Annotated in this window: 185 protein-coding genes and 1 pseudogene (1 of these 186 running past the window's edge); 78 read left to right on the top strand and 108 right to left on the bottom strand. The window is 71.2% G+C overall.

The features are described 5' to 3' along the window. A protein-coding gene (locus tag CHC09_RS18635) for an alpha/beta fold hydrolase (protein ID WP_179277169.1) crosses the window boundary here: on the top strand, positions 1 to 373 show its final stretch. 440 nt of this gene lie to the left of the window's left edge; the window shows 373 of its 813 coding nt (coding positions 441-813); the start codon falls outside the window, past its left edge; the stop codon is at positions 371 to 373. Positions 374 to 431: 58 nt separating this feature from the next. Here CHC09_RS18635 and CHC09_RS18640 read toward each other — a convergent pair whose 3' ends face one another. From CHC09_RS18640 to CHC09_RS18665, 6 genes are all read right to left on the bottom strand, one after another. Beyond that, positions 432 to 1646, bottom strand: a complete 1215-nt coding sequence (locus tag CHC09_RS18640) for a hypothetical protein (protein WP_143232412.1) — start codon at positions 1644 to 1646, stop codon at positions 432 to 434. Further along, a complete protein-coding gene (locus CHC09_RS18645) occupies positions 1643 to 2407 on the bottom strand; it encodes a chromosomal replication initiator protein DnaA (protein ID WP_143232413.1) in 765 nt (254 codons plus the stop codon). The genes CHC09_RS18640 and CHC09_RS18645 overlap by 4 nt, the downstream gene beginning before the upstream one ends. A 309-nt stretch (positions 2408 to 2716) precedes the next feature. Next, positions 2717 to 4195, bottom strand: coding sequence for an acyl-CoA synthetase (locus CHC09_RS18650; RefSeq protein WP_089294405.1), 1479 nt, complete (start codon positions 4193 to 4195; stop codon positions 2717 to 2719). A 7-nt stretch (positions 4196 to 4202) separates the two neighbouring features. Then, positions 4203 to 4658, bottom strand: a complete 456-nt coding sequence (locus tag CHC09_RS18655) for a MaoC family dehydratase (protein ID WP_089294406.1) — start codon at positions 4656 to 4658, stop codon at positions 4203 to 4205. Next, on the bottom strand, positions 4655 to 5530 hold the full coding sequence (locus tag CHC09_RS18660) for an amidohydrolase family protein (protein ID WP_089294407.1): 876 nt from the start codon (positions 5528 to 5530) through the stop codon (positions 4655 to 4657). Before CHC09_RS18660 ends, CHC09_RS18655 begins: the two co-directional genes overlap by 4 nt. Continuing rightward, complete coding sequence (locus CHC09_RS18665) at positions 5527 to 6405, bottom strand: SDR family oxidoreductase (RefSeq protein ID WP_089294408.1); 879 nt, start codon at positions 6403 to 6405, stop codon at positions 5527 to 5529. Before CHC09_RS18665 ends, CHC09_RS18660 begins: the two co-directional genes overlap by 4 nt. A gap of 152 nt (positions 6406 to 6557) precedes the next feature. Here CHC09_RS18665 and CHC09_RS18670 point away from each other — a divergent pair, with 152 nt between their 5' ends. Both CHC09_RS18670 and CHC09_RS18675 read left to right on the top strand, forming a co-directional pair. Further along, positions 6558 to 6968 (top strand): MarR family winged helix-turn-helix transcriptional regulator, encoded by a 411-nt coding sequence (locus CHC09_RS18670; protein ID WP_089294409.1) that lies wholly within the window; start codon positions 6558 to 6560, stop codon positions 6966 to 6968. 89 nt (positions 6969 to 7057) lie between these two features. Continuing rightward, on the top strand, positions 7058 to 9313 hold the full coding sequence (locus CHC09_RS18675; RefSeq protein WP_089294410.1) for a putative bifunctional diguanylate cyclase/phosphodiesterase: 2256 nt from the start codon (positions 7058 to 7060) through the stop codon (positions 9311 to 9313). On the opposite strand, the gene CHC09_RS18680 is transcribed toward CHC09_RS18675, so the two are convergent. Further along, positions 9278 to 10282, bottom strand: coding sequence for an aldo/keto reductase (locus tag CHC09_RS18680; protein WP_089294411.1), 1005 nt, complete (start codon positions 10280 to 10282; stop codon positions 9278 to 9280). The genes CHC09_RS18675 and CHC09_RS18680 overlap by 36 nt on opposite strands. A gap of 157 nt (positions 10283 to 10439) precedes the next feature. Here CHC09_RS18680 and CHC09_RS18685 point away from each other — a divergent pair, with 157 nt between their 5' ends. Both CHC09_RS18685 and CHC09_RS18690 read left to right on the top strand, forming a co-directional pair. After that, positions 10440 to 12020 (top strand): MFS transporter, encoded by a 1581-nt coding sequence (locus tag CHC09_RS18685; protein ID WP_089294412.1) that lies wholly within the window; start codon positions 10440 to 10442, stop codon positions 12018 to 12020. A 13-nt stretch (positions 12021 to 12033) separates the two neighbouring features. Further along, positions 12034 to 12648: a TetR/AcrR family transcriptional regulator gene (locus tag CHC09_RS18690; protein ID WP_089294413.1), complete on the top strand. Its 615-nt coding sequence runs from the start codon at positions 12034 to 12036 to the stop codon at positions 12646 to 12648. Between the two features lie 6 nt (positions 12649 to 12654). On the opposite strand, the gene CHC09_RS18695 is transcribed toward CHC09_RS18690, so the two are convergent. From CHC09_RS18695 to CHC09_RS18705, 3 genes are all read right to left on the bottom strand, one after another. Next, on the bottom strand, positions 12655 to 15444 hold the full coding sequence (locus tag CHC09_RS18695; protein WP_089294414.1) for a transglycosylase domain-containing protein: 2790 nt from the start codon (positions 15442 to 15444) through the stop codon (positions 12655 to 12657). A 141-nt stretch (positions 15445 to 15585) separates the two neighbouring features. Further along, positions 15586 to 20421, bottom strand: a complete 4836-nt coding sequence (locus CHC09_RS18700) for a DUF4011 domain-containing protein (RefSeq protein WP_089294415.1) — start codon at positions 20419 to 20421, stop codon at positions 15586 to 15588. 183 nt (positions 20422 to 20604) lie between these two features. After that, on the bottom strand, positions 20605 to 22473 hold the full coding sequence (locus tag CHC09_RS18705) for a nucleoside-diphosphate sugar epimerase/dehydratase (RefSeq protein ID WP_089294416.1): 1869 nt from the start codon (positions 22471 to 22473) through the stop codon (positions 20605 to 20607). Between the two features lie 112 nt (positions 22474 to 22585). Between CHC09_RS18705 and CHC09_RS18710 the strand changes: the two genes are divergently transcribed. Genes CHC09_RS18710 through CHC09_RS18730 form a run of 5 tightly spaced genes read left to right on the top strand, consistent with a single transcriptional unit; the run spans position 22586 to position 28530 of the window. Beyond that, complete coding sequence (locus tag CHC09_RS18710; protein WP_089294417.1) at positions 22586 to 23968, top strand: tyrosine-protein kinase domain-containing protein; 1383 nt, start codon at positions 22586 to 22588, stop codon at positions 23966 to 23968. Continuing rightward, positions 23968 to 24978, top strand: coding sequence for a glycosyltransferase family 2 protein (locus tag CHC09_RS18715; RefSeq protein ID WP_089294418.1), 1011 nt, complete (start codon positions 23968 to 23970; stop codon positions 24976 to 24978). Before CHC09_RS18710 ends, CHC09_RS18715 begins: the two co-directional genes overlap by 1 nt. Beyond that, positions 24975 to 26042 carry a DegT/DnrJ/EryC1/StrS family aminotransferase gene (locus CHC09_RS18720; protein WP_089294419.1) on the top strand — a complete coding sequence of 356 codons (1068 nt, stop codon included), beginning with the start codon at positions 24975 to 24977 and terminating at the stop codon, positions 26040 to 26042. The genes CHC09_RS18715 and CHC09_RS18720 overlap by 4 nt, the downstream gene beginning before the upstream one ends. A gap of 17 nt (positions 26043 to 26059) precedes the next feature. Continuing rightward, complete coding sequence (locus CHC09_RS18725; protein WP_089294420.1) at positions 26060 to 27343, top strand: lipopolysaccharide biosynthesis protein; 1284 nt, start codon at positions 26060 to 26062, stop codon at positions 27341 to 27343. After that, positions 27340 to 28530, top strand: a complete 1191-nt coding sequence (locus CHC09_RS18730) for an O-antigen ligase family protein (protein ID WP_089294421.1) — start codon at positions 27340 to 27342, stop codon at positions 28528 to 28530. Before CHC09_RS18725 ends, CHC09_RS18730 begins: the two co-directional genes overlap by 4 nt. Here the strand turns inward: CHC09_RS18730 and CHC09_RS18735 are convergent. From CHC09_RS18735 to CHC09_RS18765, 7 genes are all read right to left on the bottom strand, one after another. After that, complete coding sequence (locus CHC09_RS18735) at positions 28480 to 29739, bottom strand: glycosyltransferase family 4 protein (protein WP_089294422.1); 1260 nt, start codon at positions 29737 to 29739, stop codon at positions 28480 to 28482. The genes CHC09_RS18730 and CHC09_RS18735 overlap by 51 nt on opposite strands. A gap of 11 nt (positions 29740 to 29750) precedes the next feature. Further along, complete coding sequence (locus tag CHC09_RS18740) at positions 29751 to 30386, bottom strand: NeuD/PglB/VioB family sugar acetyltransferase (RefSeq protein WP_089294423.1); 636 nt, start codon at positions 30384 to 30386, stop codon at positions 29751 to 29753. Next, a complete protein-coding gene (locus CHC09_RS18745; protein WP_275407880.1) occupies positions 30379 to 31026 on the bottom strand; it encodes a sugar transferase in 648 nt (215 codons plus the stop codon). The genes CHC09_RS18740 and CHC09_RS18745 overlap by 8 nt, the downstream gene beginning before the upstream one ends. Further along, positions 31023 to 32165: a DegT/DnrJ/EryC1/StrS family aminotransferase gene (locus CHC09_RS18750; RefSeq protein WP_089294424.1), complete on the bottom strand. Its 1143-nt coding sequence runs from the start codon at positions 32163 to 32165 to the stop codon at positions 31023 to 31025. The genes CHC09_RS18745 and CHC09_RS18750 overlap by 4 nt, the downstream gene beginning before the upstream one ends. Before the next feature lie 98 nt (positions 32166 to 32263). Further along, positions 32264 to 32566, bottom strand: coding sequence for a hypothetical protein (locus tag CHC09_RS18755; RefSeq protein ID WP_143232414.1), 303 nt, complete (start codon positions 32564 to 32566; stop codon positions 32264 to 32266). Between the two features lie 76 nt (positions 32567 to 32642). Continuing rightward, positions 32643 to 33290, bottom strand: coding sequence for a DedA family protein (locus CHC09_RS18760; RefSeq protein ID WP_179277170.1), 648 nt, complete (start codon positions 33288 to 33290; stop codon positions 32643 to 32645). Positions 33291 to 33402: 112 nt separating this feature from the next. Then, positions 33403 to 34350, bottom strand: coding sequence for a helix-turn-helix domain-containing protein (locus tag CHC09_RS18765; RefSeq protein ID WP_239138433.1), 948 nt, complete (start codon positions 34348 to 34350; stop codon positions 33403 to 33405). Positions 34351 to 34455: 105 nt separating this feature from the next. Between CHC09_RS18765 and CHC09_RS18770 the strand changes: the two genes are divergently transcribed. Continuing rightward, entirely contained in the window at positions 34456 to 35529 is a 1074-nt protein-coding gene (locus CHC09_RS18770) for a saccharopine dehydrogenase family protein (protein WP_089294428.1), read from the top strand. 133 nt (positions 35530 to 35662) lie between these two features. After that, positions 35663 to 35899: a hypothetical protein gene (locus CHC09_RS18775; protein ID WP_089294429.1), complete on the top strand. Its 237-nt coding sequence runs from the start codon at positions 35663 to 35665 to the stop codon at positions 35897 to 35899. Positions 35900 to 36219: 320 nt separating this feature from the next. On the opposite strand, the gene CHC09_RS18780 is transcribed toward CHC09_RS18775, so the two are convergent. The 10 genes from CHC09_RS18780 to CHC09_RS18825 form a co-directional block, all read right to left on the bottom strand. Then, on the bottom strand, positions 36220 to 37380 hold the full coding sequence (locus tag CHC09_RS18780) for an MFS transporter (protein WP_089294430.1): 1161 nt from the start codon (positions 37378 to 37380) through the stop codon (positions 36220 to 36222). A 115-nt stretch (positions 37381 to 37495) separates the two neighbouring features. Continuing rightward, complete coding sequence (locus CHC09_RS45255; RefSeq protein ID WP_143232415.1) at positions 37496 to 37756, bottom strand: hypothetical protein; 261 nt, start codon at positions 37754 to 37756, stop codon at positions 37496 to 37498. A gap of 46 nt (positions 37757 to 37802) precedes the next feature. Further along, positions 37803 to 38447 (bottom strand): transcriptional repressor LexA, encoded by a 645-nt coding sequence (gene lexA, locus CHC09_RS18785; protein WP_089294431.1) that lies wholly within the window; start codon positions 38445 to 38447, stop codon positions 37803 to 37805. 328 nt (positions 38448 to 38775) lie between these two features. Then, the gene (locus CHC09_RS47670; RefSeq protein WP_244911605.1) at positions 38776 to 40569 is read right to left on the bottom strand and encodes a ribosomal eL19 family protein; all 1794 of its coding nucleotides are present in this window, start codon (positions 40567 to 40569) and stop codon (positions 38776 to 38778) included. Positions 40570 to 40874: 305 nt separating this feature from the next. After that, a complete protein-coding gene (locus CHC09_RS18800; RefSeq protein WP_089294432.1) occupies positions 40875 to 41570 on the bottom strand; it encodes a cupredoxin domain-containing protein in 696 nt (231 codons plus the stop codon). Positions 41571 to 41752: 182 nt separating this feature from the next. Further along, on the bottom strand, positions 41753 to 42649 hold the full coding sequence (locus CHC09_RS18805; protein WP_089294433.1) for a hypothetical protein: 897 nt from the start codon (positions 42647 to 42649) through the stop codon (positions 41753 to 41755). Further along, the gene (locus CHC09_RS18810) at positions 42646 to 43716 is read right to left on the bottom strand and encodes a hypothetical protein (RefSeq protein ID WP_089294434.1); all 1071 of its coding nucleotides are present in this window, start codon (positions 43714 to 43716) and stop codon (positions 42646 to 42648) included. The genes CHC09_RS18805 and CHC09_RS18810 overlap by 4 nt, the downstream gene beginning before the upstream one ends. Before the next feature lie 258 nt (positions 43717 to 43974). Next, entirely contained in the window at positions 43975 to 44316 is a 342-nt protein-coding gene (locus tag CHC09_RS18815) for an L-rhamnose mutarotase (RefSeq protein WP_089294435.1), read from the bottom strand. Between the two features lie 17 nt (positions 44317 to 44333). Next, on the bottom strand, positions 44334 to 44699 hold the full coding sequence (locus CHC09_RS18820) for an Mth938-like domain-containing protein (RefSeq protein WP_089294585.1): 366 nt from the start codon (positions 44697 to 44699) through the stop codon (positions 44334 to 44336). A 382-nt stretch (positions 44700 to 45081) separates the two neighbouring features. Then, complete coding sequence (locus tag CHC09_RS18825; protein ID WP_089294436.1) at positions 45082 to 45996, bottom strand: LysR family transcriptional regulator; 915 nt, start codon at positions 45994 to 45996, stop codon at positions 45082 to 45084. 70 nt (positions 45997 to 46066) lie between these two features. Between CHC09_RS18825 and CHC09_RS18830 the strand changes: the two genes are divergently transcribed. The 3 genes from CHC09_RS18830 to CHC09_RS18840 all read left to right on the top strand — a co-directional run bounded on the left by CHC09_RS18830 (position 46067) and on the right by CHC09_RS18840 (position 49319). After that, positions 46067 to 46906: an SDR family NAD(P)-dependent oxidoreductase gene (locus CHC09_RS18830; protein WP_089294437.1), complete on the top strand. Its 840-nt coding sequence runs from the start codon at positions 46067 to 46069 to the stop codon at positions 46904 to 46906. A gap of 145 nt (positions 46907 to 47051) precedes the next feature. Further along, entirely contained in the window at positions 47052 to 48488 is a 1437-nt protein-coding gene (locus tag CHC09_RS18835; RefSeq protein WP_239138431.1) for an NAD(P)/FAD-dependent oxidoreductase, read from the top strand. Positions 48489 to 48671: 183 nt separating this feature from the next. Then, a complete protein-coding gene (locus CHC09_RS18840) occupies positions 48672 to 49319 on the top strand; it encodes a thymidine kinase (protein WP_089294438.1) in 648 nt (215 codons plus the stop codon). 159 nt (positions 49320 to 49478) lie between these two features. On the opposite strand, the gene CHC09_RS18845 is transcribed toward CHC09_RS18840, so the two are convergent. Continuing rightward, complete coding sequence (locus tag CHC09_RS18845; RefSeq protein ID WP_143232416.1) at positions 49479 to 51101, bottom strand: sensor domain-containing diguanylate cyclase; 1623 nt, start codon at positions 51099 to 51101, stop codon at positions 49479 to 49481. Between the two features lie 188 nt (positions 51102 to 51289). Here CHC09_RS18845 and CHC09_RS18850 point away from each other — a divergent pair, with 188 nt between their 5' ends. Continuing rightward, on the top strand, positions 51290 to 53062 hold the full coding sequence (locus CHC09_RS18850; RefSeq protein WP_089294440.1) for an ABC transporter ATP-binding protein: 1773 nt from the start codon (positions 51290 to 51292) through the stop codon (positions 53060 to 53062). A 73-nt stretch (positions 53063 to 53135) separates the two neighbouring features. Further along, positions 53136 to 55088, top strand: a complete 1953-nt coding sequence (locus CHC09_RS18855; protein ID WP_089294441.1) for an ABC transporter ATP-binding protein — start codon at positions 53136 to 53138, stop codon at positions 55086 to 55088. A gap of 120 nt (positions 55089 to 55208) precedes the next feature. Here the strand turns inward: CHC09_RS18855 and CHC09_RS18860 are convergent, their stop codons facing one another. From CHC09_RS18860 to CHC09_RS18880, 5 genes are all read right to left on the bottom strand, one after another. Then, a complete protein-coding gene (locus CHC09_RS18860; protein ID WP_143232417.1) occupies positions 55209 to 57503 on the bottom strand; it encodes a WD40 repeat domain-containing protein in 2295 nt (764 codons plus the stop codon). 433 nt (positions 57504 to 57936) lie between these two features. Next, positions 57937 to 59004, bottom strand: a complete 1068-nt coding sequence (locus CHC09_RS18865; protein WP_089294443.1) for a DUF6348 family protein — start codon at positions 59002 to 59004, stop codon at positions 57937 to 57939. A 103-nt stretch (positions 59005 to 59107) separates the two neighbouring features. Beyond that, positions 59108 to 59752 carry a nitroreductase family protein gene (locus tag CHC09_RS18870; protein ID WP_089294444.1) on the bottom strand — a complete coding sequence of 215 codons (645 nt, stop codon included), beginning with the start codon at positions 59750 to 59752 and terminating at the stop codon, positions 59108 to 59110. Between the two features lie 285 nt (positions 59753 to 60037). Further along, the gene (locus tag CHC09_RS18875) at positions 60038 to 60364 is read right to left on the bottom strand and encodes a hypothetical protein (RefSeq protein WP_089294445.1); all 327 of its coding nucleotides are present in this window, start codon (positions 60362 to 60364) and stop codon (positions 60038 to 60040) included. Between the two features lie 469 nt (positions 60365 to 60833). Continuing rightward, on the bottom strand, positions 60834 to 61343 hold the full coding sequence (locus tag CHC09_RS18880; protein WP_089294446.1) for a GNAT family N-acetyltransferase: 510 nt from the start codon (positions 61341 to 61343) through the stop codon (positions 60834 to 60836). A 56-nt stretch (positions 61344 to 61399) separates the two neighbouring features. Between CHC09_RS18880 and CHC09_RS18885 the strand changes: the two genes are divergently transcribed. Next, complete coding sequence (locus tag CHC09_RS18885) at positions 61400 to 62002, top strand: TetR family transcriptional regulator (protein WP_239138719.1); 603 nt, start codon at positions 61400 to 61402, stop codon at positions 62000 to 62002. 174 nt (positions 62003 to 62176) lie between these two features. On the opposite strand, the gene CHC09_RS18890 is transcribed toward CHC09_RS18885, so the two are convergent. The 13 genes and pseudogenes from CHC09_RS18890 to CHC09_RS18950 form a co-directional block, all read right to left on the bottom strand. Then, positions 62177 to 62425, bottom strand: a complete 249-nt coding sequence (locus CHC09_RS18890) for a hypothetical protein (RefSeq protein ID WP_089294448.1) — start codon at positions 62423 to 62425, stop codon at positions 62177 to 62179. Between the two features lie 193 nt (positions 62426 to 62618). Further along, a complete protein-coding gene (locus tag CHC09_RS47675; RefSeq protein ID WP_244911606.1) occupies positions 62619 to 63275 on the bottom strand; it encodes an HpcH/HpaI aldolase/citrate lyase family protein in 657 nt (218 codons plus the stop codon). Between the two features lie 144 nt (positions 63276 to 63419). Beyond that, positions 63420 to 63662: pseudogene (locus CHC09_RS48845) on the bottom strand (aldolase/citrate lyase family protein); the annotation flags it as partial. Beyond that, positions 63659 to 64819, bottom strand: coding sequence for an acyl-CoA dehydrogenase family protein (locus tag CHC09_RS18905; protein ID WP_089294449.1), 1161 nt, complete (start codon positions 64817 to 64819; stop codon positions 63659 to 63661). The pseudogene CHC09_RS48845 and the gene CHC09_RS18905, both read right to left, overlap by 4 nt. Next, on the bottom strand, positions 64819 to 65142 hold the full coding sequence (locus CHC09_RS18910; protein WP_089294450.1) for a Zn-ribbon domain-containing OB-fold protein: 324 nt from the start codon (positions 65140 to 65142) through the stop codon (positions 64819 to 64821). Before CHC09_RS18910 ends, CHC09_RS18905 begins: the two co-directional genes overlap by 1 nt. After that, a complete protein-coding gene (locus tag CHC09_RS18915; RefSeq protein WP_089294451.1) occupies positions 65139 to 66254 on the bottom strand; it encodes a thiolase C-terminal domain-containing protein in 1116 nt (371 codons plus the stop codon). Before CHC09_RS18915 ends, CHC09_RS18910 begins: the two co-directional genes overlap by 4 nt. After that, entirely contained in the window at positions 66251 to 66619 is a 369-nt protein-coding gene (locus CHC09_RS18920; RefSeq protein ID WP_089294452.1) for a MaoC family dehydratase, read from the bottom strand. The genes CHC09_RS18915 and CHC09_RS18920 overlap by 4 nt, the downstream gene beginning before the upstream one ends. Then, entirely contained in the window at positions 66606 to 67067 is a 462-nt protein-coding gene (locus tag CHC09_RS18925; RefSeq protein WP_089294453.1) for an FAS1-like dehydratase domain-containing protein, read from the bottom strand. Before CHC09_RS18925 ends, CHC09_RS18920 begins: the two co-directional genes overlap by 14 nt. After that, positions 67064 to 68026 (bottom strand): RidA family protein, encoded by a 963-nt coding sequence (locus CHC09_RS18930; protein WP_089294454.1) that lies wholly within the window; start codon positions 68024 to 68026, stop codon positions 67064 to 67066. The genes CHC09_RS18925 and CHC09_RS18930 overlap by 4 nt, the downstream gene beginning before the upstream one ends. Next, positions 68023 to 69375: an MmgE/PrpD family protein gene (locus CHC09_RS18935; RefSeq protein WP_239138717.1), complete on the bottom strand. Its 1353-nt coding sequence runs from the start codon at positions 69373 to 69375 to the stop codon at positions 68023 to 68025. The genes CHC09_RS18930 and CHC09_RS18935 overlap by 4 nt, the downstream gene beginning before the upstream one ends. Positions 69376 to 69557: 182 nt before the next feature. Next, positions 69558 to 70745 (bottom strand): CaiB/BaiF CoA transferase family protein, encoded by a 1188-nt coding sequence (locus CHC09_RS18940; protein WP_089294455.1) that lies wholly within the window; start codon positions 70743 to 70745, stop codon positions 69558 to 69560. 114 nt (positions 70746 to 70859) lie between these two features. After that, the gene (locus CHC09_RS18945; RefSeq protein ID WP_239138716.1) at positions 70860 to 71828 is read right to left on the bottom strand and encodes an LLM class flavin-dependent oxidoreductase; all 969 of its coding nucleotides are present in this window, start codon (positions 71826 to 71828) and stop codon (positions 70860 to 70862) included. 304 nt (positions 71829 to 72132) lie between these two features. Next, a complete protein-coding gene (locus tag CHC09_RS18950; RefSeq protein ID WP_089294456.1) occupies positions 72133 to 72597 on the bottom strand; it encodes a MaoC family dehydratase in 465 nt (154 codons plus the stop codon). A 52-nt stretch (positions 72598 to 72649) separates the two neighbouring features. Between CHC09_RS18950 and CHC09_RS18955 the strand changes: the two genes are divergently transcribed. Then, entirely contained in the window at positions 72650 to 73345 is a 696-nt protein-coding gene (locus tag CHC09_RS18955; RefSeq protein WP_089294457.1) for a hypothetical protein, read from the top strand. A 356-nt stretch (positions 73346 to 73701) separates the two neighbouring features. On the opposite strand, the gene CHC09_RS18960 is transcribed toward CHC09_RS18955, so the two are convergent. After that, the gene (locus CHC09_RS18960; RefSeq protein WP_089294458.1) at positions 73702 to 74529 is read right to left on the bottom strand and encodes an IclR family transcriptional regulator; all 828 of its coding nucleotides are present in this window, start codon (positions 74527 to 74529) and stop codon (positions 73702 to 73704) included. A gap of 159 nt (positions 74530 to 74688) precedes the next feature. Between CHC09_RS18960 and CHC09_RS18965 the strand changes: the two genes are divergently transcribed. The 10 genes from CHC09_RS18965 (at position 74689) to CHC09_RS19010 (ending at position 86289) form a co-directional block, all read left to right on the top strand. Beyond that, on the top strand, positions 74689 to 75624 hold the full coding sequence (locus tag CHC09_RS18965) for a flavin reductase (RefSeq protein WP_089294459.1): 936 nt from the start codon (positions 74689 to 74691) through the stop codon (positions 75622 to 75624). Between the two features lie 5 nt (positions 75625 to 75629). Further along, entirely contained in the window at positions 75630 to 76916 is a 1287-nt protein-coding gene (locus tag CHC09_RS18970) for an acyl-CoA dehydrogenase family protein (protein ID WP_089294460.1), read from the top strand. A 50-nt stretch (positions 76917 to 76966) separates the two neighbouring features. After that, complete coding sequence (locus CHC09_RS18975; RefSeq protein WP_239138715.1) at positions 76967 to 78469, top strand: aldehyde dehydrogenase family protein; 1503 nt, start codon at positions 76967 to 76969, stop codon at positions 78467 to 78469. Then, positions 78466 to 79338, top strand: coding sequence for an isocitrate lyase/PEP mutase family protein (locus CHC09_RS18980; protein WP_089294461.1), 873 nt, complete (start codon positions 78466 to 78468; stop codon positions 79336 to 79338). Before CHC09_RS18975 ends, CHC09_RS18980 begins: the two co-directional genes overlap by 4 nt. Positions 79339 to 79357: 19 nt before the next feature. Then, entirely contained in the window at positions 79358 to 80521 is a 1164-nt protein-coding gene (locus CHC09_RS18985; RefSeq protein ID WP_089294462.1) for an FAD-dependent oxidoreductase, read from the top strand. After that, on the top strand, positions 80518 to 81924 hold the full coding sequence (locus CHC09_RS18990) for an aldehyde dehydrogenase family protein (protein WP_089294463.1): 1407 nt from the start codon (positions 80518 to 80520) through the stop codon (positions 81922 to 81924). The genes CHC09_RS18985 and CHC09_RS18990 overlap by 4 nt, the downstream gene beginning before the upstream one ends. A 139-nt stretch (positions 81925 to 82063) precedes the next feature. After that, complete coding sequence (locus CHC09_RS18995) at positions 82064 to 83356, top strand: sensor histidine kinase (protein WP_179277171.1); 1293 nt, start codon at positions 82064 to 82066, stop codon at positions 83354 to 83356. Continuing rightward, positions 83353 to 84549: a response regulator gene (locus CHC09_RS19000; protein ID WP_089294465.1), complete on the top strand. Its 1197-nt coding sequence runs from the start codon at positions 83353 to 83355 to the stop codon at positions 84547 to 84549. The genes CHC09_RS18995 and CHC09_RS19000 overlap by 4 nt, the downstream gene beginning before the upstream one ends. A 65-nt stretch (positions 84550 to 84614) precedes the next feature. Beyond that, entirely contained in the window at positions 84615 to 84998 is a 384-nt protein-coding gene (locus CHC09_RS19005; RefSeq protein WP_089294466.1) for a response regulator transcription factor, read from the top strand. 91 nt (positions 84999 to 85089) lie between these two features. Continuing rightward, positions 85090 to 86289, top strand: a complete 1200-nt coding sequence (locus tag CHC09_RS19010; RefSeq protein ID WP_089294467.1) for an HD domain-containing phosphohydrolase — start codon at positions 85090 to 85092, stop codon at positions 86287 to 86289. Here the strand turns inward: CHC09_RS19010 and CHC09_RS19015 are convergent, their stop codons facing one another. Both CHC09_RS19015 and CHC09_RS19020 read right to left on the bottom strand, forming a co-directional pair. Beyond that, positions 86290 to 88467, bottom strand: coding sequence for a two-component system sensor histidine kinase NtrB (locus CHC09_RS19015; protein WP_143232418.1), 2178 nt, complete (start codon positions 88465 to 88467; stop codon positions 86290 to 86292). 100 nt (positions 88468 to 88567) lie between these two features. After that, positions 88568 to 88834 (bottom strand): Dabb family protein, encoded by a 267-nt coding sequence (locus CHC09_RS19020; protein WP_143232419.1) that lies wholly within the window; start codon positions 88832 to 88834, stop codon positions 88568 to 88570. Positions 88835 to 88935: 101 nt separating this feature from the next. On the opposite strand from CHC09_RS19020, the gene CHC09_RS19025 reads away from it, so the two are divergent. Genes CHC09_RS19025 through CHC09_RS19065 form a run of 9 tightly spaced genes read left to right on the top strand, consistent with a single transcriptional unit; the run spans position 88936 to position 97350 of the window. Then, positions 88936 to 90516: a nitrilase-related carbon-nitrogen hydrolase gene (locus CHC09_RS19025; RefSeq protein ID WP_089294470.1), complete on the top strand. Its 1581-nt coding sequence runs from the start codon at positions 88936 to 88938 to the stop codon at positions 90514 to 90516. 31 nt (positions 90517 to 90547) lie between these two features. Continuing rightward, complete coding sequence (locus CHC09_RS19030) at positions 90548 to 91357, top strand: oxidoreductase (RefSeq protein WP_089294471.1); 810 nt, start codon at positions 90548 to 90550, stop codon at positions 91355 to 91357. Then, the gene (locus CHC09_RS19035; RefSeq protein ID WP_089294472.1) at positions 91357 to 92307 is read left to right on the top strand and encodes an alpha/beta hydrolase family protein; all 951 of its coding nucleotides are present in this window, start codon (positions 91357 to 91359) and stop codon (positions 92305 to 92307) included. The genes CHC09_RS19030 and CHC09_RS19035 overlap by 1 nt, the downstream gene beginning before the upstream one ends. A 3-nt stretch (positions 92308 to 92310) precedes the next feature. Next, positions 92311 to 93522 (top strand): aromatic ring-hydroxylating dioxygenase subunit alpha, encoded by a 1212-nt coding sequence (locus CHC09_RS19040; RefSeq protein ID WP_089294473.1) that lies wholly within the window; start codon positions 92311 to 92313, stop codon positions 93520 to 93522. Beyond that, positions 93519 to 94208, top strand: coding sequence for a hypothetical protein (locus CHC09_RS19045; protein ID WP_089294474.1), 690 nt, complete (start codon positions 93519 to 93521; stop codon positions 94206 to 94208). Before CHC09_RS19040 ends, CHC09_RS19045 begins: the two co-directional genes overlap by 4 nt. Then, positions 94208 to 95137: a hypothetical protein gene (locus tag CHC09_RS19050; RefSeq protein WP_089294475.1), complete on the top strand. Its 930-nt coding sequence runs from the start codon at positions 94208 to 94210 to the stop codon at positions 95135 to 95137. The genes CHC09_RS19045 and CHC09_RS19050 overlap by 1 nt, the downstream gene beginning before the upstream one ends. 55 nt (positions 95138 to 95192) lie before the next feature. Continuing rightward, complete coding sequence (locus CHC09_RS19055) at positions 95193 to 95966, top strand: SDR family NAD(P)-dependent oxidoreductase (RefSeq protein ID WP_089294476.1); 774 nt, start codon at positions 95193 to 95195, stop codon at positions 95964 to 95966. Between the two features lie 2 nt (positions 95967 to 95968). Then, positions 95969 to 96610 (top strand): hypothetical protein, encoded by a 642-nt coding sequence (locus CHC09_RS19060; RefSeq protein ID WP_089294477.1) that lies wholly within the window; start codon positions 95969 to 95971, stop codon positions 96608 to 96610. After that, positions 96607 to 97350 (top strand): maleate cis-trans isomerase family protein, encoded by a 744-nt coding sequence (locus CHC09_RS19065; RefSeq protein ID WP_089294478.1) that lies wholly within the window; start codon positions 96607 to 96609, stop codon positions 97348 to 97350. The genes CHC09_RS19060 and CHC09_RS19065 overlap by 4 nt, the downstream gene beginning before the upstream one ends. A gap of 26 nt (positions 97351 to 97376) precedes the next feature. Here the strand turns inward: CHC09_RS19065 and CHC09_RS19070 are convergent, their stop codons facing one another. Beyond that, positions 97377 to 97907: a macro domain-containing protein gene (locus CHC09_RS19070; RefSeq protein ID WP_089294479.1), complete on the bottom strand. Its 531-nt coding sequence runs from the start codon at positions 97905 to 97907 to the stop codon at positions 97377 to 97379. Between the two features lie 96 nt (positions 97908 to 98003). Further along, entirely contained in the window at positions 98004 to 98927 is a 924-nt protein-coding gene (locus CHC09_RS19075; protein WP_239138714.1) for an SGNH/GDSL hydrolase family protein, read from the bottom strand. On the opposite strand from CHC09_RS19075, the gene CHC09_RS46365 reads away from it, so the two are divergent. Continuing rightward, entirely contained in the window at positions 98926 to 99147 is a 222-nt protein-coding gene (locus CHC09_RS46365; protein ID WP_179277161.1) for a hypothetical protein, read from the top strand. The two genes, CHC09_RS19075 and CHC09_RS46365, sit on opposite strands and share 2 nt — an antisense overlap. Positions 99148 to 99302: 155 nt before the next feature. Continuing rightward, positions 99303 to 100793 carry a DUF4190 domain-containing protein gene (locus CHC09_RS45260; protein ID WP_143232420.1) on the top strand — a complete coding sequence of 497 codons (1491 nt, stop codon included), beginning with the start codon at positions 99303 to 99305 and terminating at the stop codon, positions 100791 to 100793. A 92-nt stretch (positions 100794 to 100885) separates the two neighbouring features. Here the strand turns inward: CHC09_RS45260 and CHC09_RS19085 are convergent, their stop codons facing one another. The 10 genes from CHC09_RS19085 to CHC09_RS19130 form a co-directional block, all read right to left on the bottom strand. Further along, on the bottom strand, positions 100886 to 101515 hold the full coding sequence (locus CHC09_RS19085; RefSeq protein ID WP_089294482.1) for a neocarzinostatin apoprotein domain-containing protein: 630 nt from the start codon (positions 101513 to 101515) through the stop codon (positions 100886 to 100888). A 20-nt stretch (positions 101516 to 101535) separates the two neighbouring features. After that, complete coding sequence (locus CHC09_RS19090) at positions 101536 to 104322, bottom strand: ABC transporter permease subunit (RefSeq protein ID WP_089294483.1); 2787 nt, start codon at positions 104320 to 104322, stop codon at positions 101536 to 101538. Further along, positions 104319 to 105044 (bottom strand): ABC transporter ATP-binding protein, encoded by a 726-nt coding sequence (locus CHC09_RS19095; RefSeq protein ID WP_089294484.1) that lies wholly within the window; start codon positions 105042 to 105044, stop codon positions 104319 to 104321. The genes CHC09_RS19090 and CHC09_RS19095 overlap by 4 nt, the downstream gene beginning before the upstream one ends. Further along, on the bottom strand, positions 105034 to 106353 hold the full coding sequence (locus CHC09_RS19100) for a type 1 periplasmic-binding domain-containing protein (RefSeq protein WP_089294485.1): 1320 nt from the start codon (positions 106351 to 106353) through the stop codon (positions 105034 to 105036). Before CHC09_RS19100 ends, CHC09_RS19095 begins: the two co-directional genes overlap by 11 nt. Positions 106354 to 106426: 73 nt before the next feature. After that, positions 106427 to 107503, bottom strand: coding sequence for a hypothetical protein (locus tag CHC09_RS19105; protein ID WP_143232421.1), 1077 nt, complete (start codon positions 107501 to 107503; stop codon positions 106427 to 106429). Further along, positions 107500 to 108474, bottom strand: coding sequence for a WxL protein peptidoglycan domain-containing protein (locus tag CHC09_RS19110; protein ID WP_089294487.1), 975 nt, complete (start codon positions 108472 to 108474; stop codon positions 107500 to 107502). The genes CHC09_RS19105 and CHC09_RS19110 overlap by 4 nt, the downstream gene beginning before the upstream one ends. Before the next feature lie 72 nt (positions 108475 to 108546). Then, entirely contained in the window at positions 108547 to 110205 is a 1659-nt protein-coding gene (locus CHC09_RS19115; protein WP_089294488.1) for a WxL domain-containing protein, read from the bottom strand. A gap of 214 nt (positions 110206 to 110419) precedes the next feature. Continuing rightward, entirely contained in the window at positions 110420 to 111796 is a 1377-nt protein-coding gene (locus CHC09_RS19120) for an MmgE/PrpD family protein (protein ID WP_089294489.1), read from the bottom strand. Then, positions 111793 to 112560, bottom strand: coding sequence for a cyclase family protein (locus CHC09_RS19125; RefSeq protein WP_203833336.1), 768 nt, complete (start codon positions 112558 to 112560; stop codon positions 111793 to 111795). The genes CHC09_RS19120 and CHC09_RS19125 overlap by 4 nt, the downstream gene beginning before the upstream one ends. Continuing rightward, complete coding sequence (locus tag CHC09_RS19130) at positions 112557 to 113744, bottom strand: CaiB/BaiF CoA transferase family protein (protein WP_089294491.1); 1188 nt, start codon at positions 113742 to 113744, stop codon at positions 112557 to 112559. The genes CHC09_RS19125 and CHC09_RS19130 overlap by 4 nt, the downstream gene beginning before the upstream one ends. Positions 113745 to 113819: 75 nt before the next feature. Here CHC09_RS19130 and CHC09_RS19135 point away from each other — a divergent pair, with 75 nt between their 5' ends. Further along, complete coding sequence (locus CHC09_RS19135; RefSeq protein ID WP_089294492.1) at positions 113820 to 115262, top strand: dihydroorotase; 1443 nt, start codon at positions 113820 to 113822, stop codon at positions 115260 to 115262. Between the two features lie 21 nt (positions 115263 to 115283). On the opposite strand, the gene CHC09_RS19140 is transcribed toward CHC09_RS19135, so the two are convergent. Then, entirely contained in the window at positions 115284 to 115796 is a 513-nt protein-coding gene (locus CHC09_RS19140) for a hypothetical protein (RefSeq protein WP_089294493.1), read from the bottom strand. Beyond that, entirely contained in the window at positions 115793 to 116173 is a 381-nt protein-coding gene (locus CHC09_RS19145) for a DUF6915 family protein (protein WP_089294494.1), read from the bottom strand. The genes CHC09_RS19140 and CHC09_RS19145 overlap by 4 nt, the downstream gene beginning before the upstream one ends. Positions 116174 to 116421: 248 nt before the next feature. On the opposite strand from CHC09_RS19145, the gene CHC09_RS19150 reads away from it, so the two are divergent. Further along, the gene (locus tag CHC09_RS19150) at positions 116422 to 117744 is read left to right on the top strand and encodes a TolB family protein (protein ID WP_089294495.1); all 1323 of its coding nucleotides are present in this window, start codon (positions 116422 to 116424) and stop codon (positions 117742 to 117744) included. Positions 117745 to 117811: 67 nt separating this feature from the next. On the opposite strand, the gene CHC09_RS19155 is transcribed toward CHC09_RS19150, so the two are convergent. From CHC09_RS19155 to CHC09_RS19170, 4 genes are all read right to left on the bottom strand, one after another. Then, entirely contained in the window at positions 117812 to 119785 is a 1974-nt protein-coding gene (locus tag CHC09_RS19155) for an acyl-CoA dehydrogenase family protein (protein WP_089294496.1), read from the bottom strand. A 128-nt stretch (positions 119786 to 119913) separates the two neighbouring features. Then, positions 119914 to 120759: a DUF4437 domain-containing protein gene (locus tag CHC09_RS19160; RefSeq protein ID WP_089294497.1), complete on the bottom strand. Its 846-nt coding sequence runs from the start codon at positions 120757 to 120759 to the stop codon at positions 119914 to 119916. Next, positions 120756 to 122243: a class I adenylate-forming enzyme family protein gene (locus CHC09_RS19165; protein WP_089294498.1), complete on the bottom strand. Its 1488-nt coding sequence runs from the start codon at positions 122241 to 122243 to the stop codon at positions 120756 to 120758. Before CHC09_RS19165 ends, CHC09_RS19160 begins: the two co-directional genes overlap by 4 nt. A 39-nt stretch (positions 122244 to 122282) precedes the next feature. After that, entirely contained in the window at positions 122283 to 123173 is an 891-nt protein-coding gene (locus CHC09_RS19170) for a hydroxymethylglutaryl-CoA lyase (protein WP_089294499.1), read from the bottom strand. Between the two features lie 56 nt (positions 123174 to 123229). On the opposite strand from CHC09_RS19170, the gene CHC09_RS19175 reads away from it, so the two are divergent. Both CHC09_RS19175 and CHC09_RS19180 read left to right on the top strand, forming a co-directional pair. Further along, positions 123230 to 124423 (top strand): CaiB/BaiF CoA transferase family protein, encoded by a 1194-nt coding sequence (locus tag CHC09_RS19175; protein WP_089294500.1) that lies wholly within the window; start codon positions 123230 to 123232, stop codon positions 124421 to 124423. Next, positions 124423 to 125055 (top strand): isochorismatase family protein, encoded by a 633-nt coding sequence (locus tag CHC09_RS19180; protein WP_089294501.1) that lies wholly within the window; start codon positions 124423 to 124425, stop codon positions 125053 to 125055. The genes CHC09_RS19175 and CHC09_RS19180 overlap by 1 nt, the downstream gene beginning before the upstream one ends. A 38-nt stretch (positions 125056 to 125093) precedes the next feature. Here CHC09_RS19180 and CHC09_RS19185 read toward each other — a convergent pair whose 3' ends face one another. Together CHC09_RS19185 and CHC09_RS19190 are read right to left on the bottom strand one after the other, a co-directional pair. Then, positions 125094 to 125558 (bottom strand): hypothetical protein, encoded by a 465-nt coding sequence (locus CHC09_RS19185; protein WP_089294502.1) that lies wholly within the window; start codon positions 125556 to 125558, stop codon positions 125094 to 125096. A 188-nt stretch (positions 125559 to 125746) separates the two neighbouring features. Beyond that, the gene (locus tag CHC09_RS19190; protein WP_143232422.1) at positions 125747 to 125956 is read right to left on the bottom strand and encodes a hypothetical protein; all 210 of its coding nucleotides are present in this window, start codon (positions 125954 to 125956) and stop codon (positions 125747 to 125749) included. A gap of 245 nt (positions 125957 to 126201) precedes the next feature. On the opposite strand from CHC09_RS19190, the gene CHC09_RS19195 reads away from it, so the two are divergent. Beyond that, a complete protein-coding gene (locus tag CHC09_RS19195; RefSeq protein ID WP_089294504.1) occupies positions 126202 to 126696 on the top strand; it encodes a DUF397 domain-containing protein in 495 nt (164 codons plus the stop codon). Positions 126697 to 126899: 203 nt separating this feature from the next. Here the strand turns inward: CHC09_RS19195 and CHC09_RS19200 are convergent, their stop codons facing one another. After that, positions 126900 to 127175, bottom strand: coding sequence for a hypothetical protein (locus CHC09_RS19200; RefSeq protein WP_089294590.1), 276 nt, complete (start codon positions 127173 to 127175; stop codon positions 126900 to 126902). A 154-nt stretch (positions 127176 to 127329) separates the two neighbouring features. Continuing rightward, complete coding sequence (locus tag CHC09_RS19205; protein WP_089294505.1) at positions 127330 to 128097, bottom strand: PhzF family phenazine biosynthesis protein; 768 nt, start codon at positions 128095 to 128097, stop codon at positions 127330 to 127332. 156 nt (positions 128098 to 128253) lie between these two features. Between CHC09_RS19205 and CHC09_RS19210 the strand changes: the two genes are divergently transcribed. Continuing rightward, on the top strand, positions 128254 to 129942 hold the full coding sequence (locus tag CHC09_RS19210) for a glycosyltransferase family 2 protein (RefSeq protein WP_089294506.1): 1689 nt from the start codon (positions 128254 to 128256) through the stop codon (positions 129940 to 129942). Beyond that, complete coding sequence (glxA, locus tag CHC09_RS19215; protein ID WP_089294507.1) at positions 129939 to 131888, top strand: radical copper oxidase GlxA; 1950 nt, start codon at positions 129939 to 129941, stop codon at positions 131886 to 131888. Before CHC09_RS19210 ends, glxA begins: the two co-directional genes overlap by 4 nt. Here glxA and CHC09_RS19220 read toward each other — a convergent pair. The 3 genes from CHC09_RS19220 to CHC09_RS19230 are packed head-to-tail and all read right to left on the bottom strand — an operon-like array spanning position 131881 to position 134178. Then, entirely contained in the window at positions 131881 to 132879 is a 999-nt protein-coding gene (locus CHC09_RS19220) for a glycoside hydrolase family 6 protein (RefSeq protein WP_089294508.1), read from the bottom strand. The genes glxA and CHC09_RS19220 overlap by 8 nt on opposite strands. 20 nt (positions 132880 to 132899) lie before the next feature. Further along, positions 132900 to 133622, bottom strand: a complete 723-nt coding sequence (locus CHC09_RS19225; protein WP_239138713.1) for a hypothetical protein — start codon at positions 133620 to 133622, stop codon at positions 132900 to 132902. Further along, positions 133615 to 134178 (bottom strand): RNA polymerase sigma factor, encoded by a 564-nt coding sequence (locus CHC09_RS19230; RefSeq protein ID WP_089294509.1) that lies wholly within the window; start codon positions 134176 to 134178, stop codon positions 133615 to 133617. Before CHC09_RS19230 ends, CHC09_RS19225 begins: the two co-directional genes overlap by 8 nt. Positions 134179 to 134228: 50 nt before the next feature. On the opposite strand from CHC09_RS19230, the gene CHC09_RS19235 reads away from it, so the two are divergent. Continuing rightward, positions 134229 to 135422, top strand: coding sequence for a hypothetical protein (locus CHC09_RS19235; RefSeq protein WP_089294510.1), 1194 nt, complete (start codon positions 134229 to 134231; stop codon positions 135420 to 135422). Positions 135423 to 135429: 7 nt separating this feature from the next. On the opposite strand, the gene CHC09_RS19240 is transcribed toward CHC09_RS19235, so the two are convergent. Both CHC09_RS19240 and CHC09_RS19245 read right to left on the bottom strand, forming a co-directional pair. Further along, positions 135430 to 136035 (bottom strand): class I SAM-dependent methyltransferase, encoded by a 606-nt coding sequence (locus CHC09_RS19240; RefSeq protein ID WP_089294511.1) that lies wholly within the window; start codon positions 136033 to 136035, stop codon positions 135430 to 135432. A 20-nt stretch (positions 136036 to 136055) separates the two neighbouring features. Next, positions 136056 to 137126 carry a hypothetical protein gene (locus CHC09_RS19245; protein ID WP_143232423.1) on the bottom strand — a complete coding sequence of 357 codons (1071 nt, stop codon included), beginning with the start codon at positions 137124 to 137126 and terminating at the stop codon, positions 136056 to 136058. Between the two features lie 414 nt (positions 137127 to 137540). Between CHC09_RS19245 and CHC09_RS19250 the strand changes: the two genes are divergently transcribed. After that, complete coding sequence (locus tag CHC09_RS19250) at positions 137541 to 138254, top strand: AbfB domain-containing protein (protein WP_179277173.1); 714 nt, start codon at positions 137541 to 137543, stop codon at positions 138252 to 138254. Between the two features lie 130 nt (positions 138255 to 138384). On the opposite strand, the gene CHC09_RS19255 is transcribed toward CHC09_RS19250, so the two are convergent. The 4 genes from CHC09_RS19255 to CHC09_RS19270 are packed head-to-tail and all read right to left on the bottom strand — an operon-like array spanning position 138385 to position 143495. Next, positions 138385 to 140355 (bottom strand): beta-galactosidase, encoded by a 1971-nt coding sequence (locus CHC09_RS19255; protein WP_089294514.1) that lies wholly within the window; start codon positions 140353 to 140355, stop codon positions 138385 to 138387. Continuing rightward, a complete protein-coding gene (locus tag CHC09_RS19260; protein ID WP_089294515.1) occupies positions 140352 to 141692 on the bottom strand; it encodes an ABC transporter substrate-binding protein in 1341 nt (446 codons plus the stop codon). The genes CHC09_RS19255 and CHC09_RS19260 overlap by 4 nt, the downstream gene beginning before the upstream one ends. A 25-nt stretch (positions 141693 to 141717) precedes the next feature. Further along, on the bottom strand, positions 141718 to 142626 hold the full coding sequence (locus CHC09_RS19265) for a carbohydrate ABC transporter permease (protein ID WP_089294516.1): 909 nt from the start codon (positions 142624 to 142626) through the stop codon (positions 141718 to 141720). Beyond that, on the bottom strand, positions 142626 to 143495 hold the full coding sequence (locus CHC09_RS19270; protein ID WP_089294517.1) for a carbohydrate ABC transporter permease: 870 nt from the start codon (positions 143493 to 143495) through the stop codon (positions 142626 to 142628). Before CHC09_RS19270 ends, CHC09_RS19265 begins: the two co-directional genes overlap by 1 nt. A gap of 192 nt (positions 143496 to 143687) precedes the next feature. On the opposite strand from CHC09_RS19270, the gene CHC09_RS19275 reads away from it, so the two are divergent. Together CHC09_RS19275 and CHC09_RS19280 are read left to right on the top strand one after the other, a co-directional pair. Continuing rightward, positions 143688 to 144674, top strand: a complete 987-nt coding sequence (locus tag CHC09_RS19275) for a LacI family DNA-binding transcriptional regulator (protein ID WP_089294518.1) — start codon at positions 143688 to 143690, stop codon at positions 144672 to 144674. A 55-nt stretch (positions 144675 to 144729) separates the two neighbouring features. Further along, positions 144730 to 145128 (top strand): spore germination protein GerW family protein, encoded by a 399-nt coding sequence (locus CHC09_RS19280; protein ID WP_239138712.1) that lies wholly within the window; start codon positions 144730 to 144732, stop codon positions 145126 to 145128. 163 nt (positions 145129 to 145291) lie between these two features. Here CHC09_RS19280 and CHC09_RS19285 read toward each other — a convergent pair whose 3' ends face one another. From CHC09_RS19285 to CHC09_RS19295, 3 genes are read right to left on the bottom strand one after another with little or no spacing between them, the layout of a single operon-like run. Then, positions 145292 to 145966 (bottom strand): hypothetical protein, encoded by a 675-nt coding sequence (locus CHC09_RS19285; RefSeq protein WP_089294519.1) that lies wholly within the window; start codon positions 145964 to 145966, stop codon positions 145292 to 145294. Then, entirely contained in the window at positions 145963 to 146784 is an 822-nt protein-coding gene (locus CHC09_RS19290) for an ATP-binding cassette domain-containing protein (RefSeq protein WP_239138711.1), read from the bottom strand. Before CHC09_RS19290 ends, CHC09_RS19285 begins: the two co-directional genes overlap by 4 nt. Further along, positions 146781 to 147158, bottom strand: coding sequence for a PadR family transcriptional regulator (locus CHC09_RS19295; protein WP_089294520.1), 378 nt, complete (start codon positions 147156 to 147158; stop codon positions 146781 to 146783). Before CHC09_RS19295 ends, CHC09_RS19290 begins: the two co-directional genes overlap by 4 nt. Before the next feature lie 123 nt (positions 147159 to 147281). Here CHC09_RS19295 and CHC09_RS19300 point away from each other — a divergent pair, with 123 nt between their 5' ends. From CHC09_RS19300 to CHC09_RS19325, 6 genes are all read left to right on the top strand, one after another. Further along, positions 147282 to 147776 carry a SigE family RNA polymerase sigma factor gene (locus tag CHC09_RS19300; protein WP_089294594.1) on the top strand — a complete coding sequence of 165 codons (495 nt, stop codon included), beginning with the start codon at positions 147282 to 147284 and terminating at the stop codon, positions 147774 to 147776. Then, positions 147773 to 148561, top strand: coding sequence for a hypothetical protein (locus CHC09_RS19305; protein ID WP_089294521.1), 789 nt, complete (start codon positions 147773 to 147775; stop codon positions 148559 to 148561). Before CHC09_RS19300 ends, CHC09_RS19305 begins: the two co-directional genes overlap by 4 nt. Next, positions 148558 to 149607: an amidoligase family protein gene (locus tag CHC09_RS19310; RefSeq protein WP_089294522.1), complete on the top strand. Its 1050-nt coding sequence runs from the start codon at positions 148558 to 148560 to the stop codon at positions 149605 to 149607. The genes CHC09_RS19305 and CHC09_RS19310 overlap by 4 nt, the downstream gene beginning before the upstream one ends. 79 nt (positions 149608 to 149686) lie before the next feature. Beyond that, on the top strand, positions 149687 to 150238 hold the full coding sequence (locus CHC09_RS19315; RefSeq protein ID WP_143232425.1) for a hypothetical protein: 552 nt from the start codon (positions 149687 to 149689) through the stop codon (positions 150236 to 150238). A 194-nt stretch (positions 150239 to 150432) separates the two neighbouring features. Beyond that, the gene (locus CHC09_RS19320) at positions 150433 to 150876 is read left to right on the top strand and encodes an excisionase family DNA-binding protein (protein WP_089294595.1); all 444 of its coding nucleotides are present in this window, start codon (positions 150433 to 150435) and stop codon (positions 150874 to 150876) included. A 4-nt stretch (positions 150877 to 150880) separates the two neighbouring features. Beyond that, positions 150881 to 151438 (top strand): PIN domain-containing protein, encoded by a 558-nt coding sequence (locus tag CHC09_RS19325; RefSeq protein WP_089294524.1) that lies wholly within the window; start codon positions 150881 to 150883, stop codon positions 151436 to 151438. Positions 151439 to 151548: 110 nt separating this feature from the next. Here the strand turns inward: CHC09_RS19325 and CHC09_RS19330 are convergent, their stop codons facing one another. After that, a complete protein-coding gene (locus CHC09_RS19330; protein WP_239138710.1) occupies positions 151549 to 152304 on the bottom strand; it encodes a DUF1932 domain-containing protein in 756 nt (251 codons plus the stop codon). 212 nt (positions 152305 to 152516) lie between these two features. Here CHC09_RS19330 and CHC09_RS19335 point away from each other — a divergent pair, with 212 nt between their 5' ends. From CHC09_RS19335 to CHC09_RS19380, 10 genes are all read left to right on the top strand, one after another. Further along, positions 152517 to 153242, top strand: coding sequence for a PIG-L deacetylase family protein (locus tag CHC09_RS19335; protein ID WP_089294526.1), 726 nt, complete (start codon positions 152517 to 152519; stop codon positions 153240 to 153242). Continuing rightward, the gene (locus CHC09_RS19340; protein ID WP_089294527.1) at positions 153239 to 153916 is read left to right on the top strand and encodes a 4-carboxy-4-hydroxy-2-oxoadipate aldolase/oxaloacetate decarboxylase; all 678 of its coding nucleotides are present in this window, start codon (positions 153239 to 153241) and stop codon (positions 153914 to 153916) included. The genes CHC09_RS19335 and CHC09_RS19340 overlap by 4 nt, the downstream gene beginning before the upstream one ends. Before the next feature lie 304 nt (positions 153917 to 154220). Further along, positions 154221 to 155288, top strand: a complete 1068-nt coding sequence (locus CHC09_RS19345; RefSeq protein ID WP_089294528.1) for a 4-oxalomesaconate tautomerase — start codon at positions 154221 to 154223, stop codon at positions 155286 to 155288. After that, positions 155285 to 156250: a VOC family protein gene (locus tag CHC09_RS19350; RefSeq protein ID WP_089294529.1), complete on the top strand. Its 966-nt coding sequence runs from the start codon at positions 155285 to 155287 to the stop codon at positions 156248 to 156250. Before CHC09_RS19345 ends, CHC09_RS19350 begins: the two co-directional genes overlap by 4 nt. 308 nt (positions 156251 to 156558) lie before the next feature. After that, a complete protein-coding gene (locus tag CHC09_RS19355) occupies positions 156559 to 159600 on the top strand; it encodes an FtsW/RodA/SpoVE family cell cycle protein (protein ID WP_089294530.1) in 3042 nt (1013 codons plus the stop codon). Continuing rightward, complete coding sequence (locus tag CHC09_RS19360; protein WP_089294531.1) at positions 159600 to 160277, top strand: hypothetical protein; 678 nt, start codon at positions 159600 to 159602, stop codon at positions 160275 to 160277. The genes CHC09_RS19355 and CHC09_RS19360 overlap by 1 nt, the downstream gene beginning before the upstream one ends. Further along, positions 160270 to 161679 carry a protein kinase family protein gene (locus tag CHC09_RS19365; RefSeq protein WP_143232426.1) on the top strand — a complete coding sequence of 470 codons (1410 nt, stop codon included), beginning with the start codon at positions 160270 to 160272 and terminating at the stop codon, positions 161677 to 161679. The genes CHC09_RS19360 and CHC09_RS19365 overlap by 8 nt, the downstream gene beginning before the upstream one ends. A 4-nt stretch (positions 161680 to 161683) precedes the next feature. Continuing rightward, a complete protein-coding gene (locus CHC09_RS19370; protein WP_089294533.1) occupies positions 161684 to 161971 on the top strand; it encodes a hypothetical protein in 288 nt (95 codons plus the stop codon). Beyond that, positions 161968 to 163752 carry a hypothetical protein gene (locus tag CHC09_RS19375; protein ID WP_143232427.1) on the top strand — a complete coding sequence of 595 codons (1785 nt, stop codon included), beginning with the start codon at positions 161968 to 161970 and terminating at the stop codon, positions 163750 to 163752. The genes CHC09_RS19370 and CHC09_RS19375 overlap by 4 nt, the downstream gene beginning before the upstream one ends. A gap of 227 nt (positions 163753 to 163979) precedes the next feature. Next, a complete protein-coding gene (locus CHC09_RS19380; protein ID WP_089294535.1) occupies positions 163980 to 165788 on the top strand; it encodes a hypothetical protein in 1809 nt (602 codons plus the stop codon). Here CHC09_RS19380 and CHC09_RS19385 read toward each other — a convergent pair. Further along, positions 165779 to 167197 carry a DUF4407 domain-containing protein gene (locus CHC09_RS19385; RefSeq protein ID WP_179277174.1) on the bottom strand — a complete coding sequence of 473 codons (1419 nt, stop codon included), beginning with the start codon at positions 167195 to 167197 and terminating at the stop codon, positions 165779 to 165781. The genes CHC09_RS19380 and CHC09_RS19385 overlap by 10 nt on opposite strands. A 308-nt stretch (positions 167198 to 167505) precedes the next feature. Between CHC09_RS19385 and CHC09_RS19390 the strand changes: the two genes are divergently transcribed. Beyond that, the gene (locus tag CHC09_RS19390; RefSeq protein WP_089294537.1) at positions 167506 to 168381 is read left to right on the top strand and encodes an MFS transporter; all 876 of its coding nucleotides are present in this window, start codon (positions 167506 to 167508) and stop codon (positions 168379 to 168381) included. 2 nt (positions 168382 to 168383) lie between these two features. Here CHC09_RS19390 and CHC09_RS19395 read toward each other — a convergent pair whose 3' ends face one another. Beyond that, on the bottom strand, positions 168384 to 169145 hold the full coding sequence (locus tag CHC09_RS19395; RefSeq protein ID WP_089294538.1) for an alpha/beta fold hydrolase: 762 nt from the start codon (positions 169143 to 169145) through the stop codon (positions 168384 to 168386). A gap of 118 nt (positions 169146 to 169263) precedes the next feature. Between CHC09_RS19395 and CHC09_RS19400 the strand changes: the two genes are divergently transcribed. Further along, positions 169264 to 170220 carry a LysR family transcriptional regulator gene (locus CHC09_RS19400; protein ID WP_089294539.1) on the top strand — a complete coding sequence of 319 codons (957 nt, stop codon included), beginning with the start codon at positions 169264 to 169266 and terminating at the stop codon, positions 170218 to 170220. Here CHC09_RS19400 and CHC09_RS19405 read toward each other — a convergent pair. The 8 genes from CHC09_RS19405 to CHC09_RS19440 all read right to left on the bottom strand — a co-directional run bounded on the left by CHC09_RS19405 (position 170204) and on the right by CHC09_RS19440 (position 178123). Continuing rightward, positions 170204 to 171382, bottom strand: a complete 1179-nt coding sequence (locus CHC09_RS19405; RefSeq protein WP_089294540.1) for a vWA domain-containing protein — start codon at positions 171380 to 171382, stop codon at positions 170204 to 170206. The two genes, CHC09_RS19400 and CHC09_RS19405, sit on opposite strands and share 17 nt — an antisense overlap. Positions 171383 to 171452: 70 nt before the next feature. Continuing rightward, complete coding sequence (locus CHC09_RS19410; protein WP_089294541.1) at positions 171453 to 172082, bottom strand: SRPBCC family protein; 630 nt, start codon at positions 172080 to 172082, stop codon at positions 171453 to 171455. Then, on the bottom strand, positions 172079 to 172954 hold the full coding sequence (locus CHC09_RS19415; protein WP_179277175.1) for an AAA family ATPase: 876 nt from the start codon (positions 172952 to 172954) through the stop codon (positions 172079 to 172081). Before CHC09_RS19415 ends, CHC09_RS19410 begins: the two co-directional genes overlap by 4 nt. After that, positions 172951 to 173526: a nucleotidyltransferase family protein gene (locus tag CHC09_RS19420; protein WP_089294542.1), complete on the bottom strand. Its 576-nt coding sequence runs from the start codon at positions 173524 to 173526 to the stop codon at positions 172951 to 172953. Before CHC09_RS19420 ends, CHC09_RS19415 begins: the two co-directional genes overlap by 4 nt. Next, positions 173526 to 174407 carry an XdhC family protein gene (locus CHC09_RS19425; protein ID WP_089294543.1) on the bottom strand — a complete coding sequence of 294 codons (882 nt, stop codon included), beginning with the start codon at positions 174405 to 174407 and terminating at the stop codon, positions 173526 to 173528. The genes CHC09_RS19420 and CHC09_RS19425 overlap by 1 nt, the downstream gene beginning before the upstream one ends. Continuing rightward, on the bottom strand, positions 174407 to 176770 hold the full coding sequence (locus CHC09_RS19430) for an aerobic carbon-monoxide dehydrogenase large subunit (RefSeq protein ID WP_089294597.1): 2364 nt from the start codon (positions 176768 to 176770) through the stop codon (positions 174407 to 174409). Before CHC09_RS19430 ends, CHC09_RS19425 begins: the two co-directional genes overlap by 1 nt. Further along, on the bottom strand, positions 176767 to 177225 hold the full coding sequence (locus CHC09_RS19435; RefSeq protein WP_089294544.1) for a (2Fe-2S)-binding protein: 459 nt from the start codon (positions 177223 to 177225) through the stop codon (positions 176767 to 176769). Before CHC09_RS19435 ends, CHC09_RS19430 begins: the two co-directional genes overlap by 4 nt. 4 nt (positions 177226 to 177229) lie before the next feature. Further along, a complete protein-coding gene (locus CHC09_RS19440) occupies positions 177230 to 178123 on the bottom strand; it encodes an FAD binding domain-containing protein (protein ID WP_275407936.1) in 894 nt (297 codons plus the stop codon). Positions 178124 to 178239: 116 nt separating this feature from the next. On the opposite strand from CHC09_RS19440, the gene CHC09_RS19445 reads away from it, so the two are divergent. Beyond that, positions 178240 to 179298 (top strand): XdhC family protein, encoded by a 1059-nt coding sequence (locus tag CHC09_RS19445; RefSeq protein WP_089294546.1) that lies wholly within the window; start codon positions 178240 to 178242, stop codon positions 179296 to 179298. 5 nt (positions 179299 to 179303) lie between these two features. Here the strand turns inward: CHC09_RS19445 and CHC09_RS19450 are convergent, their stop codons facing one another. Beyond that, positions 179304 to 180296: a hypothetical protein gene (locus tag CHC09_RS19450; RefSeq protein WP_143232428.1), complete on the bottom strand. Its 993-nt coding sequence runs from the start codon at positions 180294 to 180296 to the stop codon at positions 179304 to 179306. Positions 180297 to 180461: 165 nt separating this feature from the next. Between CHC09_RS19450 and CHC09_RS19455 the strand changes: the two genes are divergently transcribed. The 3 genes from CHC09_RS19455 (at position 180462) to CHC09_RS46370 (ending at position 183838) form a co-directional block, all read left to right on the top strand. Continuing rightward, positions 180462 to 181349 (top strand): hypothetical protein, encoded by an 888-nt coding sequence (locus CHC09_RS19455; RefSeq protein WP_089294547.1) that lies wholly within the window; start codon positions 180462 to 180464, stop codon positions 181347 to 181349. 10 nt (positions 181350 to 181359) lie between these two features. Next, on the top strand, positions 181360 to 183552 hold the full coding sequence (locus CHC09_RS19460) for a heavy metal translocating P-type ATPase (RefSeq protein ID WP_089294548.1): 2193 nt from the start codon (positions 181360 to 181362) through the stop codon (positions 183550 to 183552). Positions 183553 to 183679: 127 nt separating this feature from the next. Next, complete coding sequence (locus tag CHC09_RS46370; protein ID WP_179277176.1) at positions 183680 to 183838, top strand: hypothetical protein; 159 nt, start codon at positions 183680 to 183682, stop codon at positions 183836 to 183838. 209 nt (positions 183839 to 184047) lie between these two features. Here the strand turns inward: CHC09_RS46370 and tuf are convergent, their stop codons facing one another. From tuf to CHC09_RS19500, 8 genes are all read right to left on the bottom strand, one after another. Next, entirely contained in the window at positions 184048 to 185238 is a 1191-nt protein-coding gene (gene tuf, locus CHC09_RS19465) for an elongation factor Tu (RefSeq protein WP_089294549.1), read from the bottom strand. A 256-nt stretch (positions 185239 to 185494) separates the two neighbouring features. Continuing rightward, positions 185495 to 186235 (bottom strand): hypothetical protein, encoded by a 741-nt coding sequence (locus CHC09_RS19470; RefSeq protein ID WP_179277177.1) that lies wholly within the window; start codon positions 186233 to 186235, stop codon positions 185495 to 185497. Positions 186236 to 186344: 109 nt separating this feature from the next. Next, positions 186345 to 187508: a beta-1,3-glucanase family protein gene (locus tag CHC09_RS19475; RefSeq protein ID WP_089294551.1), complete on the bottom strand. Its 1164-nt coding sequence runs from the start codon at positions 187506 to 187508 to the stop codon at positions 186345 to 186347. A 631-nt stretch (positions 187509 to 188139) separates the two neighbouring features. Then, positions 188140 to 189720: a dipeptide ABC transporter ATP-binding protein gene (locus CHC09_RS19480; protein ID WP_089294552.1), complete on the bottom strand. Its 1581-nt coding sequence runs from the start codon at positions 189718 to 189720 to the stop codon at positions 188140 to 188142. Then, entirely contained in the window at positions 189717 to 190706 is a 990-nt protein-coding gene (locus CHC09_RS19485) for an ABC transporter permease (RefSeq protein ID WP_089294553.1), read from the bottom strand. Before CHC09_RS19485 ends, CHC09_RS19480 begins: the two co-directional genes overlap by 4 nt. Further along, complete coding sequence (locus CHC09_RS19490) at positions 190703 to 191626, bottom strand: ABC transporter permease (protein WP_239138707.1); 924 nt, start codon at positions 191624 to 191626, stop codon at positions 190703 to 190705. Before CHC09_RS19490 ends, CHC09_RS19485 begins: the two co-directional genes overlap by 4 nt. Next, positions 191623 to 193317 (bottom strand): ABC transporter substrate-binding protein, encoded by a 1695-nt coding sequence (locus CHC09_RS19495; protein WP_089294554.1) that lies wholly within the window; start codon positions 193315 to 193317, stop codon positions 191623 to 191625. Before CHC09_RS19495 ends, CHC09_RS19490 begins: the two co-directional genes overlap by 4 nt. A gap of 149 nt (positions 193318 to 193466) precedes the next feature. Then, on the bottom strand, positions 193467 to 193811 hold the full coding sequence (locus CHC09_RS19500; RefSeq protein ID WP_089294555.1) for a nuclear transport factor 2 family protein: 345 nt from the start codon (positions 193809 to 193811) through the stop codon (positions 193467 to 193469). Positions 193812 to 194074: 263 nt separating this feature from the next. On the opposite strand from CHC09_RS19500, the gene CHC09_RS19505 reads away from it, so the two are divergent. Then, complete coding sequence (locus CHC09_RS19505) at positions 194075 to 195169, top strand: glycosyl hydrolase (RefSeq protein WP_089294556.1); 1095 nt, start codon at positions 194075 to 194077, stop codon at positions 195167 to 195169. 88 nt (positions 195170 to 195257) lie between these two features. Here CHC09_RS19505 and CHC09_RS19510 read toward each other — a convergent pair whose 3' ends face one another. Next, positions 195258 to 195869 carry a hypothetical protein gene (locus CHC09_RS19510; protein WP_089294557.1) on the bottom strand — a complete coding sequence of 204 codons (612 nt, stop codon included), beginning with the start codon at positions 195867 to 195869 and terminating at the stop codon, positions 195258 to 195260. A 338-nt stretch (positions 195870 to 196207) separates the two neighbouring features. Here CHC09_RS19510 and CHC09_RS19515 point away from each other — a divergent pair, with 338 nt between their 5' ends. From CHC09_RS19515 to CHC09_RS19525, 3 genes are all read left to right on the top strand, one after another. After that, complete coding sequence (locus tag CHC09_RS19515; RefSeq protein WP_089294558.1) at positions 196208 to 196780, top strand: copper resistance CopC family protein; 573 nt, start codon at positions 196208 to 196210, stop codon at positions 196778 to 196780. 299 nt (positions 196781 to 197079) lie between these two features. Further along, positions 197080 to 199305, top strand: coding sequence for a carbohydrate-binding module family 20 domain-containing protein (locus CHC09_RS19520; protein WP_089294559.1), 2226 nt, complete (start codon positions 197080 to 197082; stop codon positions 199303 to 199305). A 247-nt stretch (positions 199306 to 199552) separates the two neighbouring features. Then, positions 199553 to 200092, top strand: coding sequence for a hypothetical protein (locus CHC09_RS19525; RefSeq protein WP_089294560.1), 540 nt, complete (start codon positions 199553 to 199555; stop codon positions 200090 to 200092). Between the two features lie 232 nt (positions 200093 to 200324). On the opposite strand, the gene CHC09_RS19535 is transcribed toward CHC09_RS19525, so the two are convergent. Then, entirely contained in the window at positions 200325 to 200687 is a 363-nt protein-coding gene (locus tag CHC09_RS19535) for a winged helix-turn-helix transcriptional regulator (RefSeq protein ID WP_203833332.1), read from the bottom strand. A 107-nt stretch (positions 200688 to 200794) separates the two neighbouring features. On the opposite strand from CHC09_RS19535, the gene CHC09_RS19540 reads away from it, so the two are divergent. After that, on the top strand, positions 200795 to 201634 hold the full coding sequence (locus tag CHC09_RS19540; protein ID WP_089294562.1) for an NAD(P)H-binding protein: 840 nt from the start codon (positions 200795 to 200797) through the stop codon (positions 201632 to 201634). A gap of 55 nt (positions 201635 to 201689) precedes the next feature. Here the strand turns inward: CHC09_RS19540 and CHC09_RS19545 are convergent, their stop codons facing one another. Genes CHC09_RS19545 through CHC09_RS19555 form a run of 3 tightly spaced genes read right to left on the bottom strand, consistent with a single transcriptional unit; the run spans position 201690 to position 207087 of the window. Further along, positions 201690 to 202283 carry a biotin transporter BioY gene (locus CHC09_RS19545; RefSeq protein WP_089294563.1) on the bottom strand — a complete coding sequence of 198 codons (594 nt, stop codon included), beginning with the start codon at positions 202281 to 202283 and terminating at the stop codon, positions 201690 to 201692. After that, positions 202283 to 203062, bottom strand: coding sequence for a thioesterase II family protein (locus CHC09_RS19550; RefSeq protein WP_089294564.1), 780 nt, complete (start codon positions 203060 to 203062; stop codon positions 202283 to 202285). Before CHC09_RS19550 ends, CHC09_RS19545 begins: the two co-directional genes overlap by 1 nt. Next, positions 203059 to 207087, bottom strand: coding sequence for a thioester reductase domain-containing protein (locus tag CHC09_RS19555; protein WP_342352359.1), 4029 nt, complete (start codon positions 207085 to 207087; stop codon positions 203059 to 203061). Before CHC09_RS19555 ends, CHC09_RS19550 begins: the two co-directional genes overlap by 4 nt. Between the last annotated feature and the right edge of the window lie 9 nt (positions 207088 to 207096).

Raw genomic sequence — 207096 nt, forward strand, 5'->3', positions numbered from 1 at the left:
GCTGATGGGCTCGCCGGCCGGGCGGGCGGCGCTGTGCTCGCTCGTCTACGCCCACCCGAGCCGGCTCGATCCGGACGAGTGCGTCGGCGCCGCCCGGGCCCTGGCCGGCGCCCCCGGCTTCCAGGCGTCCCGGACCGCCTTCCGCCGCCTCACGCCCTGGGCCTCGACGGATCCCGGTGCGCTGCCGCGGATTCCGGTGACGATCGCGTGGGGCACCCGGGACGCGGTTCTGCCGTACCGGAATCAGGCCCTCCGCGCCCGCGCGGCCCTGCCCACCGCCCGCCATGTCCGGCTGCCCGGCTGCGGCCACCTGCCGTTCCCGGACGCCCCACGGCACTGCGCCGAGCTGCTGCTGCACCCCACGGGCGGCTGACCGGCCGCGGCCGCCCGCCGTTCCCGGACGCCCCACGGCCGGCCGCCCGGGCCACCGATCACTGCCGGAGGATCAGCACGAACTGGGCGTCGGCGGGTTCGCCTGACGGCGCGCGGCACGTTATCCGTACCTCGAAAGCCTGATGTTCGGGGTCGGCCACGCAGGTGGCCGCGGTGTCGTACCCGGTGATCTGGAGGTCGCCGACCGGTCCGGCGACGCCGGGCAGCGCGACGCGGTACTCGCCGGCGGCGGACCGGGTCACCGTGTCCGCGTTGCCGGTGCTGTTGAACTGGAAGACACCCGCCGCCGTGTACTCCGGCTCGGCGGGCCGGTCAGCGAGCAGGTGAGCACCCGGGAGCGGGGACGGGCCGGCGCCCAGGGCGACCGAGAAGGTGACCGCGAACCGCGAGTCCACCGGCTGGCCCGCCCCGTCCCGGCAGCGCACCGGGACGGCCAGCCGAGACTCCCCGGTCTCCCCGGACCACCGCTGCACCCCGCACACCGTCGCCGTGTCACCGATCGCCGTGACCTTCACCGCCCCGCCGGAGACACGATCCTGAAGACCGAAACGGACCACGTACGACCCGACGTCCTCACGGTCGGCCGAGTTCGTGCCGTGCAGCGAGTTGTAGCTGTACGCGTCCTCGAGCGTCTGACCGGTCCGGCCCGGATCACCGATCCGCAGGTAGGCGGCGGTGCCCTCGGCGTCGCGCAGATGCCAGTAGCGTGCCGAGAACCCGCTGTCGGCGGGCACGCCGGAACGGTCGAAGCAGTCCACCTCCACCCGCTCGTCATCGCCGTCCGGACGCCAGTCGACCAGTGTGCAGATCCGGTCCTCGGGGGTCACCGGGGTCACCTCGGCGACACCACCGTCGCGGCCCAGCCCGTGGAAGGTGACCCGGTAGCGACCGGTGCCCAAGCGTTCGAGGGTGTTCTCGGCGCCGACCGAACTGCACTGGGCGGCCGGCTTGTACCGGGCGTCGTGGGGGCGATCGGCGAAGACGAATCCGGCTCGCTCCCGCTCCGCGGTGGAGACCGGGCAGGATCGCTCCCGCTGCACCGGCTTCGGCCGAACCGCCCAGGTCACTACCATGATCACGATGGGCAGGACCCCGCCGGCCAGGGCCACCAGAGCGACCAGCGCGCTGATCCGGGGTTCGGAGGACCCGGGCCGGGGACCGGGCGCGAGCCAGTCGCCGACCAGGGTCATCGCGCGGGATCCCAGACGGTCGGCGCGACGACGCCAGTCCGCGGCGGTCCGGGCGCGCGTCAACGGCGCTCCGTGACCGATCTCGACTCCAGGAGACCGAGCCCGCGTCCCGCTACCGCCTCGGTGGGTGGCGACATCGGCTGCGGGTTCGGCGGCAAGGCCGGGTCGACGGCCGAGGCCGGCGCCGGGGTCCGCTGCGGCTTCCGCACCCGCTTGCGCGCCCTGGTCGAGGGCTCCGGGCGGGCATCGGGGGCGGCGGTCCGCGCGGAGGCGCCAGGGGGCCGCCGGTCCGGGAGGTCCGACCGCTTTCCGGTACGCGGCTGGCCGTCCCGTGACGACCACACCCTCGCCGGGTCCCGCCGCGGCCCGCCACCCTGTCCGGCGTCTTCCCGGCTCCCCGTGCCGGACCGGCCGGCCGGCGCCGGGAAGCCGTCGCCGGCGGACCACCCGTCGACCGGCGACTCGCCACCCGGCAACTCTTCACGGGGCAGTTCGTCACCGGGCGGCTCATCGCCCGGCAACACCGTACGAGGCGACTCGTCGCCCGGCAGCTCATCGCCCGGCAACACCTCACGAGGCGACTCATCGCCCGGCAGCACCGCACGAGGCAACCCGTCGCCGGACAGCTCGTCACCGATCGGCTCCTCGGGCGCGAGCACGTCCCGGCTCGGCATCCCCGGCACTCCGGCCCCCGGTGGCAGGCTCTTCGAGACAGGCGTGAGCAGCCGTCCCGCCCCGGGCCGGTCCTCCATGGACCCGCCGCAGCCGGCCACTGTCACCACGGCCACGATCCCCGCCGCCAACAGGCTTCGCCCTTGAATCACCGAACCTCCACGACACCCGTCTGATCCTCAAACGACCCACCTGGCGAAACGGTGATGCGAAATCGGCGGCCATTGCTGGCGATCGGCGAGGTCAAGTGGGGGAGACGATGAGCCTCGGCCACGTCGACCGGCTGCGCCCTGCTGCCGGCCCAGGGCCGGCACGGCGCGCCGGCCGCCCGGCTGGCGTGTCACAGCGGCGCGGGCTTCACCCCCGACCCGTGGGACGCGGCCGCCGAGGATCCGGCGATCGTGCTGGCCGGGCCGGCCGATCTGTACCGATCGGACGCTTCCTGACGCGAGGATCCGGTGTCAGGAGCGCTCGGGGAGGGGCAGGGCGCGGAGCGGCGCTTTGCGGATCTTGTTGGAGCCGGTCTTCGGCAGGTCGGCGACCACGTCGACGTACCTCGGAATCTTGTATCTCGCGAGGCGGTCGCGCAGGAACGCCGGCACGTCGTCGGGCCGCAGCGCGGACCCCTGCCGGGGTACGACGAAGGCCTGCCCGACCTCTCCCCACTCCTGATCCGGCACCCCGACGACGGCGACCTCGGCCACCCCGGGATGTTCGAAGATCGCCGCCTCCACCTCGGCCGGGTACACGTTCTCCCCACCGGAGATGTACATGTCCTTGGTCCGGTCGACGATGTGGAAGTGGCCCGCCTCGTCGACGATCGCCACGTCCCCGGACCGGAACCAGCCTCCGTCCACGAACGCCGCGGCCGTGGCCTCCGGATCGTCCCAGTACCCGGGGGTCACGTTCGGCCCGCGCACCAGCACCTCGCCCGGCTCGCCCGGGTCCGTGTCGGTCAGGTCCGGCCGGACACACCGCACTTGCGCGAAGAAGACCGGCAGCCCGGCCGAGCCGGCGTGCTCCCGGCTCTCCCGGGCCTCCAGGAACGTCGCCCCCGGAGCCGTCTCGGTCATCCCGTAGCCCTGGCAGAACAGCAGGCCGCGCTCCTGGTAACGCCGGATCAGCGCCGCCGGCACGGGCGCTCCCCCGGTCATCAGGCTGCGCACCGAGCTGAGGTCGGCGCTCGCCCAGCGCGGCGACCGGCTGAGCCCGGCGTACATCGTGGAGACGCCGAACATCCAGGTCACCCGGTGTTCCTCGATCAGGTCGAAGCAGCCGTCCACGTCCCAGCTCGGCATGATCACCGACGTACCGCCCTTGAGGAACGTCGGCAGTAGGCACTGATCGAGCGCCGCGACGTGGAAGAGCGGGGCGCTGAGCAGCGTCATCTCGTCACTGGCCACGTCGACGCAGACGAGCAGGTTGACGCAGTTCCAGACGAGGTTGCCGTGGGTGAGCACGGCGCCCTTGGGATGGCCGGTGGTGCCCGAGGTGTAGAGGATGCAGGCCGCGTCGGCCGGGCCGACCGGTTCGTCCGGGTGGATCGGATCTTCGAGGAATTCCTCGTACGCGTCGAGCGGCACCGTCACGGCCGCGTCCACCGGCGGCATCGCGGGATCGTGGATCAGCACCCGGGCCCCGCTGTGCCGGAGCTGGTAGGACAGCTCGCCGGCGGTGAGCCGGAAGTTCAGCGGGACGAAGACCGCGCCCAGCTGCCACGACGCGAACATCGTCTCGACGAGCGCCGGATGGTTCGGGCCGAGATAGGCGACCCGGTCGCCCCGCCGCACCCCGGTGGAGTGGAGGGCGGCGGCCAGCCGGGCGATCCGCTGGTGCAGCTCGGCGTAGGTCACCCGCCGCTTCCCGAAGATCAGCGCGGTGCGCCCGGGCGACATCGCCGCCCGGCGCGCCGGCCAGGAGCCCAGCCCCGCGTTGTTCATGACAGGCTCAGGTGTACTGCCGGTAGACGGTACGCGCGACGCAGGCCGGCTTCTCCGAGCCGTCGATCTGCACGGTGAAGTCGAAGGTGCTCTGCGTGCCGCCGGGCACGTCCTCGACGCTGACCACGGTGGCCGCCAGCCGGATCTTCGAACCGACCTTGACCGGGCTGGGGAAGCGCACCTTCTCCAGCCCGTAGTTCACGCCCATCCTGATCCCCTCCACCTTGAGCAGGTCGCCGAAGAGCGGGATGACCAGCGACAACGTCAGGTAGCCGTGCGCGATCGGGGCGCCGAAGGGACCCTTCGCGGCGCGCTCGACGTCCACGTGGATCCACTGGTGGTCGCCGGTGGCGTCGGCGAACGTGTTCACCCGCTCCTGGGTGATCTCCAGCCATTCACTGACGCCGAGGTCGCGGCCGACGAGGGCCTTGAGTTCGTCGAGCCCGTGCACGGTGGTGGTCATTTTGATTCCTCTCTGAAAAGCAGACGAGCGGCGTTCTGCTTAAGGATCTTGAGCCGCACCGGTGGCTTGATGTCAAGAGCGGCGAAGTCGGCGAGCCAGCGGTCCGGGGTGATCACCGGGTAGTCGGAGCCGAACAGCACCTTGTCCTGGAGCAGGCTGTTGGCGTACCGCACGAGTTGCGGCGGGAAGTACTTCGGCGACCAGCCCGACAGATCGATGTGGACATGCTCCTTGTGCGTGGCGACCGCCAGCGCCTCGTCCTGCCAGGGAAAGGACGGGTGGGCCAGGATGATCCGCAGGTCCGGGAAGTCCACCGCGACGTCGTCGACCAGCATCGGGTTCGAGTACTTGAGCCGGATTCCGCCGCCACCGCGCACGCCCGCGCCGATCCCGGTCTGGCCGGTGTGGAACAGCGCGATCGCGCCGAGCTCCTCGATCGCCTCGTAGAGCGGGTAGGCCAGCCGGTCGTCCGGGGCGAAACCCTGCAGGCTGGGGTGGAACTTGAATCCGCGTACCCCGTGGTCGGCGACGAGGCGGCGGGCCTCGCGGACGCCGGCCGCGCCCCTGTGCGGGTCGATGCTGGCGAACGGGATCAACACGTCCGGATGCTCCGCGCAGCTCGCGGCGATCTCCTCGTTCGGGATGCGCGGGTGGCCGGTGGCGTGCTCGGCGTCCACGGTGAAGACCACCGCCGCCATCCGCCGGGCGCGGTAGTGGTCGGCCAGTTCGCCGACGGTCGGCCGGCGGTTGCCGTGCGCGTGGAAATAGTCCGCGGACGCGTCCAGCAGCTCCGGGCTCAGCGAGCTGTGGCCGTCCCTGCCGACCTCGGCGTGGGTGTGCACGTCGATGGCGACGAGTTCATCGAGGTTCATCCGCGGGGCACCGGGATGCCGTAGGTCTCCGGCGGGAAGTCCCAGGAGGACGCGATCGCCTCGGCCGGCCAGCCGCCGTCGCGGAAGGCGACGACCTTCTCCGCCGGATGCGACCAGAGCGCCAGCCGGTCCCCGCCGATCCCGATCGCCTGGCCGGTGATCCCCTTCGCGGCGTCCGACGCCAGGAACGTGATCAGCCCGGTCACGTCCTCGACGGTCCCGAGGCCCTCGTCGCGGCGCAGCCAGGCCGGGAAGGGCTCACCGGTGCGCTCGGCCTCCTCGATGACCGGGGCGAACGCCGGGATCGACCTGGTCATCTCGGTCGCCGCGATCGGCACCACGGCGTTGACCGTGATCTCGCTGCGAGCCAGTTCGAGCGCCCAGGTGCGGGCCATGGCGGCGATCCCGGCCTTGGCCGCCGCGTAGTTGGTCTGCCCGAAGTTGCCGCGCTGCCCGGCCGGGGACGCGATCAGGATGATCCGGCCGCCGGTGCCCTGTTCGCGCATCCGGATCGCGGCCGCCCGGGCACAGGTGAACGTGCCGCGCAGGTGCACCCGGACCACCGCGTCGAAGTCGTCGTCGGTCATCTTCCAGAGCACCCGGTCGCGCAGGATGCCGGCGTTGGTGATCAGCACGTCCAGCCGGCCGAACGCCGTCACGGCGGCCGCGACCAGCCTCTGCGCGCTCTCGGTCTCGCCCACGGCCGCCACGACGCCGATCGATCCCGGGACCGCCGCGACCGCGGCGTCGACCGCCGCCCGGTCGACGTCGTTGACCACGACGGACGCGCCGGCCGCGGCGAGCGCCCGGGCATAGGCGAGCCCGAGGCCCCGGCCACTGCCCGTGACGAGGGCGACCCTGCCGGACAGATCCATGCTTCTCAACCTCTCACAGCACCGGCGCGCGGCGCGACAGTTCCGGGCCGCGCAGGATTGACAGGATTCCTGTTGATCCCGAGTTTCGACGACGATCAGGTTTCCTGTCAACGGGGTAATCTCGCGGCATCTTTCACGCGGAGGGACCGTCCATGCCGTCACTGCTCTACCTGGTCAAACAACTGGAGTTGGCGGTCCGCGCCCGCCTCGACGAGCTGGTCCGCCGCCACGGCATCACCGCGCTGCAGTACACGGCGCTCACCGTCCTGGAGCGCCACGACGGACTTTCCGCGGCTCAACTGGCCCGCGACTCGTTCGTCACGGCCCAGTCCATGGCCGACATGGTCCGCACCCTGGAGACCCGCGCGCTGATCCGCCGCGAGCGCAATCCCGCCAACCGCCGTGAGCTGCTGATCCACCTCACGGACGAGGGCCGCTCCCTGCTGGCCGCGGTGGAGGCCCCGGTACGTGAGCTCGAAGCCCGGATGATCGCGAAACTGACCGGAACCCGGGCCACCGAGTTCCGCCAGGCCCTGATCACCGCCTGGCAGTCGCTCGCCTGACCCACCCGCTCCGGAGTCCTCCGGCCGGTCCCGGCGCGGCCGATAGGACCCGCATGCCAAGCCCCGGTCCCGGGAACCGGTGACGACTCATGATCGGTCGTTACCGGGGAATCCGCCATCTGTGGTGGATCTATCTGCTGCTGACGTCCGCGCTCGCGGCCGTCTACGTCATCGTGCCGTTGAACGGCGGCACCCGGTGGATCTACGTGCTGGTCAACAGCACCGCGCCGATCGCCACCTGGATCGGCCTGCGCGGGCACGTCCCGGCGCGGCGGGGCGGCTGGCTGGTGATCGGGCTCGGGCTGGCCTTCTCCGCGGCCGGCGACGTGATCTTCGCCCTGCACACCGCGGGTGGCAATGAACCGGCGTTCCCCTCCAGCGCCGACGTGCTCTACCTCCTCGGCCATCTGACCATCGCCGCCGGGACCGCGATGCTCGCGTCCCGGGCCGGCCGGACCGCCTTCGTCGACGCCGCGGTGCTCCTGACCCCCCTGGCCAGCCTGGCGTGGATCCTGGTGGTGCAGCCGACGATCACCGTGGGCGGCAGCATCGCCGCCCGGTTCTTCGCGACCGCCGCGCCGGTCAGCACGCTGATCGTGGTGTACTGCGCGCTGGCGCTGGCACTCGGCATCGAGTTGCGCGCCCCGGGTGTGCGCTGGCTGCTGACCGGGCTGGTGGCCTGGTTCGTCTCCGACGCGCTCTACACCCATCAGGGGCTGACCGGGACGTACACCGAGGGCGGGCTGATCGATCTGGGCTGGATGGCGATGCCGATCCTGCTCGGCACGGCCGCCCTGCACCCGTCGATGGTCGCCGCCACACCACACCGCTCCGCGGTGCACGCGCTTCCCCTGTCGCGCGCCCTGATCCTGTTCGGGGCCGCGCTGCTGCTGCCCTGCCTGCACCTGTTCTGGGAACCGCGCTCGGACAACCCGCTCCTGCTCGGCGCGGCGCTGTCGATGGCGCTGGTCGCGATCCGGCTGGTCAGGCCGATCCACGAGCTGTCCTGGCGGGCCGGGCACGACCCGCTGACCGGGCTGGTCAACCGCAGCCTGCTGATGGACCGGCTGGCCCTCGAGCTCAGTTCGATGCCGCCCGGCCCGGCGGCCCGGCTCGGGCTGCTCTTCTGCGACCTGGACCACTTCAAGGATGTCAACGACAGCCTCGGCCACGACGCCGGCGACCAGCTGCTGATCGAGATCAGCAGCCGGTTGCGGGCCGCGGTCCGGGACACCGACGTGGTGTGCCGGCTGGGCGGCGACGAGTTCGTCATCCTGATGCCGGGTACGACCGAGGAGCAGGCGGTGGAGGTCGCCGAACGGGTCGCCGACAACCTCGGCCGGGCGATGCGGCTCTCCGACGGCACCGAGTTCTTCGCCTCGCTCTCGATGGGGTTGCGCACCACCGGTGACCCGCAGGCCGACCCGGACACCCTGATGCAGGACGCGGACACCGCGATGTATCAGGCCAAGGCGGCCGGCCGGGGCCGGGTGGTGCGGTTCGACGCGGAGATCCGCGCCGGGGCGACGCAGCGGCTGCGGCTCGACGCCGACCTGCGCCGGGCGCTGACCCACCCGGGCGAGCTCTACTGTGTCTACCAACCGGTCTTCCAGGTCGGCGACGGCCGGCTGAGCTCGGTGGAGGCGCTGGTCCGCTGGCGGCACCCGACGGACGGGATCCTGCCGCCGGGCGTGTTCGTGCCGGTCGCCGAGGCCTCCGGCACCGTCGCCCAGGTGTTCGCGCTGGTGCTCAAGGAAGCCCTGGCCGAGCAGCGCCGCTGGCACGACGCGATCGGCCGGTGGATCCCGGTCGCGGTCAACCTCTCCCCGCGCCAGCTCACCGACTCCACCGCCGAGCTGGTGCTGGCCGCTCTGGGGCGCGCCGGCACGCCGCCGGACATGCTCACCCTGGAGCTGACCGAGACCGGCATGGCCGAGCCCTCGACCGTGGACGCGGCGCTCGGGCCGCTGCGCCGGGCCGGCGTGAAGATCGCCGTGGACGACTTCGGCACGGGTTACTCGTCGATGGCCCGGGTCGCCGATCACGGCTGGGACATCGTCAAGATCGACCGCACCTTCGTCGCCGGCATCCACCACGACCCGGCCCGGTGCTCCCTCGCCGACGCGATGATCAAGATGGCGCACGCCCTCGGCATGGTGACCGTCGCCGAGGGTGTCGACAACGCCGCCGACCTCCAGGCGCTCGCCCGGCTGGGCTGCGAGTTCGCCCAGGGCTACCTGCTCGCCCGCCCGGTCGGCGCGGACGGCGTGCTGGAGATCGCCATCGCCGAGCCCGAGATCCCGGCCGAGCTAGGCGCCGGCCGCCTCCAGGCGAGCCAGCTGTGACGCGTCCAGCTTGATCTCGAGAGCCGGGAGCAGGTCGTCGAGCTGCTCGGGGGTCTTCGGGCCGATCAGCGGGACGACCGACGGCCGGGCCTGGTGCAGCAGCCAGGCCAGGACCGTGCGGTTCGGGGTGCTGCCCAGCTCGGCCGCGACCTCGTTCAGCACGGCCAGGCGGGCGCCCACGTCCGGGCCGGCGTAGTTCTCCATCATCCAGTGGCCGGCGCGCTTGGCCGGGTCGTCGTAGACGCCCTTGAGGATCGGGGAGTACGCGACCAGCTGCAGGTCCCGGTGTTCGGTGAGGTAGTCCCACTGCTCCGCGCCGACGATCGAGGCGGACGCGTTGCCGGCCTTCGGGCGCAGGTACGAGTGCTGCTGCTGAAGCGCGACCGGCGCCACCCAGCCGTACCGCTCGCACAGCCGCCGGATCGCCTCCAGCCGCCAGGTGCGCACGTTCGACCAGCCCAGGTAGCGCACCTTGCCCGCGGTGACCAGCCCGGAGAGCGCCTCCAGGGTCTCCTCCAACGGGGTGCCCACATCGTCGACGTGCACGTAGTACAGGTCGACGTGGTCGGTACCGAGCCGCTTCAGGCTGCCGTCCAGGGCGTGCCGCAGCGTGTCCGCCCCGGCTCCGGCGAAGGTACGCCGGGCCAGCTCCCAGTTCGCCGTCCCGTCCGCGTTCCACAGCTCGTCCGAGTACGCCGGCACGGCGCTGCCCTTCGTGGCCAGGAAGACCCGGTCACGGCGGTTCCTCAGCCAGCGGCCGAGCAGTTCCTCGCTCTCCCCGCCCCGGCTGCCCCGGTGCGCCCACCACTCGTAGCAGTCGGCGGTGTCCAGGAACGAGCCGCCGGCCTCGAGGTAGCGGTCCAGGATCCGGATCGAGTCGGCCTCGCTCGTGGCACCGCCCATCTGCATGGCGCCGAGCGCGAGCTTGCTGACCTGAGTCCCGGTTCGTCCCAGTTCCATCGTTTCCATGCGGTCGACGCTAGGACCTGGAGCGCGCTCCAGGTCAACCGGTGGAGTGACGGAACCCACACTTTCGATACGAGAGCGTTCCGTTTTCTAACTCACCGGACTACTGTTCGATTCAGATACGAGACAGTTCCGTTTCGAAACCGGGGGGAAACACCGGATGAACGCGCAACCGACACCCCAGACCGCCGGGCATCCCCGACGCTGGGCCATCCTGGGCGTGCTGGTCATCAGCCTGCTCGTGGTGGTTCTCGACAACACCGTGCTGAACGTGGCCCTGCGGATCATCGCGGACCCGCAGCGCGGCCTCGGCGCCACCCAGAGTGAGCTGGAGTGGGCCATCAACTCGTACACCCTGGTCTTCGCCGGCCTGCTCTTCACCGCCGGCATCCTGGCCGACCGCCTGGGCCGCCGGATCACCCTGATCACCGGCCTGACACTGTTCGGCATCGCGTCGCTGATCTCGGCGTACGCCGACAGCCCCGACCAGCTGATCGCCGCCCGCGCGGTGATGGGCCTGGGCGCCGCGGCGGTCATGCCCGCCACCCTGTCGATCATCGCCAACGTCTTCGATCCGCGTGAGCGCGCCCGGGCCATCGGCGTCTGGGCGGGCGCGGTCGGCCTCGCGGTCGCCCTAGGCCCGATCCTCGGCGGCTTCCTGCTCGAACACTTCTGGTGGGGCTCGGTCTTCCTGATCAACGTGCCGATCGTGATCGTCGGCGTGGCCCTCGTCGCGATCCTGGTGCCGGAGTCCCGTGACCCCAAGCCGGGCCGGATCGACGTCTTCGGCGTGCTGCTCTCCATCGTCGGCCTGACCCTGCTCACCTACGGCGTGATCAAGGGCGGCGAGGACGGCTTCGGCGAACCGCTCTCCTGGGGCCCCATCATCGGTGGCGTCCTGGTGCTGATCGGCTTCGTGCTCTACGAGCGCCGCATCGAGTTCCCCTCGCTGGACGTGCGGCTCTTCGGCAACCGGCAGTTCTCCGCCTCCACCGGCATGATCGGCCTGGTCTTCTTCGCGGCCATGGGCTCGATGTTCTTCGGCGCGTTCTATCTGCAGCTGGTCCGCGGTTACGGTCCGCTCGCCTCCGGCGCGCTCTTCGTCCCGTTCGCGGTCGGTCAGATGGTCTTCGCCCCGATCAGCTCGAACATGGTGAAGAAGTTCGGCCCCAAGGCCGTCAGCACCGCCGGCCTGCTGCTGGTCGCGCTCGGCCTGGCCGCCTGGCTGCCGATCGGGGCGGACACCCCGATCGCCGTGGTCGCGTTCGCGTTCTTCCTGATGGGCGTCGGCATGGCCAACGTGATGCCGCCGGCCACCGAGTCGATCATGGCAGCGCTGCCCCGGGAGAAGGCCGGTGTCGGCTCCGCGGTCAGCAACACCATCCGGCAGCTCGGCGGCGCCCTGGGCGTCGCGGTGCTGGGCGCCGTCCTCTCCTCGGTCTACCGCGACAATCTGGGCACGGCCACCGACGGCCTGCCCGGCGCGGCGGCCGACGCGGCCCGCGAGTCCATCTCCGGGGCGTACGCGGTGGCCGCGCAGGCGGGCCCGGCCGGCCCGGCGCTGATCCAGAGCGCCAACGAGTCGTTCGTCACCGCGATGCACTGGGCGGCCGTCGGTTCGCTGGTGTTCGCGCTGCTCGGCGCGGTGGTCGCGGTGCTCTTCCTGCCCGGCAAGCGGCCCGCGGAGCAGCCCGCCCCGGTGCTCGCGGAGGAGCAGGGCGTGGCCCTGGCCGAGGCATGACCCGTCGGTAACAATGAACCCCATGACCAGCACCGTCTCGCCCGGCCAGGAGCGTAAGGCTCCTGGCCGGCCCCGCAACGCCCAGGCCGACGAGGCCATCCTCGACGCGGTGCTCACGCTGCTGGCGGAAGGGCAGAGCACGGCGGCCCTCTCGATCGAGGCGGTCGCCGCGCGGGCGGGCGTCGGCAAGGCCACCCTCTACCGCCGCTGGCCGAACAAGGAAGCCCTGCTCATCGACGCGGTCCGGAGCATGAAGGGCCCGATCCCGGAGCTCGGCGGCACCTCGGTCCGCGACGACCTGATCGCCCTGGTCACCGCGAACCGGTCGTCCCGGGCCCGGGAGTTCGGCATCGTCACCGCCTGCCTGCTCCCCGACCTGTTGCGCGACTCCGAGCTGAACCGGATGCATCACACGGTGATGGAACCCCGGCGCGAGTTGATGCGCGAGATCCTGCGGCGGGGCATCGCCGACGGCGAGCTGCGCCCCGACCTGAACGTCGAGCTGACCCTCCTGATGCTCGGCGGCTCGTCGATGATGCAGGGCATGTTCGACTTCCGCACCGGCGTGCCGGACAAGGAGTTCCCCACGGCGCTGGTCGACGCCGTCCTGCGCGGCGCCCGCGCCTGACCGCGTTCACCAGCCCAGGTAGCTGCGGGTAAGAGCGGCGATCTGCTCGACGACCTCGATACCCGCCTGCTGGTCCTTGTGCCCGTGGGAGAGGACCGACAGCGCCACGTCGGTCTTCTCGCCGCTGACCCGGCCGGTGGTGTTGACGATCCACCGGCCCTGCTCCGTCGAGCGGGAGAGCCAGCCGTTCTTCTGCGCGGTCTGCTCGCCCGCGAAGGACGCGGCGCTGACCCCCCAGGTCTGGTCGGCGTTGACCGACGACATGAGCTGCAGGATCAGCTCCCTGGATTTCGAGTTCAGCGGGCTGCCGGTCGCCGTGAGGGCGGTGACCATCCGGGTCTGGTCCTTCGCGGTGGTCGTGGTCAGGCCGAAGTTGGCGGCCGGGTCGGTGTCGTCGAGGCCGAGGCGCTGCAGGGCCGCGCGCAGCCCGTTGACGCCACCGATCGCGTCGTAGATCTGGACCGCCGCGTCGTTGTCGCTGGCCACGATCATTTTGCGGGCCCGCTCCCGCTCGGCCGAGGTGAGTGTGCGGCCCGTGTCCTGCGCCTGCAGCAGCAGGGCCGCCAGCAGCTCGACCTTCACCACACTGGCGGTCTCGAACTCGCGGTCGCCGTGGTAGTCGTAGCGGTGCCCGGTCTTCTTGTCGACGAGGGAGACCGAGAAGTCTCCGGCGGTGTTCGCGTACTCGTCGAGAGCGCTGGTCAGCCGGGAGACCCGCTCGTTCCAGCCGCCCTTGGCCAGGGACTTGTCGACCAGGTCGCCCTTCTGCGGTCCCGGGAAGACCTTGCCGGGAACCATCGCGACGTCGCCTCCGAGGGTCTCCAGGTCGCCCTTCTGGGGCTGGCCGACCTCGGCCGCCCGCGGGAGGGCGGCCGCCGGCCGGCCCTTGAGGGCGCCGGAGAGGAAGTTCCGGAAGATGTCGTACGGCATGCCCTCGCCGTTGATGGCCTTCCCGTCCTTGGTCCGGATGGGCCCGGGCTTGTCCCGGCCCACCCAGGTCACCACGGCGAGCCCCGGCGCCCACCCGGCCGTCCACGCGTCGGACGAGTCGACCGTGTCGCCGAACTGCTGGGAACCGGTCTTCGCGGCGGCCTGGATCCCCGGGACCCGGCCGTGGTGCTCGACAACCTGGGACAGCACGGCGCCCACGTCCGCCGCGACGCCGCTGTCGAGCACCCGGGTCGTCACCACCTTGTGCCGGTGCAGGACGGTGCCGCCGGCTCCGGTGACCGACACGACGAAGTGCCGTTTCGCGTGGCCGCCGCCGTTGGCCAGGGTCGCGTAGACGCCGGCCAGGTCGGCCGGCTTGACCGGGTACCGGCCGATGGCGATGTCGGAGCGGGTCCGGCCGGGCGACAGCTCGCCCTTGAGATCGACCATGGTGGTCTGGTCGCCGTACTTGTCGGGGACGCCCAGCCGCAGCGCGAGGTCACGAATGCTCTTCGCGCCGATCTGCTCGGCCACCGCGTAGAACGGGGTGTTCAGCGAGTAGACCATCGCGGTGTCCAGCGGGCACACCGGACACTGCAGGTTGCCCACGTTGTAGAGCGGCGCGCCGCCGCGATCGGCGAACACCCGGGGCGAGGTCCCGTTGTAGTACGAGCGGAAGCTGATGTCGTGCTCCTCGGCGGCGGCCAGGACGAGCGGCTTGAAGGTCGAGGCGGCGGGCCGGGCCGCCAGCGCGTCGTCGTAGTAGCCGCGGCCACGGTCACCGCCGTAGTAGGCGCGCACCCCGCCGTCGCGCGGATCGATCGCCACCAGCGCGGTCCGCAGCGTCTCCGGCTGGCCGGCGAGGGCCTTGCCGATGGTCGTGATCGCGGTCTGCTGCGCGCCGGCGTCGAGCGTGGTCGTGATGCTCAGACCGCCCGTGCGGATCTGCTGGCGGCTGTAGCCCGCGGCCACGAGTTCGTCCTCGACCCGGTCGGTGATCAGCCCGAGGGGACCGCCGATGGTGCTGGCGGTGACCGACTCCTTCGCGACCTCCGGGTACGGCGTCCGGTCGGCCGCGCCGACCGGCAGCCAGCCCGCGTCGCTCATCGCCCGGATGATCCACTTCCACCGGTCCAGGGTCCAGCCGGGATCCACGGCCGGGTCACCCCGCGTCGGGTCCTTGACCATCGCGGCGAGCACGGCACCCTGGTACGTGGTCAGGTGGTCCACGGAGACGCCGAAGAACGCGTGGGAGGCGGCCTCGATGCCGTAGGCGCTGCGGCCGAAGTAGATGGTGTTGAGATAGCGCTCGAGGATCTCGTCCTTGGTGAACCGGTGCTCCACCTTCAGCGCGAGCGCCGCCTCCTTGGCCTTGCGGCCGACCGTCCGCTCCTGGGTCAGGTACGCGTTGCGGGCGTACTGCTGAGTGATCGTGGAGGCGCCCTCGCCGCTGTCCCGCACGACGTTCGACCAGAGGGCCCGGGCCAGACCTCGCGCGGAGACGCCGTGGTGCTCGTAGAAGTCACGGTCCTCGGCGGCCAGGAACGTCCGCCGTACGCCGAGCGGCACCCGGGTCAGCGGGACGTCGGTCCGGTCCGTCGCGCCGATTCTCGCGAGGACGGTCCGGCCGTCGCGGTAGTACAGCACCGAGGCCTGCGGCGGCACCGGATCCGACGGCAGGTCCACACTCCAGACATAGCCGGCGGCGGCCACCACCAGTGCCAGTTGGAGCGCGACGACGATCGCGGCCGCCCTCCGCGACCACCGCGGCCATCTCCGGAACCAGGCCACCGGCCACCGCAGCCCGCGCCGGAGGGTCACGATCACCGGATTCGGCTCCCGGTGCTGGGCCTGACTCCGTGGCATGCGGTTCCCCCCTTGAGATGTGAACGCGTTCCACGTCTTCGTTCAAAGACGTGCTCAAGGGGCCTTTTTGGGTAACCGGAGTGTCAATGGTCTCGATTTCGGCCCTCGGTCAACCTTTGCGGCCGCTGATCCGTAGCCGGGCTACTTGCGGGCCGGTTCGTGCCGAAGAATCCGAGGTCGCGCGTTTGGCGCGCGGTCCACGACGGGGGCTTCGACGGCACCGGTACGACCGCTTCGCGCCGCCACCGCCCGCTCCAGCACCGACCGCAGCCGCTCCTCCTCGCCCGCCCGGTCGCGGTACCAGGACAGGGCCCACGCCCGGTGCAGCCGCCAGCCGAGATCGGTCATCACCTGGCCGGTGAGGCGGTCCCGGTCGCGGGCGGCGGGACAGTCGTGGTAGCCCGGGCCGTCACAGCGGATCCCGAGCAGGTAGTCGCCCGCCGGGTCGTCGGGATGGCGGACCGCGATGTCGATCCGGCCACCGGCGGTGCCCAGGCCGGTCCGGGCCGGGTAGCCCCAGGAACGGACCGTCTCCACCAGCGAGTCGACGAACTCGCTGGTGCCGTCGGCGAGGTCCGGGCTGGTGTCACCGGTGCCGTGCTCCACGTGGTCGAGGTAGGCGGCGAGCTGCCGGACGCCCTCGTTCTCCGACGCCGGGACGTCACGGGCCAGGATCGAGGTGACCAGCTCGACCCGGTGCCGGGCACGGGTGATCGCCACGTTGAGCCGCCGCCAGCCGTTCGGGCGGTTCAGGGCGCCGAAGTTCGCGGTGATCCGGCCGGACTCGTCGTACCCGTAACCGATCGAGAAGATCATGACGTCCCGCTCGTCGCCCTGGACCGACTCCAGGCTCTTGACGAAGAAGCCGTGCAACCGGTCGTCGGCGACCAGACGCTCCAGCGCCGGTTGCCCGGCGGCGATCTTCTCCAGCGCCCGCTCGATCGCCTCGGCCTGCGCCATCGAGAAGGTGACCACGCCGAGCGACTGACCGGGCCGGGTGGTGAAGTGGTGCAGGATGCGCTCCGCGACCCGCTCCGCCTCGATCGGGTTGTCCCGGCTGGTCGCCCGACGGTAAACCCCGGCAACCGGGAACAGCTGGACGCCGGTGTCCGGGCCGCCCGTGCCGGGCGCGGGGAACGTGCTCAGCCGTCCCTGGTAGAACGCGTCGTTGGCGAACGCGACGAGCGCCTGGTGCCGGCTGCGATAGTGCCAGGTCAGACCCATCCCGGGGAAGGCACCGCAGGCCTTGGCCAGCTCCAGCACCGACTGGTAGTCGAGCACCTCGGTGTCCGGCGAGCCGCTGAACGCCCGGTCGAAGAAGGACGTGGGCGGGAGCTGCCGGTCGTCGCCCGCGGTGATCAGGGACTGGCCACGGTAGATGCAGTTGATCGCGTCGGCCGGGGTGATCTGGGACGCCTCGTCGAAGATGACCGCGTCGAAGCCGATGTCCGGGGGCAGGGACTGACTCACCGTCAGCGGGGAGGCGAGGACGCAGGGGCGCAGGGCGAGGACGACGTCGCGGGTGCGGGCGATCAGTTCCCGTACCGGCAATTGCCGATCGGCCTTCATCGCCTCCCGCCGCAACAGTCCGGCGGCCGTGCTGTCGCCCGAGGGCCGGCGGGCCTCGACCGCGGCGATGATCTCCCGCGCCGCGATCGCCGCGAGCTTCTCGTCGGCCTGCCGGAACTCGGTGACCAGACGGTCGCGGTCCTCGGCCCGCCAGGGCCGCAGCCGGTTGTCGGTCCGGACCACCGCGTCGACCCAGCCGTGCAGCAGCGCCCGCTCCAGGACGGCGGGCACGTCCGCGCTCTCCAGGTGCTGGTCGGCGCAGAACTCGACGGCCGCGTCGAGGCCGTGGAAGGTGAGCACGTCGCGGGCGTCGAGGCAGGCGAACCACTCGTCCTGGCCGCTGCTGTCGTCCCGGATGTCGCGCAGGAACGCGGCGGCCCGATGGTAGTCAGAGAAACGTTCGCGCAGGTCAGCCTGCCTGGCCGGGCCGAACCCGGCGAGCACGGCCTGGCTCGCCTCGGTCCATTCCTGAGCCCGCTCGGCCAACCCGGCGATCGGCCGCAGGTCCCGCAGCGCGACGACCTGCGCCTCGGTCAGCGGCCCGGAGATCCGGGCCTCGGCCGCCCACTCGACCGCTTCGGCCAGGACCGCGGGATCGATTTCCAGCGATTCATCGGTACGATCATCGAGCGCCGCCTCGGCCCGGGACGCCGCTGACCGCAGCTCGGCCAGCCGCATCGTCTCCGCGTAGTCCAGCGTGCGCCCGGTCGCGGCGTCGAACGCCCGGACCGCCTCCGCCGTCGCCCGCAGGGCCGTGACGTGCTCGGTCAGCCAGATGATCGCCTCGTCGACGGACCCGGCCATCAGCTCCGGCCGCGCCGCCGGGTAGGGCACCGGCCGCAGCGTGGCCTGCCAGCGCGTCAGCGCCTCCCGGGCCTCCACGACCAGCTGGATCAGCTCCGGGTCGGGCGCCGGTGCGCAGACGTAGGCGAGCACCGCCTCCACCCCGGCCGGCGGCGCCGAGGCGAGCGCCGTGGTGGCGACCGAGATCGCCTCGTCGACGGCCGCGAAGTCGGTGGCCCGGCTCTGCCAGTAACGGCCCAGCGTGGTCGCGTACGCGTGCTCCGCCGCCGCCAGCTCCTGGCGGGCCCGTTTCCAGGCGACGGCCGTGCTCAGCCGGTCGATCGCGTCGGCGAGGTGCGCGCTCGGCAGCACGAATCCGGCCAGCTGCCGCTTGTCGCGCCGGTACGCCGCGCGCAGCCGCCCGAGCCCGCGGTGCGTCGTGGCGAACCGCTCGGCCATCTCCTCGATCGGCTGCGCCAGAATCGCCTCGGAGAAGTACGGCCGGGCCTGGATCTCCGCGCCGACCAGCACTTCCAGCGCCCGCCGCAGCGCGCCCGACCCGGCCTGGACACCGGCCAGGCCGCCCGGCCCGAACCAGAACCGCTCCGGCTTGTTCGCCCGCGCCCCCAGCTCGGCGACCGCCGCCACCCGGCAGATGTCCCGGATCGTGTTCGCCCGGGGCAGGCCCAGCTTGGCGATGACCCGGTCGACCGCGCGGCGATGCTTGTCGAGCTGCTCGGCGGCCCTGGCGAAGGAGTCGGCCAGTTCGTCGGCCTCGGCCGCGGTGAGCGTGTCCGGCTGGACCGCCCCGACCAGCGCGTCCAGGGACGGCACCGCCGGCACGTCGTCGGCGGACGGCAGGTCGCTCCAGTTCACGCCGGCACGCTGCAGGACCATCTCGGCGGCTCCGGACGCGGCCGCCAGCTCGTCGCCGCGCCGCTCCGCGGCCTTGCGGACGGGGCCCAGGTCGGACGCGGTCAGCCAGGAGTCGGCGACCCCCTCCGGCCGCCGGCCGGCGTGCTCGGCGAGCCGGGCCAGGGCGGCCGCGTCGTCCGGTCGCCGCAGGCCGAACGCCTTCGCCGCGGGGTCGGCGATCCGGGCCGCGCGGGCGAGCGCCGCCAGCGCCTTCTCGGCCCGGCTCAGCGCGGGGTCGAGCGGCTCGCGGGTGATGACGTCGCGCCAGAGCAGGCCGTCGCCGTCGACCATGGCCCGCCAGGAGCGGGACAGCTGGTCGGTGGCCTCGCGGACCCAGCGCATCACCTCCGGGGTGAGCGAGCCGGGGGTGATCGTGGGTACCGGCGCGGCCGGGGCTCCGGAGAGCCCGGCGCAGCGGCCGATGATCTCGTGGAGGCTGGTGCCCAGCGGCTGCCGAATCTCGTTCATGGCGTACGCGTAAGCGGTCAGCAGTTCGCGGCGCTCGCGCAACGCGCCGCGATCCACCATCGGCCCCTCGCCGGGGGTCTCCGGCGTCTCGTCGATCGCCGCGGCCAGCAGCGTCGCCACCTCGCGGCGGCCGGCCTGCTGGCCGTGCAGCTCCAGGATGTAACGCTCCAGCCCCGCCTCGGCGAGCCGGTTGCGGACCACGTCGAGCGCGGCGACCTTCTCGGAGACGAACAGCACCCGCTTCCCGGCGTGCAGGAGCGCGCCGATCATGTTCGCCACGGTCTGCGACTTGCCGGTCCCGGGCGGCCCGTCCATCACGAAGCTCTGCCCGGCCAGGGCGGCGGCCACGCAGGCCCGCTGGGACGAGTCGGCGTCGAGGACCAGCGGCACGCTCTCGGGCGGCGCGAGCCGGTCCACCTCCTCCGGCCTGATCGGGGTGAACCGGAACTGGTCGGTCTGCCGCCGCTGGTCGGTGCTGGCCAGCGCGCGGACCACCGGGTGGGCGAGGATGCGCGCCTCGTTCTCCCGCAGGTCCCGGTAGATCGCCTCCTTGTGGAAGGTGAGGCAGGTGAGGACGACGGTGCGCTCGATGTGCCAGCCGTGCCGCCGGGCGACCATGTCGGTGAAGTCCGACCAGAACCGCGACGGGTTCAGCTCCACGCCCGGCTCCAGGTTCGGAACGGCGATGTCGGACTGCCGCAGCCGCAGCGCCAGCGCCGGGTTGATCACCGCCTCCTCGTCGCGCAGCCGCAGCCGGGGGTGCTCGCCGACCTCACCGGCGACCAGCTCGGCCGGGAGCAGCAGCAGCGGGCTGGCGTAGCCGATGTTCTGGCGGCCACGATCGTCGTCGTCCTCGACCGGCCGCCAGTGCAGCAGTCCCAGCGCGAGATGCAGGACGGAGACGCCCCGGTCGAGGTACTCCTGCTGGCTGCGGCGCAGCATCCGGCGCAGCAGTGGCCCGAGCGACCGCTCGGACACCTCGGTCCGGAACACGTCGCCCGCGGCCTCGGCCGCGCCGAGGCCGGTCAGCGCGCAGGTCGCGCCCCGGGTCAGCGCGGTGACCACCTGGTCCGGCTCGGGCGAGGTGATCTCCAGCAGGTCGGCGTTGCCGGCCGAGAAGTTGATCAGCCGATTGTTGTCGCCGAGATCGATCAGGCTTTCGCGCCAGGCCCGCAGCGCCGCGTGCACGCCGGCTCGCACCGGCCTCGGCTCGGGCCGGTCGTCCTCATCCCGGGGTCCCATGTACCCGATTGCAGCAGTGCGAAAGGCTTTCGCGCTGGAAAATCGGATTCTTCGTCTTTGTCGGTTCCGGTCCGGTTCGCCGCGACACCCCGGCAAACCCTCACCAGACCGCTTCCCACCATCAGATCCGCCGTCGCCGGACAATACCGATTTCCGCGTACGACCGGGACCGGCGCGCGGGTTTCATGCGGTCAGGTGGGTCTCCTTGCGGAGAGCGGGCGACGGGGACGAGGTCGGGCTGTAGCAGGCCTCGGCGAGCCGGGCGATGAGCACCGCCGTGTCCGGGCCACCGGTGAGGTTCCCGATCGAGGCCGGATCCAGAGGCGGGACCTCGCAGTGGGAGATGAGCGGATGGAGCGGCCGGCGATCCACCTCGTCGCTGCCGAACAACACCTCCGCCAGCTTCTCCCCCGGCCGCAACCCGGTGTACTCGATGGGGATGTCCTTACCGGACAGGGCGACCATCTGGTTGGCGACCTCGGCGATGCGGACCGGGGCACCCATCTCCAGGACCAGGGCCTCGCCGTCCTCACCGATCGCCGCGGCCTGGATGACCAGAAGCACGGCCTCCTGAATGGTCATGAAGTACCGGGTGACGTCCGGATGGGTCACCGTGACCGGGCCGCCTTGGGCGATCTGGGTGCTGAAGGTAGTGAAGACCGAGCCACGGCTGCCCAGGACGTTACCGAAGCGGACGCTGAGGAACGTGCCGGTCCGGCGGCGGGCGGTCCAGGCCGTGAGCCGCTCGGTGATCCGCTTGCAGTAGCCCAGGACGCTCGCCGGGTCGGCGGCCTTGTCCGTGGAGATGTTCACGAACCGCTCCACCGATTCCGCCGCGTCCAGGACGTTCAGGGTGCCCACCACGTTCGTCTTGACCGCCTCGGCCGGATAGCGCTGCAACAGGGCGAGATGCTTCAGCGCGCCGGCGTGGAAGACGACGTGCGGACGACGGGTCCGGAAGATCTCCCGCATGCGGGCGGCGTCCCGCAGGTCGGCGAGGATCACCGCCGGATCGTCGAGGCGGGCCAGCGGATCGATGGAGAGCTGCACCGCCTGCAGTGACGTCTCGTCCCGGTCCAGCATCATCAGCTCCGCCGGAGCGAAGTGGTGGATCTGCCGGCACAGCTCGGAGCCGATCGAGCCGCCCGCCCCGGTCACCAGGACCCGCTTGCCGGTCAGGTAGCTGCCGATCTGCGAGAGGTCGGTGTCGATCTGATGGCGCCCCAGCAGGTCGGTGACCTGCACCTCCCGGATGTCCCGGACCTCCACCGAGTGATTGATCAGCTCACTCATCGACGGCACGATCTTGAATTCCGCCCCGGCCGCCGCCGCCCGGTCCCGGATGTCCCGGACCAGGGCCGCGTCCGCGTTGGCGACCGCGAAGATCACCAGCTTGGCGGTGGTCCGGGCCAGCGCGTCCGAGATGGCCTCACGGGTCCCGAGGACCGGCACACCCCAGAGGCGCAGGTGCCGCTTGCGCGGGTCGTCGTCGATCAGGCCCACCGGCAGGTAACGGCCGTTCGGGTCGTGCAGCATCGAGTCGACCAGCGTGGCGGCCGCGGACCCGGCACCGAAGAGGATGGCCGGCGCGGCACTGTCGAGATCGGGGCGCATCCGGCGGGACAGCTGGAGACGCCGCGCGTAGCGGACACCGAGCATCAGGGTCACCGCGACCGCGCCGCCGATCGCCGGCACCCCCACCGGGGTCGGCTGCGTGGAGAGCAGCATGACGATCACGGTGAGGACCACCGTCGTAGCGGCCGTGGTGGAGGCGACCGCGCGGGTCTCCTCGAAGCCGGCGAAGCGGTACCGGCCCTGGTACAGGTGCCAGGCTTGACCGATCACCGCCTGCAATATCAGGGCCAGGACGGTCGCCAGCAGCGCGCCGGCCAACTGGTCGCGGTTGGGCGCGACGTCATAGCGGGCGAGGACGGCCGTGAAGAGGCCGATCGCCCAGGCGACACCGTCCAGCAGCAGAAGCAGCAGGCGTGCGCCGCCGCGGTGTCTCCAATGGCGCTCGGGGACATCCTGAGCTGCGAATCCGCCACTCATGCCGGGGAGCCTAGCAGCATAAATAATGATTAAAACGTACTTTTTCGATACCAAGGTAATGCCTGATACATCCTCATATTGTGGCAAAGAGTCACGGAACGGGGAGGTCTGGGTGGGCCTACGCGATTACCTCCGTGTCGCCCGAAGACACTGGTGGCTGCCGCTGATCTCGGTGGTGCTCGCGTTCGGCGTGGCGCTGATCGTCAACCTGAACACCACGCCGGTCTACGCGGCCCGGGTCACGTTCTTCTTCTCCACCCCGCTCGCCAGCGTCTCCGAGCTCTACGGCGCCAGCATGTTCAACGCCAGCCGGCTGGCCACCTACGCCAAGTTGCTGACCAGCGACGAGGTCTGCGATCCCCTGGCCGAGACGCCGGGGGTGGGCCTCGACGCGCAGCAGGTGCGCAAGGCGATCTCCTCGGAGACCCTCCCGGACACCGTGATGATGGAGGTGAGCGTGGCGGACCGGGACCGGGACCGGGCGCTGCTGCTGATCACCCGGCTGACCAACCACTTCAAGAACGCGGTGGAGGAGCTGGAACGCCCGTCGCCGACCGAGCCGTCGGCCGTGAAGGTCACCGTGGTCTCCGGGCCCGCGCTGGACGAGGACCCGATCGCACCGAACCCGGTACGCAACTTCGCGCTGGCGATCATCGCCGGGCTGGTCGTCGGGGCGGTCGGGGTGGTGAGCCGGGAGCTGGCCGACCGCACCATCCGCACCGCGGAGGCGTTGCAGGTGCTCGCCTCGGCCCCGGTGCTCACCAGCGTGCCGATCGACGAGGGCAGCCTGTTCGGGTCGCCGAGCGCCTCGGCGCTGACCGAGGCGCTGCGCGCGGTGCGCACCCGGGTGCAGTGCGCGGCCGCCTCGGACTCGGTGAAGACCCTGGCGGTCACCAGCGCGGTGCCCGGCGAGGGCCGTTCGACCACCGCCTGTGGACTGGCCCTGCTCTTCGCCGAGTCCGGGCAGCGGGTTCTGGTGGTCGACGCCGAGCTGCGCCGCCCGCGGCTGGCGGCGTTCCTGGGCCGGGAGGGCTCCGCGGGGCTGAGCGGGGTGCTGGACGGGACCGCGGCGCTGGAACAGGTGCTCCAGCCATGGGGTGCCGGGCTGTGGCTGCTGGCCGGCGGGCGCACCCCACCGAACCCGAGCGAGCTGCTCAGCTCGCCGCGGATGACGCAACTCGTCGACGACGTACGCAGGAGATTCGATGTGGTGATCTTCGATTGCCCGCCACTGCTGCCGGTGACCGACGCCGCCGTGGTGGCGGCCCGCACGGACGGCACGCTGCTCGTGGTGCGTGCCCGCCGGACCACGTCCGCACAGGTCACCGGGGCGATCCGGACGCTGGACGCGGTCAACGCGACGCTGCTGGGCTGCGTGTTGAACATGGTGACCCGCAAGGGCCCGGACGCGATGCCCAATTACGACTCGTACCTCGCCGGACCGAAGCCGCCGAGCCGCGGCCGGGGCGGCTGGCGGATGCAGGCGGTGGCCTGATGACCGACCTTCCGTACCTGACCGTGATCGTTCCGTGCTGGAACGAGGGGCGGTTCGTCGACGCGTTCCTCGACTCCGTGAAGGCGCAGAGCTACCCCGCCGACCGGATGGAGATCCTGTTCGTCGACGGGTTGAGCAACGACGGCACCCGGACCATCGTCCGCGAGCACGCGCTGCGCGAGCCGAACCTGCGGCTGCTCGACAATCCCGGGCACAGCAAGCCGGCCGCGCTCAACCGGGGCATCAGCGAGGCCCGCGGCGACGTCATCATCCGGCTCGACGTGCACGCCGAGTACGAGAGCAACTACCTGCTCAAGTGCGTCCACGGCCTGCTGAGCAACCCGCAGGCGGACAACGTCGGCGGGATCCGCCGGTCGCTGCCGCGCGACGACACCGCGCTGGGGCGGGCCATCGCCGTCTCCGCCACCGACACGTTCGGCGCGGGCGGGGCCAGATACCGCACCGGAGTGGGCGGTCCGCAGTGGGTGGACACCGTCTTCGGTGGCTGCTACCGCCGGTCGGTCTTCGACCGGGTGGGGCTCTTCGACGAGCACCTGGCCCGGGCTCAGGACCGGGAGTTCAACCAGCGGCTGCGGGCGTCCGGCGGCAAGGTGCTGCTGCTGCCCGACATCACCAGCACCTACTACGCGCGCAGCGACTTCCGGGAGTACTGCTCGTGGACGTTCGAGGAGGGCTACTGGCCGTTCCGGGCCAGCCGGGCGGTGGGCCGCTGGATCGGGTCGTTCCGGAACGTCGTTCCGGTCGGCTTCGTCGCCTCGCTCACCGTCGGCGCCCTGGCGGCACCGCGGAGCAGAGCCGCCCGCTGGGCCACCGCCGGCGCTCTGGGCCTCTACGGCGCCGCCGCGCTCACCTCGGCCGGCCGGCTCGCCTGGCGGCACCGGGACCCGGCACTGCTGGTGACCCTGCCGATCGTCTTCGCGACCACGCATGTCGTCTACGGGGTCGGGTCGATCTGGGGTGTCCTCGATCCGGCGGCCCGGCGCGGATGAGCACGGTCCTGCACTACTACCGGGGACGTGTCGCGCTGCACGCGACGCTGCGGGCCCTGCACGTGTCGGCCGGGGACGAGGTCGTGGTGCCGGCGTACACCTGCGCGGCGGCGATCGAACCGCTGCTGCGGCTCGGCGTACGCCCGGTCTTCGCCGACATCGACCGGGACGCCCTCAGCCCCGATCCGGCGGCGACGAAGAAACTGATCAACGACCGCACCCGGGCCGTGATCGTGCAGCACACCTTCGGCTATCCGGCGCGGATCGCCGAGGTGCCCGTCCCCGTCATCGAGAACTGCGCGCACATCGGACCGGGTTCGATCCCGGCCGGCGATCAAGGCGTCGCCGCCTTCTACTCGTACGAGTGGGGCAAGCCCGTCGTCGCCGGCGTGGGCGGGGCGGCCGTCGTCCACGACCCGGCCCTGGCCGCCGAAATGCACACCCGGTACCCGCTCTACACCGCCCCGCCCCCGGGCCGGGAACTGGTGATGGCCGCCGAATACCTGGCCTACCGTCTCGCCGCGGACACCGGCGTGCTGTGGCGGGTGCGGACGCTGTACCGGCGGCTGGCCGGGCTCGGCGTCGTGACCGGCTCGTACGCCGAGGATCCCGAGCGCACCCCGGAGTACGGCTGGCGGATGATCCGCGGCGTCCGGCAACGGCTGCCACGGCGGGTCACCGCGGCATTGCGGGACATCGACGTACGGCGGAAAGTGCTCGCGGCATATGAGCGGGGCCTGGACCGGATCGGCGTGTCGCACCACCCGCGGCCCGGACCGGAGGCGGTCCCGCTGCGTCTCCCCGTGCGGGTCTTCGGCAAGGACGACGTGCTGCGCGAGGCGGCCGCGGCGGGCGTCGAGCTCGGCGACTGGTACCGCACGCCGGTCCATCCGCTCTCGGGACGCGAGCTCGCTGCGGCGGGATACCTGGAGGGGTCCTGCCCGAACGCGGAGTGGGCCGCGAAGCACCTGGTCACCCTGCCGCTGCGGAGCAGCCTCCGGCCGGCCGACGTGAACCGTGCCCTGCACCTGTTCGACCGGCTGAAGGCAAGGGGTCATGTCTGACCCGGCCGAATCGGCGCATGCCCACCGGTGAGCACCACGGACTCCGGTCACTGCTGCGGCACATTCCCGCCGCCGTGCGGCGCGACTATGCCACCACCCTGGTCGTCCAGTGGTTCGTGCTCGGCACCGGCCTCTACCTGTTCCACCTGGTCGCACAGCGCGGCAGTGTGGACGGCTTCGCCTACTACCAGATCGCCCGGAGCACGGTGAGCACGTTCGGACCCGTCCTGCTGCTCGGTCTCGGCGTGGGTCTGCAGCGGTACCTGCCGCAGACCGAGCACACCACCCGCCTGCTCGCCCGGCACGCGCTCTACACCGAGGTCGCCGTGGTGACCGTCGTCGGCCTGGCCGGCGTGGGGGCCGGGCACTGGATCGCCGCGCTGCTCGGGCTCCCCGGCGGACGACCCGCGGTCGCCGCCATCATGATCATGCTGGGTGGCAACTGTCTGTGCGCGATCGGGCTCTCCGCCCTGCGCGGCAACCACCAGGTCGTCGACTCGAACCTGGTCTCCGGGGTGGGCCTCGGGCTGATCCCACTGATCGCGTTCGCCACCGCGGACGGGATCGAGGACTTCCTGATCGTCCAGGGCCTCGGCACCGCGGCGGTCGGGGCGTGGGGCACGCTGGTGGTGCGCCGGCACCCGACCTCCGACCTCCAGGAGCAAGAGCCGACGATCAAGACCCTCATCGCGTACGGCGTACGCCGGATGCCCGGCGAAGTGGCCCTGCAAGGGCTCTTCACGTTCCCGACCTTCGCCGTCGCCGTGGCGATCCCCGGCGGCCCGGAGGCCGGCTATGTCGGGTTCGCCACCTCGGCGGTCACCCTGATCTGCTCGTTCTTCGCCATGCTCACCCCGGTCCTGATGCCCCGGCTCAGCCGCCTGTTCCACCGGGCCGACGAGAGCCCGGGCGTGCGGAAACTGCTCACCGTGCTGCCGATGCTGGGCGGGCTGATCGCCACCGTCCCGACCGCGGCGATCCTGGTGTCCGCACCGGTGCTGGTGCACCGATTCCTGGGCGCCGAGTTCTCCTCGGCGGTCCCGATCCTGCGGCTCGGCGTGCTCGCCGCGATCCCGCTGGCCGTCTTCTACGCGGGTCGCCCGGCGATGGACGTCCTGCTCGAGCCGAAGTTCGTCAGCCGCATGCTGCTCGTGTGCCTGGCTCTGGAGATCGTGGTGACCGGCATCGCGACGGTGTTCCTCGCGCCACCGGACGCGGTGGTCCTGGGGCTCGCGGCGGCCGCGACGGCGCTCGGGATCGACGCGGTCGGGCTCACCGCGCGCGCCCTGCGCAAGCGATGACCGCCCCGGCCGCGGCCCGGCCCGGGCTGGTCGTGCTGATCGCGTTCGTGGTCGGCCTCGCCGGCCGTTTCACCCTGGGACGGGTCGGCGTGAACGTTCCCGTCCTCAACGACGTACGCGTGCCGTTGTTCCTGGCCCTGCTTCTGGCCCTGGCCTTGGAGACGCAGCACACCGTCCTACGCCCCGCCGCGAACGGTTACGCCCTGCTCGGCATCCTGGCGCTCTTCGCCTACCAGGCGCTGTCGGTGGTCTGGGTGCCCCCGGGCGCGGTGATCGGCCCGATGATCGGCGACCTGCTCGCGGCCGCCGTGCTGCTGATCGTCTACTTCACCCTGGCCGTCTGGGACCGGGACCAGGTCACCGCGACGACCCTGAAGCTGTTCCACATCGCCGCCTGGGTCTACTTCCTGGCCGCCGCGTCCGGCCGGGGCCACACGGCGAACGGCCGGTGGGCGGCGCTCGGCGGCGGCCCCAACGTCTTCGTCCGGCTGATGATCCTCGGCATGATCACCTCGCTGTACCTGTACCTGCGCAACGGCGAGCGGGTGATCTGGCTGGCGCCGGTCCCGATGTTCCTGTTCGGCGCGATCGCGTCCGGTTCCCGCGGCGGTCTCGTCGGGCTCGCCTTCACCATCGCGGTCGCGCTGCTGGCGATCCGGCCGCGGATCAACCTGCGCCGGATCGCCAAGCCGCTCGGCCTGGTCGCCCTGATCGGCGCGGCCCTGGTGATCACCGCTGGGCCGATCATCGCCGGGTTCGTGCAGCAACGGTTCATCGACGCGACCGTCGGGAAGGGGTACGCGTCGGAGCGGGACGTGCTGTTCGAGCTGGCGATCCAGATCTTTCTGCAGCACCCGCTGCTGGGAACCGGCCTGAACGGCTTCACCACCGTCAGCGGCCTCAGCAGCGAGCTGTACGTGCACAACCTGCCGCTGTCCATCGCGGCCGAGGGCGGGTTCGTCGGGCTGGCGCTGCTGGTGCTGGCGTGGCTGAGCCTGTGGCACGCCTACATCGCGGTGCCGCCGTCCGACCGCAGCCTGGAGGCCCGCACGGCGGCCTACTGCGGCATCTTCGTCGGCACCACCGACCTGTTCTCCGGCGACTACTACGACGCCCGGCTGATGTGGGTCATGCTGCTACTGGCCGCCGTGCACCCGGCTCGCGCTCCGGCCCCGATCCCGCGGTAGCCCGCCGGTCCCGGCCGCCCCGACCAGCACCTCTTCAAAGCTGTAGAACAGCAGATCGCGATCGAACACGTTGCGGGCGAGCTCGCTCGACGCCGTCCGCGCCGCCCCGCACGCCACCGGGTCCCGCACGAAGGTGGCCGCCACGGCGGCGGCACCCCCGGGATCGTCCGGCGGCAGGAGCAGGCCGGCCCCGGTCTCGGCGATCAGTTCGGCGATCCACCCGCCGTGGTTCACCGCGACCGGTCGCCCGGCGGCGAAGGCGTCGAGGACCTTGTTCGACGAGTCGCTGCCCAGTTCGGGAAGGTTGATGGTCAGGCCGGTCGCCAGGTCACAGGCGGCGAAGAAGGCCACCACCTCTGCCTTGGAGACCGGCCCGAGCAGGAACAGGTTCCGGTCCAGCACGCCGAGTTCGGCAGCCAGCGACCGGATCGGTTCCCGCATCCGGCCGTCGCCGACGATCACGATCCGTACGTCGGAGTCGATGTCCGCGAGCCGGGCGGCCATCCGCACGAGGTAGTCCACGCCGTTGACCACCCCGAGAGTTCCGGCGTACAGGATCATCGGCCGGTCCTGCAGCCACGGCGTGGCCCGGCGCAGCTCCGCCCCCGCCCGATCCGCATCGGCGCCGGCGAACAAGTCCCGGTCTGAACCGTTCGGCACGACAGTGACCGGGACGTCGGGGAATCGGCGCCGGACGCTGGCGGCCATACCCGCGGAGGCCGCGATGACGTGCACCGACCGGTGATAGGCCCACGCCTCGAGCCGCCGGGCGGCCCACCGGCTGGCCGGAAAGCGGAGCGCGCCCATCGCGATCGGCACCTCCGGCCACAGGTCCCGGATCTCGAACACCATCGGCACGCGCCGGCGCAGCGCCGCGTACGCGCCCGGGATCGCCACCGTCAGCGGCGTGCTGGTCGCGAAGACGAGGTCGGTCGGCTGGCGCCCGGCGACCACCGCGGATCGGCCGACGAAGCTGAGGAACGACCAGATCCGGCGGCCGTACGACATCTTGTTGTCGTACGGCACCGGAAGCCAGTGCACCACGATGCCGGCCTCGGTGCTGATCCGGACCCGATCGCCGTCCGGATCTCCGGTGATCATCCGGACCTGGTGCCCGCGCTCGACCAGGCGCCGGGCGAACTCGTAGGAGCGCGTCCCGCCGGACATCTCGGGCGTCTTGAAATACTGGTGGATGTAGGTGATCCGCACTGAGTCCCCCTCTACACCGCCGGCACGCCTTTGACGGTCGTCCCCGCGGCCACGTCGCGGACGACGCAGGCGTTGGCACCGACCCTTGACCCGTCGCCGACGGTCCGGCCCTCGAGCACCGAAGCGTTGGAGCCGATCAGCACGTCCCGTCCGACGCGGCAGTTCCCGGCTATCGCCGCGAGCGGGTTGACCTGGATGCAATCCCCGAGGACCGTGTCGTGGCCGACTGTCGCGTTCTGGTTCAGGTGCACATGCCGGCCCAGCGTCACGTTCGTGGTGACCCGGGCCCCGGCGCACACCACGACGCCGTCGGCCAGGTCATTGGCCAGGCCGACGGTCGCCGCCGGGTGGACGAGCCGGGCCGCGGGCCGGCCGAACGGCGCTAATTCGGCGGCGATCCGGGCACGCACACGCGGGTCGCCGATGCCGATGACGTAGTGCGCGTCGAGCTCCGCCAGTTGGACGTTGCGCCCCAGCCAGGGGACGCCGAGCCGATCCAGGCAGCGCAGGTTCGCCTCCGACGGGGCGTCGTCGAGGAAACCCAGGATCTTCCAGGGAACGCCGTCGGCCTCGTTGATCGCCGCAACGACGCCGAAGACCTCCCGGCCGTGACCCCCGCATCCCACGACGACGATGGGTTCAGGCACCGTTCTGCTCCTTCTCGCCGGGCTGGCGCGTGCCGGTGAACTGGGGCATCGTCGACTCGCCCGGGGCCGTGATGCCCTCGCGGCGCAACAGGGTCAGGACGGTTCTCACGCAGATCTTCGCGTTCAGGGTCAGGGACCGGTTGTCGACGTACCAGACGTCGATCGCCAGCCGGTCCTCCCAGCTCAGCGCGTTGCGGCCGCTCACCTGCGCGAGCCCGGTGATGCCCGGCCGGACGAGATGACGGCGGGCCTGCTCCGGCGTGTACAGGTCGAGGTAGTGCATCAGCAACGGCCGTGGCCCGACCAGGCTCATGTCCCCGCGGAGCACGTTCCAGAGCTCCGGCAGCTCGTCCAGACTGGTCGCGCGCAGCGCCCGGCCCAGCCCGGTGAGCCGGTCGCCGTCGCTGATCAGACCGCGTGCCTCGTCCACGTCCAGCATCGTGCGGAACTTGACCAGGGTGAACGGCCGGCCGTGCAGGCCCGGCCGCTGCTGGCGGAACAGCACCGGCCGGCCGAGCCGGTTCGCGACCACACCGGCGACCACGGACAGGACCGGAGAGAGGACGACCAGGGCGGCACCGGAGACGACGACGTCTATCGCGCGCTGCACGGCGTCGGTGGTGTGGGGCGAGAGTCTCACCGGCGGCCGTCCAGGAACTCGGTGATCTCGTCGAGCACCCGCCGGACCTGGCCGTCGGCGAGCACGGAACCACTGGGCAGGACCAGGCCGTCGTCGAACAGGTGCTCGGCGGCGCCGGTCAGGGCGGCCCGGGAGCCGGCGAAGACCGGCTGGAGATGCATCGGCTTGAAGACCGGCCGGGTCTCCACGTTGCGCGCCGCCAGGTGCGCGGCCAGGTCCCGGGCGGACCAGCCGGCCCGCTCCGGGTCGACGACGACACCGGTGAGCCAGCAGTTCGCCCCCGGGTCGTCGCCGCTCAGCAGGCGCACGCCGTCGAGGTTCGCGAAGACCTTGGCGTACCCGTCGCGGATGGTCCGGCGGCGTTCGATCATCTCGTCCAGGCGGCACAACTGGGCGCGGCCCAGCGCGGCCAGCAGATTGCTCAGCCGGTAGTTGTAGCCGATCTCGGCGTGCTCGTAGTGCGCCACCGGCAGCCGCGCCTGGCTGGCCAGGTTGCGCGCCCGCGTGGCCAGTCCGGGGTCGGCGGTGAGCAGCATGCCGCCGCTGGACGTCGTCATGATCTTGTTGCCGTTGAACGACAGCGCCGCCGCCCAGCCGAACGAGCCGGCCGCCCGGCCGCGGTATGCGGCACCGAGCGCCTCGGTGGCGTCCTCGATCAGCGGGACACCGTACCGGTCGCAGAGCGGCAGGATCCGGTCGTAGTCGGCGCAGAACCCGTAGAGGTCGACGGTCAGCACCGCGCGCACCGGCGCGCCCTCCGCGCTCAACTCGGCGAGCAGGCCGGACAGCACGTCGGGGTCGAGGTTGCCGGTGACCGGGTCGCAGTCGGCGAAGACCGGCGTCGCGCCGGTGTAGACGACGGCGTTCGCGGTGGCCGCGAACGTGAGGGTCGGCACGACGACGACGTCGCCGGGACCGGCACCGGCCCCGATCAGGGCCAGGTGCAGCGCGGACGTTCCCGAGTTGACGGCGACCGCGTGCGGCACGCCCACCCGGTCGGCGATCTCACGCTCGAACCGGTCGAGATCGGGCCCGGCCGGGGCGACCCAGCCGGAGCGGAGGGCGGCCATCACATATTCCTGCTCCAGCGGCCCGACATCGGGAGCAGACAGCAGAACAGCCTGATCGTCGGCAAGCATCTCCCACCACCCAGACGGCCTGGCACCAGGGGGAATGCGTTCGGCTCGACGTGCTTGCCTGCCATGCTAGCCCGCGCCGGTTGCCGGCGCGGGCTGCGTCAGTTGTTCGCCCAGGGCGGCGTGTAGGCGCTGAACACCGCGAACGCGCCGACGGCCAGCGCCAGACCGAGGCCGATCAGAACGCCGACACCGATCGCCTTGAACCGCGGGTTGTTCGCCAGGATCGCGCCGACCGACGCGGTGATCGGCGTGATGCAGCATCCCCCGGTGCCGTAGAAGTAGGCCCACTGATGGGGGTCGTCGGTGTCGGTCCACAACCGGTCGGCGGCGAGCAGGCCGAGACCGACGTGCAACGCGAGCACCAGAACACCGACCAGCACCGCCATTGATCCTTTAGCCACACGGGAACGTTAGTCGCACCCGCCCGTCCAGGCACGTGGGGTGGGTGCCCCGTTCCGGCCCGACCGTCGCAAATCACTACAAAGACGTCACCCCTTGCCGGCGACGGCCGCGATCCCCACCCGGCGCAGCGGTCCGATCACGCGACTCCCGCCCCCGCTGCACCAGCATCGCGGCCAGCGTCACCACGCCCGCGCCGAGCCACGCGGCCGCGAAGCCGGCCAGCGGCCGGTCCGCGAACACCACACCGCCGGCATACCCGAGCAGGGCGCTCTGCGTCGCCCAGACGACCGCGCCCACGACCGTGAACCCCGCGTAGCGCCGCGCCGGATAACCCACCGCACCGGCCGTGAACGCGGTCGCCGAGCGGGCCCCCGGAACGTACCGGCCGAGAATGATCAGCGGTCCGCCGTGCCGCCGCATGACCGCCGACACCCAGTCGTGGATCGCCGCCCCGCGCCGGCCACCGCGCAGCCGGCGCGTGACCCCGGGACCGCTGCGGTGCCCGATCAGATAGGCGAGGCCGTCCCCGCACAGCACCCCGGCCGCCGCCGCGAGAATCACCCAGATCAGCAGCGGCCGGCCGGTCCCGGCCACCCCGACACCGACCGCCACGATGATCGTCTCACTCGGGATGAACGGCAGAATCACATCGAACATGGCCGCGGCCAGCACGACCACCAGCACCCAGCGGCTGGTGGCCAGCAGATCGACGTACTGCGACATCGGCACCTCCCCGCCGCGCCGAGATTCGCATCCCCGGATGACATCCACGGATACGCCGGACGTCACCGCACACAACATCGTTCTGCCGACTTCGGCCGGCGTCCGCCGCGCTCTAGGCCCGGAACGTCTGGCGGTAGGTGTCCGGCGGCACGCCGACCGTACGGTGGAAGTGGCGGCGCAGGGTCGTCGCGGTGCCCAGGCCGGCGGCCGAGGCGATGGCGTCGACGCTGTCGCCGGTCGTCTCCAGCAGTTCCTGCGCGCGACGGATCCGCTGCGTCAGCAGCCACTGCAGCGGGGTGGTTCCGGTGACCGAGTGAAAATGCCGGGTCAGCTGGCGGGCGCTCAGGTTGGACCGGCGGGCCAACTGCTCCACGGTGAGCGGCTGATCCAGCCGTTGCATCACCCAGGGAAGCAGGCCGGCCAGGGGATGGTCGTCCCGAGCTCGCACCGGGGTGGTGACGAACTGGGCCTGGCCGCCCGCCCGGTGCGGCGGCACGACCAGCCGGCGGGCGGCGATGTTGGCGATCGCCGAGCCGTGGTCGCGGCGGACCAGGTGCAGGCACAGGTCCATCGCCGCTGCCTTGCCCGCCGAGGTGAGCACGCTTCCGTTGTCGACGTAGAGCACGTCCGGGTCGACCGTCACCCGGGGAAAGCGGGCGGCGAGGGCGCCGGTGTGCGCCCAGTGGGTGGTCGCGCGCAGGCCGTCCAGCAGGCCGGCCGCGGCGAGCGCGAACACGCCCGTGCAGAGCGAGACCACCCGCGCGCCGGACTCGTGGGCGACGCGTACCGCCTCGACCAGGTCGGCCGGCGGGGGCTGATCGACGTCCGCCAGTCCGGGAACGATCACGGTGTCGGCGGCCGCCAGGACGTCCAGTTCAGAGTCCGGCTCGAGCAGGAACCGTCCGAGCCGGATGGCGTGCGGGCCGCAGACCCGGACGTCGTACCAGGGGCCGGGCACGGCGTCAGGCTTGGTGCCGAAGACCTCGTAGGCCAGCGCCAGCTCGAAGTGCAGCATCCCGTCGGTGGCGGCGATCGCGACGGAGTGCGGGGTGGGGGTCATGTCGGAAATTGTATGGGTCATGTCGTTCCAGACACTGGTCGCTGTCCCGCCGTCCAAAGAAGAATTCCCGGCAGCGGAACACTTCAAGCATGTGGGAGCAGGGACATGGCAACGCATCGAAACGTCGCGGTGTACGGCGCGTACGGGCACACCGGCCGATTCGTCGTCGCCGAGCTGCGGGAACGTGGGTACGCCCCGCTGCTGCTCGGCCGGGATCGGGACAAGCTGCAAGCCATGTCGCAGAGCTTCCCGGGCGCGCCGCAGCCGTCCTCGGCCAGGTATTTGGAAGCGCTGCGGCCGGCCCCGGTCGACGACCCGGAGGCGCTGGACCGGGCGCTGGACGGCGCGGAGGCGGTGATCAACACCGCGGGGCCGTTCGCCAGCACGGCCGGCCCGGTGATCGAGGCCGCCCTGCGCGCCGGCATCCCCTACATCGACGTGGCGGCCGAGATCGAGGCGAACGTCGACACCTTCACGCACTTCGCGGAGCGCGCCCGCGCCGCGGGCACCGTGGTGCTGCCGGCGATGGCCTTCTACGGCGGCCTCGGCGACCTGCTGGTCACCACCGCGATGGGTGACTGGAGCTCGGCCGACGAGGCGCACATCGCCTACGGGCTCAGCAGTTGGCACCCCACCGGCGGCACCCTGGCCGCGGGCGCGGTCTCGGCGCGGCGACGCGGCGGCCGCCGGATCCGCTACACCGGCGGAGAGCTGCGCTACCACGACGACGCGCTGCCGACCGTGGAGTGGCCGTTCCCGGCACCGCTCGGCACCCGGAGCGTCCTCAGCGAGTTCACCATGGCCGACGTCGTCACCGTCCCCAGCCACCTGGCCATCCCGGAGGTGCGCACCTACATGACCACCAACGCGGCCTCGGACCTGTTCTCGCCCGACCCGACGGCGCCGACCGCCGTCGACGAGCGGGGCCGATCCGCGCAGACCTTCGTGGTCGACGTCGTCGTCCGCTCCGCCGGAGCGGAACGCCGTCTGGTCGCCACGGGTCAGGACATCTACGCGATCAGCGCGCCGCTCGCGGTGGAGGCCGTCGAACGCATCCTGACCGGACGCACCCGGGCCGTGGGTGTCGCCTCCGCCGGTGCGCTCTTCGACGCCCCCGGCTTCCTCGACGCCCTCTCCGCGCACCTCACGGTGCACACACCGGCCGCCGCCCTCGGCTGACCCCACCATCGGGATCGACCCGGGCACGAGCCCAAGACACAGGTGATCCACAGGTGCGATCGGGGCAAGCCGGGCCTGCTCCGGGCGATAGGTGCGGGCGAACGGACACCACCCACAGCCTCCAGGAGTCCCGATGGATGCCACCAGCTCGGCGAACAACGCCAAGACACAGCTCGTCCAGTACCAGCAGCAGCTGGCAAAAGACCTCGCGGCCAAGGCCACCGCCAAGGTCATCGCCGCCGACCGGGCAGCTGTGACCAAGGCCGAGCAGGCGGTGCAGCAGGCCAAAAACTCCACTGTGGCCACCACGAGCACGTCCAGAACAGCAGCGACCGGTTCCATGGGAACAACCGTGGACGTCACAGTCTGAAGCCAGCACCTCACACGACGACAGGACCGTGGGCGACGGCCCGAGACCGGCGCCCGACAGCGTGGCACGCGCCGAGCGGGCCCGGGCCGAGGCCGTTCAGGCCCTGCGCGCGGCCTGCCCGAACCCGGTGCGCCACACTGCGACAGGACCACGAGCGACGGTCTCAGGCCGACCCCTCACACCGCGATCGTCTTAGGTCGGCGCCCACACGGCGATCGCCTTAGATCAACGCCTCACACCGCGATCGCCTTAGGCCGACGCCTCACACCGCGATCGCCTCGGATCAACGCCCCACACCGCGATCGCCTTAAGCCGACGCCTCACACGATGACGGGACGGCGGGCGAAGGATGCCACGGACATTGCGGCGACCGCGAGGAGGCCGGCGACCGGAGCGAAGGCGAAACCATGCCGGATGGAGTCGGCGACCAGCGAGCCGGTGACCGCCGCACCGGCCGCGCTGCCCACCGTGAACGCCGTGATGATCCAGGCGAACGCCTCCACCGCCGTGCCGGGCGGGGTCAGCCGGTCCGCGGTCAGGAAGACCGCGGTGAGCACCGGCGGCAGCGAAACCCCGGAGACCGCGAGCAGCACGGCCATCAGCGCGGGCTCGGGCACCACTAGCAACGGTACGAACCCAGCGGCCAGCGCCGCGGTGACCAGCGGCAACCGGGACGGGCCACCCGGGCGGGCGCGCATGTAGAGCAGGCCGCCGAGCAGCGCCCCGGCCGCCTGGGCGGCGAGCAGCCAGCCGCTCAGCGAACGGTTCCCGGCGTTCTCGGCGTAGCCGGTGACCACGACCGGAAGGCTGCCGATGGCGGCGCCGGCGCAGACCACACCGAGCAGGATGACGACGAAGCGGGACGCCCGCAGCGGCCCCGCCCAGTGCCGGTCCACGGCCACGCCGCGCCAGGTGCGAACCGCCGGCGTCGACGCGAACACCGCCACGCCGGCCAGTTGCAGCAGCGCGGCGGCGGCAAGACCGGCGGACGGGCCGGCGACCCCCACCGCGAGCAGGGTGACCAGCGGGCCGGTCACATAGATGACCTCCTGCACGGCGATGTCCAGCGAATACGCCGCGGCCACGGCTTCCGGGCGGACCAGGCCGGGCCAGAGGGCGCGCAGGCAGGCTTCCAGAGGCGGGGTGCCGGCCCCCGCCAGCACCGCGCCTGCCATCGTCGGCGCGACGGCGTGATCGCCGACCCCCACGAGCAGGTACCCGGCGGCGGAGAGCAGTGCGGATCCCCAGAGCACCGGGGGCTGCCGCCAGCGGTCGACCACCCGGGCGAGAATCGGCGCGCTCACCGCCATCCCGGCGGTGTAGACGCCGACGACCAGCCCGGCCAAGGCCAGGCTGTGCGCCTCACGGGCGAAGAAGAGCAGGGCCAGCGGGGCGGAGGCCATCGGCAGACGTCCGGTCTGGCTGGCCACGAGGAGCCTTACGACGTACGGGGTACGAAGCAGTTCGGTGAGGGCGGACATGCGCTCTTTCGTTTCCGGGACGGGATCGGGTCGACGGAGGGCACGGCACGAAGGACGCACCCGGCGACGGAGGTCGCGGGGTCGCCGGACGTGGAGCCGAGCCGGAAAGAGCGGCTCAGGGAGCGAAATCGGCCCGATCGTGGTCAAGGCCGTAGAGCGGCAGATCAGGAGTGAACCACGCGGCGTACGCGGCGGCGACGGCTTCGAGCGGGTTCACGACGCGCAGCGTACCTAAGCAGCTGCCCGGCAGCCCAATCAGAGGCGCCGCAAGCCCGAGACGACCTTGCCGAAGCCTCCGCCGAAAGCGGATTTGGAGGCGCCGAAAGACCCGAAGCACGCCGCCGAAACAGCCGCCGAACAGCAGAGCCAGAAGCACCGAAAGACCCGAAGCACACCGCCGAAACGGCCGCCGAACAGCAGAGTCACAGGCGGCGGAAGACCGAGACGACCTTGCCGAGGATGACCGCGTCGTCGCCGGGAATCACCGCATAGTGGGCGTTCTGCGGGACCAGCTCGATGTGGCCGTCACGCCGCCGGAACGTCTTGATCGTGGCCTCGCCGTCGATCATCGCCGCGACGATCTCGCCGTTCTCCGCGACCGGCTGCTGACGGACCACGACCACGTCACCGTCACAGATGGCGGCATCGATCATCGAGTCGCCCTTGACGTTCAGCGCGAACAGCGTGCCGTGGCCGACCATCCCGACGGAGACCGTCAGGTGGTCCATCACATGCTCGTCGGCGAGGATCGGCGCACCGGCCGCGATGTCACCGAGCACCGGAATCCGGACGGCCGGATCAGCCACGACCGGATCAGCCGGAGCCGGCTCCCGCACATCGACGGCCCGCGAACCATGCGGCTGGCGCCGCAGCAGACCGTGCTGCTCCAGCACCTTGAGGTGATATGCCACCGAGGACGGCGAAACCAGCCCGACCGCGGCACCGATCTCGCGCACGGTCGGCGGGAAGCCGCGCTCCCGCACCGAATCACGGATGACCGTGAGAATGCGCTGCTGCCTGGCGCTTATCCGCGGCCGCGACCCGTCGTCACCGACGTCGACGCTCATACCGCCACCTCCGCTGCACTCCGACGTCGCCATGAGCCGGTGCGGTGGCCCCGACGTCGGCCGGTCCGGCGCCGAACCGTGGTCGCACCGCCTCGCCGGCCCGGCGAAGGTTCGTGGAGACCGCACCAGCCGGCTCGCCCGCAAGCTCGCTCATGCCGCCACCTCCACAGCGCTCCGGCACCGACACGAGCTGTTCACTGAGCTAGCCGATTCGCTCTCGAGCTCGCTCATTGCCGCACCCTACCCCAAGATTCGATCAGATGTACGAACCGTGACCGGAACCGCACGTTTGGATGATCCTGCTCCGCCTGGGCGAAGCCAAGACCCATCAGCGGACGAAGAGCAGGAACAACCCCGCCCAGGTACACCCGATCATGAAAAGCACCAGCGGAAACTCACCGGCAAGCGTGGCGAGGACCGAAATCGCCGGCTTACGCTCCGACACCGCGCCCACAGCCCCGGACGCAACAGCCGCCGGAACCACCGACACACCCCCCGACACCACGCCCACAGCCCCAGAAGCAACAGCCGCCGGAACCACCGACACACCCCCCGACACCACGCCCACAGCCCCAGAAGCAACAGCCGCCGGAACCACCGACACACCCCCCGACACCACGCCCACAGCCCCAGAAGCAACAGCCGCCGGAACCACCGACACACCCTCCGACACCACGCCCACAGCTTTGGATGTGACGGCTGCCGGGGGCGCGGTGGCGGCCAGGGCCGCGTCGTGGGCGACGATCACGCCGAGAACATGTCCTAGAAGAATCAGAGCGACCTGCGCACCGGCGATCACCGCCGGGACGGTGACAACGTTCCAGCTCGCGCCGGGCACCAGGCCCCACCCCTGGATCAGCAGCAGGAACCCGCGCGGCGCCTCGACGATCAGCAGCGAGAGGTAGTGGGCGAGGGTGTAACCCGCCGCGATCGGGATCAGGGAGGCGGCCACGTCGAGGTCGCCGGCGATTTTGCGTACGGCGACGAGAACGCCGAGGCAGACCAGCACCAGGGCGGCCGTGGCATAGAGCGCGGGATGCCCGGCCTGCTGCACGAATCCAGCCCACGCCGGCGACCCCGACGCGCTGTCGAAGATCGTCGATCCCCACCACACCGCGACGAACGCCGCCAGCCCCGCGCCGGTCACGGCGGATCCGGCGAGCGCGGGCACAGCGGCGCCAGACGATGGCGAGACCGGAAGGCCCGCCGGAAAATTTCCTACCGACGACGGCGAGGCCAGACGCGCCGCCGGAGAAGGGTCGATCGGCGACGGTGGGACCGGACAGTCCGCCGAAGAACCACCAACCGGCGACGACAAAACCGCACCGGCCGCCGAAGAACCACCGACCAACGACGACAAAACCGGAGCGGCCGCCGGAGAATCACCGACCGACGACGGCGAGACCGGAGCCACCGCCGAAGAACCACCGACCGACGACGGCGAGACCGGAGCCACCGCCGAAGAAGGGTCGATCGATGACGGTGGGGCCGGACAGTCCGCCGGAGGGGCGCCGGCCGACGACGGTGGGGTTGGAAGGCCCGTCCGGAAAGGGGCGGCGAGGCCGCTGAGCGGGACGCGCCAGCGGAGCGGGCTGAGCCGGCCGGCGAATTCGGAGTACAGCTCGAAGCAGTCGCCGCGGGCGAACCACTCCTCACCGCGCACCACGGCCATCCCGAGCTGGACGATTCCATACCCCAGCAGGCAGCAGCCGATCACCACCGGGTCGGTGCGCCGGGGCGCCACCAGTTCGAACCAGACGAACATCAGCAGCCAGAGGACGCCCGGCCAGACGCCCAGCCCGGCCCCGGGCCGGAGGCCGGCGCGCGGGAGACGCAACAGCCGGAACAGTGTGCGCAACGGGCTGACCGCCCGCCAAACCGGTCCGAACAGGACGCTGAGCGGCACCAGCCCGACCCACAGCCAGACGAACAGCGCGTGAGCCGCCGGGTTCTCCGTGCCGCGTGGCCCGAAAAGCGCGTTTCCGACCAGGTAGAGCGAGAGCAAGAGGACGACGAGCCGCAACGCCGGCAACCAACCCCCGGTCCGTACCACCCGGGCGGTGGCCCCACCCAGCCGTGGCCGGGTCCACAGCAGCGCCGCGACCAGAAAGGACAGAACCACGGTGGCCGCACCCGCTTGCAGCACCAGATCGAGCGGCAGGGGCAGATCCGACGAACTACCGACGCCGTGAGCGAGCGACGCAGGAGCCGGCGAGCCACCAGCATCCTGAGTAAGCAACACCGAAGCCCGCAACCCGGCCTCGTGAGCGAGGAACGCCGAGACCGGCGACCCACCAGCATCCTGAGCAAGCAACACCGAAGCCGACGAACCAGCCTGGTACGCGAGGAACTCCGAAGTCGGCGACCCACCAGCATCGTGAGTAAGCAACACCAGCGCCGGCGAGCCGGCAGCGTGAGCGAGCGGGCTCACTTCACCTCGAGCTGGAGCAGCAACGTGTCCGGGTGCGCCTCGACGTCGAAGAGGCCGGGGCGCGAGGCGACGAAGACGACGCACATCGACTCACCCGGCTGTACCTGATATTCCAGGTCGTAGCCGTGCACGTGGATCTCGGTTGCGGTGTCGACCGAGACGCCGAGGCGGACCTGGCCGCCGAGCGGCACGCTGACCCGCTGCGGAGCCGGGGAGGCTTTGCCGTCGCGTAGCGCGGCGTTCGCCACCACCTGATCCGGTGACGCCGACCCGCAGGCGGCCGGAGCGGCGGCCTCCGCGGCCGGAGCCTGCGCGCAGCCGGGCAGCAGGGCGAGGGCCGCCAGTAGGAACGGGACGAGCCGCAACGTGCGCCGGCTGTTTCCGGCGGGCGCGAGGGAGGGGTCGGCCGCGACCTGGGACGAGGGCGAACCGGCGGTGTGCTCCAGGGTGCGGCCGGTGGAGATCGGCCCCGGTCCGCCGAAGCCCGCCGACCGCCGGCGGCCCAGCGCCAGCACCGCCAGCTGAGCGAAGATCGCAATCGACGCCGACGACACCACCAGGACAAACGCCGCGAACAGCGCGGGAGCCGAGAGCAGGCTCGGCGCGGACATCAGCGTCTGGATGCCGAGCAGCGCGGGCACGGTCAGGAACGCCGCCGACATCAGCAGCATCGACCCGGTCAGCACCCTCATCCCCACTCCCCCAGGATCACCCGCGGCTCTGTCATGCGGGTATCTCGGCGAGTGCGGCGCGCCGCGCGACGGTGCGCAACACCGACGGCCCCCAGCCACCGGCGCAGTCATGCGAATTCCTCCACAAGCGCCGCCCACCGCGCGAAGGTGCGCAACACCGACACCCCCGGCCACCGGCGCAGTCATGCGGATTCCTCGGCGAGTGCGGCGCGCCGCGCGAGGGTGCGCAGCACCGATGCGCCGGCCACCGCGACCCCCGCGCCCAGCCCCAGGGCGAGCACAACGAGCACGCGCTCGACATTCGGTGGTCCCGCGAAGGGCAGGACGGCGCGGTGGAACGAGGTCACGTCCGGGAAGACGAAGACCGTGGTCAGCGCGGCGCCCGCGCAGACGGCGAGCAGGCCGGCGGGGCGGCCGCGTAGGGCGGTGATCGCGCCGCCCAGGATCAGCGGCCAGGCCAGCAGGTTGACGCCGGCGGCGTTGAGGAGCGTGCCGGCGAGTGGCGCCGACTCGACGGCGAGGCTGGAACCGGTCACGTGCGCGACCGACGCGGCCATCGCGACGACGCCGGCCGCTGCGAGCAGCAGGTCGGCGCGGTGCAGGCGGCGAGCGATCACGGGTACGGCCACGGCCGCCACGATAGCCAGTCCCCACCAGGGCAGCGGGTTCGGAGGTCGCTCTCCGGTGAGGACGCCGCTGACCGTGACCGCGCTGCCGTTCGCGTCGAGGACGAGCGTCCAATCCGCCGTACGACCGAAATCGATGTTTTTGCCCTCTGGGGTTGACCTTGAATCTGCCCAGGTCAAGTCGGCGCCGGAGGCGACGGTGGCCGGGGTGCCGGGGCCGCCACCGGCGCTGATCGTGACCGGTCCGCCGGTGTTGTTCGTCAGGCGTAGCCGGGCGCCGTCCTCGATCGCGACCACCTGGAGGCCCGGAATCGCCGGTGTGATCGCCACCACTGTGCTGCGCGCGTCGGTCGCGACCAGCCCGCCGGCGTGCGCCGCCGCCGGCCCGGCCGTGCCGAGAACCGTCCCGGCGACGACGGCCAGGAGCACCGCGAGACGCCGCAGCGGGGTCATTCGGGCTGCAGGTACTGGATGCCGCGGGTGACCAGGACCGTCCCGGCGCCGGTGAGCGCGGTCAGGGTGAGCAGGCCGGTCACCATGTGGATGTTCCATCCGACCGTCCCGAACTTGAGCTGCCCGACCAGCAGCACCGCACCCCACAGGACCGGCGGCGCGATCAGCCCGAGCGCGATCCACCGCCCGTTGACCGGCAGCGTGACCAGGCGGTCCGCCACCCGCAGCAGCAGCTCCAGGACCGGCGCGGCGACCGCCACGGTCAGGTGTGGCCACCAGGCCGTCTGGGAGGCGAACATCAGGTGCATGAGCAGCGCCGGAATCGAGACCAGCACGGACGGCAGACCGATCGGCAGGCGCCAGCGGCGGCCGATCATCAGGATCGGGACGAGCAGCAGGGCGGTGCTGACGAGGTAACCGTGCACGAGCTGGGCGTCGGTGGAGTAGACGTTCGGCGTCGCGTCGCCGCTGCCGAGGTGGCGGAAGCCGAGCGCGGTGGCGTGCAGCGAGTAGATGTGGATCGGCAGCACGGAGAAGAGCGCCGAGATCCCGACCAGGAACGCACCGCCGGTGCCGAGCACACGGCCGGGCGCGGTGGCCATCATCAGGGCCGGGCCCATCGCGACCAGCACCATGCCCAGGATGATGAACTCGTGGCTGGGGCTGACGAAGATCTCGAGCCGCTGCTCGATCCCGAAGATGTTGTGCCAGAGCGTGTCCACACCACCGCCGACCAGCAGGAACGCCATGCCGGCGCAGGGGATGCGCAACGCGTTGGGCAGAGCGAGCAGACTCTGGTACGTCGGGATCGCCGGCAGCCGCGATTTCATGATCCAGAGCAGCGTGAAGCCGGACGCCGCGATGCCCGAGTAGAGCACTCCGTGCCACGGGGTCCAGAACGTCTCCAGCTCGGGCGTGGTGGCGTGGGCATACGCGTCGAGCTGCAGCCCGATCACCAGCCAGGCGCTGGCGACCAGCAGCACCCACCGCTCTCGCGCGGTGAACGCGGCGAAGCCGGTGCTCGCGCCCTCCACGGACTGCGGCGGCTGATCCACGGACGTTGTCACGGTTCCCCCTCCAGATCGAATCCGGCGAAGGTAACCTACATCGCCGCTGTTACATCGCTCGATCAGCGCGCGGACTCCGAAATGGACCGGCGACCGGAATCGCCGTCCCGGAGCGGGACGACGGGCGCCGCCGGTATTCAAGCGGACAGGCGACCGCAATCGCCATCCCGGAGCGGGACGACGGGCGCCGCCGGTGTTCAGCCGAGGCGGGCGACCGCAATCGCCGCCCCGGAGCGGGACGGCGGACGACGCCGGTGTTCAGCCGAGGCGGGCGAGCTGCTCCTCGAGATGGAAGACCTGGTCGAGGACCAGCATCCCCTCGTCCGGGCGCAGCTCGCCGAGCACCGGGAAGAACTCGGCCATCGCCGCCTGCCAGCGGGCGTTGACCTCGGTGCGCGCCATCGCCTCCTGAGCGGCGGCGAAGTCGTCGGTCTCCAGGGTGCCGACGAGCAGGCCATCCGGCCGGAGGAACAGCCGGTAGTCGCGCCAGCCGGTCTCGCGCAGGGCCCGCAGCATGTCCGGCCAGACGGCGGCATGCGCCTCCCGGTAGGCGTCCAGCCTGGCGGGATCGACCTGAAGCGTGAAGCAGACGTGGGTCACCTTGTGAAACGTATCAGTCAGCAGGTGGAGTGGAACAGTCCTCCGACCGGCGTGCTCCCGGCCAGCTCGTTGTAGATCCGCACCGCCTCCTCGGTCCCGGCGACCCGCACCTCGACGTCCCGCTCCCGGAGCAGTTCCGTCGTCGCCGGATCCACCTGCAGCACCAGGTCCATCCCGCGGGACAGCACGATCGTGGTGGCGCCGTGTTCCAGCAACTCCTCGACATCGGCGGGCTGGATCCCGGGCTTGTGCCGGGTCCCGGTCTCGTTCCAGTCCCAGGGCCGGCCGCCGCCGGGCCACAGCTTGAAGTCCTTGCCCTCGGGCAGCCCTTCGACCTGCATCCTTCCCCACGAGATCGCCAGTACCTTGGGCGAGTCCACCATCGTCATCCCCTTCCGAGACACGTGAATCCCATACTTCCGAACCCGTAAACCTCACACACCGTCCCGAGTGGCCGGCTCCGCCCTCGGTTCCAGCTCCAGCGCAACCCGACCCCACCCCACCCGGGCCGAATCCAACCCCGGGCCGACCCCATTACAGGCCGACCCCACCGCAACCCGACCCCGGGCCGAATCCAACCCCGGGCCGACCCCATTACAGGCCGAGCCCACCGCAACCCGGCCCCGGGCCGACTCCAGCGCAGGCTGACTCCAGCGCAAGCCAGCCTCATCCCGGGCCGACCCCACGCCCGGCCGGCCCCAGCGCAGGCCGAGCCCGCCCCGGGCCAGTTTCGGCAGCCCAGTCCGGCGGCCTCTCAGGCCCGTGTCAGCTTCCCGTGGCCGCCGCGGCCTCGAGCGCCTCCGCCAACCGCGCCGCCGGCGCCGGCAGCGGATCGTACAACCAGGCCAGCGTCATCCGCCGACCCTCGTCCGGCCCGCCGCGAACCGGCAGCACCCGCACCCCGGCCGGCACCATCCCGGCCAGCACCGGCGGGATGGTGGTGAGCCCGCACCCGGCGGCGACCAGGTGCAGCTTCGCCAGCCAGTCACGGGCGACGTGCGCGACCACCGGCCGTTCATCGAGCCCCGGCCACACGCCCATCAGCCGCTCGCCCCCGGAGCTATGGCCGCCGATCCACTCCTGTCCGCGCAGGTCAGCCACGTCCACGAACGATCCACCGGCCAGCGGGTGCGTGGCCGGCACCGCCACCATCAGGCTGCGGTCGGTCAGCACCCGGGTCCGCAACGGCGGCCCGTCCGTGTCCGGCGGCCGGTGCGGTGGTTCGGTGGCGATCACCGCCAGGTCCACACTGCCCGCACGCAGGGCACGGATCAGCGCCGGCGTGGATCCTTCGCGGCTGGTCACGGTCACCGCTGGATGCGTGCGCCGCAACTCGGCCAGCGCCTGTGGCACCAGCCCGGTGCCGGCACTGGTGAACCACCCGAGCCGCACCCGGCCGCCCGCGCCCGGCAGCCCGGCCAACTCCCGTGCCGCCGCTTCGACCTGCTCAGCCACCGCGACCGCACGGCGCAGCACGATTTGGCCTGCGGTGGTGAGCCGGACGCCCTCGTGCCGCCTCTCCAGCAGGTCCGCCCCCACGGCCCGCTCGAGCGTCGCAATCTGCCGGGACACCGCCGATTGCGTGTAGCCGAGAGCGACCGCAGCGGCGGTGAACGTGCCCCGCTCCGCCACCTCCCGGAACACCCGCAAAGCTACCAGTGACGCGTCGGTGATTGCCATGACTTCTACTCATACCAGGTATGAGTAAATCTCGTTGGCCGCATGGCCGCGACCTGCCTAGCTTTGCCGCATGACTTCACGCATCGCCCTGGTCACCGGGGCTACACAGGGCCTCGGGGCGGCGCTCGCCGCCGGCCTGGCACAACGAATGGCGCCCACCGACACCGTCTATCTGACCGGCCGCGACGCGGCCCGGGTGGGTGCGGTGGTCAGGTCCCTTCCGGCTTTTTCCGCGAGGGTCCGCGGCGAGGTGCTCGACGTTTCCGACCCCGAGTCGGTCACCCGGCTCGCCACCGAGTTGACCGGCCGGCACGGCGGGGTCGACATCGTCTTCAACAACGCGGTGATGCGCGTCGGCCCGGACGACGACCCAAAGTCGATCATCAAGGAGTACGTGGAGGTCAACAACTTCGGCACCACCCGGGTGCTGCGGGCCTTCGCTCCCCTGCTGCGCGACGGCGGCCGCCTGATCGTGGTGGCCAGTTCGCTCGGCACCCTGAAGTTCCTGGCCCCAGCACTGCACGACCACTTCGACGACCTGCCCTCGCTCGACGCCGTGGACGCCGCCACCGCCGCCTGGCGTGACCAGGTCGTCGATGGCCGGGCCCGGGCCGGCGCCTGGCCCGGCTTCGTCAACATCCCGTCCAAGATCGCCCAGGTCGCCGCGGTCCGTGCACTGGCCCTCGAGCGCCGCCGACAGGATGTCGAGCGCGGCATTCTGCTGGCCTCGGTCTGCCCCGGCATGATGAACACCCCGACCTCGGCCCTGTGGTGGGACGTCAGCGCCGCCCCCACCCCGGAACAGGCGGCCGGCCCGCTGCTCTCACTCGCGCTCGACCCGGTCGAGCCCGGTCACTACGGCGAACTGATCCGCGACGGCGCCGTCCTGCCCTGGCGCCCCGCCGGCTGACAGCTCAGCAACCGCTCAGCACCACACGCGCAGAGTGCTCCTCGGGCCCCTGGTGAGAACCCGCACGTGAGTGGTCATTTTCACGGCATGCGGGTATGCGAAGTGCGTTGTACTAAACGGACAGACTCCGGATGGGAGCAGGGCAATGACTCAGGCAGGTCACCGCCACCGCGTGGTCGTGGTGGGAGCCGGTTTCGGCGGGCTCTTCGCGATCAAGGCTTTGCGCAGGGCTCCGGTCGACATCACCCTCATCAACGGCACGGCCTATCACCTCTTCCAGCCGCTGCTCTACCAGATGGCGACCGGGATCCTCTCCGAGGGCGAGATCGCCCCGCCGATCCGCGAGGTGCTCAAGCGGCAGAAGAACGTCGACGTCCGGCTCGGCTGGGTGACGGATGTCGACGTCGAGAAGAAGGTCGTCTCGGTGTCCGGCCCCGGCATCGAGTACACCGTGGGGTACGACACGCTGATCGTCGCGGCCGGCGCCTCGCAGTCGTACTTCGGCAACGACGAGTTCGCGGACCACGCGCCCGGCATGAAGAGCGTCGACGACGCCCTCGAGCTGCGCGCCCGGATCTTCGGCGCGTTCGAGGTTGCCGACTTGCACACCGACCCGGAGACGATCCAGCGCTGGCTGACCTTCGTGATCGTCGGCGCCGGTCCGACCGGGACCGAGCTGGCCGGCCAGATCGCCGAGCTGGCGCACCGGACGCTGCCGGGGCAGTACAAGCACATCGACCCGCGGCAGGCCCGGATCATCCTGGTGGACGCGATCGGGGCGGTGCTCAACACGTTCGGCGACCATCTCTCCGCCGGCGCCCAGCGGCAGTTGGAGAAGCTCGGCGTCGAGGTGAAGCTGAACACCAAGGTGGTCGGCGTGGACTCGACCGGCATCGAGGTGGAGGACCCGGACGGCCGGCACCGCATCGAGTCGATCACCAAGGTGTGGGCGGCCGGCGTCGCCGCGCCGCCGCTGGCCCGCAAGCTCGCCGAGGCGGCCGGGGCGAAGACCGACCGGGCCGGGCGGGTGTTCGTGGAGAAGGACACGTCACTGCCCGGGCACCCGGAGGTCTTCGTGCTCGGCGACATGATGAACCTGGCCGGTCAGGACGGGAAGCCGTTGCCCGGGGTGGCGCAGGTCGCCATCCAGAGCGGCCGGCACGCCGCCGACCAGATCAAGCGACGGCTCAGCGGGAAGGAGGCCGGGCAGCCTTTCAAGTACTTCGACAAGGGCAGCCTGGCGACGATTTCCCGGTTCTCCGCGGTGGCCAGCATCGGCAAGATTCGGCTCTCCGGCTTCCCGGCCTGGCTGGTGTGGGTGGCGGTGCACCTGTTCTACCTGGTCGGCTTCAAGAACAGGGTGACCGCGGTGCTGCACTGGGCGGTCAGCTTCATCGGGCGCGGGCGCTCGGAGCGGGTGGCCACTCAGCAGCAGGCCTTCGCCCGGCGTGCGATCCGGGCCTACGGCGACCCGTTCGAGCGGGAGCGCGTGGCGGCCGTCACCGCCCATCGGAGGGAGAACGGAGCCGTGCCACCCCGGACGCCGGAGGTAGCGCGGGAGCCCCTGAGCGTTCGAGAGTGACAGTCGGGTGGATCGGGGCCGGCGCGGGACAAAGCGCCGGCCCGGCGGGCACCGCGACCGGCCGTTACGGCATTCCTCGCCCGTCAGGTGTCCAGCACCTCATCGTCGACCGGCGGTAACCAGGAGTTCGATGACCAGGTAGCGTGTACCGGCCCCGCCGAATAGAGAAAGAGGCCCCGATTGATGCCGGTCACCGCCGCGACCGTCCTGGCAACTAGGCAGCCGGCGTTGGCCCCGGTCTTCGGGACCCTGACCCTCTTCACCGGCCGGATGGGCTCGGGCAAGAGCACCCTGGCGCTGCAGAACGCGTTCAACCGCCGCCAGGCCGGCCGTCCCGGGGTGCTGCTGACCAGCCAGGACCGGGCCGGCGAGGGGATCATGTCGTCCCGGCTCGGGGTGACCGCGGACGCCGTCGAGGTGAACGCGACGATGGATCTGGTCACGCTGGTCAACAAGCGTGTCCCGGCCGGTGGTTTCGTGATCGTCGACGAGGCGCAGTTCCTCACGCCGGAGCAGGTGGAGCAGCTGGCCTGGTCGGCCGACGAGATGAGCGTCGACATCGACTGCTACGCGATCACGACGGATTTCCTGTCCCGGCTCTTCCCGGGCGCGCAACGACTGGTCGAGCTCGCCGATGTGATCGTTCCGCTGCAGGTCGAGGTGACCTGCTGGTGCGGCCGCCCGGGCCGGCAGAACGCCCGGATCGTCGACGGGCAGGTGGCCCGGGCCGGTGAGCAGGTCGCCGTCGGCGACACGACCGAGACGTCCGCGGTCTCCTATCGGGTGCTGTGCCGCCGCCACTGGCGCAACGGCGAGCCCGGCACAGCCTGACGGCCGGGAGTCCGGCGAGACACGCCGCCTAGCGCCAGGCCGACATAGATTCCGGCGGGGCACGACGCCGAGACCGGACCGACGCCGGGCCGACATCGATTCCGGCGTACGCGATAAAGCCGGCTCAAGCTGTTCCGGCGTTGTCGTCCGACAACCGGCTCAACTCCGCACGGGCTCCGTGCCCTGGATGCGGCCGAGCGCTCCCGCGTCCACACAAACCCGGTTCCGCCCGGCCCGCTTCGCCGCATAGAGCTGGGCGTCCGCGCGGGCCAGCAGTTCCGCCTGCGCGACGCCCGGGGTGATCGCGTCCGCCCCGATGCTCACCGTGACCGGCAGCTCCCCGGTGACCGGTCCCCACGGATACTCGGCCACCGCCGCCCGCACCCGTTCCAGGTACTCGGTCGCCTGTGAGCCGTCCATCCCGGTGATGACCAGCAGGAACTCCTCCCCGCCGAAGCGAGCGGCGAACCCCGCGGCCGGCTCCATCTCGATCAGCAGACGGGCCACCTCGATCAGCACCCGGTCCCCGGCCTCGTGCGTACACCGGTCATTGACCTGTTTGAAGTGGTCCAGATCGAGCAGCGCCGCCCAGAGCGGCGCCCCGGTCCGCGACGCCCGCTCGATCAGCCCGGGCAGCTGCTCGTCCACGTAGCGACGATTGCGCAGCCCGGTCAGCGGGTCGCGACGCGCCTGCTCACGGAAGCGTTCGGCCTCCTGCCGGGCCTCGTTGACCTCGAAGAGCGCCTGCCGGTTGCGGGCCTGCGCCTCCCTGGCCGTGGAGAGCACCTCCCGCTCGGCCGCATGGAACCGCTTGTGCTCGGCGAAGGCCCGCTCGAAGTCGCCGGTGGCACCGTGCAGCTCCGCCTGCTCCTGCATCACCCGGACGAGGATCTCGCCGTGCCCGTGCGCCTCGCACTGGTCCCGGCACTCGTCCAGGGTGTCCTGGGCGGCGACGAGATCACCCTGCAACCGCCGGGTGATCGCCAGGGTGAGCAGGAACTCGGGCAGCGAGTCGGCCTCCTGCGGGCCGTCCGGATATCCGCCGATCGCGGCCAGGATAGTCTGTTCCGCCTCGGCGTGCTGGCCCAGCGCGATCTGCACGCTGGCCACCGTGTCCAGGTCGTTCGGGTCGAGCCGGTGCCCGTGCGCGACGGCGGTGGTGCACATCCGCTGGATCACCGCCCAGGCCCGGTCCGGTTCGCCGGCCAGGTATTCGGCGTACGCGTGATTGTTCAGCACCATGATCTGGTCGCGGATGTCCGTGCTGTGCCGTGCCAGCTCCTCGGCCTGGCGGTAGCGTTCCCGGGCCGCGTCGATCGAGCCGGTCTCGGTGAGCGCGTCGGCGTACTTGACCACGTAGGGCAGCCGGCGGCGGGCCGGGACGCTGTCCTCCAAAGCCTCGACCGCGGCGACCGCGTGTTCCAGCAGGGCGGCGACGTCACCGAGGTTGCGGTAGGTGCGGCCGAGCAGCAGGTGGCTGCGGGCGATCAGGTAGCGGTTGCGGTGCTCGTAGGCCCACTCGTTGATCAGCCACATCGCCTCGGCGGCGGCTCTCAGTTCACCGGAGCGCTCGGCGGCGTCGGCCTGGATCAGGCGGGCCCGCATCCGGGAGACCGCGTCCCCGTCGGCGGCCGCCTCCTGTTCGACCTCGGCGGCCCGGGCGGCCCGGGCGGCGGGGTCGCGACCGACCCAGTCCTCGAGATCGTCCAGCTCCCCGGCCCGCGCCGCATGCACGGCGAGGACCGCGGCGCTACCGGCCGACGCCCGCATCACGGCTGTCACGGTCACACCCGACCATCGGCGGCGCAGCGCCCGGACGTAGGTTTCCCGCCGTCATGCCGATCATCGTGCGCCCACCGGGCACAACGGGCAAGGATCTGGTGACGATTCGTTGATACCTATAAACACGGTTCTTCTCGACCAGCTCGTTAGCTAGGCTAACTAACAATCCACCGCCGTAAGGAGCGCCGTTGCCAGCCGTCCCACGCCGCGCCCCACGGGCCGCCATCCACCCCGACCCCGCCAAGACCTGGTTACGCCGCGCGTGGCCGCTGCTCAAGGCTCATCGGGCACTGCTGATCACCTCGCTCACGCTCTCCTTCGCCGGGCTGATCGTGCAGGTGCAGATCCCCAACCTGGTCCGGATCGGCATCGACCGGGCGCTGGTCGAGCGGACCGCCGGGCTCGCCGGGTACGTCTGGCTGATCGCCGGACTGGCACTCGCCCAGGGCGTGATCAACTATCTGGCCCGGCTCTACCTGCTGCGCACCGCGTACGAGCTGGAGTACGACCTGCGCAACATCGTCTTCAGCCACCTCATGCGGATGTCGTACGGCTTCTACGACCGCGTCCAGTCCGGCGAGCTGATGTCCCGCGCGACCTCCGACATCCGCGCCGTACAGATGTACCTGACGTTCGGCCCGTCGATCCTGGTCCAGTGCACCATCGCGGTGATCGCGTTCGCCCTGATGGTCTCGGTGAACCCGGTGCTGGCCGTGGTCGCGATGGTGACCATGCCGATGATCGCGGTGCTCGGCGTCCGGATGCGCAAGGCGATCTTCCCGGTCTCCTGGCTGATCCAGTCCCGCCTGGCCGGGGTCGCCACCGTGGTCGACGAGAACATCCAGGGCGTCCGGATCGTCAAGGCGTTCGCCGCCGAGCAGCGGCAGGTCGACACGCTGGCGAGGGCGGCCGACCGGGTCCGCTGGGCGTACACGACGGACGCACGGCTGCGCAGCCGGTGGATCCCGGTGATGGACAACCTGCCCCGCCTCGGCCTGGCATTGGTCCTGCTGGTCGGCGGCCTGATGGTGCCGCGCGGGTACGCGACGGTGGGCACCGTGGTCGCGTTCAACTCCTACGTGCTGATGCTGCAGCCGCCGTTCCGGATGCTCGGCATGATCATCATGATGGGCCAGCGGGCGGCCGCCTCCGCCGGGCGCATCTACGACATCCTGGACACTCCCGCCGAGATCGTGGACTCCGCCGAGCCCGTCACTCCGCTCCCCCATGGCGAGCTGCACTTCCGGAATGTCCGCTTCAACTACCCCGACGGAACGGAAGCCCTGGACAGTCTGAACCTGCACATCCGGCCCGGCGAAACCGTGGCGCTGGTCGGCTCCACCGGGTCGGGCAAGTCCACCATCGGCCGCCTCGCCGCCCGCTTCTACGACGTCACCGCGGGCGAGGTGCGCATCGACGGCGTCGACGTCCGCGACTACCCCCTCGAAACGCTGCGTGACCGGGTCGGCATCGTCCCCGACGAACCGTTCCTCTTCTCGGTGTCGCTGCACGACAACATCGCCTTCGGGCGGCCGGCGGCCACCCGCGAAGAGGTCGTCGCGGCGGCGGTCGCGGCCGGCGCCGACGGGTTCATCCAGCAGCTTCCCGAGGGGTACGACACGGTGGTCGGCGAGCGGGGCTACACCCTCTCCGGCGGGCAGCGGCAGCGGGTCGCGATCGCCCGCGCCCTGCTGGTCAACCCGCCGGTGCTGATCCTGGACGACGCGACGAGCGCGGTCGACGTCCGGGTGGAGCACGAGATCCACGAGTCGCTGCGCACCCTGATGGCGGGCCGCACCACGATCATGGTGGCACACCGGCTCGCCACGATCGGCCTCGCCGACCGGGTGCTCCTGATCTCCGACGGTCGCGTGATCGCCGACGGGACACATGCGGAGCTCCTCACGACCGAGCCCCGGTACGCCCGGGTGCTCGCAGCGACCAAGGAGGTGACGGCATGAGCGAGCTTGCGAGCGAATCGGTTGGCTCAGTTGTTGGCTCATGTCGGCGCCGGAGCGAAGCGGAGGTGACGGCATGAGCATGTTCGGAGGCGGGTTCGGCGGCCCTGGGGGTGGTCCCGGCACCGGCCCGATCGGCGGGATGGGCGGCGTCGGTGCCGGCCGCCGCGACCGCCAGCAGTCCGGTACCCCGTTCGCCGGCATCCCGCCCGAACTCGCCGCCGGCGTCGCCCGCCTGGAATCGAGCGAGCCCGCCGAGGCCGCGCCACGCGACCAGTTCCGTCAGCAGCCCGACCCCAGGAAGCTCACCCTCTGGTCGCTGCTGGCCAACCGGCCTGCGGTCCTCACGACGGCGGCGATCGCGGTCCTCGTCGAGGCGCTGTTGCTGCAGGCCGGGCCGCTGCTCGTGCAGATCGGCATCGACCACGGCATCGTGGCCCGGAACGTGCCGGTGCTGGTGGCGGCGGCGGTGGCGTTCGTGGCCGCGGTCGGGTTCACCGCGGTCGCCTCCGGGGTGCGGATCCGGCAGAGCGGGCGGCTCGCCGCGTACGCCACCCGGGACCTGCGGGTTCGCGTCTTCAGCCACCTGCAGCGGCTCAGCCTGGACTTCTACACCAGGGAGAAGGCCGGGGTCACGATGACCCGGATGACCTCCGATGTGGAGGCGCTCCAGCAGCTGTTGCAGGACGGATTCGCCCAGTTCCTGATCCAGGGCCTGACGATGATCGTGGTCACCGCGGTGCTCGTGCACTACGACGCGGAGCTGGCCGCGATCACGTTGCTGCTGGTGCTGCCCCCGCTGGCCGGGCTGTCGATCTGGTTCCGGAACGCCGCCGACCAGGGCTACAACCGGCAGCGGGACGCGATCGCGGCGCTCTTCTCACACCTCTCGGAGAGCCTCTACGGCGTTCGCGTGATCACCGCGCACAACCAGCGGCGCCGCAGCGTCGTGGCCCATCGCGAGGTGGTCGGCGCCTACCGGGACGCCAACGACCACACCGGCCGGATCAACGCGGTCTACGGCCCGGGCAGCTCGGTGATCGGCCTGCTCGGGCTCGCCGCGCTGCTCGGCATCGGCGGCCGGAAGGTGCTGCACGGCGAGTTGACCATCGGGGAGCTGACCGCGTTCGTGCTCTACCTGAACGCGTTCTTCCAGCCGGTCCAGCAGCTCGTCCAGCTCTACACCAACTATCAGCAGGCCAGGGCGGCGCTCGGCAAGCTTCGCGGGCTGCTCGGGACGGCCGCCGGCGTACCGGAGAAGGTCGATGCTCTTGAACTGCCGCCGGCGAGCGGCGGCATCGAGCTGCGCGAGGTCTTCTTCGGGTACGAGCCGGATCGCCCCGTGCTGCGCGACGTCACCCTGCGGATCGCCCCCGGCGAGACGATCGCGTGCGTCGGCCCGACCGGCGCCGGCAAGTCCACCCTCGCCAAGCTGGTCGCCCGCCTCTACGACCCGGACCGTGGCGCGGTCCTGATCGACGGCCACGATCTGCGGGAAGTCACCCTGGACTCGCTGCACCGGCAGGTCGGCGTGGTCCCGCAGGAGCCGTTCCTGTTCGCCGGCACGCTGCGTGACAACATCGCGTTCGCCCGTCCGGACGCCTCCGACGACGAGGTCGGGACGGCGGTCGACGCGGTCGGCCTGCGCGACCTGGTCGACCGCTCCCCCGACGGCCTCGACACGATCCTGCACGAACGCGGCCAGTCGGTCTCCTCCGGCGAGCGCCAGCTGATCGCCCTGGCCCGGGTCTTCGTCGCCGCCCCGCGGGTGGTCGTCCTCGACGAGGCGACGTCCAGCCTGGACCTGCGCTCCGAACTGCGGGTCGAGGCCGCCGTGCAGCAGCTGCTGGAGGGCCGCACCGCGATTCTGGTCGCCCACCGCCTCTCGACGGCCCGCCGCGCCGACCGCGTCATCGTCGTCGACGACGGCGGCATCCTCGAGGCCGGCACCCACGATGAGCTGATCACGGCCGGCGGCCGATACGCCGCGATGTACTCCACCTGGGAATCCCACGCGACGCACGGTTAGCAAAACCCTTTTCCAGTACGAATACGGAGTCCCGCCCACAGCCCTCCCGGGCCACGCCCCGTCCGGGTCTCGCGCGAGGTGCTCTCCGCGCGGGGCCCGGCCGCGCCATACCGGAGCTTCCTACTTGTCGGGTCTCACCGGACCGGGCGGGCTCAGCACGTCGCGCGTCGTCGACCGCCCGCGAGGGGACGACGCCACGTCCCAGATACGAATTGTCTGGTCGGTGCCGGTGGTTGCCAGAACCTTGCTGTCGTGGCTGAAGGCGAGCGCATTGACGGCACCCGTGTGGCCCGTCAGCGGATCCTTGACGGCGTGCAGAGACGGGTCCGGAGGCGGGTGCTCGGACGTGAGGTCCGCGCTGCCCCAGAGCCGGACGGTGGCATCGCTGCTACCGCTCGCAAGGAGCCTGCCGTCGGGACTGAACGCCAGCACGTTCACGGCACCGCCCTGCTCATTGGCCGTGATCCTCGGGGCGGTGTCGCGATTGCCGACCAGGTCAGCGATCGTCCAGACCCGGAGGTCCGCGTCGGGGTCGTAAGGCTCGCTGAAACGCTTGCGGGCAACGTCTCGGCGTCCACCGGCCACGGCGATGGTCGCTCCGTCGGGGGTGACGGCCAGGGCGCAGACCGTGTTCGGACGGTTCGGGGTCTGCTTTGCGGAACCCCGGAAGACCGGGACGGTGATGGAAGGGCTGCCCGGCTCGGCAAGATCCCAGAGCCGCAACTGGCCGTCGTCACCCCCGGCGGCCAGTCGCCGGCCCTTCTCGGCGAAGGCGATGGCATTGATCTGGACGCCCGGATTCGGGGTGAACTCGTACAGCGGCTTGGTGGTGTCGATGATGCTCCACACCCGTACCGTGTCCCCGGCGGCGGCGGCGAGACGGCTGCCGTCGGGGTTGAACGTCAGGGCGTTGACCGCGACCGGGCGGTTCGTCAGACCCCGGCGGGCGGACAGCGCCGTCGGCGACTTGCCGAACGGCAATTTGCCGTAAGGCGAGGTTGTCCAGAGACGCACCTGACCGTCGGGAGAGGCCACCGCCAGCCGGTCGCTGTCGCCGCTGACGGCGAGAGGGTAGGGGACCTGGCCGGACTCGGGTGGCGCCTCGACCCGGTCGGTCATCGGCGGCGCGGGTGCGGGCACGCTGCCCAGCGACTGCCACGTGGCCGGATGCCACAGCCCGATCGCGCCGTCCCACCCGGCCCCGGCGAGAACCGAGTCGGTCTTGTCGGCCGGATCGGGCCCGGCCTTCACGAACGCGATCCCCCGAGGCGGTACCAGGGCTTCCCGGAGGGTCTCGCAGGTGATGTTGGGCGAGTTGTACCTGGCGCCCTGCACCGACTGCAGCAGTGGGGGCTTTCCAGGTAGCTGCTCACGGTCGCGGTGGCAGTAGGGCGTCGCGGCGAGGTCGCCGATCGGGATACGGATGATCCGGCGGCTGTCGGCCTCGAGCACGGTGGCGAAATTGTCGTTCTCCGCCAGGAGGTAGCCTTCCATCGCTCCCACCCGCTGAATCGCCAGGACCCGCGGCGCGACCAGCTTGTCCTGGGTCGAGATCTCGACGGGCGACTTGAGGACGAAGATCTGCGCGGGCACCCACGGAATGTCCACCGTGTGCACCAGGTAGGCGGTCATCACGACCGAGCCCAGCACGAGAAACGTGCGACCCCGCAGCCAGCGTGCGGCTCTGCCACGGACCGACTGCGGCGCGGGCGCGCCGTCGACCATCCACGGGAACCCACCGGACCGGGACAGCCTGCGCCGGCGTGCCAGCACCGCGTCGAGGATGACGACGGCTCCGACCAGAACCAACCCCGACGTTCGAACGTCCGACGACGTGGCCTCCAGCACGGAGAACGTCCGGCGGCCCGGCGACCCGAAGCTGCCCGCGCTCAAGACGGCCGCCACGGCGAAGACCAGCAACGCCCATCGCGCGGCCGATTCCCACCACGCCGCGGGCCCGCTCGGCGACAGGGCCCGCCGGATTCCCAGTTCGAGCCGGACCGAGACGGCCACCAAGGCCAGGCCGACCAGGAAGAATTCGGTTGGGGACATCAGCGTGGTCAGCACGATGATCCCGAGCGCGATGGTCCAGGTCGCCGCCGGGAAACTCGCTCGCTCCGGATCCCGCCACCAGGACACGACCAGCCATGCGAGCCCGAGGGCCAGGGCCGGCATCACGACGTACGAATAGATGGAGATGGTTCCGAGGACGACCTGCAACGGCGCGGCGGCGATCAGCCCGGTCGTGGTCGTCAGCGAATACCTGGCCACCGCGAAGGCCTTGACCAGGAACACCACCGCGAGCAGGACCGAACCGACCGCGGTCACATGACCCAGATCGATCGGCAGACGCCAGTCCGGCCGCTCCGGCGCGGAGCCTCCGGATCCTGATGCGACCTCCGCTGACGAATCCACCTGCGACGATCCCGCACGCCGCGGCGTGGACCTACGCGACCTCCGACCCACCGACGCCCTCTCCCGGCCGGCCCCGACTCGGGCGGCTCGTGCGTCCACCCTGGCCGAGAGGGGCCGGGCGGCGTCAGTAGCAATTGTCACCAGAAGCGTGAGCGGGCTTCGCTCAGCCCGTGGGGTGGCCACCCATCGCGGATCCGGGGTCGAGGGTCAGTGGGCGCCGCGCGGGACACCCACTGGGGTTGGGCCGAAAGGCCTGGAAGCGGGACTCCATCGGGCGTACCCGGGAATTGGCTCAAGGGTGAGCGGACGCGGACGCCGGCGGCAGCGGGCTGGTTTTCGCTGGTTTTGCTTCAGCGGGCGGCCGTGACCGGACGCCGCCCGCCCGGAGTGCGGAACACGGCGATGCGGGGGACCCGGCCGTGCCCGCCGTGGGTCACTCGGCGGGGACCAGGAACGCGAAGACCCGCACGCCGACCGGACCGGCGGGCAGCGGCGCGCCGGCGGCGGCGGTCACCTTCATGCCGGCCTCCCACGGCTCGCCGTCCAGGAACACCTCGTTGGTCAGCAACTGCCCGTCCTGGTACGCGGTGAAGAACCGCAGCGCGTGCACCGCCCGGCTCAGCGGCACGTCCTTGAGCGCCGTCAGCAGCTGGTCGAGCAGCGGCTCGGCGGACGGCACCGGCTCGGTCGCGAACAGGTCCACCTGCGCGCCCAGGAGCAGCTCGAACTCGCCGGCCGGGTGCGTGTAGCGCTCGATGTGCACGTGTTCGGCGGCCGCGTTCCGGTCCAGCAGCGCGGCGATCACCGGGTATGCCACGGCCCGCTCGAACATGGCCAGGGTCTGGAAGATCGCGTCCCGCCAGGTGGGCGCCACGCCGACGCAGCTCTCCACCATCCACGGCCGGGCCAGCGCCGGGTGGTTGACCGCGAAGTTGACCTGCGCCACGACCAGCTCGGGCGTCGGCCGCGGCTGCGCCGCCAGGGTCGCCCGGAACTCGGCCTCGCCCAGCTTGAGGTCGTCCCCGATCGCGACGCCGTAGGCCGCCATCCAGTGCGCGAACACGGTCGCGGGCGACGGCACGCCGCCGCTGCCGGTCCCGAGCGGCTGCAGCGCCGGGTCCAGGGCGATCGGTCCGAGCTTCAGGTCCGCCAGCTGCGCACCGCCGTGCAGGGCCTGGCTGACCGCGGAGACCTCGCTGCTGTACCCACCGATCCGGGCGATCTCGCCCTCCACGGCGACCCCGGCCCGCCTCGCGGCGGCCTGGTAGACCGGGTCACGGTCGAGGCGGCGGCGGGTCTCCCCGTCCAGGAACGTCTCGTCGACCTGGACGCCGCCGAGCATCCGGCGCCCGAAGGCGAGCGGCAGGAAGTAGGTCAGCCGCTCCGCCAGCCACGGCTCGAGACCGCCGCTGAGCAGCTTCGCCTTGATCTCGTCGCCGGACGACGGCTCCGCGGACTCGCAGAACGCCGTGACTCCCACCACAACAGCCTCGTCGAACATCGCGTGAGCGTACCGCCCCGGCGATCTCCCGCAACCCGCTGATCCCTCAAGATCAAGATTGCCGCCGGCGGTCGTCGTCACCGGCGAGTTCCAAGCGGGCGAATCACCACGAGTCGACGTGCAACACCTCGTCGAGCGGCTGCCGCGCGGCCCGGCGGAACGTCTCCCCGGTGTGATAGGCGGTCGGAATGAGCACGCCCTGGCGGACGTCGTCCGGGATGCCGAGCAGTTCGGAGATCTCCCGCTCGTACGTCAGGTGCAGCGTCGTCCAGGCCGTACCGAGTCCGCGAGCGCGGGCCGCGAGCATGAAGCTCCACGCCGCCGGCAGCAGCGACCCCCACAGTCCGGCCTGGTTGCCGGCGGGCAGCCGGCCGCCGGCGACACGCAGGCAGGGAATCACCAGCACGGGAACCTCGCCGAGATGCTCACCGAGGTAGGCGACGCTGTCACCGACCCGGCGCTGCACCGGACCCCGCGACGCGTCGGTAGCGAACAGTTTGCCGGCCGCCCCCTCGGAGGCGAGGTACGACTCGACCGCCTTGCGGTAGAACTCGCCCACCGCCGCCCGGCGCGCGGGCTCGGTGACCACCACCCAGTGCCACGACTGCCGGTTGGAGCCGCTCGGCGCCTGCAGGGCGACCTCGAGGCACTCGCGGATGAGGTCCATCGGCACCGGGCGGTCGAGGTCGAGGCGCTTGCGCACGGATCGGGTCGTGGTCAGCAGTTCGTCCGGGGTCAGCAGAGGCATGCCCGCATCCTCCCGCATTCTCCCCCGCGGCGAGCGCCTCGACGCGGATGATCTCCTCCTCGTCGCGCTGCCTTCCGCGCGGGCGATTGCGGGCCGCGCCTCAGGCTCAGCCTTCCGAGATCTTGGCAGACTGTGCCCATATGGCAACCACAACTCGCCTCGATCTCGACGGTCGCATTAAGGGATCGGGTTTTCGGGAGCCGCGCTCGTGTCCATGCTTCCTTGTTTTCCGCTTACCTTTGCTCGGGCCATTAATAGCGATATGGTGATTTGTCGCTTCAGGGTTCAAGCAAGCGTGAAGGCCCAAAGCAATCCGAGCATGACCGCAGCAATTATCCCGCCCAGCGCGGTCATTGTCCCGGCCTTGAGCACCGAGTCGATAGTGCGCGACACCGGCACCGCGAGTAGCAGCGCCGCGACCATCGAGGCGCCGAGAAGCCAGGAGATCACGAGGAACAGCAGCCGCGCGCCATCCAAGGCGGTGAGACACATGAAGGCAGAGTCGCAGTCGTGGTCATCGTAGGGCAGCCGTGAGTTGAGGAAACAGAGAAGGACGATGTTGGCGTACCAACTGAAAGCCACCAGGACGGTCTTCAGATAACGTAGTGCCACGCATCGGATTGTGCTCCTGCTGGCGAATCTGCGCGATCCCCGGTGCGCCGATCCGATATAGCGGCATTAACCGGAATTCTTACGTCATTGTGGTAAGCGATGCCTTCCTGGGTTCGCCGAGATTTCGCTTTTCATTGCATCGGATTGCTCGTGGAAGCGTCGGAGCCGGAAGGCCCAGCTCTGTCCGACGAGGTCATGACCGCGGATTGCTCGCCGGAGCGTCAGAGCTGCAGGCTCCAGCTCTGCCCGACAAGGCCGCGACCGCGAATGGCCCTCCAGAGCGTCAAAGCTGCAAGCTCCAGCTCTGCCCGACAAGGCCGCGACCGCGGATTGCCCGCCGGAGCGTCAGAGCTGCAAGCTCCAGCTCTGCCCGACAAGGCCGCGACCGCGAATGGCCCACCTGAGCGTCAAAGCTGCAGGCTCCAGGTCTCCCCGACGAAGTCATGACCGCGAATTGCCCGCCGGAGCGTCAGAGCTGCAAGCTCCAGGTCTGTCCGACGAGGTCGTGACCGAAGCTGTGGTGCGGCGCCTGGTCGGTGAGGCTGAATCCGGCGGCCTGGTAGATGTGGCGGGCGGACACGAGAACGTCGTTGGTCCACAGGACGACCCGGCGATAGCCGCTGCGGCGGGCGAACGCCAGGCACTCCTCGACCAGGCGGGTTCCGAGCCCGTGGCCGCGCGCCCCCGGAGTGACCAGGAGGATGCGCAGCTTGGCCGTGTCAGGGTCGTCTCCGGCGACCAGGAAGACACATCCCGCGCGCTCCCCGTCGACCTCGGCGATCCAGCCCGCCTCCCGCGACGGGTCACGGCCGGCGGCGTACTCGGCGACGATCTTCGCGACCAGCGCCTCGAAGTCGGTGTTCCATCCGAACTGCTGGTCGTAGACCTCGCCGTGAGCCATGACCACCCAGCCCAGATCTCCTGGACGGTCAGCCGGGCGCAGGGTGACGTTCGCGGTCGGGCGACGCAGTGCCGTCATGAGCGATTCTCCTCCTCGACTGAAACGACTGTTTCAGTCGAGGGTAGGCTATGGCGGTGACCCAGGAAACGGCAAACCCGTCCGCGCGCAAGACCGAGCTGCTCGAAGCCGCTTACCGGTATGCGCTCGAGCACGGGCTGGCGCACCTGTCACTGCGTCCGCTGGCCGCGGCGATCGGCTCCAGCCCCCGGGTCCTGGTCTTCCTCTTCGGCAACAAGGAGGGCCTCGTGCGGGCGGTGCTGGGCCGCGCCCGCGTCGACGAGCTCACGATGCTCAGCCGCGTCGAAAAAACCGGTGATCCCGCGGTCACCGGGTTGGTCACCGCTGTCGAGCACCTCTGGTCGTGGCTGGCCGCCGCGGAACATCGGCAGCTGCTCAAGTTGTGGGCCGAGACCTACACCAGCTCACTGGTCGACCCGCAGGGCGTGTGGGGCGGCTTCGCCGCGGCAACGGTGCACGACTGGCTCGCCGTTCTGGGGGCCTGGCAGCCCCCGTCGGAAAGAGACAGTCCGCAAGGCGCCGCTCGCCGGACCCTCGCCCTCGCGGTGCTCCGGGGTGCCTTGCTCGACCTGCTGGCGACCGGGGACGCGGAGCGGACAACGGCCGCCATCCACCACCAACTCGCCATCCTTCGACAAACCGAGACCACGGCGATCTGACTTCGCTCACGGCACGCGCTCAATCGCTACCCCGCGTAGCGCATGTGTCCACAGCGAACGGTTTGCCTACCCCTCGACCAGAAGGCACGGAAATGCCTCGGCGATCAGCGGACAACTCGCCCACCCCTCGACCAGAAGGCACGGAAATGCCTCGGCGATCAGCGGACAGCTCGCCTACCCTTCGACCAGAGGGCGCGAGTATGCCTGGGTAATCACGCGCAGTGCATGTGTCAGGCCGACATAGCGCTCGTCGGCTGGGTCCATCGCCTGCCAGTCCCGCGCAAGAGATTCGACCATGTCGAGCATCGGCAGCTGGCTGTCGAGCAACGCCTCCCCGCCGAAGCGGTCGAGGACATACGCGTAGGCGTGGTTGTCCGTCTCGATGCACCGGGTCAAGTAGCGGACCAGATCATGGTCGTCCATCCGCCCATGTTGGCCCATACGAGGGTTCTGCGCTCCGGCCGCTGCGGGGACGAGAGCGATCCCGGACAGTCACCCGGATCGCGCCAGATCCAGCTGTTCGGGCGCGACCGCAGAGCGTGGATCTTCCCGGCTGACGCCCAGTTATGACGCGCGAGACTTGACGAGTTCGGCGGCTGGTTGGCCGAGATATGGGTCAGGAATGGGTGGTGTAGGCGAGGGTCCGGCGGGCGTGGCGGATTACGGCGAGGTCGACCATGCGGCCGCGGGCGTCGAGGCAGACGCCGCCGGCGGCGGAGTCGAAGCGGGTGATCAGGTCTCGGGCGGCGGCGATCTCGGACTCCGACGGGGTGAAGACCGCGTGGACGATGGGGAGTTGGGCCGGATGGATGCAGGCGCGGCCGTGGAATCCGAGACGTTTCAGGGCCTGGGTGGAGCGGCGTAGCGCGTCGAGGTCACGGAAGTCGGTGCTGACGGCGGCGGCCGGCGGTTCGATCCCGGCAGCGGCCGAGGCGAGGACGACCGTGGAGCGGACAAGCAGGAGTTCGCGCTCGTCTTCGCCGGGGGTGACGCCGAGTTCGGCGGCCAGGTCGGCTTCGCCGATCTGCATCCGGGTCACCCGGGGCGCGGCGGCCATCTCGGCGGCGGCGAGGATCGCCTGCGGAGTTTCCAGCAACGGTACGATCCCCAGCGCACCGCCCGGGTCGGCCTCATTGAGCAGCTCACCGAGGGCGAACACCTGATCCGGCGACGCCTTGGCCACCACCAGCCCGCGTAAGGCCGGGACCGGTGCGGCACCCGCCGAGCAAGCCGCCGCAGGCCCGGAGACCTCGGGCAGAACCGGAGCCGGCACGGCACCCCCCGACCGAGCAACCGCAGGCCCGGAGACCCCACCCAGAGCCGAAGCCGGCACAGCACCCCCCGACCGAACAGCCGCAGGCCCGGAGACCCCACCCAGAGCCGAAGCCGGCACAGCACCCCCCGACCGAACAGCCGCAGGGCCGGGGGTCAGCAGCTCACGGGCGTCGTCGAGGCCGGCGGGACCGGCGTTCACCCGGACCCAGACCGGGGCGTCCGACGGGAGCGTCCACAACCACTCGGAGACCGCCGCGCGGGCCGCGGACTTCTCCGCCGGTGGGACCGCGTCCTCCAGGTCCACTATCAGCGCGTCCGCGCCCCGGCTCAGTGCTGACGCCAGCATCGCCGGCCGGTTCCCCGGCACGTACAGGAAGGATCTCATCCGATCGTCGCTTTGCCGGCGAGCAGTGAGCGTGCGATGACGACGCGCTGGATGTCGTTGGTACCCTCGCCGATCATCATGAGCGGGGCGTCGCGGTAGAGGCGTTCGACGATGAATTCCTTGGAGTAGCCGTACCCGCCGTGGATCTGCATGGCGTTCAGCGCGCAGCTGACCGCGGCCTCGGAGGCGAACGCCTTGGCCATGCCGGCCTCCATGTCGACGCGATGGCCGCCGTCGGATCGGGCGGCCGCCCAGTAGACCAGCAGGCGGGCGGCCTGGACCTGGGACGCCATCTCGGCGATCTTCAACTGGACAGCCTGGAAGTCACCGATCGGCTGGCCGAAGGCGTGCCGGGAGCGGGCGTAGCTCAACGCCTCGTCATAGGCGGCCTGGGCGATGCCGAGGGCGCGGGCGGCAACGTTGAGCCGGCCGGTCTCCAGGCCGGACAGCACCTGCTGCATACCGCGACCCTCGACCCCGCCGAGCAGCCGGGCTCCCGGCACCCGGACGTCCTCCAGTAGCACCTCGCACGACTCGGTGCCCCGGTAGCCGAGTTTGGGCAGGTCACGTTCGACGGTGAAGCCGGGGGTGCCGGCGTCGACCAGCAGCACCGACATGCCGCGGTGAGCGGGCTCCTCGTGGGACGTCTTGCAGAGGACCGGAAGGGGGTCGGCGTGACGGGCGTTGGTGATCCAGGTCTTGCGTCCGTTGAGCACATAGAAGTCGCCGTCGCGGACCGCGGTCGTGGTGATGCCCTGCAGGTCGGTGCCGGCGTCCGGTTCGGTGAGGGCGATGCCGGTGCGGCGTCTGCCCGTCGCCAGGTCCGGCAGGTAGCGGGCCTTCTGCTCCGGGGTGCCGTGCCGGGCGATCAGCCAGCAGGACAGCGAGTGGCTGCCGAGGATGCCGGCGACGCCCATCCAGCCCTTGGCGATCTCCTCGAAGACCAGCGCGAAACTGATCATGTCGGTGCCCAGGCCGCCGTACTCCTCGGGGATGGTGAGTCCGAAAAGGCCCAGCTTCCGCATGGTTTCGACGATCTCCGTGGGATAGCGGCCGGAGGCTTCCCACTCCCTGGCGACCGGGCGGATCTCCCGGTCCACGAAGTCGCGCAGCACGTCGCGGAACAGCTGCTGCTCGTCACTGAGTTCGAAGTCCATCATCTGCTCCTGGTGGACGGCGGGTGATGATGACCGGGGATCCAGACCGGGAGCGGATCCCGATGGACGAACCGAACCGGCTGGTCACAGCGAGGTTCGGGGTTGTCGGCCAGGTGGCCGAGCACGATCGGGCCTTCGACGAGCCGGATCCGGGCGACGATGTACGGTGCCGCCGCCCGGTGCACGACGGTGAAGCTGTCGACGTTTCCGTTGCCGGTGACCGGAGCATCCCCGAGGTTTTCCGCATCACCGCAGGTCAGGCAGATCGGACGGCCCGGGTGCTGCCAGCGATCGCAGGCCAGGCATTTCTGGATCACGATCATCGGCGGTCCACTCCGAGGATCAGGGTCGCGTGGCTGGAGAGGATCCCGCCGGTCCCGTGGACCAGGGCGGTGGCAGCCCCGGGGACCTGCCGCTCCCCGCACTCACCGCGCAGCTGGCGCACGGCTTCGACCAGCAGCAGCACCCCGAACTGCCCGGGATGGCAGTAGGCCAGGCCGCCGCCGGTCGTGTTGTGCGGGACGGTGACGCCCAGCCCTTCACCGGGCGCCGCGAACCCCAGCGCCTCCAGCCCGAGCGGCACCGAGATCGTGAACGAGTCGTACAACTGCACCACGTCGATCTCCGAGGGTCGCAGGCCCGCGCGGGCGAACGCCCGCTGTCCGGTATCGATCGCCCCGGTCCGCAGCAGGTCGGCAGCGGACGTCATCGACGTGTGGGTCAGTTTCTCCCCGTACCCGAGCACTGTCACCGGTTCGCGTGGCAGGTCCCGGGCCCGGTCGAGCGAGGTCATCACGATCGCCCCGCCCCCGTCGGTGACCAGGCAGCAGTCCAGGGCCCCGAGCGGCGACGAGATCAGCTCCGCGGCGAGCACGTCGTCGACGGTGAGCGGCCCCTTCCCGTACGTCCAGGCCGCCGGGTTCCGCTGGGCCCGTGCCCGGGCCGCCACCGCGACCCCGGCCAGGTCCGCGCGTCGCAGACCGTGCACGTGGAGGTACCGCTGGGCGACCATCGCGTAGTAGGAGATCGGGTAGAGCGGCCGGAAGGGCTCTTCCCAGGACGCCTCCGGTGTGCCTTCGGTGTAGACGCCGGTCAGGTTGCGGCTGCGGGCGGAGCGCTGGTTGCTCGCGTACGAGATGACGACTGTGGAGCACTGGCCGGCCGCGATCGCCTGGGCCGCCCGTGCCACGTACATCTCGAAGACCGCCCCGCCCTCGAACGTCGAGTCGCACCAGAACGGCTGAATCCCGAGGTAGTCGGCGATCTGGGTGGCGGAGAACCGCGAGATCCCGTTGGTGGCGATCCCGTCCACGTCCGCCAACGTCAGCCCGGCGTCCGCCAGCGCCCTGGTCACCGCCTGTGTCTGCAGCTCCAGGACCGTCTTACCGGTCTTGCCGAGGTCGCACTCCGCGGCACCGGCGATGGCGACGCTCACGGCAACCGCAGGGTCGCCGAGGCCGGTGCGACCGCGGTCCGCCCGTCCGCGACGACCTCGACCCTCAGGTCCAGCTCGACAATCTCGTCCGAGGAGGCGGTGACCGATCCCACGCAGCGGATCGTCTCTCCCGCGAAGACGAGGTTCTTGAACCGGAACGACAACTCGGAGATCGAGGAGCTGGGGAACCACTCCCGTAGCGCGATCGCCAGATAGGCCCCGAACACCTGCCCGTCGACCACCGGTTTCCGGAGCCCGCGCTCGGCCAGATAGTCCGCGTCGTAGTGCAACTTGTGCCAGTCCCAGGTCGCCCCGGCGTACGCGATCATGTCCGGCTGATCGATCGTCCACTCACGCTGATACATAGATCAGGGTCTCCTCGTTCACGGCGAGCAGCCGTCGCTCCTGGTCGGTGTACTCGGCGATCGAGGTGACCACCAGCATCCGTTTCCCGCTGCCGGTGACCCGCTCGGCGATGTCGTCGAGCCGCCACTTCGCGGTGATCACCGTGTCCGGTCCGGCCGGATGCAGGAACCGGTAGGAGTTCCCGCCGCGCACCAGTCGGGTACCGGGCACGATCAGGTGCCAGCCGTGCCCCGCATAGCCGTCCGCGTCCCGGGGCAGCCCCGCGTACTGATTGGTCTCGCAGATCAGCGTCGGCGGCGCGACGTCACCGGCCAGGTGAGCCGGGTCGGTATCGCCGGTGGCCAGCGCGAAGTACCGGATCGCCGCTCGACCCAGGGGCTCCGGGGCGGTGTAGCTCACCTCCTCCCCGATCCGGGCGGCCAGCGCGGGCGTCAGGAGGCTGCTCACTTGAGCACCGCCGTCGGCACGGTCTCGATCAGGAACTCCGGCCGCAGCAACGCGGAGCAGACGAGGGCGTCGACCACCGCGTTCGGGAAGTGCCGTTTGCGCAGGACAGCGGTGGCCGGATAGTCCGCGACGGCGGCCGGCGTCAGGTATTCCACCAGATGCGTGACGTCCTCGCCGGTCGCACCGCCGCAAGCCAGCACGGCCTCGATGCCGCGGTAGACATAGGCGGTCTGTGCCGTCAGGTCGCCGGCGTGCAGGGCCTGTTGACTGACCGGGTCGAGCGCCCCGAACCCGGCACCGAAGATCTTGTCTCCGGCCCGGACCGCCGGTTTGTAGGTGAGTGTGTCGTATCGCGCCCAGCCCGGATTCAGCACTTGCAGCGGGCCGGTCGCGGCGATGGCGTCCAGGGCGACCCGGGCGCCCGGTGCCACCGGCGCGTCGACCAGGATCCCGGCCGCTCCCGGATGAACCGGCCCGGTGCCGAGCACTTCCTTGCGGGGCCGCCCACAGCGCGGATATTCGGTGCGGGTGGCGGTCGCCGTGTAGTCGACCGTCCGGACCAGCGATTCCGGACCGAGACCGGCCCCGGCCAGCAGGCCGACGATCCGGTCCAGACACCACCGGTACTGCTCCCGGAAGTCGCCCTCGGTGGTGAAGACGCCGGGCAGGTAGGCGACCCCGTCGGCTACCCGAACGCCGTCGCCGGCCGGCTCGCCGCCGCCCGGGCAGACGGTCACCCCGAGGGCGTAGGGCGCGTCGCTACCGACGACGGCCTCGACCGGCACCCTGGACACCGGCACCGGAGGGCCGGACAGAACTTCCGCGCGAGCGGCGTCCAGGCCGTCAAAAGAGCTCGCATACTCGGTGAGGTGCACGACGTCGGACACGCTCAGGCCGGCGGCACCGAGCGCGGCCACGAGCCGTGGATAGCCCGGCACCAACGGCAGTTGGACGGTCATGTCAAGCACCCTTCGATCGCGTCGAGCAGGCCGGCCGCGCCCGCCCCGGTCCCGACCGCGGCAAGCACCGCGTCGGCGGCCGGTCCGAGGTTGGCAACGGCTTTGGCACGAATATCCCGCGCGGCCTCGCCGTCCACACCGGCCGGAAGTACGGGTGCCCCGGCCGAAGGAAGGGCGGCAGCGGCCGGGGAAAGCGGGAGGCTGGCTGCATGAAACGGAACGATGCTCTGCCTCCCAGCAGCGGTGACGATCCCGGGCGCCGCGGCCGCCGGGCCGTCGGCCGCACCGACGCGCACGACGATCCGGGCCGCGAGGGCGAGCACCTCCGGCCGATCGAGGTTCTCGAAGGTGTCCAGCCCGACCCGCCCGTCGACGATCGCCGCCGCGACACACCAGTACACGCTGAACTTCGCCTCGTACGCGCTGCGTGGCCGACGCTTCTCCGGCCCGGCCACGATCGGTACGGCGTCCGGGTGCAGGGTCACGGTCACGGTGTCGGGCAGGCTCCCGGCGAAGGCCCGGGCCGCGTCGATCGAGGCGTGCGTGAGCTGGCACGCCGGATACAGCTTGATCGCAATCCGGGTCGTCTCCCAGCGCTCGCCCAGCTCGCCGGTCAGGACCGCCTCGTCGGGTGCCCGGCCGGTCATGGCTTGGAACAGGCCGTAGGGACCGTCGAGGGACCCGGCCGGGCCGGTGGCTCCAGCGGCGGCGAGCCGGGCGGCGAGGATGCCGTTGGCCACCGCGGTCCCCGGGTGCAGCTGCTTGGTGCTGGCCGGGCTGTGCAGGAACTCCAGGAGGCCGCTCGCCCCGCTCGCGGCGATCCCGATCGCGTGGATCATCGCGGGGGTGGAGAGGCCGAGCAGCTTGCCGCTGGTGACGGCGGCGGCGACCGGGCCGCACATCGAGGTGGCGTGCAGGCCGCGCGTGTGAAAGGCGTGCGGCGCGGCCGCGCCGAGCCGGCAGACAACTTCCAGACCCACGACGAGTGCGGTGATCAGGTCTGCGCCGCGGCTCCCGGTCTGCTCCCCGATCGCCAGAGCCGCCGGTACGGTCACCGCGCTCGCGTGGACGAGCCCGCCCGGATGGGTGTCGTCGTAGTCGAGCGCATGGACCGCCACCGCATTCCCGAAGCCCGCCGCGACCGCGCCCACCCGCTCGCCGGTGAAGAGCCGTGCCTCGGGCGGCCCGGCGAGTCCCGCCGCGACGGTCAGCGCCGGGCCAGCGGCGCCTCGGCGGATCCCGGCGACCGCGCAGCCCACGGCGTCGGCCAGGTGGGTACGCGCTGCCTCGACGACCGGGGCGGGCAGCATGTCGAAGTCCAGCCCGGCCGCCCACCTGGCGAGCGTCACCGCCGCCGGTTCCCCAGAAGCCCCGGGCCGGCGGCCCGAAGCCCCAGGCCGGTCACCGGAAGCCCCGGGCCGCCCGCCAGGAGCCCCAGGCCGCCCGCCAGGAGCTTCTGGCCGGCCACCCGGAGCGGCATGCCAGCCGCCGGGGGCCTCCGGTGACCGGTCGTCAGGGGCGCGTTGCTCGATCACCCGAAGGCTCCCGCGTCCCGGAGTGCCTCGACCCGGTCGGGCGGGTAGCCGAGCAGGTCAGCAACGTACTCCAGATCCTCGCCGCGGCGGGGTGCCCGGCGGTAGGACGGCGTCTGGTCGCCTACCCGGACCGGCGAGGCGACCTGCCTGATCGTGCCGTAGTGCGGATGTTCGGTCTCTACGACGAGTCCGCGGGCGATCGTGTGCGGGTCGCGCAGCGCGGCCTCGACGTCGTTGACCGGTCCGCACGGGACGCCGGCCGGTTCGAGTTCGGCGAGCCAGTCCGCCGCGTTCCGGGTCACGAAGATCGCCTCGAGGAGGGGGAGCAACTCCGCGGCGTGTTCGCGGCGGTCGGCGAAGGTGGCGAACCGCGGGTTCCGCAGCGCCGGGTCGTCGAGGAGGTCGACGAGACGATGCCAGAACTTCTCCTTGGCGCAGCCGACCACGATCCAGCCGTCGGCGGCCGGGAAGAGCTGGAACGGCACCAGCGACGGGTGCGCGGAATGCCGGGTGCGCGCGGGTGTGAAGCCGGCGTTGAGGTGCCAGGCGGCCGGGTAGGTGAGCATGCCGATCGCGGTGTCGAAGAGGCTCAGGTCGCAGTCCATGCCGTAACCGTCGCGGCGGGCCGCGTGCACGCCGGCGAGCAGCGAGATCGCCGCGACGAAGCCGCCGGAGAAGTCCACGATCGACAGGCCGGACTTGGTGGGTGGGCCGCCGGGCTCACCGGTCAGGTCCATCCAGCCGGCCAGGCCCTGAAGGATGTAGTCGTACCCGGGCTGTTGCGCGCGCGGCCCGGTCATGCCGAAACCGGTGAGCGAGCAGCAGACGATGCTCGGGTTGATGTGCTTGAGCTGGTCGTACGTGATTCCGATCTTGGAGGGGACGTCGCCGCGCAGGTTGGAGTAGACCGCGTCGGCGTGGCGGACGAGGTCCTCGAAGACCTCGCGGCCGGCGGGGCTCGCGAGGTCCAGCGACAGGGACCGCTTGCCGCGGTTGAAGGTCTCGAAGAAGAGCGAGTCCTCGCCGTGCTGGTAGGGCGGGACGTAGCGGCCGACGTCACCGCCGGTGCCCGGTTCCTCGATCTTGATGACATCGGCGCCGAGGTCAGCCAGGTGCACCGAGCCGAACGGGCCGGCGCCGTACTGCTCGACCGCGATGATGCGAAGGTCCTCGAGAGGTCTCATGCCACGCTCCCACCGAACTGCCCAACCGCGATGGTGCGAAGGTTCTCGAGAGGTCTCATACCGCGCTCCCGCCGAACGGCTCGACGGCGATGGTGCGAAGGTTCTCGAGGGGTTTCATGCCGTGCTCCCGACCAGTTCGAGCAGGTTCTGCTGTGCGGCCCGGGTCTCCTCGACGGGCAGGCCGTAGGAGGGCGGGGAGAGTTTGAGCGCGTCGGCGCGGTCCGTGAAATCGGTCAGGCGGGCCGCGCACTGAGCCGCGGTGCCGGCGATCGTGTAGTAATCGATCATCTCGTCCGGGATCAGGTCGCCGAGCAGGTCGGCCTGTCGACCGCCGTGCAGCGCCGCGGCAGCGGCGGTGGCGACCGCGCCGAAGCCGGCCCGTTCGAAGCCGCGGGCGTAGGACTTGACCGAGGCGTAGAAGCCGACCACGTTCGCCGCCCGGCGACGTGCTACGCCCGGGTCCGGGTCGACCGAGCAGCAGGCGGCCGCGACGACGTCGAAGCCGTCACGTTTCAGTGCTGGAAGTTCGGACGGCGGGCACAGTTCGTGCGCGATCCAGCCGTCCGCGATCTGACCGGCCAGGGCGATCATGGCGGGGCCGACCCCGGCCAGGTAGATCGGGATTCGCGGGCGGGCCGGCGGGTAGGGCCGGCGCCAGCCGCGGACCCGGATCGACTGGACGCCCCTGTGGATGATCGGGTCGCCGCCGGCCAGGACCGCCCGGACGATCGCGACGGTGTCACGCAGCCGGGGCACCGGACGCTCGAACGGCACCCCGTGCCAGTCCTCGTTGAGCCGGGCGACCCCGGTGCCGAGCCCGAGCCGGAACCGTCCCTCGGAGAGTTCGTCGAGATCGGCGGCGGCCAGGGCGGTGAGCATCGGACTACGGGCGAAGGCCAGGGCGATGCCGGTGGCGACGCCGATCCGCGACGTGGCGGTGGCCAACGCGGCCGCCGTGACGAAGGCGCTCCGGTGCAGTTCCGGGGCCCAGACCACCCCGGCGCCGGCGTCCTCCGCGGCACGTGCGGCCGCCTGCGCCTCGGCGAGCGTCTCGCCCCAGGGCTGCACGTCGAGACGGATCATCGCGCGACCACCCACGACTCAGCGAGCGTCCCGCCCCGAGGGTGTATGTCGAGGCGGATCAACGCGCGACCACCCACAACCCGATGAACATCCCGCCCCGAGACCGCATGACGAGACGGATCCCGCGCGACCGCCCACGACGCGGCGAGCGTCCCGCCCCGAAGCTGCATGACGAGGCGGATCAACGCGCGACCACCCACAACCCGATGAACATCCCGCCCCGAGACCGCATGACGAGACGGATCCCGCGCGACCGCCCACGACGCGGCGAGCGTCCCGCCCCGAGGGTGCATGTCGAGGCGGATCATCGTGCGGCCGGGCCGTGACCGCTTTTGTACACCATCATCGAGCGGGTCCAGGTGATCACGTCGACGTTGTCCTGGTTGAAGCCGGTGGTGAAGACCTTGACGATCCCCGCGTACGGCCGGGACTTGGATTCGCGCAGGTCGAGGACGGTCGAGCAGGCATAGATGGTGTCGCCGACGAAGACCGGGTTCGGCATCCGGATCTCTTGCCAGCCCAGGTTGGCGAACGCGTGCTGGCTGACGTCCGGCACCGACAGGCCGGTCACGATCGCCACCGTCAGGGTCGAGTTGACCAGCAGCTTCTTGTACGGCGTCCCGGCCGCGTAGTCGGCGTTGAAGTGTGACTGGTTGGTGTTCAGCGTCAGCAGCGTGAACCACGTGTTGTCGGCCTCGGAGATGGTGCGGCCGAGCGGGTGGCGGTAGGTGTCACCGACGGTGAAGTCTTCGTAATAGCGGCCGAGCATGCGGCGAACCTAGCACTTGTTCCGCACAGCGGAATAGTGTTTCCATTCAACTATGCTTGCGGCGTTCCTCTTCCTGCACATCGTGCTCATGGTCTTCTGGCTCGGCGGCGACCTCGGCGTCTTCTACTCCAGCAGGTACGTCATCGACCCGTCGCTGACCCCGGCCGCCCGGCTGACCGCCTTGAAGATCATGTCCGGATTGGATCTCGGGCCGAAGATCTGCCTGATCCTCTTCCTGCCCAGCGGCCTGACCCTGATCTCCCTCGACGCGCACGGCGGGTCGCTGTTCGGGATCCACCTGCTGCCGTGGTGGCTGCTCGTTCCGCTGTGGATCGGCGCGCTCGTCTGGGTCCGCCTGATGTACGTCGACCACCACACCCCCGGACAGCACCCGCTGGTCCGGCGGATCGACCGGCTGATCCGGATCGCGGTGATCACCGGAATGGCGGCGACCGGCGTCTACACCCTGATCGCCACGCATCCGTTCGGCGTGGACACCAACCCGAAATGGCTGGGCGGGAAGGTCCTGCTCTACTCCCTGGCGATCGCGGCGGGGCTGGGGATCCGGCGGACCCTGCGGCCGTTCGGCGCCGCATTTTCCAAGATCATGGCCGGCGGTACGGACGATGCGACCGAGGCGGTGCTCAAGCAAAGCGTGAACGGCTGCCTCCCGTACGTCTGGGCCATCTGGCTCTCCGTCCTTCTGGCCGGATTGCTCGGCGTCGCCAAGCCCCTCGCGAACCTCTGACTCCCGCCCGAAAAGCGCGCCAACCCGAAGCCGCCAGCCCGACGAAGCGGGCACCAGCCCGACGAAGCGGGCACCAGCCCGAGCGAGGTAGTCGCCCCTGGCCAAGCGGGCATCAGATCGAGCGAGACGAGCACCCGTCAGGCCAGGCGAACATCAGACCGAGCGAGACGAGCACCCGTCAGGCCAGGCGAACATCAGACCGAGCGAGACGAGCACCCGTCAGGCCAGGCGAACATCAGACCGAGCGAGGCGAGCGCCCCCAGACCAGGTGGGCACCAGACCGAGCAAGGCGAGCGCCCCCGGACCAGACGAACATCAGACCGAGCAAGGCGAGCACCCACCAGACCAGACGAACATCAGACCGAATACCCCAGTTGCGCGGAGATCCGCCCGGCGCAACCCAGCAGGTCGGCGACCACGTCCGGATCGGCCTCCGGCTTGAACCGCAGCGCCGGCCCGGCCACGCTGAGCACCGCGACCACCCGCCCGTCATGATCGAAGATCGGGGCCGCGATCGAAGCGGCTCCGGCCTGCCGCTCCCCGAGCGACGTGGCATAACCCCGCTTCCGTACGGCGGCCAGGTCTTTCCGCAGCTTGGCCGGCTCCGTGATGGTCCTGTCGGTGACCGCCGCCAGCGGGTGCCGGGCAAGGTAGGCGTCCAGTTCGAAGTCGGGCAGGAATGCCAGGAACGTCTTGGACGAGGCGCCCGCGTTCAACGGGAACGGGATGCCGAGACTGACCTCGAGCCGCAGTTCCTGGTCGGGCACGACCTGGTCCACGTAGAGCCGGGTGTCGCCGCGCCGCAGCGAGAGCGTGGCGGTCTCGTCGGTGCGCTGGGAGAGGAACTTCAGCTCCGGTGCGGCCATCGCGCGGACGTCGGTGCGGGCCAGGTACGCCCGGCCGAGCGCGACGGCGGCGTGCCCGAGCGCGTACCGGCGGGTGGCCGGGTCGACGGTGATCAGCTCGCGGCTGCGCAGCGCGGTGAGGATGCGGTGCACGGCCGCCTTGGTCAGGCCGAGCGCGGTGGCGATCTCGGTGACCCCGAGGTCGGGCTGCTCGGCGCGGCCGAAGTAGAGCAGGACGTCCATGGCGCGCTCGACCGCGGCGATCGACCGGGACTGACCCTCTTCCTCGGACGGCGCGGCCGGGGCGGGGTCGGGCGTCGAAGCTGGTCGGCCTGGCATGGCGAAACTCCCCCGGAACAGAAATGGAACAAGCCTCGGCGAAGCCGCGGTATGACTCCCGCAGCCTAGCCTGCCATTTCGCACCGCGAAACGCTGTACCACTCCGGCATTGACAGGCCCCCGCCGACCTCGTTACCTTCGCGGTAACACGGTTTCCCCATGCGAAACGAGGGTCGCCTGGTGTCGGTCGACGACGCGACGTTCCGATCCGTCCTCGGGTTGTGGCCGAGCGGTGTGTGCGTGGTGACCACGATCGGTCCCCACGGGGTGCACGGGATGACCGCCAGCTCATTCTCCTCCGTCAGCCTGGACCCGCCGCTGGTCTCCGTCTGCCTCGGCAACCACCTGCCCAGCCACGCCCTGCTCGGCGCGGCCGGCAGGTTCGCGATCAGCTTCCTCGGCAAGGACCAGGCGCACATCGGCCGCCGGTTCGCCGGCCAGGACCGTGACATCACCGACCGGTTCACCGGCCTCGACTGGGTCACCACCCCGAACGGCTGCCCGGCGCTCGCCGACGCGGTCGCCTGGCTGGACTGCAAGGTCGCGCACGCCTACCCGGGCGGTGACCACACCATCTTCGTCGGCGAGGTGACAGAGGCGGCCACCCCACGGGTGATCTCGCCGTTGCTGTTCCATTCACGGAACTGGGGTCAGGTCGCCGACCCGCTGCCGGCCGCGATCCACCTCTACGTCGACACGCCCCTCGGTGACCGGGCCGGACAGGTTCGGGACGCGTTCGCCCCCGGCCGCGAGGGCGAGGTGCTCGACACCATCGGCGAACTCGCCGCGCTGGGCCTCGACGAGATCGTCTGCGTCGAGTCGGCGACCACCCCCGCCTCCCCGCTGCAGGTGCGCCGGGTGCTGCAGGACGCGGTGGTCCGGGCCCGGCCGGCGACGCTGCGCGTGCGGTTCGACGGCCGCAACCGGCTCGCCCTGGTCAACGCCCTGGTCGCGATGAAGAGCGGGGTCGCCCGCTTCGACGTGCTCACTCGAGAGCCGGGCGCCGCCGGGCTGCCGCTGGACGACCTGCTGCACCTGGCCCGCCAGCTCGATGTGGCCCATTTCCGTTCCGACCTCGCCCAGATCAGGGAGTGACACCGATGGCCGACCGACTCACCGGCGAGAAGCTCGTCGACGACATGACCGTCGAGGAGAAGGCCCGTGCCGCCCTCGTCGAGCAGGTGCTGCCGGCGCTGCGGGCCAAGGCCGAGCAGGCCGACCGGGACGGCGCGTTCCCCCGGGAGCACATCGACACGCTGCGGGATGCCGGCCTGCTCGGCCTGATCGTCCCCGAGGAGTACGGCGGCCTCGGCGGCACCCTGCGTGACCTGGCCGCCGCCACCTACGCGATGGGCAGCGCCTGCCCCTCCACCGCGCTCGCCTTCTTCTTCCACAACACCTCCGCCTCCCGGGGGCTGCTGCCGCTGGAGGCGATCGAGGCCGGCCTCTTCGACGCCGGCGAGGTCCCGGTGGTGCGGGCGTTCGCGGAGAAGGTGCTGCGGCTGATGTCCGGTGGCGCCTGGCTGGCCAACTTCGCCAGCGAGTCGGTGAAGTCCTCGGGCGCCAACATCGCGATCGCCACCACCGCGGTCGCCACCACCCGCGACGGGGTGGACGGCTGGGAGCTGACCGGGGAGAAGTCGTTCGGCTGCGCGACCGGCATCGCCGACCACTACCTGGTCACCGCCCGCCTCGACGGGACGACGACCGCCGACGGCCTGGTCATGTTCCTGGTCCCGCGGGAGGCGCCGGGCGTCACCGAGCGGCCGTTCTGGGACGGGCTCGGCATGCGCGGCAGCGCCAACCACGGGATCCGGCTGGACCGGGTGTTCATCCCGCGCGACGACGCGCTGACCGTGCCGGGCGCGTTCGTGAAGATGCTGCGGTGCAGCCGGGGCAGCTTCGTCGGCAACCAGCTCGCCATCACCGCTGTCTACGTGGGCGCGGCGCAGGGCGTCTACGACGACACGCTGAACCGGCTGACCCGCAAGACGTTCGCGGACACCGGCAAGTCGATCGCCGAGTCGCCGATGCATCAGGTGATCATCGGCAACATGACCGAGAGCCTGGAATCGGCGTACCTGTGGCTGCGCCGCCAACTGCTGCTGGAGACCTGCGAGCCGCCGATCGCGACCAAGTCCGAGGTGTATGCCCAGTGGCGGATCGCCAAGGGCTCGATCTGCCAGGCCGCGTTCGACGTGGCGGTCGGCGCGCTCAAGGCGTCCGGCACGTCGAACGCGACAATGAACGGCGTCGTCGGCCGGGCCCTGCGGGACTTGTCGATGGGCCTGGTCATGACGTTCCCGCCGGAACGCGGGCGCCTGGAGGCCGCCTCGGTGATCACCTCCAACAAGGCGAACGAGCTGTTCGCGAGCGTGACGAAGTGAACGAGCGTGACCAAGTGAACGAGCGTGACCAAGTGAACGAGCGTGACCAAGTGAACGAGCAGGACGAAGCGAACGAGCAGGACGAAGCGAACGAACACGGCCGAGTGAACGAACGCCGCCAGGTGAACGACCTGGTCAACGGCGGCTGGGCCGCCTGCGCGACACCGGTCGGCATCGACCTGGAGGACCCCGCGACCGGCACGGTCACCGGCCCGGCCCTCGGCTCGTCGGCAGAACGCGTCTCGTCCGCCATCGCGGCCGCCGACGAACTCGGGTCCTGGAACATCCCGGCGGGGGCCCGCGCGGACATCCTGGATTCGGTCGCCGCCTCGGTCGCCGAGGCCGTTCCGGAGATCGTCGCCCTGGAGACCGCCGCCACCGGCGTCCCGATCCGCCAGACCACCCCGCTCGGCATGATCCTGGCCGGCGCGTTCACCCTGGCCGCCGCCCAGCTGCGCACCGGCCTCCTGACCAGCCGGGCCACCCGCGAGGACGGCCGCGAGGTGCTGGTCGAACGCCTCCCCTGGGGCCCCGCCGCCTGCCTGGTCCCGTGGAACGCCCCCGCCCCGATGGCGGCGCACAAGGTCGCCAACGCGCTCGCGGCCGGCTGCCCCACGATCCTCAAACCCTCGGAGTACGCGCCGTACGGCACCGAACGGCTGGCCGTCGCGATCGACACCGCGCTGCGCGCCGCCGGTGCCCCGCCCGCGCTGTTCCAGCTGCTGCACGGCGGCGCGGCGGTCGGCGCGCACCTGGTCGGCGACGCCCGGATCCGGGCCGTCTCGTTCACCGGCGGCCTGGCCGGCGGTCGCGCGGTCGCCTCGGCCTGCGCCTACGACATCAAGCCGGTGCAGCTCGAGCTCGGCGGCAACAACCCGCTGATCGTGCTCCCGGACGCCGACGAGGCGGTCGCCGCCCGGGCCGCCGCCGACCTGCTCACCACCCTGAACGGCCAGTGGTGCCGGGCGCTGGGCCGGCTGATCGTGCCGGCCGGCCGGGAGCGGGCGATCGTCGGCGCGATCCTCGATCGTCTGGCCGCCCTGCGCACGGGCGACCCGGCCGACCCGGCCACCGACTACGGCCCACTGATCCACTCCGGTCATCGAGCGACAGTGGAGAAGGCCCGCGACGAGCTCGGCGGCGAGTTGCACTCCGCCGCGCTGACCGGGCCGGGCAACTTCCTGGCTCCGGCGCTGGTCACCGGCGCCGACCCGGCGCGGACAACGGACGAGATCTTCGGGCCGGTCGCCGCCGTGCACGGCTACCGCAGCGTCGACGAGGCGGTCGCCCTGGCCAACGGCACCCGCTACGGCCTGGAGGGCTACGTCGTCGGCACCGATGAACGGGCCGCGCTCGCCGTCGCCGGCCGGGTCCGGGCCGGCGAGGTCAAGGTGAACGGCTCCTCGGTGATGAGCCTGCACCTGTTCACGCCGCGACCGGCCTGGGGCCTCTCCGGGTACTCGGAGGAGGGCACCGCGGAAACGCTGCTGTTCTTCACCAATCCGCGGGTGATCGGTGTCGAGAACGGGTTCGCGTTGCACAATCCCTCATGACCGCTTCCGCGCTGCGCGCGCTTCTCGCCTCCGGCCGGGTCACCCACGTGCCCGGTGTCTACGACCCGGTGACCGCCGCGCTCGCGGTCGCCGCCGGGCACAAGGCCGTCCATCTCTCCGGCGCCGCCGTCTCCGCGACCATGCTGGGCCGGCCCGATCTCGGCTTCGTGCACGCCACCCAGATCGCCGACCGGGCGTCCACACTGGTCCCGGGGCTGCGCGGGGTGCCGCTGCTGGCCGACGCGGACACCGGGTACGGCAACCCGCTGCACGCGGTGTGGACCGGGCTCGCCTACAGCCGGGCCGGGATCTCCGGGCTGCACCTGGAGGACCAGGTCAGCCCGAAGCGCTGCGGGCATCTGGCCGGCAAGGAGGTGATCGAGATCGGCCTGGCGGCCGCCAAGATCAAGGCGTTGGCCGAACAGGTCCCCCAGCTCGCGGTCATCGCGAGGACCGACGCGTACGCCGTCAACGGGCTCGCCGACACGATCGAGCGCTGCGTCGCCTACGCCGAGGCGGGCGCCGACGCGGTCTTCCCCGAGGGTGTACAGGAGATCGGGGAACTCGCCGCGCTGCACAAGGCGCTTCCCGGCGTACCCCTCGTGGTCAATCGCAGCGAAGCCGCCGCCAATCCACCCGCCTGGACCGACGCGGACCTCGCCCAGGTCGGCGTCCGCCTGGTCCTGCACCCGGTCGCCGCCCTGCTCGCCGCCATGCGCGCGGCGTCGGTGACCTACCGCGCCATCGCGGAGTCCGGCAGCGCCGATCAGGTCGAGCGGATGCCGTGGGCGGCGTTCACCGCGCTGGTCGGCCAGGACGAGGCCCTCGACCTGGACGCCCGCTATGTCCCCTCGAGACTGCAGACGTGAACCCCCGGAGGTCACCCACGTGAACCGCATCCTGGTCGCCGGCGCCGGGCCGGTCGGTCTGACCGCCGCCCTGGCGCTGGCCCGCAAGGGTTTTCCGATGACGGTCCTGGAATCCGGCGCGGACCTGGCCACCGAGTCCCGGGCCTCGACGTTCCACCCACCCACCCTGGAGATGCTCGACGACCTGGGGATCGGCGACGAGTTGCACGAGCGCGGCCTGCTCTCGCCGACCTTCGCCTACCGCGACCGCGCCGAGGGTCTGGTCGCCCTGCTGGACCTCGCGGTGCTCGCCGGCGACACCAGGTTCCCCTACCGTCTGCAGTGCGAGCAGTCCAAACTCACCCCGATCCTGCGCACCCGGCTGCTGCGCCACGACGGCTGCGAGATTCTCTACAACTGGCACCTCGCCGGGGTCACGCAGACCCCGGCGGCGGTGACCGCGTCCGCCGCGGACGGCCGGAGCGCGAGGGGTTCCTGGCTGATCGGTGCCGACGGCGCCCACTCCCGCACCCGCCGCGCGATCGGTGCCGGGTTCGAGGGCATCACCTACCCCGAACGCTTCCTGGTCGCCTCGACCGACGAGGAACTCACCGCCTGGCTCCCGGACCTGGCCTCGGTCAACTACGTCTTCGACCCGGTCGAGTGGTGCGTCCTGCTGCGCACCCCCGACCACTGGCGGGTCCTGCTCCCCACCCCGTCGCAGACGCCGGACGCGCTGGAGTACGCCCGCCTCGACACACGGCTGCGCGGTGTCTTCGACCCGGGGCGCCCCTGGCGGATCGCCCACGCCTCGATGTACCGCGTCCACCAGCGGGTGGCCGCCGCCTTCCGGGTGGGCCGGGTCCTGCTGGCGGGCGACGCCGCCCACGTCAACAACCCCCTGGGTGGCCTGGGCATGAACTCCGGGATCCACGACGCGGTCGCCTACGCCGCCGCGCTCGCGTCCGGGGACGAGGGCGCGATCGACGCCGCCGCCACCGAGCGCCGGCGGATCGCCCTCGAATACGTCCAGAGCGTCTCGCATCAGAACTACGAGCGGCTGCGCGCCACCGACCCGGTCGCTCGCGCCGCCCACCTGGAATCCCTGCGCGCCGTCGCCGCCGACCCGGTCAGGGCGCGCGAGTCCCTGCTGCGCAGCTCGATGATCGCCGCCCTGCGCCCGGCCGTGGGAGGGCCGGCATGATCGAGCGGGAGAACCCGGCGCGCTTCGAGGAGATCGTCGGGTCGGTGCCGGTGAGCACGCCGGACGCCGTCGACGAGATCGTGCGCCGGGCCGACGCGGAGCAGCGCCGCTGGGCGGCGCTGCCGCTGCCCGACCGGCTCGCCGCGCTGACGCACGCCGCCGCCGCGATCGAGAACGCGATCGACGACCTCGCGACGCTGCTGGCCCGCGAGTCCGGCAAGGTCCTGGCCGACTGCCGCGGCGAGCTGGGGTTCGCCGTCCGCTTCCTGCGCTGGGTGGCCGGGCGCGCCATCGGGGTGTACGCGGATCAGGCCGTCGACGACGATCTGGGCCGCCTCGTCCACCTGCGGAAGCCGTACGGCGTCGTGGCCGCCGTGACCCCGTGGAACGCCCCGGTCATCCTCGCGATGCTGAAGATCGCCCCGGCCCTCGCCGCCGGCAACGCGATCGTGGTCAAGCCGTCCCCGCTCGCCCCGCTGACCATCTCGCGGGTCGCCGGGCTCTTCGACGCCCCGGTCCGGGTGGTGCACGGCGGCGCGGAGACGGGCGCGGCCCTGGTCGGCCACGAACTGGTCCGGAAGGTCGCGTTCACCGGCGGCACCGCGGGCGGGCGCGCGGTGGCCGCCCTCGCCGGTGACCGGCTCACGCCGTCCGTCCTGGAACTGGGCGGCAACGACCCGGCGGTCTTCCTGGACGACGCCCCGCTCGCCGACGACGCGATGGATCGGCTGGTCATGGCCACCTTCGCCACGAGTGGCCAGGTCTGCATGGCCGCCAAGCGCCTCTACGTCCCCGAAGCCCGGCTGGACGACTTCGTCGCCGCCTACCTGGCCGCCGCCGATCGCGTACTGGTCACCGGCGATCCGCTGGTCCCCGGCGTGACCATGGGACCGGTGATCTCCGCCGCGGCCCAGCGCTCAGCGGCGGCGTTCCGCGTGCCGGCCGCGCTCGACCTGGGCCGTTTCGACGCCGATCCGGACACCGGCTACTTCGTCCGCCCGGCCCTGGTCGTCTCCCCCGACCCGGCGTCCCCACTGGTCACAACGGAACAGTTCGCCCCGGTGGTCCCCGTGCTCGGCTACCGCGACGAGAACGCCGTCCTCACCGCCGCCAACACCGGCGACCTGGGCCTGGGCGCCTCGGTCTGGTCCGCCGACGAGGAGCGCGCGTTCGAGTTCGCCCGCCGCTTCGAGGCCGGCTTCACGTTCGTCAACACCCACAACCGCACCGGCATGTCCCTGCGGGCCCCGTTCGGCGGCGTCAAACGCTCCGGCTGGGGCCGTGAATACGCCGACGAGGGCCTTCTGGAATACGTGCAGACCTGCGTCATCCACGCTCCCGCGGCCTTCCGTCCGGGCGCCGCGCCGACCGGCACCGGCCCCTCCGCCTACCCGGCGGGCTGATCCACCGGATCGGCGGGTAGGCGCCCGGTCCGATCGGATGCCACCTCCTCGCACCCGTACCGGACTCAAAAGGTCGCCGCCCACACCGATGGGCGGACCGAAGGGGGCCGACGGCCTCGGTCGCGCAGGAAGGCAAACCGTGTCCGGACATCGAACGACCGACATACTCCCACGTCGCGAGGGCGCGCCTGCCCGAAGCGATGCACTGCCGGCCGGCCTCGACGTACGCTCGCTCGCCGCCGCGATCCCGCACAGCGTCTGGGTGATCTCCGCGCCCGGGACGATCGTGTACGCCAACCCGCACGCGGTGCGGTACACGGGCGTCGACGCCCTCGCGGCGGGGCCTTCCGGGCCGGCGTGGGTCTCGATCGTGCACCCGGAGGACATCGCCGCGGTGGAACAGCGCGCGGCGATCGCCGGGCTGGCCCCGGAGCCGTTCGAGCTCACCTGCCGGATCAGCCGCGCGGACGGATCGTTTCGCCGGCACGACGTCAGGGTCGCTCCGGTCTTCGACAATTCGGGTCTCGTCCGGCATTGGACTGCGACCGGCACGGAGACCGAGCCGAGCCCCGCGACCTCGGACGAGCGGGAACCTGCCCAGGCACGGCACGCCGAGATCGAACTGCGCCACGCCCAGAAGCTCGAGTCCCTCGGCCGGCTCTCCGCGGGGCTGGCTCATGAGATCAACACCCCGATCCAGTTCGTCGGCGACAACACCCGGTTCCTGGCGGACGCCTACCAGGACATGCTCGAACTGCTGCTGGTCTATCGCGAATGCCTGGCGCCGGACCTGGAGGCGATGCAGTGGTCCGAGCGCGTGCGGCGGGCGCGGGCGGCCGAGGAGAAGGCGGACCTGGAATATCTCACCGCCGAGATCCCCGCCGCGGTCAGCCAGAGCCTGGAGGGCATCGATCGGGTGGCGTCGCTGGTGCGCGCGATGAAGTCGTTCAGTTACAAGGACTCCACCGAGCAGGCTTACGCCGACCTCAACGAGGCGGTGAAGACCACGCTCACGGTCGCCCGGAACGAGGTCAAGTACGTCGCCGACGTGATTCTGGAGTTGGGTGAGCTGCCCGATGTGCGATGCCACCTCGGTGCTCTGAACCAGGTGTTCCTCAACCTGTTGGTGAACGCGGCCGACTCCCTGAAGGAGACGAGCGAGCGGGGCGAGATCCGGGTCAGCACGAGAGTGGAGGGCGACAACGCGGTGATCGTCTTCGCCGACAACGGCCCGGGAGTCCCCGAGGAGATCCAGCCGTCGATCTTCGATCCGTTCTTCACCACCAAGAAGGTGGGCAAGGGCACCGGGCAGGGTCTCGCGCTGGCTCGCAGCGTGCTGGACAAGCACGGCGGATCGATCGAGCTGCACTCGACGCCGGGCGAAGGCGCCGTGTTCACCCTGGTCCTGCCCATCAAGGGGGTGCAAGCATGAGCGGGTTCGCGACCGGTTCGACCAGCAAGCCACGCGTCCTCTTCGTCGACGACGAGTCGCGGATCCTCGACGGGCTCCGGCGCTCGCTGCGCGTGAAGCGGAACGAATGGGAGATGGCCTTCGCCGTCGAAGGCGCCGAGGCCCTCGAGATGCTGGCGCGGGATCCCTACGACGTCGTCGTCTCCGACATGCGCATGCCCCGGATGAACGGCGCGGAACTGCTCACCAACATCAGCCGGGAACATCCACACATCGCCAGGGTCGTGCTCTCCGGGCACGTCGAGCCCGACACGGCGATCCAGGTCGCCGTGGCGGGCCACCGCTTCCTGACCAAGCCCGCCGAGGTGACGAGCCTGATCGCGGTCATCGAGCAGATGCTGTTCCGCACGTCCAGCGCTCACCAGGACGCGGCACGGCGGCTCGCCGGCGGCGTCCGGGCGATACCCACCCTGCCCGAGCACACCGAGCGGATCGCCGCCCTGCTCGCACCCGACGCCAGCCTGACCGGCGCGGTGCAGACGGTCATGCACGACGTCGGGCTGACGGCCAAGCTGCTGCAGTTGTCCACCTCGACCTTCTTCGGTGCCCGCCCCCGTAACTCCTCCATCGAGTCGATCGTGCACGCGATGGGCCTGCCGACGGTGCAGGCGGTGGCCGGCGCGGGGCATGAACTGCGGTCGACCGAGCCCTGGGACCCGGAGATCGAGCAGCACCTCAGGGTGGCCTGGCGGCACGCGATGGCGACCGCCTCGTTGGCCGGGTCGATGGCCTCGCCGGCCAACCGCCCGTACGCGCAGGCGGCGGCCCTGATGCAGGACGTCGGCCAGCTCATCTGCCTGGCTGAGATCGGTGCGGACCAGCGGGCCGGTCTTGATCTGGCCGCCGGCAGCCGCGACGGCGTGCCGTTCCGCGACGTGGGCGTGGAACTGCTGCATCTGTGGGGCCTGCCGGCACCGGTGATCTCCGCGGTGGCCCAGCGCGACCGGCCGCACACTCCGGACCCGTCCGGGCTCGGCGTCGCCGGGGCCGTCCGGGTCGCTCACCTGCTGATCCGGCAGACCCGGCCGGGCGGCCCCGAGACCGACGCGCACGCGGCGGAGCTGACCGCGCTGTTGTCACACCCCCAGCTCGCCGCCCAGAACCTCGATTGGCGCGAGAGCGCCGCGAGCGCGGCGCGTGAGGCCGGCCTGTAGCGGGTTCCAGCAGTGATAGAAGACGGCAGGCCGCCCCGGGCGGCCGGAGAAGGGAGCGGGAGACGATGGCACGCATCCTCGTGGTCGACGACGACCCGGTGAGCCGGCAGCCGCTGACAGACGTGCTGGAGTCGGCGGGGTACGAGGTGAGCACCGCCGCCGACGGCCCGGCCGCCGTCCACGCGGTGCAGGCCGCCGGCCCGGACTTCGTGGTGCTGGAGGTGATGATGCCCGGCCTCGACGGCTTCGGGGTCCTCGACAAGATCCGCGGGCGGGCGGGTGAGCCGATACCGGTCCTCATGACGACCGCCGCCGCGGAACCGGAGAGTGTCACCCGGGCCTGGTCGAGCGGCGTGGACTACCACCTGACCCGGCCGTTCACCGACGGCACGGTGCTCGACCTGATCGACGGTGTGCTGGGCCGGGTCGGGGGCGCCGCCTACCTGTGACGCGCTGAGGCCAAACGACTCAGCCTGACGCCGGTATCCGAATATATTTGGCTGACCAGAAATTTCCGGTTGACCTCACTCGGAGCACCGCATGACCGACGTAGTCGATCGACCCCGGATTCTGCTGGTCGACGATGAGCCGAACGTTCTTGACGGGCTGCGCCGGCAGCTACGCCGCGAGTTCACCGTGGAGACGGCGGTCGGAGCGGCGAAGGGGCTGTTCGCGCTCAAGCCGGAAGAGCCGTTCGAGGTGATCGTCTCGGACTTCCTCATGCCCGGCATCAACGGGGCCCAGTTCCTGAAGGCCGCCGCCAAGGCCGCGCCGCACAGCACCCGGGTGCTCCTCACCGGCCACACCAGCCTCTCCGACGCCGCGGTGACCGTGAACGAGGGCGGCGTGTTCCGCATGCTCCTCAAGCCGGTCGAGACCAACACCATGATCGCCACGCTGCACGCCTGTGTCACGCAGCACCGGTTGCTGGTGGCCGAGAGCGATCTGCTGGAACGCACCCTGCGGGGCAGCATCAAGGCGTTGACCGACGTGCTCGCCCTGGCGAACCCGGACGCGTTCGGCCGTGCGACGCGGATGCGCCGGGTCGCGGCGGCGATCCTCGACCGGCTGGAGGTCACGGACCGCTGGGCGGTCGAACTGGCCATCGACATGTCACAGCTGGGTGTCGTGTCCCTGCCTCCGATCGTGGCCGCCAAGCTCGAGGACGGGGTCGAGCTGGGCCACGGGGAGCAGGAGATGGTGGACAGGCTGCCCCAGGTGGCCGTGGACCTGATCTCCCCGATCCCGCGGATGGCCCCGGTGGCCGACGCGATCCGCTATTCCCGCAAGGGGTTCGACGGTTCCGGACCTCCGGACGACGGCGTCGCGGGCGAACGGATCCCCCTCGGCGGCCGGTTGCTGCGGCTGGTCTCGGACCACGACACGTTGCTGGCGCAGGGAATGTCGCCCACCGCCGCGTTCGCGACGATCCGGTCGCACGCCGGCCACTACGACCCGGCGCTGCTGGACGTCTTCGCGCAGACCACCGCCTCAGCGGCCGCCGCCTCCGTCCGCGAGATCAAGCTGATCGACCTGAAGCCCGGCATGGTTTTCGCCGCCGCCGTCCTGAACAAGGCCGGCCAGGTGCTGGTGCAACCCGATCAGGAGGTCACCACCAGCCTCTACGCCCGCCTGGAGAACTTCGCCGCGCTGCAGCACAGTGTCGCGGAACCGCTGTTCGTCCTGGAGGAAGCCGACGACGGCACCACGGCCGAGAACCCTGTCGTCGCCGGCGACTGATCACCCGACGTCCACCGCCTCCGCCGGGTCGGCTCGGAGATCGTCGTCGTCGGCCAGGGGCAGTCGCACCGTGAAGACCGTGCCCTCCCCCACCACACTGGTGAAGTCGATCGTCCCGCCGTGGCGGTCGGCCACCAGGGTGCGCACCATGGCCAGCCCCTGGCCCGTCCCCGAACCGACCTCCTTGGTGGTGAAGAAGGGATCGAAGAGCCGATCGGCGATCTCCGGGGACACCCCCGTGCCGGTGTCGGCGACCTCGATGACGGCGCACCCGTCGTCGAGACGCGTGCTCACCCTGATCGTGCCGCGGCCACGATCCGCCGAGCCGATCGCATGGGCCGCGTTCACCACCAGGTTCAGCACCACCTGGTTGATGTCGCCCAGATGGCATCTCACGAGGGGCAGATCCCCGTAGTCCGTCTCGACGTCGGCGACGAACTTGATCTCATTGGCCGCTACGACCAGGGTGTTCCGGATCGCCTCGTTCAGGTCCGCCTTGCCCTTCTCCTCCGTCCCGGGATGGCCGAACGCCTTCATCGCGCGCACGATGTGCGCCACCCGGCCGATGCCCTCCAGGGCCTGTGCGACCGCGGCCGGCGCCTCCTCCAGCACGAACTCCAGGTCGATCTCGTCCGCGGTGTCGTCTATCCTCCGCCGCGCCTCCTCGGCCGCGCCCGGCTCCGGTCCCGCCGCGAGCAGCTCGCGATACGCGGCACACATCCGGCCGAGATCCGCGAACGCGGAATCGAGGAAGCGCAGGTTGTCCCCGACGAACTGGATCGGCGTGTTGATCTCGTGCGCGATCCCGGCGGCGAGCCGGCCGACCGACTCCAGCTTCTGGGCGTGCCGCAGCTCCAGCTCGAGTCGTTGCCGTTCGGACACGTCGTGGGCGGTGAAAACGATGCTGCGTGACCCGTCGTGCTCGGTCACGTATTTCATCATCGCCTCGACCTCCGCCCAGGCGGCGCCGTCATGACCCCGGATCCGGCACGGCAGCGCCATCGGTGGCCCCGGCGCCGACTCGGCCGCGCGTAGCTTCGCCGCGTCATCGTCGTTCATCAGCTGCCACACGCTACGGCCGAGGAGTTCGCTGCTCCGGCAGCCGAGCAGGGCGGCGGCCGCCGGGTTGACGAAGCGGATCGCACCGGCCTCGCCCGCCAGAATCAACGCGTCGGCGGAGTGCTCGACCACGATGCTCAACCGGGTCCGGCTCAGCAACTGGTCGAGGGTGAGGGCCGCCCGGTCCGCCAGGGCGGTCACCGCCTCCGCCAGATCGTCGGCCGAGGGCTGCTCGAGTGCCAGCACCAGCATGCCGAAGACGGCCTCACCGGAGGACATCGGCGCGACCGCCACCACGGCGTTGCGGGGCAGTCGCAGCAGGTCGACCGCCTCGGCGGCGGCCGCGCCGTCGACCGTCACATACCCGCCGGGCCGGAGGGCGGCACGGATCTCGGCGGGGAGCCGGGCGAGCTCGGTGACCAGGCCGGAGGTCTCGGCGCCGAGCCGACCGGCCGCCGCGGCGACGCGCAGCGCCGGGCGCGCGATCGTGAGGATGACCACCGCGCTCACGGCCTTGTCCATCCTGAGGGCGGCGGTGGTCGTCACCTCCATCGCCTCGGCCCGGGTTGCCGAGGCGACCAGGCCGCTACCGGCCAGCGCCAACGTGCGCTTGCGGTGCGCGCTGCGGTCCCGCACGCTGCAACCCTCCGCCAGCATGTGAGTGACGACGAGCGACACCAGGCCGGTGCAGAGCAGCGGAACGGCGTCGGCGGGCTCGACCCCGCTGACCCGCATGCCGAGCACCGCGATCACAGCGAGGACGGCCGCGGCGAGATACTTCTCCCGGCGCTGGCCGTAGAGCCCTCGGAAATTGACCCATTTGAAGCAGAGGCCGATGGCGGCAAATCCGCTGCCGGCCGCGATCACACAGACGCAGGCACCCTCGGCGATCCAGCTCCACGCCGGGAAGCGCTGCCGCCGATAGCCGAGACAGAGCCATCCGGTGAGCAGCAGGGCGCTCGCCGAACTGGCCACGGCCATCCAGCCGGCGCCGTAGAGCGCCCACAGGCTGTACACCGGCCAGGGCACCAGCACGGCGATGAACAGCGTACGGACCAGCCCCAGCATCGTGTCGACGCCGCGAAGCCAGCGCTGTAACCACAGCGTCGCCCTTGCCATCGCCACCCTCCGGCCACCCAGCCGGGCCCGTTACGCATTTCCCTCATATTCGCAGAAATGTCCGTGCCCGGATATCAAAGCGGCGATGTGCGCGGGGGGGTCAGGAGACGGCGGTGTAGTCGACGACCGCGCGGGAGGCGAGCAGCGGGCGGACCCAGGCGCCGAACTCGCTGTGAGCCGGGTGGGCCTGGTAGGCCCGCAGGTCGTCGGCGTCCAGGTGGGTGGTGCGCAGGAACAGATGCCACGAGACCTCGGTGGCGAGTTCGTCGACCGCCACCTCCACGGACCGGATCTCTGGAACGACGGCCGCGAGTTCTTCCAAACGCAACTTGGCCTTGGCAGCATCAGCCGCATCCGAGAACCTCATCAACACGACGTGGATCAGCACTTTGCGCCCCCGGAACCCCTGTTGCGAATGTGGCACCCGAGTGTAGTTTTGGGAAACGCCGTTTCGCTAGGGGGAACCGGATGCCCGGTCTCGTACGTGTCGCCGCCGCCCAGATCGAAGCCGGTCAGGACGTCGCCGCCAACCTCGCCGCCTGCCTGCGCGTCATCGACGCCGCCGCGGCGCAGCGGGCCCAACTCGTCGTCCTGCCGGAATTCTGCAACCACCTGTCCTGGTACGCCTCGCGCGCCCAGGCACGCGAGCTCGCCACCCGGTCCGGCGACGCCTTCCTGACCGCCGTCGCCGCCCGGGCCGCGCGGCACGGGATCTGGGTCAAGATCAACGTCACCTTCGGGTACGACGACGGCCGCACCGGCGGCACCAACCTGCTCTTCGACCCGACCGGCGAGATCCTCGCCCAGTGCGACAAGCAGACCCTGATGGGCGCCGAGAACGACTTCCTCGATCCGGCCGTCGCCGAGGGCCCGGTGCTCGACACCCCGCTCGGCCGGCTCGGCATGTACGCGTGCATGGAGGGCGTGATCAGCGAGGTCACCCGCGGCCTCACCCTGCGCGGCGCCCAGGTCCTGCTCAACAGCCTGAACAGCTTCGCGCTCGACGAGGCCGACCTGCACATCCCGGTCCGCGCCGCGGAGAACAAGGTCTGGGTGGTCGCCGCCAACAAGGTCGGCCCGCTGCTCCCGGCCGACCAGCTCCCGGCCATCGCGGAGCGGCTCGGCGTCCCGCCACAGTGGCTGCACGGCGCCGGCGAGTCGCAGATCGTCGCCCCGGACGGCACGGTCGTCGCCAAGGCCCCGCGCACCGGTGAGCACGTCATCGTCGCCGACATCGAGCCGGCCCGCTCCGACGACAAGCGCCGCCCGGACGGCACCGACCTGCTGGCGTCCCGCCGTCCCGAGCTGTACGGCCCGATCACCGAGCCGCCGATCGGCCGGCAGACCGCCCCGGGCGCCCCCGAGCTGCCGGTCGCCGTGGTGCGCGACCCCGGCCTGGTCCGCGAGGCGGTGCTGGGCGGCGCCCGGCTGGTCGTGCTGCCGGAGGCGACCGGCTCACCGGAGACGATCGCGCGGGACCTCGGCGGCACGGGCGCGCACGCGGTCGCCACGGTCGTGGAGAACGGCGTACAGCTGGGAATTCTGATCTCGGAGAACGGCATCGTGGCGCGGCAGCCGCAGCTGCACCCGGCATCCCGCGCCGGGAACCGGATCGTGCCGGTCGATCTGGAGTGGGGACGGCTGGCGATCGTGGTCGGCGACGACGCGCTCCAGCCGGAGACGTTCCGGCTGGCGGCGCTCGCCGACGCGGACGTGGTGGCCGTGCCGTTCCGCGCTCAGGAGCCCTGGGAGCTGGCGCTGGGCCTGCCCGAGCGGGCCGCCGAGAACCGGCTGAACGTGGTGGTCAGCACCCCGCTCGAGCAACCGGCCGCGATCCTCGCGATGAGCCCCGACTTCACCCTCTGGACCGCGTGGCAGGGCCCGTTCACCGGCCGCATCTCCACGCCGATCCGCACCGACGTCCCGGCCGGCACGCCTCTGGGCGTGGCGACGGTCGCTCCCGCCCAGGCCGCGAACCGGATGGTGTCGCGGCAGACCGATCTCGTCGACGGCCGGCCCTGGCGGCTGGCCGGCGCGCTCACCAAGTAGACGCGCTCACCCCAAAAGACAAGGGATACCGATGGCGGAGACACTCCAGCACGTCGAGGACATGGTCGACAACTCGCCGGTCGTCGACGTGCACGACACGTTCAACCTCTACCGGCAACTGCTCGCCGACCTGAAGGCGAAGATCGACGCCCGGTTCGAGACGACCCGCGATCCGTCCACGCTGGAGCTGCAGACGTACGGCGGGTACCCGGACGGGCCGGGCGGGTCGCTGGAGGCGTACTCGGGTCCGGAGGTCGACTGGCTGGTGCACTCCTGGCTCGGCAACCCGGGCGCGAGCTTCGCGAACCTGCACCTGACCTGCTGGCTCGGCCCGCAGGTGAAGGTGCCGCACCTGGGCCTCGCGCTGCTGGTCTGGCCGGGCGGGTGGTTCTACCTGGACTCGGTGCCGCGGACGAACCTGGTCGAGGACGGCGAGTACTACGACAGGTACTACGCCCCGCTCGATCAGGAGTGGCTGGACCTGCGGGCCGACCCGCAGTTCGAGTACTTCGTCAGCCGGGCCGGGTTCATCCGGGCCAGCCTGTCGCCGACCGCGTACTGCTACTCGTTCGAGCGCAGCGAACGGAACCTGGAGATCGTCTCGGCCAGGGCGCACGCGCACGTGGACCGGTGGCTGCGCTGGGTCGACGAGGCCGAGCCGGTGCCGGAGGCAGAGCGGGCGGCGCTCGCCGAGACCGACCTGACGATCCGCCGGAACATCGCCGAACGGGATCCGGCGAATGTGATGGGGGTCCGGTTCTTCGGCGAGGAGACGACGAACAAGCTGGTCCGGGCGCTCTGGGGCGGGGACCGTCAGCTGCCCCGGCCCGGGGTGGCGTGATGATCAGATCGATCTGGTGGTCGGCGGCGATCCCGGGTGCGGCCGCTCCGTTCGACACCGCGCACCTGCGGATCTTCTATCCGGCGGTGCGCACCGGCTCGGACGCCGAGCGGCTCTCCGGCGTCTTCCCCGCCGATCCGGCCGGCGCGCCGTACCCCGTCGTCCTGATCGTCTCCGGGGTGAACGTCGGGCAGGAGGCCTATCGCTGGCTGGCCGTCGCCCTCGCGGAGCGCGGCTTCGTCGCGGTCACCTACGACTGGGTCGGTGAGCTGTTCGGCGGGGTGAAGGGGATCACCCCGGGGGTCACCCTGGAGGCCGCCAGGCCGGACACCTACGGAACCGGGCCGACCACACCGTCCGTCCCCGCGGTGCTCGCCGCGCTCGCCGAGAGCCCGCTGGCCGAGGTGCTGGATCTCGACCGGGTCGGGCTGCTCGGCCATTCGGCGGGCGGGACCGTCGTCCTGCAGAGCGCCCGCTTCTTCCCGAGCGTGAAAGCGGTGGCGGCGTACGGCACCCACACGATGGTGGCGACGATGCTCGGCTGGCCCGCCGGCACGGTCCTGCCGGCCCAGGTCGACTCGCCGGTGCTGCTGATGGCCGGGGAGAACGACGGCGTGATCAACGGCTCCGCGGACCGGTACGGCGAGGACGCGGCGGACCGCAAGGACCCGATCAGCCGTACGTTCGACGAGGCGCTCCCGGACCACGACGGCGCGAACCTGCAGGTCACGTTCGCCGGGGCGAACCACTTCGGCATCGTGCACCCGGTCGACGAGACCGCGGCCCGCGCATTCCTCGACTCGCCGGCGACGACCGACCCGGCCGCGACCCGCGCCGCGCTCGCCGACGTGACCGCCGCGTTCCTCGGCGTCCATCTGCGGGAGGCGACCGGGGACGCGCTCGACAAGGCACTCCAGTCCCCCGACATCGCCGCGATTCGGCGGAGGTAAGCCATGCTCAAGAACTTCTGGTACGCGGTGGAGTTCGCCGACCGGGTCACCACCAAGCCGGCCCGGATCACGGTGCTCGGGCAGCACCTCGCCATCTATCGGACGCCGAAGCAGGGGCGGGTCGTCGCGCTGAGCGACCTCTGCGTGCACCGCGGGGCCGCGCTCTCCGGCGGCTGGCTCAAGGACGACAAGATCGTCTGCCCGTACCACGGCTGGGAGTACGAACCGGACGGGCAGTGCAGCAGGATCCCGGCGAACCTGCCGGGGCGGGGCATCCCGCGGAAGGCCCGGGTCGACTCGTACCCCGTACAGGAGAGGTATGGGTTCGTCTGGGTCTTTCTCGGGGATCTGCCCGAGGAGGAACGCCCGCCGCTGCCGATCTGGCCGGAGTTCGACGAGCTGGTGGAGAACGGCGGCAGGTTCCGCGCGGTGACCGGCGAGTTCCTGTGGAACGCCAACTACGAGCGGATCCTGGAGAACGGCTGCGACATCGCGCACGCGCCGTTCGTACACGCCGGCCGGTTCGGCAACCCGGAGATGCCGGAGGTTCCGGACTACGAGGTGGAGAGCCCGGACGAATGGTCCGCGTTCGCCACGGTCGACCTGCACCCGCCGAAGCCCTCGGGCATCTGGGGCAAGTTCGGCCGGCTCGTCGGCAACGACCTGAAGAAGCGGCCGCCGGTCACCACCTCGGCCGGCTGGATGCTGCCCAACATGATCAAGCTGCACGTGCGGCTGCCGATCGGCGACATGGTCATCTACGACACGAACATCCCCATCGACGAGACGCACACGCTGGTCAAGTGGGTCGCGTTGCGCACGTTCTTCACCGGCAGGTGGGCCGACCGGGACGCGATCAACCGGACGCTGCGGATCTTCTACGAGGACGCGGCGGTGGTGGACAAGGTCCGGCCCGAACTGCTGCCGTTCGACCTCGGCGCGGAGCTGCACATCAAGAGCGACATGATCGCCGTGCACTACCGGCGCCGCCGCCAGGAGCTGGCCGAGAAGGGCTGGCTGCTCAACGAGGAGGACTTCATCACCGGAGACGTGCCCCGGCGCACGGCGACCGTGATCCCCTCGCCCGCGCGGCGGGAGAACCCGGAGCTGGCGCGGGCCTGGGTGCACAAGGCTCGCGGCGAGCACCCGAGCGTGGCGGCCGCGCAGCTGATGAACCCGTCTCCGTCCGATGAAGCCACCGAGGAGTCCCCGTGAGTCTGCCCGCCGAGCTCTCCGACATCACCCTTCTCAAGATCCTGGACAGGTTCCCGCTGGAGATCGCGGACGATCGGGAGCTGACCTCGCCGATGAGCCCGGCCCCGGTCGGCCGGATCCGGATCTGGCGCGGCACCGGTACGGTCGTCAAGCTCGTCAACGTGTCGCTGGTCGTCCCGCCGATCGGCCTGGACAGCCACATGATCTTCGCCTTCACCGATCCCTCCTCGGGCGTCCCGCACTTCACCCTGGACTCCGTCGCCAACGGGGAGAACTACGCCTTCCACCTCGACCTGATCCCGCGGATCGACCTGGCGACCTCGCTCGGCTACCTGGATCAGGTCTACGAGCCGCTCACCGTCCTCTACCAGGAGGTTCGCGACCGTGAGGGCCTCACACCGGCCCACCTGAGCCCCCGGCAGTACGCGCTCATGTCGCCGTGGATGCAGGTGTTCCGGGCGACCGCCGAGGCCTTCACCGGCATCGGCGACGCCGTGGACATCTACTTCACGCACTGGGCCGGCCTGGTCGAGACCGGGGTCAAGGCGGACGGGACCGCCGAACGCGACGCCGCCCACCGGGCGCTGCTGTTCAGCCCGGAGATCGACCCCGTCTGGCAGCAGACCGTCCGGCTCCTCGGCGAAGAGCAGAGCGAGTCGGTCCGCAACGAACTGGTGCGCAACTGATGTCCACACCGGAGCCGAGCGCCTGGCAGCAGCGCATCGCCGGCGAGTGGCACGGGCGGCCGTCGCTCTTCGACCACACCGGCACCTGGTGCGGCTACGAGGAGATCCGGCGGTCCTCCGACCACGTCGACGGGGTCACCACCTACCGGATGGACGGTGGCCTGGTCGGCGGCGGGCACCTCGCGGGCCGGTTCCGGCTCGGGGCGCCGTTCTCGTTCGGCGTGATCGACTCGGACGCGAACCGGGTCTACACCGGGCCGGACTTCTTCGGCACCGGGCAGCCCTACGGTTCGTTCGTCGACTCGCACTACTACGGGCCCGGCTGGCAGGTCGACCTGAACACCTGGAACCAGGTGCTGCCGGACGGCGAGACCCAGGTCTACTCGTCCGTGCTCCACCAGGGCTGGGCGGTGGTGGGCTGCTTCAACGGCGTCTACACCCGGGTGCCCGCGCGCGTCGGCGACCTGATCGAGGCGGAGACCCGGAACGGGCCGGTGCCCTACATCCTGCCGACCAAGCAGGCCGGCCGCTTCGCCGGGGAGTGCGAGCTGTGGGGCGCGGACCAGAAGCTGCGCGGAACGGTCGCGGTCGCCATCACCCTGGAACCCATCGATTTGCTGCGCACCCGCCGGGTGGTCTCCTGGCGCGGTTCGGGACTTGAGCGTACGTACGCGGTGGAGACCCGCCGGGACGGCAACCGGCTGTTCTTCGAGGGCCCCGACGCGTACGGGAATGCGATCGGTTTCGGACGGGCCTCGTTCTCGTCCCTGCACTTCACGGACGTCTGGAAGGTCAAGGGCCGGGAGTTCACACTCGACGCCACGCCCGGGATGTCGGCCGGTGGGCGGCTGTCGGTCGTGTACGAGCTCTTCGACGGCGGCGACCTCGACTCGGTGCTGCACGGGGTGCTGGCGTGGACCCCGTCATGACCGGCTGCACCGCAGCGAAGCAAGGGCCAGGAGGGCATGACATGGAAGGCTCAGAATGACCGGGCCTGTGGTCGTGGTGACCGGCGGTACGCGCGGAATCGGTCAAGGGCTGGTCCGCGCGTTCACCGAGGCCGGGGCGTCGGTAGCCTTCTGCGGTCGCTCGGACGCGTCGGTGCAGGGGGCCGGCGCGCCCGGCGGCGCGCTCGGAGTCGTCGCCGACGTGACGAACCGCAACGACGTACGCAAGCTGTGGGATGCCGTCGCGGACCGTTTCGGGCGCGTCGACATCTGGGTCAACAACGCCGGCCTCTCCACCTCGCGGCGGAAACTCTGGGAACTGGACCCGGCCGAGATCGACGCCGTCGTCGACGTCAACCTGCGCGGAACCCTGCAGGCGAGCGCGGTGGTGCTGGAGGCGATGCTGGCGCAGGGGCACGGCGCGCTCTGGAACATGGAGGGGCTCGGGTCGAACGGGCAGATCGTCGCCGGGCTGACGCCCTACGGAGCGACGAAGCGCGGCCTGACCTACGCGACGAAGGCGATGGCCAAGGAACTCGCCGGCACCCCGGTGACGGTCGGGCTGCTCTCCCCCGGGATGGTGGTGACCGACCTGCTCACCCGGGACTATTCGCCCGAGGAGCTGGAGCAGGCCAGGAAGATCTTCAACATCCTCGCCGACCGGGTCGAGACGGTGACACCGTGGCTCGCCGCGAAGGTCCTGGCCGGGGTCAAGAACGGCGGGCGGGTGGCGTGGCTGACCAACCGTAAGGCCGCGTACCGGTTCGCGACCGCCGCGTTCCGCAGGCGCGACCTGTTCGCGGGGACGTGACCATGGAGTACCCCGTGGTCCTGGCGCTCGAGGACTTCGTGCCGGTGCTTCTCGGGTCGATCGGGTTCGCACTGCTCGGCCGGCTGGCACCCACCCCGCCGGCCCGCCGGGCCGGGATGGCCGGGGCGGTGCTCATCGGCCTCGGTGGCGTGGCGAAGTGCGTGTGGAAACTGGTCTACGCGGCCGGCGCCGGCGACCTCGTGCTCCTGGAACAGTCGTTGTTCCCGCTGATGGCGGCCGGGGCGGTCCTGCTCGCCTGGTCGCTGGCGGTGACCATCCGGCGCGGGCGTCGTACCCACGTCTGGCCCTTCGCCGCCGCCTACGCCGCCGGCCTCGCCGCATCGGTGGCGTCCGGCAGCCTTCATCCGATCTTCGTGGTCGCCACGTTCGGGGTGACCGCGGTCAGCGTGCTCGGCGCGATCGTCGCCGGCCGGCACCGGCAGTGGTGGGCGGTGTCGCTCTTCGTCCTCGGGCTGGTGCTGGTCACATCGCTGGTGCCGCTGCGGCAGTCGCCGAAGCACGAGACCCTCGCCTACCAGTGGCTCGAACAGTCGCTGAACACCTCCGCCCAGGCCCTGCTGCTGATCGCGGCTCTACTGACCCTGCGAGCCTCCTCCGTCGTGAAAGTGGGAGAACCGGTATGACCGACGCCCTCGGGTGGCGCCGCAAGTTCGGCGTGATCGCCCCCTCCACCAACACGATCGTCGAGCCGGACTTCTACGCGATGACCGTGCCCGGCGTGACCGCGCACTTCTCCCGCATCCACATCCGCAACCAGGACCTCTCTGACGACGCCAACTTCGAGAACCTGCTGGTCCAGATCCGCGGCGAGATCGGCTTCGCGTGCGAACGGGTGCTCACCTGCGAGCCGGACTACATGGTGATGGGCATGTCCGCCGAGACGTTCTGGGGCGGCGTGGAGGGCAACCGCGAATTCGTCGCCCAGATCAAGCAGATCACCGGGCTGGACGTCGCCACCGGCGCGGAGGCCTGCGAGCGGGCCCTCAAGCTCTACGGCGCCCGCAGGATCGGGGTGGTCACCCCGTACCAGCCGGTCGGCGACGCCAACGTGGTCCGCTTCTTCGGCGAGATCGGCTTCGAGGTCACCGCCATCGAGGGTCTCAAGTGCCCCACCGCGGTCTCGATCGCCCACGTCACCGAGGAGGAGTTGCGCTCGGCGATCCTCGCGGTCAACGGCCCGGACGTCGACGCCATCGTGCAGTGCGGCACCAACCTGTCCATGGTCGGGCTGGCCGACGAGGCCGAACGGTGGCTCGGCAAGCCGGTCATCGCGATCAACGCGGCGACGTGGTGGATGGCGCTGCGCGAGAACGGCATTCACGACAAGGTCTACAACGCGGGAAGCCTCCTCCGCGACCACTGACCCACCCCGCAGCGGCCGCCTTCCCCTCAGGAAGGCAGGTCGTAGACGATCGTGGGGACGTCGCGGGCGCAGAGGGTGGCCAGGATCAGCGGCTCGACCTCGGACCAGGTGCCGCCGGCCAGGCCACAGCCGATGCGCGGCATGTGCACCGAGGCCCCGCGGGCGCGGGCCTGGTCGGTCAGGGTGGTCAGGCCCTCACGGATCGCGTCGTAGCGGACCGGTGGGCCGCCGTCGGGCTCGTAACCCGTGCTGGTGCGCAGACCGCGCTCGGTGGTGATGCCGTGCTGGCCGACCAGGTTGGCGACCCACAGCTCCGGGCCGACCGCGACCATCTGGACAGCGCCGAGGCGGAAAGCGGCGGTGTCCCGCTCCACCGCGTCGGCTGAGTCGCGGTGCCAGCGGCGGAACTCCCGCTCGGGCGAGGGCCAGCGGCGGGAGATCGCCTGGACGATGCCGCGGCCCCAGGCACCGAGGTCGTTGCAGACATGCGCGATGATCCGCGGCCCGTCACCGACGGGATCGGTGGCATCGCCCTCGACGAAGATCAAGTTCCGCATGCCGCGATGCTAGGTCAAGGGTCCGACAAGAATCGCCTCGAATACGGATGGCGGTCACCGTGGACCGGAGGTCGCGCATCCTGGAGACTCCGCCGGTCAGCGGTTGAGGCGGTCGGGGTCGAAGGTGACCCATTCGGTGGTGGTGACGGTGCGGGTCACGTAGCGGCCGTCGACCCGAACCTTGCGCGTCGCGGTCCTCGGACGTCTGGCCTGCCAGGCCCAGACCTTGGCGGGCCCGCCGGGGACGGTCGTCGTGACGAGGTTCCGCTGGTACCAGCGGCAGTCGAAGTAGGCGCTCCACGCCGGTCCGGGATCGCCGTCGACGAGGTGACAGAAGTTTCCGCGGGTGGCCGTATAAGGATCATCGGGCCCGGCTGGGCTGAGGCCATAGACGTGGGCCAGCGCCCGGTACCAGTTCCAGGACATCTTGGCGTAGCCGAAGTCGTTGGGATGCAGTCCGTCGCGGATGTCGATGCCTTTGACCGTGCTCTGGTCGACGAGGTGCACGCGGGTGCCCTTGGCGGCCACGATGCCGGGCACCTCGGCGTTGTAGGCCTCGGTGCGGCTCTGCTGCGAGGCCCGCGAGGCGGACCTGGTGCCGGTGATCTCCGCGACGAAGATCTCGGCCGCTGGAGCCGCCGCCTCGATCTGGTCGATCAACGCGGACAGCCGGTCGGTGGCCCCCACCCCGCCCGCTTCGGTGCGCAGGTCATTGGTGCCGATCTGCAGCAGGACCGCATCCGGCCGGTAGGCGGCCAGCAAGCCGTTCGCCTGCTCGGCAACGCTCGCGATCGTCCAGCCGGAGTGGCCCTCGTGATCGAGGTCCACGGTCGCCGGATCGCCGTCACGCCGCGAACCGACGACGCCGAGGTTCGCGGCGGCCGGATCGCCGTTGTGCTGCAAACCGACAACGCCGAGGTTCGCGGCGGCCGGATCGCCGTTGTGCTGCGAACCGACGAAGTCGACGTTCAGGCCGGCGGCGGTGAGCCGTTTCTGTAGGTCGATCCGGTATGAGTTCATGCTGACCGACCCGATGCCCATCGTTATGGAGTCGCCCAACGGCATGATCCGAAGCGGCGGCGCCACCATGCTCCTCGCAGACGCGGGAGAGGCGCCGGTGATGACGGCGGCAACGGCGCATAGGGCGCTCAGAACGAGGAAGATCACGATCATGACATCGGGCGAGGTACAGCCCCTGCTTAGCGCCATCGCCGCCAATCACCATTCTGGGTATTTATAGAACTATTTGCCCGGTATGGCGACTGCGGGGAAGGTATCAGTCGACGGCTGTTGACCGGCCGCTGTATTTTCGGCGGCACACCGCGACCGAAGCCGTTGCCAAGTCGAGATTGACCCGGGACAGGTGTTGATCATGAATGTTGTTAACGTCCCAGCGTGAGCGATCAGCTGCCACCCCTCTCGCCCGACCCGGCTGCCGCGCCGCCGGCGTCCGATCCGACTCTGCCGGCCTTCCCCGCGCCGGCCGAGGCCGCCCCTACCGAGACCCTGCAAGCGGCGACTGCACCGGCCGACGCCGCACCTACCGAGTCTCTACAGACGGAGGCGGCCCCGGCCGACACCGCACCCACCGAGGCCCTGCAAGCGGAGACGGCCACGGCCGACGCCCCGCCCACCGAGGTCCTGCCGTCGGAAACAGCGTTGCCGACAGAGGCGATCGCTCGGCCCGCGTCGGAGGAGCCGGCGACGACCGCTTTCACCGAGCCGAACCCGACCTCCGTCTTCCCGGAGCCGAATCCGACCTCGCTCTACCCGGCGCCCGAACCGACAGCGCCGTACCCGGCGCCCGCCTTCCCGCCGCCGTCCTACAACCCACCCGGCCAGCCGACACCCGCTGCCCCGCAGGCGGCCTTCCCCGCACCCGGCTACCCTCCGGCGGCCCACCCCGCACCGGGTCAAGCTGTGCCGCCCTTCCCCGCACCTGGCCAAGCCGCACCGGCCTTCCCCGCACCGGGTCAAGCTGTGCCGCCCTTCCCCGCACCTGGCCAGGCCATGCCGCCCTTCCCCGCGCCTGGCCAAGCCGCGCCGGCCTACCCGCCCGCCGGGTATCCCGCACCGGGTTACCCGCCGGCACCGGGCTACCCGCCCGCCTACCCCGCTCCCGGCCAGGGCGTCCCGGGCTACCCGCCGGCCGGCTACCCCGCGCCGGGACAGGCAGCGCCCGGCTACCCACCGGCGGCCTATCCCGCCCCCGGCTACCCGCCGGCCCCGTACCCGGGCCAGCAGTTCGCGCCCGTCTTTCCCCCGGGCTACGCCCCGCCCGGCTACCCCAACCAGTCCACGGAGGTCAACCGGAACGCGATCATCGCGCTGGTCACCGGTCTGATCGGGCTCTTCCCGCTCGCCATCATCTTCGCCATCCTCGCGATCCGGCAGGTCAACCGCACCGGTGAGCGTGGCCGCGGTCTGGCGGTCGGCGGCATCCTCGCGGCCGGCGCCTGGCTGTACGCCCTCTCCATCGGCTTGTCCGCCTGGATGGAGATCGACGGCTTCAAATCCGCCAAGGACCAGTACACCCAGGTGGAGACGCAGCAGGCGAAGAACAGCCTCTATCCGGGTATCTGCATCGAGGAGATGTACGGTTCGGCCGCCGATCTGGAGACCGTGCCGTGCACGTCGCCCCACGAGGCCGAGGTGTACTCGGTCTTCACCCTGCCGGAGGGCAGTTTCCCCGGTGGATCGGCGGTGCGGGACCGGGTCGAGCAGAGCTGTGAGGGCGACTTCGAGCGCTACCGGTCCGGTGTGAACCGGGACCTGGAGGTCGAGTTCCTGTACCCGGATTCGGCGTCGACCTGGGTGTTCGACCGCGGGGTCGTCTGCATCGCGGTCGACCCGTCCGGCACGCGCACCGGTTCGATCTTCGACTGAGAGTTCGCCGGATCGGGGTCGTGGGGAAGGCCCCGCGCAAAGCCGCCCCCACGACCCTGAACCGCCCCCGGCCGGGAGACGGCCGGGGCGGGTCAGTGCCCCAACCGGCGCCGGCGGGCCGGCAGCATCGCGAGCAGTCCCAGGCCGGGCAGCAGCAGCGCGGTCCCGATCAGCGTCATGGTCGCCCACTCCATCCCGGGTCCGGTCTTGGGCAGCGAGTCGGAGGAGCCGGTGTCCGACCCGGTGGTCGCGGTGGGCGAGGTGGTGCTGGTCGAGCCGCTGCTGAAGGTGATCGCCACCTGCACCTTGTTCGCTTCGACGACGTCGTCCGGGTTGCTCGACGGCAGCAGCTGAGCGGCGATCACGCAGCCGCTGGTCCCGCACTTGTGGCCGCTGAACGTGGTGGCCAGCTTCAGCGTCACGGTCTTCGTCCTGCCGCTGCCGTCCGAGGAGACGAACTCGGCCCCGCCGGAGAGGTTGCAGTCGGTCGACGTGGACGGGTTCTTGACGCACTGTCCCAGCGCGATGTTCTCCAGGTTCTTGGTGAACCCGGTGCCGTAGACGGTGATCGTGTCACCGTTCTTCAGCCCGGTGGTCTTCGAGACGTGCAGCGTCGGTTTGGCCGCGGCCGGCGAGACGTCGAGGAAGACCACGCCCGCGGCGCAGACGATCCCGGCCGCCGCCGCGGCGGCCAGCCGGCGTGGGTGGATGGATCCGACCATCGAGATACCTCCAGAACTGGTCAGCCGGCCGGTTCGCCGGATCGGGCCACGGCAGCCTCGTCGGTGCCGAGATAGGACAGGACGACCGCGGGGTGGGCGCGGACCTCGTCGGGGGTCCCGGCCGCGATCACCCGCCCCGCGTCCATCGCGATCAGCCGGTCCGCGACCCGGGACAGCAGCGGCAGGTCGTGTTCGATGACCAGCACGGTGGTGCCGAGTTCGGCGCGGACCCGGAGCAGGAGTTCGCCGAGGGCGACCCCGTCGGACTGGGTGAGCCCGGACGACGGCTCGTCGAGCAGCAGCAGCCGTGGCCGCAGCGTGAGCAGGCAGCAGAGCTCCACGATCCGGCGGGTTCCGGTGGAGAGCTCCCCCACCGGCCGGTTCGCGATCGTGGCGAGGCCCATCGCCGCCAGGGCGGCTTCGGCCCGTTCGGCTTTCGCGGCCTCCGGCCGGTCGGCGCCGAGAAGATCTTCGGCGAGGCGCGACGGGGCGGTCCCCTCCGCGGCGATCATGACACTTTCCCGTACGGTCCTCGCCGGGAAGAGCCGCGCGTCCTGGAACGACCGGACGAGCCCGCTCCTCGCCCGTCGTTCCGGCGTCCACCGCGTGACGTCGCGCCCCTGGTAGCGCACCGATCCACCGTCGGCCCGGGTGAATCCGGCGAGGATCTCGAAGAGCGTGGTCTTCCCGGCCCCGTTCGGCCCGATGATCCCGACGATCTCGCCCTCGGCGACGGTGAACGTCGCGTTCCGCACGGCGTGCACCCCGCCGAACGACCGCCGGACGCCGGCGACTTCGAGCAGCGGTCCCGGCCCTTCGGCCGGCTCCAGCCGCTTCACCGGTAGTTCCCGCACCTGCCAGTGCCCCCGTGCGCCGGAGTCGTCCGGCTCTTCCGAGGGGTAGCCCGGCCAAGCCGGGTGGGAGGACGGCGGGTCCGAGGAAGAGCCTGGTGATCCTGAGGAGACTCCGGGTGGGGCCACCGCAGGGGTGCGACGCCATCGCGGAAGCCGGGAAGCGGCGGCGGCCAGCAGGCCACCGAGTCCTTCGGGAAGGAAGATGACGATCAGCAGCCAGGCCAGGGTGAGGACCGCCTGACCGGCGATGCCGAGCGGGACGAGCGCGGGCAGGCCGACGATCACCAGCGCGCCCAGCAGGGCACCACCGGGCCGGGCGAGGCCGCCGACCACGGCCAGGGCGACCACGTCGATGCTGGCGGCGGCCGGGAACGTGTTGACGCCGAGCTGGGGCTGTCCGAAGCCGATCACCACGCCACCCAGGCCGGCCAGGGCGCCGGCTACGGCGTACACCTGCAATCGGCGTCGCGGCGCCGGGACCGTGAGGGCCCGGCCCGCCTCCTCGTTGTCGCGCAGCGCGAGCAGCAGGCGGCCGAAACCACCGCGGCGCAGCCGCGCGGTGATCCACCAGCCGAGGGCGAGCAGCACCAGCGCGAACAGGTAGTAGTCGGTGGCGACGCTGACCACGTAGTCGTGCCAGACCGGGTACGGCGTGGTCAGCCCGTCCCCGAGCAGCCAGTCCTGCCGCAGCAGCCAGCCGCTGGTCGCGAGCGCGAAGGCGAGCGTGGTGACGCCGAGCGCCACCCCGCGCAGCCGGAGCGCCGGGATGCCGACCAGGATCGACGTGACCGCGCCGGCCGCGCAGCCGGCGAGCACGCCGAGGAACAGGTTGCCGGTCGCCGAGGCGGTCCGGATCGCGGCCGCCGCGCCGATGCCGGCGAAGGCGAACTGGCCGAGGGAGAGCTCGCCGGCGATCCCGGTGACCAGCACCACGGAGAGCCCGACCAGCGCGTAGCCGCAGATCGTGGTGAGCACCGAGGCGGTCGAGTTGCTGACCACATAGGCGAGACCGGCACCGGCCACGGCGGCCACGGTCAGCGGGACTGCGAGGGAGGGTCCGGCCGCCGTGCGCGGCCACAGCGCCTGCTCCGACCGGCGGCCGGGCTGCCGTTGCCGGAGCAGCGAGATCAGGATCGCGACGCCGAGCACCACGTCGACGAACCCGGCGGTCTCTCCCCGGGCGAGCAGCGCCTGTTCCAGGACGCCGACCGCGACGGATGCGCAGAACGCGATCGGCAGTGAGCTCATCCGGGCGATCACCGCGCCGGCCAGGCCGCGCAGCAGCAGCTCCGGGCCGAGCGACTCGATCGACTGCACGCCCTGGGTGGGGGTGAGCAGGATCGACGAGAACGCCGCGACGCCGCCGGCGACGGCCCAGGCCAGGCTGGTCATCCGGGGTGCGGGTACACCGTTGACGGTCGCCGCGTCCGGGTGGTCGGCGGCGGCCCGGATCGCGATGCCGTAGCGGGTGCGGCGCAGGAAGAACGCCAGGACGGCGAGGAGCACCGGGGTGAGCAGCAGCATCGCGGTGAGCGACGAGCCGACGGCGGTGGTGCCGATGGTGAAGGCGGGCAGGCCGGGCGGTTTCGGGTAGGTGCTGCCGGAGAAGCTGTCCCGGTCCACGAGCAGGGCCAGGACCAGGATGAACTGGGAGAGGCCGAGGGTGGCGATCATGCCGATCACCCGTGGCCGGTCGCTGAGCCGGCGCACGACGGTCATCTCGGTGCCGGCGGCGAGGGCGCCCGCGACCGCGATGGCGATCGGGAAGGCGATCCAGTAGTTCAGGCCGTCGGTGAGCCGGGCCAGGACGGCGGCGCCGAAGACGCCGATGGCGCCGTGTGCGAAGTTGACGAAGCGGCTCGATCGGTAGGCCAGGACGAGACCGACCGCGAGCAGCCCGTAGGTGAGACCGGTGAAGAGACCGACGGCCAGGTGCTCGAAGCCCCACATCATGCGTGCCCTCCGAGGACGAGCCGGCGGGCGAGGTCGGGAGCGGCGCGCAGTTCCTCGGGCGTGTGCGCGGCGATGATCGTCCCGTGCTCCATGAAGAGCAGCCGGTCGGCGACCGACATCGCCACGTTCACCGACTGCTCGATCAGCAGGGTGGCGACCCCGGCCGCGGCCAGCCGGCGGACCAGTTCGAGCAGGCCGCCGACGACGACCGGGGCGAGTCCGAGGGAGAACTCGTCGATCAGCAGCAGGGTGGGCCGCTGGATCAGGGTCTTCGCGAGGACCAGCATCTGCCGCTCGCCGCCGGAGAGGTTGGCGGCGGGCTGGTCGGCGCGGGCGGCCAGCCGGGGGAAGACCGCGAGGGCACCGTCCACCACGGTCTCCACCCGGTCGTCGTCGCGGCCGTTGGGGTAGGCGTGCACGCGCAGGTTGTCGCGGACCGAGAGGGTGCCGAACGCCTGCTGCCCGAGGACTGTGGACATGCCGAGCCTGACCCGTTTCGGTCCGGGGAGTGAGGTGATGTCGACTCCGTTCAGCCGCACCGTGCCGGCGCTCGGCCCGGTCAGGCCGGCGAGCATGCGGACCAGGGTGGACTTGCCGACGCCGTTCGGGCCGCAGAGCGCGACCGTCTCGCCCCGGCGGACCGTCAGGTCGATGCCGAACAGCACCTGGATCGCGCCGTATCCGCCGGCGAGTCCGGTCACCTCGAGGACGTCATTCGCCAAGGCGGGTCACCGGGCCCTCGTAGGTGAAGCAGGGGCAGGCGCTGTCGTACTTGAGCACCCGGTATCCGGTCCCGGCCGCGTGCCCGGTGCCGGTGATCCCGCCGAACCCGGCCGCCGTCCTGAATCCCGTTCCCGGTACGGCGTTCGCCCAGGTCGTGGCGTTGAGGTCGCCCCCGAGGCCCTTCGCGCCGGCCTGCAGCAGCAGCGCCGCGTCGCAGTACCCGAACGCGACCCGCGCATTCTGCCGCTCCGCGAACGTGATGCCGGCGTCCGCGTAGATCCTCTGGCAGTTCTTCTCGGCGTCGGTGTCCGGAAATGACAGCTGACTGTCCGGCACGTCGTAGCCGGGGGCGAAGCCGACCCCGACCATGTCCCGGAGCGCGGCGACCGGGATCAGCCCCGGGTTGGCGACCATGAAGCTCGGGCTGTCGAAGGTGGAGACCCCGTAGCGGGCGGTGAAGCTCTGGGCCACCGCGGCGGTCATGAAGAACGGCGCGATACGGGCCCCGCCGAGGAAGAACACCCGGTCGATCCGCTTGCCCCGGAAGTTCACCGCGGCCTGACTGAGTCCGGTGTTCAGGCTGCTCAGCGACGTGGTGTCGATCCACGAGACGGTCACCGTGACGCCGGCCGCCTTTCCGAACGGCACCACCACGCTGTCATACGCGGCGTGGTTGGCGGGCGTGTCCGCGGCGACCAGGCCGGCACGGTCCCGTCCGTCGAAGAACTTCTGTTTCCGCAGGACGCCGAGGAACGAGGTGGTGAACGCGTCGTACTCCGGGAAGGAGGCGGTCCAGAGGTAGGGCGCGAGCTGGGTGAACGTGGCCCGGTCGTCGGCGATCAGGGTGGCGTCGAGCATCAGCGTCCGCCGCTGGGCGTAGCAGGGGCGGGCGTTGGCCTGCAACTGCCCGGTGAGCACCACCGCGAACGCCCGGTCGTCCTGGGTGATCTGGCTGCACAGGGTGGTCTCGGCGGCCGGGGAGTCGCTGCTCGCCTCGTACTCGCGGTAGACCGCGAGCAGCTTGCGACCGGCGATCCCGCCGTGCGCGTTGACGTACGCCTCGAGGGCCTTGACCTGCTCCGCCGGCTTGCCGACGTCGGGCTGCTTGAAGCCGGTCATCGAGGCGGTCTTGCCCAGGTCGGTACCGATGAACACGACCTTGACGGTGTCGCCGGTGACCCCGGGCCCGTCGCCGGCCGCCGAGGGCGCGTTCTGTCCGGGCATCAGCGCCCCGCAACTGGTGTACGCGAGCGTGGTGGCCAGCAGCACGACGCCGGCCCGGAACAGCAGTGGCCAGTCGGGTTTCATGCCGCCACCTCCGCTTCGCTCCGGCGTCGACATGAGCCAATGCCTGAGCCAACCGATTCGCTCGCAAGCTCGCTCATGTGTCCTCCATCAGAGAGATGCCGCGCGGGTACCGGCGGGCGAGCACGTGGCCGAGGGCGTCCAGGTCGAGCACCGAATCGCTCGGCCCGGCTTGCTGACCGGTTCCGATCAGGTGGCGCAGCCCGTCCAGGCTGAGCTGGGCGCCGGCCCGCCCGTGCAGCCAGCGGGCGCCCGGCGCGTCGTCGAAGACCAGGTAGGCGCCGAGGCCGCCGAGCCGGACCACGGCCGGCAGCATGGCGTCCCCCGGGTTCGCGTGCCGCAGCTCCCGCCGCCGCAGCAGGCGCCGCAGCACCCCCCAGGTGATCAGCAGGGCGCCGGCGATGTTGATCAGGGCCAGGCCCCAGGGGTACGCGTTGTAGGTCATCCGGACCCCGGCGAGCCCACCGACGTCCGCGGTGACCACGTACCGCCCGAAAGCGAAGAGCGGGATGTCGACCGGGACGGTGAAGGTACGGCTCTGCCCGGGGCCGAGGCCGGTGACCTGCTCGGTGTGGAAGACGTTGTCGTCGCCGCCCCCGCCGAGCCGCGCCTGGAGGGTGGCGCCGACCAGGGTGGACGGGGTCGGGTTGCGGACCGTGAAGGTGAGTTCGAGGTGTTCCGGGGCGCCGAACCAGGCGGCCGCGGTCCGCCCGCTCAGGTGGTGGTCCTGCAGCTCCAGCTCGTGCACCGGGGCGGTCGCGGCCGGCAGCGCGCCGGTGGCGTGCCCGGTGACGGTCAGCGGCAGGTTGACCGGGCCGCCGGTCTCGCCCTGCACCCCGGCGATGTGCACCACGCACGGGCAGGCCGCGGGCGGGTCGCCGACCTGCAGGTCCACGACGAAGGTCCCGTCGGTGCGGACCGGCGTGGCCAGCGCCGCGCGCATGTCGCAGGCGGCCGAGCCGCTCAGACCACCCGCGCCGCAGGTGACGAGCTGCAGCAGCCGGCCGGGCTCCCAGCCCTCGCCGGTGACCCGGAGGACGTCGCCGGGCCTCGCGCCGGCCCGCGACAGGTGGGCGACCTGGCCGCCGGCCCGCGCCGGTGCCGCGGGCAACCCCATGAAGACGGCCGCGACCAGGCAGATCGCCGTTCTCATCCGGCCGCCACCAGGGCGCGAGGCCGCGGCGACCGACTGCGGAGGCGGCGACGAAGCCGCCACCAGACAAAGAGGATCAGGATCGCCGGTACGGCCAGAGCGGTCCAGGAGATCACAGGAGTGCGCTTCGACCGGGCGGCGTAGACGTCGCCGTCCGAGCGCACGGTCACCCGGGTGGTGACCACGTCGAACGGCCAGATCCCGCTGGTCCGGGCGGTGAACGTGCCGTCCGCCCCGGGGACCATGTCGCTGGCGGGCGCGGACCCGGTCGCGCTGATCCGGTGTCCGAACAGGCCGGTCACCTTTATCTCGGCCGTCGGCACCAGGTGCACGTTGCCGATGTTGGCGACCCGGTACTCCAGGTCACCGCGGGTCCCGACCGGCAGCAGCGGTGCGCCGATGTCGACGCTCAGGTCCCGCACGCTCAGCCCGGGCAGGACGGTGCCGGCGACCCGCAGGTAGACCCGGGCGGCGACGGCGCGCTGCACCCGGACCGCGGCACCGTCCGCGTCCGCGATCGCACCCGGCTGGGCCTCCATGGCGAGGATCCCGCCGACGTGGTCGCCGGGGGTGGCGTTCTTCGGCACGGTGATGGTGAACGGGATGTCGGCGCTGGTGCGCGCGGGCACCTCGACGGTGGTGACCTGGGACGTGACCCAGGAGCCGAGGTCCGCCTGCTTCTCGTCGCGGGACCGGAACGCGAACCCGCCGTTGTGCGGGGTGTTGTAGGCGTCCGCGCCGTAGATCAGGAACGACCTGGGTCCGGTGGTGAGGTTGCTGACCCGTACCGATTCCCGGAGCGTCTGGCCGGCCGGGGCGTCCAGGAAGAACATCAGCCGCGGGGTGGGACCGGGGTTCCTGGCCGGGGTCGGCGTCACCGACCACTCGCCGTTGCCGGCGGCCACGGCCGGCGTGGCCGGCAGCAGGATCGCGCCGATCGTCAGGGCGAGAACAGCCGCGAGGGTACGCATGATCTTCCTTCCCCTGTTCAGAAGGGGGTGGGTGGAGGCGGTGGCGGCCGCCCCCACCTTCTCGGGTGCGACTCAGCCCAGGGTGAGGGTGAGCGTGGCCGCGTACGTGCCGGCGAAGAGGTTCGCCGGCACCGCGAGGGACAGGTCACCGGCCGCGTCGAACGAGCCGCCGGTCAGGGCGGTCACGCCGTCCGGGCCGGAGCAGATCGTCGCGCCGTCGCCGCCGAGCGAGACCCCGGCGTCACCGGCCACGGCCGTGACGGCGTTGGTCGCCCCGGCGTGGGCGGTGCAGGACGGCGTCACGGTGAGCGCGCTCGCCGGGATGGCGCCGCCCGGCACACCGGTGAAGTCGGTGACCTTCGCGGTGAGACTCCACGGGTAGGTGCTGCCGCGGAAGTCGGTCACGTTGATCGTCGGCAGGCCGGCCGTCGCGGTCTGCGCCGCGCCGTTCAGCGTGATCCCGGAGAACGTGATGGTGCTGGTGCCGCTGCCCCGGGACATCGACAGCGAGCCGGCGGTCACGGTCTGCGAGAGCTGGAAGGTCAGACCGCAGTTGCTGCCCGTGGGCGCCGTGCAGGCGTCCGCGGACATGCTCCACGCCGAGAGCGCGTAGAGGCTGCCGGACAGGGCGCCGAGGTACGCGGTCGCCTTGTCGTTCACCGTGAACGCCGCGGAGAACGACCCGTCCGTCGCGGCCGTGGCGGTGACCGCCGGGTCCGCGGTGGCCGGGGGCGGCGGCGCGCCGGTGAGGGCCTGGTAGCCGTTCACCCTGATGCTGCTGCCCGGGTTCCAGTCGGTGCCCTTGACGGTCGTCGTCGTGCCGGCGCCGCCCGCCGCGGGCGTGAGGGTGATCTTCGGGGTGCCGAGGATCGTGACGACCACCTGCACCGCGCTGGTGCCGTCGGAGATGACCAGGGTCCGTTTGCCGGTGGTGGCCCCGGTCGGCACGGTCAGCGTTCCGGTGCCGGCGCCGGTCGCGTCGGTGCTGCCGGTGCCGCTGCCCTCACCCGTGCCGGCTCCGGTGCTGTCCTTCAGCTGGGCCGTCAGCGTGGCACTGGCGGCGAGCCCGGAGACCTTGAAACTGATCGTGTTGCCGGCGCGGGCCGAGTCGATCACCGTCTGACCGGTGATCCCGGTGATCGAGGCGCCGCCGTCGAAGACGGTGACCGCCTGCACGATCGTGGTGTCCACCGGCGCCGCCTTGTGGTCCCGGTCCCCCTCCGCCGAGCAGTACGTGGACGCCGTGGAGTTGGCGAACTTGACCTGCTTGACGGTGAGGGTGGCGCTGCCCGCCGGACCGGCCGCGAACGTGCCGGTCGCGGTGAAGCCGCCGAGCTTGGCGTAGGCCGCGGTGGCCGCCGCCGGGTAGTTGGGCTGGTTGAGGGTGACCGTGCCGGTCTGGGACCCGGAGATCCCGACCGTCACGACCACCGGCACCGACTTCGCGTCGAGCGGAACCGGGCCGTTGGTGGTTCCCGCCGCGGCGGTGAGCGACACGGTCACCGTTTGCCCGGGCGCCGGCGTGGCCGGTGACTGGGTGAGCGTGAACGTGTCGGCCCAGGTGCTCGGCGAGGAGCCGACGCCGGTGTCGCTGAAATAGATCCGGCATCCGAGGGAATTGGCGGTCGGCCCGTACGCGGCGGCGGGCGTCTGGACGGCCACGACGGCCCCCAGTGCGGCGATCATCGCGCCGGCCGCCACGGCCAGAGCCTTTCGGGTGATGCGTTTCATTGTGGTGCCGCGTCCCCTCTGTCAGGTGATGCGCCGCCGCTGTTCCCAGCCGCGGCGCGGTGGCGCGCGGTACGCATCCGGCCCTTCCGTGTTTCCCATCGGGAAACGCTGTTCTCCTTCTGCGTGGGATCTATAAACTCAGTCACAGACCGGTGATGTCAAGCCTCCAGCCAGCCATATTTCACCAGGCGATACACCGTTTCCCGGATTCGCGTCAGGCTGGAAACAGCGCGGAAACCGGCCCGCCGCCCACGAGCGCCCGCACCGCCTTCTCCAGAACCTCCACATCGGAGGCGGCGAGCGCCCGGCCTGCGTTCCCGGTGAACTTCGCCGTCACCTCGGCGGCACTCAGCGGATGGCCGGGGCCGCCACGGGAGCTCGCCACGCGATGCTCCAGGAGCTCTCCGCTCCTGGTCCGCACGCGCAGCACGCCGGCGAACGCGCGGGGGAACACGGCCGTGGCGGCGGGGTCGGCGCGGACCTCGACCCGGGCCGCGAGCTCGAGGCGCTCCGGGGTCAGCTCGGTGAAGTCGTCCAGGCCGACACCGAGCCCGGTGCCGCCGGTCAGCGCGACGGCCAGGGTGTACGGCCCGGAGAACTTCGCGTGATAGCCGCTGCGCGGGCGCGCCTTCTCCTCCGGTGGCTCCGCGATCGTACGCAGCACCGGCTCGGCGACCCCCAGCTCCACAGCCGCGATCTCGCCCGGCTCCAGGCCGGCCGCGCGCAGCGCGAGGGCGCAGTCGATCCCGGCGTGCGTGAAGTGGTTCGACGGGTACGGCTTGAAGACCGTCCGCAGCAGCTCCCAGTCGTCACCGAGCCCGCTCGTGACCGCCCCGGGGTCGAAGCGGCCGGTGTGCGCGGTGAAGAACCCGAACCGTCCCTCCAGGACGGTCGGCGGGCCGGTCAGGCCCTCGGCCGCCAGGGTCGCCGCGACCACACCGGAGTGCGCCGCCCAGCCGCAGTGGGTGCGCTTCACCGAGCCGCCGGTCCGGTTCGCCTCCAGGACACCGGCACCCATCGAGGCGGCGATCCCGATCGCGTCGGCGATCCCCGCCGGGCCCAGGCCGTAGAGCCGGGCCACCGCGACCGCTGCCCCGATCGTGCCGCAGATCGAGGTGGCGTGCTGACCGCGCTCGAAGTACAGGTTGGCCCCGGTCTCCGGATCACAACCGGCCATGCCGAGGCGGTTGGTCACCTCGATGCCGGCCGCGATCGCCGCGATCAGGTCGCCCTCCGCCCCGGCCTGGGCCGCGGCGAGCGCGGCGGGCACCACCGAGGCACTGGGATGCAGCACGGACGGCAGGTGGGTGTCGTCGAAATCCAGGGAGTGGGCGAGGACGCCGTTGACGAAGGCGGCGTTCGGCGCGGGCAGCCGCTCGCCGGAGCCGAGCACGCTCGCCTCGGGGACGCCGCCCCAGCGCCGCATCGTGGCGAGCGCGGCCGGTGCGGCGTCCGCGCCGGGCTCCGCGTGGGCGGCGAGCGCGTTCCCGAGCACGTCGAGCACCCGCTCCGGCACGTCCGCCCGGACCGTCTCCGGGGGATCGACGGTCGCCGCGAACTCGCCGAGGATCCGCGCCAGCGGCGCCGTCACGGCACCACCGCCAGCGGCCGGACCGGGGAGCCGGTAGCGCCCACCAGCCGGAGCGGGGCCAGGATGAACTGGAACTCCTTGATCCCGGCGTCGGCCAGCTCACTCAGCAGCATCGTCTCCACGATGTTGATGCCGGCCTCGACCAGCAGGATCCGGTGCACGGGCAGGTTCGCGTGGCCGGCGCCCGGTGCGATCCGCTCGTAGGCGATCGTCTCCGCACCGGTGACGGCCACACCCCGCCCCACGAGCCAGCGCGCGGCCTCCGGGCCTGGACCGGGGACTCCATCGGTCGTACCGAGGAAGTCCGCTCCGGCGCCGAACCGCCGCGACCACCCGGTGCCCACCAGCACCGCGTCTCCGGGGTTGATCTCGAGGTCGCCGGCGGCGGCCTCGAGATCGCCCGCCGTGACCTCGTAGCCCGCCGGCAGGATCTCGGCACCGTGCAGGGCCGCGACGTCGAGGAAGATCCCCCGGCCGACGTACGGCGGGAACTCGTCGATGCCGAGCCGCGCGAACCCGGCGTCGGACTGCACGTCGGCCGCGACGACGCCGCCGTGCAGCAGCCCGTCCTGGGAGACGTGCGCGAGCGCGTCGACGTGTGTGCCCACGTGCGTGCCGAGGACCAGGATGTCGCTGGCGGCCGAGCCGCCGCCCGCGCGGACCATGTCGCCGTGCCGCCGGACCAGGGCGTGCTGGTAGGCGGGGTGGTTCGGCGACTGTGGCATGCCCCGCCGCATGGGCTGGGCAAGGTCGAAGACCTTCAAATGACTCCTCGTTCCCTCATCGCGGCCCGCGCCTCCTCGTCGTAGCCGAGGCCGGCGAGCACGTCGTCGGTGTCGGCGCCGCGTTCCCGGCCGGTCCAGCGGATCCGGCCGGGGGTGCGCGACATGCGGTACAACGGGCCGGGCATGCGCACCGGACCGAGGACCGGGTCGTGCGCGGTCGTCACGGAATCGCGCGCCCGGAACTGCGGATCCTCGAAGACGTCCGCGATGTCGTAGACCGGGGCGATCGCGGCCTGCGCGCCCTCGAACGCCGCGGTGACCTCGGCGAGGTCGCGTTCCCGGATCCAGCCGCCGACCGCCTCGTCCAGGACATCGGCGTGCCCGGCCCGGCCCGCGCCGGTGGCGAACCACGGCTCCTCGATCAGCTCGGGGCGGCCGACCAGCTTCAGCACCCGCTCGGCGACGGCCTGCGCACTGGTGGAGATCGCGACCCAGCGCCCGTCGGCGGTGCGGTAGGTGTTGCGCGGGGCGTTGTTGACCGAGCGGTTGCCGGTGCGCCGCTGCACGACGCCCAACTGGTCGTAGACCATGGCCTGCATGCCGAGCACGGTCAGCATCGGCTCGACGATGGCCAGGTCGATCACCTGGCCCGGCTGGTCACGCACGTCACGCTCGTAGAGCGCGGTCATGATCGCCTGGGCGCAGGTGAGCGCGCTGATGCCGTCGGCGAGGCCGAACGGGGGCAGGGTGGGCGGTCCGTCCGGCTCTCCGGTGATCGCGGCGAACCCGCTCATCGCCTCGGCGAGGGTGCCGAAGCCGGGGCGGTGCGAATACGGCCCGGACTGCCCGTACGTCGTGACCCGGGCGACGACGAGCTTCGGGTTGTCCCGCTGGAGCACGTCCGGGCCCAGTCCCCAGCGCTCCAGTGTGCCGGGGCGGAAGTTCTCGATCAGCACGTCGGCGGTCTTGAGCAGGGCCCTGGCGACCGCGGCACCCTCGGCGTGACCGAGGTCGAGCGTGACGGTGCGCTTGTTGCGGCCGAGCATGGTCCACCAGAGCGGGACGCCGTCCTTGGCCGGCCCGTGCCCGCGCGCCGGGTCGCCCTTGGCCGGGTGCTCGATCTTCACCACGTCGGCGCCGTAGTCCCCGAGGATCGTCGCCGCGAGCGGGCCGGCGAAGAGCGTGGACGCGTCGACGACGGTCAGGCCTGTCAAGGCGGTCATGCCCCACACTAACCGCCCTGTTCCTCTCAAGGAAACCCCGTTACTGTGTGCGAAACGCTTCCTGGGAGGTTTCCGATGAGCCGCTACGACCTGCTGGTACGCGGGGGCATCCTGGTCGTCCCCTACGTCGGGACGCTCCGGGCGGACCTGGCCGTCGCGGACGGCCGGGTCGCGGCGATCGCCGCGGAGATCCCCGCCTCGGAAGCCGCCTCGGTCGTCGACGCGACCGGCCGCCTGGTCTTCCCCGGCGCCGTCGACGCCCACTTCCACCTCGGGATCTACCGCCCACTGGCGGTCGACGCGATCGAGGAGACCCGGTCCTCACTGGTCGGCGGGGCGACCACGGTGCTGTCCTACTTCCGCACCGGCCAGCACTACCTGAACAAAACCGGCCCCTACGCGTCGATCCTGCCCGAGGTGCTGGACGCCGTCGGCGGTCACGCGTGGACCGACTACGGCTTCCACCTGGCTCCGATGGACACCGCCCAGGTCCACGAGATCCCGGCGCTGGTCGGCGAGCACGGGATCAGCTCGTTCAAGTACTACATGTTCTACAAGGGCTTCAATCTCTCCGCCGACTCCCGGGACGCCAAGGCGTTCACCATGAGCGACGAGTACGACCTCGGCCACCTCTACCAGCTGATGGAGGCTGTCTCCGCCGCCGGCGCGGGCGCGGACCGCCGGGTCTCCCTGTCGCTGCACTGCGAGCAGGCCGAGCTCATGCGCCTGTTCATCGACCGGGTCCGCGCGGCCGGCGACCCGCAGACGCTGAAGGCCTACTCGGACGCCCGCCCGCCGCTGACCGAGCGGGTCGCCATCGGCGAGGCCACCACCCTGGCCCGCGCCACCGGCTGCGCGGTGAACCTGCTGCACCTGTCCTCGGGCGAGGCGCTCGTCGCCGCCCGCGAGGCCCGCCTCGCGATGCCCGAACTGGACATGCGCTTCGAGGTCACCCTGCACCACCTGTGCCTCAACCACGACGACCTCGACGGCCCGGGCGGTCTCGGCGGTCTCGGCGGCAAGGTCAACCCGCCGATCCGCGGCCACGCGGACACCGAGGCGCTGTGGGCCGGCGTCCTGGACGGCACGGTGAACTGGGTCGCCTCCGACCACGCCTGCTGCCTCGAGCAGGAGAAGGGCGACCAGCTGTGGCCGGCCCTGCCCGGCTTCGGCGGCACGGCCCTGCTCTACCCGATCCTGCTGAGCGAGGGCATGCACAAGCGCGGCCTCTCACCCACCCGCGTCGCGGAGCTGGCCTCGGCGAACCCGGCGCGGGCCTACGGCCTGGACGGGCGCAAGGGCAACCTGCTGGTCGGGTACGACGCCGACCTCACGATCGTCGACCCGGACCTGGAGCAGGAGGTGACGACCGGCCTGCTCCTCTCGGGCCAGGACCACTGCCCGTTCGAGGGCCGCAAGGTCCGCGGCTGGCCGGTCGCCACGATCGTCCGCGGCCACCTGGCCTACGAGAACGGCAAGGTCCTCGGCACCCCCCAGGGTCGCTTCCTCTCCCGCTGATCGCCGTCCGCTTCCCCCGGCTCAGTCGTGTGAGTAGAAGTCGACGGTGATGCCGGACGATCGGATCGTCACTTTGGCGTGATCGCCGAACGCCTCCAGGAGCACGTCCTCGAAAGCACACGAGTCGAGCGCGTCCGCGAGCGCCTTGACCCGCTCGAACCGGTCCACGTCCGGGCCCACGTAGCTGCCGGGAATCGGCACGCGGTTCGGCCAGTTGCCGCTGTACTTCCATGCACCGATCGAAGGGTGGCCCCTGCGGGCGTGGACCTCGTACTCGTAGGGGTCCTCGACGTCATCCGGGTCCGGGTCGTCCACGGTCAGGAACCACGGCGAGCAGACTTCGAAGACGCAGGGATCGCCGTCGTTGAAGTAGGGCGTGTACTGCATCCAGCCGAACGCCTTGATCGACGAGTCGTCGAGCACGGCCCGCAGCAGCGGTTCCAGGTCGGACAGCGGCCTCTGCTTGACACGCTGATGCCCCGGGGTGATCCGGCCCTCGACCGGGATGCCGAGGAAGTTGACGTGGCCGCTCATGCGGATCCTCCTTGCAGCAGGTGGGACAGCGGGAGTTCCTTGCGCTGCGCGCCGGACATCCACGGCTTGATGGGCATGCCGGCGATGTAGTCGGCGGGTGAGGGCAGCCAGCCCAGGTCCTCGATGACGTGGCGTTCGGCGATGAGCCGGACCGGGATCTCGACGGTCCCGTGACCGCTGCTCTTCGGCACGGTGATGGTGCGACCGAAGACACGCTGGCAGAGCCAGACGCCCGCGGTGTGGTGATACATGGAACGGTGCCGGACGTCTCCGATGATTTCCTTCGATGAATCTATGAACTCCTCGATCTCGATATAATCCTCAGGACTTCCACCCCACTTCCGGGCGGCCGAGACAGCGTGGTGGTAGGAATTCATGACGCCACCTCCGATTCGTCGGGATCGAGCCCGAAAGACTCACCAGACCTGCGCGGACGTACGTTTCGGCAGCAGGATCGGAGACACCTTCCGGGTGCGCAGAATAGCGGCCGGCATCAGCGGTCACGGATGGACCCCGGGCGGGAAGTCGATACCTCCCCGCCACGGGGCGATTACAGCACGTTGACGATCATCGCTATCCTCTCCCGAGGTGTCGCCGGCCGGGCGACCTTGCGGAAGGTGGATACATGAGACGGTTCGCACGAGAACGCACGATCGTCGCGGCGGCCGTGCTGGCGGCCTCGACCGGTGCGCTGCTCGGCGAAGGGAATGCGGCCGCCGCGGCGGACGGCACCACGCTGCGGGTGTCCGTCGCCCGGGACGGCAGCCCCGCCAACGATCCCTCGGTGGCGCAGTTCATCAGCGCCGACGGCCGGTCGGTGGCGTTCGTCTCCGCCGCCTCGAACCTCGTCACCGGCAGGACCGACCGGACCCGGACCGACGTGTTCGTCCGGGATCCGGACGCCGCCACGACCGTCCTGGCCTCGGTGGCGGCCGACGGGACGGCCGGCGACCGCGAGTCCCGGTCGCCGTCGCTGAGCGCCGACGGCCGCTACGTCGCGTTCCAGTCCGCCGCCACCAACCTCGTCGCCGGTGACACCAACGACCAGACCGACATCTTCGTGCGCGACCTGCTGGCCGGCGTCACGACGAGGGTCTCGGTGGCCGGCTCCGGCGCACAGGCCGACGGCTTCTCGCAGGCCCCGTCGATCAGCGCCGACGGCCGCTACGTCGCCTTCGTGTCCCGGGCGTCGAACCTGGTGCCGGGCGGCAGCACGTCGGTCACCGCCGACGTCTACGTCCACGATCGGGAGTCCGGGACCACCACCCGGGTCTCCGTCCCGGCCGTGGACGCCATCGAGCAGTACAACACCGGGCAGCCGACGATCAGCCCGGACGGCCAGTTCGTCGTCTACGTGTCGGACTCGCCCCGGCAGGTGGCCGACGACACCAACCGCAGGTCGGACGTCATCCTCTACGACCGGCAGGCGGACACCCGTTCCCGGATCTCGGTGGCCGCCGGTGGCGTCCAGGGCAACGGGTCGTCCTCCGACCCCACGATCAGTGCTGACAACCGGTACGTCGGCTTCGCCTCCAGCAGCACCAACCTGGTCGCCGGGGACACCAACCGCAAGACCGACGTGTTCGTCTACGACCGGCAGCTGGGCCGGCCGGTGCGCGTCTCGATGTCCAGCCAGGCGGTCGAGGCCGACGGCGAGTCGGGCAGCCCGGCGATCAGCGCCGAGGGCCGGTACGTGACCTACGCGTCCACGGCGTCGAACCTGGTCGAGGGCGACACCAACAACGGCGGCGACGTGTTCGTCACCGACCTGTCGACCGGTACGACCGAGCGCGTGACGGTCTCCGACAGCGGCGCACAGGTCAACGCGTCCGTCACCGCGCCGCCGTCGATCAGCGGCGACGGCCGGTCGGTGGTCTTCACCTCCAACGCACCGGGGCTGACCCCGCACAACGCCGTCGGGCACCAGGTCTACCTGCGCCGGCGCTGAGAGATCGGTTGACCTTCGCAAGCCCTGGCCCTGAACAGTGTCTCTACTGTTCAGGGCCAGGGCTTGGTCAGCCGGTCGTCAGCCGCGCGTCCTCGTCGGCCATCGCCTCCTGGCGGCCCGGCTCCTCGCGCAGGATCGCGGCGTTCAGCCACTCGTCCGGGATCGCGAACGCGTCCACCAGCGTCCGCAGGTGCGGGCGCAGCTCCTTCAGCAGGTCGTTGATGACCGCGGTGATCGCCTTGGACCGGGCCGGGGTCAGCCGGCCGTGCTCCAGGAACCAGCCCCGGTCCGCCTCGATGACGGTCAGTGCGTACAGGTCGCAGACCCGGTCGAGCAGCGCCCTCGCTCCCGGGTCGGTGGCCCGCTCGACGCCGGCGACGAATGCCTCCAGGGTGATCCGGTCGATGTGGGCGGTCGCGGTCTTCAGGACGTGGTCCTGGACGTCGTTGAAGATGTCGAAGGGCCGGTCCTTCTTGCTGGCGGCGCCGTTACGCAGGCGCAGGATGGCGCCCTCCAGCACGTGCTTCTCCCGGTCCTCGAACATGGTCAGGTGCCAGCCCCGGTCGGTGACCGCGACCTCCTCGTCCCGGCCGGGGACCGCGCTGACCAGCCGCTGGATCAGGCTCCGGGCCGCCGTGCGCTCCAGGACCATCTCGCGGACCTGCTCGGCCACGAACGTCGCCCGGCCCCAGCCGTCGAGCGAGCCGAACGCGTCCCGATAACCGGTGAGCAGGCCCTTCGCGACCAGTTGGAGCAGCACCGTGTTGTCGCCCTCGAACGTGGTGAACACGTCGGTGTCGGCCTTCAACGCGGGCAGCCGGTTCTCCGACAGGTAGCCGGCCCCGCCGCAGGCCTCCCGGCACATCTGGATGGTGTGGGTGGCGTGCCAGGTCTGCGCGGCCTTCAGGCCGGCGGCGCGGGACTCCAGTTCCCGCTGCCGGTGCTCGTCGACCGGCCCGGCGCCGCTCTGCACGTCGGTGAGGGTGCCGACCAGCTCCTCCTGGGCGAAGGCGTACGCGTAGGCCGTGGCCAGCGCCGGCAGAAGTTTGCGCTGGTGCGCGAGGTAGTCGTTGAGCAGCACCTCACGCTCGTCACCGGGAACGCCGAACTGGCGGCGGTTGTCGCCGTAACGGACCGCGATGGTCAGCGCCGCCCGGGTGGCCGCCGACGCCGCGCCACCGACCGTGACCCGGCCGCGGACCAGGGTGCCGAGCATGGTGAAGAAGCGCCGGGTGTCGTTCTCGATCGGGCTGGAGTACGTGCCGTCCGCGGCGACCTGGCCGTACCGGTCGAGCAGCATGTCCCGGGGCACGGTCACGTGGTCGAAGCTGATCCGGCCGTTGTCGACGCCGAGCAGGCCGGCCTTGTGCCCCGCGTCGCCGAGCGTGACACCCGGCATCGGGTTGCCGTCGGCGTCCCGGATCGGCACCAGCCAGGCGTGCACGCCGCGACCGCGGCCGCCGGTGATCAGCTGGGCGAAGACCACCGCCATCCGGCCGTCGCGCGCCGCGTTGCCGATGTAGTCCTTGCGGGCCGCCTGGTGCGGGGTGTGCAGGTCGAAGGTTCCGGATTCCGGGTCGTACGTGCAGGTGGTTCGCAGTTTCTGCACGTCCGAGCCATGCCCGGTCTCGGTCATCGCGAAGCAGCCCATGATCTCGGCGGAGATGATGCCTCGCAGGTACGCCTCGTGGTGCCGCTCGGTGCCGAGCGCGACCACGGCGCCGCCGAACAGGCCCCACTGCACGCCGGCCTTCACCATCAGGGACAGGTCCGCGTACGCGAGCATCTCGGCCGCCACCACCGACGCGCCCGGATCGTCGGATCCGCCGTACGCCCGGGGGAACGCCGCCGCGACGCCGATGTCGGTGGGAATCTGCCTGATCATGCGGGAGATCCGGTCCCGCGCCTGGTCCGTCGTCTCGCCGTGGACCGCGGCGAAGCCGGCCTTGCCGAGCTCGTCGCGCACCGCTTGCCGGATGTGGGCCCACCGTCCGTCGAGGACGTCCTGCAGCCGGGCCGGGTCGATGGAGTCGCCGATCATGGTTGAAGCTAATCACGCGTTCAGCTTCTCCGCTGTGTGGCCGACGCTTCGATCCAGCGGAACCGGTCACACCCGGGCGGTGGTCGCGAGCGGGCCGGGCTGCTGGACCGGCCCGCTCCCCGGGCTTCTCACATGCCGTCGCCGGACCACTCGCCGCGGGAGCGGGAGCGCACCGGCAGCGAGGAGATCACCGGGGCGTGCTCGTGCGGGTAGTTCTCCGCGTGACCGCCCCACTTGACCCACTCGTCGGTGGTGTACCAGTTGATCAGCTCGCCGTCGGAGCGGATGATCCAGTCGATCTCGGTCTCGGCGACGAAGTGGCCGTGCTTCACCCCGGCCGGCCGGAAGCAGTAGGTGCCCTCGTCGATGTCGCCGAAGTTGTACGCCATCCGCCCGCTGAGCGTGTAGAACTCCTCGTAGCAGGGGTGATGCGCGAGCCGGTGGTCGGTCCAGCCCTGCGGCGCCCGGATCAGCCGGGTGTAGAAGCCGGTCTTCGGGTCCCGGTGCAACAGCTTGATGTAGAGCGGGGTGAGCGGGCCGACGGTCGGCGCGGCCACCCATTCCAGCTTCTCGGCGTCGACCACGGCGACGTCACCTTCCGCGTCCGTCTCCTTGACCGTCGTGAGCGGGTCGAAGCCGGCGTCGCCGTACTCACGCCAGTGCAGGACGCGGGAGCCCTCACGGATCCTGATCCAGTCCATCGGCGCGCCCTTGGGGATCTGGACGTATCCGCCGGGGCCGAGCTCCTGTCCGCCGTAGATCAGCGATCCCTCGACCACGTAGAACTCGGTGTCGGCGTGCGGGATGCCGGCGCCGCGGCCCCAGTCCGCGGTGGCGTGCAGCGACAGCGACGAGGAGCCGTCCTCCTCGTCGGTGGAGAGCCGCCGTTCCAAGATCTTTCCCTCACCGTACGGCAGCTCGCCGGCGTGGAAGATGTAGTCGTCCTCGTGGATCAGTTCCACGTGTGCCCTCACGGCGTACTCCTCAGCTCGCGTTTCAGGATCTTGCCGGCGGCGTTGCGGGGCAGCGCCGGGACGGCTCGGTACTGCTTGGGGACCTTGAAGCCGGCCAGCCGTTCGCGCAGGAACGCGTCGAGTACGCCGGGCTCCAGGGGTGCCCGGCCGACCAGGTAGGCGACGACCCGTTCACCCCAGCGGTCGTCGGGCTCGCCGACCACCGCGCACTCGGTCACGGACGGATGGGTGAGCAGAACCTCCTCGACGTCGCGCGGGTACACGTTCACCCCGCCCGTGATGATCACGTCCTTGATCCGGTCCACGATGGAGATGAAGCCCTCCTCGTCGCGGATCACGATGTCGCCGGAGGTGAGGAAGCCGTCCGGGGTGGTGCAGGCCGCGGTCGCCGCCGGGTTCTCGTGGTAGCCGTTCATCAGGTACGGCGAGCGGCTGTACAGCTCCCCCGGCTCGCCCGGCCCGACCGGCCGCCCGTCGCCGCCGACGACCCGGACCTCGGTGGCGAACCACGGGTGCCCGACCGAGCCGGCCTTGCGCCGGGCGTCCGGGGGCCGCAGGTTGGTGACCACGCCGGCCTCGGTGGAGCCGTACAGCTCGTGCACCCCGACGCCGGGGAACGCCTCGAACACCCACTCCTTGAGCACCTTGGGCAGGGCCGCGGCGTTGAAGTAGAGCGTGTCGAGGGTCTTCAGCTTCTTCACCGCGGGTGATGCGGCGCGGATCAGCTGGGCGTGGGTGGGAACCAGGAAGACCGACTGCGCGCCGTCCCGATCGATCATGTCGAGCAGCCGGTGCGGGTCGAACGAGCGCAGCATGCTGACCGTGCCGCCGCAGTGGACGGCCGCGTACGCGAAGGCGAATCCGGCGCCGTGATACATCGGCGCGACCGCGATCGTGCGCCGGCCCGGCCCGAGACCCCACTCCAGCGCCGCGGCGTAGAACGTCAGGCAGCGGGACCGGTGCGAGATCAGCACACCTTTCGGGTCGCCGGTGGTGCCCGCGGTGTAGGCGATGCAGAACGGTTCCCGCTCGTCGACCGGGATCCACGGGTCCTCGCTCTTCGCGACGCCGATCCAGGTCTCATAGGAGGGACCGATGAAGATCTTTTTGATGGGTACGTCCGGGACCGCGCCGAGGAGCGCCTCGTCCGCCAGCAATGCGCGCGCGCCGGAGTGCTGGAGGATGAACTCGACCTCCGGGCTGGTCAGGCGCGGGTTGACCGGGACCAGGACCAGGCCGGCCTTGGCGATGCCGGCCGCGATCTCCGGGTACTCCAGGCGGTTGCCGCAGAGCAGCGCGACGCGGTCGCCGTGCCGGAGGCCGAGCGCCAGCAGGCCGCAGGCCACCCGGGACGACCGCTCGTCGAGCGCTGCGTAGGTGAGCTCGCGGTCGCCGTCGCGCACCGCGATCACGTCGGGGGTGGCCCGCCCGAACTCCCGAATCCCGCCGGCGATCGTCAGATCCGCCCCACCAGGCCGCAACATGCCAGAATGGAAACACCGTTTCCATTCTCGACGCAAGAGTCAGTTCGCCACAGCGGGGAAGTCGCCGGCGCGGCCGAGCTGCGCCGCAACAGCCTCGAGACCCAGCTCGGCACCGATCCAGGCACCGGCCTCAGCCGCGGCCGGAACGGCGACGCCGGTCTTCAGGCCGGAACGGTTGAGCAGGTAGGCGAGGTCCTCGGTGGCGACGTTGCCGGTGGCGGCCGGGGCGAACGGGCAGCCACCGATGCCGCCGAGGCTGCTGTCCAGCGCGACGAAACCGGCGTCCACCGCGGCCATCGCGTTCGCATAGCCGGTGTTTCGCGTGTTGTGGAAGTGCGCCCGGAGCGGGGCGACTCCGCGCACGGCGGCGGCCAGCTCCGCGACCTGCACCGGGACACCGACCCCGATGGTGTCGGCGAGGCAGAGCTCGTCGAGCGGACCGGACTGCTGGACGATCTGCCGCACCCGCGAGACCGGGACTTCGCCGGTGAACGGGCACCCGAAGGCCGCGGCGACGGTCAGGGTCACGAAGAATCCGGCGTCGCGGGCCCGCTGCGCGACGGCGCGAAACGCCGCGAGCGACTCCATCGTCGTGACGCCCTGGTTGCGCCGGGAGAACTCGTCACTGGCGACGACGACATAGTTGATCTCATCGGGCCGGGCGTCGCCCAGCGCCAGGGCCCGCTCCAGACCACGTTCATTCATAACAAGAGCGACATAGCGTACGGCGGACGACCGCGGCACCGCGCGCAGCACGTCCTCGGCGTCGGCCATCTGCGGCACCCGATCGGGCCGCGCGAAGGCGGCCACCTCGATCCGCCGCAGCCCGGCGCCGATCGCCCGGCGCACGTACTCGACCTTGACGGCCGTCGGCAGCACCCGCTTCTCGTTCTGCAACCCGTCCCGGGGACCGACCTCGACGATCTCCACGCGACACCCCCTGTTCCATCTAGCGAAACATCGTTTCACGAAGATAGGGTCCTGTCATGACCGCGCCGCTCGCCGACCTTCGCGTCCTGGAAACCGGAACCCTGCTCGCCGGCCCGTTCTGCGGCCAGCTCCTCGGTGACTTCGGCGCCGAAGTGATCAAACTGGAGGATCCGGGTCGCGGCGACCCGATGCGCCAGTGGGGCCGGGAGAAGCCGCACGGCCAGTCGCTGTGGTGGCCGGTGGTGGCCCGGAACAAGAAGTCGGTCACCTGCAACCTGCGGTCGCCCGAGGGGCAGGAACTGGCGCGCCGGCTCGTCGCGCACGCCGACGTGCTGCTCGAGAACTTCCGCCCCGGCACCCTGGAGCGCTGGGGTCTGTCGTACGAGGAGCTCTCGAAGATCAATCCACGGCTGATCCTGGTGCGGGTGACCGGTTACGGTCAGACCGGGCCGTACGCGCCCCGCGCCGGCTTCGGCTCGATCGGCGAGGCGATGGGCGGCCTGCGACACGTCACCGGGGAGGCCGACCGGCCGCCGTCCCGCAGCGGGATCTCGATCGGCGACTCGCTCGCGGCGACGTACGCCGCCTTCGGCACCCTCGCCGCCCTGCACGCCCGCGAGCGCACCGGTCGCGGCCAGGTCGTCGACTCGGCGATCTACGAGGCGGTGCTGGCCATGATGGAGTCGCTGATCCCGGAGTGGAGCGTCGCCGGTTACCGCCGGGAGCGCACCGGCCCGATCCTGCCGAACGTCGCCCCGAGCAACGTCTACCCCAGCGCCGACGGCTCGGACGTGCTGATCGCCGCGAACCAGGACACGGTCTTCCGCCGCCTCACCGACGCGATGGGCCGTCCCGGCCTCGCCGACGACCCGCGGTATGCGACACACGGCGCCCGCGGCGAGCACCAGACCGAACTGGATCAGCTGATCAGCGAGTGGACGGCCACCGTGCCCTCGGCGAAACTCCTCGCCCTGCTGCACGAGGCGGGCGTGCCCGCCGGTGGCATCTACACCGCGGAGGACATCATCGCGGACCCGCACGTGCAGGCCCGCGAGGCGGTGGTGACGGTCGATCACCCGGAGCTGGGCCCACTGAAGATGCAGAACGTGGCACCCCGGCTCTCCGCGACACCGGGCTCGGTGAAGTGGCCCGGCCCCGCGCTCGGCGCCAGCAATCAGGAGGTCTACCAGGGCATCCTCGGCCTCACCGACGCCGAACTGGCCGACCTGCGCAGCCGCGGGATCATCTGATGGCGGAACTCGCCGAGGACTACGCGACCGCCGGGTTCGCCCGGCGACTGGGCTGGGGAAGCCGGCCGGCGGTGCTGCTCGTGGACCCCGCGGTCGCGTACACGAGTCCCGATTCGCCGCTCCACCTTCGTACCGGCGAAGTCGCGGTCGAGGCGATGTCGTCGCTCGCCGAATCGGCTCGCGCGGCGGGCGTTCCGGTGATCTGGACCCGGGTCCGGTTCGCGGACGCGTCCTGCGCCGAGGCGCCGCTCTTCGCCGCGAAGGTTCCCGCGCTGAGGGCCTTCGCCGACGGCAGCGAGTTCGCCGGTTTCGCCCCGCCGCTCTCCCCCGCACCCGGCGAACTCGTGGTTGTGAAACACTATGCGAGCGCTTTCGCCGGCACCTCGCTCGCCGCTTGGCTGGCCTCCCACCACATCGACACGCTGGTCATCGGCGGCTTCTCGACCAGTGGCTGCGTCCGGGCCTCGGCGCTGGACGCCCTGCAGAACGGCTTCCGGCCGATGGTCGTGCGGGACGCCTGCGCCGATCGGGACGCCGGCCCGCACGACGCCAACCTCTTCGACCTGAACGCCAAGTACGCCGACGTCATCGACCTGTCCGAAGCCCGCACCGAACTCGCCGCCCGCGCCTGAACTCGTAAAGCTCGACGAGTTGTGCAGAGCCTATCGATTCATGACATCAGCTGAGCAGAAGCAGGCACTTCTGCGATCCACTCCCACTCCTGCGACTCACGACTTGCCGAAAGAACGACGAGCGCAACGTGGCCGGCTGCGACGTTCCCCAGACTGATCGAGGTCCGGGCGCTCTGAAACCCTTCGAGTGACGCCAAGCTCCAGGTTTGAGTCTCCGGCAGACCGCGCACCTTGAAGTTGCTCTCGACCCCGGCCTTGGTCGCCTTCAGCTGCGCCTGGATGTCCTCCACGACCTCGAGGCCGACATTCGTGATGACGAGCCAAGGCTCGTTTCCGTACAGCTCGACAGTGGCCACGAGGGCCGGCTGCTCTTCCTCGTGTCGTCGCTTGGCGAGCTCTCTCAGCTGCTCCTCCGCAGCTATCGCTTGCTTGCGCGTGTAATACGCCGCCGCCCCTGCCGAGGCCAGGGCCAAGATCGAAATTACTGTGGAAACAGGCTCCATGGCGGAAACTGCCTTCTGCGGATAAGGGGATCTCGGATCAATATCAGACACCCCACGGTAGCAGGACGTGTTACACGTGACAACACGTATTACATGCAGTACGTTAGCCGCCAGCCGCCCGGCCTTCCGGGGGCTGAAACGCGAAAAGCCGTCCCAGCGTGACGCTGGGACGGCTCGAGTTGGTCTACCTAGCTGGCCAGGTCGCCCAAGGAGTCCTTCACAAGGCGCAGGGCGTCCTTACGCCGCTGCGCATCCTCGTCGATCTGCCGCTCGACGTCGGAGTCGACGAACCTGGTGACCTTCTCGATGATGGCTTCCCTAACAAGTTCCGCCATCGACTTACCGGTAAGAAGCGACATGGCCTGGAGGATGTCGTAGTCCTTCCCCGGCATACGCATCGTGAAAGTCGGCACTACACACCCCCACTCGTTCCATCTAGGCGCCGCCCAGGAACCCGAAAGCTCTGGCGATCCCATGCCGGTGCACGACGATTCGACCGCCTGGGCGGTCACCGAGAACAAAGCTACCGCACTTGACGACCACATGCAACTTCGTACATCATGTGTTGCATACCTTGGCAGCATGCGCGTATACGTGCTCCGCTCGGCGTGAAAGCAGGTCGACTGTGAGGAATTTCGCCGCCATGCGTGAGTTCGACATGGCTGCAAGCAGCGCGAGGACATTGCTTGACCGGATCCGCCGGCACACCTGGGGCGAATTTCACGAATCCGGGTGGACCATCGAACTCGCAGAGCCCTACCCGCACTCGGCCGACAGCGAGACTCCTCGCCCCCTGGTGCCGACACAACGCGCGGATGATCTGATCAAGAAGATCGAAACACATAAGTGGGGCGCATACCCCGAATCAGGCTGGAGCGTGAGCCCGGTCCGGCCCGCTCTCACTTTGGTCGAGTCTCGGACCGACGACCAGAAGGACCATGGCGCCATGCCGATCTGGCAGCGCAGCAGCCGCCAAGCGGAACCCGGTGGCATCGAGGTCACCAGCCACGGCGACCACATCCTGGTCCGAGACGCCAAGAGTCCAACGAGTTCGCACCTCTACTTCACATACAAGGAGTGGAGCGAATTCGTTACAGGGATTCTGTCCGGCGAATTTGTTTTCGCAGGTGCCGCCTGATCCGCGAAGGGGCCAGGGCGTCACATCCCGGTCGCAGTGGATCATGTTCGATGCGCTGGTGCCGATCGCCCGCCTACCCGGCCTGACCACCTCGCTGCGGGACGTGGGTTCGCCGCCCTCCGACGACGAACCGACCATCACCCGAACTGTTCGCCATCAGTCGCCCGGAAGTCAGCCGGACTGCGGCGGCTGGTTGCGGTGTGTTACTCCTCGCCGGCACCGAGGTGCCACGGGACGACCAGCGGGTGGCGCGCCTCGTCGCGGGCGGCGATGCCTTCCATCGACCGCAGATATTGACGGCGGGTGATTTCTCCGTCCATCAACTGGCCGCAGAGGACACCCTCCAGGCTGGCTGGAGCGAAGAAGGACTCCGGCACGAGCAGCGGTTCTTCAGCCTTGCGCGCCTCGGCGCGGACCCCACGCACCGCGAGCACGCAGGCGCCGACCAGGACCAGGATGAGCAGGAACAGGATCAGCATCGCCACCGCCTTGTCGGTTCGGAGCGGGACATGTTCGTGCCGCCTCGACAAAGCAAACGGATCACAGGGCGTATCGGTTCGAAGGTTTGCCCAACAACTGTCACGCACTCATCCGAAGGGCCTCCGACAAGAAGAACCAGGGCGGCGACGGGCGTCAGACGCGGATCCGGGCGGCGCCGCCGGCCTGCAGCCGGCCGTCGGAGAGGCGGACGAGGACGGTGGCGGGATGCCCGAGCCGGTCACCCATGTCGACACTGATCTCCGGTACGCCCAAGGCCGCGAGCAGACACGACGTGCTGTTCACGTTCGCGATGTCCTCGGGCACCCCGATCGACGGCGCGAACATCCGGGCCGCCGGCCGCGAACCGGTCGCGGGCGGGGTGTAGACGTAGCATCCGAGCAGCCCCGCCGCGTCACAGGCCGACCGTAGCGCCCCGAGGTCCGGTTCGAGCGCGTCGAGCCGGCCCCGCGAGTCCACCGGGATCAACAGGCGCCACCGCCCGGTCGAGGCGGCCCGCACCCCGGGCAGTTCCGGATCCAGTCCGAGCGCCCCGAGCACCGCCGACACGTCTCCCGGTTCCCGTAACGCCACGGGGGCCTGCGGGAACCAGGCCCGATCCCCCTCCACCCGGCCCTGGAACATCCGGCCGGAGACCCGGAGGGTGAACACCCCGTCCCGGCCGAACCGATCAGCGAGCCAGATCAGGGCGGCCACCGTCCCATGACCACAGGCCGGCAGTTCCCCCGTCGAGGTGAAGAACCGTACGTCGGCAACTTCATCACCGAGAGCAACGAAAGCCGCGTGCGAGGCCCCCGCCACACCCGGCGCGAGCGCCCGTGCCGAATCGGCGATCGGCGTGTCTTCGACGACCAGGGTCGGGCTGCCGCCCCGCCCGTCACGCAGGCACGCGTCCACGATCACCGCTCCACCTCCACGATCGGGTACGGGGGATGTCCAGCCCCGGCCACCTCTGACTAAGGTCCAGTTGTGCCCGGAAAATCCGGTTCATTTATGAAAAATCAGTAAATGCGTGCTGCGCGCGACCGGGTCATCTGTCCACATTGCTCAGGGAGCAAGATGCCCTACGACTATGACAGCTTCAGCCGCCTCGCCGGTCCCCCGGACCCGGCCCCCGAGGGCGACTACCGGGTCCGGCTCAAGCGCCTGACCCGTCACCGCCCGGTACGCAGCCTGCTGATCACGATCTTCGCGTTCACCCTGGAGGCCACGTTCTTCGGCTGGCTGCTCGCCTCGGCCGACCTCTCCGGTGGGCTGCTCACCCCGACCGCGATCCTGGTCGGCGCGATCGCCCTGATCGAACTGTTCCGCCTGGTCAACGTCGTGACGCTCTGCCTGGCCACGCTGCGGGCCCGGGACCCGGTGCCGGTCCCGCCGGAACGGGACCTGCGGGTCGCCTTCCTCACCACGATCGTCCCCGGCAAGGAGCCGATCGAGATGGTCGAGGGCACCCTGCGCGCCGCGACCGCGATCCACGGCCGGCCCGACGTGTGGCTGCTCGACGAGGGCGACGACGACCAGGTCAAGGCGATGTGCGGGCGGGTCGGCGCGCACCACTTCAGCCGGCGGGGCGTCGCCCGGTGGAACACCGAGCGGGGCGCGTTCAAGGCGAAGACCAAGCACGGCAACTACAACGCCTGGGTGGACGCGCACGGCGACGACTACGACGTGTTCGTCTCGGTCGACCCGGACCACGTGCCGCTGCCGTCCTTCGGCGACCGGCTGCTCGGCTACTTCCGCGATCCGGACGTGGCGTTCGTGGTCGGACCGCAGATCTACGGCAACTATGACAACCTGGTCACCCGCTGGGCCGAATCGCAGCAGTACCTCTTCCACTCGCTGCTGCAGCGGGCCGGCAACCGGCTGGGCACGCCGATGCTGGTCGGCACCAACAACGCCGTACGGATCAAGGCCCTGAAGAGCATCGGCGGGTTGCAGGACTCGATCACCGAGGACATGGCGACCAGCCTGGCGATCCACGCCGCCCGCAATCCGGCGACGAACCGGCGCTGGCGCTCGGTCTACACCCCGGACGTGCTCGCGGTCGGCGAGGGGCCGTCCTCCTGGACCGACTACTTCAGCCAGCAGCACCGCTGGTCACGCGGCACCGACGAGGTCTGCCTGACCGGCTTCGCACGCCGGATCGGCAAGCTCGGCGTGCGCCGGACGCTGCACTACGCGCTGCTGATGGCGTACTACCCGCTGACCGCGGTCTCGTGGCTGCTCGGCAGCGCCACCGCGGTCGCGCACATCGTGCTCGGGATCCGCGGCGTCCAGGTGCCCCAGCAGGTGTGGTCGATGCTCTATGTGGACGCGGCGCTCTTCCAGGTCGGCCTCTACCTGTGGAACCGGCGGCACAACGTGAGCCCGCACGAGGAGGCCGGGTCTTCCGGACTGACCGGGATGCTGCTCTCCACGCTCTGCGCGCCGGTCTACGTGGCCGCGTTCCGGCAGACGGTGCTGCGCAAGCGGGCCGGTTTCGTGGTCACCCCGAAGGGCGACGAGGCCAGCCCGGACCGGATGGCCACCTTCCGCGCCCATCTGAGCTGGGCGGCCTTCTTCGCGGCGCTGCTGGCCACGGCGGTGATCACCGGTCGTACCCACGGATTGATGTGGCTCTGGCCGACGCTGAACCTCGCCCTCTGCCTGACCCCGCCGGTGCTCTGGGCGATGCGGCCACGACCGAGAACCGGGGCCGCGCAGATCCCCGCTCAACGGACCAGTGAACCCGTGAGGACGTACGCATGAATCGCCAGCCGCAACCGACCCTCGCCCGCCGCCTGCTCCGCGGTCTGGCCGTGCTCCCCGCCGCCGCCGCGGTCCTCGCGGCGAACCGGCCGATCGTGGTCTTCGCGGCCGACCGGTATCACCAGTTCCAGATCAACAGCCGCGACTACAAGGCGGAGTACGGCCACTGGTCGATCCTGCCGGTCCCGGCCGACTTCCGGATCAACGCGATCCACGCCGCCCTGCTCAGCACCGGCAAGGTCCTGATCGTCGCCGGGTCCGGCAACAACCGGCAGAACTTCGAGGCCGGCACGTTCAAAACCATCGTGTGGGACCCGGCCTCGGAGAAGTTCTCGCTGGTCCCGACGCCGACCGACCTGTTCTGTGGCGGGCACACGTTCCTCGCCGACGGGAAACTGCTGATCGCCGGGGGCACCAAGTCGTACGAGGTGCTGCCGGAGAACATCAGGTTCGCGGCCGGCGTCATGAAGATCAAGAACGAGTCGCCGGACGGCGGGCCACGCGTCTTCAAGAAGGGCACCCGGCTCATCGCACCCGGCGGAAAGCGGTACGCGACCAGGACCGACGTGACCGTTCCCGCGGCGACGAAGATGCAGCACGCCGGGCAGACCATGGTCCACGCCGGCGAGGCCGAGGTCTGGGTGGACGCGGTCATGCCCGGCGACACGGAGGTGATCACGAAACCGGCGCAGTACCGGATCACGGGCCTCTCCGCCCCCGACAGCCGCAACCTCTACGGCGTCGCCGACAAGATCACCCGGGAGAAGCAGGAGTACGGCGGGGACGACACCTCGTACGAATTCGACCCGCGCACCGAACGCTACGTCCGTACCGGAAATCTCACCGACCCCCGCTGGTATCCGACCCTGGCCCCGCTGCCCAGCGGCAACGTCCTGGCCGTCTCCGGCCTGGACCGGTTCGGCCGGATGCTGCCCGGCCGCAACGAGGTCTACTCCCCCCGCACCCGCCGCTGGACGGCCGCGCCCCGGCTGACCCGGGTCTTCCCCACCTACCCGGCGCTCTTCGTCACCCGCGACGAGCGGCTCTTCTTCTCCGGTTCGAACGCCGGGTACGGCTCGGCCACCGAGGGCCGCACCCCGGGCCTGTGGGACCTGCGGAACAACCGCTTCCAGCCGGTGCCCGGGCTGCAGGACGCCGCCCTGACCGAGACCAGCGCGTCCGTACTGCTGCCCCCGGCGCAGCGGCAGCGGGTGATGATCCTGGGCGGCGGGGCGGTCGGCGACTCCCCGGTCTCCACGGCCCGGACCGCGATCGCCGACCTGTCCGTGCGCAAGCCGGTCTACGTGCCCGGGCCGGACCTGCCGCAGCCGACCCGATACCTGAACGCGGTGGTGCTGCCCGACGACACGGTCTTCACCACCGGCGGCTCGACCGGGTACCGGGGCGGGCCGTACCGCGGGAACAAGCGCAGCGACCTGCTCACCGCGCAGATGTACGACCCGGCCGGGAACGCCTTCCGGACCCTGGCCGCGCCGACCGTCGGCCGCAACTATCACTCGGAGGCGCTGCTGCTGCCGGACGGGCGGGTGGTGACCATGGGCAGCGACCCGATCTACGACCGGAGCGGCAAGAATCCGGGGACGTTCGAGGAGCGGATCGAGATCTACAGCCCGCCGTACCTGTTCCACGGCGGCCGCCCGGCGATCACGGGCGGACCGGCCGAGGTGGCCCGGGGCACCAGCGTCGCGTACACCTCACCGGACGCGGACCGGATCCAGACCGCCCGCCTGGTCCGGCCCGCCGCCGTCACCCACGCGACCGACGTCGACCAGCGCTCGATCGCCCTGGAGATGCACCACACCCCTGGCCGCGTCACGGTCCGGATCCCGAAGGAGCGCGGGCTGGTCCCCTCCGGCTGGTACATGCTCTTCGTGACGGACACGAAGGGCGTCCCCTCCCCGGCCATCTGGGTGCATGTCAGTTAGTGGCGAGGGCCAGGGCGTACTCCGGCCACCACTGGCCGGCCGGTGGGGCGCCGTCACCGCAGGCCCCGTCGGACTCCCCCGGCCGCTTTACCCAGAGGTACGCGTCCACCCGGTCGTGCCCGGTCCGCGCCGTCGGTGCGGGGCCGAGGGCACGGCCGGGCGGGTTGCACCAGTGCCCGTCCCCGGAGCCCGCGGTCTCGGCCGGCCCGTTCCCGTTGCGACTGGTGTCGATCACGAAGTGCTTGCCGCCGAGCCGGTCGGAGATGGCCGTCCCGTAGCCGATGTTCGCGTCGGTGGTCTCGAAGTTCGCCACGTTGAGGCTGAACCCGTCGGCGTCGGCGATCCCGGCCCGGCGCAGCCCGTCCACCACCCGGTCCACGTCCTTCACCCAGCCCGGGTTCCCGCCGTCCAGGTAGACCCGCACCCCCGGGTCCGCCTTGAGCGCCCGGATCGCCGCACCGAGCAGTTGGTAGCGCTCCTCGGCGGCCTCGGCCGGCATGCAGTCCTGCAGTACGTGGGTGACCGCGTCCGGCTCCAGCACGACCAGCGCCGGCGATCCCCTCACCGCGCCGGAGAGCTGAGCGATCCACTCCCGGTAGGCCGCCGCGTCGGGCGCCCCGCCCCCGGAGTGTCCCCCGCAGTCGCGTCCCGGCACGTAGTACGCCACCAGCACCGGCGTCCGCCCGGCCGCGGCGGCCGCGGCGACCAGGCGCCGGGCCTTGTCGGCGAAGCCGGGATCGGCGTCGGCGAACCAGACCGCGGTGGGCTCGCCGGCGATCCGCCGCACCGCCGCGGCGTCCGCCGGGCGGCCCTGCGCCTCCCAGGTCTGCACCTGGGCGACGGCCGGCCCGGCCGGCTCCACGTAGAACTGTTCGACGGGCGCGGACGAGACGGGCACCGGGGTGCTGGTGCGGGGGGCGGGATCGTCGTCGGCACAGGCCGTGAGGACGGTACAGGCGACGACGGCCAGGACCACGGAACGAACTCTCATTTTTCCTTTTCAGCGTCAGGTCAGCGCACCGACCGGGCTACCACGAGCGCCTCCTCGAGCGTCGGCAAGCCCTCCAGCCGGTAGCTGACGGGCCCGATCGACCAGATCAACGTGGGCCCGGCGAGGCGGGCGGTCTCGGTCCGGGCCACGCCGTCTCGTCCGACGTACGTGACCGGGTGCGACGTGGACAGCCAGACCGCGCCGTCGCCGAGAGTCACCCACTCCGCGTTCGGAGCGGTCTTCATGAACGCCGGCTCCAGCGTTCCGTCGAATTGGTCGAAATGCACCGTACCGCCCCGGTAGACGAGGGAGACCACACGTGGTGCGCCGTTTCGGTCCGGATCAAGGAGAAGCACCCGGTCGGGCGACCCCAGCACCTCCGGCGCGGTCACCGGGAAGAGCGCCGTCCGTCTCGCCCCCTCGAGCTCCCCGTCCCGGATGGACGGAATCGGACTCGGCGTGGCCGGCAACACCGCGGGCGACTGCTCGCGCCGCAGCTCGAACCCGGCGATCCGGCGGAACGCGTCGACCACGGTGGCCCGGGCCGGCGAGATCGCCACCACGGCGACGACCAGGGCCGCGACGACTGCGGAGAGATAGAAGCGGACGCGATGGCGGCGGGGCGCGGGGCGCGCGAGGCGCTCACGGACCGCGGCACGCTGATCAGCCGCCTCCGGTACGACACAGGCTCGCCCGAGGTCGCGAAGCTCCGCGACGAGGTCGTCGAACTCCAGCTCAGACACCAGGCACCTCCCGCACCGGCATCCGGTCCCGCAGCTTGCCGAGCGCCCGCGCGGTCCGCGACTTGACGGTCCCGCGCGGCAGCCCGAGCGTCACCGCGGTCTCCGCCTCGGACAGGTCCAGCAGATAGCGGCAGACCAGCACGTCCCGGTCCCGCGCCTCGAGCGCGCGCAACTGCTCGAGCAGGAACCGCCGCCGCTCCCCGGCCACCGCGGTCTCGGCCGGATCCGGCTCCTGTGGCTCCGGCCCCTCCCGCACACCGAACCGTTGCAGCAGCCCGTCCCGTCTGCGCCGGGACCGGACCAGGTTGCGGGTCTCGTTCGCGACGATGGCGAGCAGCCACGCCTTGAACCCGGCCTCGCCCCGGTAACGCCCGAGCTGCCGGTACGCCTTCACGAACGCCTCCTGCACCACGTCGTCCGCGTCCGCGCCGGCCCCGAGCAGCACGGCCGCCCGGTGCGCGGGCGCGGTGCAGTGCCCGACCAGGATCTCGTACGCGTCCAGGTCCCCCGCGCGCGCACGAGCCACCACGTCCGCCTCGTCTACCACCACGTACATAGGACACCACCGGCCGGGAACCGGTTCCCGGCCGGTGGTGTCTTCGATGCATGACGACTCGCCGTGACTTCCTCGTCCTCGCCGGCGCCGGGCTCGCGCTCGGCGGTTGCCGGGAGACCACCCGTCCCGCCGCGCCGATGCGGGACGTGGTTCTCGCCGAGACCAGCCGTGGGCTGGTGCGGTTGACGCCGCGGGGCGAGCGGTCGCACGGGCCCGCGGCGGCGCTCAGCCACGACGGGACGCGGCTCGCCGTCGTACAGGAGAACGTGCTGTCGCAGATCGTCGCCGGGACCGGCGTGACGGAGCGGACCACCGGCATCACCGCCGGATGGCTGCCCCGGGCGGTGTCGCTGGACGGCCGCGCGTGCGCGCTGGGCCGGACCCCCGCCGCGACGGTCCCGGACGGCCGCGCCCGCACCCCGCTGCTGGTCGTGGTGGACGGGCGGTCCCGCGAGTACGACCTGCCGGGGGTGATCGAGCCGGACGCCTTCACCTCCGACGCGACCGGCCTGTTCGTGCTGGAGTGGCTGCCCGCGGCGAAGCCCGACCACTACCGGGTGCGGGTGCTCGACCTCGACAGCGGGAAGACGCACCCGCTCTCCACCCGGGCCAAGGTTCCGGTGCCGGGAGGGGCCGAGGAGACGATGCGCGGCGACGGCCGGCAGGCGGTCCTGAGCGGAGACCGGAAACTGCTGCTCACGCTGTACACCCACCAGCCCGGGCACCAGCACACCCGCGACCTGCTCTCCGGGCGACCGGGAAATGCGCACGCGTTCGTGCACGTGCTGCACCTGGTCGAGCGCTGGGCCTACTGCCTGGACCTGCCGCACCCGTTCGGCGAGGGACCGGCGCGGGGGCACGCCATCGCGGTGGGTCCCGGAGGCGCCGCGGTGGTGGACAGTACGAGCGGCCTGCTCGCGTACCTGGATCTGGAGTCGCTGGCGGTCGGGCGGCGCGAGCGGGTCCCGATCTCGCTCGACGCCGCGGCGTTCCTGCTGCTCACCGTGGACCGGCGCACGATCGCCGGTGCGGCCGGCAAGATCACTGTGCTGGACCGGGACTCCGGCGCGGTCACGGCGGTCTGGCCGGTTCCGGAACCGCTGCTCGGGCTCGGGCTGAGCGGGGACGGCGAGCGGTTGTACACGGGTTCGCCCGGATCGGTGCACTGGCACGACGCCACGACCGGCGCGCTGCTGGGCCGGAGCGCGGTCGAGGGGTTGACCGCGCTCCGGTTCGTGCGCTGATCGGTGACTAACCGATCTTGCGGAAGACGTCGAGGACGAACCACTCGTCCTCGTGGCGGATGACCGGCTGCAGGCCCGGGTGGGCGGCCAGCCGCGCGTGGACGTTGAAGCCGTCGTAGTTGCCCGGGTTCTGCCGGTCCCGGAAGTGCACCGCCAGCAGGTCGCCGCCGGCCTCCAGGCGGGCGAGCGTGCCGTCGAGCATCAGGCGCAGGTCGTCGTCGGAGAGGTAGTAGAGCAGGTCCCCGATGACGACGAGGTCGAAGGTGCCGTCCGGGAGTTCGGCGGGGAGCAGGGCGCGTTCCACCCGTACGTTGGCGAGGCCGGCGGTGGCGGCACGCGCCTGAACCACCGCCTCGTCGACACAGTCGACGGCGAGGACCTCGTCGCAACGCTCCGCGAGCATCACGCTGAGCATTCCCACCGCACAGCCCGGCTCGTAGCAGCGGCGGTACCGCACACGCGGCAGGCTGGCCATCGCGACCGCGTATTTACGCTGGTCATTCCACTTGGTCGCGTTGTCCCACGGATCATCCTTGGCCTCGTAGAGCCCGATGAAATGGTCGAGGGAGAACGATTCCTCCGGCGGTACGGCGTCACCCTGGGTACGTGTCACCCCGCGATTCTGCCCCGCCCTCAGCGCGACTGGACGGTCAGGGCTCCGACCCCTCCCTCGGAGTCGACCTTGATCAGGGCGTCACCGCCGAACCGGAGCGTCTCGCCCTTGTCCACCCCGTCCCGGGTGTCGCCGTAGAGGGTGACCGAGCCTGCGCCCTCGCGGAAGAACGCGCGCACCGGCACCTTGCCGTCGGTGACGATCCGCCAGGTGCCGATCCCGCCGCGCTCCGTGATCGGGATGGCGTCGCGCTGGCCGGGCAGGACCAGGTCCACGGTCGCCGCGCCGCCGATCAGGTCGACGCCGCCGACCCGGCCTCCGGACAGGTCGATCCCGGCCTCGCTCACGCCGCCGCGCATCCGCAGGGACCACTTCACGTCGTCGCTGAGCAGGACCTCGAGCCGGGCCGAGCCGCTCTTCCGCCCGTTCGGCGTGACCGTCACCCGGACCGTGTCGTCGTCGACCGCGGCCCGAGCGGTGATCTTGCTGTCGTCGCCCACCCCGATCTTGAAGAACCCGTTCGGCACGTCCCCGATCGACACCCGCAGCTGGGTGACGCCGTCGGCGAGCTCGAAGGTGGCGGCCTCCGGGATCGCCGGTTGCGCGGTGGCGCCGGGGGCCGCCGCCGAGGTGGGCGCCGTGGTCGGCGCGGCTGCCGAGGTGGGCGGCGGCGAGGTGCCGATCGAGACCGGCGCGGTGCCGGGCGTCGTGCCGGCCAGGGTCGGCGCTGGCAGCGGCGGCAAGGGGAGGGTCGCGGTATCGCCACGGTCGGACCGCGCGTAGGAGACGGCGGCGAAGACGCCGCCACCGACCAGCAGGGTGACGGTCGCGAGGAAGAGCGCGGGTTTGAGGTCCCGCTTGATCCGGCCGTCCGGCTGCCCGATCCACCTCGTCTCCGCGTCGTCACCGCCCGGTGCCGGCCGGGTGTGCAGGGCCGGGCCGGTGCGGGTGGCGTCCACCCCGGGCAGCTCGTAGTGGTCGGCCGGGGGCCCGAGCCGATGCGGGGCGTCGGGCCAGTAGTCGGAGATGCGCGGGAAGACCGGAAGACCCTCGGTCGGCTCCTCGGCATCTGGCACAACAGGACTATCCACGCGTGTCTCCTCGCTGCGGCCAGCCAGCACCCCATGTCCACGCCGGATGGTCCGGTGAGGTATACGCATCCGTCCGGGGTTCGGTTCGGCGACAGCCGACAAAAGATTTATACACGATTGAAGAGAAACCCTTGATATCCGGCGGGCGCCCGACAAAGATCCTTATCGCTTCATTAAGTTCGTTTGCGTCAGGTTCAGCAGGAAGCGATTTACATGCCGGAAGAAGACTCTCGCCCGGGGTTGCGGGTCGGTGGCTGGATCCCGCCGTATTCCCCGCGCCCGTGGTCTCACAATCCCCCGATCCGGCCCAGCGAGCCCGCTCCATTCTCACCCGCGCCGATACCCGGCTTCCCCCGCTGGGGTCAACTGCGCGGCTGGAATCGCAGGTCCGGGCCGCTACGCCGGCGTGCCGCCGTGGTGGCCGTCGCGGTCGCCACCCTCGGAGTGGCCGGAGTGACCGCCGCGGGGCTCGGCAGTGACGGCGAGAAAGGCGAACCCGCCTTCCTGGCCGCCACCGTGCCACCTCCACCGGCGCCGGCCGAGACGGTCATCGTCGCCCCCATTCCCAGCTCAAGTCCGTCCTCATTCGGGAGCGCTCCCACAACGACTCCGCCACCGACCGCCCAACTCAACAATCGATCGACGACAACGCCCCCGCCAGCAAAGACCTTCACCGCCACCAAGCTGCCGGCGGTCACGCTCCGTGCTGGCACCACCGTCGCCCTGACGCTCGCCGACAACGCCGAGTACCGGGTCCGGCACCGGGACTACACCGCCCGGATCGAGGCCATCGGATCGTCCTCGAGCTCGCTCGATCGGGCCGACTCCAGCTTTACCGTGCGTACCGGGCTGGGGAATTCCAGTTGCGTCTCGCTGGAATCTGTAAACTTTCCAGGCTATTTCCTCCGGCACCAGAACTTCGAATTGAAGCTGCAACGGCGGGACGGGTCGAATCTATTCGACCAGGACGTCACTTTCTGTCCCGTCAATATTCGCTCGGGCGCCGCACTAGTGTTGCGTTCGATCAATTATCCGGAACGTTTCCTGGTCGAATCCGGCGGCCGGGTGGTACTCCGGGAGTCCGGTGCGGCCGGGGCGCTCGCCCTGGTGCCGCGGAACGCGGGCTGATACGCCACGCTGGGTGCTGCCTCAAGGCCCCCGAAGCAGCACCCAGCGTTTCGTCCCAACAAGCTCGCGCCGGTCGCCGCCTCGAGGGATGAGGGCGGCGACCGGCGCGAGCCGTTCGGCGGGGACACCGTCAGAGGATCTTCACGGCCCGGGGCTCCAGGATCCCGTCCGGGCCGAGGTCCACCGGCTCGGACGTGCGGTTGATCAGGAACCGGTGGTCCCCACGGCGGGCCAACTCCACCCGGCCACGCAGCGCGGACGGCAACTCACTGGTCACCCCCGCGGCCTCCAGCAGCCGGGGCAGCACCGCGGTCAGCCCGTCCGGGCCGAGCCGGGTGGAGACGTACGCCGCAGACCCGGCACCCACCGCGCGCCGGGTGATCGCCGCCCGTTCCGCCTGCTCACCGGTCTTGTAGCGGGCGAGGATCTCGACCGCCGGATCGGTGACGTCGACCCGGTCGGTCCAGAGCGTGCCCGTCGTCCCGTTGTCCAGGTCGGCGCTCTCCCCGTCGAGCAGCGGCCCGAACTCCTCGATCCGGATGCCGAGCAGGTCCCGCAGCGCACCCGGATAACCGCCCAGCCAGATCTGGTCATGCTCGTCCACGATCCCGGAGAAATACGTGGTGACCAGGTGATTCTCCTGGGCATGGGCGGTGAGTCGCGCGGCGAGCGCCGCCGGCACCACGTGCAGGATCGGCGCGATCACCAGCCTGTACCGCTCCCACGACGAGCCGACCGGCACGACGTCGGCGCGGATGCCGAGGTTGAGCAGGGCGGTGTACCAGTCGAGCGCCTCCTGCCGGTAGCGCAGCCGGTCGGTCGGGTGCGAGTCGTTCTCGGCCACCCACCACGACTCCCAGTCGAAGAGGATCGCCACGTCGGCCGGCACCCGGCCGCTGCCCGCGACCTCCGACAGGCTCGCCAGCCGCTCCCCCAGCGCGACCACCGAGCGGAACAGCGCGCTGTCCTCCCCGGCGTGCGGGACCATCGCCGAGTGGTACTTCTCGGCACCGGCCCGCGACTGTCGCCACTGGAAGAAGCAGACCGCGTCCGCGCCGTGCGCCACGTGCGTGAGGGAGTCCCGATGCAGCTCACCGGGCTTCTTCGCGACGTTCACCGGCTGCCAGTTCACCGCGCTGGTGGAGTGCTCCATCAGGAACCACGGCTGCCCGCCGGCGATGTTGCCGGTCAGGTTCGCCGAGAAGGAGAGCTCGTCACGGGCCTGCGGGCCGGGCAGCACGTAGTGGTCGTTGGCGACGAAGTCCACCTCGGCGGCCCAGTCCGCGTAGTTCATCGGGTTCATCTGGCCCATCACCATGAAGTTCGTGGTGACCGGCACGTCCGGGGTGAGCTCGCGCAGCAGGTCCCGCTCGGCGCGCAGGTGGTCCTTGAGCGCGTCCGAGGAGAACCGTTTGAAGTCGAGGTTCCGGGTCGGGTTGGGGTGGGTGGCCGCCTGCCGGGGCGGAAGGATCTGATCCCAGTCGGAGTAGCGCTGGGACCAGAAGTCGGTGCCCCACGCCTCGTTCAACCGGTCCAGGGTGCTGTACCGGTCCCGCAGCCAGGCGCGGAACGCGTTCGCCGCGTCGTCCGAGTAGTCGTAGACGTTGTGGCAGCCCAGCTCGTTGTTGACGTGCCACGCCGCGAGGGCCGGGTGCTTGCCGTAACGCGAGGCCAGCGCGCGGACCAGGCGCAACGCGTGCGCCCGGAAGACCGGCGAGGTGGGCCGCCAGTGCTGGCGGCCGCCCGGCCAGACGGTGTTGCCGTGCAGGTCGACCGGGAGGATCTCCGGATGCCGGGTGGTCAGCCACGGCGGCGGGGAGGCGGTGGCGGTGGCGAGGTCGACCGCGATGCCGCCGGCGTGCAGCAGGTCGATCACCTCGTCGAGCCAGGCGAAGTCGTACACCTCGGGCCGTGGCTGGATCCGGGCCCAGGAGAAGATCGCCAGGGAGACGATGGTGACGCCGGCCGCGCGCATCGCCCGGACGTCGGCGGCCCAGACCTCGCGCGGCCACTGCTCGGGGTTGTAGTCGGCGCCGAATTCCAGCCGGGGCGCCCCGGCGCGGCGCAGCCAGCGCCGGGGCGTCGTGTTCTCCGTTGTCATTGAATCGTGAAGCCCTGTTCCTGGCCGTACTTGGTGGAGGCGTCCTGCCAGCCCTTCAGACCATCCTGCAGGGTGCCGCCGCCGGTGTAGGCCTTCCCGACGGAGTCGTTGTAGACGCTGTTCGCGAAAACCTGGAACGGCAGGTACGACCAGCCGGGCGCGACGTTCGCGGCGGCCTCGGCGAGCACCTCGTTGGCCTTCTGACCACCGAGGTACGGGAACTCCTTGTTCTTGAAGGCGTCCGCGTTGATCTGCGCGGTGGTCGCCGGGAACGCGCCCTCGTCGGTGCGGCTCTGCGCACCCTCGGCGACCGTGGCGTACTTCATGAAGCCGTAGGCGAGGGTCTTGTTCTGGCTCGCCTCGGTGACGGCCAGCGAGCTGCCGCCGTTCTCCGAGGTCACCTTCTCGCCGGCGGCCCACTGCGGCATCGGCGCGACCCGCCACTTACCGGACGCGGCCTTCACACCGGACTCCAGGTTCGGCGGCATCCAGGCGCCGATCACCAGGCTGGCGATGGTGCCGTCGCCGAGGCCCTTGTACCAGGCGTCGCTCCAGCCGGGGATCGGTGCGAGCAGCTTCTTGTCGATCAGGCCCTGCCAGAGGCCGGTCCACTTCTGGGTGCCGGGATCGGCGAAGTTGATCGAGACGGTGGTGCCGTCGACCTTGTACGGCCGCCCACCCGCCTGCCAGATCATGCTGGTGGTGAAGCCTGCGTCACCGCTGTCGCTGGTGATCCAGGCCTTCGGGTTCGCCTGGTGCAGCTTGGCGGCCGCGGCTGCGTAGTCCTCCCAGGTCTTCGGGATCGCGATGCCGTACTTGTCGAAGACCTCCTTGTTGTAGAACAGGGCCATCGGGCCGGAGTCCATCGGGAGGCCGTAGATCTTGTCGCCCGCGTGCACCGAGCTCCACGGGCCCGGGGTGAACGTGCCGTCCAGCGACTTGGCGCCGAACGTGTTCAGGTCGGTGACCGCTTTGGAGAGCGCGAACTGTGACAGCGCGTAGTACTCGATCTGGGCCACGTCCGGTACGCCGGTGCCCGCCTTGATCGCGTTCTGCAGCGCGGTGTACTGGTCGTTGCCGCTACCGTTCTTGATCAGGTTGACCTTGACCTTGGGGTACTTGATCTGGAAGTCGGCGACCACCTTCGTCAGCGTGGGCTCCCAGGCCCACACCGTCAGGTTGCCACCGGCCTGCAGCGCCGCCTCGACGTCGGCGTCGGAGACGGTGGTCTTCGCGGGGGTGCTGTCCGTGCCGTCGTCGGACGAACCGCATCCGGCGGCCAGCAGGGTCAAGGACATGGCGGCGCCGAGGAGCGCGCGCCGGCGGGTCATTCTCATGCGCATTCCTTTTCTCATGGGGGATTCACTGTTTGACGCTGCCCACGGCCAGACCCGACTGCCAGTAGCGCTGGAGCAGCAGGAAGGCGGCGATGAGCGGGACGATGGCTAGCAGGGAACCGGTGATCACCAGGTTGAAGACGACGTCGCCGCCGACCGTCTGCGCCTGCTGGTTCCAGGTGTAGATGCCCAGCGTGATCGGGTAGAGCTGGCGGTCCTTCAGCATGATCAGCGGGAGGAAGAGGTTGTTCCAGGTCACCACGATGTTGAAGAGCAGCGCGGTGACCAGGCCCGGGGAGAGCAGCGGCACGGCCAGGTTGAAGAAGATCCGGAACTCGCCGGCGCCGTCCACCCGGGCCGACTCGAGGATCTCGTCCGGCACCGCGTCGCGGGCGAACACCCACATCAGATAGAGGCTGAACGGGATCATCAGCGACGGGATGATCACCGCCCACACCGTGTCGGTGATGCCGGCCTTCGCGAAGAGCAGGAACGTGGGCACCGCGAGGGCGGTCGGCGGCACGGCGACGGCGCCGAGGATCACGGCGAAGACCGCTCGGCGGCCGCGGAACTCGAACTTGGCCAGGCCGTACCCGGCGAGCGCGGAGAGCAGGGTGGCGCCGCCGGCCCCGATCACCACGTAGAACACCGTGTTGCCGAGCCAGCGCAGGTAGATGCCGTCCTGGTAGGTGAAGACCCTCCCGATGTTGTCGAGGAGCGCGAAGTCGCCGTCGAACCAGAGCCCGAACGAGCTGAGCAGGCCGTCCTGGGTCTTGGTCGCGCTGATCACCAGCCAGGCCAGCGGCAGCATCGTGTAGATCAGCATCACCGTCGTGAGGACGGTGAGCGTCCAGCTCTTCCGCCCGCGGATCCGGACCGCCGCCGGTCGCGGTCGCCGGCGTGCCGCCGGGCGGATCGTGGGTGCGGCGACCATCAAACCGCCTTTCGTACGGCCCGGGCCTGCACGAGGTAGGCGACGAGCATGGTGAGCAGCCCCATCACGACCGCGACCGTGGCCGAGTAGTTGAACTGCTGGCCGCCGACGGAGAGCTGCCAGGCGTAGTAGTTCGGGGTGAAGTAGGTGAGGATCGCGTTCGGGGCGATCGTGCGGAGCACGACCGGCTCGGTGAAGAGCTGGAAACTGCCGATGATCGAGAACATCGTGGTGATCAGGAGCGGGCCGCGCAGGGCCGGCAGCTTGATCGCCCGGATGATCCGGAACTGGCCGGCGCCGTCGATCGCCGCCGCCTCGTAGAGCGACGGGTCGACGACGCGCAGCGCCGCGTACAGGATGATCATGTTGTAGCCGACGAACTCCCAGGTCGTGATGTTGCCGATGGCGGCCAGGACCAGGTTCGGGGCGAGCGGGTCGGGCAGCGTGACGCCGAACCACTCGTTGAGGTTGCGGATCAGGCCGAACTGGCTGCCGTACATGAAGCCCCACATCAGCGTGGCGACGACGGCGGGCACCGCGTACGGCAGGAAGATCGAGATCCGGAAGAAGGCCGCGCCGTAGAGCCGGCCGCTGTCGATCGCGAGGGCGATCAGCAGCGCGAGCAGCAGCATGATCGGCACCTGGACGATCAGGAAGAGCGACACCCGGCCGACCGCCGACCAGAACTGCGGGTCGTGCAGCGCCTTGGTGTAGTTCTGCGCGCCGACGAAGCTGGTGCCGCCGATGAGCTTCGTCCGGTACAGGCTCAGGTAGGCCGAGTAGGCGATCGGCGCGAGGAAGACCAGCGCGAACACCGCCAGGAACGGGGCAACGAACTGCCAGCCGATCCAGGACCGCCGTGTCACCATGCCTCCTTGCGTTCGTTTGTCGTTGTCGATGTTTACGTAAACATGTTCGAGCGCGGTCGGAAATGTTTGCGTAAACATGTGGGCGTATAGTGGCACGCGTCACCAGGGCGGTCAAGGAGTAACGACATCGAAACGCAGCGTCTCCGCGGTGGATCCGACGTACCCGGCGGGCGCCGCAAACAACGGGTCTCCATGGCCGACGTGGCCAAGCTGGCCGGAGTCTCCTCACAGACCGTCTCCCGCGTCGCGAACGGCCAGTCCGGCGTCGTCGAGTCCACCCGCGAACAGGTCCTCGCCGCCATGCGTGAACTGGGCTACCGGCCCAACAGCGCGGCCCGGTCCCTGCGGTACGGGCGGTTCAACACGCTCGGGGTGATCCTCTTCGGACTCTCCTCGACCGGCAACAGCCGCACCGTCGAGGCGATCGCGACCCAGGCCGCCGCCGCCGGATACGCGATCACCCTGATCCCGGTCGGCGTGCCCACCCAGGACAACGTGCTCGGCGCCTTCACCAGGATGGGCGAGCTCGCCGTCGACGGGGTCATCGTGATCATCGAGGTGCACCTGCTGGACGCCGCCACCGTCGCCCTGCCACCGGGCGTGCACGCGGTGGTGGTCGACTCGGACGCCGGCGAGCGGTACCAGGTCGTCGACACCGACCAGGCCGACGGCACCCGTCAGGCGGTCCGGCACCTCCTCGAACTCGGCCACCCCACGGTCTGGCACATCGCCGGGCCGGCCGAGTCGTACTCGGCGGAGCGCCGCGCCCAGGCCTGGCGCGCCGTCCTCGAGGAGACCGGCCGCCCCGTCCCGCCGATCGGCCGCGGCGACTGGTCCGCGGAGAGCGGGTACCGCGCCGGGTTGTCACTGCCCGACGAGTGCACCGCCGTCTTCGTGGCCAACGACCAGATGGCGCTCGGTGTGCTTCGGGCGCTGCACGAACGCGGGCGCCGGGTGCCGGAGGAGGTCAGCGTGGTCGGCTTCGACGACATCGCGGACGCGTCCTCCTACCTGCCGCCGCTGACGACCGTGCACCAGGACTTCGCCGAGGTGGGCCGCCGCTGCGTCCACGCCCTCCTCGAACAGATCGGGTCCGGCGTGGCCGCCCCCGGCACCGACCTGGTCCCGACCCACCTGGTGGTGCGGGGCAGCACCGCGGCGCACCGGAGTGTCAGCTGAGCGACCCCGCGCCGATCCCGAGTTTGTCAGGCTGACCGGGGACGAAGGAGGAATTATGGCCAGCACGATGGACAGTGCCACGCTGCTCGACAAGGCTCGCGCAGCCACCGACAACGCCATGGTGGGCCGGGTCTTCGGCGAGCCGGTGGAACGGGACGGAATCATTCTGCTACCGGTCGCCAACGTGGCCGCGGGTGGCGGCGGGGGCGCCGGCAGCGGTGTCGCCCCGGCGGGCGAGGAGGCGGTCGGCGCCCCGCAGCAGGGCGAGGGCTCCGGCGCCGGGTACGGGCTGACCGTCAAGCCGGCCGGTGTCTTCATCATCAAGAACGGCGACGTCCGCTGGAAGCCGGCGGTCGACGTCAACAAGATCGTGCTGGGCGGGCAGGTGGTGGCGATCGTCGCCCTGCTGGTGGCCCGCTCGGTCCTGCGCCGCCACCTGAAGCGGCGCCGCTGACACCCGGAGGCCCGGTTCGTCATCCGGCCACGAGCCGGCGAACGGCGCCTCCACCGCCCGCTGATCCCACCCCGGCGGCCGGCGACCCGGATCACCTGGCACATCACCAGGCGCTCGGGGAGCCGGCCGGGCCCGTCAGGGCTCGGGGAGCCGGCCGGGCCCGTCAGGGCTCGGGGTAACGGACGATGCGGAGGCGGTAGGCGAAGATGGCCAGGGTGCCGGCCGCGCAGATCAGCCAGGTGAGGGCGAAGTGGGTGAGGCCCTGCCAGAGGAAGCTGAGGTCGGCGTCGTCGACGGCGTAGGTGCCGATCTGCCGGACCGACCAGAACGGCATCAGTTTGGCGACCAGGCCGTCCGGGTCGGCCAGCATCTGCACGGCGCAGACGCTGAGCAGGGCCAGGGCGCCCTCCAGCTCGCGCGGCAGCAGGGCGCCGACCAGGCTGCCGAACGGGGCCGCGGCCAGGGCGGCGAGCAGCATGATCAGGCCGGTGGCGAGCGGGTGGGGCACGGTCTGGTCCAGGCTGATCAGGGCCCAGTAGCCGAGCGCGAGCAGCGACCCGGCGCCGCTCATCGCCATCAGCCGGCCGCCGACCAGGCCGACCACCGACGCGCCGGTGAGCCGTAACCGGGGGTCGACGCCGCGGGACGCGTTCACCACGAAGAGCGTGAGGGTGGAGATCGACCAGGCGATGCCCAGCGCCAGCATCCGGATCGACTGACCGGTCAGGTCCCGCCGGACCAGATAGAACCAGAGCGGCAAGGCGATCACCAGCAGCACCGCGGCTCGCCGCCGGCCCACCTCCCGGGCCGACAGCCCGGCCACCACCAACGCGGTCATCGCTCCCCCAGATCCAGCACGTGGTCGACATTGTTGAGGTCGTGCAGCAGGTGGGTGACCACCACGACGGCCCGGCCGGCATCTCGCCAGGCGTGCACCTGCCGCCAGAAGTCCAGGTAGCTGCCCTGGTCGAAGCCCTGGTAGGGCTCGTCGAGCAGAAGCAGGTCGGGGCCGTGCAGCTCGCCGAGCACAAGGTTCAGCTTCTGCCGGGTGCCGCCGGAGAGCTGCTGGACGCGCTGCCCGGGATCCGGGCGCCAGGCCAGCCTGGCGGCCAGGTGGGCGCCGGTGGAGCGGGCCCGGCGCGAAACCACGCCGGCCGCCGCGCCGAACAGGGTGAAATGCTCGTCGGCGGTGAGCCAGCCGGCGGTGCCGCCGTCCTGCGGGACGTAACCGACCCGCCGGGTGCGGCGCACCGTGCCCGAGTCGGGCCGGGTCAGGCCGGCGCAGATCCGCAGCAGGGTGGACTTGCCGCACCCGTTGGCGCCGACGATGGCGGCGACCTGACCACCGCGTACCGTCAGATCGACGTCGCGCAGGACGGTCCGGCGGCGATATCGCTTCCCGACCGCGCTCAGATGCAGCAGGACCGGGCCGGCCGTCGCGAACCGCGGCGGCTCCGGATCGACCGGGGCGGACAGCTCGGTGACCAGGTGGCGGGCGTAGAGGTGGGCGGGGCCGAACAGTCCGGCCGGGTCGGCGGCCTGCTCGGCGGCCTGGGCGGCGGTGTCCTCGGTGAGGCGGCGGGCACGCGGTTCCGGCACGCCGAGGCGCACCAGCTCCGCTTCGAAGCGGGTGGGCCAGCTCTCGTACGTACTCAACGGGTCTCCTTCGGCGAAGCCGGCGCCGAACCGGAAACCGTGACCGGAGCGGAGACCTGCGCGGTGAGCAGCGTGTCGACACCGTCACGGAAGGTGGCCCACTGCCGCGCCTGAGCGGCCAGGGCCGCGAGGCCGGCCGGGGTGATCTCGTAGTACTTCCGGCGGGGGCCGGACTCGGACGGCGCCCATCTCGGCACCGCAAGCCCCTGCTCTTCGAGCCGCAGCAGCGCAGGATAGAGAGTGCCGCCGGGGACGTCGGCGACGCCGGCGGTGGCCAGGCGCTGGGCCAGGCCGTACCCGTAGTCGGCTCGTTCCCGGAGCATGGCGAGCAGGCAGAGGTCGAGGAAGCCGTGCAGCCACGGCTTGGGCATCATGTAGTCAGGCTATCTGGTTAGCAGATGGCCTACCTAGTTGGGATCACGAGAAAGTTGGGACGGGCGGTGCACAGAACCGAGCCGAGCGGCGTCGAGGAGGGTGTGACCTTCGAGCAATTCGCGATGGCCCGCCTGCCCAGCCTGCTGCGCTATGCGGTCGTCCTCACCGGCGACCGTCATCTGGCACAGGATGTAGTGCAGGAGGTGCTGGCCCGAGCCCACGTCAAGTGGCGGCGGATCAGCGACGCGGACTCTCCCGAGGCGTACGTCCGGCGCATGGTGCTCAACGAGTACCTGTCCTGGCGGCGCTCCTGGGCCGTTCGTAACCTGCATCTCGCCGGAGAGCGCCTGGTCGAGATCGACGACGCCCGCGGCGGGGTGCACGACCACGCCGACCGGATCGCCGAGTCCGACGAGCTCTGGAACCGCCTGGCCACGCTCGGACGCAAGCAACGTGCCGTGCTCGTACTCCGCTACTACGAGCAATTGGACGACGAGACCATCGCAGATCTGCTCAACTGCTCCCCGGCAACGGTGCGCAGCCAGGCGTCGAAGGCACTGCGAACGCTCCGGCTGGAGTCGGAGCGGGAAATCCAATTTGCCCAGGAGAAATCGTGACCAGTCACGGTGACCGGCTCCGTGAAGCCTTCGAGAGCCGAGAGAACCAGACCCCCGACGCGGCCGAGGTGTACGCCCGCGTCGTTCAACTGTCCCGCAAGCACAAGCTGCGCCGTCGCGGCGTGACGGCGGCCGGTGGCACGGTGCTCGGCGCCGGCCTCATCGCCGCCGTGGTGAACCTGCCGGCCGTCCTCCCCGGCGGCCCGCAGACCGGCACCGCGGCCACGTCCCCCATCGTGGCCGCGGCGCCGGCCTCCCCCGTCCCGAGCCCGGAGCCGACCACCGAGTGGGACGCGTACTGGAAGGCCGGCTACGGCTACGACGAGGCGCTGGAGCTTGCCAAGCTCTGGAACATGCCGACCGCCGACATCGGCGCCGTCAAGGCCGAGGCCGGTCGCAAGCTGCTGGCCGGTCAGACCCTGCCGGTCAAGCCGGTCGTGGCCGAGCCGGTTCCGGACTCGGTGACCCAGTTCTTCACCGCCGGCTACGGCTACGACGACGCGGTCAAGCTCGCCAAGCTCTGGAAGCTCAAGACGCCGTACGACGCCAAGGTCCTGGCCGGCAAGAAGCTGCTCGCCGGTGAGCACCTCCCGTTCAAGCCGAACCCGGCGACGGCGCAGGAGAACAAGGAAGCGCAGCAGGTGAACGCGTTCTTTGACGCCGGCTACGACTACGACGACGCGGTCAAGCTCGCCAAGCTCTGGAAGCTCAAGACGCCGTACGACGCCAAGGTCGCGGCCGGCAAGAAGCTGCTCGCCGGCGGAACGCTGCCGATCAAGCCGTGACCCAGAGGCTGCGCCGGCGCACCGGCTTCGAGATCGAGCTGATGGCCCCGCCCGGGGTCAGCCGGCGCACCCTCGCCACGGAACTGGCCGGACGCTGCGGGGGCAGGGTCCGGCCGGTCTGGCACTCCGACAGCGAGCCGTCGCTGGTGCCCGGCCTGGGCCGGTTCCTGCACCTCACCCAGGGGTTCGAGGTGCACCGTCCGGACGGCGGGCTGCTCTGCACCCTGGTCGACGACATCACCCTGCTGGCCGGTCTGGATCCGCGGGCCAAGCCGGCGCCCGGCTGGTTCCGGGTGCTCACCGACGATGCCCGGCTGCTGCGGCTGCTGGCCCGGCACAGCGACCCCGGCGGCACCATCGACACCGCACTGGCCGCAGCCGCCGCGCTCTGGGGCAGCGAGGTGCAGCGGTACGGGGACGTGTACCGGCTCAACGACGCCGCGGAGACGACGATCGCGCTGGCCGCGCCGCTCGGTGGGGAGCGGGAGCGCCCGTGCGAGATCATCACCCCGCCGCTGACCCATGATCACGCCGAACTCCTGGAGGAGCTCCTCGGACCCGCGCGGGAGCTGGGCTTCACCGTCCCGTCCGAGGCGGCGGTGCACCTGCACGTGGACGGCGCGCCGTTCCGGGCGCCGCACGCGCTGGCCAACCTGGTGCGGTTGTTCGCGTACTGGCGGGAGTCGCTGCGGGCGGTGCTGCACACCAACCCGGCGTGCCGCCGGCTCGCACCACTGCCGGGGCCGCTGGTCGCCGCTGTTCAGGGCGTTCCGTCGTACGACGAACTGTGCACCGCCGCGACCGAGGGCGAGCTGACCAAGTACTTCGACGTGAACCTGACCCAGCTGCTCACCGACACGCCGATCCGGGACACCGTGGAGATCCGCATCCTGCCCGGCGCGATCGGGGCGGGGCCGATCGTCGACCGGGCCGCCCTGGTCGAGTTGCTGCTGGACCGGTGCCTCGACCCGGAGCCGATCCCGCCCGGTGACGATGTGGACGGTCTGCTGGAGCTCGCCGCCGAGGCCCTGGCCGAACGCGCCTGATACCCCGGATCGGGTGATTTCGGGGTAACTGACCGTTCGGCCCACTGTGGAGATGCTGTGGGTCGGTTCCTATAAACGCGTGTCGTACCCCCCGCAGCAGCCCGTTCCTCCCCCACCACCGCAGGACCCGTACGTCAGCTACCCGGCGACCCAGCCCTACCTCGATCCGTACGGGCAGGCGGGTCTGGTCTCGGGCTATCAGCAACCGGTCCCGCCGCCGCGCCGCCCGCTGTGGCCCTGGCTCGCCCTCGTGGCGGCGCTGTCGCTGATCCTGCTCGCCGGTGGTGGCTGGCTGGTCTACGACCGGCTGCTGCGCGAGGGCGAGGACTCCGGGGTGGCCGCCTGCCGGGCGCTGGCGAGCGAGGAGAAGGGGTCCAGCGGCACCTCCGACGACGAGCTGACCCGGGACGAGTACATCGCGATGCGGAAGGTCTTCGCCGACTCCCGCTATCCCGACCTGCGCGAGCACGGCACCAAGCTGATGGACGTCCTGTGGCAGGTGTCCCAGCTCGGCGCGGACAACGAGGTGGCGGCGCTGGCCTACCTCCAGCCGCTGACCGAGCACGTCAGTGGCCTCCAGTCGGCCTGCGCCGACCACGGCGTCATCCTCGACCTGAAGCTGACCGACTGAATCCTCTTCCTTCGCCACCCACTCACGGCGGCATCAGCCTGCGGCGCCCCCCTTCGGCTCAGGCTCGCCCATGCCGTCCACCGCTGGGGTAACCAGGTCGGCAAGCTGGTTCGATCTCCGATCCGGCGTTGCGTTCGCTGCGCTTGTTTCGGATAATTCGATTACTCTCAGGGGGTGGTGCGGTGGCGAGGGCGATGAGTCCAGTCAGTCCGGATGAGGAGTCGATCGCTGTGGCCGCGGAGGCGCTGCCGCGGGTGCAGGAATATCTCCGCACGCATACCCGCGGCCCCCAGGCGGTCCGGGTAATGGTGGAAGGGTCGGAGGAGGCTCTCGTCGTGCCTCGCGGCGCGGTCGAACTCCTTGCCCGAGTCCTGGCGCACATGGCGAACGGGCACAGCGTCTCGGTGGTCCCAGAACACGCCGAGTTGACCACACAACAAGCCGCGGACCTGCTCAACGTGTCCCGGCCGTACCTGATCGGGCTCCTGGAATCCGGCGAGATCGAGTTTCGGAAGGTCGGCACGCACCGCCGCGTCCTGGCGGGCTCGATCCTGACCTACAAGTACCGCGACGACCTGCGGCGCCGCGCGGCTGCTGACGAACTCGCTCAGCTTGCCCAGGACATGGGTCCGAGCTGACACGATGGCATTCGTCGTGGTCTACGACGCCAGTGTGTTGTTCCCGAGCGTCCTGCGTGATCTCCTCATCCGGATCGCGCAGTCAGGCCTGGTACAGGCCAAGTGGTCAGAAGCCATCCTGGACGAGATGTTTGCGGCTCTGCGACGACAACGCCCTGATCTTGATCCCAACAAGCTCGCACGGACCCGCGCCCTCATGGCGACAGCGGTCCGGGACTGGAAGGTCAGCGGTCACGAGGACCTCGTGGATTCGTTGAAGCTGCCCGATCCGGACGACCGACATGTCCTGGCAGCGGCAATCAAAGCGCGGGCACAAGTGATCGTCACCTCGAACGTCCGCGACTTTCCCGTTGCGGAGCTCCGCAGGTGGGACATTGATCCGAAAACCCCGGACGAGTTCGTGCGAGACCAGATCAGCCTGGACCGAAGCGCGGTCTATGCGTCGGTCCAGCAGATCGTCGACTCATGGCGAAACCCTCCGGGCAGCATCGAAGACGTATTGGACCGTCTCGAGCGCTCAGGCCTCGCGATCAGCGCCGCTGAGTTGCGCTCGCGCCCCTAGCCAGAACCGCGCCAACCGCTACAGGCCGCCGAGCCTCCCACCACGGTTGCCGTACGGCCCGGTTCTGGCGATTTACGCTGAGGCCAGGGTCCGCCAAACGCGGACCGGGTTCAGTCGATGAGGTCGGCGAGCAGGTCGCGGCTGGCCGTGGCGATCCGCGGGGTGACGCCGAGGTCGGTGAGCAGCTCGGCGGCCGCGGCCATCTCCTCGCGGCGGCGCACCGCGTGCTTCTTCGAGCCGTCGACGAGCCGGTCCAGGGTGGCCGCGTCCGCCTTGATCAGCTCGGCGGCGATGTTGCCGCGCAGCCACTCCTCCAGGCCGGCCGCCCGCGCCGCGGCCAGCGCCTCCACCACGGCCGCCGCCATGCCCTTGTAGAAGACGCTGCGCAGCAGTTTGCGGGTCGCCGCGGTGCCGACCGGGCCGTCCAGCACGAGGACGTCGGCGCCGTAGCCGCCGAGGACGGTGGCGAGCCGTTCGGCCGCGGGACCGGACATCGTCATGGGGGTGCGCAGGCCCTTGCCCGGCACGGGCGACATCAGGGCGACGTCGACGACCTCGACGGCGCCGGCCGCCTCCGTGCGCAGCCGCTCCTTCAGGCCGGGCGTGGCCGTGTTGAGATCCGCCCAGACGGTGCCGGGCGCGCAGGCGGGCAGCGCGGCACGCAGCGCGTCGAGGGCGTCGGCCGCGCTGTTGACGCTGAGCACCACCTCCGCGCCACGGCAGGCGTCGGCGTCGCCGGCGGCCGCGATCACGCCGGCCGGTGGCGCGACGCGGGGGTCGAAGCCGCGCACGGTGGCGCCGGCTGCGGCGAGGTCGGCGGCGATCAGGCTGCCGGCCTCTCCCAGCCCGAGTACGGCGATGATCAAGGCGGTACCTCCGGGTGCTCCGTCGATTTCAGGGGGCCTCCTGGAATCGTCCCTCATCGCTGGCGCCTCCCCGCTGAACAGCGACTCTCGCAGATTGGCGACAGGATTGTCAACAATTGCTTCGACCAGGTGATCGCCCTAGTCTGGACCGTGTGGCGACCAGGCTTCAGCCGGTTGTTGACAATCGTATTGGCAGACTATGGGGAGCCGTAATGACCGATTCCACCCTGGTACTCACCGCACACCCCGGCGACTTCGTCTGGCGTGCGGCGGGCGCGATCGCCCTGGCCGGCTCCCGCGGCCGGCGCGTGGTGATCGGCTGCATGAGCTTCGGCGAGCGCGGCGAGTCGGCGTCGTTGTGGCGCAAGGGGTACAACCTGGACCAGGTCAAGGCGGTCCGCCGGCAGGAGGCCGAGGAGGCCGCCAAGGTGCTCGGCGCGGAGATCCGATTCTTCGACGCCGACGACTACCCGCTGGTCGAGACCCCGGCGCTGCTGCAGGGCCTGATCGACCTGTACCGGGAGGTGCAGCCGGCCGTGGTGCTGACGCACGCGCCGGCCGACCCGTACAACGGCGACCACGCGTTCGCGCACCAGATCGCGCTCAAGGCCCGGATCCTCGCGCAGGCGCCGGGGGTCGAGGGGCCGGGCGAGGTGATCGGCGCGCCACCGGTCTTCTGCTTCGAGCCGCACCAGCCCGAGCAGTGCGGCTTCGTGCCGAACGTGCTGCTGGACGTCACCGAGGTGTGGGAGCGAAAGCGGGAGGCGATGGCGGTCCTCGCCGCGCAGAAGCACCTGCACGCGTACTACACCGATCTCGGCAAACGCCGGGGTCTGCAGGCCGCCCGGAACTCCGGGCCGAACCTGGGCCTGCCCAACGAGACGTACGGTGAGGCGTACATGCGGATCTACCCGCAGGTCACCCGGGAGTTGTCGTGAGCCGGCACGTGGTGGTCCGGGATTTCGAGCGGGTTCCCGCCGAGATCCTGAAGGAGCTGGCCGAGGAGGGCGCCTCGACGGTGCACGAGGCCGACGGGCGGCGCGGGGCGTTCACCCCCGAGCTGCGCCCGATCCAGTCCGGCGCCCGGATCGCCGGCGCCGCCGTGACGGTCTCCTGCCACCCCGGCGACAACCTGATGATCCACGCCGCGGTGGAGACGGTCCGGCCCGGTGACGTCGTCGTCATCACGACCACCTCCCCGTCCACCGACGGCATGCTCGGCGACCTGCTGGCCACCTCGCTGCGGGCGCACGGCGCGATCGGCGTCATCCTGGACGCCGGGGTGCGCGACGCGGCCGAGCTGCGCGAGATGGGCTTCCCGGTGTGGGCACGGGCGATCAGCCCGCAGGGCACGGTCAAGGCCAGCCCCGGCTCGGTCAACGTCCCGGTGGCGGTCTGTGGACAGGTCGTCAACCCGGGCGACGCGATCGTCGCCGACGACGACGGCATCGTGGTGGTCCCACGCGACCGGGCGGCGGCCGTCCTCGCCGCGGCACGGAAACGGACCGCGAGCGAGGCGTCGAAGCGGGAGCGGCTGGCCGCCGGCGAGCTGGGCGTGGACATGTACGGTCTGCGGCCGCTGCTGGAGCGGCTGGGGGTGGAGTACCAATGAGCGAGCTTGCGAGCGAATCGGCTAGCTCAGTCTCCAGCTCATGGCGACGCCGGAGCGAAGCGGAGGTGGCGCCATGAGCGAGCTTGCGAGCGAATCGGCTAGCTCAGTCTCCAGCTCATGGCGACGCCGGAGCGAAGCGGAGGTGGCGCCATGAACGAGCTTGCGAGCAAATCGGCTAGCTCAGTCTCCAGCTCATGGCGACGCCGGAGCGAAGCGGAGGTGGCGCCATGAACGAGCTTGCGAGCAAATCGGCAAGCTCAGTCTCCAGCTCATGGCGACGCCGGAGCGAAGCGGAGGTGGCGCCATGAGCCGGCCGATTCCCGTACTGCTGATGCGTGGCGGCACGTCGAAGGGGGCGTACTTCCGCGCCGAGGACCTGCCGGCCGACCCGGCCGCGCGGGACCGGCTGCTGCTGGCCGTGATGGGCTCGCCGGACCCGCGGCAGATCGACGGCATCGGTGGCGGGCATCCGCTGACCAGCAAGGTCGCCGTGATCAGCCGCTCCACCGACCCGGAGGCCGACGTCGACTACCTGTTCCTGCAGGTCCAGGTCGACAAGCCGATCGTCAGCGCGGAGCAGCCCTGCGGCAACATCCTGGCCGGGGTGGGCCCGTTCGCGATCGAGCGCGGCCTCGTCGACCCGCGGGATCCGAGAACCCCGGTCCGGGTACGCATGGTCAACACCGGCGCGCTCGCCGTCGTCACCGTCTCCACTCCGGACGGCCGGGTCGAGTACGCCGGCGACACCGCGCTCAGCGGGGTGCCCGGCACGGCCGCCCGCATCGAGGTCGAGTTCCGCGACACGGCCGGCTCGGTCGCGCCCGGGCTGCTGCCCACCGGCCGGGTCCGCGACGACCTGGACGGCGTCCCGGCCACCCTCATCGACAACGGCATGCCGGTGGTCCTGCTCAACGCCGGTGACCTGGGCGTCACCGGCTACGAGACGCCGGCCCGGCTGGAGGCGAACGGCGAGCTGCGGCGCAGGGTCGAGGAGCTGCGGCTGATCGCCGGCAAGCTGATGGGTCTCGGCGACGTCGGCGCCACCACGGTGCCGAAGATGTGCCTGGTCGCGCCGCCGGCGCACGGGGGCTCGCTGAGCACCAGGATGTTCATCCCGCACCGGGTGCACGCCTCGATCGGGGTGCTCGCCGCGGTCAGCGTCGGCACCGCCGCCGCCGTTCCCGGCAGTGTCGCGTTCCTCGCGGAAGCGCCGGAGACCATCCGGCTGGAACACCCGTCCGGCTTCTACGACGTGGTCATCGACGTCGACCCGGCCGGTGACGAGATCACGGTCGGCCGGTCGGCGATCGTGAGCACCGCCCGCCTGCTCCTCGATGGACAGGTCCATCGCCGCTCGGAGGAACTCTCATGACTGAACGCCTTCGCGACGTCGCGCACGTCTCCGCGGTCGAGCTCTTCACCCCGGTGCTGGACGACACCGTGCGGTTCTTCACCGACCAGATGGCGATGGAGGTCGTGGACCGCCGCGGCGACAGCGTCTACCTGCACACCTGGGACGACTACGAGATGTTCTCGGTGAAGGTGACCGCGTCGCGGTCCTCCGGGATCGGTCGCAGCTGGCTGCGGGCGCGCAGTCCGGAGGCGCTGCAGCGGCGGGTGGAGCAGATCGAGAAGGCCGGCCTCGGCGAGGGGTGGAGCGAGGACGAGCCCGCGTACGGCCCGGTCTTCCACTTCACCGATCCGGACGGTCACCGGTTCGGGATCTACTGGGAGACCCGGCGGTACGTCGCCTCCGACGAGACCCGCCCGTCGCTGAAGAACCAGGCGGCGAGGTTCCCCGGGCGCGGCTCGAACGTGCGCCGTCTCGACCACATCAACTTCCTCGCCCGGGACGTGCCGGAGAACGAGCAGTTCGTCGACGAGGCGCTCAGCGGGCGGCCCAGCGAGCAGATCGTGCTGGACGACGGGACCAAGGCCGCGGTCTGGTACACGTTCAGCGACAAGTCGTACGACGTGGTCTACACCCGGGACTGGACCGGCTCGACGGGGCGGCTGCACCACATCGCGTTCGCCACCGACACCCGCGAGGACATTCTGCGGGCGGCGGACGTGTTCCTCGAGGCCGGCATCCACATCGAGACGGGTCCGCACAAGCACGCCATCCAGCAGACCTTCTTCCTGTACGTCTACGAGCCGGGCGGCAACCGGATCGAGCTCTGCAACGCCGGCGCCCGGCTGCTGCTCGCGCCGGACCACGAGGTGATCACCTGGACCGAGGCGGAGCGCGCCAAGGGTCAGGCCTGGGGGCTCAAGACGATTCAGACGTTCCACACCCACGGGACTCCGCCGGTCGACGAGTCGGAATGGGCGTGAGCCCGGGTGCCCGTACCAGCAAAGATTTATAAACGTGCTCTACGCTGGGGATACGTGAATTGATTCGCGTTCGGGAAATCGTGAACTAATAGCCGATCGGTGGTCACTCGCGAGCGTTAACCGCGCTTTTTCCACCGATATCCTGAGAGCCTGAAAACAACCGGCCGTCGTGAACCTTTGACGGAGGTGTCGGGCTCATTCTCACGGATCTACTGGCCGGACCGGCGCGCGACGGCCTCTGTGTTCTCGCCGGCCTCACCTGGGCCGCCGTCGCCGCGGGCGGCCTGCTGTTCCGCCCCCGGCTGCGTGTGCCGGCGCTCTCCCGGACCGGGGGCCTGTTCCTCTGGGTGCCGCACGTGCTGGTCGCGGTGCCGTTCTTCCTGACCGGGGCGGCCTACGCGCTCTTGGTGCCGGCCGTCGCGGCGGTGACGTTCCTGATCGGCCACCAGGGACGGCGGCTGACCCGCTGCGACGACCGCGGTGGGATCCGCGGGCCGGTGCTGGCGGTCCTGGTGGCCGGCACGCTCCTGCTCGAACTCGGGCTGCTGCTCGCGGTCCGGCTGGTGGTGGTGCCGAAGCCACAGGTCTCGTTCGCGAAGTCGCTGACCGCGGAGAGCCTGGGCGCGGCCTGGTCGGTGCTGCTCCAGCCGCTGCTCGGCCTGCTGGCCGTAATCGTGCTGCTCCGCTGGGCGCCGCGCTGGGTCCCGCCCCGGCATCCACCGCGGCAGCACCCCGACCGGGCCACCCACGCATTGCGCCCGCCGATGTCGAGAGGCCCGAAAACGGCTAGCGAAGCGTGGTCGTTTTCGGGCCTCTCGACATCGGCCGCCAAGGGCGCAATGCCCGCGAGCCGAAGGCGACGCCGGTTAGCCCAGCACCCCGCCCTGATCATGGCGGTGGTGGCGGTGCCGTTCCTGCTGCCGCTGCTCGCGGGCGGCGGCGCGGCGCTGAAGTTCGGTCCGGTGGCCACACCGGAGTACGGCAAGGTGCTGCTCTGCGGCGCCCTGGCCGTCCTGGTCGCCCGGGACAGCTACCGCTTCCGGGACGTCCACCTGCTCCGCGCGCTGCGGCAGATCCGCCAGGCCTCCGGCGGGATGCTGCGGCGGCCGGCGCTGGTGGCGAGCTATCGGACGAGCCGCTTCCTGTTGCTGCCGGTCGCCCTCTTCGGCGTGGTCGCGATCGCCAGCGGGCTGCGGCACGACTTCGGCACCATCGTGCCGGCCGCGCTGGTCACCATGGGGGTCACCTGGTGCGCGACCCGGCACAACCTGGATTCCGACCGGATCGGCGACGAGCCGGCCGCGCCCGGGGTGCGCCTGGTGGTGGCGTACCGGCTGTTCATCGGCGTCGCCGTGCTGCTGATCGGGGGCGCGGTGACGCTCTTCGCGACCGACTACGTGGGCGAGCGCGGCCGGGTGTGGAGCGACCCGTGGCGGTTCCGCTGGAGCTCGGCCTGCGCGGTCGTACCGGCCACGCCGGAGCTGCGCGCCGCGGTCCCGGCGAACCGGGTGCCCTGCCTGCGCTCGCTGGCCGCCGACGCGGAGAGCGAGGAGTCCCAGGTGGCGCAGGCCATCTCGGCCACCGCCGACGGCGGACTCTGGGGTCGCGGCCTGCGCGACCGGGTCTCCGGGGCGGTCGCGGCCGGACCGACCGACTTCGTGCTGGCGGTCGTCTGGAACAAGCTCGGCGGGTTCGTGGTGATCGGCGTGGGATTGCTGGTCATGGTCCTCGCCGCGGGGCTCGTCCGGGCGGCGGAACACAGCGAGCGGCTGCGGCTCTTCGCGGCCGGGCTGGGCGCGATGATCGTGGGTCAGTACCTGTTCGTCCTCGCGACCACGGCGAACGCCATCCCGCACACCGGTATCCCGGCGCCGTTGCTGTCGCGCGGCGGCCAGTCCACCCTCGCCCTGCTGATCGGGATCGCGGTCGTGCTGGCCGGCGCCCGCCGGTCGGAGCCGGCGGTCCCAGCGCCCCGGCGGGTGGTGAGCACGACGATGCTGGTCGGCAGCCTGGCCGGGATCGTGACGGTGCTGACCCTGGTGCCGTACGCCGCCCCGGGTCTCGGCGGGCTCACCGGGCCGCGGATCTACCGGCAGGACCGTCCACTCTGCCCTCCCCGCCCGGCCGAACGGTCCGCCATGGTCACCCAGCCACCCGATCCGAAGGTCTGCTCCACCGACCGCATCGCCCTGGCCCGCACCCGGATCGCGGTGACCTTCCCCGGCGGCGGGCGGCTCGCCCTGGACCGGACCACCGGCGAGTGGGAACCGGAGCACCCCGAAGCGCTGTCCGGATTGGCCGGCGCCGACCTCGCCGGCCTGACCAACGTGCCCGGCGGGCCGACCGGTCTGATCGAGCGCACCTACCCGGACCTGATCGGCTACTCGGCCGGCGCCCGGCTCAGCCGCCGGCTGCTGCCGCCGGAACGCGACCGGGTGGACGGCGGGCTGGCGCTCACCCTCGACCCCGGCCTCCAGCACGTCCTGGCCGGGACGGTGAGCGGCCCGGAGCCGGCCGCGGTCGTGGTCCTCGACCCCGCCGACGGCCGGGTGCTCGCCAGCGCGGGTGGCCCGGGAAGCGGCAAGCCGCCCAAGGTGAACCGCCGGCAGGCCGAACGCTTCGGCCGGGAGCACCGGCACTACGTGCGGCCCGGACCGGACGGGCGGGTCGACGACTCGGCGGCCGACCCGGCCTGCGTGCGGCGGTCACGGGACGGTGCGGGGCAGCGCGAGTGCTGGCGATGGTCGTACACCGTGCCGGAACCGGCGGGTAGCGATCGGGCGCTGGGGCAGGCGTACCCGTTCGACGGGGCCGCGGATCTGGTGCTGCGGGCCGCCGAGGCGGAGGGGCGTGACCCCGGCGAACAGGCAGAACTGCTCGGGCTGGGGGTGGGCGACTGCGGCGGGCCGGACCGGTGGACGGTGCCCCGGCTGGCCGGCAGTGTCGCCTCCTGTCTGCCGGACCCGCCGGGGCGCGACGGCTCCCGCGGCACGCCCCTGGCCTTCGCGGTGATCGCGGGAGCCGTGGCGGCCGACGGTCGCGCCGTGCATCCGGGCCTCGTCGACGGCGTGACCCACCCGGCCACCGGTGGCACCGAGGCCGTGCCGGACCGGCCGGCGGTGACCGCCTTCTCGCCGGGGACCGCCGAACGCCTGCGGGCGTCCTTCCAGCCCGGCGACGGGCTGCGGCGCTACACCACGGAGGCCGGGAACTGCCACTGGACGGCGGGCTACGCGGAGTCCGGGACGGTCGCCTTCGCGGTCGTGGTCGAGACACCGGACCGGGCGGCGGCCGACGCCCGGACGCGGCGGACCCTCGCCGCGCTGAGCACCTGGATCGGAGGCCGGTGATGCACGAACGAACCGTCCGGAACGCCTTCCGCGAGGCGGTCGAGTCCTACTGCAATCAGCTCAGCGCGACCGGACGGGACCCTCGCGAGCTGCGCTTGTCGATCACGGTGATCACCACCGGGACGCTGTCCCGGGAGACCGTGGAGTGGATCCACCGGGCGGCCCACGACCATGTGCGCAACCTGCTGCCGGGCGCTCGGGTGGACTCGCTCGAGTTCCCGGTCAAGGCCGGCGTCGGGGAGCCGGGACACCGCTTCGGCTTCCGGCACTCCGCCACCCCGGCCCGCGAGGACCACGGCCGGGAACATGGCGCCGCCGCCGTACTCACCCTGTGCTACGACCGGGATTTCGTCTGGCCCTGCCGGATCGGCGCCGCGGCCCGCTGGCTGGCCCTGGGCCGCCTGCCCGGGCAGCGGCCCGGGCCCGAGGCGCTGCCGCTGCCCGAGTACGCCGCCTGGTTGCCCCGCGGTCCGCTGCTGCTGGTGCGCAACCACCAGGGCCGGCTCGACTTCGCCCGCTCCACGCAACGACCGCGCTACGGAATCCGGGTGGACGGCGTCGACCTGCCCCTGGGCCGCTCGCTCGTCGCCGCCGCCGCCGGCGAGATCGAGTACCGCGATCCCGACTCCGTCACCGTGCTCCGCTACCGCGTCGATTGGGAGGGACAACATGTCTGACCCCGATTCCCGTTCACTGACGATCGAGCTGGAAGGGTCCCCGCGGCGCGCTCGTCTCACCGTGGCGCCGCCCGTCTCCGGGCAGCCGAAAGCGGTCGAGTTCGCGGTGGTCCCGGACCACGGCGGGCCGGCCGGCCAGCTGGTCCGGATCGACGCCGAGGTCATCTTCACCACGGCCTCGAACGAGCGCGACGGCTGGCGCGACTGGCACGTCAAGATCTACCGCTGCGCGAACGGCGAGGAAGCCTCGGCGCTGCGCGAGCACCTGCACCGGCAGGCGGCCGCGCTGCAACGGGTCAACAGCTATCTGCCGGCGCCGCAGCGGCGCCAGGCGATCGAGCCGCCCTGGGCGGTGGTGCCGGTCCAGGTGGTCCGCGGCGACGGGCAGCTGGAGGAGATGGCCAATGTGGTCACCACCCGGCTGGGGGTGCCCCTCGACCAGATCGTGGCCCGCCTGCGGCAGCATCTCCCGGCCTGGCTGGGCGACCGGGCCCGGCCCGAGGAGATCCTCTTCGCGGTCTCGCCGCAGATCGACCCGCTGCGCTGGGAGGACACCAACCCGCATCCGGCCACCGAGCATCTGGAGCCGTTCCTGACGCTCGCCGCCGGCCTCGACCACCTGCACTCACACGGCTGGGCGCACTGCGACATCAAGCCGGACAACGTCTGCCGGTGCACCTACGCCGGCCGCACCGACTACGTGCTGATCGACACGGACGCGGCCACCCGGGCCGAACCGCCCCCACAGACCCTGCGCACCTCCCAGCTGTACGAGTACCGCGGGCTCCGGCAGCTGCGCCTGCGCCCCGGGCACGAGCCGTCGGCGGGCCTGTTCTACGCCCAGGACCGGTTCGGCTTCCTGACCGTGGTGCTCAGCGCGCTCGCCGGCCGTGAGTGGGTGGACCGGGTGCTGCTCGCCCCCGATCCGGAGGACCGTTACGGGGGCCGGATCGTCGACAGCGGCGAACGGGTCGACCAGGCGCTCGCCGCGCTCTGGCCGGACGAGCGCTGGCGGCCACTGCGCGAACTGCTCGCCGAGCCGTTCGGGACCGGGCCGCGGGGGCAGATCGCCCTGGAGCATCCCGACCCGTGGGCGGCCGACTGGCTGAACCGGGTGCGGGAGGCCGAGGCGCGATGCGTTGATCCGGTGCGGTCCGCCGCGCGGCGCGGCACCCCGGCCCCGTGGCTGGTGACCGACGCCGAGGTGGAGCGGGTCCGGGCGGCGGCCCAGGCCCATCCCGCGGGCCGCAATCAGCGGGTACGGCTGGCCTACTCGGCCGTCGCGCGGGGCGCGCAGGCGGCCGCGGCCAGCCAGTTCCGCCTGGCGGCGTGGCGCTGGGGCGCGGGCCTGACCGGAAGCGCGGTGCTGGTCGCGCTCGGCGCCTTCGTGATCGGGCGGTAGCCGCGTGATCGAGCTGATCAGCCGGCTCCGGGCCGCCCTGCGGCGCCGGGTCGCCGAGCGCTGCGGGCACCCGGAGGACACCTTCGGGCCGTACCAGCACAAATTCGGCCGGTGGCTGGACACCGGCCCGGAGGCCCGGGAGGACGACGAATTGGCCGAGGTACGAGAGGCGGTGGCCCGCTATCTCGCGGTCGCCGCCGGAGAGGGCCGCCGCTGGGGTACGACCCTCGGCGTGATCGTGGGCGGACTCGGCGCCCTGGTCTCCTTCGTGACCATCCGGGCGCTGTCGTGAACGGCAGGACGCCCCACGACGACGTGGCCCGGCGGTTCGGGACGCACTGCCCGGTCTGCGGCTCGGCCCTGGGCGACACCGAGCCACCGCTGGACTCCGAGACCGGCCGGTACGTGCACTCGCCGTCGTTCCGCCTGGAGGTGGACGACTCGGGCGGGCAGCGCGAGCCCGGCTGGCGGGTCACGATGCTGGCCGGGAACTACCCACCGGCCGAGTCCACGGCGCCGCCGTTCAACCCGCACTCGGTGGACTACGTCTACCTGCTCTGCGGCGACGGGCACATCTTCCCGGACGCGACCCCGGCCTTCCACAGTGGAACGCAGCGCCACCGGGACGTACGGCAGCGGGTCGACGATTTCAACGTGGTGGCCACCGTCGGGTCACCGGCGAGCGGGAAGACGTACCTGCTGGTGCGGACCCTCAACCAGAGCCTGGACCAGCGCGGTTACTGGCATGCCGAGCGGGACCCGGGCCGGATCCGGTCGCGGGAGCTGGCCCCGCTGGAGGCGCTGCCGACCCGGACCTGGATCGACCAGTACAACCTGACCCGCAAGGACGGGACGGCGATCGCCCCGACCAGCGACACCAAGAAGAGCGCCGCCTACCCGCACGGCATCATGCAGCGCCGGTTCCCGATGGCGCTGCGAGCGATCCAGGAACTGGTCCGGCGGACCGTGCTGGACGGCGGCCAGCTGGCCGGCAAGTGGGGCGAGGGCTTCCGGCAGCCGCTGGTGCTGCGCACCGACAGCGGCGGCCACCGCACCTGGACCGGCATCGCGGACCTGCCCGGCGAGCTGTTCACCGAGCAGAGCGCGGACCGGCGCGAGGCCCGGATGCTGCGCTCGTTCGACGCGCTGATCTGGGTGCTCGACCCGGCGGTCGCCGCCGGTGCGGCTCGCTGGATGCGGAAGGTGAAGGATCCCGACATCGACGAGTCGCTCCAGCTCGGCGGGAACCTGCGGCCCGGCACCGTCGACAAGGCCAGCGCCGACACGGTCCGGGTCAACCGGGAGGCGATCCAGAACGGCATCGGCCGGCGGATCACCGTCATCGACGGGCCGATCGCCGACGCCGAGGGACGGCCGCTCCAGATCCTGGTGACGATCAGCAAGTGCGACCTGATCCACGCCGCGCTCAAGAAGGGCTGCACCCTGGAGAGCCTGGGCTCGGCCGGCGAGGTGCTGAACGGCGCCGCGACCTTCCTGGGGTTCACCCTGAACCAGTGGTCGGCCGGGCGGCTGCGGCCGGACGAGGGCGCCGCCCGGCTGCTCGGCTACCTCCAGGGGGCGCGGCACGCACCGGAGTCCGGGCGGCGGCGCCGGATCGAGCAGGTCGCCCACGGCCTGCTCGGACACTACTCGGCGGAGAAGGAGTTCTGGGCCCTGGTCCACGATGGCGGGGAGAGCCAGGTGACCATCCCGGCCGCCAGCATGGCCGAGCACCCGCAGTCGCTCCGGGTCCCGTCGCTCGACGAGCACCTCGACTCGGCCCGGCGGCCAGGCACCGGCGACCAGATCCTGCTGCGCGACCTGGTCATGTCCGCGGTCGGCTGCGGTCTCTCCTTCGCCCTCGGCCAGGGCGCCGCGCTGAACAGCATGCACCAGGAGCCGTGGCTGGTGATGCGCTACTTCCTCTGCTCGCCGCTGACCACCGTCCCGGTCGCCCGCAACGACGAACAACTGGAGCCGCTCGACCCCGACCAGAGCTTCCCGCCGATCGGCGAACGGGCCGCCGGGCTCACCCATCTGCTGCTGGCCGTGCTGAGAAGGGCACGCCGATGAGCGAGCTTGCGAGCGAATCCAAAAGCACAGTCACCAGCTCATTGCGACGCCGGAGCGCAGCGGAGGTGGCGCGATGAGCGAGCTTGCGAGCGAATCCAAAAGCACAGTCACCAGCTCATTGCGACGCCGGAGCGCAGCGGAGGTGGCGCGATGAGCAAGCTTGCGAGCGAATCCATAAGCATAGTCACCAGCTCATTGCGACGCCGGAGCGCAGCGGAGGTGGCGCGATGAGCGGCCGGATGGAGATCGTGGAGTGGGCGGACGTGTCCGGCACCGGCTTCAGCCCGCAGGGCAGGAGCTCCGGCGGCGCCTCCCCGGCCCACTGGGCGGCGGCCGAGGCGATGCTGCACGAGGACCTGGGCCAGCCGCCGGAGGGCATCCGGCGGACCGGCGAGCATCCGATCTGGACGCTGCGCCGGGTGCCTCTCGGTGACCGGCGGACGTGGTGTTTTGTGGTCCAGGGCCGGCGCGGCCCGTTCGGGGTGGCCGGGACCAGCCGGTTCGGGTTCGCACCGCCCGGTATGGACGCCTACGAGAGCTGGGAGACCGGCATGGCCGAGGTGGCCGGGCCGCACGAGCCGCCGGCCGAGGACCCGCCGACCGGGCTGCTGAGCGTGGTGCTGGGCGGTGTCCTCCTCCGGCGGCCGGTGATCCCGATCGGCACGTCGCCCGCGGACACCGCCTGGGTCATCCAGCGGATCCTCGGCGTCCTGCCGGAGCGCGACGCCCGCCTCTTCTCCTGGTCCACGTGCCTGCTCCAGCCGCCCGGCCCGGCCACATCCCGGGTGGTCTCCGGCCGATGGCCGGCCGAGTTCAACGGCTGGGAGCCGGAGCTCGGGCGCGCCGTCGAACAGGTCTTCGCCGCGGGCCCCGTCACGAAGGGGCAGGTCGCGCGGTTCCTCGACGACCGGGCGGCCGAGGCCGGGTTCGACGACCTCGTCGACGTCGCCGCTCACGGCCGTTGCCTGCCGCAGCGCCGGCGTGGCGACGTGAGCCTGCACGAGCTGATCCTGCAATCCCGTTACTCTCCCCAGCCGGTCCGGCAGGAGGAGGTGCCGGGCATGCTGCACGCGCGGCAGGGCCGGATCGCGCTGCGGGACAATCACCGGTCCCTGGTCCGGGAGTGGGCCCGGGACAACCCGGCGGCCGCCGTCCGCCATCTGCGGGCCGAGAGCGATCCGGTGCTCAGCCGTGAGCTGACGCTGGGCCTGGTCCAAGCCCAGGACGGGTCGCCGGAGAACCTGCTCGGGCTGCCGACCGCCGGCAAGCCGGGCTCGGCGGACTGGCTGCGGCGGCTCGCCGAGTTGCTGACCGACGCCTGTGACCGCGACGACCTCCTGCGGCACGCCGAACGGTGGCGGGAACGGGAGCGGCCGTGGGCGTCGTACCCGGATCTCTTCGCCGCCCGGGGCTGGCTGAAATCGCTGGGCCTGACCGTGGACGACGCGCCCGGGCTCTTCCCGGTCCGGAAGGACCTGATCATCGAGGAGCTCAACCGGCACCACCGGATCACCTCGGCCGCCCTCGAGGAGCTGCACCTGGTCCGCAGACCGGTCGAGCTGATCGAGGAGATCGCCCCGGAGTTGCGGGCGCTTCCGCCGCAAGAGGCGGAAGCGCTGATCGAGGCGCTCTCCAAACGGACCACCGATCGCCGCAGCGCCCGGCGGCTCCAGGGCCTGAAGACCCGGCTGACCGGTGTGCCGGAGCCGGCCCGGCCCGCGACGCCGAAGCGGCGGAGATACAACCCGCTCGCGCTCATCCTGGTCGGCGCGGCCACGCTGGTGGCGGTGCTCGTCCTGCTGATCCTCGCGCCGAGCACCGGTGATCGCTCCGAGCTCGGGCGCACCGGGCCGTCGGAGACCGGCGGACACCCCGATCAGGGGCCCTACCGGCTGCCGGCGATCGACGAGCACCCCGAGCAACGGCGATACCGGCTGCCCGCGATCGACGGGCACTCCGAGCCGGGGCGTTCCGGGCAGCGTCGGCACGGCCCGCCGGGGACCGGGGCCGGCCGTCCGATGCCCGGTCAGTCCTGACGGAACCGCCAGCCGACGCGGCCGGCCTCGTCCCAGTCGCCGCCGTCGGCCGGACCGACCGGGGCGGGCCGCCCGCCCAGCTCGTCGTCGGGCCAGTCGTTGTAGCCGGCCGGCGCGGGCTGCTCGGAGCGGTTTCTCGACAGGGGCAGCCACCGGGTGGTCCGGGCCGGGCGGGCCTCCCCCTGCCCCCGGAACCGCCGCAGCTCGCTGGCCCGCCACCGGTTCAGCTCCCGGTCACGCAGCTCAGCACCGATCACGGCCTCGCGTCGGGACCGCTCGGCGAACTCCTTCTCCCGCCGCTCCTGCTCGGCCTTCAGGGAGCTCTTGGCGAACTCCACGTCGGCCTTCTCGGCGGTGGCGAGGATCTGGTCGTACGCCGAGGCCGGCCCGATGTTCAGCAGGAACTTGGTCAGCACCGGCAGGATCTCGACGGCCGTGATGAACAGCAGCAGGGTCAGGTACGCCGTCTTCAGCGTCGCGTTCCGCTCGGTGATCTCGCTGAGCGCCTCGATCTGCGCCAGCAGCCCCCGGCTGTTGCGGCTGTCGACCAGGTAGCGGTCCTCCTCGGCGGCCTTGAGCGACTTGAGCCGGGCGAGCTCGGCCTGCTTCTCGGGTAGTTCGCCGCGGGCGTTCGCCTGCTGGCCGACGCTGGCCTGCTTCTGCCGGGCCTGGGCCGCGTTTCTGGCCTGCTCGAGCTTCTTGGCGGCCGCGCCTCGCTGAGCGCGCAGCTCCTGGGCGTACTTGAGCTTGGTCTGGTAGGCGGACCCGCCGCCCTTCTTCATGCTGCCGCAGGTGCCGTCGTTCTCGCAGAGGGCGTCGGCTTCGGCCTTGGCCCACTTCTTGTCGAGCTGATCGAAGACCGCCTTCGCCTGCGCGACGGCCGGGTCCTTGCCGACCAGGTCGTCGACCTCGATGCCGGCGGCCACCCGCTGCAACCGGTCGACCTCCTGCTCGAGCGCCGGGATCGGCGCGAACCGGTTGTCCGTCCGCAGCGCCGCCTCGAAGCGGTTGCGGTCGGCCTGCTGGTCGACGGTGAGCTGGGCCTGGATCTCACGCTGGAAGATCCAGAGCACCAGCGGGGTGGAGACCACCGCCCCGATCACGAGGGCCAGCACCAGCCGGGGGAGCAGGGTGGCGAGGTTCTGCCACCACCGGTCCCGGCGGGACGCGGCGGCCACCAGCCACCGGTCGAGGTTGGCGATCGCCAGGCCCCAGAGCAGGGCCACCGCGACGGCCGCCCAGAGCGGCGCCCGCGCACCGTTGTGCAGCGCGAAGGCCGCGGAGATCGCGGCCATGCAGGCGGTGGTGAGCACTACGCCGCCGAGACCGGAGAACTTGCGCCGCTCCCGCGGGCTGCGCGCCAGAGTGTCCTCGTCCGCACCGGAGAGCCAGATCAGTAAACGCGCCACCGCATCAGGATCCCGAATCGGGCATCGGGCCGGAAATCCCCCAATGTGATGGCAGGGCTCACTAGGATTGTCAACAATCCTACCCATGTCTGGGTATCGATACGACACGAGCTGGACAGATGCCTGGAACTTATTGTTGACAATCATGCGAACAACAAGCACGATCCGGTGACGCGCACCACTCCCCCGCAGCGTTTCCGAGAGGAAAACCCCCCGATGCCCTCCACCGCCACAGGCAAGACACGCGGTAACCGGCTCGCCGGACTGGTCGTCGCCATCTGCTGGCTCGTCGTCCTATCGGCTCCCTGATGACCGCACACCAGGTCGGGGGCATCGTCGCCGGCAGCCTCGGCCTGTGGCTGCTCGACAACCACGGCTGGCGCTCGGCGTACTGGGTCGGCGTGCTCCCGCTGTTCATCGCCGTCCCGCTGATCGCGAGGTTCCTGCCCGAGTCGCTGAGCTTCCTGGTCGCCCGCGGCCGCACCGACGAGGCCCGCGCCCTCGCCGGCCGCTACGACGTCGAGGTTCCCGCCGCCGAGCCGGCCCGGGGCAACCGGCTGGACGGCATCGCCGACCTGTTCCGCGAGGGCCGCTGGAAGCCGACCCTGCTCTTCTGGGTCACCTCGTTCGGCGGCCTGCTCCTGGTCTACGGCGTGAACACCTGGCTACCGACGATGATGCGCGCCCAGGGCTACAACCTCGGCTCGTCACTCGCCTTCCTGATCGTGATCAACCTCGGCGGTGTCTTCGGCATGCTGGCCGCCGGCCGGATCGCCGACCGGTTCGGCGCGGTCCCGGTCGCGGCCGCCTGGTTCGCGTGCACCGCCGTCGGCATCTACCTGCTCGGCGCGCACACCCCGCTCGCGGTCACCTTCCTCATCGTCTTCCTGGCCGGCTTCTTCCTGTTCAGCGCGCAGACCATGGTGTACGCCGCGGTCACCGCCCGCTACCGCACGGAGAGCCGGGCCACCGCGGTCGGCTCGGTCGCCGGCATCGGCCGCTTCGGCGCCGTCTTCGGCCCCTGGCTGGGCGGCCAGCTGGTCGCCGCCGGCAACCAGGGGTGGGGCTTCACCGCCTTCGCCGTCACCGCGGTCCTCGCCACGGTCTTCGTCCTGCTCGCCGGCGCCGCCGGTCGCGAGCGCGCGGCGATCGCCGAGTCACCGGAGCCGGTCGCCGCGCGCTGAACTCAGTTCAGGAAACCGGTCAGCGCCGGGACGAATCCCGGATCGCGCAGCGCCGACAGGTGGTCCCCGGGCACGGTGCGCAGCACCGCGCCCGGGATCGCCCGCGCGAGGACCTCGGGCCGGACGGCCAGCGGATCCTCGGCGCCGGCGAGCACCAGTGTCGGCGCCTTGATCGACTCCAGCGGGATCGGCGCGGCGTGCACGGCGGCGGCCTGCGCGGCCAGCGCGAGCCGGTCCCCACCGACCGCCTCGACGAACGCCCGGAAGCCCGCCGCCGCGGGATCGGTGATCGTGGACCGGTCGTCGGTGCGCAGGGCGTGCAGCAACCGGTCCCCGCCGATCACCCGGGTGTCCAGGCCGCCCAGCTCGACCACCCCGGCACCCACCCCGCCGACCACCAGGCGCCGGATCCGCGGGTCACGGGCGGCGGTGAGCAGCGCGACGATCGCGCCCATCGAGTACCCCACCAGGTCGACCTCGGTGATCCCGAGCAGGTCGAGCAGGGTGATCACGTCGCCGGCCATCCGGGACTCGCCGTAGACGGCCGGGTCGTGCGGCTTGCCGGAGCGGCCGTGGCCGCGCGCGTCGATCGCCACCACCCGTCGGCCGGCGCCGGTCAGCGCGCCGACCACCCCGGGCAGCACCCAGTTGGTCCGCCCGTCCGCGATGAAGCCGTGGTGCAGCAGCACCGGCGGCAGCTCGGACTCGTTCTCCCAGATCTCGTAGAAGATCTCCACGCCATCGCCGGATCGAAATGTCGACATGCCGAGATCATGCACTGTCAGTGCTGATTTCTGAAGCCCCCTGTCGGCATGCCGGGATCAGCCGGCATGTGCGCTAGATTCGGGACAGCTTCGGTCACTCCACAAGGGATGACGGTTCGTGACCCCCACCCAGTTACGCGCGTACTCCGCCGTCGTCCGACTCGGCTCGGTGAAGCTGGCCGCTGCTCAGCTCGAGGTCTCCGAGGCGGCCATCTCACTCCACATCGGACAACTCCGCAGGGAGCTGGGTGACCAGCTCTTCTCCCGCACGGCGTCCGGCCTGGCCTTCACCCCGGGCGGGCTGCGTCTGGCCAGCCGGGCCGCCGAGCTGCTCGGCCTGCAGGACATCACGGTTCTCGAGGTGAGCACGGCCGGGCGCGGGCGGCGGCTGTTGCGGGTCGGCGCGTCCAGCCTGTTCGCCGAGCACGCCGCGCCCGGGCTGATCGAGCTGTTCGCCGGGCGGGCCGCCGACCTGGACGTGGAGTTGAGCGTGCGGAGCCCGGCCACGTTCGCCGCGCTGCTGCAGACGCGGGCCATCGACATCGCGATCGGGCCGGCGCCGGCCGTTCCGGATCCCGCTGTCAGCGGGCGGCCGGTGATGAACTACCGGACGGTGCTGGTCGCCGGCCCGGATCATCCGCTCGCCGGCACCCAGCCGTCGGCCGGGCAGCTGCGGGAACAGACCTGGCTGCTCGGGCCGTCCGCGGCGGCTGACGGTGGCGCGATCCGGATGCTGCTGCGGCGGCTCGCGGTGCCCGACAGCCGGCAACAGATCTTCCAGAGCCACGCGGCCGCGCTCGAGGAGGCGAGGCGGGGGCGGGGCGTGGCGGCGGCGCTCTCGTTCACTGTGGCTCCGGAGGTCCGGCAGGGGCGGCTGGTGCAGTTCGGTGGGCCGTACACCGCGGTCGACGAGGTGTGGCACGCGTTCACGCTGGCCGATCACGGCGCGCCGGCGGCGGCCGCCGAGTTGGCGCGGTTCGCGACCACTCCGCGGGCGTTGCAGGCGATGATGCGCGGGGCCGGGGTGAACAAGGGGCGATTCCGGCCCTCGGTGCACGTCACGCTCTGGAGCTGACGAGGGGCGCGAGCAGGACGCGAACGGCGGTGACAAGGTCGCCGAAGGTCGCGGCCGGCAGCATCCGATCGCAGAACGGCAGGGCCGCGGACATCCCGGCGACCTTCGGGGCGAAGCCGTGGGCGCCGGCCCGGGGATTGAGCCAGATGACCCGGTGTGCCCTGCGCCGCAGGCGAGCCATCGCGGCGGCCATCCGCTCGGGCGGGTCGCTGTCCCAGCCGTCCGAGGCGATCAGGACCAGGGCGCCACGCAGGGTGTTCCCGTGCGGCGAGTCCAGCAGCGCGGCGATGTTCGAGGCGATCCGGGTGCCGCTGAACCTGTCGGTCACCGCCTCCGACGCGTGCGCGATCGCCTCCCGCGCCGACGGATGCCGCAGGGCCGGGGTCAGCCGGGTCAGGGTCGTCGCGAACGCGAACACCTCGGCTGCGGTGACCGTGGCGAACACGCGCATCAGGTGCAGGTACGCGGCGGTCTGCGCACGCATCGAACCGCTCACGTCGCAGAGCAGCACGGCCCGGCGCGGGCGGCGGACCGGTCGTTCCCGGATCAGGGTGACCGGCTCGAACGCGGTGCGGCGCGCCTGGGCGATGGTGTGCCGCAACGAGACGCGGCGGCCACGGGCGTCGATCGCACGGCGGCGACTGCGGCGGCGGGGCCAGTACTCCAGCTCGGCGGCCAGGGTCCGGGCGAGAGCTTCGAGCTGCGCGGCGTCGAGTTCGTCGAAAGGCCGATCGGCGAGCGCGGCGAGGGCAGCAGGGAGCATCTCCGGTACGGCGGGAGCATCGTCCCCAGGCTCATCACGGGCCGCGACCGGCGGCGGCAGGGTGGCCCACGGAAGCCCGCCGTTCGTGCCGCTCCTGGAGGTCGCGCCGGGAAGCGGGAGCTGAACGTCGTCCTCGGGCCGGGCGGCCGGATCGGCGTCCCGGGTCAGCGACAGCGGCACGTCGTCGTCGAACACGCCGGCGAACACTCTCTCGAAAGCGACCAGATCAGCCTGCCGGCGCACCAGGGTCACCCGGGCGCTCCAGTAGATCTCCTCCCGTGAGCCGGCCGAGACGACGCTCAGCGCACGGATGAGATCGCCGGTCTCGGTCAGGCCGGCCGACAGCCCGGCCCGCCGGCACCGGTCCACGAGGGCCACCGCGAAAGCGGCCCGGTCCACTCCGCGCAGCAGCCGATTGCCACCGTCCTTCCCGCTCAGAATCGTCCCTCACTTCCTCGAAGTCGGCTGGTCAGCGGCGGGCGACCAGCCAGATGACGACGGCCACGACCACGGCCGCGACGACGGCCACCGGAATGAGGCGCTTGTAGACCGAGCCGCCGGCCACCGCGAGGAGGTCGAGCGGCTCGGCATCGGGGACGGCCGGGAGCGCGACGGGAGCGGGAGGTTCGGCGGCCGGCGGCTCCGGGGAGGGGAGGTCGGCGGCGAGTTTGGCTTCGAGGTTGGTGGCGAACTGGGTCAGCAGCCTCGCGGAGACCTCCTTGATCATGCCGCTGCCGAACTGGGCCAGCTTGCCGGTGATCCGCAGGTCCGTGTCGACGCTCACCCGGGTCGATTCGCCCTCCGGGGTCAGAACCGCGGTGACCACGGCGGCCGCGTTGCCCGCGGACCGCGGGTCCCGGCCCTTGGCGTCGATCACCGCGCGGTAGGCGTCGCCGTCCTTCGACGTGAAGCGGGCCGTGCCGGTGAACTCGGAGATCACCGGGCCAACCTTGACCTTCACCTTGCCCTTGTAGTCGTCGCCCTCGACGCCGGTGAGCTGGGCGCCCGGCAGACAGGGCGCGATACCGGCGAGGTCGGTCAGCACCTCCCAGGCCCGGTCGATGGAGGTGTGCACGGTGAACTCGTTCGTGATCTTCACGGTTGACCTCCAGGAGGAGCTGCGGACGGGAGGGCTGCGACGACGGCGCGGCGGTCGGCCGGGGTCTTGGCTATCGTGCCGACGGTCTGCGGGACCAGCGGCTCGACCAGGTCGGTGACGCCGAGCGCGGCCAGCGCGGAAACCCAGTCGATCGTCTCGGCCAGGCCGGGAGCCTTCTCCAGATCGAGCGCGCGAACCCGGCCGACGAACTCGGTGGTGTCCCGGATCAGCGGCTCGGCCGCTCCCGGCACCGCCCGCCGCACGATGGCCGCCACCCGCGCCGGGCCGGGGAACTCGATCCAGTGGTAGAGGCACCGCCGGCGCAGCGCGTCGTGCAGATCCCGGCTGTGGTTCGAGGTCAGCACCACGACCGGCGGGCGCGTGGCCACGAACGTCCCCAGCTCCGGGATCGTGATCGCCGCCTCCCCGAGGAACTCGAAGAGCAGCGCCTCGAACTCGTCGTCCGCACGGTCGATCTCGTCGATCAGCAGCACCGGTGGGCGCGGCCCGGAATACCGGACCGCCCGGAGGATCGCCCGCTCCTGCAGGAAGTCGGCGGTGAACAGATCGGCGTCGCCGAGGCGGCTCCCGTCCGCCTCGGCCAACCGGATCGCGAGGAGTTGCCGCTGGTAGTTCCACTCGTAGAGCGCCTCGGAAGCGGTCAGTCCCTCGTAGCACTGGAGCCGGATCAGCGGGGTGTCCAGAGCGCGAGCGAGGGCCTTGGCCGCGGCCGTCTTCCCGACCCCGGGTTCACCTTCGAGCAGCAGCGGCTTCCCCAGCCGCACGGCCAGGAAGACGGCCATCGCCAGGCCGTCGTCGACCAGGTAATCGACCGTGTCGAGCCGGGCGCGGACGTCGTCGAACGAGTTCACGAGGCGTCCTGTGCCAGCAGGCGCCGGTAGTCCTCGCGAGTGTCGACGTCGATCGGCACCGGCCCGTCGACCGGCACCTCGGTCACCGCGAAACGGCCGGAGTGCAACAGCTTCCACACCGCCTTGTCGCCGTGCAGCCCGGCCAGCTCGGGGAAGACCGATCGCTGGAACAGGAACGGATGCCCGAGCCCCTCGGAGTACCGGCACACCCCGATCGGCGTGTCCACCGCGGCGACCCGGCGGGCGTCGGACGGCCGGACCCGGGGCTGGTCGCCCAGCAGGAGTAGCAGGCGATCGGTGGTCACGAACGGCACGGCCGACCGGATCGACGAACCGCAGCCGGTTGCGAAGTCCGGGTTCTCGATCACCCGTACGCCGGAAAGGTCCACCGTGGCGCGAATCTCCGCGGCCGAACCGCCCAGGGTGACCAGGAGCTCCGCGCAGCCGCAGGCACGCGCGGTGTCCAGCGTCGCGTCGAGCAGGGTCCGCCCGCGGAACGGCAGCAGCTGTTTGGCCTCGCCGAGCCGCCGGGCGCCGCCCGCCGCCAGGACCAGCGCGGAGACCGGAGCCATCAGGCCGCCGTGTGCTTCTTCAGGCAGCCGGGGCAGCAGTACCAGTAGTCGGCGCCGGCGACCACGGCGTGCGGAGTCTCCGGGCCGATCACCACGGTCATGCCGCAGATCGGGTCCACACCCTGCCTCGGAGCCGCCATCTCCAGCGGTACGGAGGGACCAGCGGCCGGGGACTCGGGGGCGGCCAGGCCACCGGTCCGCATCTCCCGGACGATCTCGGCGAGAACGGAGAGCGCGATCTCCTTCGGGGTTCGCGCGCTGATGTCCAGTCCTGGATGGGTCCGGATCCGGGCGCGCTCCGGATCGGTGAGCCCCATCGCGTCGAGCACCACCGCCCCGCGCCTGCGGCTGGCGATCAACGCGATGTACGGCACCCCCGCGTCGAGAGCGCCGCGCAGGGCCGCCTCCTCGTCCCGCCCGAGCCCGGCGACGACCGCCGCGGTCACACCGCCGAACCCGGCCGCGGCCACCTCGAAGTCGAGGAATGCGGCGAGCTCGCGAATCGCCGTACCGATGGGAGTCGATCCCTGAACCGCGACCAGGGGGCGCGGAAGGACCGGCTGCAGGAAGATCTCCACGGCCCCTCCGGAATGACACGGGTTGATGGCGATGCGGGCGCCGGGCGTCTCCGGGAAGGTCTCAGCGTCCTCCGGCAGCACCCTGAGCAGCAGACTGTTGCCGTCCTCGAGGGCGTCGAGGGCCGCCACACGAACGGAGGTCTCGGTGCAGACCCCGCCGACGAAACCCTCGATCGAGCCGTCGGCGAGGATGACCGCGTCGTCGCCGGCCCGGGCCGAGGTGGGTTCCTGGGCCCGGACGACCGTGGCGTGCACGAACGGTCGCCGCGCCGCGACCAGCTCGGAAGCGCGTTCGGAGAGCATCAGATCGGCGGCGTCGAGCGGCCCCGCATGGCCTCCCAGACGCGGGACGGGGTGAGTGGCATGTCGGCGTGCCGGACGCCGTACGGCTTGAGCGCGTCCATCACCGCGTTGACGATCGCCGGCGGCGAGCCGACGGTGGCCGACTCCCCCACGCCCTTCGCACCGATCGGATGGTGCGGTGAGGGCGTGACGGTGAACCCGGTCTCCCAGTCGGGAACCTCCAGGGCGGTCGGGATCAGGTAGTCCATCAGGGACGCGCCGAGGCAGTTGCCGTCCTCGTCGAACGCGATCATCTCCATCAGCGCCATGCCGACGCCGTCGGTGAGGCCACCGTGCACCTGCCCCTCGATGATCATCGGATTGATCCGGGTGCCGCAGTCGTCGACCGCGATGAACCGGCGCACCTTCACCTCGGCGGTGCCCGGGTCGATGTCGACGACGCAGATGTACGCCCCGTGCGGGTACGTCAGATTCGACGGGTTGTAACAGATCTGGGCCTCGAGCGCCCCTTCCAGGCCGTCCGGCAGGTCACCGGCCCCGTGCGCGCGCATGGCGATCTCCTGGATCGTCACCGCCCTACCGGGGTCGCCCTTGACTTGGAAGCTCCCTTTGATCCACTCCAGATCGGCGACGGTGACCTCGAGCATCGCGGAGGCGATCAACTGGGCCTTGTCGCGGACCTTGCGGGCCACCAGGGCGGCGGCCGCGCCGGAGACCGGGGTGGAGCGGCTGCCATACGTCCCCAGCCCGAACGGCGTGTTGTCGGTGTCGCCGTGCAGCACGTCGATGTCGTCCGGCGGGATGCCCAACTCCTCCGCGACGATCTGCGCGAACGTGGTCTCGTGCCCCTGCCCCTGGGTCTGCACCGACAGCCGCACGACGGCCTTTCCGGTCGGATGCACCCGCAGCTCACAGCCGTCGGCCATGCCCAGGCCGAGGATGTCCATGTCCTTGCGGGGCCCGGCGCCGACCGCCTCGGTGAAGAACGCGATTCCGATGCCCATCAGCTCGCCACGGGCGCGCTTCTCGGCCTGCTCGCGGCGCAGCTCGCCGTATCCGGCCAGGTCCATGGCCAGGCGCATGGTGGGCTCGTAGTCGCCGGAGTCGTACACCCAGCCGGTCTTCGTGGTGTAAGGGAACTGCTCGGGCCTGATGAAGTTCTTCAGCCGCAGTTCCGCCGGGTCCATGCCGAGCTCGTCGGCGAGGCAGTCGACGATCCGTTCGACCAGGTAGACGGCCTCGGTGATGCGGAACGAACAGGCGTAGGCCACCCCGCCGGGCGCCTTGTTGGTGTAGACCGCGGTCATCTTGCAGTACGCGGCCTGGAGGTCGTAACTGCCGGTGAAGACCCCGAAGAAGCCGGCCGGGTACTTCACCGGCGCGGCCGTGCCGTTGAACGCGCCATGGTCGGCCAGCACGTTCGTACGGATGGCCAGGATCCTTCCGTCGCGCGTCGCGGCGATCTCGCCGCGCATGATGTAGTCGCGCGCGAACCCGGTGCTGACCAGGTTCTCCGAGCGGTCCTCCATCCACTTCACCGGTTTGCCGGTGACGATGGAGCCGACGATCGCGCAGACGTACCCGGGGTAGATCGGCACCTTGTTGCCGAAGCCGCCGCCGAGGTCCGGCGAGATCACCTGGATCTTGTGCTCGGGAAGGCCGGCCACGATCGCGTAGAGCGTCCGGTGCGCGTGCGGGGCCTGGGTGGTCGACCAGAGCTTGAGCCGGCCCTCGACCGGGTCGAAGTCGGCGACCGCCCCGCACGTCTCCATCGGGGCGGGGTGCACGCGCGGGTAGACGATGTCCTGCTGGACGACGACGTCCGCGGACGCGAAGACCCGTTCGGTCTCGTCGGCGTCGCCGGTCTCCCAGTCGAAGACGTGGTTGTTCGTCTTGCCCTGAAGGTCGTCGCGGATCAGCGGGGCGTCCGGGGCGAGGGCCTTGCGAACGTCGATGACCGGGTCGAGGACGTCGTACTCGACGTCGATCAGCTCGAGCGCGTCGCGGGCCTGGTAACGGTCCTCGGCGACGACGAAGGCCACCTCCTGGCCCTGGAAGCGGACCTTGTCGGTGGCCAGCACGGCCTGGACGTCGTTGGACAGGGTCGGCATCCAGGCGAGACCCAGCTCCGCGAGCTTGGCGCCGGTGACCACCGCCTTGACGCCCGGGAGAGCCTCGGCCGCGCTGGTGTCGACACTCACGATCCTCGCGTGGGCGAAGGGGGAACGCAGGATGGCGAGGTGCAGCATGCCCGGGAGCTGGACGTCGTCGGTGTAGCGGCCGCGTCCCCGCAGAAAGCGCGGATCCTCTTTACGGAGCATCCGGCCGTACCCGATGGGCTTCTGGTCATTGGTGGTCGTCATGAGTTGGCCGCCGCCCACTTCACCGAACGGACAATCGTCGAGTACCCCGTACACCGGCAGATCTGCCCGGAGATCGCCTCGCGGATCTCCTCCTCGCTCGGGTCCGGGTTACGGTCCAGCAGGGCGCGGCAGGTCATCAGCATCCCCGGCGTGCAGAACCCGCACTGCAAGCCGTGGCACTGCCGAAACCCTTCCTGGACCGGGTCCAGCTCGGCGCCGTTCGCGAGATCTTCGACGGTACGCACCTCGTGGCCGCCGGCCATCGCCGCGAGCACCGTGCACGACTTCACCGGCTCCCCGTCCAGCCACACCACGCAGGTCCCGCAGTTGCTGGTGTCACAGCCCCAGTGGGTGCCGGTCAGCCCGAGCGTGTCCCGCAGGAAGTGCACCAGCAGCAGCCGGCCCTCGATCTCCCGGGCGACCTCGACACCGTTGACGATCATGGTGACCCGCATCGCCTCAGCCCCTCGTCCGTTCGACGGCCCTGCGCAGGGTCCGCCTGGTGAGCTCGTTCGCCAGGTGGCGCTTGTAGTCGGCGCTGCCCCGCTGGTCGGTGACCGGTTCGCAGCTGTGCGCGGCGATCGCACCGGCGGTCTCGTAGAGTTCCTCGCTGGGCTCCCGGCCGCGCAGCGCGGCGGAGATCTCCGGGATGCCGGTGGTGTTCGGGCCGACCGCGGCCAGGCCCACCCGGGCGTCCACGATCGTCCCGTCCCCGCCGATCCAGACCGCGGAACCGGCCGAGACGACCGCCCAGTCACCGGCGCGGCGTTCCACCTTCGCGTACGCGCTGCCGCACAGGTCCGGCTTGAACGGGAACCGGATCTCGGTGAGGATCTCGTTCTCCGCGACCGCCGTCTCGTACGGCCCGACGTGGAACTGCTCCATCGAGACCACCCGCTGCGCGCCGCCCGGCCCGCGGATCACGCAACTCGCGTCGAGCGTGGTGCAGACCGCGGAGAGATCCTCGGACGGGTCGGCCTGGCAGAGCGAACCGCCCAGGGTGCCACGGTTGCGCACGATCGGATCGGCGATCACCCGCTCCGCGTCGCGGAAGATCGGGAAGACCGCGGCCAGTTCGTCCGACTCCAGCAGCTCACGGTGCCGGGTCAGTGCGCCGATCCGCACCTCCGCGCCCTCGAACCGGATGTAGCCCAGCTCGGCGTGCAGGTCGTTGATGTCGATCAGATACTCGAAGTTCGCCAGCCGCAGCTTCATCATCGGCAGCAGGCTGTGCCCGCCCGCCACGAGCCGCGCCGAACCGCCCAGTCGTTCCAGCAGTCCGATGGCCTGATCCACGCTGGTGGCACGTTCATACTCGAACGGCGCCGGTACCTGCACGCTGCGCCTCCCCATGAGACCGCCCTGAGTTCGGACGAATCTCGCGCGCCCGCCGTCCACTGTCAACAGTGTCCTAAGCCATCTCTTAATCCGCCGTTGACGATTGTTACGGCGTCCAGGACCGTTCCGGAATGCGCGACATCGTGGACGGCCTGGCCGGTTGGCGCGCCGCCGGGCTGACCTTCGCGGTGGCGACCGTGGTGCACACCTGGCGATCCGCACCGCGGCAGCCGGGGGCCGCGATGGCGGTCAACTCGCTCGGCGAGGTGCTGGGCAGCGTCTCCGGCGGGTGCGTCGAGGGTGCGGTCCACGCGGCGGCCGAGGAGACCATCAAGACCGGAAAACCCCGATCGCTGACGTACGGCGTGAGCGACGGTGACGCGTTCGACGTGGGACTGACCTGCGGTGGGACGGTCGAGGTGCTGGTCCAGCCGGACTCGGCGCTGGCCGGGATCGACGATCTGCTCGCCGACATCACGGCCGGGCGGCCGGTGGCGACGGCGTCCGTTCCGGGTGCGCAGTTGATCGTGCGCACTGCCGCGGGCGTACCGGAGATCGTCGGGACCCTGGGGGACGCCGACCTGGATCGGATCGCGGCGCTGCGGGCCGCGGGCCTGCTGGCGCAGGGGCGGACGGCGATGGTCCGGGCCTGCGACCGCGAGATCTTCGTCCAGACCTACGCCACCCCGCCCCGCATGATCGTCTTCGGCGCCATCGACTTCGCGGCGGCGGTCGCCCGGATCGGCAGGTTCCTCGGCTACCGGGTCACCGTCTGTGACGCGCGCCCGGTGTTCGCCACCCCGGCCCGCTTCCCGGAGGCAGACGAGGTGATCGTCCAGTGGCCGCACCGCTACCTCGCGTCGACCGAAGTCGACGCGCGCACGGTTCTCTGCGTGCTGACGCACGACCCGAAGTTCGACATCCCGCTGCTGGAGGTCGCCCTGCGCACCCCGGCCGCGTACATCGGCGCGATGGGCAGCCGCCGCACCTGCGCCGACCGCGTCGAACGGCTGCGAGAGGCCGGCGTCCCGGAGTCCGCCCTGGCCCGGCTGCGCGCCCCGATCGGCCTCGACCTGGGCGCCCGCACCCCGGAGGAGACCGCCGTCGCGGTCGCCTCCGAGATCATCGCCCTGTCCTGGGGCGGCAGCGGTCTCCCCCTCACCGCTCTCACCGCCCCCATTCACGGCTGACCGGTTCAGAGATTCATCATGATCCCGTTGGTCAGCGAGGTGCTCTGCTGGCCATCGATCTTGATCGGGCTCCCGGAGAGGTGCTTGACGTAGACCCGGAGCAGGAACTGGTCACCACATGAGCTGTCGACCGGCACGCTCGGCAGGGACAGGTACGTGACGTAGTGGTGCGCCTCATCCGAGATCTTGTTGGTGACCGGGGTCGTCTGGGTGAGTCGGCACGTGTGCGACCCGGCCGCGTCCAACTGGATGACGTCCATCCGGAAGCTCACCGAGGAGGAGCTGGTCGCGGTACGGGCCAGCCGCTCCGACTCCGGCACGCCGGCGCACGACTTGGTGCCCTGGTAGCAGGTGGTCACCGTGACGTTCGCGAGCGCCTGCACCGCCGTCGCGCCGGGCGCGTGACGCCACTTCACCGGGGTCGAGCCGTCGTTGTAGAAGACGAACGTGTCCGCCTTCGCGCTCGTGCCGAGGTAGGTGCAGCTGACCGAGTCGCCGCTGCTGCTGCAGGCCGGGCCCCGCCACCAGTTCGCTCCGGGCTGGTCCTCGGCGCTGACCTGCAGCCACGTCTTGCCGCCCGTGACGACGGCGAGGTGGTAGTCCGTCGCGTTGGACACGTCGGTCAGGCCGTAGAGGCCGCAGAGGTACGTTCCGGCCGCCGGCGCGACGAACAGCATGTCGACGTAGAGCGGCAGGTGGCCGGTGTCCTTGTAACTCGCGTCGGAGCCTTCGTGGTTCCGCGACGAGGTGGCGGACGAGCCGACCTTCGTCCCGGCCTGGTCGTTGCAGATGAGGGTGGCGTTCATGGCCACCGTTCCGGTCGTGGAGCTGACCGCCTCCAGCCGGCCGCGCAGGTGCCGCGCCTCACCGGCGGCGAGATCCAGCGACTTCTCCACCACCAGCACGTTGCGGCCCTCACGTGGGATGTCCAGGCTGGTCGTCCGGTTGAACTGGTCGACCGCGCCGCGGTCGGCCAGCGCTGGAGCGGGAACGGACACAGCGGCGAGCGCGAACCCCGCCAGGGCAGCAAGTACTGCATTACGCCGAAACAACACGAAACCCCCATGACCCGCGATGACGAGAGCAGAGCATATAGGCCGATACGTCGATTCTGGCGTCGGCGCTGCCCACGTACCCCCCAGGGGTATGTGTATGGTGGGGGTATGAAGACTTCGGTGCGGCTCACCGCGTACGCGATGGGATTGGTCGTCGTTTTCGGCGGCGCTGCGGGCGCCGGGCGGCTCTTCGGGCCGGATCAGGCGCCGACGGCTCCGCCGGCACACACCGGCACGCACACCTCCGCCGCCGCCGAGCACTCCGGCCACGCCGGCTCCCCGCTCCCCGCCGGGCTGCAGATCACCCAGGCCGGCTACACGCTCAGCCCGCTGACCACCCAGCTCACCGCGGGCAGGGCGCAGACGTTCGCGTTCCGGATCCTCGGGCCGGACGGGAAGCCGGTCACGCAGTACACCGCGGCGAGCGGCACCGAGCTGCACCTGATCGTGGTCCGCCGCGACCTCACCGGCTACCAGCACCTGCATCCGGTCCGCGCCGCCGACGGGACCTGGTCCGCGCCGCTGACCGTCCGCGACCCGGGGCAGTACCGGGTGTTCGCCGACTTCACCCCTCGCGCCCGCACGGAGAGCTTCGTGCTCGGCGCCGATGTCGCCGCCGCCGGCGACTACCAGCCCCGGCTGCTGCCGAAACCCACCTGGGAGGCCCGGGTCGACGGCTACACGGTGACCCGGGCCGGCGAGCCGCAGTCCGGGGCGGCCGCCTGGATGACCGTCTCGGTCAGCAGGGACGGGCAACCGGTGACCCTCGAGCCGTACCTCGGGTCCTTCGGCCACCTGGTCGCGCTGCGTCAGGGCGACCTCGCCTACCTGCACCTGCATCCGCAGGCGGGCACCACCGCCGGGCCGGACATCACGGTCGACGCGGAGGTTCCGTCCGCCGGGGCCTACCGGCTCTACCTGGAGTTCAAGCACGGCGGCAAGGTCCATCTCGCCGAGTTCACCGCCACCACCGGCTCCGGCCACACCCACAACTGAGGGACCCGCGATGCTCATCGAACTCGAGATCGGCGGCATGACCTGCGCGTCCTGCGCCTCGCGGATCGAGAAGAAGCTGAACCGGATGGCCGGGGTGACCGCCACGGTCAACTACGCCACCGAGAAGGCGACGGCGACCGTCGCCGAGGGCGTGACCGCGGCCGACCTGATCGCCACGGTGGAGAAGACCGGCTACACGGCCGCCATGAAGTCCGACGAGCGGGCCGAGGAGTCGGACCCGCTGCGCACCCGGCTGCTGATCTCCGCCCTGCTCAGTGTGCCGGTGATCGTGCTCGCGATGGTCCCGGCCTGGCAGTTCACCTACTGGCAGTGGCTGTCGCTGACCCTCGCCGCCCCGGTCGTCGCCTACGGCGGGTGGCCGTTCCACCGGGCCGCCTGGACCAACCTGCGGCACGGCGCGGCCACCATGGACACCCTGGTCTCGCTCGGCACGCTGGCCGCGTTCGGCTGGTCGCTCTGGGCGCTGTTCCTCGGCACCGCCGGCGAGCCCGGCATGACCCACCCGTTCCGGCTGGACATCGCCCGCACCGACGGCGCCGGCAACATCTACCTGGAGGCGGCCGCCGGGGTCACCACGTTCCTGTTGGCCGGCCGCTACTTCGAGGCACGGGCGAAGCGCCGCGCGGGCTCGGCCCTGCGCGCCCTGCTGGAGCTGGGCGCCAAGGACGTCGCGGTGCTCCGTGAGGGCGCCGAGGTCCGGGTCCCGATCGCCCAGCTCGCCCCCGGCGACCGTTTCGTGGTCCGCCCGGGCGAGAAAATCGCCACCGACGGCGTCGTCGAGGACGGCTCGTCCGCGGTCGACGAGTCGATGCTGACCGGGGAGAGCGTCCCGGTCGAGGTCGGGCCGGGCGACACGGTGACGGGCGGCACGGTCAACGCCGGCGGCCGCCTGATCGTCCGCGCCACCCGGGTCGGCGCGGACACCCAGTTGGCCCGGATGGCCCGGATGGTCGAGCAGGCCCAGGCCGGCAAGGCGAACGTGCAGCGCCTCGCCGACCGCGTCTCCGGCGTCTTCGTCCCCGTGGTGATCGGCCTGGCGGTCGCCACGCTGGGCTGGTGGTTCGGCACCGGCGCCGGCTGGACGGCCGCCTTCACGGCCGCGGTCGCCGTGCTGATCATCGCGTGCCCCTGCGCGCTGGGCCTGGCCACCCCGACCGCGCTGCTGGTCGGAACCGGTCGCGGCGCCCAGCTCGGCATCCTGATCAAGGGTCCGGAAGCGCTCGAGTCGACGCGCCGCGTGGACACCGTCGTCCTGGACAAGACCGGCACGGTGACCAGCGGTCGCATGGCCCTGGCCGCCATCCGGCCCGCCCCCGGCCAGGACCCTGATGAGCTGCTCCAGCTCGCCGCGGCCGTCGAGGCGGCGTCCGAACACCCGATCGCCGAGGCGATCGCCGCCGAGGCCGGCGATCCACTCGCGGTCCGCGACTTCACCAGCTTCGCGGGATTGGGCGTACGGGGTGAAGCCGCCGGAAAGACCGTCCTCGTCGGCCGCCTCGCCCTGCTGGAGCGGGAAGGCTGGACCATCCCCGCCGAGGTCGCGGCGACCGCGGACGAACAGGAGGCGGCCGGCCGCACCGCGATCGTCGCCGGCTGGGACGGCCAGGCTCGTGGTGTCCTGGCCGTCGCCGACGCGGTCAAGCCGACCAGCCGCGACGCCGTGACCGGCCTGCGCCGCCTCGGTCTCACCCCGATCCTGCTGACCGGCGACAACGAACGGGTGGCCCGCGCGGTCGCCGCCGAGGTCGGCATCGACGAGGTGATCGCCGAGGTCCTGCCCGCCGAGAAGGTCGCCGTCATCGAACGCCTGCAGAAGTCTGGCAAGGTGGTCGCGATGGCCGGCGACGGCGTGAACGACGCGGCGGCCCTCGCCCAGGCCGACCTCGGCCTGGCCATGGGCACCGGCACCGACGTGGCGATCGAGTCCGCCGACCTCACCCTGGTCCGCGGCGATCTGACGGTCGCCGTCGACGCGATCCGGCTCTCCCGCCGCACCCTGCGGATCATCCAGGGCAACCTGTTCTGGGCCTTCGCCTACAACGTGGCGGCGCTGCCGCTGGCCGCGGCCGGCCTGCTCAACCCCATGATCGCCGGCGCCGCGATGGCCTTCTCCTCGGTCTTCGTCGTCGCCAACAGCCTCCGCCTGCGCACCTTCACCCCCACGGTGCCCGCACCCCACTGACGCGAGCCGCGACGAAGAGCACATCCCCGTCCGGCGGCGCGGCCAGCTGGTCCACATGTCACCAACTTTGGTGAGTTTCCCCTGGTAGATCCGATATTCGGCGGTTTTCTCACGTACAGTCCCGGTTGTGTTCGAGTTCAAGGAGGAGACCGATGAGCCTTACTCACCCTGGCTCCGGGTCGTAGGCCTCTCCGGCGCTTTCATCGCCATGGTCGGGTTGACCCTGGCCGCGATGGCCGTGATCGGTTTCCTGATCTTCTGGGCGGGCAGCGCGATCCAGACCTGATTCGCCGGCTCCTCAGGACGGCCGCGGTGAGCGCCGCAGCCTGTCCCGGTACGGCCGCCCGGCCACGAACACCGCGACCGCCAGCAGGACCGCCCGGACTTCACGGCGTCCTCCCACGACATCGCCGGCCGGGCAGCCGGAGAGCAGATTATGGCGACAAAGCCCCGGGGTGTGCCGGGCGGGCGGCCCGGCACACCCCTTGAGCGGTGTCAGTCCAGCAGTTCGGTCACGGTGCCGGCGGCGACCGTCCGGTTGCCCTCGCGCACCGCGAAGCCGAGACCGACCTCGAGCGCGACCGGCTTGCCCAGGGTCACCGTGACCACGTCCAGGGTGTCCCCCGGCATCACCAGGTCGCGCTCCCCCAGGTCCAGCCCACCGGAGACGTCCGTGGTGTGGAAGTAGAACTGGGGACGGTAGTCGGCGGCGAACGGTGTGTGCCGGCCGCCCTCGGCACTGGTCAGGGCGTACATCCGCGCCTTGAAGACCCGGTGCGGCCGCACGCTGGAAGGCGCGGCGAGGACCTGGCCCCGCTGCACCTGCTCGCGCTTCACCCCGCGCAGCAGGACGGCCGCGTTGTCGCCGGCCTGCGCCGAGTCCAGCACCTTCCCGAACGTCTCCAGGCCGGTGGCGACGCTGGCGACGGTCGGGCCGAGGCCGACGACCTCGACCGGCTCGCCGGCCCGCAGCTCGCCGCGCTCCACCTTGCCGGTGACCACGGTGCCGCGACCCGAGATGGACAGCACGTTCTCGATCGGCATCAGGAACGGCTCCCCCAGCTCGCGCGGCGGGACCGGCACGTACGCGTCGACGGCGTCGAGCAGCCCCACGATCGACGCCACCCACCGCGGGTCACCCTCGAGCGCCCGGAGCGCGCTGACCCGGACCACCGGCACCTCGGCGCCGGGGAAGCCGTACTCGGAGAGCAGCTCCCGGACCTCCAGCTCGACCAGGTCGAGCAGCTCCGGGTCGTCGACAGCGTCGCTCTTGTTGAGCGCCACCACCAGGTACGGCACCCCGACCCGCTGGGCGAGCAGCACGTGCTCGCGGGTCTGCGGCATCGACCCGTCCTGCGCCGACACCACGAGGATCGCGCCGTCCACCTGCGCCGCCCCCGTAATCATGTTCTTCACGTAGTCGGCGTGACCGGGCATGTCGACGTGGGCGTAGTGGCGGCTCGGAGTCTCGTACTCGACGTGGGCGATGGTGATGGTGATGCCGCGGGCGGCCTCCTCCGGGGCCCGGTCGATCCCCTCGAACGCGACGTACCGGTTGGAGGCCGGGTCGCGGTCGGCGAGAACCTTGGTGATCGCGGCGGTCAGGGTCGTCTTGCCGTGGTCGACGTGACCCATCGTGCCGATGTTGACGTGCGGCTTCGTACGGATGAACTGGCTCTTGGCCATGGTTTTTCAATCCTCACTGGATGCGAGGCATCGGGTGGTACGCGCGCCGCTGCCAACCGGCGCGCGCCAGAACCGCGCACGACGAACCGACCCCTCCCCGGGTTCTGCAGCCGATGGGGAAGGGTCAGAGTCGCGTATCGACGCCGCTGAGGGCGGAACGGACGCGCACGGGAGCCACCACCGAGGTGGGCAGCTGACGACCGTACGCGAACATGGGTGTGAACCTAGACGAGGAACCGCCCGCGGCTCGACCGATTTATTCGCCGCCGAGCGCCTGGAGGGTCTTCGCGGGCATCTCCACGGTCTGGCTCTTCGCCGGGGCCTTCACGTCGACCTTCGCCCCGATCTCCGAGTATGAAGTGACGGTCTTGCCGGAGCCGGGCACGACCGCCTCGGAGTCCAGCGTCAGCTTGCTCAGATATCCGCCGGGCGCGACCTCCGCGGTGAACGGCACGTCGGCGGCGGCGAAACCACCGGTCAGCGGCAGCTTCTCGCTGTCGACGGTGCCGGTGTAGGTCCGGTCGCCGGTCTTGCGCACGCCGGTGGCCTCGGTCAGCACCTGAACCGCGATCCGCGGGTCGATCCTCGCCGGGCTGAGCGTGCTGCCGGCGGGCATCTTCGCGGCGTCGAGGTGCATCCAGTCGCCGCCGGCGAAGCTCTTCGCGAGGCTGCCGCTGACCTTCACGTACAGGTCGTCGCCGATCGCCCGGACGCTGACGTCGCCGAAGCCGGTGAGGTCCAGCTTCAGGTCGAGGAGCTTGTGCTTGGTGTCGAAGGCGCCGGTCCCGGTCACCCCGCCGGTCATGGTGAGGTCGAGTTTGCCGCTGGAGGCGGTGAGCTTGGTCGCGGCGGCGGCGAGCTCCTTGGCGGCCGCGGCCGACGCGGCGGAGGTGGCCTCGGGCGTGCCCGCGGCGGCCGGCTCCTTGTCGTCGCAGGCGCTGAGGCCGGCAAGCGCCAACAGAGCGGCGCCGGTTACGGCCAGACGTCCCATACTCATCGTCGTGCTCTCCCTCAGCTCTGCACCCGGCCGATCACCATAGCGTCCCGCCGGGGCACGATCCAGGGCGCTCGGCGACCCCCGAGGCTCGCCGAGCGCCCCGGTCCGGTCAGAGCGGGCTGAGCGTGAGCCCGGCCGACCGCGGGTCGTTGCTGCTGACCAGCGACTCGAAGCCGCCGACGTCGTCGAACGGGAACGCGTACGCCTTACCGTCGGCCATGTTCTGGTGCACGATCTTCGCGTACTGGTTCGTCGGGGTGGTGACGTAGAACTTCGACGCATCGGTGCTCGGCTGGGTGGCGATGGCACCGAGCGTGGTGCGGTTGAGCGCGGCGCAGAGCGTGCGGGCGATCGGCCCGACCACGTTGTCGTTCGGCGCGAACAGGTTGCCGGCGCACTCCCAGACGTTCTGCGGGGTGGGCTTGTTGAACGTGGCGACCGTCGCCCCGGAGGTGTTGGTGAAGGTCATCACGGTGCCGGAGGTGCGCCCGAAATACTTGACGCCCGGCTGGTCGGCGAAGGGCACCACGGTCAACGTCTTCGAGGCGTACGTGTTCCACGCGCTCGTGATGTACGGCTCGAAGAACGCCGAACTGGCGAGCCCCTTGCCCGGCGCCAGCACGCGCAGCACGGTCCCGTCCGAGCGGGTCTGCACCAGGCTCGCGAAGTTCGGCAGCGCCTTGATCCCGTTGATGATGTTCTGCCGCCCGTTGGCGACCGGCGCGCCGGTGCTGGTGGTGACCCCGTTCGCCCCGGTGACCTGCACCTTGTGGATCAGACCGAGCATGTCCACCTGTGAGCTGTTGAGCCACAGGCCGGCGTCGTTGTAGGTGAACTCGCTCCAGTCGAAGAGCGTGTCCCGGTTGGTGTCGCCGGCCGCCCACGGCGCGGGCTGAACCAGGGCACCGCCGGTGACCAGGTAAAAGTTGATCTTCTTGCCCAGCGAGAAGTAGACCCGGCCGGAGATCCCGCGCGGAATCTGCAGGGTCCTGCTGCCGCCGTTGGCCGGCCCGGCGATCGACACGTCCGGCGCGGCCGTCGGCGGGACCGAGCCACCGGTCCAAGCGGTGAACGTGCCGCCGGCGTTGACGTAGCCGAGCCTGCCGGTGGCCAGGTTGGTGCCGAGAACGTACAGGTAGACGGCGTCACCTCGGCCGGTGTTGTTGGTGACGGTGAGGGGCAGCGGGGACGGGCCGACCGCTTGCGCCGGCGCGGCGGCGGTAGCGATCAGAGCGATGACGGATGCGGCGAGAACAGCCAGTTTTCGGCGCACAGGGGGACTCCCTTCCAGTTGGGGGAACGGATGAGAGAGCGCTCTCAGCGTTGCTGAGCCATCGATCGACGTCAAGGAAAAGTTTCTTAAATGTTTCAGTCCTGAAAACCGCGGCGGGGTCGGCCAGCTTCCGCTCCACCGATGTCGCGGCGCAAGGCGGCCGGCGCCCACGGTCCCGAAACGGCCGTGCTACCTGGCCCAGCCCAGGTTCAACGGCTGGGCTCGGTGGCGGTATCCCTTGCAACATGTGGACCAGCCGGGCTCGACTCAATGCCACTCAGCCCAAGTTGATCTTGGGTTCGGCGGTGGGCGGGGCACGGCCTTTCGGGGCTTGCTTGCGGGTGGCCGGGTGGCCGGGGTTGGTCGCCATACGGTGTGGCCGACGGGTTGCGGCCGATGACGCCGCTCGCGGTTGCCGGACGGGCAGGGTCGTCCCGGGATGCGGACCGCAGGCGGCGGCCGGGACAGTGGCCAAAGGCGGACGGTGGCTGGCAAGCGTCCGCGCCCACCCCGGAACGGCGGCAACGACCGCGGCCCGGGCAGCCTTGTAAAGAGCGCGTCGAAAGCGGCGGCGGTCACCATCCCGCCCCGGTGCGCCGGCCGGACTTCGCCCGGCGGCACCGGGGCTCGCTCAGCCGGACACGGTGGAGCGCAGGGCACGCAGGCGGCGGGCGGCCACCGGATCGGTCACCGGCACGGCCGCGAGCAGTTCCTTCGTGTACGCGTGCCGGGGCTGTTCGTACACCTCGGCGGTCGGCCCGATCTCCACGACGACGCCGTCCTTGAGCACCGCGACCCGGTCGGCGATCCGGCGCAGTACGGCCAGGTCGTGCGAGACGAAGACCAGGGACAGGCCGAGCTCCCCGCGCAGTTCCTCGAGCAGGTCGAGGACCTGCGCCTGGGTGGTGACGTCCAGCGACGACACCGGCTCGTCGCAGACGATCAGCCGGGGTGCGGGCGCGATGGCCCGGGCGATGCCGACGCGCTGCCGCATGCCGCCGGAGAGCTGGTGCGGGTAGCGGTCGTACTCGGAAGCCGCCAGTCCGACCCGTTCCAGCAGCGCCGAGACCTCGGCTCGCGGGTCGCGTACTCCCCTCAGGCGTAGCGGGTCGGCGATGCTCTCGCCGACGGTCCGGCGCGGGTTCAGCGACGACAGCGGGTCCTGGAAGACCATCTGCACCGACCGCCCGCGCCGCCGCCCGATGTCCACCCCGTCGAAGGTGATCGACCCCGAGGTGGGCGACGTCAGGCCGACCATCATCCGGGCCAGGGTGGTCTTGCCGGTCCCGGACTCGCCGACGATGCCGAGCGTCTCCCCGGCGTGCACGTCCAGGGTGACGCCGTCGACGGCCCGGATCGGCGGCGGCTTGCGCAGCGAGCCGCGTCGCGGTTGCGGGAAATGCTTGCGTACGTCCTTGACCCGCAGCAGCGGCTCGCCGGGCTCGAGCTTCCGGGTTCCCGGCTTGGGCACCGCGTCCAGCAGCGCCTTCGTGTAGTCGTGCCGCGGCGAGAGCAGCACGCGCTCGGTCGCGCCCGCCTCGACCGCCCGCCCCTGGCGCATCACGATCACCGAGTCGCACGACCCGGCCACCACTCCGAGGTCGTGGCTGATCAGCAGGAGCGCCGCCCCGGTCGTGGCGCGCACCTCGTCGAGCAGGTCGAGGATCTGCGCCTGCACGGTCACATCCAGGGCCGTGGTCGGCTCGTCCGCGATGATCAGCTGGGGCCGGCAGGCGATCGCCATCGCGATCAACGCGCGCTGCCGCATCCCGCCGGAGAACTGGTGCGGGTACGCCGCGGCCCGCCGCACCGGGTCCGGGATGTGCACCTGGCCGAGCACCTCGACCGCGCGTTCCCGGGCCGCTCGGCGGGACGCGCCGGTGTGCAGCCGGTACACCTCGGCGATCTGGTCACCGACGGTGTGGAAGGGGCTGAGCGCGGTGAGCGGCTCCTGGAACACCATGGTGATCCGCGCACCGCGGATCTCCTTCCACGGCGGGTTCGCCAGGAGATCTACCCCGTCGAAGGCGATCTCGCCGGTGACCTGCCCGGAGGTGAGGCCCAGCAGGGCCAGCGCGGCCGTGCTCTTGCCGGAGCCGGACTCGCCCACGATGCCGAGCGACCCACCGGCCGCCAGCTCGAAGGAGAGCCCGTCGACCGCCGGCTTGTCGCTGAAGGTGATCCGGAGATCGTCCACTTTCAACAGAGTCATCGCAGTTGCACCCGGGGATCGACGGCGGCGTAGAGGAAGTCGGCGGCGGCGTTGGCGATCACGATGATCAGGCCGGTGAGCAGGGTGACCCCGACGACGACCGGCAGGTCGATCTGGTTCACCGCGCCGACCAGCAGCTGACCGACGCCGGGGAGGCCGAACATGGTCTCGGTCAGCACCGCACTGGTCATGATCGCGGCGACGTCCACCGCGGTCAGCGTGATCAGCGGCAGCAGGGCTCCGCGCAGGGCGCGGCGCCGGAGGATCCGGCGCTCCGGGATCCCGTAGGCGCGTGCGGTGCGGATGTGATCCTCGGCGAGGGTCTCCTGCAGACCGGCCCGGGTCAGCCGGGCGTAGGCGGCGGTCTGGATCACCGCGAGGGAGATCCACGGCAGCAGCAGGTTCTGCGCCCAGAGCAGCGGGCTGGTGGTGAACGGGACGTAGGTGGGGAACGGCAGCCACCGCAGGTGCACGCAGAAGAGCAGGAGCAGCAGCAGGCCGACCAGGAAGACGGGGACCGCGTACCCGGCGAGGACCAGGCCGTTGACCAGGCGATCGAGCCAGCGGAACCGGCGTGCGCCGGAGAGCAGGCCGGCGCCGACACCGATCGCCAGCGAGAGCACCTCGGCGCCGATCGCGAGCGAGAAGGAGACCGGGATCCGGTCCAGCAGCAGGGCGGTGACCGGCTGGTCGGTCTCGAAGGAGTAGCCGAGGCAGGGCGCCGGGCAGTGCCGCACGTCCGGACCGGCCGGGTAGTCGCGTCCGGTGAAGACGCCTTCCAGGAAGTGCCAGTACTGGGTCCAGACCGGATCGGCCAGACCCATCGCCGCGCGCACGTCCGCGAGTCGTTCCGGGGTGCAGCCCTTTCCGCAGGTGAGGATCGCCGGGTCGGACGGGGCCAGGTAGAACAGCGCGTAGACGATCGCGGAGAGGGCGAGCAGGACGAGCGCGGCGCCGGCGATCCGGCGGATCAGATAGCCGATCATCGCAGGACCTCCCGCTGCCGCGGGTCGAGGGCCCGGCGCAGGCCGTTGGCGACCAGCACGAAGGAGAGCAGGGTGAGGAACAACAGCAGCCCCGGGAGGAAGACGTAGAACGGGTCGGCCCGGAACCAGGTGGTCGCGCTGGAGAGCATCTGGCCCCAGGACGGGGTCGGTGGGCGGACCCCGACGCCCAGGAAGGAGAGACCGGCCTCGACCACCATGTTGGTGGGCAGCAGCAGGGCGGCGTAGGTGAGGATCGGGGCGGTCAGGCCGGGCAGGATCTCCCGCCGGGCGACCCGCCACCAGGGCGCGCCGGCCACCTGGGCGGCCGCCACGTAGTCACGGGTCCGCAGGGTGAGCGTCTCGCCGCGGCTGATCCGCGCCGTGCCGCCCCAGCCCAGCACCGCGATCACGGTCGCCAGCAGCAGCGGCCGGGGCCAGTCCTGCGGCACGATCGCGAGCAGCGAGATCGCCATGACCAGCACCGGAACCGAGAGGACCAGGTCGATCACCCGGCTCAGCCCGGCGTCCAGCCAGCGGCCGCCGAGCCCGGCGGCGACCCCGAAGCCGACGCCGAGCAGCACCTCCAGGAACGTGGCGCCGAGCGCGACACCGACCGACACCTGTGCCCCGTAGACCACCCGGGCGAACAGGTCGCGGCCGGTGCCGGGTTCGACCCCGAGCCAGTGCTCGCCGCTGATCCCGCCGAACGACCCGATCGGCACGCCGCCACGGGCCGAGTCGAGCAGCCCGTCGTGGTACGTCGTGTAGTCCTGACCGGCGAGCGCGGCCAGCAGCGGCGCGGTGACGGCGACCAGCACCATGGTGCCGGCGATCACCGCGCCGGTGAGGAAACCGCGGTCCCGCCGCAGGGCGGCGAGCGCCCTGGACGGGACCGGCGGTGCGGAGGGAGCGGTCGTCACTTGACCGAGATCCGGGCGAGGTCCAGCTGCCCGCGCCAGCCGTCGGCGTACGCGTTCTTGACGTTCTTGCCGTAGAGGTAGACGTCCTTCTCGTGGGTCAGCGGCAGGACCAGGGCCAGCTTGCCGAGCTTGGCGTCGAGGGCGCCCCAGCGCGCGGCGGCCTCGGCCGGGTCGGTGAGCGCGTTGATCGCGTCGATCTCGGCGTTGACCTCGGAGTCGTTGTACTGGGCCAGGTTGAAGTTGCCGCCCGCGGTGATGATCTGCCGGCCGTCGAAGATCGGGATCAGGAACGGCCCGCCGGACGGCCAGTCGGCGCCCCAGGTGGCCAGCGCCAGGCCGGGCTGGGTGGCCGGCTTGCCGGTGACGTCGCGGTAGGTCGCGGAGTCGATGGCGGTCAGCTTGACCGTGACGCCGGCCTGCTTGAAGGCTTCCTGGATGGCGGAGGCGACCTTGGGGCCGACACCCTCGCTGTCGTCGTTCTGGTGGGCGAGCTCGATGGTCAGGTTGCTGAGGCCGGCCTCGGCGAGGACCTGCTTGGCCTTCTCCGGGTTGCCGCCCTCCCCGGCCGGGAAGTAGTCGTACGCCTGGTGGCCGAGGGCCTTCTGCGGGGGCAGGAACGTGGTGGAGGCGCCGACCACCGCGGAGCCGCCGAGGGCGTTGACGACCGAGGTGCGATTGATCGCGTACGAGAGGGCCTCGCGCACCTTCGGGTTGTCGAACGGCGCCTTCTTGGTGTTGAAGGCGAGGTACGTGGTCGACGGGAATTCACCGCGGGTGACCCGCTTGTCCAGTTCCGAGCCGGTGCCGAGCTGGGCGAGCTGCTCCGGGCCGACGACCGCGTCGGTGGTGACCGCGGCGGCGTCCGGGCCGGCGCCGGTGACCAGGCGCTGGTTGATCACCGCGGAGTCGAGCCCGGAGGTGACCTCGATCCGGTCCGGGCAGGCGTAGCGCAGCTCGTCGATCTTGGTCGACCAGTGCGTGTTACGGACCAGGACCAGGGACTTCTTCGGCTCGTACGACTCCACCCGGTACGGGCCGGAGGAGATCGGGTGCTTCTCGTACTCGGTGCCGGTGTCCTTGGCCTTCGGGACCGGCGCGAACTGGGTGGCGGTGGCCAGGAACGGGAAGTCGCCCTCGGGCTTGCTCAGCTTGAAGACGATCGTCTTCGCGTCCGGCGTCTCGATCGACTTGATGCCGTCCGGCTGCTTGTAGGGGCCCTGGTAACCGGCCGCGTCCTTGAGCCAGTCGCGCAGGTAGGGCGCCCCGCCGGGGAGTTCCGGGGCGAACGAGCGCTCGATGCCGTACTTGACGTCGGCCGAGGTGATCGGCGTGCCGTCCTCGAAGGCGACGCCGTCGCGCAGGTGGTAGGTCCAGGTCTTCGCGCCGTCCGACGGGGTGCCCAGGTCGGTCGCGAGGTCCGGGGCCGGCTTGGTGCCGGCCTCGCCGGGCTGCCGGTTGCGGGTGGTCAGTGTGCGGAACAGCAGCGACGGCACGTTGCCACCGCCGGAGGTGTAGAGCCGGGCCGGGTCGAGGTGGGTGATCCCGCCCTGGTTCAGGACCGTCAGCGTGCCACCCTGGCAGGTCGCCGGGTCGAAGGCCGCGTTCGAGGCGGTGCTGTCGCCACCGCCGCCGTCCTGGCAACCGGCGAGTAGCACGGTCGCCGCGAGAACGATGGGCACGAGTCTGCGCATGAGGATTCCTTAGGACGGAGCCACAACGCATGTGAACCTATCGGATCGATAGGCTAAGTGCACTATCCCCGCAACAATCGACGCAGATCGTTTAAATTCGTCTCCGGCCGGACTCTCGCCCGGCCGGCACGATCCCCGTTGGGACAGCGTCACACCTGATCGGGAGCGGTCACCGGCTGGGCTACATCCCAGTGCTCGACGATCAGATCGTCCTCGAAACGCCAGACGTCCACGACCGCCTCGCCGAGCCCGCCCTCCTGCGGGATCAGCCGGTAGTGGGCGACCACGAACTCGTCGTCGGCGATCACGCGCTTCAGGTCAAGGGTCGAGGTCGCGATCGGGCCGGTGCTGATGAACTCGATCCACGCCTCCTTGTCACGCGGGCTGTCCGGGTCGTGGTTGATGAAATCGTCGCGGATGACTTCTTTCAGCACTTCGACGTCGCCCGCGGCGAAACGGCCGAACGCGTCCAGGAAAATATCCTTGATGCTCATGCCCGCACCATGGCATCGATGCGACGCCCTCGTCGATCGCCACGGTCGCAGCCATCCGCCAAACTTCCGAAAGCGGCCGCACTTCTCTCAAGTACGGGTGAGCGCCGCCGACAACTAATCCCGAGCGATCCGGTGGGCCGGGACTACCCGGCCGAGAGCAACCGGCGGGCACCTCTACGGGCACCGCCGTGACAACTCCGTTCCCGGAATCTTCTTCGCATGCCCGGCGGGCAACACCGCCGGACTACCTGGGGGGATTCGCTGTGAACCGCTCGACGCTGCGTAAGACCGTACTGACGCTGACCGCTCTCGCCACCGCGCTCGGTCCGGCGATGGTGGCCGTGCCCGCTCAGGCCTCTTCCGGCGCCACCGCTTCCGGCACTACCGCCTCCCGCGCCACCGCTTCCGGCGCCACGACGAAGAACTGCGTGACCGGCGCCAAGCTGGTTCCCACCTGCGGCGTGCTGTGGGGCGCCGCGGCCGGCGGCTTCACCGGCAAGCCGCGCGACCTCGAGCACCGCAACTGGGAGAAGACCAGCGGTCGCACCGCGACGATCTTCCACACCTACCACAAGGGCGACGAGAAGTTCCCGACCGACGCGGAGATCGCGATGGCCCGGGACAAGGCGAACCCGCGGGTGCTGCTGCTGAACTGGCGCGTCGAGTACGGCTCGACCTGGGCCGCCGTCGCCGCCGGCAAGCAGGACAAGCGGATCGACGCGTTCGCCGAGCGGGTCAAGACGAAGTTCCCGGAGAAGTTCTTCCTGGTGCTCAACCACGAGCCGGAGGACGACGTGCGCACCGACGCCAAGTCGGGCATGACCGCCAAGGACTTCGCTGCGTCCTACCGGCACGTGATCCAGCGGCTACGCGGCAAGGGCGTGAACAACGCGGTCAGCGTCGTCGCCTACATGGGCAACGAGAAGTGGATGGCCCGGGACTGGTGGAAGGACCTCTACCCGGGCGACGACGTCGTCGACTGGATCGGCCTGGACTCGTACGTCAGCGCGGAGAAGAACTACTACCACGCCGGCGTCTTCAAGGACCTGCTGGACCGTAAGGCCAAGGGCGGCACCGGCTTCTACGACTGGGCGACCAAGACTCACCCGGGCAAGCCGGTGATGGTCGCCGAGTGGGGTGCCTACCACCGCATCGGCAAGGTGGCCGACAAGTCGGCGCAGTTCAACAGTGTCCTGCCGGAGCTGGCCAAGCGTCCCGCGGTCAAGGCGATCGTGTACTTCAACACCAAGAAGGACGCCTTCGGCGACCGGGACATCAGCATCGACAGCTCGCCGTCCTCGCTCGCGTCCTTCCGCAAGCTGGCCGCGAACCCGATCTTCAACGTCGCGGTCCGCTGACCCCGCATCGAGCCGCCCGGCCTGACACCGGGCCCTGAACCACTGCGAGCCGCCCGGCCTACCGCCGGGCGGCTCGATCAGTTTCCGGTCAATTCGACGCCGACGGGGCGGGGGTCGCGGCAGACGGGGCGACGCCGGGCGCGTTTCCGCCATTTTGCGTACGCCGATCGCCGTGCCGCCCGGGGCCGAAACCACCACGGTCGCCACCGCCCGGGCCCCGGCCGAAGCGCTCGTCCTCCGGGCCGAACCGGCCGTGGCGGTCGAAACCGCCGTGGCGGTCGCCGTGGTGACCGACGACGGCCCCGCCGACCGCGGTGACGCCCGCGCCCAGGACACAGCCGAGCAGCAGGGCGGCCGCGACGGCCAGGATCGGCGCTCGCCGGCCACGCCAGCGCGCTCGGCCCGGCCCCGCGGGCGGGCCGGCCGGGACGTACGCCATCCCCGGCGGCGGGGGCGGCGGCTGGTTGCCACCGGTGCCGATCGGCACGTAGGCCCAGCCGGGCGGGGGCGGCGGCAGGGGCTCCCCGGCGACGGTGGACGCGTAGGCGCTCCCGGCCGGCTCCACGGTGGGCGCCGGCTCGCCTTCGGCCGACGGGGTCGTGGCGGGCGCGGCGGCCGGCTCCGGGGCGGAGAGGTCGCGGGTTTCGTCGGCCCTGGGTGATGGGGTGACCGGCTGAGTGGCCGGGTTCTCGTCAGGCATCGGGGGGACTCCGGGTTCGATCGCGGGGTGATGGGCGGCCGAGTACGAGGATCGCTCGGAGAACTAAGACGATCGGGGTTCGGCGCATAAGAAACGTCTAAGAGCGATCGGGGACGAAGTACGCGTCAGGGGCGTTGCGGCGCGCGGCGGGCCCGGGTGGCGTGGGAATCGCACGGGGCGTGGCCGGTGGCCTGGGCACGGGGCTCCATCGGTCGTACCGGCGAAGGGGTTTGATTTTCTGAAAGCTTTGTTTTTCTGAAAGCGGCGAAGCCGCCGGGAACCGACGGGCGGTCCGGGCCGACTAACCGGCAACCCGACGAGAGAGATCTACTGACACCATGAAGAAACGCCTTCTGCTCGCCCTCGCCACCGTGCTCGCCGTGCTGGTTCCGGCGGCGCCGGCCGCGGCGCACAATCCGCTTGTCGAGGCGGTGCCGGCCAAGAACGCGACCGTGAAGAAAGCACCGGAATCGGTCACGCTGACGTTCCTGGAGAAGCTGAACACGGGCACCAAGATCGCCGTGACCAATGCGGACGGTGCGGCCGTCGGCGGGTCGGAGCCGAAGGTCAGCGGGAAGACCGTGTCGGTCACCTTCGGCGAGCCCCTGACGAACGGGAAGTACACGGTCGCCTACCAGATCACCGCGGCCGACGGTGACGTGGTCAAGAGCTCGTACACGTTCACCGTGGCCGCGCCGGAGGCCTCGCCGACCCGTTCGGAGGTGCCGGTCGCGGAGGTCTCGGCCACCGCGGCGAGCCCCGTCGCCATCGCGACGACGCGGCAGGCGAGCGCGGAGAGCGACAGCGACAGCGGCGGCCCGTGGCTGGGCCTGGCCGCCGGGATCGGGATCCTGGTGCTGGCCGGCGCGGCCGTCTTCGTCTTCATCCGGCGGCGGAACACTTCCGCCTGAAAGCCACTGACCGTCCGAAAGGGAGGCACCCGTCCGGGGCGCCTCCCTTTCGTGCATTCCTGTGAGGTTTGTAAACAGTGGTCAATGGTCTTTACGACCGCGACACTGCTTGGTAACTTCCTGAAACAAGTTGCAAGGACTTGCAGGACCCTCCGGACCCCGGCCGCCCACCAGGCCCGCCGATCCCCCGGATGTGGCGCGAACCCGCTCCAAATCAGCAGCTCATCCCCGGCTCAAGGGTTGAAAGCGTCACGTGAAAGAAGTTTCACCACCCGTCCCCAGCAGAAAGCGCCCCCACCATGCGTAAGAGAACCCGCAACCTGGTTCTTACCTCCGTGACCAGCGTCGCGCTGGCCGCCGCGGGCCTGGCCGGCGTCAGCCTGGCCACCACCGCGAACGCCGCCGTGGCCCTTAACAACAGTGACGTGACCGCGAACCTGTGGGAGTGGAACTTCGACTCCGTCGCGGCCGCCTGCACCAACCAGCTCGGCCCGGCCGGATACGGCGCGGTCCAGGTCGCCCCGCCGCAGGAGTCGGTCACGCTCGCCTCCAGCAGCGACGGCACGCACCCGTGGTGGGAGGTGTACCAGCCGGTCTCCTACAACATCTCCGGCCGCCTCGGCAGCCAGGCCAAGTTCACCAGCATGGTCACCGCCTGCCACAACGCCGGCGTCCGGGTCTACGTGGACGCGGTCATCAACCACATGGCCGGCTCGAACAACACCGTGACCACCGGGTACGGCGGCTCGACGTTCAGCGCGACCGGCTACTCGTACCCGGCGGTGCCGTACTCGTACAGCGACTTCCACCACCCGAACGACGGCTACTGCTCCGACGACGACGGGGTGATCGACGACTACGGCAACTCGGCCGAGGTGCAGAACTGCGAACTGGTCTCGCTCGCCGACCTCAAATCGCAGGACAGCACGGTCCGTACGAAGATCGCCGGCTATCTGAACAAGCTGATCGACTGGGGTGTGGACGGCTTCCGGGTCGACGCCGCCAAGCACATGGCCGCCGCCGACCTGTCCGCGATCAAGTCGCAGCTGCACAGCACCACCGCCGAGGGCAAGACCCCGTACTTCGCCCAGGAGGTCATCCCGGGCGGCAGCGGGGACACCGCGCCGAGCGCCTACACCGGCGTCGGCGACCTGCTCGGCTTCTCCTACGCGTACGGCCTGAAGACCCAGTTCGCCAACGGCACGCTCAGCAACCTGTCGGGCATCCCGTCGTGGAGCCTGGACGCGTCCAGCGCGCTGACCGCGGCCATGGTCACCAACCACGACCTGGAGCGCAACGGCAGCACCCTGCGCTACCAGGACGGCTCCACGTACACCCTGGCCAACTACTTCCTGCTGGCCTACCCGTACGGCAAGCCGTTCCTCTACGACGGTTTCGCCTTCTCCACCTCGGCGACCGGCGCCTCCCCGCCCGCCGACTCGAACGGCTACGTCACGGACACCAGCTGCTCGAACGGCGCCTGGCAGTGCTCCACCCAGAGCACCGGTATCAAGGGCATGGTCGGCTGGCGCAACGCCACCCAGTCGGTGACCACGGTGTCGAACTGGACCAACACCGCCAGCAACGTGATCGGTTTCAGCCGCGGCTCGCTCGGCTGGTTCGGCGTCAACCGCTCCGGCAGCGCGTCCACCGCGACCTACACGACCGGCCTGGCCAACGGCACCTACTGTGACCGGATCACCGGCGGCGCGACCACCAGCGGCTGCGCCGGCACCTCGATCACCGTCTCCGGCGGCACCGCGTCGGTGACCATCCCGGCCAACGGTGCCGTGGCGATCGACGTGAGCGCGAAGTCCGGGGCGGGGAGCACGACCTCGCCGACCGCCAGCGCCAGCGCGACCAGCAGCCCGTCCGCCAGCGCGAGTGCGACCACCAGCCCGTCCGCGAGCGTGACCCCCACCTCGACCACCGGGACGGTTCAGGCGACGTTCAACGTCTACGCCAGCACGACCAGCGGCACCGGCGTCTACGTGGTCGGGTCGAACGCCGCCCTGGGTGGCTGGGACACCTCGAAAGCGGTCGCCCTCTCCGCCACCGGATATCCGATCTGGACCGGCACCGTCGCGGTACCCTCCAGCTCCGGCTTCGAGTACAAGTACATCAAGAAGGACTCGTCCGGGAACGTGACCTGGGAGAGCAACGCGAACCGGGCGGTGACCACCGGCACCTCGGCGGTCACGTTCAACAACAGCTTCGGGGTAGCGAACGCCAGTGCCACCGCGGTGACCTTCAACGAGACGGCCACGACCGCGACCGGGACCAACGTCTACCTGGTCGGCTCGATCGCCGCGCTGGGCGGCTGGAACACCGCCGATGCGATCCCGCTCTCGTCGGCCGGCTACCCGGCCTGGAGCAAGGCGGTGGTCGTCCCGCAGAGCACCGCCTTCGAGTACAAGTACCTCAAGAAGGACGCCTCGGGGAACGTGACCTGGGAGTCCGGCAGTAACCGGTCGTACACCACCGGCACCGCCACGTCGTACACGATCAGCGACACCTGGAAGTAGCCCCGGTCAGCGAAGGGCCCGCACCTCGGTGCGGGCCCTTCGCGCTGATCATGAACGGTCATGCCGGGGCGACCCGTAACTCCACCCGGCCCCGCGCCACCGGCACCGGGCCGCCGGCCTCCGCCGCCGCGGCCATCCGGTGTCGGCGCGTCCAGCCATCTGGCACGAAACCATGATCCTCCAATGTGCACCGTCTGCCTATGCTCCGGCGCGTCGATCCCTCCTCGCCCTGTCTGGAGACATCAGATTGTCCATTCGTGCCGTCTCGATACTGATTGTCAGCGCCGCTCTCGCCCTTGCCACCGCCGCGTGCTCCAACACCGAGGACGGGGGTACGGCCAACGCCTCGACCGGCTCCGTCGCCCCCACCACGGCCGCGCCGGCGCCATCCACGACCGGGGCGACCGGCGGCGCCACCACGGTCGTGCCAACTACGGTCAAGGCGACCGATGGTTCCACCGCCGAGGCCGGTCAGGTGTGCCCGGTGACCGTGGAGACGCTGCTCGCGGCGATGCGGGCCGACAAGAACGGCGGCAGCCGGCTGGCGCAGGGCGCGACCCTGGGCAAGCCTGAGTGCTACGACGGCTACGTCCTCATCCGCCAGACGTCGATCAAGGACGCGAACGGTGAGCCGGTGGCCGATGACGAGGTCGCGAGATTCAAGCACGAGTCGGACGGGTGGAGATATCAAGGCTCCCATTCGGCCGACTACTGCGACGGCATGCCCGACGCCACGGCCGAGTACTTCGCGAGCGACTTCTCCGGAGCGTGCGCCCGCCCTGAGTGAGCCGCACCGGCAATCACGCATTGCGACGGCTCAGCCGATGCGCTCGGCCGGCGCGACGATGAGCCCTTCGGGCCCCCGGACGTACGCCATCCGCCAAGGCGGGCGCCGTCCCCGGGCGACTTCAGCATGACGATCTCGGTGCGGGAGCCGGGAATGCCGCAGACCATCTCCACGAACTCGCCCTCGACGAAGGTCCGGCCCCACGGTAGGCGTTCTGAGCCGGGGAGGCGGGTCATTGCGCGGCGTCGTAGGCGCGCCGTGCCCGTTCCACCTCTTCGAGGCCGGCGTCGGCCCAGGTGGTCAGCTGAGCGAAGATCGGGCCGAGGCTGGCACCCAGCTCGGTGATCTCGTATTCGACTCGGGGCGGCACTTCGGCGTGGTAGGTGCGGGTGACGAGCCCGTCGCGTTCGAGCTGCCGCAACCGCTGCGTGAGCACCTTCGGGGTGATGCTGGTCAGCCGGCGCTCCAGCGCCACGAAGCGCTGCCGACCGTGCTCGTGCAGGACCCACAGGATGGGCGTGGTCCATCGACTGAACACGATGTCGATGACCGGCGTGACCGGGCAGGCCAGCTCGGGGTCCGTCGATCGTTCCACGTGCCCTCCATCACACATCCATTACTATCCTCTAGGTACCTACTATGTCGACGCTACTAGCGTTTCCGTCAGCCGCGCGAACGACGCGGCCGAACTGGAGACCACAGATGTTTGTCGTGACAGGAGCCACCGGAAACGTCGGCCGCACGCTCTCGTCGATCCTCGCGGCGTCGGGTGCCGAGGTGACGGCCGTGTCCCGTGGACGACGCCCGCTCGAGGTGCCGGACGGGGTCCGCCACCGGCGCGCAGACCTCGAGCAGCCGGAGAGCCTGCGCCCGGCGGTCGCCGGCGCCGAAGCACTGTTCCTGCTCGTGGAGGGCGCCGGGGCGCAGCTCGACATGCCCGCGATCCTGCGGGTCGCCGCGGCCGGCGGCGTGAAACGCATCGTGCTGCAGTCCTCGCAAGCGGTCGGCACCCGGCCGGGAGCCGCATCGCATGCGCCCTTGCGCACCATCGAGGATCTCGTACGCCGGTCCGGCCTCGGCTGGACGATCCTGCGCCCGGGCGGCTTCGCCTCCAACACCTTCGCCTGGGCCGAGCCGATCCGGGCCGGGCGCACGGTGGCCGCACCCTTCGCCGACGTGGGCCTGCCCGTGGTCGACCCGGACGACATCGCCGAGGTGGCCGCCGCGGCGCTCCGCGACCGCGCACACGACGGGCGCACCTACGAGCTGACCGGACCGGCGCTGAGCACGCCACGCGAACGGGTTGCCGACCTCGCCGCCGCGCTCGGCGAGCCGATCGGCTTCGTCGAGCAGACGTCGGAGGAGGCCCGCGAACAGATGCTGCGGTTCATGCCGCCGCCGGTGGTCGAGGGCACGCTGGCGATCATCGGCGCGCCGACCGAACGGGAGCAGCGGATCAGCCCGCACGTGGCGGAGGTGCTGGGCCGGTCGCCACGTCACTTCGCCGCCTGGGCCGCGCGCAACGTCGACGCCTTCCGCTGACGCGGCGGACGACGGCCTCGCGGTGGTGGCATGCCCTCCACCACCGCGAGGCCGGTCAGGAACGGCCGGGCCGGGTGCCGAGCCGCCACGCCGCGGGGAGCAGTCCGGCCGCTAGGGCGATCTTGAGCGCGTCGCCGGGCAGGAACGGTGTCATGCCGGCGGCGATCGCCTGCTGAGCGTTCAGGTGCAGGGCGACCGCCAGCCACGTGACGCCGACGGCGTAGATGACCAGGTTGCCGAGCAGCATCGTCGGCGCCACCCGCCAGGGGGTACGGTCCGCGCCGCGACGGGCGAGCACCCCGACCAGGGCAGCGGCCAGAACCATGCCGATGAGGTATCCGAACGTCACACCGGGCAGGCCGGCGGATCCGCCGGCGAACCAGGGCACACCGGCGACACCGGCGAGGACGTACGCCAGGCAGGCGGCCGGGCCACGCCACGGTCCGAGGGCCGCGGCGGCGAGCAGCACCGCGAACGTCTGCCCGGTCACCGGGACCGGGCTGCCCGGGATCGGCACGCTGATCTGGGCGCTGACCCCGATGAGCGCGGCTGCGCCGACGACCAGCAGCCCGTCGCGGACCACCGAGCGCCGGGCGCTCAGGAGATCGGCCAGGACGAGCCGCGGCGCGGGAAGTACGAGATCGGACATCAGTGGTGCTCCATGAGGTCGGGCAGCGAGGTGCTGTTCGGCAGGGTGGCGAGCAGGGCGGTGATCTCGGCGGCGTGGTCGATGAGGAAGAAGTGGCCGCCGCTGAAGGTCCGCACGTCCACGGGCCCGGTGGTGTGCTCCCGCCAGGTGGTCGCCTCGGACCCGCTCACCACGGGATCCTCCGTACCGATCAGGACCGTGATCGGGCAGTCGAGCAGGGCACCGGGCCGATGCCGGTACGTCTCGATGGCCCGGTAGTCGGCGCGCAGGGCCGGCAGGAACATCCGCAGCAGGTCCGGGTCGGCGAGCAGGTCACGTTTCGTACCGCTGAGCCGCCGGACCTCCTCGATGACGCCGTCGTCGTCACGCAGGTGGATGCGCTCCTCGCGGTAGCGCGACGGCGCGCGCCGGCCGGACGCGAAGATCCGCAGCGGGGCCGGCAGGCCGGCGCCGGCGAGGCGCAGGCCGATCTCGTACGCGAGGACGGCGCCCATGCTGTGCCCGAACAGGGCCACCGGCCCGGGCTCCTCGGCGACCAGGGCGTCGGTGATCCGGTCGGCCATGGTGTGCAGGTCGTCGACGGCGGGTTCGCGGTGCCGGTCCTGCCGGCCCGGGTACTGCACGGCGAGAACCTGAACCGCCGGGGCGAGCGCCTTGGACAGTGGGAAGAAGAAGCTCGCGGAGCCGCCCGCGTGGGGCAGGCAGACGAGCCGGACGGCGGAGGGCGCACCGTCGTGCAGACGGCGCAGCCAGCGGCCGGAGTCGACCGGCGTGGTCACGGCGTGGTCCTCTCGGGTGCGGTGAGGGCACCGGCGGGCGCCGGCGGCGGCAGGTATCCGACGCTCACGAAGAAGTCGAGGTAACGCTCGAACAGCTCGGCGGTGAGTTCCGGGCAGGTGACGCCGGTGCCGTCCAGGGCCTGTTCGGTGCCGCTGACGTCGATCGACGGGTAGAACGAGCCGCTGTCCGCGATCATCATCTCGAAGGCGTCGAGCAGCGGCAGCAGCGCGTTCTCCCGGTCGGCCTGCACGGACGTCTTCCAGGCCGCCGGGTCCAGGTCGGCCAGCGGATAACCGTAGGAGCGCAGCAACTCGACGACCCGGGTCAGCGGCAGGGAGCTGCGGTTGTAGAAGTGGAACGTCCGCCCTCCGGCCTCGGCCTTCCGGGACAGCGCCACGATGCCGGCGCTGACGTGATCGACCGGCACCAGGTGGTACGCGCCGGCCAGTTCGCCGGGCACCGCCCCGGCCTGCACCATGCCCTTGACGGTGAGCCAGACGAAGTCGTGGGTCTGGCAGGCGCCGTTGCGCTGATCCCCGGAGATCACGTCGACCCGGTAGACGGAGACCGGAAGCCCCCGGTCGCGGGCGATGCCGATGACCTGCTCGGCGACCCACTTGCTGCGCAGGTAGCCGCTCGGCAGGGCCTCCGGCGGGCCGGTCGGGTCGTCGACGGCCAGTGGCACACCGGCGGTGACCGGCCCGGCGAAGACGCCGACCGTCGACACGTGGTGCACCGGCACGGTCCGGTGCCGCGCGGCCAGCCGCAGGATCTCCTGCGTGCCGCCGACGTTGGCGGTCCTGAGTTCGGTGTACGGCCGGAGCCAGTTGACGGTCGCGCCGGCGTGGTAGACGACGTCCACCGTGCGGGCCAGGTGGTCGAAGGTGTCCGGGTCGATGCCGAGGCCGGGCACGGCGAGGTCACCGACGATGACGTCGAGCCGCGTCTCGTCGATCTCGTCCCACACCTGGTACCAGCGCATGTTCTCGCGGACCCGGGCCAGCGCGTCGGCCTCGTCACGGCCGCGGACCAGGCAGTGGATACGCGCGTCGGTGTCACGCATCAGGTCGCGCAGCAGGAACGCGCCGAGGAAGCCGGTAGCGCCGGTGAGCAGGATCTCGTGAGGCTCGTCGACGACGTGCACAACGGTCTCCGCCGGCTGGATGTCGTCGGCGAGGGTGACCTCCGTGGCGAAGTCGATCCGGGCGCCGGCCGCCCCGTTCGCCTGCCCGGGGGCCCGGTTCAACTCGCCCAGCAGGTACGTGGCGAGCCCCACCGGGGTGGGATGGTCGAACACGACGGTGGGCGGCAGTGCCAGCCCGGTCTCGGCGGTGAGCCGGTTGCGCAGCTCGACCGCGGTGAGCGAGTCGAAGCCCTGGTCGCTGAAGGCCCGGTCGGCGTCGACGGTGGTGACGTCGCGGTGCCCGAGCACCCCGGCCACCGCGCCCAGCACCACGTCGCGGACCAGCGCGTCCCGCTCGGTGTCGGCCAGCACGGCGAGGCGGTCGGCCAGGCCCCGGGAGTCGACGTCGGTGTTGCGAGCGGCCGGCCGGCCGCTCGCAACACCGATCAGCGCGTGCAGCAGCGGGGTGGCCTGATCGCGGCGTTCCCGCAGCGCCGCCACGTCGAGCGGGGTGGCCACCAGGGCGGGCTCCGAGGCCCGCAGTGCTGCGTCCAGCAGGGTGGTGCCGTGCGGCACGGTGATCGGCGGGAAGCCGGCGCGGACGATCCGGCGGCGGTCCGCCTCGGTGAGGTGGCCGGTGATGCCGGTGTCCTGTTCCCACAGGCCCCACGCGATCGAGGTGGCCGGCAGGCCGTGGGCCCGCCGGTGTGCGGCGAGGCCGTCGAGGAACGCGTTCGCGGCGGCGTAGTTGCCCTGGCCCGCGCCGCCGATCACGCCGGCGATCGAGGAGAACAGCACGAACGCGGTCAACGGCCGATCCCGGGTCAGCTCGTGCAGGTGCCACGCGGCGTCCGCCTTCGGGCGCAGCACGGCGCTCAGCCGCTCCGGGGTCAGCGACCCGATCAGGGCGTCGTCCACCACACCGGCGGTGTGCACGACCGCGGTGAGCGGGTGCTCGGCCGGGATCGTCGCGAGGGCCGCCGTCAGCGAGGCTCGGTCGGCGACATCACACGCCACGACGTCCACCTCGGTGCCGAGGTCGCGCAGCTCCCGCCGGAGCCGGGCGGCCCCGGCGGCGTCCGGGCCACGACGGCTGGTGAGCAGCAGCCGGGACACGCGGTGGCGGGACACCAGATGCCGGGCGACGACGGCCCCGAGCGCGCCGGTTCCACCGGTGATCAGCACGGTGCCGCTGGTGGGCCAGGTGGGTGCGGCCGGGGCGCCGGGCGTGGTCCGGGTGAGGGCCGGCTTCAGCGGCGTCTCGTCGCGGATCGCGAGCTGGTGTTCCCCGGCGGCCACCGCGGCCGTCAGGGTGGCGTCCGGCAACGGCCAGTGGTCGGTGTCGAGCAGGACGATCCGGTCCGGCGCCTCGGACTGCGCGGACCGCAGCAGGCCCCACAGCGCCGCGGCGGCGGGATCGACGGGTTCGCCGTCGCGGGCGGCCACCGCGCCGCGGGTGATGATCACCAGCGGCACCCCGGTGAGCCGGGGGTCGGCGAGCCAGTCCTGGACGAGGGAGAGCGCCCGGCCGGTCGCCTCGTGCGCCGAAGCCGGCAGCGGGCCGGACGGCGGTTCGCAGTAGGCGTGGACGGCGTCGGCGCCCGTGGCCAAGTGGTGTTCGACGCCGTCCTCGAGCGCACCCCAGCGGGTCGGGCCCTCCGATCGGGCGGTCGCCGGCGTCCAGGTCAGCGCGAACATGCTGGCGCCGGGGCGGTACGTGGCGTCGGCCAGCTCGCCGGCGTCGGCGGCACGCACGGTGACGCCTTCGAGAACGGCGACCGGGCGGCCCGTGCGGTCGGCCAGCTGCACGGTGACGCTGCCGGGGCCGGCGGGCAGCACCCGGACCCGGAGGGTGGTGGCGCCGGTGGCGTACAACTCGGCCCGGTCCACGGTCCCGATCTCGCCGACGGTCCGCAGGGCCGCGTCCAGCAGGGCCGGGTGCAGGCCGTACGCGCCGGCGTCGGTGTCCTCGGCGAGGGTCACTCCGGCGTACGTCTCGTCGTGGCGCCGCCACACACCGGTCACCTCGACCCCGGCCATGGCCGGCAGCTCCGCTTCCTGCGGCTCCGCGCCCGGAGGCGGCCATTCGCTGAGGTCGAAGGCGGCCTGCCGGGTGCCGGTGTGCAGGTGGCCGTGGGCGTGCGGGGTCCACGGGTCCTCGGCGCCGTCGGGGCGGGCGTGCAGGGACACCGGGCGGCGGCCGTCGGGGCCGGGGGCACCGACCCGGATCTGGGTGGCCAGCGCGACACCGGCGGGCCGCACCAGCGGGGTGACGATCGTCAGACTCTCCAGGGTGGAGGACCCGCCCTGATCACCGGCGCGGATCAGCATGTCGACGACCGCCGCGGCGGGGATGTCCGCCGACGATCGACCGGCGAACAGCATCTCGTCGGTGCCGGCCACCGGCATCGCGACGCCCAGCAGCGGATGGTCCGTGGCGATGCCGCCTGCCGGCGTGGAGGAACTCGCCCCGGGGGACGCTTCGATCCAGTAGCGCTTGCGCTGGAAGGGGTAGGTGGGGAGGTCGACGTGGCGCCCGCCGGTCAGCAACGGTGACCAGTCGACGTCGCGGCCGGTGACGTGCAGGTGGGCGAGAGCGGTCAGGAAGGTGGCCTGGCCCTTGCGCATGGTCGGCGCTACCACCGTGACGGTTTCCAGGCTCTGCTGGACCAGCGCGGAGAGCACCGCGTCCGGTCCCAGCTCCACGAACCGGGTCACTCCCTGCTCCTGCAAGGTGATGACGCCGTCGTGGAAACGGACCGCGCTGCGGATCTGCTCACCCCAGTACTCCGCGGTGCAGATCTCGTCACCGGCAAGCCGGCCGGACACGTTGGACACCAGCGGAATCCGCGGCGGTGACAGCCGCAGCCCGGCAACAATCGCCACGAACTCCGGGATCACCTCGTCCAT

Origin of the sequence: Actinoplanes regularis (genome assembly GCF_900188005.1) — a bacterium.
Classification (GTDB): domain Bacteria; phylum Actinomycetota; class Actinomycetes; order Mycobacteriales; family Micromonosporaceae; genus Actinoplanes; species Actinoplanes regularis.

Coding starts and splice junctions, on each gene's coding strand:
- CHC09_RS18650 (WP_089294405.1), bottom strand. CDS start 4,195: ATGAACAACGCGGGGCTGGGCTCCTGGCCGGCGCGCCGGGCGGCGATG.
- CHC09_RS18655 (WP_089294406.1), bottom strand. CDS start 4,658: ATGACCACCACCGTGCACGGGCTCGACGAACTCAAGGCCCTCGTCGGC.
- CHC09_RS18660 (WP_089294407.1), bottom strand. CDS start 5,530: ATGAACCTCGATGAACTCGTCGCCATCGACGTGCACACCCACGCCGAG.
- CHC09_RS18665 (WP_089294408.1), bottom strand. CDS start 6,405: ATGGATCTGTCCGGCAGGGTCGCCCTCGTCACGGGCAGTGGCCGGGGC.
- CHC09_RS18670 (WP_089294409.1), top strand. CDS start 6,558: ATGCCGTCACTGCTCTACCTGGTCAAACAACTGGAGTTGGCGGTCCGC.
- CHC09_RS18675 (WP_089294410.1), top strand. CDS start 7,058: ATGATCGGTCGTTACCGGGGAATCCGCCATCTGTGGTGGATCTATCTG.
- CHC09_RS18680 (WP_089294411.1), bottom strand. CDS start 10,282: ATGGAAACGATGGAACTGGGACGAACCGGGACTCAGGTCAGCAAGCTC.
- CHC09_RS18685 (WP_089294412.1), top strand. CDS start 10,440: ATGAACGCGCAACCGACACCCCAGACCGCCGGGCATCCCCGACGCTGG.
- CHC09_RS18690 (WP_089294413.1), top strand. CDS start 12,034: ATGAACCCCATGACCAGCACCGTCTCGCCCGGCCAGGAGCGTAAGGCT.
- CHC09_RS18695 (WP_089294414.1), bottom strand. CDS start 15,444: ATGCCACGGAGTCAGGCCCAGCACCGGGAGCCGAATCCGGTGATCGTG.
- CHC09_RS18700 (WP_089294415.1), bottom strand. CDS start 20,421: ATGGGACCCCGGGATGAGGACGACCGGCCCGAGCCGAGGCCGGTGCGA.
- CHC09_RS18705 (WP_089294416.1), bottom strand. CDS start 22,473: ATGAGTGGCGGATTCGCAGCTCAGGATGTCCCCGAGCGCCATTGGAGA.
- CHC09_RS18715 (WP_089294418.1), top strand. CDS start 23,968: ATGACCGACCTTCCGTACCTGACCGTGATCGTTCCGTGCTGGAACGAG.
- CHC09_RS18720 (WP_089294419.1), top strand. CDS start 24,975: ATGAGCACGGTCCTGCACTACTACCGGGGACGTGTCGCGCTGCACGCG.
- CHC09_RS18725 (WP_089294420.1), top strand. CDS start 26,060: ATGCCCACCGGTGAGCACCACGGACTCCGGTCACTGCTGCGGCACATT.
- CHC09_RS18730 (WP_089294421.1), top strand. CDS start 27,340: ATGACCGCCCCGGCCGCGGCCCGGCCCGGGCTGGTCGTGCTGATCGCG.
- CHC09_RS18750 (WP_089294424.1), bottom strand. CDS start 32,165: ATGCTTGCCGACGATCAGGCTGTTCTGCTGTCTGCTCCCGATGTCGGG.
- CHC09_RS18760 (WP_179277170.1), bottom strand. CDS start 33,290: ATGTCGCAGTACGTCGATCTGCTGGCCACCAGCCGCTGGGTGCTGGTG.
- CHC09_RS18765 (WP_239138433.1), bottom strand. CDS start 34,350: ATGACCCCCACCCCGCACTCCGTCGCGATCGCCGCCACCGACGGGATG.
- CHC09_RS18770 (WP_089294428.1), top strand. CDS start 34,456: ATGGCAACGCATCGAAACGTCGCGGTGTACGGCGCGTACGGGCACACC.
- CHC09_RS18775 (WP_089294429.1), top strand. CDS start 35,663: ATGGATGCCACCAGCTCGGCGAACAACGCCAAGACACAGCTCGTCCAG.
- CHC09_RS18780 (WP_089294430.1), bottom strand. CDS start 37,380: ATGTCCGCCCTCACCGAACTGCTTCGTACCCCGTACGTCGTAAGGCTC.
- lexA (WP_089294431.1), bottom strand. CDS start 38,447: ATGAGCGTCGACGTCGGTGACGACGGGTCGCGGCCGCGGATAAGCGCC.
- CHC09_RS18800 (WP_089294432.1), bottom strand. CDS start 41,570: ATGAGGGTGCTGACCGGGTCGATGCTGCTGATGTCGGCGGCGTTCCTG.
- CHC09_RS18805 (WP_089294433.1), bottom strand. CDS start 42,649: ATGACCCCGCTGCGGCGTCTCGCGGTGCTCCTGGCCGTCGTCGCCGGG.
- CHC09_RS18820 (WP_089294585.1), bottom strand. CDS start 44,699: ATGGTGGACTCGCCCAAGGTACTGGCGATCTCGTGGGGAAGGATGCAG.
- CHC09_RS18825 (WP_089294436.1), bottom strand. CDS start 45,996: ATGGCAATCACCGACGCGTCACTGGTAGCTTTGCGGGTGTTCCGGGAG.
- CHC09_RS18830 (WP_089294437.1), top strand. CDS start 46,067: ATGACTTCACGCATCGCCCTGGTCACCGGGGCTACACAGGGCCTCGGG.
- CHC09_RS18835 (WP_239138431.1), top strand. CDS start 47,052: ATGACTCAGGCAGGTCACCGCCACCGCGTGGTCGTGGTGGGAGCCGGT.
- CHC09_RS18840 (WP_089294438.1), top strand. CDS start 48,672: ATGCCGGTCACCGCCGCGACCGTCCTGGCAACTAGGCAGCCGGCGTTG.
- CHC09_RS18855 (WP_089294441.1), top strand. CDS start 53,136: ATGAGCATGTTCGGAGGCGGGTTCGGCGGCCCTGGGGGTGGTCCCGGC.
- CHC09_RS18865 (WP_089294443.1), bottom strand. CDS start 59,004: ATGTTCGACGAGGCTGTTGTGGTGGGAGTCACGGCGTTCTGCGAGTCC.
- CHC09_RS18870 (WP_089294444.1), bottom strand. CDS start 59,752: ATGCCTCTGCTGACCCCGGACGAACTGCTGACCACGACCCGATCCGTG.
- CHC09_RS18880 (WP_089294446.1), bottom strand. CDS start 61,343: ATGACGGCACTGCGTCGCCCGACCGCGAACGTCACCCTGCGCCCGGCT.
- CHC09_RS18890 (WP_089294448.1), bottom strand. CDS start 62,425: ATGGACGACCATGATCTGGTCCGCTACTTGACCCGGTGCATCGAGACG.
- CHC09_RS18905 (WP_089294449.1), bottom strand. CDS start 64,819: ATGGACTTCGAACTCAGTGACGAGCAGCAGCTGTTCCGCGACGTGCTG.
- CHC09_RS18910 (WP_089294450.1), bottom strand. CDS start 65,142: ATGATCGTGATCCAGAAATGCCTGGCCTGCGATCGCTGGCAGCACCCG.
- CHC09_RS18920 (WP_089294452.1), bottom strand. CDS start 66,619: ATGTATCAGCGTGAGTGGACGATCGATCAGCCGGACATGATCGCGTAC.
- CHC09_RS18930 (WP_089294454.1), bottom strand. CDS start 68,026: ATGACCGTCCAACTGCCGTTGGTGCCGGGCTATCCACGGCTCGTGGCC.
- CHC09_RS18940 (WP_089294455.1), bottom strand. CDS start 70,745: ATGAGACCTCTCGAGGACCTTCGCATCATCGCGGTCGAGCAGTACGGC.
- CHC09_RS18945 (WP_239138716.1), bottom strand. CDS start 71,828: ATGATCCGTCTCGACGTGCAGCCCTGGGGCGAGACGCTCGCCGAGGCG.
- CHC09_RS18950 (WP_089294456.1), bottom strand. CDS start 72,597: ATGCTCGGCCGCTATTACGAAGACTTCACCGTCGGTGACACCTACCGC.
- CHC09_RS18955 (WP_089294457.1), top strand. CDS start 72,650: ATGCTTGCGGCGTTCCTCTTCCTGCACATCGTGCTCATGGTCTTCTGG.
- CHC09_RS18960 (WP_089294458.1), bottom strand. CDS start 74,529: ATGCCAGGCCGACCAGCTTCGACGCCCGACCCCGCCCCGGCCGCGCCG.
- CHC09_RS18965 (WP_089294459.1), top strand. CDS start 74,689: ATGCGAAACGAGGGTCGCCTGGTGTCGGTCGACGACGCGACGTTCCGA.
- CHC09_RS18970 (WP_089294460.1), top strand. CDS start 75,630: ATGGCCGACCGACTCACCGGCGAGAAGCTCGTCGACGACATGACCGTC.
- CHC09_RS18980 (WP_089294461.1), top strand. CDS start 78,466: ATGACCGCTTCCGCGCTGCGCGCGCTTCTCGCCTCCGGCCGGGTCACC.
- CHC09_RS18990 (WP_089294463.1), top strand. CDS start 80,518: ATGATCGAGCGGGAGAACCCGGCGCGCTTCGAGGAGATCGTCGGGTCG.
- CHC09_RS19000 (WP_089294465.1), top strand. CDS start 83,353: ATGAGCGGGTTCGCGACCGGTTCGACCAGCAAGCCACGCGTCCTCTTC.
- CHC09_RS19005 (WP_089294466.1), top strand. CDS start 84,615: ATGGCACGCATCCTCGTGGTCGACGACGACCCGGTGAGCCGGCAGCCG.
- CHC09_RS19010 (WP_089294467.1), top strand. CDS start 85,090: ATGACCGACGTAGTCGATCGACCCCGGATTCTGCTGGTCGACGATGAG.
- CHC09_RS19015 (WP_143232418.1), bottom strand. CDS start 88,467: ATGGCAAGGGCGACGCTGTGGTTACAGCGCTGGCTTCGCGGCGTCGAC.
- CHC09_RS19020 (WP_143232419.1), bottom strand. CDS start 88,834: ATGAGGTTCTCGGATGCGGCTGATGCTGCCAAGGCCAAGTTGCGTTTG.
- CHC09_RS19025 (WP_089294470.1), top strand. CDS start 88,936: ATGCCCGGTCTCGTACGTGTCGCCGCCGCCCAGATCGAAGCCGGTCAG.
- CHC09_RS19030 (WP_089294471.1), top strand. CDS start 90,548: ATGGCGGAGACACTCCAGCACGTCGAGGACATGGTCGACAACTCGCCG.
- CHC09_RS19035 (WP_089294472.1), top strand. CDS start 91,357: ATGATCAGATCGATCTGGTGGTCGGCGGCGATCCCGGGTGCGGCCGCT.
- CHC09_RS19040 (WP_089294473.1), top strand. CDS start 92,311: ATGCTCAAGAACTTCTGGTACGCGGTGGAGTTCGCCGACCGGGTCACC.
- CHC09_RS19050 (WP_089294475.1), top strand. CDS start 94,208: ATGTCCACACCGGAGCCGAGCGCCTGGCAGCAGCGCATCGCCGGCGAG.
- CHC09_RS19055 (WP_089294476.1), top strand. CDS start 95,193: ATGACCGGGCCTGTGGTCGTGGTGACCGGCGGTACGCGCGGAATCGGT.
- CHC09_RS19060 (WP_089294477.1), top strand. CDS start 95,969: ATGGAGTACCCCGTGGTCCTGGCGCTCGAGGACTTCGTGCCGGTGCTT.
- CHC09_RS19065 (WP_089294478.1), top strand. CDS start 96,607: ATGACCGACGCCCTCGGGTGGCGCCGCAAGTTCGGCGTGATCGCCCCC.
- CHC09_RS19070 (WP_089294479.1), bottom strand. CDS start 97,907: ATGCGGAACTTGATCTTCGTCGAGGGCGATGCCACCGATCCCGTCGGT.
- CHC09_RS46365 (WP_179277161.1), top strand. CDS start 98,926: ATGCTGACCGACCCGATGCCCATCGTTATGGAGTCGCCCAACGGCATG.
- CHC09_RS19075 (WP_239138714.1), bottom strand. CDS start 98,927: ATGAACTCATACCGGATCGACCTACAGAAACGGCTCACCGCCGCCGGC.
- CHC09_RS19085 (WP_089294482.1), bottom strand. CDS start 101,515: ATGGTCGGATCCATCCACCCACGCCGGCTGGCCGCCGCGGCGGCGGCC.
- CHC09_RS19090 (WP_089294483.1), bottom strand. CDS start 104,322: ATGATGTGGGGCTTCGAGCACCTGGCCGTCGGTCTCTTCACCGGTCTC.
- CHC09_RS19100 (WP_089294485.1), bottom strand. CDS start 106,353: ATGAAACCCGACTGGCCACTGCTGTTCCGGGCCGGCGTCGTGCTGCTG.
- CHC09_RS19105 (WP_143232421.1), bottom strand. CDS start 107,503: ATGAGAACGGCGATCTGCCTGGTCGCGGCCGTCTTCATGGGGTTGCCC.
- CHC09_RS19110 (WP_089294487.1), bottom strand. CDS start 108,474: ATGCGTACCCTCGCGGCTGTTCTCGCCCTGACGATCGGCGCGATCCTG.
- CHC09_RS19115 (WP_089294488.1), bottom strand. CDS start 110,205: ATGAAACGCATCACCCGAAAGGCTCTGGCCGTGGCGGCCGGCGCGATG.
- CHC09_RS19130 (WP_089294491.1), bottom strand. CDS start 113,744: ATGACCGCCTTGACAGGCCTGACCGTCGTCGACGCGTCCACGCTCTTC.
- CHC09_RS19135 (WP_089294492.1), top strand. CDS start 113,820: ATGAGCCGCTACGACCTGCTGGTACGCGGGGGCATCCTGGTCGTCCCC.
- CHC09_RS19140 (WP_089294493.1), bottom strand. CDS start 115,796: ATGAGCGGCCACGTCAACTTCCTCGGCATCCCGGTCGAGGGCCGGATC.
- CHC09_RS19145 (WP_089294494.1), bottom strand. CDS start 116,173: ATGAATTCCTACCACCACGCTGTCTCGGCCGCCCGGAAGTGGGGTGGA.
- CHC09_RS19150 (WP_089294495.1), top strand. CDS start 116,422: ATGAGACGGTTCGCACGAGAACGCACGATCGTCGCGGCGGCCGTGCTG.
- CHC09_RS19155 (WP_089294496.1), bottom strand. CDS start 119,785: ATGATCGGCGACTCCATCGACCCGGCCCGGCTGCAGGACGTCCTCGAC.
- CHC09_RS19165 (WP_089294498.1), bottom strand. CDS start 122,243: ATGTTGCGGCCTGGTGGGGCGGATCTGACGATCGCCGGCGGGATTCGG.
- CHC09_RS19175 (WP_089294500.1), top strand. CDS start 123,230: ATGACCGCGCCGCTCGCCGACCTTCGCGTCCTGGAAACCGGAACCCTG.
- CHC09_RS19180 (WP_089294501.1), top strand. CDS start 124,423: ATGGCGGAACTCGCCGAGGACTACGCGACCGCCGGGTTCGCCCGGCGA.
- CHC09_RS19185 (WP_089294502.1), bottom strand. CDS start 125,558: ATGGAGCCTGTTTCCACAGTAATTTCGATCTTGGCCCTGGCCTCGGCA.
- CHC09_RS19190 (WP_143232422.1), bottom strand. CDS start 125,956: ATGCGTATGCCGGGGAAGGACTACGACATCCTCCAGGCCATGTCGCTT.
- CHC09_RS19195 (WP_089294504.1), top strand. CDS start 126,202: ATGCGTGAGTTCGACATGGCTGCAAGCAGCGCGAGGACATTGCTTGAC.
- CHC09_RS19200 (WP_089294590.1), bottom strand. CDS start 127,175: ATGCTGATCCTGTTCCTGCTCATCCTGGTCCTGGTCGGCGCCTGCGTG.
- CHC09_RS19210 (WP_089294506.1), top strand. CDS start 128,254: ATGCCCTACGACTATGACAGCTTCAGCCGCCTCGCCGGTCCCCCGGAC.
- glxA (WP_089294507.1), top strand. CDS start 129,939: ATGAATCGCCAGCCGCAACCGACCCTCGCCCGCCGCCTGCTCCGCGGT.
- CHC09_RS19220 (WP_089294508.1), bottom strand. CDS start 132,879: ATGAGAGTTCGTTCCGTGGTCCTGGCCGTCGTCGCCTGTACCGTCCTC.
- CHC09_RS19230 (WP_089294509.1), bottom strand. CDS start 134,178: ATGTACGTGGTGGTAGACGAGGCGGACGTGGTGGCTCGTGCGCGCGCG.
- CHC09_RS19235 (WP_089294510.1), top strand. CDS start 134,229: ATGACGACTCGCCGTGACTTCCTCGTCCTCGCCGGCGCCGGGCTCGCG.
- CHC09_RS19255 (WP_089294514.1), bottom strand. CDS start 140,355: ATGACAACGGAGAACACGACGCCCCGGCGCTGGCTGCGCCGCGCCGGG.
- CHC09_RS19260 (WP_089294515.1), bottom strand. CDS start 141,692: ATGAGAATGACCCGCCGGCGCGCGCTCCTCGGCGCCGCCATGTCCTTG.
- CHC09_RS19265 (WP_089294516.1), bottom strand. CDS start 142,626: ATGGTCGCCGCACCCACGATCCGCCCGGCGGCACGCCGGCGACCGCGA.
- CHC09_RS19270 (WP_089294517.1), bottom strand. CDS start 143,495: ATGGTGACACGGCGGTCCTGGATCGGCTGGCAGTTCGTTGCCCCGTTC.
- CHC09_RS19275 (WP_089294518.1), top strand. CDS start 143,688: ATGGCCGACGTGGCCAAGCTGGCCGGAGTCTCCTCACAGACCGTCTCC.
- CHC09_RS19280 (WP_239138712.1), top strand. CDS start 144,730: ATGGCCAGCACGATGGACAGTGCCACGCTGCTCGACAAGGCTCGCGCA.
- CHC09_RS19285 (WP_089294519.1), bottom strand. CDS start 145,966: ATGACCGCGTTGGTGGTGGCCGGGCTGTCGGCCCGGGAGGTGGGCCGG.
- CHC09_RS19295 (WP_089294520.1), bottom strand. CDS start 147,158: ATGATGCCCAAGCCGTGGCTGCACGGCTTCCTCGACCTCTGCCTGCTC.
- CHC09_RS19300 (WP_089294594.1), top strand. CDS start 147,282: ATGGCCCGCCTGCCCAGCCTGCTGCGCTATGCGGTCGTCCTCACCGGC.
- CHC09_RS19320 (WP_089294595.1), top strand. CDS start 150,433: ATGAGTCCAGTCAGTCCGGATGAGGAGTCGATCGCTGTGGCCGCGGAG.
- CHC09_RS19325 (WP_089294524.1), top strand. CDS start 150,881: ATGGCATTCGTCGTGGTCTACGACGCCAGTGTGTTGTTCCCGAGCGTC.
- CHC09_RS19335 (WP_089294526.1), top strand. CDS start 152,517: ATGACCGATTCCACCCTGGTACTCACCGCACACCCCGGCGACTTCGTC.
- CHC09_RS19345 (WP_089294528.1), top strand. CDS start 154,221: ATGAGCCGGCCGATTCCCGTACTGCTGATGCGTGGCGGCACGTCGAAG.
- CHC09_RS19350 (WP_089294529.1), top strand. CDS start 155,285: ATGACTGAACGCCTTCGCGACGTCGCGCACGTCTCCGCGGTCGAGCTC.
- CHC09_RS19360 (WP_089294531.1), top strand. CDS start 159,600: ATGCACGAACGAACCGTCCGGAACGCCTTCCGCGAGGCGGTCGAGTCC.
- CHC09_RS19365 (WP_143232426.1), top strand. CDS start 160,270: ATGTCTGACCCCGATTCCCGTTCACTGACGATCGAGCTGGAAGGGTCC.
- CHC09_RS19380 (WP_089294535.1), top strand. CDS start 163,980: ATGAGCGGCCGGATGGAGATCGTGGAGTGGGCGGACGTGTCCGGCACC.
- CHC09_RS19390 (WP_089294537.1), top strand. CDS start 167,506: ATGACCGCACACCAGGTCGGGGGCATCGTCGCCGGCAGCCTCGGCCTG.
- CHC09_RS19395 (WP_089294538.1), bottom strand. CDS start 169,145: ATGTCGACATTTCGATCCGGCGATGGCGTGGAGATCTTCTACGAGATC.
- CHC09_RS19420 (WP_089294542.1), bottom strand. CDS start 173,526: ATGGCTCCGGTCTCCGCGCTGGTCCTGGCGGCGGGCGGCGCCCGGCGG.
- CHC09_RS19425 (WP_089294543.1), bottom strand. CDS start 174,407: ATGCTCTCCGAACGCGCTTCCGAGCTGGTCGCGGCGCGGCGACCGTTC.
- CHC09_RS19430 (WP_089294597.1), bottom strand. CDS start 176,770: ATGACGACCACCAATGACCAGAAGCCCATCGGGTACGGCCGGATGCTC.
- CHC09_RS19435 (WP_089294544.1), bottom strand. CDS start 177,225: ATGCGGGTCACCATGATCGTCAACGGTGTCGAGGTCGCCCGGGAGATC.
- CHC09_RS19440 (WP_275407936.1), bottom strand. CDS start 178,123: ATGGGGAGGCGCAGCGTGCAGGTACCGGCGCCGTTCGAGTATGAACGT.
- CHC09_RS19445 (WP_089294546.1), top strand. CDS start 178,240: ATGCGCGACATCGTGGACGGCCTGGCCGGTTGGCGCGCCGCCGGGCTG.
- CHC09_RS19455 (WP_089294547.1), top strand. CDS start 180,462: ATGAAGACTTCGGTGCGGCTCACCGCGTACGCGATGGGATTGGTCGTC.
- CHC09_RS19460 (WP_089294548.1), top strand. CDS start 181,360: ATGCTCATCGAACTCGAGATCGGCGGCATGACCTGCGCGTCCTGCGCC.
- tuf (WP_089294549.1), bottom strand. CDS start 185,238: ATGGCCAAGAGCCAGTTCATCCGTACGAAGCCGCACGTCAACATCGGC.
- CHC09_RS19470 (WP_179277177.1), bottom strand. CDS start 186,235: ATGAGTATGGGACGTCTGGCCGTAACCGGCGCCGCTCTGTTGGCGCTT.
- CHC09_RS19480 (WP_089294552.1), bottom strand. CDS start 189,720: ATGACTCTGTTGAAAGTGGACGATCTCCGGATCACCTTCAGCGACAAG.
- CHC09_RS19485 (WP_089294553.1), bottom strand. CDS start 190,706: ATGATCGGCTATCTGATCCGCCGGATCGCCGGCGCCGCGCTCGTCCTG.
- CHC09_RS19495 (WP_089294554.1), bottom strand. CDS start 193,317: ATGCGCAGACTCGTGCCCATCGTTCTCGCGGCGACCGTGCTACTCGCC.
- CHC09_RS19500 (WP_089294555.1), bottom strand. CDS start 193,811: ATGAGCATCAAGGATATTTTCCTGGACGCGTTCGGCCGTTTCGCCGCG.
- CHC09_RS19510 (WP_089294557.1), bottom strand. CDS start 195,869: ATGCCTGACGAGAACCCGGCCACTCAGCCGGTCACCCCATCACCCAGG.
- CHC09_RS19515 (WP_089294558.1), top strand. CDS start 196,208: ATGAAGAAACGCCTTCTGCTCGCCCTCGCCACCGTGCTCGCCGTGCTG.
- CHC09_RS19520 (WP_089294559.1), top strand. CDS start 197,080: ATGCGTAAGAGAACCCGCAACCTGGTTCTTACCTCCGTGACCAGCGTC.
- CHC09_RS19540 (WP_089294562.1), top strand. CDS start 200,795: ATGTTTGTCGTGACAGGAGCCACCGGAAACGTCGGCCGCACGCTCTCG.
- CHC09_RS19545 (WP_089294563.1), bottom strand. CDS start 202,283: ATGTCCGATCTCGTACTTCCCGCGCCGCGGCTCGTCCTGGCCGATCTC.